The 230686-nt window shown below is 69.1% G+C and carries 195 protein-coding genes, 2 tRNA genes and 2 pseudogenes; 97 read left to right on the forward strand and 102 right to left on the reverse strand.

Annotated features, from left to right (window positions below; genetic code table 11):
* The first annotated feature begins 17 nt into the window (after positions 1-17).
* Both NRB56_RS26325 and NRB56_RS26330 read left to right on the forward strand, forming a co-directional pair.
* Positions 18-5957, forward strand: a complete 5940-nt coding sequence (locus NRB56_RS26325; RefSeq protein ID WP_319943555.1) for a non-ribosomal peptide synthetase — start codon at positions 18-20, stop codon at positions 5955-5957.
* Between the two features lie 271 nt (positions 5958-6228).
* Complete coding sequence (locus NRB56_RS26330; RefSeq protein WP_153346830.1) at positions 6229-6684, forward strand: hypothetical protein; 456 nt, start codon at positions 6229-6231, stop codon at positions 6682-6684.
* 5 nt (positions 6685-6689) lie between these two features.
* Here NRB56_RS26330 and NRB56_RS26335 read toward each other — a convergent pair whose 3' ends face one another.
* The gene (locus NRB56_RS26335; protein ID WP_153346832.1) at positions 6690-7805 is read right to left on the reverse strand and encodes a GDSL-type esterase/lipase family protein; all 1116 of its coding nucleotides are present in this window, start codon (positions 7803-7805) and stop codon (positions 6690-6692) included.
* Positions 7806-7912: 107 nt separating this feature from the next.
* On the opposite strand from NRB56_RS26335, the gene NRB56_RS26340 reads away from it, so the two are divergent.
* The 3 genes from NRB56_RS26340 (at position 7913) to NRB56_RS26350 (ending at position 10055) form a co-directional block, all read left to right on the forward strand.
* Positions 7913-8401, forward strand: a complete 489-nt coding sequence (locus NRB56_RS26340; RefSeq protein WP_227838380.1) for a MarR family winged helix-turn-helix transcriptional regulator — start codon at positions 7913-7915, stop codon at positions 8399-8401.
* 161 nt (positions 8402-8562) lie between these two features.
* Entirely contained in the window at positions 8563-9162 is a 600-nt protein-coding gene (locus tag NRB56_RS26345) for a type IV toxin-antitoxin system AbiEi family antitoxin domain-containing protein (RefSeq protein ID WP_227838381.1), read from the forward strand.
* On the forward strand, positions 9159-10055 hold the full coding sequence (locus NRB56_RS26350) for a nucleotidyl transferase AbiEii/AbiGii toxin family protein (protein WP_319943556.1): 897 nt from the start codon (positions 9159-9161) through the stop codon (positions 10053-10055). The genes NRB56_RS26345 and NRB56_RS26350 overlap by 4 nt, the downstream gene beginning before the upstream one ends.
* A 73-nt stretch (positions 10056-10128) precedes the next feature.
* On the opposite strand, the gene atzF is transcribed toward NRB56_RS26350, so the two are convergent.
* The 5 genes from atzF to NRB56_RS26375 all read right to left on the reverse strand — a co-directional run bounded on the left by atzF (position 10129) and on the right by NRB56_RS26375 (position 17534).
* A complete protein-coding gene (gene atzF / locus NRB56_RS26355; protein WP_153346834.1) occupies positions 10129-11760 on the reverse strand; it encodes an allophanate hydrolase in 1632 nt (543 codons plus the stop codon).
* Positions 11761-12048: 288 nt separating this feature from the next.
* A complete protein-coding gene (locus NRB56_RS26360; protein ID WP_406603539.1) occupies positions 12049-14022 on the reverse strand; it encodes a 5-oxoprolinase/urea amidolyase family protein in 1974 nt (657 codons plus the stop codon).
* A 356-nt stretch (positions 14023-14378) separates the two neighbouring features.
* A complete protein-coding gene (locus NRB56_RS26365) occupies positions 14379-15011 on the reverse strand; it encodes an urea amidolyase associated protein UAAP2 (RefSeq protein ID WP_319943557.1) in 633 nt (210 codons plus the stop codon).
* A complete protein-coding gene (locus NRB56_RS26370) occupies positions 15008-15760 on the reverse strand; it encodes a DUF1989 domain-containing protein (RefSeq protein WP_319943558.1) in 753 nt (250 codons plus the stop codon). The genes NRB56_RS26365 and NRB56_RS26370 overlap by 4 nt, the downstream gene beginning before the upstream one ends.
* Positions 15761-15992: 232 nt before the next feature.
* Positions 15993-17534, reverse strand: coding sequence for an amino acid permease (locus tag NRB56_RS26375; RefSeq protein ID WP_153346839.1), 1542 nt, complete (start codon positions 17532-17534; stop codon positions 15993-15995).
* 212 nt (positions 17535-17746) lie between these two features.
* Here NRB56_RS26375 and NRB56_RS26380 point away from each other — a divergent pair, with 212 nt between their 5' ends.
* Positions 17747-18409, forward strand: a complete 663-nt coding sequence (locus NRB56_RS26380) for a TetR/AcrR family transcriptional regulator (RefSeq protein ID WP_319943559.1) — start codon at positions 17747-17749, stop codon at positions 18407-18409.
* A gap of 328 nt (positions 18410-18737) precedes the next feature.
* On the forward strand, positions 18738-20801 hold the full coding sequence (locus NRB56_RS26385; RefSeq protein WP_153346843.1) for an MFS transporter: 2064 nt from the start codon (positions 18738-18740) through the stop codon (positions 20799-20801).
* A 7-nt stretch (positions 20802-20808) separates the two neighbouring features.
* Here NRB56_RS26385 and NRB56_RS26390 read toward each other — a convergent pair whose 3' ends face one another.
* The 5 genes from NRB56_RS26390 to eccCb form a co-directional block, all read right to left on the reverse strand.
* On the reverse strand, positions 20809-21219 hold the full coding sequence (locus tag NRB56_RS26390) for an NUDIX hydrolase (protein ID WP_153346845.1): 411 nt from the start codon (positions 21217-21219) through the stop codon (positions 20809-20811).
* A 16-nt stretch (positions 21220-21235) separates the two neighbouring features.
* Positions 21236-21769 carry a hypothetical protein gene (locus tag NRB56_RS26395; RefSeq protein ID WP_194290999.1) on the reverse strand — a complete coding sequence of 178 codons (534 nt, stop codon included), beginning with the start codon at positions 21767-21769 and terminating at the stop codon, positions 21236-21238.
* Positions 21770-21852: 83 nt separating this feature from the next.
* Positions 21853-21996: a hypothetical protein gene (locus NRB56_RS26400; protein WP_153346847.1), complete on the reverse strand. Its 144-nt coding sequence runs from the start codon at positions 21994-21996 to the stop codon at positions 21853-21855.
* Positions 21993-22349: an effector-associated constant component EACC1 gene (locus NRB56_RS26405; RefSeq protein WP_319943560.1), complete on the reverse strand. Its 357-nt coding sequence runs from the start codon at positions 22347-22349 to the stop codon at positions 21993-21995. The genes NRB56_RS26400 and NRB56_RS26405 overlap by 4 nt, the downstream gene beginning before the upstream one ends.
* A gap of 101 nt (positions 22350-22450) precedes the next feature.
* Positions 22451-26731, reverse strand: coding sequence for a type VII secretion protein EccCb (gene eccCb, locus NRB56_RS26410; protein ID WP_153346849.1), 4281 nt, complete (start codon positions 26729-26731; stop codon positions 22451-22453).
* A gap of 187 nt (positions 26732-26918) precedes the next feature.
* On the opposite strand from eccCb, the gene NRB56_RS26415 reads away from it, so the two are divergent.
* Positions 26919-27761 carry a hypothetical protein gene (locus NRB56_RS26415; RefSeq protein ID WP_153346851.1) on the forward strand — a complete coding sequence of 281 codons (843 nt, stop codon included), beginning with the start codon at positions 26919-26921 and terminating at the stop codon, positions 27759-27761.
* On the opposite strand, the gene NRB56_RS26420 is transcribed toward NRB56_RS26415, so the two are convergent.
* The 9 genes from NRB56_RS26420 to NRB56_RS26460 all read right to left on the reverse strand — a co-directional run bounded on the left by NRB56_RS26420 (position 27762) and on the right by NRB56_RS26460 (position 36806).
* Positions 27762-28754, reverse strand: coding sequence for an SCO2521 family protein (locus tag NRB56_RS26420; RefSeq protein WP_153346853.1), 993 nt, complete (start codon positions 28752-28754; stop codon positions 27762-27764). It abuts the gene before it with no gap.
* A gap of 1 nt (position 28755) precedes the next feature.
* The gene (locus NRB56_RS26425) at positions 28756-29877 is read right to left on the reverse strand and encodes an SCO2522 family protein (RefSeq protein WP_153346855.1); all 1122 of its coding nucleotides are present in this window, start codon (positions 29875-29877) and stop codon (positions 28756-28758) included.
* Between the two features lies 1 nt (position 29878).
* Positions 29879-30796 (reverse strand): SCO2523 family variant P-loop protein, encoded by a 918-nt coding sequence (locus NRB56_RS26430; RefSeq protein WP_153346857.1) that lies wholly within the window; start codon positions 30794-30796, stop codon positions 29879-29881.
* A 4-nt stretch (positions 30797-30800) separates the two neighbouring features.
* Positions 30801-32702 carry an SCO2524 family protein gene (locus tag NRB56_RS26435; protein WP_194291000.1) on the reverse strand — a complete coding sequence of 634 codons (1902 nt, stop codon included), beginning with the start codon at positions 32700-32702 and terminating at the stop codon, positions 30801-30803.
* 399 nt (positions 32703-33101) lie between these two features.
* Positions 33102-33902 carry a family 1 encapsulin nanocompartment shell protein gene (locus tag NRB56_RS26440; RefSeq protein ID WP_153346859.1) on the reverse strand — a complete coding sequence of 267 codons (801 nt, stop codon included), beginning with the start codon at positions 33900-33902 and terminating at the stop codon, positions 33102-33104.
* Positions 33899-34918 carry a Dyp-type peroxidase gene (locus tag NRB56_RS26445; RefSeq protein ID WP_153346861.1) on the reverse strand — a complete coding sequence of 340 codons (1020 nt, stop codon included), beginning with the start codon at positions 34916-34918 and terminating at the stop codon, positions 33899-33901. The genes NRB56_RS26440 and NRB56_RS26445 overlap by 4 nt, the downstream gene beginning before the upstream one ends.
* A gap of 84 nt (positions 34919-35002) precedes the next feature.
* The gene (locus NRB56_RS26450) at positions 35003-35329 is read right to left on the reverse strand and encodes a cupin domain-containing protein (protein WP_153346863.1); all 327 of its coding nucleotides are present in this window, start codon (positions 35327-35329) and stop codon (positions 35003-35005) included.
* Positions 35330-35503: 174 nt separating this feature from the next.
* The gene (locus tag NRB56_RS26455) at positions 35504-35983 is read right to left on the reverse strand and encodes a dihydrofolate reductase (RefSeq protein WP_153346865.1); all 480 of its coding nucleotides are present in this window, start codon (positions 35981-35983) and stop codon (positions 35504-35506) included.
* 1 nt (position 35984) lies between these two features.
* Positions 35985-36806 (reverse strand): thymidylate synthase, encoded by an 822-nt coding sequence (locus tag NRB56_RS26460; RefSeq protein ID WP_153346867.1) that lies wholly within the window; start codon positions 36804-36806, stop codon positions 35985-35987.
* 20 nt (positions 36807-36826) lie between these two features.
* On the opposite strand from NRB56_RS26460, the gene cobF reads away from it, so the two are divergent.
* Positions 36827-37606 carry a precorrin-6A synthase (deacetylating) gene (gene cobF / locus NRB56_RS26465; protein WP_319943561.1) on the forward strand — a complete coding sequence of 260 codons (780 nt, stop codon included), beginning with the start codon at positions 36827-36829 and terminating at the stop codon, positions 37604-37606.
* Positions 37607-38687: 1081 nt separating this feature from the next.
* Here cobF and NRB56_RS26470 read toward each other — a convergent pair.
* Positions 38688-39470, reverse strand: a complete 783-nt coding sequence (locus tag NRB56_RS26470; protein ID WP_153346871.1) for a hypothetical protein — start codon at positions 39468-39470, stop codon at positions 38688-38690.
* Between the two features lie 698 nt (positions 39471-40168).
* Between NRB56_RS26470 and NRB56_RS26475 the strand changes: the two genes are divergently transcribed.
* The 4 genes from NRB56_RS26475 (at position 40169) to NRB56_RS26490 (ending at position 43441) form a co-directional block, all read left to right on the forward strand.
* Positions 40169-40693, forward strand: coding sequence for an HNH endonuclease signature motif containing protein (locus tag NRB56_RS26475; protein WP_153347318.1), 525 nt, complete (start codon positions 40169-40171; stop codon positions 40691-40693).
* Positions 40694-40896: 203 nt separating this feature from the next.
* Complete coding sequence (locus NRB56_RS26480; RefSeq protein ID WP_153346873.1) at positions 40897-41130, forward strand: hypothetical protein; 234 nt, start codon at positions 40897-40899, stop codon at positions 41128-41130.
* A 982-nt stretch (positions 41131-42112) separates the two neighbouring features.
* Positions 42113-42178 (forward strand) — tRNA-OTHER (locus NRB56_RS26485).
* Between the two features lie 396 nt (positions 42179-42574).
* Complete coding sequence (locus NRB56_RS26490) at positions 42575-43441, forward strand: Fpg/Nei family DNA glycosylase (protein ID WP_153346875.1); 867 nt, start codon at positions 42575-42577, stop codon at positions 43439-43441.
* 1 nt (position 43442) lies between these two features.
* Here the strand turns inward: NRB56_RS26490 and NRB56_RS26495 are convergent, their stop codons facing one another.
* Genes NRB56_RS26495 through pdxR form a run of 3 tightly spaced genes read right to left on the reverse strand, consistent with a single transcriptional unit; the run spans position 43443 to position 46630 of the window.
* Complete coding sequence (locus tag NRB56_RS26495) at positions 43443-44951, reverse strand: carboxylesterase/lipase family protein (protein ID WP_153346877.1); 1509 nt, start codon at positions 44949-44951, stop codon at positions 43443-43445.
* 16 nt (positions 44952-44967) lie between these two features.
* On the reverse strand, positions 44968-45213 hold the full coding sequence (locus tag NRB56_RS26500; protein WP_153346879.1) for a DUF2630 family protein: 246 nt from the start codon (positions 45211-45213) through the stop codon (positions 44968-44970).
* 43 nt (positions 45214-45256) lie between these two features.
* Positions 45257-46630 (reverse strand): MocR-like pyridoxine biosynthesis transcription factor PdxR, encoded by a 1374-nt coding sequence (gene pdxR / locus NRB56_RS26505; protein WP_153346881.1) that lies wholly within the window; start codon positions 46628-46630, stop codon positions 45257-45259.
* A 70-nt stretch (positions 46631-46700) separates the two neighbouring features.
* Between pdxR and NRB56_RS26510 the strand changes: the two genes are divergently transcribed.
* Positions 46701-47387 (forward strand): pyridoxamine 5'-phosphate oxidase family protein, encoded by a 687-nt coding sequence (locus NRB56_RS26510; RefSeq protein WP_153346884.1) that lies wholly within the window; start codon positions 46701-46703, stop codon positions 47385-47387.
* 157 nt (positions 47388-47544) lie between these two features.
* On the opposite strand, the gene NRB56_RS26515 is transcribed toward NRB56_RS26510, so the two are convergent.
* On the reverse strand, positions 47545-48273 hold the full coding sequence (locus tag NRB56_RS26515; protein WP_194291001.1) for a hypothetical protein: 729 nt from the start codon (positions 48271-48273) through the stop codon (positions 47545-47547).
* A gap of 1568 nt (positions 48274-49841) precedes the next feature.
* Positions 49842-50603: a crotonase/enoyl-CoA hydratase family protein gene (locus tag NRB56_RS26520; protein ID WP_319943647.1), complete on the reverse strand. Its 762-nt coding sequence runs from the start codon at positions 50601-50603 to the stop codon at positions 49842-49844.
* 662 nt (positions 50604-51265) lie between these two features.
* Here NRB56_RS26520 and NRB56_RS26525 point away from each other — a divergent pair.
* The 4 genes from NRB56_RS26525 to NRB56_RS26540 all read left to right on the forward strand — a co-directional run bounded on the left by NRB56_RS26525 (position 51266) and on the right by NRB56_RS26540 (position 55844).
* The gene (locus NRB56_RS26525; RefSeq protein ID WP_153346886.1) at positions 51266-51937 is read left to right on the forward strand and encodes a TetR/AcrR family transcriptional regulator; all 672 of its coding nucleotides are present in this window, start codon (positions 51266-51268) and stop codon (positions 51935-51937) included.
* Positions 51938-51946: 9 nt separating this feature from the next.
* Complete coding sequence (locus NRB56_RS26530) at positions 51947-53566, forward strand: acyl-CoA dehydrogenase family protein (protein ID WP_319943562.1); 1620 nt, start codon at positions 51947-51949, stop codon at positions 53564-53566.
* A 381-nt stretch (positions 53567-53947) separates the two neighbouring features.
* Positions 53948-54241 (forward strand): YciI family protein, encoded by a 294-nt coding sequence (locus NRB56_RS26535; RefSeq protein WP_153346888.1) that lies wholly within the window; start codon positions 53948-53950, stop codon positions 54239-54241.
* Positions 54242-54446: 205 nt separating this feature from the next.
* Positions 54447-55844, forward strand: coding sequence for a DUF1731 domain-containing protein (locus NRB56_RS26540; RefSeq protein ID WP_153346890.1), 1398 nt, complete (start codon positions 54447-54449; stop codon positions 55842-55844).
* Positions 55845-55862: 18 nt separating this feature from the next.
* Here the strand turns inward: NRB56_RS26540 and pgi are convergent, their stop codons facing one another.
* On the reverse strand, positions 55863-57500 hold the full coding sequence (pgi, locus tag NRB56_RS26545) for a glucose-6-phosphate isomerase (protein ID WP_319943563.1): 1638 nt from the start codon (positions 57498-57500) through the stop codon (positions 55863-55865).
* Between the two features lie 197 nt (positions 57501-57697).
* Between pgi and NRB56_RS26550 the strand changes: the two genes are divergently transcribed.
* Positions 57698-59149, forward strand: a complete 1452-nt coding sequence (locus NRB56_RS26550; protein WP_153346892.1) for an NAD-dependent succinate-semialdehyde dehydrogenase — start codon at positions 57698-57700, stop codon at positions 59147-59149.
* Positions 59150-59238: 89 nt separating this feature from the next.
* On the opposite strand, the gene NRB56_RS26555 is transcribed toward NRB56_RS26550, so the two are convergent.
* The 3 genes from NRB56_RS26555 to NRB56_RS26565 form a co-directional block, all read right to left on the reverse strand.
* Positions 59239-59547, reverse strand: a complete 309-nt coding sequence (locus tag NRB56_RS26555) for a chorismate mutase (RefSeq protein WP_153346894.1) — start codon at positions 59545-59547, stop codon at positions 59239-59241.
* Positions 59548-59790: 243 nt separating this feature from the next.
* Positions 59791-62262, reverse strand: a complete 2472-nt coding sequence (gene pcrA, locus NRB56_RS26560; RefSeq protein ID WP_153346896.1) for a DNA helicase PcrA — start codon at positions 62260-62262, stop codon at positions 59791-59793.
* 83 nt (positions 62263-62345) lie between these two features.
* Positions 62346-63437 carry a M23 family metallopeptidase gene (locus NRB56_RS26565; RefSeq protein WP_153346898.1) on the reverse strand — a complete coding sequence of 364 codons (1092 nt, stop codon included), beginning with the start codon at positions 63435-63437 and terminating at the stop codon, positions 62346-62348.
* A 606-nt stretch (positions 63438-64043) separates the two neighbouring features.
* Here NRB56_RS26565 and sucC point away from each other — a divergent pair.
* The 6 genes from sucC (at position 64044) to purH (ending at position 71902) form a co-directional block, all read left to right on the forward strand.
* Positions 64044-65210, forward strand: coding sequence for an ADP-forming succinate--CoA ligase subunit beta (sucC, locus tag NRB56_RS26570; RefSeq protein WP_153346900.1), 1167 nt, complete (start codon positions 64044-64046; stop codon positions 65208-65210).
* 14 nt (positions 65211-65224) lie between these two features.
* Positions 65225-66139, forward strand: coding sequence for a succinate--CoA ligase subunit alpha (gene sucD, locus NRB56_RS26575; protein WP_153346902.1), 915 nt, complete (start codon positions 65225-65227; stop codon positions 66137-66139).
* Between the two features lie 227 nt (positions 66140-66366).
* Complete coding sequence (locus NRB56_RS26580) at positions 66367-67509, forward strand: DUF5336 domain-containing protein (protein ID WP_153346904.1); 1143 nt, start codon at positions 66367-66369, stop codon at positions 67507-67509.
* 400 nt (positions 67510-67909) lie between these two features.
* Positions 67910-69601 (forward strand): cell division protein PerM, encoded by a 1692-nt coding sequence (locus NRB56_RS26585; RefSeq protein ID WP_153346906.1) that lies wholly within the window; start codon positions 67910-67912, stop codon positions 69599-69601.
* Between the two features lie 88 nt (positions 69602-69689).
* Positions 69690-70322, forward strand: coding sequence for a phosphoribosylglycinamide formyltransferase (gene purN, locus NRB56_RS26590; protein WP_319943564.1), 633 nt, complete (start codon positions 69690-69692; stop codon positions 70320-70322).
* Positions 70319-71902 carry a bifunctional phosphoribosylaminoimidazolecarboxamide formyltransferase/IMP cyclohydrolase gene (gene purH / locus NRB56_RS26595; RefSeq protein WP_319943565.1) on the forward strand — a complete coding sequence of 528 codons (1584 nt, stop codon included), beginning with the start codon at positions 70319-70321 and terminating at the stop codon, positions 71900-71902. The genes purN and purH overlap by 4 nt, the downstream gene beginning before the upstream one ends.
* Before the next feature lie 372 nt (positions 71903-72274).
* On the opposite strand, the gene NRB56_RS26600 is transcribed toward purH, so the two are convergent.
* The 4 genes from NRB56_RS26600 to NRB56_RS26615 are packed head-to-tail and all read right to left on the reverse strand — an operon-like array spanning position 72275 to position 76115.
* The gene (locus NRB56_RS26600; RefSeq protein WP_319943566.1) at positions 72275-73063 is read right to left on the reverse strand and encodes an ATP-binding protein; all 789 of its coding nucleotides are present in this window, start codon (positions 73061-73063) and stop codon (positions 72275-72277) included.
* Between the two features lie 30 nt (positions 73064-73093).
* Positions 73094-73783: an HAD family hydrolase gene (locus tag NRB56_RS26605; RefSeq protein ID WP_153346908.1), complete on the reverse strand. Its 690-nt coding sequence runs from the start codon at positions 73781-73783 to the stop codon at positions 73094-73096.
* Between the two features lie 11 nt (positions 73784-73794).
* On the reverse strand, positions 73795-75417 hold the full coding sequence (locus NRB56_RS26610; protein ID WP_319943567.1) for an MFS transporter: 1623 nt from the start codon (positions 75415-75417) through the stop codon (positions 73795-73797).
* Positions 75414-76115, reverse strand: coding sequence for a hypothetical protein (locus NRB56_RS26615; RefSeq protein WP_153346910.1), 702 nt, complete (start codon positions 76113-76115; stop codon positions 75414-75416). Before NRB56_RS26615 ends, NRB56_RS26610 begins: the two co-directional genes overlap by 4 nt.
* A 63-nt stretch (positions 76116-76178) precedes the next feature.
* Here NRB56_RS26615 and NRB56_RS26620 point away from each other — a divergent pair, with 63 nt between their 5' ends.
* Positions 76179-76781, forward strand: coding sequence for a TetR/AcrR family transcriptional regulator (locus NRB56_RS26620; RefSeq protein ID WP_153346912.1), 603 nt, complete (start codon positions 76179-76181; stop codon positions 76779-76781).
* Between the two features lie 8 nt (positions 76782-76789).
* Here the strand turns inward: NRB56_RS26620 and NRB56_RS26625 are convergent, their stop codons facing one another.
* The 3 genes from NRB56_RS26625 to NRB56_RS26635 form a co-directional block, all read right to left on the reverse strand.
* Complete coding sequence (locus NRB56_RS26625; RefSeq protein ID WP_153346914.1) at positions 76790-77794, reverse strand: AvrD family protein; 1005 nt, start codon at positions 77792-77794, stop codon at positions 76790-76792.
* 33 nt (positions 77795-77827) lie between these two features.
* Positions 77828-78829, reverse strand: a complete 1002-nt coding sequence (locus tag NRB56_RS26630) for a beta-ketoacyl-ACP synthase 3 (protein WP_227838382.1) — start codon at positions 78827-78829, stop codon at positions 77828-77830.
* Between the two features lie 267 nt (positions 78830-79096).
* Positions 79097-79552: a hypothetical protein gene (locus NRB56_RS26635; RefSeq protein WP_153346916.1), complete on the reverse strand. Its 456-nt coding sequence runs from the start codon at positions 79550-79552 to the stop codon at positions 79097-79099.
* Between the two features lie 169 nt (positions 79553-79721).
* Here NRB56_RS26635 and NRB56_RS26640 point away from each other — a divergent pair, with 169 nt between their 5' ends.
* Positions 79722-80222: a LysM peptidoglycan-binding domain-containing protein gene (locus tag NRB56_RS26640; protein WP_406603536.1), complete on the forward strand. Its 501-nt coding sequence runs from the start codon at positions 79722-79724 to the stop codon at positions 80220-80222.
* Positions 80223-80288: 66 nt separating this feature from the next.
* On the opposite strand, the gene rpsR is transcribed toward NRB56_RS26640, so the two are convergent.
* Positions 80289-80543 carry a 30S ribosomal protein S18 gene (rpsR, locus tag NRB56_RS26645; RefSeq protein WP_019932783.1) on the reverse strand — a complete coding sequence of 85 codons (255 nt, stop codon included), beginning with the start codon at positions 80541-80543 and terminating at the stop codon, positions 80289-80291.
* A 533-nt stretch (positions 80544-81076) separates the two neighbouring features.
* On the opposite strand from rpsR, the gene NRB56_RS26650 reads away from it, so the two are divergent.
* Entirely contained in the window at positions 81077-81874 is a 798-nt protein-coding gene (locus NRB56_RS26650; RefSeq protein ID WP_153346918.1) for a VOC family protein, read from the forward strand.
* Positions 81875-81960: 86 nt separating this feature from the next.
* Here NRB56_RS26650 and NRB56_RS26655 read toward each other — a convergent pair whose 3' ends face one another.
* The 5 genes from NRB56_RS26655 to NRB56_RS26675 form a co-directional block, all read right to left on the reverse strand.
* Positions 81961-82761: an MHYT domain-containing protein gene (locus tag NRB56_RS26655; RefSeq protein ID WP_153346921.1), complete on the reverse strand. Its 801-nt coding sequence runs from the start codon at positions 82759-82761 to the stop codon at positions 81961-81963.
* Between the two features lie 7 nt (positions 82762-82768).
* Positions 82769-83464 (reverse strand): GTP-binding protein, encoded by a 696-nt coding sequence (locus NRB56_RS26660; RefSeq protein WP_153346923.1) that lies wholly within the window; start codon positions 83462-83464, stop codon positions 82769-82771.
* 85 nt (positions 83465-83549) lie between these two features.
* The gene (locus tag NRB56_RS26665; protein WP_019932787.1) at positions 83550-83924 is read right to left on the reverse strand and encodes a DUF742 domain-containing protein; all 375 of its coding nucleotides are present in this window, start codon (positions 83922-83924) and stop codon (positions 83550-83552) included.
* A 7-nt stretch (positions 83925-83931) separates the two neighbouring features.
* Positions 83932-84342 carry a roadblock/LC7 domain-containing protein gene (locus NRB56_RS26670; protein ID WP_153346925.1) on the reverse strand — a complete coding sequence of 137 codons (411 nt, stop codon included), beginning with the start codon at positions 84340-84342 and terminating at the stop codon, positions 83932-83934.
* Positions 84339-87101, reverse strand: a complete 2763-nt coding sequence (locus tag NRB56_RS26675) for an ATP-binding protein (RefSeq protein WP_153346927.1) — start codon at positions 87099-87101, stop codon at positions 84339-84341. The genes NRB56_RS26670 and NRB56_RS26675 overlap by 4 nt, the downstream gene beginning before the upstream one ends.
* Positions 87102-87483: 382 nt before the next feature.
* Here NRB56_RS26675 and NRB56_RS26680 point away from each other — a divergent pair, with 382 nt between their 5' ends.
* The 6 genes from NRB56_RS26680 to NRB56_RS26705 all read left to right on the forward strand — a co-directional run bounded on the left by NRB56_RS26680 (position 87484) and on the right by NRB56_RS26705 (position 93885).
* A complete protein-coding gene (locus tag NRB56_RS26680; RefSeq protein ID WP_153346929.1) occupies positions 87484-88173 on the forward strand; it encodes a response regulator transcription factor in 690 nt (229 codons plus the stop codon).
* Between the two features lie 168 nt (positions 88174-88341).
* Entirely contained in the window at positions 88342-89739 is a 1398-nt protein-coding gene (locus NRB56_RS26685; protein ID WP_153347325.1) for a HAMP domain-containing sensor histidine kinase, read from the forward strand.
* 71 nt (positions 89740-89810) lie between these two features.
* On the forward strand, positions 89811-91232 hold the full coding sequence (locus tag NRB56_RS26690) for a S1C family serine protease (protein ID WP_153346930.1): 1422 nt from the start codon (positions 89811-89813) through the stop codon (positions 91230-91232).
* 80 nt (positions 91233-91312) lie between these two features.
* Positions 91313-91807 (forward strand): MogA/MoaB family molybdenum cofactor biosynthesis protein, encoded by a 495-nt coding sequence (locus tag NRB56_RS26695; RefSeq protein WP_194291002.1) that lies wholly within the window; start codon positions 91313-91315, stop codon positions 91805-91807.
* Between the two features lie 656 nt (positions 91808-92463).
* Positions 92464-93141, forward strand: a complete 678-nt coding sequence (locus tag NRB56_RS26700; protein ID WP_153346932.1) for an MspA family porin — start codon at positions 92464-92466, stop codon at positions 93139-93141.
* Positions 93142-93204: 63 nt separating this feature from the next.
* A complete protein-coding gene (locus NRB56_RS26705; RefSeq protein WP_153346934.1) occupies positions 93205-93885 on the forward strand; it encodes an MspA family porin in 681 nt (226 codons plus the stop codon).
* A 141-nt stretch (positions 93886-94026) separates the two neighbouring features.
* Here NRB56_RS26705 and mscL read toward each other — a convergent pair whose 3' ends face one another.
* The 4 genes from mscL to NRB56_RS26725 all read right to left on the reverse strand — a co-directional run bounded on the left by mscL (position 94027) and on the right by NRB56_RS26725 (position 96480).
* Positions 94027-94425, reverse strand: coding sequence for a large conductance mechanosensitive channel protein MscL (gene mscL, locus NRB56_RS26710; RefSeq protein WP_153346936.1), 399 nt, complete (start codon positions 94423-94425; stop codon positions 94027-94029).
* Between the two features lie 65 nt (positions 94426-94490).
* Entirely contained in the window at positions 94491-95207 is a 717-nt protein-coding gene (locus NRB56_RS26715) for an SAF domain-containing protein (protein WP_319943568.1), read from the reverse strand.
* A 246-nt stretch (positions 95208-95453) separates the two neighbouring features.
* Complete coding sequence (locus NRB56_RS26720) at positions 95454-95789, reverse strand: FmdB family zinc ribbon protein (protein WP_319943569.1); 336 nt, start codon at positions 95787-95789, stop codon at positions 95454-95456.
* A gap of 70 nt (positions 95790-95859) precedes the next feature.
* On the reverse strand, positions 95860-96480 hold the full coding sequence (locus NRB56_RS26725; RefSeq protein ID WP_153347328.1) for a 5-formyltetrahydrofolate cyclo-ligase: 621 nt from the start codon (positions 96478-96480) through the stop codon (positions 95860-95862).
* A gap of 491 nt (positions 96481-96971) precedes the next feature.
* On the opposite strand from NRB56_RS26725, the gene NRB56_RS26730 reads away from it, so the two are divergent.
* The 4 genes from NRB56_RS26730 (at position 96972) to sepX (ending at position 100996) form a co-directional block, all read left to right on the forward strand.
* Positions 96972-97925, forward strand: coding sequence for a UTP--glucose-1-phosphate uridylyltransferase (locus tag NRB56_RS26730; RefSeq protein WP_153346937.1), 954 nt, complete (start codon positions 96972-96974; stop codon positions 97923-97925).
* A 58-nt stretch (positions 97926-97983) separates the two neighbouring features.
* A complete protein-coding gene (gene glp / locus NRB56_RS26735) occupies positions 97984-99237 on the forward strand; it encodes a molybdotransferase-like divisome protein Glp (protein WP_153346939.1) in 1254 nt (417 codons plus the stop codon).
* 9 nt (positions 99238-99246) lie between these two features.
* Positions 99247-99900 carry a GNAT family N-acetyltransferase gene (locus NRB56_RS26740; protein WP_153346941.1) on the forward strand — a complete coding sequence of 218 codons (654 nt, stop codon included), beginning with the start codon at positions 99247-99249 and terminating at the stop codon, positions 99898-99900.
* A gap of 241 nt (positions 99901-100141) precedes the next feature.
* On the forward strand, positions 100142-100996 hold the full coding sequence (gene sepX, locus NRB56_RS26745) for a divisome protein SepX/GlpR (RefSeq protein WP_153346943.1): 855 nt from the start codon (positions 100142-100144) through the stop codon (positions 100994-100996).
* 98 nt (positions 100997-101094) lie between these two features.
* On the opposite strand, the gene NRB56_RS26750 is transcribed toward sepX, so the two are convergent.
* From NRB56_RS26750 to NRB56_RS26770, 5 genes are all read right to left on the reverse strand, one after another.
* A complete protein-coding gene (locus NRB56_RS26750; RefSeq protein WP_153346945.1) occupies positions 101095-101889 on the reverse strand; it encodes an aldose epimerase family protein in 795 nt (264 codons plus the stop codon).
* 236 nt (positions 101890-102125) lie between these two features.
* Positions 102126-103151: a lactonase family protein gene (locus tag NRB56_RS26755; protein WP_153346947.1), complete on the reverse strand. Its 1026-nt coding sequence runs from the start codon at positions 103149-103151 to the stop codon at positions 102126-102128.
* A 13-nt stretch (positions 103152-103164) separates the two neighbouring features.
* Positions 103165-104550 (reverse strand): sugar porter family MFS transporter, encoded by a 1386-nt coding sequence (locus NRB56_RS26760; protein ID WP_153346949.1) that lies wholly within the window; start codon positions 104548-104550, stop codon positions 103165-103167.
* A gap of 160 nt (positions 104551-104710) precedes the next feature.
* Positions 104711-105511, reverse strand: a complete 801-nt coding sequence (locus NRB56_RS26765; RefSeq protein WP_153346951.1) for an NAD-dependent epimerase/dehydratase family protein — start codon at positions 105509-105511, stop codon at positions 104711-104713.
* 63 nt (positions 105512-105574) lie between these two features.
* A complete protein-coding gene (locus tag NRB56_RS26770) occupies positions 105575-106390 on the reverse strand; it encodes an IclR family transcriptional regulator (protein WP_153346953.1) in 816 nt (271 codons plus the stop codon).
* Between the two features lie 134 nt (positions 106391-106524).
* Between NRB56_RS26770 and NRB56_RS26775 the strand changes: the two genes are divergently transcribed.
* The 7 genes from NRB56_RS26775 to NRB56_RS26805 all read left to right on the forward strand — a co-directional run bounded on the left by NRB56_RS26775 (position 106525) and on the right by NRB56_RS26805 (position 114412).
* Positions 106525-107433: a LysR substrate-binding domain-containing protein gene (locus NRB56_RS26775; protein WP_319943570.1), complete on the forward strand. Its 909-nt coding sequence runs from the start codon at positions 106525-106527 to the stop codon at positions 107431-107433.
* Between the two features lie 43 nt (positions 107434-107476).
* Complete coding sequence (gene kdgD / locus NRB56_RS26780) at positions 107477-108391, forward strand: 5-dehydro-4-deoxyglucarate dehydratase (protein WP_319943571.1); 915 nt, start codon at positions 107477-107479, stop codon at positions 108389-108391.
* Positions 108392-108404: 13 nt separating this feature from the next.
* Positions 108405-109541, forward strand: coding sequence for an L-talarate/galactarate dehydratase (locus tag NRB56_RS26785; protein WP_153346955.1), 1137 nt, complete (start codon positions 108405-108407; stop codon positions 109539-109541).
* 15 nt (positions 109542-109556) lie between these two features.
* Complete coding sequence (locus tag NRB56_RS26790; RefSeq protein ID WP_319943572.1) at positions 109557-111014, forward strand: aldehyde dehydrogenase (NADP(+)); 1458 nt, start codon at positions 109557-109559, stop codon at positions 111012-111014.
* A gap of 55 nt (positions 111015-111069) precedes the next feature.
* The gene (locus NRB56_RS26795) at positions 111070-112263 is read left to right on the forward strand and encodes a Fic family protein (protein WP_153346957.1); all 1194 of its coding nucleotides are present in this window, start codon (positions 111070-111072) and stop codon (positions 112261-112263) included.
* Between the two features lie 143 nt (positions 112264-112406).
* Positions 112407-113654, forward strand: a complete 1248-nt coding sequence (locus tag NRB56_RS26800; RefSeq protein WP_153346959.1) for a hypothetical protein — start codon at positions 112407-112409, stop codon at positions 113652-113654.
* Complete coding sequence (locus tag NRB56_RS26805; protein ID WP_153346961.1) at positions 113654-114412, forward strand: ESX secretion-associated protein EspG; 759 nt, start codon at positions 113654-113656, stop codon at positions 114410-114412. Before NRB56_RS26800 ends, NRB56_RS26805 begins: the two co-directional genes overlap by 1 nt.
* A gap of 27 nt (positions 114413-114439) precedes the next feature.
* Here NRB56_RS26805 and NRB56_RS26810 read toward each other — a convergent pair whose 3' ends face one another.
* The 4 genes from NRB56_RS26810 to NRB56_RS26825 form a co-directional block, all read right to left on the reverse strand.
* Positions 114440-114769: a putative quinol monooxygenase gene (locus tag NRB56_RS26810; RefSeq protein WP_319943573.1), complete on the reverse strand. Its 330-nt coding sequence runs from the start codon at positions 114767-114769 to the stop codon at positions 114440-114442.
* Positions 114770-114879: 110 nt separating this feature from the next.
* Positions 114880-115353 (reverse strand): hypothetical protein, encoded by a 474-nt coding sequence (locus tag NRB56_RS26815; RefSeq protein ID WP_227838384.1) that lies wholly within the window; start codon positions 115351-115353, stop codon positions 114880-114882.
* Positions 115354-115405: 52 nt separating this feature from the next.
* Complete coding sequence (locus NRB56_RS26820; RefSeq protein ID WP_319943574.1) at positions 115406-115984, reverse strand: DUF3558 domain-containing protein; 579 nt, start codon at positions 115982-115984, stop codon at positions 115406-115408.
* 134 nt (positions 115985-116118) lie between these two features.
* Positions 116119-116262 carry a hypothetical protein gene (locus tag NRB56_RS26825; RefSeq protein WP_153346963.1) on the reverse strand — a complete coding sequence of 48 codons (144 nt, stop codon included), beginning with the start codon at positions 116260-116262 and terminating at the stop codon, positions 116119-116121.
* 178 nt (positions 116263-116440) lie between these two features.
* On the opposite strand from NRB56_RS26825, the gene NRB56_RS26830 reads away from it, so the two are divergent.
* Positions 116441-117787 carry a carotenoid oxygenase family protein gene (locus NRB56_RS26830; RefSeq protein ID WP_153346965.1) on the forward strand — a complete coding sequence of 449 codons (1347 nt, stop codon included), beginning with the start codon at positions 116441-116443 and terminating at the stop codon, positions 117785-117787.
* Between the two features lie 57 nt (positions 117788-117844).
* Here NRB56_RS26830 and NRB56_RS26835 read toward each other — a convergent pair whose 3' ends face one another.
* The 3 genes from NRB56_RS26835 to NRB56_RS26845 all read right to left on the reverse strand — a co-directional run bounded on the left by NRB56_RS26835 (position 117845) and on the right by NRB56_RS26845 (position 121022).
* Positions 117845-118081: a hypothetical protein gene (locus NRB56_RS26835; RefSeq protein ID WP_019932822.1), complete on the reverse strand. Its 237-nt coding sequence runs from the start codon at positions 118079-118081 to the stop codon at positions 117845-117847.
* Positions 118082-118574: 493 nt separating this feature from the next.
* Positions 118575-119831: an amidohydrolase family protein gene (locus tag NRB56_RS26840; RefSeq protein WP_153346967.1), complete on the reverse strand. Its 1257-nt coding sequence runs from the start codon at positions 119829-119831 to the stop codon at positions 118575-118577.
* A gap of 9 nt (positions 119832-119840) precedes the next feature.
* Entirely contained in the window at positions 119841-121022 is a 1182-nt protein-coding gene (locus NRB56_RS26845) for an amidohydrolase family protein (RefSeq protein ID WP_319943575.1), read from the reverse strand.
* A gap of 205 nt (positions 121023-121227) precedes the next feature.
* Between NRB56_RS26845 and NRB56_RS26850 the strand changes: the two genes are divergently transcribed.
* Complete coding sequence (locus NRB56_RS26850; RefSeq protein WP_319943576.1) at positions 121228-122175, forward strand: ATP-binding protein; 948 nt, start codon at positions 121228-121230, stop codon at positions 122173-122175.
* Between the two features lie 168 nt (positions 122176-122343).
* Here the strand turns inward: NRB56_RS26850 and NRB56_RS26855 are convergent, their stop codons facing one another.
* The 7 genes from NRB56_RS26855 to pruA all read right to left on the reverse strand — a co-directional run bounded on the left by NRB56_RS26855 (position 122344) and on the right by pruA (position 131159).
* Positions 122344-123054 (reverse strand): ABC transporter ATP-binding protein, encoded by a 711-nt coding sequence (locus NRB56_RS26855; RefSeq protein WP_153346969.1) that lies wholly within the window; start codon positions 123052-123054, stop codon positions 122344-122346.
* 1 nt (position 123055) lies between these two features.
* Positions 123056-123955 (reverse strand): ABC transporter ATP-binding protein, encoded by a 900-nt coding sequence (locus NRB56_RS26860; protein WP_153346971.1) that lies wholly within the window; start codon positions 123953-123955, stop codon positions 123056-123058.
* Positions 123952-125835, reverse strand: a complete 1884-nt coding sequence (locus NRB56_RS26865) for a branched-chain amino acid ABC transporter permease (protein ID WP_153346973.1) — start codon at positions 125833-125835, stop codon at positions 123952-123954. The genes NRB56_RS26860 and NRB56_RS26865 overlap by 4 nt, the downstream gene beginning before the upstream one ends.
* On the reverse strand, positions 125832-126803 hold the full coding sequence (locus NRB56_RS26870; RefSeq protein WP_153346975.1) for a branched-chain amino acid ABC transporter permease: 972 nt from the start codon (positions 126801-126803) through the stop codon (positions 125832-125834). The genes NRB56_RS26865 and NRB56_RS26870 overlap by 4 nt, the downstream gene beginning before the upstream one ends.
* A 176-nt stretch (positions 126804-126979) precedes the next feature.
* Positions 126980-128194 (reverse strand): branched-chain amino acid ABC transporter substrate-binding protein, encoded by a 1215-nt coding sequence (locus tag NRB56_RS26875; protein WP_319943577.1) that lies wholly within the window; start codon positions 128192-128194, stop codon positions 126980-126982.
* Between the two features lie 335 nt (positions 128195-128529).
* Entirely contained in the window at positions 128530-129507 is a 978-nt protein-coding gene (locus NRB56_RS26880; protein WP_153346980.1) for a proline dehydrogenase family protein, read from the reverse strand.
* Entirely contained in the window at positions 129504-131159 is a 1656-nt protein-coding gene (pruA, locus tag NRB56_RS26885) for an L-glutamate gamma-semialdehyde dehydrogenase (protein ID WP_153346982.1), read from the reverse strand. The genes NRB56_RS26880 and pruA overlap by 4 nt, the downstream gene beginning before the upstream one ends.
* Positions 131160-131246: 87 nt before the next feature.
* Between pruA and NRB56_RS26890 the strand changes: the two genes are divergently transcribed.
* The 4 genes from NRB56_RS26890 (at position 131247) to NRB56_RS26905 (ending at position 135344) form a co-directional block, all read left to right on the forward strand.
* Entirely contained in the window at positions 131247-132908 is a 1662-nt protein-coding gene (locus NRB56_RS26890) for a PucR family transcriptional regulator (protein ID WP_319943578.1), read from the forward strand.
* 141 nt (positions 132909-133049) lie between these two features.
* Positions 133050-133256 carry a hypothetical protein gene (locus NRB56_RS26895; protein ID WP_153346986.1) on the forward strand — a complete coding sequence of 69 codons (207 nt, stop codon included), beginning with the start codon at positions 133050-133052 and terminating at the stop codon, positions 133254-133256.
* 71 nt (positions 133257-133327) lie between these two features.
* Positions 133328-133795: a GtrA family protein gene (locus NRB56_RS26900; protein ID WP_319943579.1), complete on the forward strand. Its 468-nt coding sequence runs from the start codon at positions 133328-133330 to the stop codon at positions 133793-133795.
* 112 nt (positions 133796-133907) lie between these two features.
* Positions 133908-135344 (forward strand): hypothetical protein, encoded by a 1437-nt coding sequence (locus tag NRB56_RS26905; RefSeq protein WP_153347337.1) that lies wholly within the window; start codon positions 133908-133910, stop codon positions 135342-135344.
* Here NRB56_RS26905 and NRB56_RS26910 read toward each other — a convergent pair whose 3' ends face one another.
* The 6 genes from NRB56_RS26910 to NRB56_RS26935 form a co-directional block, all read right to left on the reverse strand.
* A complete protein-coding gene (locus tag NRB56_RS26910; RefSeq protein ID WP_153346988.1) occupies positions 135345-135908 on the reverse strand; it encodes a hypothetical protein in 564 nt (187 codons plus the stop codon).
* A gap of 495 nt (positions 135909-136403) precedes the next feature.
* Positions 136404-137732, reverse strand: coding sequence for a helix-turn-helix domain-containing protein (locus tag NRB56_RS26915; protein ID WP_194291003.1), 1329 nt, complete (start codon positions 137730-137732; stop codon positions 136404-136406).
* Between the two features lie 16 nt (positions 137733-137748).
* A complete protein-coding gene (locus NRB56_RS26920; RefSeq protein WP_153346992.1) occupies positions 137749-138720 on the reverse strand; it encodes a glucosyl-3-phosphoglycerate synthase in 972 nt (323 codons plus the stop codon).
* Complete coding sequence (locus NRB56_RS26925) at positions 138717-140846, reverse strand: glycosyltransferase family 39 protein (protein ID WP_153346994.1); 2130 nt, start codon at positions 140844-140846, stop codon at positions 138717-138719. The genes NRB56_RS26920 and NRB56_RS26925 overlap by 4 nt, the downstream gene beginning before the upstream one ends.
* A complete protein-coding gene (locus tag NRB56_RS26930) occupies positions 140843-142792 on the reverse strand; it encodes an MFS transporter (protein ID WP_153346996.1) in 1950 nt (649 codons plus the stop codon). The genes NRB56_RS26925 and NRB56_RS26930 overlap by 4 nt, the downstream gene beginning before the upstream one ends.
* Positions 142793-142794: 2 nt before the next feature.
* Positions 142795-144213, reverse strand: coding sequence for a condensation domain-containing protein (locus NRB56_RS26935; RefSeq protein ID WP_153346998.1), 1419 nt, complete (start codon positions 144211-144213; stop codon positions 142795-142797).
* A gap of 261 nt (positions 144214-144474) precedes the next feature.
* On the opposite strand from NRB56_RS26935, the gene NRB56_RS26940 reads away from it, so the two are divergent.
* From NRB56_RS26940 to NRB56_RS26950, 3 genes are all read left to right on the forward strand, one after another.
* Positions 144475-145521: an alpha/beta hydrolase gene (locus NRB56_RS26940; protein ID WP_319943581.1), complete on the forward strand. Its 1047-nt coding sequence runs from the start codon at positions 144475-144477 to the stop codon at positions 145519-145521.
* A 231-nt stretch (positions 145522-145752) separates the two neighbouring features.
* Positions 145753-146874, forward strand: a complete 1122-nt coding sequence (locus NRB56_RS26945) for an alpha/beta hydrolase family protein (RefSeq protein WP_153347000.1) — start codon at positions 145753-145755, stop codon at positions 146872-146874.
* A gap of 715 nt (positions 146875-147589) precedes the next feature.
* Complete coding sequence (locus tag NRB56_RS26950; RefSeq protein ID WP_153347001.1) at positions 147590-149179, forward strand: ABC-F family ATP-binding cassette domain-containing protein; 1590 nt, start codon at positions 147590-147592, stop codon at positions 149177-149179.
* 61 nt (positions 149180-149240) lie between these two features.
* Here NRB56_RS26950 and NRB56_RS26955 read toward each other — a convergent pair whose 3' ends face one another.
* The 3 genes from NRB56_RS26955 to NRB56_RS39310 form a co-directional block, all read right to left on the reverse strand.
* Complete coding sequence (locus tag NRB56_RS26955) at positions 149241-150290, reverse strand: alpha/beta fold hydrolase (RefSeq protein ID WP_153347004.1); 1050 nt, start codon at positions 150288-150290, stop codon at positions 149241-149243.
* Between the two features lie 76 nt (positions 150291-150366).
* The gene (locus NRB56_RS40250; protein WP_319943648.1) at positions 150367-151638 is read right to left on the reverse strand and encodes a LuxR C-terminal-related transcriptional regulator; all 1272 of its coding nucleotides are present in this window, start codon (positions 151636-151638) and stop codon (positions 150367-150369) included.
* A gap of 71 nt (positions 151639-151709) precedes the next feature.
* Positions 151710-153080, reverse strand: a complete 1371-nt coding sequence (locus NRB56_RS39310) for an AAA family ATPase (protein WP_227838386.1) — start codon at positions 153078-153080, stop codon at positions 151710-151712.
* A 129-nt stretch (positions 153081-153209) separates the two neighbouring features.
* On the opposite strand from NRB56_RS39310, the gene NRB56_RS26965 reads away from it, so the two are divergent.
* The 3 genes from NRB56_RS26965 (at position 153210) to NRB56_RS26975 (ending at position 155277) form a co-directional block, all read left to right on the forward strand.
* Complete coding sequence (locus tag NRB56_RS26965) at positions 153210-153638, forward strand: hypothetical protein (RefSeq protein ID WP_153347006.1); 429 nt, start codon at positions 153210-153212, stop codon at positions 153636-153638.
* A 344-nt stretch (positions 153639-153982) separates the two neighbouring features.
* Positions 153983-154171: an alpha/beta fold hydrolase gene (locus NRB56_RS39315; protein ID WP_319943582.1), complete on the forward strand. Its 189-nt coding sequence runs from the start codon at positions 153983-153985 to the stop codon at positions 154169-154171.
* 188 nt (positions 154172-154359) lie between these two features.
* Positions 154360-155277: a DUF1206 domain-containing protein gene (locus NRB56_RS26975; protein ID WP_227838388.1), complete on the forward strand. Its 918-nt coding sequence runs from the start codon at positions 154360-154362 to the stop codon at positions 155275-155277.
* A gap of 68 nt (positions 155278-155345) precedes the next feature.
* Here NRB56_RS26975 and NRB56_RS26980 read toward each other — a convergent pair whose 3' ends face one another.
* Positions 155346-155714, reverse strand: a complete 369-nt coding sequence (locus NRB56_RS26980) for a hypothetical protein (RefSeq protein ID WP_153347008.1) — start codon at positions 155712-155714, stop codon at positions 155346-155348.
* Positions 155715-156338: 624 nt separating this feature from the next.
* Between NRB56_RS26980 and NRB56_RS26985 the strand changes: the two genes are divergently transcribed.
* Together NRB56_RS26985 and NRB56_RS26990 are read left to right on the forward strand one after the other, a co-directional pair.
* A complete protein-coding gene (locus tag NRB56_RS26985; protein ID WP_153347010.1) occupies positions 156339-156746 on the forward strand; it encodes a hypothetical protein in 408 nt (135 codons plus the stop codon).
* A gap of 4 nt (positions 156747-156750) precedes the next feature.
* Complete coding sequence (locus NRB56_RS26990) at positions 156751-157800, forward strand: hypothetical protein (RefSeq protein ID WP_153347011.1); 1050 nt, start codon at positions 156751-156753, stop codon at positions 157798-157800.
* 72 nt (positions 157801-157872) lie between these two features.
* On the opposite strand, the gene NRB56_RS26995 is transcribed toward NRB56_RS26990, so the two are convergent.
* The 3 genes from NRB56_RS26995 to NRB56_RS27005 all read right to left on the reverse strand — a co-directional run bounded on the left by NRB56_RS26995 (position 157873) and on the right by NRB56_RS27005 (position 161579).
* The gene (locus NRB56_RS26995; protein ID WP_319943583.1) at positions 157873-159174 is read right to left on the reverse strand and encodes a DUF4153 domain-containing protein; all 1302 of its coding nucleotides are present in this window, start codon (positions 159172-159174) and stop codon (positions 157873-157875) included.
* Between the two features lie 687 nt (positions 159175-159861).
* Positions 159862-160857, reverse strand: a complete 996-nt coding sequence (locus NRB56_RS27000) for a HAMP domain-containing sensor histidine kinase (protein ID WP_153347340.1) — start codon at positions 160855-160857, stop codon at positions 159862-159864.
* A gap of 32 nt (positions 160858-160889) precedes the next feature.
* Positions 160890-161579 (reverse strand): response regulator transcription factor, encoded by a 690-nt coding sequence (locus NRB56_RS27005; RefSeq protein ID WP_153347014.1) that lies wholly within the window; start codon positions 161577-161579, stop codon positions 160890-160892.
* Between the two features lie 418 nt (positions 161580-161997).
* Between NRB56_RS27005 and NRB56_RS27010 the strand changes: the two genes are divergently transcribed.
* From NRB56_RS27010 to NRB56_RS27020, 3 genes are all read left to right on the forward strand, one after another.
* On the forward strand, positions 161998-162564 hold the full coding sequence (locus NRB56_RS27010; protein ID WP_319943584.1) for a DUF6879 family protein: 567 nt from the start codon (positions 161998-162000) through the stop codon (positions 162562-162564).
* Between the two features lie 565 nt (positions 162565-163129).
* Positions 163130-163459 carry a hypothetical protein gene (locus NRB56_RS27015; protein ID WP_153347017.1) on the forward strand — a complete coding sequence of 110 codons (330 nt, stop codon included), beginning with the start codon at positions 163130-163132 and terminating at the stop codon, positions 163457-163459.
* A complete protein-coding gene (locus NRB56_RS27020; RefSeq protein WP_153347019.1) occupies positions 163459-164091 on the forward strand; it encodes a nucleotidyl transferase AbiEii/AbiGii toxin family protein in 633 nt (210 codons plus the stop codon). Before NRB56_RS27015 ends, NRB56_RS27020 begins: the two co-directional genes overlap by 1 nt.
* A gap of 416 nt (positions 164092-164507) precedes the next feature.
* Here NRB56_RS27020 and NRB56_RS27025 read toward each other — a convergent pair.
* Both NRB56_RS27025 and NRB56_RS27030 read right to left on the reverse strand, forming a co-directional pair.
* Positions 164508-164583, reverse strand: a tRNA-Ala gene (locus NRB56_RS27025).
* Positions 164584-164652: 69 nt separating this feature from the next.
* Entirely contained in the window at positions 164653-165363 is a 711-nt protein-coding gene (locus NRB56_RS27030) for a uracil-DNA glycosylase (RefSeq protein ID WP_319943585.1), read from the reverse strand.
* Positions 165364-165677: 314 nt separating this feature from the next.
* Between NRB56_RS27030 and NRB56_RS27035 the strand changes: the two genes are divergently transcribed.
* From NRB56_RS27035 to NRB56_RS27070, 8 genes are all read left to right on the forward strand, one after another.
* Positions 165678-166121 (forward strand): GyrI-like domain-containing protein, encoded by a 444-nt coding sequence (locus tag NRB56_RS27035; RefSeq protein WP_153347021.1) that lies wholly within the window; start codon positions 165678-165680, stop codon positions 166119-166121.
* Positions 166118-166582, forward strand: a complete 465-nt coding sequence (locus NRB56_RS27040; protein ID WP_153347023.1) for an effector binding domain-containing protein — start codon at positions 166118-166120, stop codon at positions 166580-166582. The genes NRB56_RS27035 and NRB56_RS27040 overlap by 4 nt, the downstream gene beginning before the upstream one ends.
* 251 nt (positions 166583-166833) lie before the next feature.
* Positions 166834-167574, forward strand: a complete 741-nt coding sequence (locus tag NRB56_RS27045; protein WP_153347025.1) for a hypothetical protein — start codon at positions 166834-166836, stop codon at positions 167572-167574.
* Position 167575: 1 nt separating this feature from the next.
* Entirely contained in the window at positions 167576-169714 is a 2139-nt protein-coding gene (locus NRB56_RS27050; RefSeq protein WP_153347027.1) for an Rv1355c family protein, read from the forward strand.
* 43 nt (positions 169715-169757) lie between these two features.
* Complete coding sequence (locus tag NRB56_RS27055; RefSeq protein WP_319943586.1) at positions 169758-171590, forward strand: putative bifunctional diguanylate cyclase/phosphodiesterase; 1833 nt, start codon at positions 169758-169760, stop codon at positions 171588-171590.
* Positions 171591-171684: 94 nt separating this feature from the next.
* Positions 171685-172815 carry a glycosyltransferase gene (locus NRB56_RS27060; RefSeq protein ID WP_319943587.1) on the forward strand — a complete coding sequence of 377 codons (1131 nt, stop codon included), beginning with the start codon at positions 171685-171687 and terminating at the stop codon, positions 172813-172815.
* A gap of 681 nt (positions 172816-173496) precedes the next feature.
* Positions 173497-174360 (forward strand): SDR family oxidoreductase, encoded by an 864-nt coding sequence (locus NRB56_RS27065; RefSeq protein WP_319943588.1) that lies wholly within the window; start codon positions 173497-173499, stop codon positions 174358-174360.
* A 954-nt stretch (positions 174361-175314) separates the two neighbouring features.
* Entirely contained in the window at positions 175315-175617 is a 303-nt protein-coding gene (locus NRB56_RS27070; RefSeq protein ID WP_153347030.1) for a hypothetical protein, read from the forward strand.
* A gap of 431 nt (positions 175618-176048) precedes the next feature.
* On the opposite strand, the gene rsmI is transcribed toward NRB56_RS27070, so the two are convergent.
* Positions 176049-176909, reverse strand: coding sequence for a 16S rRNA (cytidine(1402)-2'-O)-methyltransferase (rsmI, locus tag NRB56_RS27075; protein WP_227838406.1), 861 nt, complete (start codon positions 176907-176909; stop codon positions 176049-176051).
* A gap of 435 nt (positions 176910-177344) precedes the next feature.
* Here rsmI and NRB56_RS27080 point away from each other — a divergent pair, with 435 nt between their 5' ends.
* Positions 177345-178931, forward strand: a complete 1587-nt coding sequence (locus NRB56_RS27080) for a dolichyl-phosphate-mannose--protein mannosyltransferase (RefSeq protein WP_319943589.1) — start codon at positions 177345-177347, stop codon at positions 178929-178931.
* Here NRB56_RS27080 and NRB56_RS27085 read toward each other — a convergent pair whose 3' ends face one another.
* Both NRB56_RS27085 and NRB56_RS27090 read right to left on the reverse strand, forming a co-directional pair.
* The gene (locus NRB56_RS27085; RefSeq protein WP_153347033.1) at positions 178932-179294 is read right to left on the reverse strand and encodes a GntR family transcriptional regulator; all 363 of its coding nucleotides are present in this window, start codon (positions 179292-179294) and stop codon (positions 178932-178934) included.
* Between the two features lie 4 nt (positions 179295-179298).
* The gene (locus NRB56_RS27090; protein WP_153347035.1) at positions 179299-180528 is read right to left on the reverse strand and encodes an arginine deiminase; all 1230 of its coding nucleotides are present in this window, start codon (positions 180526-180528) and stop codon (positions 179299-179301) included.
* A 259-nt stretch (positions 180529-180787) separates the two neighbouring features.
* Between NRB56_RS27090 and soxR the strand changes: the two are divergent.
* Positions 180788-181249: pseudogene (gene soxR / locus NRB56_RS27095) on the forward strand (redox-sensitive transcriptional activator SoxR); the annotation flags it as partial.
* A 693-nt stretch (positions 181250-181942) separates the two neighbouring features.
* Here the strand turns inward: soxR and metG are convergent.
* Positions 181943-183493, reverse strand: coding sequence for a methionine--tRNA ligase (metG, locus tag NRB56_RS27100; protein WP_153347037.1), 1551 nt, complete (start codon positions 183491-183493; stop codon positions 181943-181945).
* A gap of 58 nt (positions 183494-183551) precedes the next feature.
* Here metG and NRB56_RS27105 point away from each other — a divergent pair, with 58 nt between their 5' ends.
* Together NRB56_RS27105 and NRB56_RS27110 are read left to right on the forward strand one after the other, a co-directional pair.
* A complete protein-coding gene (locus tag NRB56_RS27105; protein WP_153347039.1) occupies positions 183552-184379 on the forward strand; it encodes a TatD family hydrolase in 828 nt (275 codons plus the stop codon).
* Between the two features lie 179 nt (positions 184380-184558).
* A complete protein-coding gene (locus NRB56_RS27110; RefSeq protein WP_153347041.1) occupies positions 184559-185704 on the forward strand; it encodes a resuscitation-promoting factor in 1146 nt (381 codons plus the stop codon).
* Between the two features lie 28 nt (positions 185705-185732).
* Here the strand turns inward: NRB56_RS27110 and NRB56_RS27115 are convergent, their stop codons facing one another.
* Complete coding sequence (locus tag NRB56_RS27115; RefSeq protein WP_153347043.1) at positions 185733-186497, reverse strand: SDR family NAD(P)-dependent oxidoreductase; 765 nt, start codon at positions 186495-186497, stop codon at positions 185733-185735.
* A 171-nt stretch (positions 186498-186668) separates the two neighbouring features.
* Between NRB56_RS27115 and NRB56_RS27120 the strand changes: the two genes are divergently transcribed.
* The 3 genes from NRB56_RS27120 (at position 186669) to rsmA (ending at position 190251) form a co-directional block, all read left to right on the forward strand.
* On the forward strand, positions 186669-187838 hold the full coding sequence (locus NRB56_RS27120; RefSeq protein ID WP_153347045.1) for a lipase family protein: 1170 nt from the start codon (positions 186669-186671) through the stop codon (positions 187836-187838).
* Between the two features lie 337 nt (positions 187839-188175).
* Entirely contained in the window at positions 188176-189321 is a 1146-nt protein-coding gene (locus tag NRB56_RS27125) for a lipase family protein (protein WP_153347047.1), read from the forward strand.
* Positions 189322-189369: 48 nt separating this feature from the next.
* Entirely contained in the window at positions 189370-190251 is an 882-nt protein-coding gene (gene rsmA, locus NRB56_RS27130; RefSeq protein WP_153347050.1) for a 16S rRNA (adenine(1518)-N(6)/adenine(1519)-N(6))-dimethyltransferase RsmA, read from the forward strand.
* Between the two features lie 542 nt (positions 190252-190793).
* Here the strand turns inward: rsmA and NRB56_RS27135 are convergent.
* The 3 genes from NRB56_RS27135 to NRB56_RS27145 all read right to left on the reverse strand — a co-directional run bounded on the left by NRB56_RS27135 (position 190794) and on the right by NRB56_RS27145 (position 193751).
* Positions 190794-193028, reverse strand: a complete 2235-nt coding sequence (locus tag NRB56_RS27135; protein WP_319943590.1) for a heavy metal translocating P-type ATPase — start codon at positions 193026-193028, stop codon at positions 190794-190796.
* Complete coding sequence (locus tag NRB56_RS27140; protein ID WP_153347052.1) at positions 193025-193222, reverse strand: hypothetical protein; 198 nt, start codon at positions 193220-193222, stop codon at positions 193025-193027. Before NRB56_RS27140 ends, NRB56_RS27135 begins: the two co-directional genes overlap by 4 nt.
* Before the next feature lie 319 nt (positions 193223-193541).
* A complete protein-coding gene (locus NRB56_RS27145) occupies positions 193542-193751 on the reverse strand; it encodes a heavy-metal-associated domain-containing protein (RefSeq protein ID WP_153347054.1) in 210 nt (69 codons plus the stop codon).
* 156 nt (positions 193752-193907) lie between these two features.
* Here NRB56_RS27145 and NRB56_RS27150 point away from each other — a divergent pair, with 156 nt between their 5' ends.
* From NRB56_RS27150 to NRB56_RS27160, 3 genes are all read left to right on the forward strand, one after another.
* Complete coding sequence (locus NRB56_RS27150; protein WP_319943591.1) at positions 193908-194837, forward strand: 4-(cytidine 5'-diphospho)-2-C-methyl-D-erythritol kinase; 930 nt, start codon at positions 193908-193910, stop codon at positions 194835-194837.
* Between the two features lie 605 nt (positions 194838-195442).
* Positions 195443-197242, forward strand: coding sequence for an ABC-F family ATP-binding cassette domain-containing protein (locus tag NRB56_RS27155; protein ID WP_153347056.1), 1800 nt, complete (start codon positions 195443-195445; stop codon positions 197240-197242).
* A gap of 510 nt (positions 197243-197752) precedes the next feature.
* Positions 197753-198319 (forward strand): hypothetical protein, encoded by a 567-nt coding sequence (locus NRB56_RS27160; protein ID WP_153347058.1) that lies wholly within the window; start codon positions 197753-197755, stop codon positions 198317-198319.
* A 50-nt stretch (positions 198320-198369) separates the two neighbouring features.
* Here the strand turns inward: NRB56_RS27160 and NRB56_RS27165 are convergent, their stop codons facing one another.
* Positions 198370-199014 (reverse strand): TetR/AcrR family transcriptional regulator, encoded by a 645-nt coding sequence (locus tag NRB56_RS27165; protein ID WP_227838389.1) that lies wholly within the window; start codon positions 199012-199014, stop codon positions 198370-198372.
* A 123-nt stretch (positions 199015-199137) separates the two neighbouring features.
* Complete coding sequence (locus NRB56_RS27170) at positions 199138-200196, reverse strand: aldo/keto reductase (RefSeq protein WP_319943592.1); 1059 nt, start codon at positions 200194-200196, stop codon at positions 199138-199140.
* A gap of 67 nt (positions 200197-200263) precedes the next feature.
* Between NRB56_RS27170 and NRB56_RS27175 the strand changes: the two genes are divergently transcribed.
* Positions 200264-200800: a TetR/AcrR family transcriptional regulator gene (locus NRB56_RS27175; protein WP_153347060.1), complete on the forward strand. Its 537-nt coding sequence runs from the start codon at positions 200264-200266 to the stop codon at positions 200798-200800.
* Positions 200801-200842: 42 nt separating this feature from the next.
* On the opposite strand, the gene NRB56_RS27180 is transcribed toward NRB56_RS27175, so the two are convergent.
* Entirely contained in the window at positions 200843-201655 is an 813-nt protein-coding gene (locus NRB56_RS27180; RefSeq protein WP_153347062.1) for an Abi-alpha family protein, read from the reverse strand.
* On the reverse strand, positions 201646-202965 hold the full coding sequence (locus NRB56_RS27185) for a hypothetical protein (protein ID WP_319943593.1): 1320 nt from the start codon (positions 202963-202965) through the stop codon (positions 201646-201648). Before NRB56_RS27185 ends, NRB56_RS27180 begins: the two co-directional genes overlap by 10 nt.
* A gap of 266 nt (positions 202966-203231) precedes the next feature.
* Between NRB56_RS27185 and NRB56_RS39320 the strand changes: the two genes are divergently transcribed.
* Entirely contained in the window at positions 203232-204119 is an 888-nt protein-coding gene (locus tag NRB56_RS39320) for an Abi-alpha family protein (RefSeq protein WP_319943594.1), read from the forward strand.
* 113 nt (positions 204120-204232) lie between these two features.
* Entirely contained in the window at positions 204233-204742 is a 510-nt protein-coding gene (locus tag NRB56_RS27195; protein WP_153347064.1) for a nuclear transport factor 2 family protein, read from the forward strand.
* Here the strand turns inward: NRB56_RS27195 and NRB56_RS27200 are convergent.
* Together NRB56_RS27200 and NRB56_RS40255 are read right to left on the reverse strand one after the other, a co-directional pair.
* Positions 204739-206361, reverse strand: coding sequence for a peptide chain release factor 3 (locus NRB56_RS27200; RefSeq protein WP_319943649.1), 1623 nt, complete (start codon positions 206359-206361; stop codon positions 204739-204741). The two genes, NRB56_RS27195 and NRB56_RS27200, sit on opposite strands and share 4 nt — an antisense overlap.
* 101 nt (positions 206362-206462) lie before the next feature.
* Positions 206463-206717 (reverse strand): annotated as a pseudogene (locus NRB56_RS40255) (plastocyanin/azurin family copper-binding protein); the annotation flags it as partial.
* Between the two features lie 1265 nt (positions 206718-207982).
* Between NRB56_RS40255 and NRB56_RS27210 the strand changes: the two are divergent.
* The 7 genes from NRB56_RS27210 to tsaD all read left to right on the forward strand — a co-directional run bounded on the left by NRB56_RS27210 (position 207983) and on the right by tsaD (position 214814).
* A complete protein-coding gene (locus NRB56_RS27210; protein ID WP_319943650.1) occupies positions 207983-209413 on the forward strand; it encodes an NAD(P)H-hydrate dehydratase in 1431 nt (476 codons plus the stop codon).
* 395 nt (positions 209414-209808) lie between these two features.
* A complete protein-coding gene (alr, locus tag NRB56_RS27215; protein ID WP_319943595.1) occupies positions 209809-210963 on the forward strand; it encodes an alanine racemase in 1155 nt (384 codons plus the stop codon).
* Positions 210960-212051 (forward strand): alpha/beta fold hydrolase, encoded by a 1092-nt coding sequence (locus tag NRB56_RS27220; protein WP_153347070.1) that lies wholly within the window; start codon positions 210960-210962, stop codon positions 212049-212051. Before alr ends, NRB56_RS27220 begins: the two co-directional genes overlap by 4 nt.
* Positions 212044-212490 carry a tRNA (adenosine(37)-N6)-threonylcarbamoyltransferase complex ATPase subunit type 1 TsaE gene (tsaE, locus tag NRB56_RS27225; protein ID WP_319943596.1) on the forward strand — a complete coding sequence of 149 codons (447 nt, stop codon included), beginning with the start codon at positions 212044-212046 and terminating at the stop codon, positions 212488-212490. The genes NRB56_RS27220 and tsaE overlap by 8 nt, the downstream gene beginning before the upstream one ends.
* Before the next feature lie 64 nt (positions 212491-212554).
* Complete coding sequence (tsaB, locus tag NRB56_RS27230) at positions 212555-213271, forward strand: tRNA (adenosine(37)-N6)-threonylcarbamoyltransferase complex dimerization subunit type 1 TsaB (protein ID WP_153347072.1); 717 nt, start codon at positions 212555-212557, stop codon at positions 213269-213271.
* Positions 213268-213786, forward strand: a complete 519-nt coding sequence (gene rimI, locus NRB56_RS27235) for a ribosomal protein S18-alanine N-acetyltransferase (RefSeq protein ID WP_153347074.1) — start codon at positions 213268-213270, stop codon at positions 213784-213786. The genes tsaB and rimI overlap by 4 nt, the downstream gene beginning before the upstream one ends.
* Entirely contained in the window at positions 213783-214814 is a 1032-nt protein-coding gene (gene tsaD, locus NRB56_RS27240) for a tRNA (adenosine(37)-N6)-threonylcarbamoyltransferase complex transferase subunit TsaD (protein ID WP_153347076.1), read from the forward strand. Before rimI ends, tsaD begins: the two co-directional genes overlap by 4 nt.
* A 16-nt stretch (positions 214815-214830) precedes the next feature.
* Here tsaD and NRB56_RS27245 read toward each other — a convergent pair whose 3' ends face one another.
* Positions 214831-216033, reverse strand: a complete 1203-nt coding sequence (locus NRB56_RS27245) for a Dyp-type peroxidase (RefSeq protein ID WP_319943597.1) — start codon at positions 216031-216033, stop codon at positions 214831-214833.
* A gap of 444 nt (positions 216034-216477) precedes the next feature.
* Positions 216478-217938, reverse strand: a complete 1461-nt coding sequence (locus NRB56_RS27250) for an Hsp70 family protein (RefSeq protein ID WP_153347079.1) — start codon at positions 217936-217938, stop codon at positions 216478-216480.
* A gap of 526 nt (positions 217939-218464) precedes the next feature.
* Between NRB56_RS27250 and groES the strand changes: the two genes are divergently transcribed.
* Together groES and groL are read left to right on the forward strand one after the other, a co-directional pair.
* The gene (gene groES, locus NRB56_RS27255) at positions 218465-218767 is read left to right on the forward strand and encodes a co-chaperone GroES (RefSeq protein WP_019932901.1); all 303 of its coding nucleotides are present in this window, start codon (positions 218465-218467) and stop codon (positions 218765-218767) included.
* A gap of 144 nt (positions 218768-218911) precedes the next feature.
* Positions 218912-220519 (forward strand): chaperonin GroEL, encoded by a 1608-nt coding sequence (gene groL / locus NRB56_RS27260; RefSeq protein WP_153347081.1) that lies wholly within the window; start codon positions 218912-218914, stop codon positions 220517-220519.
* A 211-nt stretch (positions 220520-220730) separates the two neighbouring features.
* Here groL and NRB56_RS27265 read toward each other — a convergent pair whose 3' ends face one another.
* From NRB56_RS27265 to NRB56_RS27275, 3 genes are all read right to left on the reverse strand, one after another.
* Entirely contained in the window at positions 220731-220994 is a 264-nt protein-coding gene (locus tag NRB56_RS27265; protein ID WP_153347083.1) for an RskA family anti-sigma factor, read from the reverse strand.
* 1 nt (position 220995) lies between these two features.
* Positions 220996-221586, reverse strand: a complete 591-nt coding sequence (locus NRB56_RS27270; protein WP_319943598.1) for a sigma-70 family RNA polymerase sigma factor — start codon at positions 221584-221586, stop codon at positions 220996-220998.
* A 308-nt stretch (positions 221587-221894) separates the two neighbouring features.
* On the reverse strand, positions 221895-222188 hold the full coding sequence (locus NRB56_RS27275) for a WhiB family transcriptional regulator (RefSeq protein ID WP_026344120.1): 294 nt from the start codon (positions 222186-222188) through the stop codon (positions 221895-221897).
* 642 nt (positions 222189-222830) lie between these two features.
* On the opposite strand from NRB56_RS27275, the gene NRB56_RS27280 reads away from it, so the two are divergent.
* The 3 genes from NRB56_RS27280 (at position 222831) to NRB56_RS27290 (ending at position 225763) form a co-directional block, all read left to right on the forward strand.
* A complete protein-coding gene (locus tag NRB56_RS27280; RefSeq protein WP_319943599.1) occupies positions 222831-223781 on the forward strand; it encodes a hypothetical protein in 951 nt (316 codons plus the stop codon).
* Between the two features lie 118 nt (positions 223782-223899).
* Entirely contained in the window at positions 223900-224478 is a 579-nt protein-coding gene (locus tag NRB56_RS27285) for a sigma-70 family RNA polymerase sigma factor (RefSeq protein ID WP_153347085.1), read from the forward strand.
* The gene (locus tag NRB56_RS27290) at positions 224471-225763 is read left to right on the forward strand and encodes an anti-sigma-D factor RsdA (RefSeq protein ID WP_153347087.1); all 1293 of its coding nucleotides are present in this window, start codon (positions 224471-224473) and stop codon (positions 225761-225763) included. The genes NRB56_RS27285 and NRB56_RS27290 overlap by 8 nt, the downstream gene beginning before the upstream one ends.
* 142 nt (positions 225764-225905) lie before the next feature.
* Here NRB56_RS27290 and NRB56_RS27295 read toward each other — a convergent pair whose 3' ends face one another.
* Entirely contained in the window at positions 225906-226319 is a 414-nt protein-coding gene (locus NRB56_RS27295) for a DUF5319 domain-containing protein (RefSeq protein WP_019932909.1), read from the reverse strand.
* 239 nt (positions 226320-226558) lie between these two features.
* Between NRB56_RS27295 and guaB the strand changes: the two genes are divergently transcribed.
* Positions 226559-228100, forward strand: coding sequence for an IMP dehydrogenase (gene guaB, locus NRB56_RS27300; protein WP_194291005.1), 1542 nt, complete (start codon positions 226559-226561; stop codon positions 228098-228100).
* 270 nt (positions 228101-228370) lie between these two features.
* A complete protein-coding gene (locus tag NRB56_RS27305) occupies positions 228371-229519 on the forward strand; it encodes a GuaB3 family IMP dehydrogenase-related protein (RefSeq protein WP_153347089.1) in 1149 nt (382 codons plus the stop codon).
* 330 nt (positions 229520-229849) lie between these two features.
* On the opposite strand, the gene NRB56_RS27310 is transcribed toward NRB56_RS27305, so the two are convergent.
* Positions 229850-230641 carry an alpha/beta fold hydrolase gene (locus NRB56_RS27310; RefSeq protein ID WP_319943600.1) on the reverse strand — a complete coding sequence of 264 codons (792 nt, stop codon included), beginning with the start codon at positions 230639-230641 and terminating at the stop codon, positions 229850-229852.
* Positions 230642-230686 lie beyond the last annotated feature (45 nt).

Below are 230686 nucleotides of genomic sequence, written 5' to 3' on the forward strand. Positions count from 1 at the left end.
TGGTGTTGCGGAGTCGGGTGTCCGGTGGGGAGTCGTTCGAGCAGTTGGTGGCGGCGACCAAGGATGGTGATCTGGCGGCGTTCGCGCATGCGGATATTCCGTTCGAGCGGTTGGTGGAGTTGGTGAACCCGGAGCGGTCCACCGCCCGCACACCGCTGTTCCAGGTCGCACTGTCCTTCGAGAACCTGCCGGAGAGCACCTTCGAACTGCCCGGATTGCGGGTCAGCGCCGTCGATTTCGATGTCGACACCGCCAAGTTCGATCTGTCGCTGACGATCCGGGAATCCGGTGATGCCGAGAACGGCATGTACGCCGAATTCTCTTATGCCCGTGATCTGTTCGACGAATCCACCGTCGAGGTGTTCGCGCAGCGGTTCACCCGCCTGCTCGAAGGCATCGTCGCCGAACCGGAGACGGCGGTCGGTGACCTGCCGCTGCTGTCCGACGACGAATACCGGCTGCTCACCGAGGTCCACGGCGACGACGTCATGGCCACCGGCCTGCTGCCGGACCTCATGACCGAGGGCCTCAAACTGGGCCGCGATCGACTCGCGGTGCGGTACAACGGTCGTTCGGTCACCTACGGTGAGCTCGATGACTTGTCGTCGCGGTTGGCGCGGGTGCTGATCGGGCGTGGTGTGGGTCCGGAGAAGCTGGTGGCGGTGTCGCTGCCACGCTCGTTCGAGATGGTGCTCGCGGTGCTGGCGATCACGAAAGCCGGTGGCGCGCACATCCCGGTCGACCCGGCTTATCCCGCGGATCGGGTGCGGCACATGCTCACCGACTCCGCGGCGGTCCTCGGGATCACCGCCGCCACCCATGTCGACGGGTTGCCGGCCGAGGTGGACTGGCTGGTCCTCGACGACCCGGCCACCGACATCGCCTGCGCGGCCATGTCTTCCGCGCCGATCACGGACGCGGACCGGTTGACGCCGTTGCGGATGAGCCATCCCGCGTATGTGATCTACACGTCGGGGTCGACCGGTAAACCCAAGGGTGTCACCGTCACCCACGCGGGCCTGGGTGGCCTGGCCGATGTCGCGACCGGGTTGTACGGGCTGGAACCGCATCACCGGTTCCTGCACATCTGCTCACCGAGTTTCGACCCGTCGGTGCTGGAATGGGTGTGCGCCTTCTACATCGGCGCCACCCTGGTCATCACACCACCGGAGATCATCGGCGGCAGCGATCTCGCGGAGCTGCTGCGGGCAGAACAGGTGACCCACACGATCATCACCCCGGCCGTGCTGGGCACCATGGACCCCGACGACCAGGCACAGTTGCTGGTCACCTCGGTCGGTGGTGATGTGACCACACCGGAGTTGCTGGCGAAGTGGCAGCCGGGCCGCAAGTACTTCAACGCGTACGGGCCGACGGAAACCACGATCATCTCCACCTACGCCCGCCTGTACCCCGGTGACCACATCACCGTCGGCACCCCGGTACACGGCATGTCCGCACTGGTGCTGGACAACCGGCTCAACCCGGTCCCGCCGGGTGTCGCGGGCGAGCTGTATCTCGCCGGTGGTGCGGTGGCGCGGGGCTACCATCAGCGGTTCGGGCTGACCGCGGAGCGGTTCGTGGCCAACCCGTACAGCCTCGACGGTGCGCGGATGTATCGCACCGGTGACGTGGTGCGCTGGTATCCGAAGCCGGATCATCACACCACCGCCACGACCACCGACGCGGTCGCGCGGTCGTGGGAGCTGGATTATGTGGGGCGCAGCGATTTCCAGGTGAAGATCCGCGGGTTCCGGATCGAACTCGGCGAGATCGACGCCGTCCTGTCCCGGCATCCCGACGTGGACTTCGCGTTCACCATGGGCCGCGACACCACCGCCGGCGCCACGATCCTCGCCTCCTACGTGACACCGGTCGCCGGGCACACCCTCGACATCACCGAGCTCACCGACCACGTCGCGGCGATCCTGCCGCCGCACATGGTGCCCGCCGCGATCACCGTCCTCGACCAGATCCCCCTGACCCCCGTCGGCAAACTCGACCGCCGCGCCCTGCCCGAACCGGTGATCGCCGCCCGCGAATACCGGGCCCCGGCCACCGAGATCGAGACCATCCTCGCCCAGGTCTTCGCCGAGGTCCTCGGCACCGACCAGATCGGGTTGGACGACTCCTTCTTCGCCCTCGGCGGCGACTCCATCCTGTCCATCCAACTGGTCTCCCGCGCCAAAGCCCGCGGCATCGTCTTCACCCCCCGCGACGTCTTCGAACGACGCAGCATCGCCGCACTCGCCGACATCGCCACACGCGGCGGGGAATCGACACAGCGGACACTCGCGGAACTGCCCGGCGGCGGCGTCGGCGACATCCCGTTGACGCCGATCCTGGCGTCGATCCTCGCCGAAGGGTCGTCGTACCAGAGGTTCTCGCAGACGATGGCGCTGCGGGTGCCCGAGGGCATCGACCGGCCGACGCTGGTCGGCACGCTCGCGGCCGTGATCGACCATCACGACGCGCTGCGAGCGCGGTTGCGCGGCAACACGTCCGACGGGTGGGTATTCGAAACGCTCGAGCCGGGGGCGGTCGACGTCGACGCGCTCGTGCACCGGGTGGAACTGCCCGGTGACATCGATGAGGCCGAACTGACGCGGCGGGCCGGTGCCGAATACGACGCCGCGCTCGGGCGGCTGGATCCCGCGAATGCGGTGATGCTGCAATTCGTCTGGTTCGCCTTCGACGGTGAGCGACGCGACGTGCTGCTGGTCGTCGGACACCACTTCGCGATCGACGGCGTGTCCTGGCGCATCCTGATCCCGGACTTCGCGATCGCCTGGTCGCAGCTGTCCGCCGGTCAGCCGGTGAGCCTGCAACCGACCGGCACCTCGCTGCGCCGCTGGGCCCACGCCCTGGTCGACGCCGCGGCCGAACCGGCACGGGTCGCGGAACTGCCATTCTGGCAGCAGGTTTCGCAGACCCCGGATCCCGTGCTGGGTTCGCGGGCCTTCGATCCGGCCGTCGACACGTTCGCCACCCTCGACCGGATACAGGTGACCCTGCCCGCATCGGTGACCGACGCGGTCCTGACCGCGATCCCCGGCCTCTACCGCGGTGGTGTCAACGACGGCCTGCTGTCCGCGCTGGCGCTGGCGGTGAGCCGCTGGCGCGGCGAAACCGCCGGTGGCGCAACGCTGGTCAAACTCGAGGGCCACGGCCGCGAGGAGGAGGTCGTCCCCGGGGCGGACCTGTCCCGGACCGTCGGCTGGTTCACCAGCGCCTACCCGGTGCGCCTGGACCTCGCCGGCGCCGACCTCCGCGACGCGTTCGCGGGCGGAAAAGCGCTCGGCGACATCGTGAAATCGGTGAAGGAGCAACTGCTCGCCGTGCCCGACAAGGGACTCGGCTACGGCATGCTGCGCCACCTCAACCCGGAGACCGCGGATCGGGTCGGCGGGGCCGGTCAGATCAGCTTCAACTACCTGGGCCGGGTCTCCACCGGCGCGGGTGCGGCGGCGGACGCGGACGAGATGTCCGCGCAGCTCGCCGAACTGGGCTGGGCGCCGGTGGCCGACCTGGGGCAGCTGGACGCCGACATGGATCCGGACATGCCCGCCAACGCGACGCTCGACATCAACGCGATCGTCACCGACGGGCCGGACGGCCCGGAACTCGGTGCCTCGTTCGCCTTCCCGACCGGTCTGCTGACCCGGGAACGCGTGCAGGAGTTCGCCGATGCCTGGGTCGACGCGCTGACCGCCCTGGCGCGGCACGCGCAGCGGCCCGACGCGGGCGGCCGCACCCCGTCGGATCTGCCGCTGCTGCAGGTCACACAGTCGGATATCGACGAGTGGGAGCGGGCCTACCCGACGCTGACGGATGTGTGGCCGCTGTCGCCGCTGCAATCCGGCCTGCTGTTCCACGCCCAGCTGACCCAGTCGACCGTCGACGTCTACACCATGCAGGCGGTCGTCGATCTCGGTGGCACGCTGGACGTGGCCCGGCTGCGGGTGGCGGCGCAGAGCCTGCTGGACCGCTACCCGAACCTGCGCACCGCCTTCGTCACCGATGCGGACGGGCGGCCCGCACAGGTGGTGCTGGACCGGCTGGAAGCGCCCTGGTACGAGGTGGATCTCACGAATCTGCCGGAGGCACAACGGCTTCCGGCGCTGCAACGGCAAGTCGCGGCCGACCGGGAGCGGCACTTCGACCTGGCCGTCGCCCCGCAGCTGCGATTCACGCTGTACCGCAGCGGATCCGAGCAGTGGCATCTGGCCATCACCACCCACCACATCCTGCTCGACGGCTGGTCGATGCCGCTGCTGATGCGGGACATGCTCGTGCTGTACGCGGTGCACGGTGATCGGTCCGCGCTGCCGCGGGTGGCCTCCTACCGGAACTTCCTGAGCTGGCTCGCCGGCCGGGACCGGCAGGAATCGTTGCGGGCGTGGTCGAATGCGCTCGCCGGCGTGGACGAGCCGACCATCCTGGCGCCGACGGCCCGCACCGCCGAGCACTACGAGACCGGCAAGGTGTCGGTCGAGCTCGACGTGGACCGCACCCGCCGGCTCGCCAAGCACGCCGCGGAACTCGGTGTCACGGTGAACACGCTGGTGCAGGCCGCGTGGGGCGTGCTGATCGGCCGCCTCACCGGCCGCGACAACGTGGTGTTCGGCGCCACCGTCTCCGGTCGCCCGGCCGAGCTGCCCGGGGTGGAATCCATGGTGGGCCTGTTCATCAACACGCTGCCGGTGCGGGTGCGGGTGGACGACCGGCTGTCGGTCGCCGATCTGCTGCAACGACTGCAGCACGAGCAGGCCGACCTGCTCGACCACCACCATGTCGGTCTCACCGAGATCCAGCGGATCGCCGGTGCCGGAGCGCAATTCGACACCCTGCTGGTGTTCGAGTCGTATCCGATGGACAAGGACGCGATCGCCGCGGCCAGCGCCATCGACGGCATGTCGGTCACCGGTGTGGGCGTCAACGACGGCACCCACTACCCGCTGACGCTGCTGGTCACCGCCGACAACAGCATCGAGCTGACCTGGAAGTACCTGACCAGCCGATTCACCGCCGAGGAGGTGCGGACCCTGGCGGCCCGGATGATCCGGGTGCTGGAGGCGCTGCTCGCGGATCCGGCGACCCCGGTCGGTGCCATCGACATCCTCGACCACGCCGAACGGGCCCGGATCCTGGCCGATTCCGGGGTGACCGGCGCCGAGACCGCGCCGGAACCGGTGCGGGTCGGCGCGCGCACGGTGGCGAAGGCCCTCGCGGCCGTCGTCGAGGAGGATCCGCAGGCGCCGGCGCTGCTGGCGCCCGGCGAGGGTGGTGGCGCCGAGATCGCTTACAGCACGGTCGATTCCCGGTCCTCACAGCTGGCCCGGGTGCTGATCAGTCGCGGCGTCGGCCCCGGCGACATCGTCGCCGTCGCACTGCCGCGCTCGCTGGACGCGACGGTCGCGCTGTGGGCCGTGCAGAAGGCCGGTGCGGCGGCCCTGTTCGCCAACGGGCTGACGTTCGGCGAGATCATCGCCGCGGGAGCCGGATTCGGCATCACCCAGGAGCCGGCCGCGAGCTCGGTGCGCTGGCTGGTACCGAGCGATCCGAAGATGCAGACGGAACTGGCTGCGACACCGGCACATCCGGTGTCCTACGCCGATCGGGTTCGCCCGCTGCACGAGGAACATCCGGCCTTCGTGGTGCGCGAGGCCACCGGCTCCTGGCTCACCCTGAACCAGGAGGAGGCGCTCGATCGCGCCGACGCGCTGCGCGCGGAGCACGGCATCGACTACGAATCGACCACGTACACCACGGAATCCGCGGGACCGGCCGCCGTGGCCGAATTCCTGGCGGTCGCCACCGCGGGTGCGCTGTCGGTGCTGCCGGACGGCGAGGTCGCGGACGATCTGGCCGAGGGAGAGGTCACCCACTGGTTCGTCGTGGCCGGTGAACCGACCGCCGCCGCCGGTGCGGACGTCCGGGTCATCGTCGCCGAATAGCCCGCAGACAGGGCCGAGGGCCGGTGCGGATCACCTGATCCGCACCGGCCCTCGGCCTTTCACCTGCTGATCCGGGCCCGCGGTGTCCCGAATTCGATAGCGGTAGGCTATCGCTCGCGGGCGCGTCCTGTTACTACTCGATTCGAGTGGTACGTGTCACCGAGGGGAACGGGTAGCGCGGTACTGCCGACTTCCGGTGCGGTCGCGGGGATGCTCGAAGGCGTCACAGCAGGTCGATGGGGCCTCGATCGGGGCCCTCGAGTAGGAAGTGATGGACCAGATTCTGTATTGGGACGCCGTGGCGCTGGAGTCGGAACGCCTGGCGGGCAACCACATCGAAGGCGGGTCCGGTGCCTCGCGGGCGCTGGCGATCGCCCGGGTGGCGATGCACGACGCTCATGTGAGCGCTGTGCGGGCCACCCATGCCACCTATCTGACCGGGGTGCCCTCCGCGCCGGTCGGCGCCTCCCCGGAGGCGGCCGTCGCGGTCGCCGCGCACACCACGCTGACCGCGCTCTATCCGGGCCAGATCCCGCGGCTCGACGCGGCGTTGCAGGGCACGGGCCTGCGCGGCCGCGGCGTCGCGGCGGGCACCGCGCACGGGCTCACCGTCGCGCAGGAACTGCTCACCCGGGTCGACGACCCCGGCCTGAGCGCCTGGCTGTGCCGGTCGTTCGCCGTCGACGTGGCCGGCTGGATCGATGCCCGGGCGGCCTCGATGCGCTGAGAAACTCAACGCGCCAACGGGATTCGCATGGCCTCCGCCATCGCCCGGGCGCCCTCGTCGTTGAGGTGCAGGCCGTCGCCGTAGTCCAGATCGGACCGGATGAAGTCGGGCCGCGCCGGATCGGCCACCGCGGTGGCGATATCGAAGACGGCGTCGAAAACATCGGTGCCCCTCAGCCATTCGTTGACCTCACGCCGGATCGGCAGCGCGGCCTCGACCTCGACACCGGGGTAGATCACCCCCGCGAACGGCCCGATGGTGTCGGCGTACACCCGAAGTCCCGCCTGGTGGGCGCGCCGGGCCAGTTCGCGGTATCCGGCGATCAGTTCCGCGGCCGGCGCGGCGCCGTTCAGGGCGAGATCGTTGACGCCGAGATTCAGCACCACATCGGTGACGCCGGGCGTCGCGAGCACATCGCGGTCGAACCGGCCCAGCCCGCGCTCGCCGACCTCGTCGGTCAGCAGCCGATTTCCGGCGATGCCCTGGTTGACGATCCAGCCTCGGGTCAGCCGCTCGCCGAGCGCGTCCACCGAACGGCGGTTGGCCCCGGTGGTGGTGCCGGAACCCTCGAACCACGAGTCGCCGAAGGCCACGACCACCGGCGTGCCCGCCTCGGCCAGCACGTCGACACCCGTGACATAGAACCGTGATTCGATCACCTCCGCCCCCGGCAGGTCCGGGTCCGCGGTGCGGTCACCGGCGGTCACATAACCGAATTCCATCGGCTTGTGGCTGGAGGTCGCGAGCTCGGTGGCCTCGGGCAGATACAGGCTCAGGGCCAGATCGTCGCCCGCCGACGTGGCGAGATCCACCGCGTCGCTGACGATCTCGGCTCCGGGCGCCAGGGTGAGGCGCTCGGCCCCGGCGAATCGCAGCACGGTGCCGGTCTCGGCGGCGATCTCGGCCCCGGACTTGCGCAGCGCGATCCGGGCGGCGCCGATCACCAGCGGCGTGCGGCCGTATCGATTGCTGAGGTGCACGCGCAGCCGCGTGCCACCACCGGCGAGGTGCAGCACCTGCCGCACCGTCTGATCATCGAATCCGCGCGGGACGGTCAGCTGTATCGCTTCGTACGGGCTGATCACCGCGGACCGGAATCCGGCGAGCCAGGTGGATGTCATGACAGCCTCCAGATAGTTGATGCGAGGAATATCCGCACAGCAAAGATAGAAGTCAGATATTCCTCGTGTCAACTATCCCGCTCGCAATGATCAGCTAGGCTGGGGACATGAGTGCTGAGGACATGGGCGTCGCGGACCTGTTCGACGACCCTCGGCTCACCGAGATCGGCCTGTTGTTCGAGGCCACGAACGGAATCCGGAACAAACTCGAACCGGTCTGGACCTCCCACGGGCTGTCGGTGTCGGACTTCACGGTGCTGATGCGGCTGAGCCGATCGCGGCGCTACCGGCTGCGCATGACCGATCTGGCCGCCCAGGGCCGGATGTCGACCAGCGGCGCCACTCGCCTGGTCGACCGGCTCGAACGCAACGGATTGGCCCGCCGCGAACCCGATCCGCTCGACCGCCGCAGTTTCTACGCGGTCCTCACCGCCGCCGGCGCGGCCCGGATCGCAGCGGTGCTGCCGGAGTATCTCGCGGTGCTCGACGAATGGTTCATCGGCGTGCTGAGCGACGAGCAGCGCGCCGCCATGAGCTGCGCGCTGCGCGTCCTACGGGACGCGACCTTCCCGGACGCGGCGCGGGTGTCGGACTGACGACAGAGCGAGCTTCGAGTGGTGAAATCCGCACTGCGGCAGGAGTCGTGCGTGGCAGGCTCCGGGAATGCATAAGTACAAAGAAAACTTTAGTTGTATGCTGCTGATCATGCAGAAACTAAAACTTAGTTTCAGATCTCCGACGACGATGGGCCGAGAGCGTGCCCAGCGACCGTAGGGAGATCAGAGGTGCCCTCTGGCGCACCGCCGCTGGGCAGCGTGGCTACTTCACAGCGGCTCAGGCGCTCGAGGCCGGATACTCGTATCAGGCCCAGCGGTACCACGCGCAGCACGGCAACTGGGCGGTCGTGGACCGGGCGATCTACCGCTTCCGCGAGTTCGATCTGCTACCTGGAACCCAGGACGATGACCTGGTTCGGTGGTATCTGTGGAGTAAAGGGCGCGCGATCCTTTCTCACACCACGGCCTTGTCGGTCCATGAGCTGGGCACAGCCAACCCCTCGCGCATCCATCTCACTGTCCCTCCCGGTTTTCGTCGGAAGCACGATGCAGTGGTCCTTCACCGGGCTGAACTCGTTCAGGAAGAGATCGAGCAGCGGGACGGCTACCGCGTGACCACGCCGATCCGGGCCATCATCGAGTGCGCGGCCGCGCAGGTGGATCAGGACATAGTGGACTCTGCCGTCGCCGAGGCCTTGGAGCGTGGGCTGGCCACCCGGCGACGCCTCCTGCATACGGCCCAGCGGTCGGGTGCGCGAGCAGAACTCGGTATCGAGCGGGCGCTCCGGGCGGCGTCGTGACCGATCGCTATCGTGACGCGACTGCGCTCCGCAGGGCTCTCGAGGTCCGGCTGAAACAGCAGGCAGCCGACACCGCTACAGATTTGGCCAGGAGGCGTCGCCTCGTCGTTTTCGATCGGGTCGCGGCCCGTCTCTCCGCCGATCGGGCAACCGGCTGGGTCCTCAAAGGTGGGGCGGTGATGGAGTTCCGCCTGCGTGACAGGGCGCGTATGACCAAAGATATGGACTTCGCGGCCTGTCCGGACGGCGAACCGCTACTCGACGGCCCCGCGGTACGGGAACGCCTCATCGACGGACTCGCTGTGGACGAGGACGGGGACGGATTTCTCTTTCAGGTGTCGCCGCCGTTCGATCTGAACGCTGACACCGCAGGCCGGGGTGGTTGGCGCTATTCGGTCGAGGCGCGCCTGGCGGGTAGGACCTTTGCGACCATACGCATTGACGTCGTCGCACGTGGAGAGGAAATCGTCCTCACCGAGCGGCTTCCGCTGCCCAACACCCTGGGTTTCGCCGGAACTCCGCCCCGTGACATCGAGGCCGTGGACCGCCGCCAGCACTTCGCCGAAAAGCTGCACGCCTTCACTCGGGATTACGGTGACCGACCGAACACCAGAGTCAAGGACCTGGTGGATCTGGTCTTGCTCATCGAAAGCGGCTTGCTACCAGACACATTCGTAGTCGATGCCGTACGGCATGTCTTCGCGGTACGGGCGACACACGAGGTCCCCGACCGGCTGCCCGAGCCACCGCCGAGCTGGATCCACACCTACCCCGAAACGGCTGGCGGCCTCACCGAAACTCCCGCCCGACTCGACGCCGCGTTCGACCTGGTGCGCGGATTCTGGTGCACCGCAAGCGGTAACGGTGAAATCGAACAGAAGCAGAATGGCTGAGATGGCATGCCCACGAATCGTCTGCCGTCTGTCGTCTGACGGCATCGGGGCCGGTCCGGCCGGTCGCCGGCGGTCAGCCGATTGCCCCGGCGGCCCGTGCGGCCTTCCAGCCGCCGTATTCGCTGATGTCCTTGGCTACGGCGGCGGCCGCTCCGTCGCAGGTGAAGCCGGTGTGCCAGGTACCGTCGGCGAGTTCGACGGCACCGAGTTGCATGGGGGCGGGTAGTGCGGCGAGGAATCGGCCGAGGGCCGCGGGGGACAGCAACCAGCGTTCTCCGGCCACCGCGACGCCGATCTCGCCGTCCGGTACCCGGGTGACCGCCGGTTTGGGTGGGACGGTGTCGAGCGCGCCGAGGCGGTAGCGAGGTGCGGTCTGTACCGAACCGGCCCAGCGAGCGCCGAGTTCGGTGAGCTGACGTTCCAGCGGCTGGCCGCGCAGGTGGGCGCCGAAGACGACCAGTTCCTGTACGGCCGCCACGTCCAGCGGCCATGCTCGTTCGATCGGATCCTCGAGTTCGTTGCCGCCGTTCGGGATTCGTGCCGCGACGTCCAGGGCCACCGCATCGGCGAAGGCTCGGGCGAAGACGGTGACGCCGAACTGTGCCTCGCCCGCCGTTCCGGCCGGTACCGCGACCGCGCACAGGTCGAACAGATTGCAGAAGTTGGTGTAGGTGCCGACGCGGGAATTCGCGCCGACCGGGTCGGCGGCCACCTCGGCGATCGTCGGCTGGCTGGGGGCGGTCGGGGTGAGCAGCACATCGGCGTCCGCCAGTGCGGCCATCGCCGCGGCTCGCAATCGCTCCAATTCGGCCAGGTCCGATACCAGGCGGTGCGCGGGCAGGTCGCGGGCGCCCTGGATGATCGCCCGGACCGTGGGGTCCACGGCCTCCGGGTGTGCGTCGACGAATGTGCCTACCGCAGAATATCTTTCGGCGACCAGCGCGCCGCCGTAGAGCAGCCGCGCGGCGGCCAGGAACGGTTCCGGGTCGACGGTCACGACACGTGCGCCCTGTTCCCGCAGTGCCGACACCACCGCCTCGAACGCGCGGAGGTTCGGCTCATCGAGTTCCGGCAGCGAGTCGAACACGGCCACAACGGGTTCCGGTGGCGCGGCGAGCGGTGTATCCGCGGGCCAGGGCCGGCCGGTGGCACCGGTGGCCAACGCCGACATGGCGCGGTTGGCGGTGGACAGATCGCGGGCGAAGATCGTCACGCAGTCGTAGGACCGGCAGGCGGGCACCACTCCTGCGGCCGACACCACCCCGACGGTCGGCTTGATGCCGACGATGCCCTGGAAGGCGGCGGGGACCCGGCCCGAACCCGCGGTGTCGGTCCCGATCGCGATATCCGCCGCAGCGGACGCCACGGCGACGGCCGAGCCGGAACTCGAACCGCCGGAGACGTATTCGGGGCGGCGCACATCGGGCACCGGACCGTACGGCGAGCGCGTCCCGACCAGGCCCGTGGCGAACTGGTCCAGGTTGGTCTTACCGGTCACCACGGCACCCGCCGCCCGCAGCGCCGCCACCGCTGCGGCGTCCCGCTCCGGCGTATAAGCGAATTCGGGACATCCTGCGGTGGTGGGGATTCCGGCGACATCGACGTTATCCTTTACCGCCAGCCGCAATCCGGCCAGCGGCCCGGTCGCCGCCGCGCTCTCGGCGTCGACCTCGGCCTCGGGCCGCCGATGGATCCATATGCTCATCGTCTGCTCTCCTCGTCGGTCGATCGTCGCTGGTTCGTGCCGCCGCGGTCTGCCGCAGCCGCGCGAATTGCCCCATAAAGTATTTGCCTGCAACGACTGCCGGCATCGCGGTCCGGCACCGTGATCGGCCGGAAAGTGTCGCCCTCGGGGCGGCTCCCGATGTCGTACATTGCGATTCGCCGATTCCGCTCGGGCCGTACCGAGTTCGATGCGATGCGATGCGGTCCCCGGCGACGGGCGCGGAATGCCGCGAAAACGTTGCGCCCGAGACCGGATTTCGCGCCGCGATCAGGCATCGCGGTCCGCCAGTTCTCCGGCGGCTCGCCACGAATCCAGTTCGGTGCGGAAGGCTTCCGATTGGCGGGTGCGGAAATTCGTGATCGAGTCGGCGTTGTCGGTGAGGAATCGGCGGTAGTCGGCGAGGCGGAACTCGCCGTCGGTGGTGCGGAGGTCGCACTTGCCGGCCGCGAAATCGGCGCGCAGGTCCAGCAATTCGGCCGCCGAGACCGGATACCAGCGGATGCGGTCGAAATACCGCAGCAGCCACGGGTCTTCACCCGTGCCGGAGGAACGGTGGTTCCAGACCTGGGTGGTGCGGCCGACGAACTGGTAGCCGCCCGGACCCTCCATGCCGTAGATGCAGAGGTAGGCGCCGCCGATACCGACCGCGTTCTCGGGAGTCCAGGTTCGGGCCGGGTTGTACTTGGTGGTGACCAGCCGGTGCCGGGGGTCGGTGGGGGTGGCGACCGGCGCGCCCAGGTATACGTCGCCGAGGCCGAGCACCAGGTATTCGGCGTCGAAGACGGTGTCGTACACGTCCTGTACCGAGGCGAGACCGTTTGCCCGGCGGATGAATTCGATGTTCCAGGGGCACCAGGGCGCGTCCGCGCGCACGCCGTGCATGTATCGGGTGATCGCCTCGCGGGTGGCCGGGTCGTCCCAGGACAGCGGCAGATGTACGGTCCGGCTCGGCACCACCAGTTCGTCGGTGCCTGGGAGGAGCGCTTGCGTTTCGGCGAGCAGGTCCAGCAGTCTGCCGGTCGGTAAGCGGTCGGGATCGGTGCGTATCTGTAGCGACCGGATCCCCGGGGTGAGTTCGGTAATGTCCGGGTCGGCCTGTCGCAGCAACTGTTCGTGCAATGCCTGCACGCGGGCCCGCAACTCCAGATCCAGTGTCATATCGCCGTATTCGACGAGGACGCCGTCGTTGCCGGCCCGGCGGTAGGTCACCGCGGTGCCGTCGGGGGTCTCGGCGCGGGCCAGCACGCCGTCGTCGCCGTCGCCGCCGGCGGACAGCACGATCGGCCAGCCCGCACGGCGTTCCGGTCCCAGCGCCCGCAGCGAGGCGGCGCGCTCGGCGCGGACCGGCACGAAACGCACCCGGTCGCCGGGGGTGAGCTGACCCAGCTTCCAGCGTTCCGCCGCGACGACCGTCACGGGGCAGACGAATCCGCCCAGGCTCGGCCCGTCCGGACCCAGCAGGATCGGTGTGTCGCCGGTGAAGTCGAGTGCGCCGACGGTGTACGCGGTGTCGTGGATGTTCGACGGATGCATTCCCGCCTCGCCGCCGTCGGTGCGCGCCCACTGCGGCTTCGGGCCGATCAGCCGCACGCCGGTGCGATCGGAATTGAAGTGCACCTCGTAGTCGGTGCCCAGGATGGTGTCGAAGTCGTTGCGGGTGAAGAACTCCGGTGCGCCGTGCGGGCCCTCGGTGACCGCCAGCTCCCAGCGCCGGGTGAACACCGGCTGATCGTCCGAGGGCACTCCTGCGGCGCCCTCGCCCGGGGCGCCGATCGCCAGCTCGTCACCGGCGGCCAGCGCGCGACCGGTACCACCGCCGAACTTGCCGAGCGTGAAAGTCGAAGCGCTGCCGAGATATTCGGGTACCGCGAGACCACCGGCGAACAGCACGTAACAGCGCATGCCGGGCCCGCGCACGGACCCGACATCCAGCACGCCGCCCGCCGGGATCTCGACGGTCCGCCACTGCGGCACCGGCAGCCCGTTCACGGTGACCGGCACCGGCGCGCCGGTCACGCACACCCGGGTCGCACGATCGAAGCGCAGCGCCGGTCCGCCGAGCGTGCACTCCAGACCCGCTGCGCCCTCGGCATTTCCGAGCGCCCGGTTGCCGAGCCGGAACGACAGGTCGTCCATCGGCCCAGACGGCGGCACCCCGACGTGCCACAGCCCGACCCGCCCGGGCCAGTCCTGCACGGTCGTGAGCATCCCGGGCCGCACCACCTCGCACAGGCCGGCGATTCCGTTGTCCGGCAACGGGTCCGCCGAGCGCCGGCTCGCAGACTCGGTGACGCCCGCGCCGGTGCCCACCGCTGCGGCGAGGGTCTGCGCGGCCGGGCCCGCTTTCACGTCCGCCGGCGCCCCCTGCGCGCCCGCGCGGCTGTCGACGTCGGCGGTCGTTTCGACGGCCGTGGGTCCTGCCGGGGCGGTGGCACCGAAACCGTTGTCCGGCAGTGGTTGCGGCGACGGTGTGCCGATGTCCGGCACGGGGGCCTGAGGAAGTTCGAGTGGGGTGGCGGCCGGGCGGTGGTTGGGGCCGGTAGTGTGGCGGCGGGAGTGCAGGAGCCGTCCGGCGGCGCCGAGTGCGGTGCTATCGGTCATGGTGTCGGGCCTCCTCGCGTGACCACCATGCGGACCGGTGTCGGGTCGAAACCGTTGCAGGGGTTGTTGATCTGCGGGCAGTTGGAGACCAGGACGAGGGTGTCGATCTCGGCCTGGAGGGTGACCTTCTTGCCGGGGGCCGACAGGCCGTCGACGATGCCCAGGGTGCCGTCGGCCTCGACCGGAACGTTCATGAACCAGTTGATGTTCGACACCAGATCGCGTTTGCCCAGGCCCCATCGCAGGGCGGCGGTGAGGAAGTTCTCCACGCAGGCGTGCTGGTGACGGGTGTGGTGCCCGTAGCGGAGGGTGTTCGACTCCTGCGAGCAGGCGCCGGCGACGGTGTCGTGGTTGCCGACCTCGTCGGCGACGACGGTCATCAGCGGGATGCCGGTGTCGGTGAGCAGGACGCTGCCGGTGGTGAGGAAGATGTTGCGCTGCGCGGCGATCGTGGCCTGCGCGCTGTAGCGGTCGGTGTGGTCGGCGGCGGAGTACAGCAGGCAGTCGACGGCCTGATTGCCGTGCAGATCGATGATCTCCAGGTGCTGACCGGCGCGGATCACCGCCGACCAGGGGGCGCGGGCGGGGACGATCTCGTCGCTCACGACGGTGCGGGTCACGGTGGTCACGCGAGTACCTCCAGGGTGCGGGCGGCGTTCCAGGCCTGTTCGGTGTTCTCCACGGCCCGCCGGTATTCCGGGTCGGTGTTGTGGACGCGGGTGAGCTCGTCCGGGGCGGACCAGGCGACGACGTCGAGATCCGTTGCGGGCGTGGGGTCCAGGGGATGTTCGGCGTTGGCGACCAGCAGGGTCACGGGCAGGTGCACGAGCAGGTCCACCGCCGCGCCCGCGCCCGCGCCACCGGTGGCGACCAGTCCGCCGTCCGGCTCCACCCGGACACCGCGAAAGAACGACACCGTCGGGCCGATATCCCGGGGCTCCAGGCCATGTTTCGCGCCCGCGAGCCGCAGTGCCTGCCGGGCGGCCGGGCTCGGTCCGCACAGGGCGTCGTGGTGGGCCGAGCTGTCGGCGATCACGGTGGCCAGTACCCGGCCCTGGTCCGACAGCAGTGGATGTCCGGCGGTGAGGTAGGCCTGCCACGGCACCTTCACCGTGTCGGCGACATTCAGTCGCTCCCAGGGGGATTCGGCGCGCAGCAGCAACAGGTGCGCGCAGGCCGTGCCGCCGGGATCGCCGAGCCGGACGCGCGTGCCGCGGCCCAGTACGACGGTGGTGTAACCGCCGGCCGGCACGCGCTGCGCGAAGGTGATCGCGGCGGGGTCGGCATCCGTGGGCAGGTCCGGGACGCTGCCGGTCGCGGCGGCGGCCTGGGCGCGGGCATGGGCGCGGGCGCCGGTGGTGTCTGCGGTCGCTGTCACGGGTGACTCCGTTCGTGCGGGCGGCGGTACGCGGTGGCGATTTCCTGTCACTTGACAGTTTTCCCGATCGGGCGGTTCCGATGGTGACGCCGATGTATCCATCGCGCCGATTCGTGTTACGACTGCGTTGCGGATATTCCTGTCGTGTGACAGGAATTATCGCGACCGGCCCGGAAACGCGACAACGGGTGGTGGCCCCGGCAGTGGCCACCACCCGTGGTGCGGATGCGGGTCAGGCGAGCTGTGGTGCGGGGGAGGGAGTTTCGATCCCGGAGCTGCGGTTGCCGAGGACTCGGTGCACGGCCGCGCCGACCAGCAGGGTCAGGGCGACGAACAACGGTGCGGCCCAGAGCATCCACCAGCTGCCGCCGCTCGGGTCGTACACCTCGCCGCGCGGCCAGGCCAGATTCACCGCCATCGCGATGCCCCACAGCACCGCCAGCGCGTTGATCGGGATCCCGAACCGGCCCAGGCCGAACAGCTTCCCCTCGGACCCGTCGGTGGCGACCTCGTCGGCGGGCCAGCCCTTCACCCGGCGCACCAGCAGCGGCACCGTCACGAAAACGTAAGCGAGATAGAGCATCACGATGGTGACGCTGCCCAGCACGGTGAACACCGCGGCGTTGCCGAGATTCAGCAGCAGCAGCGCGATGGACAGCACGCCGATCACCACCGACGGCCACACCGGGGTGCCGAACCGCGGATGCACGTGACCGAGCTGCTTCGCGAACGGCAGCCGGCCGTCACGGGCCATCGAGAACATCAGCCGGGAGCCGGCGGTCTGGATCGCCAACGTGCACACCGTGATCGCGATCGCGACGCAGCACAGCACCACCTTGCCGACAGGGGTGGCGAGCTTGGCCTCGATCACATACGCGAGCCCTTCGGTCGCCAGGTGCCCGTCGTCCAGGCTCGGCGCGGCGAGCAGGGCGGCCAGCAGCATCAGGCCGCCGCCGATCCCGGAGGCGGCCAGGGCGGTGAGGATGGTCCGGGGCGCGACCCGGCGCGGATCCTTGGTCTCCTCGGAAAGCTCACCGGCGGAATCGAATCCGACCATCACGTAGGCGGCCATCAGGCCCGACACCAGGAACGCGGCCCAATACGGCCCGGCCGCGGCGCCTTCGGTGTGCAGGACCACACCGGGCCCGCGATCGGCGTGCGTGAAGAACAGCGCGATCACCGCGATCACGCCGACGATCTCGACGGTGACGCCGATCGAGTTGATCCGCGACATCCAGTCGATGCCGAGGACATTGATCAGCGTGGTCATCACCAGAAGGAGGCTGCCCAGGATCACCGCGTTGGTCGCGCCGGAGGTGGTCGCCAGCGCGGTGTCGCCGCCGACCAGCTGGAATCCGGACCAGATCGAGGGCAGCACCACCTGCAGCGCGATCGCGGCCGCGGCGGCGGTGACGATCTGCGCGACGATCATCTGCCAGCCCGCGAACCAGCCGACCACCTCGCCGGCCAGTCGCCGCGACCACTGATAGATACAGCCCGAGATCGGGTAGCGCGCGGCCAGTTCGGCGAAGTTCAACGCCACCAGGAACTGTCCGGCGAACACGATCGGCCAGGTCCAGAAGAAGGCCGCGCCGCCGAAGCTGTAGCCGAAACCGAAGAACTGGAAGATCGTCGTCAGGATCGAGACGAAGGAGAAACCGGCCGCGAAGGAGGCGTAGCGTCCGAGCTTGCGATGCAGGACCGGCTGATAGCCGAATGTCTGCAGGTCGGCATCGTCGGTGCGGTGAGCGGGCGGGGTGAGGGTCGTGGCCATGGCGGGATTCCTTCGGCTGCGGCCAATATCTGTCGACTGAAAGTTTTCCAACCCGGATCGCGGTTCCGGTGACGCCGATGTATCCGTCTCGAGACTCTCCGTAACTTCTGCGTTACCGGAGTTTCTGTCGGATGACAGAAATCTCTCACCGCTGGTCGGCCGGGCGGTCGGGCGTGGCGGTGGCGCCGCCGCTACGGGTAAGAATGAGAAGCGTGACGCACCTCGGACCCGGCCGCCCGCGCCTCGAGCCCCGCCGCAGGCAGGGGCAGACGCCGCGCGCGGAGATTCTCGATGCCGCGGCCGAACTGTTCACCACCAACGGCTACGCCAGCACCTCCACCCGCGGCATCGCCGACGCGGTGGGTATTCGGCAGGCGTCGCTCTACCATCACTTCGCCGCGAAGGACGACATCCTCGACGCGCTGCTGGGCGAAACGGTCGGCGCGGCACTGGAACTGGGCGGGCAGCTGAGCGACCGGCCGGAACCGGCCCTGGTCCGGCTGTACGCGCTGGCCCTGTTCGACGCTCGCCAGCTGTGCACCTCCCGCTGGAATCTCGGTGCGCTGTACCTCCTTCCGGAACTGCGTTCCCCGCGGTTCGAGCAGTTCCGGCTGCGCCGCGACGAACTGCGCGGGCACTACGAGCGTCTCGCCGCGCAGGCGCAGGCCGGGACCGACGCGGTGCCCGGCGCGTACGTCCTGCCGTTCCGGTTGGTGGAGACGGTCATCAACATCCGCTCCGACGACGGCAGCGCCCCCGAATACGCGGAACATCTGATTCCCCGGGCGGTGCTGCACCTCCTCGGATATCGCGGCGATCCGGACGAGATCGCCACCGCCGCCGCGGAGCTGCTGGATGTGCTCGGACGGTCCTGAGCGGGTCCGGGCAATCCTGGGTTGCGGCGCGTCGCATCGTCGGCGATGCGGGTAGCTCCGCCGCATGCCCGGTGAGACGAGTGTGTGCCTCGGTCTCTCGGCCACGGCGATCGCGAATGCCGCCTTTCAGGCTATCGGCAATTGATCGGCTATCGAATTCTCGAGGTGTCCGATCGGGTCGGATCGCAGTGACGAGGATGGTACGAAGCCGAATCATGCGGTCGGGCAGTGACCTTATATCGCCCGCCGAGTGGTATGTCGCAAAATTCGGGCAAACGTGCCGTTAGACTCACCCGAAACCCGCCAACTCCAGTCGACGGAGCAATCAATGACGAACGTGGAGCTCGAACCGGCCCGTACGGCCCGTGGGCGCTCGCTCGCCCTCAGCGCGCTCGCGCTCGCGTTGGCGCTCGTGGTCCTCGACGGCACCCTCGTGGGCGCCGCCCTGCCGGTGATCATCGGCAAGCTCCATCTGAATTTCGCCCAGGCGCAATGGGTCAACGGTGTCTACGCGATCGTGTTCGCGGCGCTGCTGATCACCGGTGAGCGACTCGGCCACCGGTACGGCCGGCGCACCATCATCGCCGCCGGGCTGGTGCTGCTGATGCTCGGCAGCGTGCTCGCCGCCGTCGCGCACGCGCCGTCCACGCTGATCTGGGGCCGGATCGTGCAGGGGGTCGCGGCCGCCGCGATCCTGCCCGGCGTGTACTCGATCGCGAACGCGCGCTATCGCCGGCGGCGGGCCGGTGCGGGGGCGTTGCTCGTCGCGGTCGCGGTGGCGGGACCGCTGCTCGGCGGCTGGCTGTCCACCTCGTTCGGCTGGACCTGGGTCTTCCTGGTGAACGTGCCGGTCGGGCTGATCGCGCTGGTGCTGCTGATCCTGTGGGTGCCGGACATCACCGGCCGCGACGAGGCCCTCGACCTGGACGTGGACGGATTCCTGCTCGGCGGCGCGGGATTCGGCCTGGTGATGTTCGGGCTGATCCAGGGCCCGACGTTCGGCTGGTGGCGGCCGTTGCGCGATTTCCCGATTCTCGGCCTCACCTGGTCGACCCGGGCGACGATGTCGCCGACGCCGGTGCTGCTGGTGGTCGGCCTGTTGCTCTGCCTGCTGTTCGTGCTGTGGGAGCGGCACCGGTTGCGGGCGCGGCGACCGGCGCTGGTCGACCCGAACCTGTTGCGGCTGCCGGGTTTCCGGTGGGGCGCGCTGGTGACACTGCTGATCGCGATCACCAATTTCGGCCTGCTGTTCGTCTTGCCGCTGTATCTGGTGAACGTGCTGAACATGACGACACTGCGCGCGGGCGCGGTGCTCTCGGCCGCCGCGCTCGGCGCGTTGGTCGCCGCCCGGTGGTCCGACGCGGTTGCCCGGTGGTGCGGCGCGGTGCGTACCGTGCGGCTCGGGCTCACCATCGACGTGATCGCGGTCGCGGTGCTCGGCCTGGTGCTGAGCACGCGGTTGTCCGGGTGGTGGGTTGCTGTGCTGCTGCTCTGCTACGGCTTCGGGCTCGGACTCGTCGGAGCGCGACTGCCCCGGATCGTGTTGTCCAAGGTGCCGCCGGGCCAGGGCGGTCCGGCCGGTGCGACCCAGTCGACGGCATTGCAGATCGGCGCCGCGCTCGGCACCGCGGTCCTGGGCGGGGCGCTGTCGATCGCGTTGTCCAAGGATCTGTCCCACCGTCTCGACCTGATCCACATGCCGCGCGTGACCGGCACCCGGCTCGCCGAGGCGACCCGGGACTCCGCCGGCATCGCCATCCCCGACCTGCGGCGGCACGGCGGCGCCGACGCGATCGTGTCGGCTCTGTCGCACGCCTTCACCGACGCCACCCGCACCAGCCTGCTCACCGGGGCGATCGTGCTGCTGATCGGCCTGCTCGCGGCGGCCCGGATCCCGGCGCCCACCTGGGAGTTCCGGCCGGTTCGCCGGGGTCTCGCGGCGGCCGGGCAGGTCGTCGCCGGGGGCGCGGCGGCGAAATCGCCGGCGGAGACATCCGAGGGCGAGGGGACCACCGAGGCCGACGTGGTGGCGGTGACGGAGACCGAGATCGCAGCCTCGGAAACAGCGACGGCCGATACCGCGACGGCGACGGTGATCGAGGAGACGGCGTCGCCGGAAGCGGCTACGGCAGTGCCGGGTTTGACGGAAACCGTTGCGGCAGAGACAGTTACGTCGGACAATGGGACGACGGAGGACGCGGTCGCCGAGTCGTCGGAGGATGCCGACGAGTCCGCGGTGGACACGGTCCAGACGGTGGGACGCCATGCCGCCGCCGAACCGGTGGAGACCGATTCCGGCGACATCGAATCGGCGAGCGAAGCGCCGAGCGGTGCCTCGGAGACCGCACCCGAATCCGAGCGCGAGGCGAAGGATTCCGGCGCCGAATCCTGACCGGCGGCTACCAGTCGATCAGATCGAGTTCGTGCAGTCGCCGGAACACCAGCATCGACCCCGGCGCCACCTCGGACATCGCGGCGTATTCCCCGACGGTGAAATAACGCAGTTCCGCGATCTCGCCGGTCGCGTGCGGCTCACCGGTCAGATCGGCCGTGAAGCAGGTCATGTGCAGGCCGGTTCCCGGCGCGTGCCCGTACGCCTCGCATTCGAACACCCCCAGCTCGGCGGCCGTCGTGACCTCGACGCCCAACTCCTCCCGCACCTCCCGATGCAGGGCCTGCACGGCGGATTCCCCCGGATCGAGTTTCCCGCCGGCCATGTAGAACACGCCCTTGCCTGCCGATCGCGCCTGCAACAGGCGCCGATCCCGGATGTGCGCGAGCGCGGCGGTGCGAATCATCGGGACTGCCATGGCCTTTCGATGTCGTTCAGCGAGTGGACGGCGGAGCGAGTTTCCAATGTTGTTGCAGCGCACGGGCGATCTCCGGAAGGATGGTGACCGGAATTCGCTTGTAGCGCAACATTCTCCGGATCTCCAGCACCTGCTCCCGCTTGCGTTGTTCGTACGGATTCGAAATCGGCCGCACCACCGGCGGTATGGTCAGCAACACCAGTTCACCGTGCCGCTCGTCACCGCCGCTGAGATCCAGCGCCAGCGACCAGCGGTCCCGCTCGTCCATCGCGAAGCGGCCCGCCACCACGCGGTCCCAGTCGATGCTGGATTCCGCCCACGGCGTCCGCCGATAGATGGCCCGCTCGGTGAGCACGATGACATCCCGCCCGAACAGCACGACCAGCAGCGCGATCCCCCCGGCGGCCCCGGCCCCCAGCCCGGTGAACACCCGGTTCAGCCCGAACACGACCACGATCACCGCGCACACACCCACGGCCACCAGCACACCCAGACAGCTGTAGAGCAGCGCCCGCCACCCGGGCACCACCCCCGCACGCACCATCCTCATCACGTCCTCCTGCGTACCGGGTGATCACGCTACTCGGTCGGGTGGACACCGTCCCGGCGAGGTGTTACGGCCGGGTGTCCCCGCTACCAGGGCGGGGACCGAAAGGCCCGCCCGGCCGACACACCGGCCTCGACATCCCATTCCGCGTCGCCGATGACGGCGATCACCGTCTCCGCGCGAATCCCGGCGTCGGCGGCGATCACCGCGTCGATGGCCCGCGGATTCATTTCGCGAGCAGATCCCGCAGTTGATCGACGATCTCGTCGACCTGGGTGTCGGTGGGGCGTTCGATGGTGACCTCCCGGTCGCCGTTGCGCACCGTCACCGAGGTCGCCCGGTTCCGGTTCAGGAACTGTTCGACGATGCCGCGGATCACCAGTGCCGCCGCACTCAGCGCGCCGCCCGATACCGCCAATTGCCCGATGGCCAGGGCGATTCCGGATTTGGTGCCGGGCACCACGGGCGAGGTGGCGGACGTGACGGCCACCCCCGGAATCTCCCGCAGATCCCGCGCCAGCTCCTCCGCCAGCCGGTTCAGACGTTCGTCGTCGCGCCCGTCCGCCGCGAGAATGAACAACACCTCGGCCACTGTCTTCCCCCTCGTGTCACCGGCCGCTCGGCCTGCCGCTCACTGTAGCCCGATCGCCGGTTCACATCGTCGAAACCGGCTCGCCCGCAACCTCATCGGCTCGAACGGTCGGTGATCTGGATACGTTCGGGTTCGCGGAGGCGGCTGGTCAGGGTGCCGCGGCCGGGTGGGAGGGTGGTGGTGTGGAGGTCGCCGAACAGGCGGCCCTCGTCGCCGGCCGCGCTCATGACTATGGCGCCGGCCGAAATGTCCCACAGGCGGCCCAGAACGCGTTCGTAGCGGGCGCGGGCCAGGCCCGCGTGCGCGCGGGCGACGATCAGATGCAGGCCGATGTCGTGGGCCATCGGCAGGAACCGCAGCAACGGCTCCAGCGGGTCGCGGCCGTCGGCCACCACCAGTTCGTAATCGTCCACCACGACGTAGATTTCGGGTCCGGACCACCAATCGCGGTCGGGCAGGCGGGCGGCCGGGATCTCCGGGCCTGGGACACGTGCGTCCAGTTGGCCGGCGAGTGTGGCGACCGCCTGGGGTACGGCGGACGCGGTCGCGCAATAGGCTTGCAGCAGTGGCTGTTCCACCACACCGAACAGCGTGCGGCGGTAGTCGATCAACAGGATGCGGGCCCGATCGGGCGGCGAGTTCTCGGCGATGCCCAGAAGCAGCGTGCGGAGCAGCGTGGTCTTGCCGGCCCCCGGATCGGCGAACGCGAGCAGATGCGGATACTCATCGAAATCCCATGCCACCGGCCCCAATTCGGTCTCGCCCAAGCCGAGGATCAGATGGGTGGCGTCCTGTTCGAGGCCCTGGCCGCGGGCCAGGTCGAGTACGTGCTCGTGCGTGATCCGGTCCGGCAGCAGCCGGATCGGCGGCGCCTGCCGGGAACGGTAGTCCTTGCGCAGATCCTCGACCGCGGCGGCGAGGCCCTGGGGCAGGCGGTGCGCGTCGCCGTCGGCGTCGAGGCGGGGCAGTGCGATCAACATCTGGAGTTTTTCCGGCGACAGGCCGCGCCCGGGCCGGTCCGGTGGGACCAGACCGGCGGCCTGGCGGTCCAGTTCGGAATCGGCCGGATCGCCGAGCCACAGTTCGAGGCGGACGGCATTCTGCGGGCCCGGGCCGCCGCGACACCACGGCGACATCGTCGTGAGGAGGTGAATGCCGTGCGGGATGCCCTGTGCGGCAAGGTGGCTCACCGGCTGCTCCAGGGCGGGGAAGTCCTTGCGGAGGGTGTCGAAGCCGTCGACGACGAGGAACACGTCACCGTGCTCGTCGCCGTCCACCGGTCCGAGCGTGGCACGGCGCCGGCGGAATTCGGCCATCGAGGTGATGCCCAGCTCCCGGAAGTATCGTTCCCGGCGGGTGACCAGGGCCGTCAGTTCGGCGATGATGCGGCGGATCCGGTCGACGTCGGCGCGGCCCGCCACCGAGCCCACATGCGGCAGTTCACCGAGCGCGGCCAGGGCGCCGCCGAAATCGAGGCAGTAGAACTGGACCTGTTCAGGGGTGTGGGTCGCGGCGGCGGAGAGGATCAGACTGCGTACCGCGGTGGACTTGCCCGACCGTGGCCCGCCCACGACGGTGACGTGTCCGCTGTCGCCGGACAGGTCGACGGTCAGCACCTCCCGGCGATGCTCGCGCGGCCGGTCGACCCAGCCGATCGGCAGCCGCAGGTGGCTGCGATTGGCTGATCGTGGCGAATTCTCCTCCTGCAGAAGCATTCCCACGGTGGGGGAGGTGAGCAACGGCGGCTGCCACATTCGGTAGACGCCGGGCACGCCGAGCCGGTCCACGGCCGCCACCAGCGATTCCAGCAGCAGCAGATCGACCGGCTCGGCGTCGTCGGTGGTGGGCGGCCCCGGGCGTGCGGTGGACGCGGAGCGGAAGCGGGTGGTGGCGCCGGTGGTGGTCCGCAGATAGCCGTGCCCCGGTGTGCTGGGCAGGTAGTTGGCATCGGGACTGCCGAGCACGAATCGGGACTCCTCGTCGGAGAAGGTGCGGAGCACGATCCGGTACGACAGGTACTTGTCCAGGGTGCGCAGCAGCACCTCGTCGGGCTGGTAGGTGCCCAGCAGCAGGTGCATGCCCAGCGAGCGGCCACGCCGGCCGACCTCGATCAGGGCTCCCACGAACAGGGAACCGCCGGCCAGCAGCTCGACGAACTCGTCGATGACGATCACCAGGGCAGGCAACGGTTCCAGCGCGGCGCCGCCCGCCCTGGCCCGCTCGTACTCGGCTCGCGTGGTGCAGCCCGCGGCGCTCCGCACCAGCTGCCGGCGGCGCTCGATCTCGCGCTCCACCACATCCTGCAAACGGTCCAGCAGGGACGGGTCCTGGTCGATGTCGTGGATCCGGCCCGCGACGTGCGGCAGTGTCGCCAGCGGTTCGAAGGTCGCGTCGCCGGCGGCATCGATGAGCAGGAAGTTCACCCGATCCGGAGGATAGGTCAGCGCGAGGCCCAGCACGATCGTGCGCAGCAGTTCCGATTTGCCCGACCCGATCGCGCCGACCACCAGCCCGTGCGGGCCCGCCCCCGCGTCGGTGGCCGGTCCGATGTCCAATTCGACCGGATCCCCGGTGTAGGTGACGCCGATCGGAACGCGCAGGCCGGTGGCCGGCGCGTCCCGCCATCGTCGCCGGATATCCGGATCGGTCAGCTGATGCAGATGCACGAAATCGGCGTACAGATCGAGTTCGAGCGATTGCCGGGCGCTGCCCGCGGACACGAACCGGGCGACCAGATCCTCGGCGCCGTCGGGCAGGTCGGCCTCCCGCGCCGCGCCCGGCGGAATCGGCCGGATGCCGGGCAGCGCGACCCGTACGGTCGTGGATCCGGTCAGCGCCCAGCCGGGCTGTTCGGGCAGCAGTGCGGCACGGTCGATGTCGACCCGGGAATCACCCGGCCGGAACAGCCGCAGTTCGATGCGGTTGGCCAGCGACTCGGCCATCCAGTCGGGCACCTCGGTCCAGTTCCGGGCAGTGGTGACCAGGTGCACGGCGTATTCCGGGCCGGTGTCGGCGATCTCCTGCACCGTCGGCACCAGAGCCGGCCACTGCCGCGCGAAGGCGCTCCAGCGATCCACGAACAGGAACAGGTCCGGTACGGGTCCCTCGTCCGGGAGCGGCCGCCGATGGCGCAACTCGGTCGGGGAGGCGATGTGATGGAGCCGGTACAGCCTGCGCCGGTTGCGGATCTCATCGATCAGATCCTCCACCAGGGCCTCGACGGCCGCTTCGGATCCGTCGTCGGCTCCCGCGATGCTCGCCACGCTGCCGATGCTCGGCAGCCCCCGAATCGAGCCGAGCCGATTGTCGGATTCCAGGACGTGGATGCGCGCGTCGGCCGGCGAATGGGTCAGCGCGAGCGATGCCGCCAGCGTGCGCAGCAGGGTGCTCTTGCCGGACCCGGCGCGGCCGACGAGGAGCAGGCCGTTGCGGGGCCCGGCGAAATCGATCGTCGCGATCGCGCCCGCGGTGCCCCCGGGCTCCTGCTGCCGCCCGAAGGGGACATCCAACGGCCTTGTGCGCCACCAATCCTCGGCTCGTAATCCACCGCCGGGTATGTGCTCCAGATGACCGAGCAGTCCGCCCAGCGGCACCGGCACGAGGCTGTCGGCGAGATTCGCCGGTGATCGCCGGGCCCGGGCGATGTGGATCTCCTCGGAGGCCACGCAGTAGTGCTCGGGCGTCTGATTCGCCGCGCGGGCGCCGACCTCCTTGGCGATGTACTGCCACAGGTCGTGGGTGCTCACCGCGCCGGTGCGGGCGGCCGCCAGCGTGCGGATCCCGGACACCACGGCCCCCGTGAACATCGACAGGGGCGTCGAACGCGGTGCGCCGCCGCGTTTCCCGTCCTCGGCCGCCTGCACCGAATTCGACGCCATCAGTACGCAGATTCCCTTACCGGAGGCCAGCTCGTTACCGACGATATCCAGCGCCGAGACGCCCTTGAGCACGTCGTCGCCGAGAAATGCGCCGCTGTAGCAACAATCGAGCACGATGAACTTCGTGGCGGCCGGCGATTCCCGGATGAGATCCTTGATGAACGACGAGGACACGGCCGAACTGCTCAGCAGATCCGAATCCGTGTTGCTGGCGGCCAGATAGAGATTGTGGCCCCGCCGAATTCCGTGCCCCGAGAAATAGAACATCACCATGTCCTCGGGCTCGGCGTGCCGGAACAGCCGTTCGGCGCTGCGCTCGATCTCCGCCTTCGACTCGTTGATCAGCAGCTCGACCGGTCCGAAGGCCCCCACCTCCGGATTGCGCAGCAATTCCTGGAGTTCCGTCGCGTCCGAAACCGGCGCGGACAACTGCGGAATTCCCGGCGAATAATATGTGTCGTTCGCGACGAGCAGCGCGATCCGCCTGCCCACCATAAGCTTGCCTCCCCGCCTGAACCGCCGCGGCAACACGGCGTACCGCCACAGTACCGCGTCGCGGATTCCGTTCGCCGCCCGGCGATCTGCGGACTTGCCGTACGCGGGAAACTATGTCTTATCGGTCGTACCCCGTTGCTATCGTGGAGAGGGCTCCGGACCGCCGGGGCCGAACGCGGGGATGCTCATGGTGGATGAACAGCAGCAGTCGCCGTTCGTCCGTTCGATGTCGACCCGGGCGGCGCGGCGGGCCACGGCCTATGCCGCCGAGGTGGATCAGTTCCTGGCCGAGCCCTTGGCGCTGCGGCGCCGTGCCGGTGAGCAGGAACTGCTCGACTCCCTCAATCGGAATGTGGAATCGCTTGTCGTGCAATATGATCCGCCGAGCATCCGGCGGAACAGCGACAGTCTGGTGTTCGGCCGCATCTATGCGACCATCCCGCGGTCCGCGCAGCGGATCGCGGTGTCGCCCGAACTGCTCGCGGCCCTGCTGGCCGCCGAGGTCGAGTATCGAGGGCCACTTCGGTTGAGCCGCACGCAGAATCGTCAGCTCGCCGAGGTGTACGAGCGGCTGGGTACCGCGCTGTCGGTTCTGCTGCCGGGTCACGCGGCCCTGGCCTTTCGCCGCGGCGGCAGCCTGTACCGCCAGGACGAGGACTCCGACGGGGAGGACCGGTGCAGCCTGAACCTGGCCCGCTCCCGGCGCCGGGCGCAGCCGGTGCGGTTCCGCCGGATCGGCGGCTATCTCCCGGATCTGTTGTGCGGCTACGGTTATCGGCCGTACCGGATCCTGATCTGGGTGTTCGTACAGGTCGCCGCCTGCGCGGCGGTCGTACGCGCGCTGTCCGACCAGCCGACGCTGCTCATCGTGTACGACTGCTGCATCAACTTCCTGAACCCGTTGGGCCCAGGCGACACCGCCGGACTCGAGGGAGCCGAGCGGTTCGTGTTCGTCGTCGAGGCCTACGCGGGCACCCTCACCACCTCGGTGTTCTTCGCCCTGATGGTGCGGCGCTGGTTCCGGACCTGATCACCAGTCGCTGCTGCTGATCTTGGAATTGCGCAGGGCGTGCAGCGTCGCGGTCGACATCCGGTCGCGCAGCTGGCCGACCCGCGCGGTCCACTGCCGGGTGAAGCCCGGATCCGCCTCGAGCCGGTCCCACGATCGGCGCAGCGCCGCGGGCGTGTGCGCGCCCGGCATCCACAGTGGGGCAAGCTGTTCCAGGATCGGGGCCAGTTGATCGAGCAACCGGCCCACCTCCTGATCGGCCGGGCCGAACCGATCGGCCACCTGCCCGATCGTGGTCAGCAGCCAGTCGTGGACCGCAAGGTCCTCGCAGAAGCGCTGTGCCGCAGTCACTTCCGACTCGGGCACGATCAGCCGCACCGAGCGCCGGCTGTCGGTGTCGAGCCGGAAGACGAAGCCGGGCCGCTCGCCCGGCGTGCCGATCTCGACCGCCCAGCGCAGCCGCGTGGTACCGGCCCGGAAGGGCACGCCCTGATCCAGCCGTGGATCCACCCGCACCGAGGTGGACATCCGCTGACTGATCGACGCGAGGTCGAGCCGGTCACCGCCGCCGCCCTGCCCCAGGAATCCGTCGGCGAGCCGGGCCCCGGCGTCGGCGCCGAGTTTGCTGACCACCTCCACGGTTCCCGGCACGCTCAGGTAGTGCGACCACGGACGGCGCGCACGGCTGTTCGCCGGCACCACCCGGGACACCGTGGAGCTCTGCAGGATTCGCCCGCCCACCACGACCACGTGGGAGGCCACGGTGCCGATGATGTGCACCTGCTTGCCCGACGCCGGGATCAGCAGGCAGTCGACACCTTCCACCCGGCTGGGTGAAACGGCAAGCGGCACTGGGCGTTCCCGCGAGGTCACCGTGCTGCCGGGCTTCACGGTGCCGAGCAGTTCCACGACCGCGGACGTATCCAGCACGCCGCGCGAGGGCAGCAGGCAGGTGTGGATCTCGCCGAGCACGCTCACGACGGGCTCGGCCGCGCAAACCAGGGCTGAGGACATGTCACACCCCGCGAATCGGAGCGATGGCGCCCTTGCCGACCTCGTCGAGGAATACGTGGGTGAGGCGTTTGCCGACCTCGCTGGGGACGATGATCTGTTCGCCCGCACCGCGACCGATGGTCAGTTGCAGAACCTCCTGGTCGATGTCGACATGGTCGAGGATGGTGCGTACCGCGTGTTCGATCTTCAGATAATCCTGCGGCAGGATCGACAGCGCCCGATAGGCGGCGAAGGGTTTGGCGTCCGGTTCGAGCTGGATCACCGCCGGCATCTCCCACCAGGTGTCCGGCCAGGCGATGTCCTGATCCCACGGCTGCGGCCGGCGTGCCTGTTGTTCCGCGTGTTCGGGCGTACCGCGCGGCGGCTCCGGCGGTCTGCCGACCAGATCCCACGGTTGTGGCTGGACCACCGCACGGCCCTCGTAGCGCACCATGCCCAGCCGCAGCAGTTGCCAGACCGCCGCGAGATACGGGCACGACCAGCGGGTGAGTTCCTCACCGTCCTTGCCCACCTGGGTGTTCCACATCTCGACGTCGAGGAACACCGAATGCTCGCGCCGGCCGAGTTCCTCCGGCGGACGATATTGCGTCACCTGCATGGCCTGGGTGGCCTCGAAATCCGAGGACCGCTGGCCGTTGCACAACCAGCCGGACTCCACATCCGGCGGCCGGCGGCCGGTGGTGTTCTCCAGCGGCTCCGCGACGACCCAGCGGGAGATCATCTCTGCCAGCCCGATCTGCTGCCCGGTGGGGATGCCGTCGTCGTAGGTCGGGGATTCCCAGCAGCCGGCCTCCCGGGCCAGATAGTCGATGCGCAGGCCGCATTCGTGAGCGATGCCGAGGATCTTGTGGAGGATGGCGTTGGGGTTGGTACCCGGCCCGAAATAGTCGTCGATCAGGAAGCAGGTACTCACCCGCGCGGACGGACCGAAGGTCGCCTTCGCGTCCTCCACATACAGGTCGATCAACCGGGCGACCCGCTGGAACTGCGCGCGGATGGCGTCCTCGCCGTTGATCAGATCCTTCATGTAGAAATGGCCGGCCTCGATCGACAGGTGAGAGAGCTCGACCCCGGCGACCCGCACCCGGTCGGTCGTCTCGCTGTAGACCGCACTCTCGTTCATGTCAGTAGACCCTCTCCCACGTCGCGTCATCGGTGAGACCGGTCGCCAATTCCGTGAAGGCATCGACGGTTTCCTGATTGGCGATCTTCGCGGCGACATCGGCGTCGAGGATCACCTGTTCGCGCCATTGCAACACCGGCTCCATAGGGGTCTTACCCAACATGACGCTGAATCCGAGCCGATTCGTCTTCGCAAGTGTCTCCAACGCCTCGTTCTGCCGGCGCAGCCAGGCCCACTGCGGGCCCCTGCCGACGCCCGGCGACTCCTTCATCGAGGGCACCGCGGTGCGGATGAAGCGCACGGACTCCAGTAGCCGGCCCGTGTCGTGCCCGCACCGGCCACCGGTCTCCAGTAACCCGTTCGGGCCGTGTACCAGGCCGTTCGCCGCGAGGATATGTTGCCGGGTCCAGCGATGGAAGACCAGCCACCGCGCCACCACCGGGGCGAGCTGGGGCGCGGCCATGGCACCGAGCACGATCTCCAGGGCCGCGGACCGGCCGGCCGACAGGTCGACGAAGGTCACATCGAATTCCTGCTCACACGTCACGAGCAGTTCGACGCACCGTTTCACCAGTTTGTCGTCGACGGAGGTGAATTCGCCGCCGCCGCGGTCGCCGGGGAACAACACCAGCCGATACGGGTGCCGTGGCGCCCGCAACTCCTCGCGGTTGGTCTCGGTGCGGACATTGTGCGAATTGACCGTGCTGTTCACGCTGGTCAGATAGTTGTGCAGACCGTCCTTGTCGGGCGTGCCGCGGTCCACCCGATTGATATCGAACAGTGCTCCCGAGGTCGGCGAACCGAAATCGAAGTCGAGGTAGGCGACGTTCTGCCCCTTCAGGCTCAACCGGTAGGCGATATTGCTACTGGTCACCGACCGGCCGGTGCCGCCCTTGTCCGATGTCGAGAAAACCAGCATCCGGCTATTCACTCCTCATCGCGTCGAGGCTGGCGAAATCGAGTTCGTCCAGCGAGCGCAACGCCTCGGCACACAGGCTGTGTGCGGTGCCGGGGCGTTCGTCGATCAGTTTCCGGGCGCGCTGTAGCTGTTTCTCCACGTTTTCCAGAGCGGTGCGATTCGGCGTGTTGTCCTCCTCGCTCAAACTCAGGAATCGTTGATTGAGCAGATGTTCCGCCTCGTTGAGCAGTTCCAGTGAACGCACCGCCGAGGTGGCGGAACGCAGTGGCGGCTGGCGGAAGGAGCTGTCGGCGGCGACGAGGCATTCGACGATGCGTTCGGTCAGATACCAGGACGGCTGCTGGGTTCCGTTGGAGGTCTGGGGCTCGACCTGGCCCGGTCGCACGACCGTGAAGACCCGGTCCGCGTCGTCCCACAGGCCGCGGGCGGGTCCCCTGGTGAAGGCCCGCAACTCCAGATGGTCCATGGTCGCCTGGGCCAGTTCCAGCAGTCGATCCCGGGTGGTCAGAGTGCCGGAGAGCTGGGCCGCTTGCAGGGTGCGCTTGAGCAGCACCGGCGCGTAGTCCGACACTCGCCAGTTCAGAACCATGTCGTCGCCGAGTTCGGCGGTGCCGGAACCGACCAGCGACAGTCGCACACCGGGAATGTGCAACTCGCGTGCGTAGTCCTCCTCCGTCAGCCGCCGGATTATCCGGCCCCGGCGGGCCAGCTCGTCGAAAATCAGTGTGGCCCTGGTGAGGTCGTCGTCGCTGGCCTCGCGGTTGATCAGGTCCTGAATCAGCACGGCCGATACGCAGAGACTGAAGTAGTCCGACTCCTCGCCGTCGGAGGTGCGCCACGGTATGTCTTCCAGGGGCCAGCGGCCGCCGCCGTACCGGGCCATCGCCGACCAATACCGCTGCGCCAGATCGCCGCGGAGCTGGAGCGCTTCGGCCAATCGGCGTTGCTGTGGATCCAGCAGGTCGAGTTCGCGGGTCCGGGCGGAGGTGAGGTCGTTGATGCCGTCGAGGGCGGTCACGGTGAAGTAGAGGTACGGCCGTGGGGCGGCGTATCCCTCGTCGGTCGCGATCGGCGCGGCGCCGAATTCCTCTTCGAGCCCCGCGGCGTCGGTGACGATGCCCCAGCTCCAACCACATTCGAACAGCAGGCCCTCGTCCTCGAGGTCCGCGTCGGGCGTGGCGTTCAGCGTGACGTCCCGGCGCAGCCGAACCCGGACGCGCTCGAGCCGTTGGGCGACACCGGCGAGCACCGCGTCGGGCTCCGCGCCGGTCTGGTTGAACATGGTCAGCATCGCCCGGCCGGTCTCGGAATCGGGATCCACCGACTGCACGACGAAGCTGCGCACCAGACCGATCATCGCCGCGGTGAGGCGGACCTTGATCCGGTCCTCCACATCCGAGATCCGGTTGTCGAGTTTGTTCCGCTCGTTCTGCGTCGGTCGGCTGCTCGCCCAGAACCGCAGTGCGCGAAGATATTTCAATGCCGCGAGGCACAGGGTCAGCGACATCGAGTAGGAGTCGACCACATCGAGTTCGCGCTGTTCGTCGGTGGGGCCGCCCGGCGCTGTCGAGCGCAGGTAGCTCCCGGCCGAGAAGTCCGGGCGGCCGTCGGCCTTGGTGTACCGATCCAGGTAATCGTCGAGGATGTCGACGAGCTTGATGCCGACCTGCCGCATCCGCCCCAGCGGCCGCAGTACCTCGGCGATGTCGTCGGGGATGGTGTCCGGATCGTCCAGGGCGAAACTGGGAATCTCCGTGGCCGGGTACAGTAGGCAGAGCAGCTGCTCGGCGTCACTGATCGAGTTGGAACCGTCGCGGCCGCCCCACTGCCACTTGTCGTCGCGATAGCACGCGGCCAGCAACGAACTCCAGATGTTCAAGATCTGCCGACGTGGCTGAATCCTCATCGAAGGCCGCCCCCCTCATCGCTCATCGTTGGCATGCCACATCGGCGAATCTTGACTTGTTCTCGCAGCGGCGATGCGACGCGAAGTTATCACGGCCGACTCCCTTTCGCTCGAATTGCCCGAAGAGGAGGGCGACGGCGAAAAAGAGCCGACCGCCCAGTTTCCTTTCGTTCTGTGATCCGTTCGCGGACAACGAAGTTCGCATAACGGATGCACCGGTGGTCCTTCGATTCTCCGCTACCGGAGCAGTATCGGGCAGGGGGCCGAGCGGGTGAATTCGGGGGTCGCCGAACGCGGGCGTCATTCGCCGCGTGGGTGCGGTCGACAGCGGACACGAAAACGCCGCGCGGTGAAAACCGCGCGGCGGCAAGGTGGTACGAGCGAATGTTTACGAGTAGGTCACGCCCGCAGCGGAACCGCGGCCTCCGAGGTGTACACCAGGAAGGTCAGGGTCTCCTGGAAGTACAGCTGCACGGTCTCGGCGTCGTGGGTCAGGTAGCCGATCGAAAGATCCTGTCCCAGTCGCAGATCGAAGTCTCCGCCGCGTGTGGAGAGGACGAAGGCGCCGTCGATGGCGGGGGCCCAGATGATCTCGCCGTCCGGGATGAGGCGCTCGATATGGGTGCGGATCGGGTAGCCGTGTTCGGTGGCCTCGCTGACCGCGGTGTACAGATCCGCGGACAGTAGCACCGAATACGGGCCGCCGACGCCGGCCAGGCGCAACGCGGTCACCGATTGCGCGATCGCCTCCGGGATCTGGCGGGTGTCGGTGGGAACAGTGATGGGGGCGTTGGAGGCGGCCGCGCGGATACCGGTGATGCCGGCCGCCGCGTAACCCTCGAAGACCGCGTGGTCCTCGGCGAAGGCGATCTTCTTCGCGGCCTGCTTCACCGGCTCCAGATCGGTGTCCTGGGCGCCGCGTTCGACGTCGTCGATCTCCTCGCGCGACAGGGTGAACGGGACGCGCAACTCGACCAGGGGAGCCACCTTGCGCTGCCGGGCGAGGACGCCGTCGGCCGGCTCGTCGATGGCGGCGGTACGGCCGAGGCCCACCGCCGAATAGTCGTAACCGTGCGGGCCGGACAGATCGACCACGCGACGTCCGGCGATGTGCCGCTTGAACGTCCGGCTCGCCTCTTCCTCGATCGCGGACCAGGCGGCGCCGCTGATCGGGGCCAGTTCGCGGTGCAGGTTGTTCATATCGAGCTCCTTCGCAGGGTGCCGATGCCGAGACTTCCGTCGTCGGCCGGTCCGGCCGGTCCGGCCGCCACCGGGGTGGTGGCGGCCGCTGGTGCGGCCGGAAGCGAATCGAGGAATCCGGCCGGGGGCGTGAAGAACAGCGTGCCGGTGACGGCGGTCGAGAAATCCAGGATGCGGTCGTACGCCGCCTCGTCGCTGCCGAGGAACATGCGGGTCAGCATCTGTTCGGTGACGTCGGGGGTGGCCGCGTAGGCGACGTAGTACGTGCCGAACATGCCCTCGCGGACGCTGCCGAAGGGCATGTTGGCGCGAACGATCTGGAGTTGATTGCCGTCGGAATCGTTGACGGTGTTGACCGCGACGTGCGAATCGGCCGGTTTGTCCTCGTCGGACAGCTCGAAATCACCGAGTTTGGTGCGGCCGATGACCCGTTCCTGTTCCTCGACGGACAGCGCGTTCCAGGCGTCCAGATCGTGCAGATATTTCTGCACGATCACATAACTGCCACCGGCGAAATCGGGATCCTCGGCGCCGATCAGGGCCGCCGCGGCGGCATCGTCGCCTTCCGGATTCTCGGTGCCGTCGACGAAACCGAGCAGATCCCGCTGTTCGAAATAGCGGAATCCGACGGTTTCGTCCACGATCGTGGCCGCGCCGCGCAGCCGGTCGCCGATGGTCATGGCGAGTTCGAAACAGGCGTCCTGCGATTCGGCCTTGATGTGGAACAGCAGATCGCCCGGCGTGACCGGGGCACGGTGGCGGGGCCCCGCGTAGCCGGGAAATTCGTGCAACCGGGCCGGTCGCGGCCCGGCGAACAGTCGATCCCAGGCCGCCGAGCCGATGCTCACCGCGCAGGACAGGTCGGTGCCGGGCAGCCGGAAACCGATCGAGCGGCGCAGCCCGGGCAGATCGGCGAGCAGATCGCGCACGACCGGCTCGCCGCCCTCGTCGACGGTGAGGACCAGGAAGATCGCAGCGCGGGTCAGCGGATGGAGAATCGGCTGCGAAACAGACATGATCAACAGCCTACGATGGCCGTCCGCCGGTCGTCCCGCACGGTCACGTGTTCGCCACCGGCGGAAGCGAAATCGTGAGGTGCGCTATTTCGCGACGGTGAGCAGGAAGGCCACGTCGTCCAGGGCCTTCACGCTGTGCCGGGCCGCCGGCAGCACCAGCAGGTCACCGGGGGAGCCCTTCCATTCGTTCGCCCCGCTGATCAGGATCAGCGTGCCGCTGATCACCTGGAGCGTGGCCTCGCCCGGAGTGTCGTGCTCGGCCAGGCTCTGGCCGGCGGTGAGGGCGATGACGGTCTGCCGCAGGGAGTGCGTGTGCCCGCCGTAGAGGGTCTGCGAACTGCGGCCACTGCTGGCGCCCGCGGCCAGTTTCAACTGCTGGCGAGCCACCGCGGTCAGTGATTTCTTGTCCATGGGGCAGCCTCCGTGTGCGGCGGCACGCCCGGTGGCGCCGCGAAAGTCGTGTGTGGCGCTGAACAATCGTGAGTATGCCGGACCGGTCGCGCCCGTTCGATCGTTTTCCGGCGGCAGTTTCGTGCCGATCGTCGCGGATGCGCCGGTTCCGCCGATTCCGCCGCGCCGGGCGGGTCAGCGGGTGTAGCGGCGGAATCGGTAGCGCAGGCCGGTCCGGGAGGTCGTCCACGGGCCGTCCTCGGCACGCCAGTCCGGGCCGATCGCAGGGGCGTACGCGTCGCCGGCGATATCGGCGTCGACCTCGGTCACGTGCAGTTCGGTGGCCCGCCCCAGCGCCGCGCGGTAGATCTCGCCGCCGCCGGCCACCCACACGTTGTCGGTATCGGCGAGGGCAAGGGCGGATTCGAGCGAATCCGCGCGTTCGGCGCCGTCGGCCGCCCAGTCGGGTTGCCGGGTGATCACGATGTTGCGGCGGCCCGGCAACGGCCGGAACCGGTCCGGGAGCGAATCCCAGGTGCGCCGGCCCATCACGACCGGATGGCCCCAGGTGAGGTTCTTGAAATGCGCGGAATCCTCCGGCAGGCGCCACGGAATGGTGTTGCCGGCGCCGATCACACCGTCGGTGGTCTGCGCCCAGATCAGCCCGACCCGCATGTCAGACCGCCACCGGAGCCTTGATCGCCGGGTGGTGCCGATATCCGTCGATCTCGACGTCCTCGTACGCGTAGTCGAACAGGGTCGGCGCCGGGCGCAGATGCAGCTGCGGGAACGGATAGGGCTCCCGGGACAACTGCTCGCGCACCTGGCCGACGTGATTGTCGTAGATGTGGCAGTCCCCGCCGGTCCAGACGAAATCGCCGGGTTCGAGTTCCGTCTGCTGCGCCACCATGTGGGTGAGCAGCGCGTAGCTGGCGATGTTGAAGGGCACACCGAGGAACAGGTCGGCGCTGCGCTGGTACAGCTGGCAGGACAGCTTCCCGTCGGCGACGTAGAACTGGAACAGCGCGTGGCAGGGCGCCAGGGCCATCCGGTCCAGATCGGCCACGTTCCACGCCGAGACCAGCATGCGCCGGGAATCCGGGTCGGTGCGCAGGGTCTGCAGGACCTGGGAGATCTGGTCGATGTGGGTGCCGTCCGGGGTGGGCCAGGACCGCCACTGCACCCCGTACACCGGGCCCAGTTCGCCGTTGCGATCGGCCCATTCGTCCCAGATGGTCACCCCGTGCTCGTGCAGCCACGCCACGTTGGAGTCGCCGCGCAGGAACCACAGCAACTCGTAGACGATCGACTTCAGATGCACCTTCTTGGTGGTGATCAACGGGAACCCGGCCGACAGGTCGTAGCGCAGCTGGTGCCCGAACACGCTGCGGGTACCGGTTCCGGTGCGATCGGACTTCTCGGTACCGCTGTCGAGCACGAGGCGCAGCAGGTCCTCGTACTGGGTGTCGGCGGCGGGGGGAATTCCGGCATCTCCCATGGCTGGCAAGCTTACGCAGTGTGCGGAAGCTTTATGTGATCGGAATCGGGGCGGGCGACCCCCGGCAGGTGACGGTGCAGGCCATCGAGGCCATGCGGCGCGCCGACGTGTTCTTCGTCATCGGTAAGGGGGAGCGGAAACAGGAGTTGCTGGACGTCCGCACCGCGATCCTCGCCGCGCACGTCGATCACGACTACCGGGTGGTCACGATCGAGGATCCGCCGCGTGACCGCGCGATCGCCGCCACGGGCGCCGATGCGGCCTATCGGGACGCGGTCACCGACTGGCACGACCGCCGGGCCGACCTGCTGGCGGCCGAGTTCGCGGCCGTCGACGGGGTCGGCGCGATCCTGGTGTGGGGCGATCCGGCGCTGTACGACAGCATCCTGCGGCTGGTCGACCGGGTGCTGGCGCGCGGGGTGGTGAGTTTCGACCACGAGGTGATCCCCGGGATCACCAGCGCGCAGGCGCTGGCCGCCCGGCATCGTATCGTGCTGCACGACATCGGCGAACCGCTGCACATCACCACCGGCCGCCGGTTGCGTGAGGAGGGGGTCCGCGCGGGCGAGTCGACGCTGGTGATGCTCGACGGCGAATGTTCGTTCACCACGGTCCCCGGCGACGATCTGCACATCTGGTGGGCGGCCTACCTCGGACTGCCCGACGAGGAATTGATCGAGGGGCCGCTGCGGGCAGTGGAGGGCCGGATCATGCGGCGGCGCAACGAACTTCGGGAATCGAAGGGCTGGATCATGGACATCTATCTGCTCCGCGGGACAGAACCGCCCGCGACGCGCTGAGACACCGCTTCCCGGCCGCGGCGATGCTCGAGCCGGACAGCTTCCAGTTCCGCGACGGCGCGGTGTGGGGACGGCCCGAATGCCAAGCCCTGAGAAACGGAAGAGCGACGGATTCGAACACGCGATCCGGGACCACGCCGGGACCGGTTGGAGCAGCTGTTGAGTCAGACCGTGCATGGTGCGCGATGGATCAGGCAGAACATCGAGCCCGGCCGAGGCCCTATGCGGGGAACGGTCCGGTCCGAGGCAGCCTGGTTCGGGCCGTATTTGTATTGGAATTGTTGCCACGCCAGTTTTGCTATCCCATACGATTGAAGAGATAGCTGAGACCAATAACGACGAGGATCGCAGATATTACCAACCCAATTGTCGCAAGTGCGAGGCTCACACCGGTCAACCCCCAGCTTTTTGGTTCTGCAACCGGTGCTGTGGTCACAGACGGTTGGGAAGAGGTGGGCGTTGCAGGATATGTTGTGCTTGTGGGCGGAGTGTTGGAAATAAGCGGGGCTGAAAAAGTGGGGACAACTATGGAGACGCTCGACGACGGACTGGCTTGGTGCGAACATTGAGTCAGAATTATTGCGGAGCCGATTACTCCGCAGAAACCGATAACTGCCACTATAATCGCCCGTTCGTCGGCCATGATGCCCTCTCATCTCCGCCCGCGCACCCACGTCATCGTACGTCGTGAGGTCTGTCGTTGGCAGGGCGTCATGAAAACGGCTTACGGCTGAGCTGCGGATTGCATGAACCGCATGGACCCTGCGACTCCGTCCCGGCGTATGCGACCAAGATCATTAAACATCCTTTAGGCAGATCAGGCGCTATTGGACGGGTGTCCGGACAGGGAGTTGTTGAATCGTTGCGCGCATCACCGATGGCACCATTCCTTATGCCGAGCGAAGCGATGCACCAGGCGAGGACAGCGAGTGCAGTAGCCCCTGAATGCAAACAGCGCTCACTTGGTGCAACGTTCGCCCACTGTTCGCAAACACCATCCACGGAGAGCCATCGAAGGGCGCTCGCGGTGAATCGGAAATAACCATTTCCCAACGCGACCTCAGGCAACTTAGCCTGCTTGTTACCAAGCGCTAAGATCATCTATCCAGTTTGAATCACCCTGCCTGATGCCGCGAGTAAGCGCCCACATTCTATTCTCATGACCACTAAATCCGGACACGATCGAGAATTGATATTCCAAAAAATAATTCTGTGGAAACCGGAGCTGGACAATCTTGCTCGGGCTGGCGCCGACCGGCTTGCCGGCAAAGACTGCATTGTAATAAATTCTCGTCTCGGCCGTGACCGGTATCGCCGCGTGTGGTGAATCAACTCCGCCACTGGCTACTACGTTTTCGATCACGCCAGTGTCGCTAGGGTTTATGCAGCTGACCATGTTCATTCCAAGATCGGTATCCCCGGCCTTCCTGGCCGCGTCAAGTACCGTGTAATATAAATTTAGAATCGATTGCCCCACGGGGTTTGGGTCATCGAGCTTTGCTATACCCCCGGATGGAATGAAAGTCTCATAGGGTGTTCCCTTTGCGCGATCCGTTATGTCTTGTCGCCACCTGGCAAAGAATCCATCAACGCGAGGCTTTAAAAATGGCACACATATATCCAACTGCTTGCCATATGGCAGCTTTAAAAAAACATCATGCTTCATCGACATGGACGGTGCTGGGTCGAATAGCTTATCCCAATTTATTACTAACGTCGCAAGCAAGCCGGTTATGCCCACAACAGCACTAACAATAGAAATCGTCGTTGTAATTGACCAGTGTCTGAAGGTTTGCGACCACTTAGTCGGCTCTTCTGCTGCCTCCGGCTGCGACTCTTCCTCGGATGCTGCATGCCTACTCATTCCCCACCGCCCTCGATCTCAACGCTACTGTGGTAGATCACACCACATCGAAACCAGCAGTCGTCTCATGATCAGTCACTTTTGTTGTTAAGAGTTTGGTCGACACCGACAGCCACGCCACAAGCAGCGCGCGAGAGACTCGTAAACCCGGACCTTACCCACAACCTCCGGACATAGCTCATGCTCGATCCCATTGCACGTCTTCGCGAAATCGCTGCCACCAACGCACCCAGGCCCGCAGCTACCCTTCCGCCGGCCCGAACCTGGCCCACCGAGAGCGAAGCATGCGCACTGGGTGGGGAGGCCCCCAATGCGCAACCACCCCCATCGGAACGCCATAACGCCTGCCACGCCGTACGGGATAGGAACTCGATCCCTTCGACGTCGGCCCTGCCCGACCTGCTGTGACGCTGCGGGCCCTCCTCGACGACGGCCGGCGAAGCGCACACGGTTCCGCGAGACCGCGGTGGACGGCCTCGAGCCCATCGGCGCCATGGCCGGATGCCCTGACGCACCTTCCAGCCCGACGCACCCCGCGTCACCACTGAACGAAGAGAGATCGCCATGTGGGATACCGCTCTGTCCCTGCTGCTGTCCGTCGTGACCGCCGATGACTTCGCCGTGCCGAAGGCGATGATCACCGGCTCCAGCGCGCTGTCGAGCGTTCTGTGATCTGGCGGGCCTTTCTCGACTCCAACATGGGCCGGATCTCCGGCCCGCTGCCGCCCTGGCGCATTCCTCATCGAGCTGATCGGAAGTTTCATGGCTACTCAGGGCACCAACAACGACGCAGTCACCGCGATTGCCAGTTCGCTAGCACAGATCGCGAGCAGTCAGGAGACCTTTGTGGACGACCTGGCGACCGCCATCGCCGATATCCAGAAGGCCGGCGCCAGCGGCGATCCGGTGAATGCCGATGCGTTGGTTGCGCTCCAGGGCACCGCCACCAACGTGGCGACTGCGGTTGCCGATTCGGTGGCGCAACTGCACGCTGCGCTGAATACATCGACCGATACCGCGGCGACCGACGCTCGACTCGGTCATGTCAGCTCCGCCACCCGAGTTGCCGGCAGACCACGACCGAGCTGGATCACATCCGGAATGTGGCGGCCGGCGGGACTGACGGTGACTCCAACATGCAAGCGGTGTGCTCGAAATGCCATGCCGTGAAGACACAGCGAGATTGCGGTTGCCGCAGGTGCCGCACACCCGGCCCGCTGTGACAGCGCCATAATGATCGTTTCGGTTACATCTTCGGTCACTGAGTGCAATACGACTGCTCTACGTTGCAACAATCCGAGTGGACCGACAAGCAGCCAACTGCTGTATCCACCATGACGCAACAAATTGAAGCAGGAGGCAAGGCATGGCCTTCGTTCGACCGATTGCGAAATCCGTTGAGTATGTCGGACATCATGGATTCGCTGTGACGATCTACATCGACGACCTCCCGGCAGAAGCCTTGGCGTTCGCATCGATCACGCAGATAGACACAAGCGGGCAGCCGATACTGGGCTCGGCGATAACGACCGTCAACAACGTAGTTCCTCAGGTCGGCAGTGTGACCGTCCGGGGTGAAATAAACTGGCAGTTCGATCTCCACGTTCGGGTTTCGGTTTTGGCGATTCCGCCTGATTATAGGTTCGGCCAATCTGCCTGATGCGAGCGCCTGACTTTCTTCGCTGCCCAATGCGCACCGGATTAGGCCGAGCTGCTTAACGCCGCATTGAACACGGTGCGCGTGGAGACCGTCCAAAAGTGGGACTTGGGTGTATCGGCTCGGGGGTTGCGGTTCTCCGCGTGCCTGCACGTCGGGCCGCCAGCATGCGACTCTATCCGGTACGCCAGAGTCTCGGAACCTATCGACCTGCTCTTGTGAGATCACCGAGGTTACGGTGGAGTGGTGGCTATCTTGATGTTGGTGGCGAGGCTTTGACTGGACGGCCGCGGTGATCGCGCCGACGGTCTTGGATGATCGTGCGTGGAGTAGTGATGCGAGTCCAAGTGCATGGGCCGCAGGCTGTGCACTGTGTGAAGCGAACGTCGATGTAGTTAGTTTGAGTCAGATAGATTGGTGAATAGCCACTTGAAGAAGGCACTCGCGAAGCTCACGGCTATCGGGTGCCTCGTCCAGTCCTCATCCGCTGGCTTGCGGACTGCCTGTCCGCTCTGCACCCCTGAACGTGATCCACCAGAGTCGAGGCGGCGCTTCATGTTAGCCCTTCCTCGGTTTCCCGGACTGCGCTGTCCGGGCGGTGCCTGAGGGGTGGGACGATATGGGGTTCGTACGTGCAAAGCAGCCTCGATCGACGCTAGTGTGCGCAGTTCCTCTGCGTTCAATCGAGCATGCGGATCTTTCGAAGTCATGATCGCCCCCTGCTGTTGTTGCGTACATTCTAGCAATCGCAGTTGTCTAGACCCCTTGCCTGTCAGGGTTCCTGGTATTCGCCCGCCGGTACCACCGTCCTCCGCCGGCAGCATCCATGGCAGCGATCAGTGAAGGAAGCCAAAATGAGGATTGCCAGAGCATTCCCTCATGGTCCAATCATGGCAACTCGCCGGAGCCTTGATTCCGGTAACTCCGGTTCGAATCCCGGTGGGGGAGCTGTTTACTGCGTTACCGAGAAGGGATGCAGTAGGCCGTGATGGTAGTTGAACGGCCAAACGCCCCGACGGGGGAGATACGGGTTCGGATCCCGTCCGTCACACTGCCGACTTACCCCGGCGTGAGGCAGACTAATCGGACTGTATGTCCGGTCGTAGAATAGGCAGGGAGGGCACCCCTACAGTGCAGCAAGTCACCAGCCGCCTCCGTCTCCGCCAGTTACCCCTTTCGGGTGTTGGTTCATTTAGGTGGCACTGTTCTTCGCTAGGCCGGCTGAAATTAAAATGCTTTCCGGGATAATCATGAAGATTCTATCGGCGGCTGCGTGGGTCCGGTGGTCCCCCTGAGCGAGTGGGCCAGCGGGGATGTGTCGTCATTTTCGCCGTCATTTTGACGGGAGCACGCGGGAGCTGCCGGGAACAGCTACCCTGGCTTGGGGCCGCTTTACCGCTGGTCAGAGGTGGTTATCGGGAGTCCCAGGGATGTAGGAGGATGTCCATTGCCCGAGTTACCCGAGATCGTCGCGCTCGAGCGGTTCCTCGCGGAGCACGCGGTGGGAGCGGTCGTGGGGCGGATCGATGTGGCGGCGTTGAGTGTGCTCAAGACCTTCGATCCGCCGATCACGGCGTTGTCGGGGCGGGATGTCACGGGGGCGGGGCACTGGGGGAAGTATCTGGGGCTGGAATGCGGGGGGTTGTGGCTGATCACGCACCTTTCGCGGGGTGGGTGGTTGCGGTGGCTCGACGAACCGAGTCCCCATCCGCCCAAGCCGGGGAAGGGGCCGTTGGCGTTGCGGGTGCACTTCTTCACGCCGGAGGGGTCGACGCCGGCGTTCGATCTGACCGAGGCGGGCACGAAGAAGCGGCTGGCGGTGTGGGTCGTGCCGGATCCGGCGCAGATCCCGCAGATCGCGCGGCTCGGGCCCGACGCGCTGGAGATCTCCGAAGACGAGTTCGCGGAGCGGCTGGGCGCCACCTCGCAGCGGTTGAAGACGGTGCTCGCCGATCAGACGGTGATCGCGGGCATCGGCAACGCCTACTCGGACGAGATTTTGCACGCGGCGAAGCTGTCGCCGTTCGCCACCTCGAGCACCCTCGGGGCCGAGAAGACCGCGCAGTTGTACGAGGCGATGCGGACGGTGCTCACGGACGCGGTGAACCGGTCGGTCGGGCAGGACGCCGCGCGGTTGAAGGGGGAGAAGCGGTCCGGCTTGCAGGTGCACGCGCGGCCGGGGCTCGCCTGTCCGGTGTGCGGTGACACCATTCGTGAGGTCGCCTACACCGACAAGTCGTTCCAGTACTGCCCGACCTGTCAGACCGGGGGCAAGATCCTCGCCGACCGGCGCATGTCGCGGTTGTTGAAGTAGATCAGCTCATCGCGGGGACGCGGATGCCCTCCCAGGCGATCCGCCGGGCGGTCTCCGGATCCACCTCGACCCGGGCGGGGGCGTCGATGATCCGCGTGGCGCGGCGCTGCTCGGTGTACTGCGGCCAGTTCGGTAGCGGTGCGCCGGTGCGGGCGAACGACAGCCAGTTCTGCTGGAACTCGTTCTGTACCGAGAGCCAGCGCCGGTAGCCGCCGGTGGCGCAGAAGCTGCGGCCCACCGCGCTGTCCACGGCCCCGAACACCGGGATCAATTCCAGCGCGTGGGTGGCGTTCAGGCCGGCCAGGCGAGCCGCCGGTGGCGCGTAGTCCATCCGGTACATGTAGGTCGGCGCGTACCGGCTGTGGCCCTGGGCCACCGCGATCGAGGGCCGCCAGAACGTGAAATCGCCGCCCATCCGGACCGCGACCTTCGCCTTCGGATAGCCCGGGTAGGCGGCGACGATCCGGTTCTCGTTGTCGTCGCCACAGCGGGCGAGGGCCTGCCGCAGTTGTTCGGGGGTGGTCGGCAGCGACGGATCGAACCGCTTGAACAGCGTCGCCTCGTCGCGGTTGGTGCCGATGATCAGCGGCACCGCGTGCGCGTCGCCGTCGTCGATGGCCACCAGCGGCGGCCGGGGCAGGAAATCGCCGTCGACGACCGGCGCGATCGGGAAGCTGCCCGGTTGATGCCGCAACACCTTGCCGAGAACGCGTTCCATCGCGTGCCGCAACTGGTCGGTGCCCACCGACGTCAGTGCCGATGCCGCGTCTTCCGGTGCGACATCGAGCTTTTCGAGGACCCGGCGGGCGAATGTGCGGGACTCCACGGTGTTCAGGATCCAGTCCGCGGGGGCGCTCTGCGCGATGGCCCGATGGAACAGGCCCGCCGCGGCCGGGGTCGCCAGCAGGGTCACCACCGCGTGCGCGCCGGCCGATTCGCCGAAGACGGTGACGTTGCCCGGATCGCCGCCGAACGCTTCGATGTTGCGCTGCACCCATTCCAGCGCCGCGACCTGATCGCGCAACCCTAGGTTGGAGTCGAAGGGCCGTGCGGCGGTGGAGAACTCGGTGAAATCGAGATAGCCGAGGGCGCCGAGCCGGTAGTTGATCGAGACCACGATCACGTCGCCGCGCAGTGCCAGCCGGGCACCGGAATACAGTCGGAGCGAACCGGTTCCGAAGGTGTACCCGCCGCCGTGAATGAACACCAGCACCGGCCGCGGGGTGGGTGACGGGTTCGGCGGCGCGCTGATGTTCAGCGTCAGGCAGTCCTCGCCGATGGGCAGTACCTGCCGCGGGCCGATCCGCGCGCCGACCCAGTGTTGCGGTGCGACACTGCCGAATTCGGCGGCGTCCCGCACGCCGGACCAGGGCTGCACCGGTTGTGGTGCGCGCAAACGCAATTCGCCGATCGGCGGAGCCGCGTAGGGAATGGACCGCCAGCGCAACACGCGGCGGCCCGCGACACCGCGGACCACGCCGCCGGCGGTGCGGACTTCGGTAGCCACCATCCCCCGATGGTAACTGTTACTGCAGGTATCCCTCGACCTGCTTGGCGGAGTTGGCCTGGGCCTCGTCCGGGTCCGTGCCCTGGTCGAGCCGGGCGCGGCGCTGACGCAGCAGGTCCCAGCACTGATCCAGCGCGACCTCGAGCTCCGCGAGGCGGGCCCGCTCCTGCTCCGGATCGAGCTGCCCGGACCCGGCCTTGGTCCGGAGCGCGTGCTCCTGGGCCACCAGATCCTGAATCCGCGCGAGTACGTCCTGTTCGGTCATGCGGACCATGCTACGACCGTGGTGTCCACGGATCCCGGCGCGCCTACCGTGCCGTCAGGCACTCCACCGCGATCCGCACCGCGACCGCCAGTTCCTCGCGCGGCAGCGCCGCGTAACCCAGCGCGATCCCGAAGTGCTGCTGCGGCCCGGAATGGTGCCGGGCCAGGCCGTCGAGGTGGACGCCGCGCCGATGGGCGGCCGCGGTCACCCGCTGTTCGTCGGCGGTCGAGGGCAGCGGCACCACGACGTGCGAGCCGGCGTCGTCGCCCACCACCTCCAGGCCGTGCAGGCGCAGTTCGCCGACCACCAGGGCCCGGCGGTCGGGCATCGCGCGGCGTAGTCGCCGCAGGTGCCGGGCCAGGTCGCCGTTGTGGGCCAGTTCGACCACCACCTGCTGACCGGCCGGCGCCGGTCCGGTGCCGGTGGATTCGCGATGGGAGAGCACCGATTTCGCGATGTCGGGGGGCGCGACGAGCCAGCCCGCGCCCAGGACCGGCGAGAGGATCTTGGAGGTGGTGCCCAAGTGGACCACCACGTCGGGGGCCAGGGTGGCCAGCAGCGGCAGCGGCTCGCTGTCGTAGCGCAACTCGCCGTCGTAGTCGTCCTCGATGACCAGGGCGCCGTGCCGGCGGGCGAACTCGATCAGCTCGGTGCGGCGCTGGGCCGGCATCCGGCTGCCCAGCGGAAATTGATGGGCCGGAGTGCAATACACGGCTTTGATGTCCGGCGGCAGCAGATCGACGCGGAGCCCGTCGCCGTCCACCGGGATCGGCAGGACCCGGGCCCCCGCGGCCCGCAGGGCGCCCACGGCCCGCTGATAACCGGGATCCTCCACGGCGACCCGGTCACCGGGCCGCAGCCCCACGGCCGCCAGTTCGCCGACCGCCGCACTGCTGCCCGCGGTGGCGAGTACCACGGTGTTGCTGCCCGCCGACAGCCCGCGATGCCGCAGCAGATGTTCGGCGACCGCGGCCCGGTACTCCGGATCGCCCGCGCGATCCTTGCGCACCACCGGACTGCGATGACCCGCGGACCACCAGGCGCGGCGCCACGCGGCCCGGTCGATGACCTCCACGCACGGCGCGCCCGGGCCGAGGTCGAGCAGATCCGCGAGCGTGACCTCGTCCGCCTCCGATGGTTGCTCGACGGTCGCCGCGGGTGCGGAGGTGAGGAAGGTGCCGGAACCGCGGCGGCTGGTCAGCCAGCCCTCGGCATGCAACTGGTCGTAGGCCGCGGTCACCACCGTGCGACTGACGCCGAGCCTGGTCGCCAGGGTCCGGGAGGACATCAAGCGGTCACCGGCGCGCAGCCGCCCGATGGCGGCGGCGGACCGCACTCCGTCGGCGATCTGTACCGACAGCGGGGTGTTCGCGCTACGGTCGAGCGTGATCGGCACGTCGTCCCAGGGATCGCTCATGGAAGTGGACCTTCGTATTTGCTGAGAATTGGCTCTTTTGCAGTCCCATTGGACCACACATTGTGGACATATGACCGAGTCACCTGTGTCCCGTCCTCCGCTCTCGCCGACCCCGCGCAGCACCGTCACGCGCTATCGTGACCGCTCCGCCACCGATCGCGCCGCCCTGGACGCGGTCCTCGATGCCGCGCTCCTCTGCCACCTCGGAGTGGTCCTGCACGGCGCGCCGGTGGTCCTCCCCACCATCTTCGGCCGCTCGGGCGACACCCTCTACCTGCACGGGTCCACCGGCGCCGGAAATCTGCGCGCGGCGATGACCGGCGACGTGTCGGTGGCGGTCACAGTGGTCGACGGGCTGGTGTACGCGCGGTCGGCCATGCACTTCTCGATGAACTACCGGTCGGCGGTGATCCACGGCCGGCCGGTCGAGGTCACCGACCCGGACGAGCGGCTGCACGCCCTGCGCACCGTCGTCGAACACGCCGCCCCCGGCGCCTGGGACACCGTCCGCCCGCCGAGCCGCAAGGAACTCGCCGCGACGCTGGTCCTGTCCCTCGATCTCACCGAGGCGTCGGTGAAGGCTCGTTCCGGCGGTCCCGGCGACGACGCCGACGACCTGGACGGACCGGCGTGGGCGGGCGTGCTGCCGCTGCGGCAGGTGTGGGAGCCGCCGATCCCGTCCGCCGATCTGGCCGCCGGGATCGAGACCCCGGACCACGTGCTGGTCCGGGTGCCGGCGCGGGCGCCGGTCGCCTGACCGGCTATCGGATGGGGCAGGTTGTCCCGCAGGAGTTCTCGGCCAGGTCGGGCCTACGGCCGGACCGGGCGCCGCCGCGGATTCGTGCACTGTCCTGTCGTGCAACCGATTCCGTCATCGGATGGTGACGCGGCTTGCCGCAACGCGGGCACGGTCGTCACCATTCGGTGGCGGTGAGGCCCAGACCCGAGAGTGTGGCGCGGGCACCGGCCGCCGGCCCGGAACGGGACGGAAACAACGCCGGGTCGAGCGCGACGAGGGCGAGTGTGTAGGTGTCGCCCAGGCGGGACAGGTAGGCCGACAGCCTTGTGCGGGGCAGGGTTTCGGGTCGCAGGCCCGGATGGATCGCCCGGGCGGCCACACCCCGGCACCGGTGCTGGCCCAGCCATCGCAGCGAGTCGGGAAGTACGCCGAGATTGGAGCAGAGGATGTCGCGTTCGCCCGCGCCACGGGACAGGCGGTACGCCAGTCGATCCGGGACCACCTGCAGGATCTCCTCGGGCAGGCCGCCGGGCCCGGTCATCCGGCGCTCGTAGGCGGCACGGCATTTCGCCCGCACCGTGGCAGGGGTGTCGGCGCGGGTGATCGCCACCTCGGTGACCGACAGATCGTTGTCCACTCGGGGCTCGTCACGGGTATCGACCGGGACGCTCGCGGTGATCGTCGGCTCGGGGAAACCGCTGTACCACAACATCTTCGCGACGACATGGACGAACAGGCTGTTCGCCGTGCCGCCGGATTCGGCGGTGACACGGTCCCATTCGGCGGCCGGGACCGTCACGACCGCGTCGTTTGTAGCGACCAGCGCTGTGGACGTTCGTACGTCGGGCGCGGCCGGGGCGGAAGGGATGCCCCGGCGCAGCGCCGCGATCGTGCCCCCCAGCACGATCGACCACTGGCGTCGCGCATCCGCCCAATCGGACTGCCCGGCAGCGACTTCGAGTTTCCGGTAGTCCTCGGGCTGTGCGCCCGTGGTCGTGGCCGGTTCGGATGCGCCTGAGGGGGTGGCGGGGCTGGGAGTGGCTGGGGCTTCGTCCGGTTCGGGTGCGGTTGTGGGAGCGGCAAAGCTGGGAGTGGCTGGGGCTTCGTCCGGTTCGGGTGCGGTTGTGGGAGCGGCAAAGCTGGGAGTGGCTGGGGCTCCGTCCGGTTCGGGTGCGGTTGTGGGGGCGGCAGGGTTGGGAGTGGCTGGGGCGGCGTCCGGTTCGGGTGTGGTTGTGGTTACCGGCGAGGTGGATGCGATCGTAGTTGCGGCAGGACCGGATTCGCTGGCCATGGCGATCGGGTCGGATGTGCCTGGGGCGAAGGCCGGCGTGGATGCACCGTCGGTAACCGGACGGCGGGATGCGCTGGAGGTCGCGGCAGGGAGGGATGCGTCCGCGGCTGGACCGGCGGTGGATTCGGTTATGGCCGCGTCGATCGCGTAAATGAGTCCGCGGCCGTCGGCCAGGACGTGTGAACAGGTCAAGGAGACGGCGGTGCCGCCGTCGTCGACCGGTGTCGCCGCCAGTCGCCAGCCCGGACCGTATTCCGGATCCAGGTCGGCTCCTTGGGTATTCGCCCAGTCGAGCAGTGTGCTCGCGGAGACGGGCGTAGGTGCGACAGTCAGTGGGTGTGCGGCCACGGTCGGTTGCCACCGCCGTCGCGCGCCGGGCACCCGGGCGCGAATCACGCGCCGTCCCAGTGGACCTCGGCGCAAGGCCTCGTACACCCGCTCGAGGAGTTCGGGTTCCACCGGATCATCGGTCCGCCACACCCCTTGCAGCACAATCGGTGTGCCCATGCCCCGATGCGTGCGGAGGAAGATCTCGTCGACCACACCGAGCCGATCCACCCGACCTCGCTCACTCATCCGCGCCGCCCAGTCCGTCTGTTGCGGGACAACGGCATCCGGCCCAGCGATGTTCGCCGAGTGCGCGGTTCGGCCTCGTCGGAATCCGGCTCGGGTCGATCGCCGGAATGCGGTTCGGTGGTCCGGCTCGGAGCCGGCGACGCAGCCGCGCTGCCCCGGGCATCCGGGCGTATACCTGAATTCCGCAGTCGGCAACCGTGCCGAGTCGTGGGGAACGCTGTGCAAGCCGACGCGAGCGCGCGGGAACCAGCCGCGCGGTCACGTGAAGCCGCGTTGTGTGGAGCCGAGCGATGGCGGGCACGAGGTCATAGTGCCCGATTCCGATCAGACCCGGCGGCCGCCCCGCCCGGCGCCGGGGCCGGGGCCGAAGCGATGTGGGCCGAATGCCGAGCTATGCAGATCACTTTCCGGCGAACCTGCGGCCGCACCGATTTCCGCGGCGTACGTCGTTCCGAAGGTGGCAACCGGATTCCATCGGATCGTGCGGGGCGGTGTGCGCGTGGTCGGGAGCTGCCGTGCTCGAGCGGCGCCGAGCGAGCCGCTCGCTCGCTCGAGCGGCGCCGAGCGAGCGGTGGCAAGGGATGTGGTCTTCGTGCCCGATCGGATCAGGCGGGGCGTCCGCCGCGTCCGGCGCCGGCGGCGAAGCGGCGGGCGCCGGCGAGGGCGCCTTCGGCGTCCGCCAGTGCCGAGATGCCGTGGCGTAGTTCGTTCCGGATCGCGGCCGGCTCGTCCTTGCCGACCGCTTCCAGGGCGGACAGGCGGTCCGAGCGCATGCAGGTCTGTGGCAGGGTGGCCAGATCGGCGGCGAGATCCTCTGCGGCGCTTCGGGATTCGCCGTCGGGTACCACGCGGTTCACCAGGCCCATCTGCAATGCCTCGGTGGCGCCGACCGCCCGGCCGGTGAGGATCATGTCCATCGCGCGGCCCTCGCCGACGATGCGGGGCAGCCGGACGGTGCCGCCGTCGATCAGCGGAACACCCCAGCGGCGGCAGAACACGCCGAAGGTGCTGTCCTGCTCGGCGACTCGCAGATCGCACCAGAGCGCCAACTCCAGGCCGCCGGCCACCGCGTAACCGGAGACGGCGGCGATGACCGGTTTGGACAGCCGCATCCGGGTCGGGCCCATCGGGCCGTCACCGTCCTCGGCCACCCGGTTGGACTGTTCGGTGCCTATCGCCTTCAGGTCGGCGCCGGCGCAGAAAGTGCCACCGGCTCCCCACAGCACCGCGACCGCGGCGTCCGGGTCGGCGTCGAATTCCCGGAAGGCGTCGGCCAGCGCCCGGGCAGTCGGTCCGTCGACGGCGTTGCGCGCTTGCGGACGATCGAGGACGACCGTGAACACTGGGCCGTTGCGTTCGATGCGCACACTGGGGGTCTCGGCGTCCGCGGAGCCAGGTCGCGCCGCCGCCGGGCCGGTGCCGGCGGAGCTGGGCCGGGCCACCGCCGGATCGGCATCGGTAGGGCCGAGTCGTGCCGCCGCCGGGCCGGCACTGGTAGGGCCGGGCCGTACCGCCGCTGGGCCGGTGCCGGTAGAGCCGGGCCGTACCGCCGCCGGATCGGCACCGGTAGGGCCGGGCCGTACCGCCGCCGGATCGGCACCGGTAGGGCCGGGTCGCGCCGCCGCCGGATCGGCATCGGTAGGGCCGGGTCGCGCCGCCGCTGGGCCGGTATTGGTAAGGCCGGGTCGCGCCGCCGCCGGGCCGGTGCCGGCGGAGCTGGGTCGCGCCGCCGCCGGATCGGTGTCGGTAGGGCCGGGTGGCGTCGCCGCCTGGTCGTCGGCGGTGCCGGGTTCATCGGATGGGTGGGTGGATCCGGTCGTGGCGGGGTCGTGCGGCTCGCGGTCGCGGGCCCGGCCGGGGGCGGCCGGGAATTCGTGCCGACGCTCCGCGGCCGCTTCCGGCCTCTGATCGCTCACGCACGTCCCCTTTGCCGGTTCGGCGCCCGCGGCCACTGCCCGGGCCTTCCGGATCGACCATACGTCGTGTTCCGGGCCTTGCGTCAAGAAATGAATTGATGTTCACTACTTGTATGGCATATCGCCGGACCCCCGCCGTGCAGGCTCGTCTCGACGCGCAGCAGCAGCAGATCGTGCGTGCGGCGGTGTCGGTGCTCGCCCGGTCCGGCTACGCCGGGCTGTCGATGGCCGCGGTCGCGGCGGAGGCCGGGGTGGCCACCGGCACCGTCTACGGCCACTTCGCGGGCAAGTCCGACCTGGTGGGCGCGGTGTTCCGGCAGGTGGTCGAGCGGGAGGTGGCGGTGGTGTCCGTGGTCACCGCCGAGGGGGCCGCGGTGGAGCGGCTGATCGCCGGGGTCGAGACCTTCGCCGGCCGCGCGCTGAAGAATCCGCGGCTGGCCTACGCGATGCTCGCCGAGCCGGTCGATGCCGCGGTCGACGCGCAGCGGCTGCACTACCGCCAGGTGTTCGCGCAGAGCTTCGAGGCGGCCATCCGCGCCGGGATGGCCGACGGCGACATCGCCGGTCAGGACCCGTGGATCAGCGCGGCGGCGCTGGTCGGCGCCATCGCCGAGGTGATGGTCGGCCCGCTGTCGCAACGATCCGACGACGATCCGGACTCGGCGGGCGCCGACCGGGTCGTGGCCGAGATGGTCGCTTTCGCCCTGCGCGCGGTCGGCGCGACGGGATCCGGCGAGTACGAGCGAATCGCTCCGGGGCGCGCGCGGCCCGGGCACGACCGATAGGAGGCAAGGGTGCCGACTCACGAAGTGTTCAATCAGGTTCCGCCGATCGTCCCGTTCGACTACTCGGACAATCCGGCGCTGCTGGCCGCGCTGCACCGCGAGGGCGCGGGCTGGGCCGAGGCCGAGGTCCGGGAGCTGGGCGTGCTGGCAGGCAGCGCCGAGGTCCAGGACTGGGGCCGGCTCGCCAACGCGTACCCGCCGGTGCTGCACACGCACGACCGGTACGGCAACCGCATCGACGAGGTGGAGTTCCACCCGTACTGGCATCGGCTGATGGAGGTCGCCGTCGGCCACGGGCTGCACGGTTCACCGTGGCTGGACGAGCGGGCGGGCGCGCACACCGCGCGCGCCGCCAAGTTCTACACGTGGGGGATCGCCGACGCCGGTCACATGTGCCCGATCTCGATGACCTACGCGGTGGTCCCCGCGCTGCGGCACAACCGGGAGCTGTCCGCGCGGTACGAACCGCTGCTGGGTTCGCGCAGTTACGATTTCGGCCTCCGCGAGCCGACGTCGAAAACCGGCCTGATCGCCGGTATGTCGATGACGGAGAAGCAGGGCGGCTCCGATGTGCGCGCCAACACCACCACCGCCACACCACAATCCGACGGCACCTACCGGATCGTCGGCCACAAGTGGTTCACCTCGGCGCCGATGTCGGACCTGTTCCTGACCCTGGCCCAGGCCCCCGGCGGCCTGTCCTGCTTCCTGCTGCCGCGAGTGCTGCCCGACGGCACCCGCAATGCCCTTCGGCTGCAACGGCTCAAGGACAAGCTGGGCAACAAGTCCAACGCCTCCTCGGAGATCGAGTACGAGGACGCCGTCGGCTGGCTGGTCGGCCACGAGGGCGCGGGTGTGAAGACCATCATCGAGATGGTGAACATGACCAGGCTCGACTGTGTGATCGGGTCGGCCACCGGCATGCGGGTCGCGGTGCGGCATGCCGCCCACCATGCCCGGCACCGGAAGGCGTTCGGCGCCAATCTGATCGACCAACCCGCGATGCGCAACGTGATCGCCGATCTGGTCGTCGAATCGGAGGCCGCGACTGTCGCGATGATGCGCCTGGCCGGCGCCACCGACCGGGCCGCGCACGATCCGGCCGAGGCGGCGCTGCGCCGGATCGCGCTGGCGATCACCAAGTACTGGGTCTGCAAACGGGCCCCCGTGCACGCCGCCGAGGCCCTGGAATGCTTGGGCGGCAACGGTTATGTCGAGGATTCGGGCATGCCGCGACTGTTCCGGGAATCGCCACTGATGTCGATCTGGGAGGGCTCCGGCAACGTGGCCGCCCTGGATGCCTTGCGCGCCATGGCCCGTCAGCCCGAGAGCGTGGAGGCCTACTTCGATGAGGTGTCCCGCGCCCGCGGTGGCAACCGCCATCTCGACGACGCGATCGACCGGATCGGCAAGGAGCTCACCGACCTCGGCGACATCGAGTTCCGGGCCCGCCGGGTCGTGGAGCTCATGGCCCTGGTACTCCAGGGCGCGCAACTGGTCCGCCACGGCCACGCCGCGATCGCGGATGCCTTCTGCGCCAGCCGACTCGGCGGCGACTGGGGCATCGCCTTCGGCACCCTCCCGGCCGGCACCGACACCACCACGATCCTCGATCGGGCCCATATCTGAGGCCGGTTCGGGTGGTGTGATGCCCGCAGCTGCCATCCGGCACGGGAGTCGTCGAGCACCGGCCCGGCCGGTTGTGGTCTCGGATCGGCGGTGCGAAACGGTCGATCAGCTGCCGCGATGGCGCCGAACAGCCGACTCGGCAGCGACTGGGGGTCGCCGTCGATATCACTGCCGGTCGGCACCGACGCCATCACGAACCTCGGCCGGGGCCGACATCCGACGGTGACTCGTCGCGGGGTGCAATCGGTCTGGAGATCGTCGGTGGGCCCCGGTTGGTCGTGATGTGCGAGCCGGGTCGCCTGCCGGTCGGTGTGCTGAATCTCGTCTACCCGGGTGGTCGTGGTGCGGCTCGGCACAAGGTCGCGTGGGTTAGCGTGGCGCATGGCCTACTTCGTGTTGAAGTTCGTTCCGCATCGGCCGGATTTCCCGGCCGATCTCAGCGACGCCGAATCCTCGGTCATGAACGAGCATTTCGCGTATTGGCAGAAGCGCTTGAAGGACGGCGTGGCGGTCGTCTACGGGCCGGTGGGAGATCCCGCCGGGGTATGGGGACTGGCGGTGGTGGAGGTCGGCGCCCACGCGGATGCCCTGGCACTGCGCGACGGTGATCCGGTCGTGGCCGGGGGCCTGGGTGTGACAGAGGTGTACCCGATGCTCAATGCTCTGGTGCGCTGACGCATTCCGGTGCGACGGTTCGGCGTTCGCGGACATGGACGGGATCGGCTGCGGCCGCGATCGGCATCGGCTGGCGTTCGTCGTCGGCACGATGCCGGTGTGGCACTGCTCACCGGCATCGTGCGCGCTGCTCGGGGCGGTGCGGCCGGCCCGGTGAGCAGCGACACGTACCTGTTGTCCGGCGTGGAGGTCTAGCGTCTGAATCATGGCAGGTACGACGTCGTACACGCAGTTCATGGCACTTCCGGCGGAGCGATTGTGGCGGGTCCTCGGGGATCTCACGCGATGGCCGGAGTGGAATCCGGTGGTGGCCTCGGTCGACCTGCACGCACCCCCCGCGGTGGGTGTCACCGGCGACTATGTTCCGGCCGGGCGGGTTTCGGCGATTGTCCACGAGCGGCTCGCGAAGCCGTTCGTGATCACCTCGTACGAGCCCGCCCGGGAACTGGTGATCGAACAACCCGAACCAGCTGGGACACTGCGCATTTCGTGGACGTTGGCCGCCCGCGACGGCGGTACCGAGGTGACGCAGGCGGTCACGCTCGAGGGAGCCTCGGCGCCGATGTTCCGGCGGATCATCGGCGATCGGCTGGTGCGCGGGACCGCGCTGGGGTTCGTCCGGCTGGCCCGGCTGGCCGGTATCGAGTTGCGACCGGTGGCGCAAACGGCTGCCGGTGATCCGCTGAACGTCGTGATCGCCGGTGGCACCGGGGCTCTGGGCCGCCGGATCGCGGCGGATCTGACCTGCCGTGGGCATCGGGTGACCATCCTGACCCGGCGGGCGCATCCGGAACTGCCGTTCTTCCAAGTGTGCTGGGACGGTCGCAGTGTCGGCGACTGGGCCGAGGTGCTGCGCGGGCCGGGCCGGACGGCGGTGATCAATCTGGCCGGGAAACTGGTGGATTGCCCGCCCACCGTGCGTAATATCGACGAATTGCGCAGCAGCCGAGTCGATTCCACGTCCGCGTTGGTCGCGGCCGCGGCGCGCCTGGAGCGGCCGATCGATTACTGGATACAGGCGAGCACCACCGCGATCTGGTCGGACATGGGGGAGGTCCGGTGCACGGAATCGACCCCGTTGCCGGTCGGCCTGCCTCAGATGACCGGGGTCGCGCAGCCGTGGGAGGCGGCCTTCGAAGGGGCGAACGCCGCGCACCGGACGATCCTGCGCACTTCGATCGTGCTCGATCCGGAGTCGCCCGCGCTGCGCCGGTTGGCCGGGCTGACCCGGGCCGGGCTCGGTGGCCGGGTGGGCCCGGGGGATCAGTGGTTCAGCTGGATCCACGTCACGGACTGGCTGGCGCTGGTGCGTGCCGCGCTCGGGCTCGATCCCGGGATCCGGCTGCCGGACGGAGTTCTGGTGGCCGCCACGGACTTTCCCGTGCGCAACCGGGAGTTGATGGCCGCGCTCCGGCGGCATCTGCATCGGCCTCCGGCCCCGCCGACACCGGCGCCACTGCTGCGGGTCGGCGCGATCTTTTTGCGCACCGACCCGATGCTCGGGCTCACCGGCCGCCACGCCACCTCGGAAGTGTTGCCGCACACCGGCTTCCGATTCCGGTATCCGACTCTGGACGAAGCGTTCACCGATCTGCTCGGTTAGGCTGCGCTCCGTCGACGGTCAGCGGTTGTCGCGGTACCAGTGGATCAGGGCGTCGGTCGACGAATCGCCTTGGGAGGCGGGCTCTTCCGGTGAGGTGAGCAGCGGCTCCAGCGCCAGGGCCTGTTGCTTGCCCAGCTCCACGCCCCACTGGTCGAAGCTGTCGATGCCCCAGATCGCACCCTCCACGAACACCTGGTGCTCGTACAGGGCGATCAGCTGCCCGACCACCGACGGGGTCAGCTGCGGCGCGAGGATCGTCGTGGTGGGGCGGTTGCCGGGCATCACCTTGTGCGGCACCAGTTCCGGGGCGGTGCCCTCGGCGGCGATCTCCTCGGCGGTCTTGCCGAAGGCCAGCACCTTGGTCTGCGCGAACAGGTTGCTCATCAGGATGTCGTGCATGCTGCCGGTGCCATCGCGGGTGGGCAGATCGTCGGTGGGACGGGCGAATCCGAGGAAATCGGCGGGGATCAACCGGGTGCCCTGGTGCAGCAGCTGATAGAAGGCGTGCTGGCCGTTGGTGCCGGGCTCGCCCCAGAAGATCTCACCGGTGCTGGTGGTGACCGGACTGCCGTCCGCGCGAACGGATTTGCCGTTCGACTCCATCGTCAACTGCTGCAGATAGGCCGGGAAGCGCGCCAGATCGTTCGAATACGGCAGCACCGCGCGGGACTGCGCGCCGAAGAAGTTCGAGTACCAGACGCCGAGCAGGGCGAGCAGCACGGGTGCGTTCCCGTGCAGCGGCGCGGTGGCGAAATGCCGGTCCACGGCGTGCATTCCGGCGAGGAACTCGGCGAACCGCTCCTTGCCGACGACCGCCATCACCGACAGGCCGATCGCCGAATCGACCGAGTAACGGCCGCCGACCCAGTCCCAGAAGCCGAACATGTTGGCGGTGTCGATACCGAAGGCGGCCACCCGCTCGGCATTGGTGGACACCGCGACGAAATGCTTCGCCACCGCGTCCTCGCCGAGCGCGGCGACGATCCAGCGCCGGGCGGCGGTGGCGTTGGTCAGCGTCTCCAGCGTCGAGAAGGTCTTGGAGGAGATGACGAACAGTGTCGCGGCCGGGTCGAGGCCGGCGAGTTTCGCGGTCAGATCGGCCGGGTCGATGTTCGACACGAAGCGGGCGTCGATACCCGCGTCGGCGTAGTGCCGCAACGCCTGATGGACCATCACGGGGCCCAGATCCGACCCGCCGATCCCGATGTTCACCACCGTGGTGATCCGCGCACCGGTCGCGCCGCGCCACTCGCCGGAGCGCACCGAATCGGTGAATTCGCCCATCCGGCGCAGGACTTCGTGCACCTCGGCGCCCGCGTCGGCGCCGTCGATGGTCATGGACTCGCCCGCCGGGAGCCGCAGCGCGACATGGCCGACCGCGCGGTCCTCGGAGGTGTTGATGTGGGCCCCGGCGAACATCTCGTCGCGCCGTGCGGTCACTCCGGCCGCCTCGGCCAATTCGACCAGCAGATCCAGGGTTTCACGCGTGACGCGATGCTTGCTGTAGTCGATGCGCAGGTCCGCGACCGAGACGGTCAGCTCGCGGCCGCGTTCCGGATCGGCGGCGAAGAACTCCCGCAGGTGCCGATCGGCGAGGGCGGCGTGGTGATCGCGAAGTTTCTGCCAGGCCGCCGTGGCGGTGATGTCGCTGCTCACAAGTCCCGACCCTACCGGCGCCGGGCCCGGCGCGCAGGGACCCGCCCGGCCGGACCGGCCGGTAACCGGCGAGCTCGCGGGCCGTGGCCGGGGCCGATGCCGGGACGACATGCCGCCCTGCCGTTTCGACATGGGGCATTGCGCGCAATGGGTACTACTCGGACACCGGGCGGGGGTCGGCGGCATAGGCTGAAATCATGGTGTCCGAACGCGAACTCCTCGATTCCGTACCCACGCAACTCTGGATCGGCGGGCCGGTGGATGCCACCGGCGGCGCCACCTTCGCCGTGGAGAACCCCGCCACCGGCGAGCCGATCACCCACGTGGCGGACGCCACGCCGGAGGACGCGGTGCGCGCCCTCGACGCGGCGGCGGCGGTCCAGGCCGAATGGGCCGCCACCCCGGCCCGTGAGCGCGCCGAGATCCTGCGGGCCGTCTACGAGGCGATCGTCGCCCGTACCGAGGACTTCGCCCTGCTGATGACCCTGGAGATGGGCAAGGCGCTGCCGGAGAGCCGCAACGAGGTGCGCTACGGCGCCGAATTCTTCCGCTGGTTCAGCGAGGAGGCCGTGCGCGTCCACGGCCGGTACCAGTCCGCGCCGTCCGGCACGGGCCGCATCGTGGTCCACAAGCAGCCGGTCGGGCCGTGCCTGGCGATCACCCCGTGGAACTTCCCGCTGGCGATGGGCACTCGCAAGATCGGGCCAGCGCTCGCGGCCGGCTGCACCATGATCGTGAAACCCGCCTCGGCGACCCCGCTGACCATGTTGCTGCTGGCCCGGCTGTGCAGCGAGGCCGGGCTGCCGGCGGGCGTGCTGTCGGTGGTCACCTCGAAGCGGTCCGGCGCGATCACCGACGCGCTGGTGCGGGATTCGCGGCTGCGCAAGCTCACCTTCACCGGCTCGACCCCGGTCGGGAAGATGCTGGTCGAGAAGTCCGCGCACAATCTGCTGCGCACCTCGATGGAACTCGGCGGCAACGCGCCGTTCGTGGTGTTCGATGACGCCGACGTGGACGCGGCGGTGGCCGGCGCCATGCTGGCGAAACTGCGCAACGGCGGCGAGGCGTGCACCGCCGCGAACCGGTTCCACGTGCACAACGCGGTCCGCGCCGAATTCACCGAGAAGCTGGTGACGGCGATGCAGGCGGTCAAGCTGGGCCCGGGCGCCGATCCCGAGACCACGCTCGGCCCGCTGATCAACCAGGAGCAGCTGGACACCGTCAGCGAGCTGGTCGACGACGCCACCGCACAGGGTGCGACCGTCGCGCTCGGCGGTAAGGCGCCGGGTGGCGCCGGTTACTACTATCCGGCCACGATCCTCACCGAGGTGCCCGCCGGCGCCCGCATCCTGCGCGAGGAGGTGTTCGGCCCGGTCGCCCCGATCGTCGGTTTCGACACCGAGGAGGAGGGCCTGGCCGCCGCCAACGACACCGAATACGGTCTGGTCGCCTACGTGTACACCCGGGACCTGAACCGCGCCCTGCGGGTCGCGGAGGGGCTGGAAAGCGGCATGGTAGGCGTCAACCGCGGCGTCATCTCCGATCCGGCCGCGCCCTTCGGCGGGGTGAAGGAGTCGGGCTTCGGCCGCGAGGGCGGCTACGAGGGCATCGACGAGTATCTGTCCACCAAGTACATCGCCCTGCCGTAATCGGGGCCGGCGCCGGACATACGACCGCCCCGTGGCTCGCGTGCCCGGGGCGGTCGTATGTCCGGGGGATTCCGGCTGATCGTTCGGTGCTAGTGGCCGAGTCGCCCGCGACCCAGTCGCAGCAGCAGCATGGCCAGCGTGTGGCCCTCCTGGCCCAACTCGCTGAAGCGCTCCAGCACCTTCATCTCGCGAGAGTGCACGAGACGCGGGCCGCCGTTGGCCATCCGGGTGCGGCCGATCAATCGCGAGATCTCGGTGCGCCGCTTGACGGCGGCGAGGATCTCGGCATCGAGCCGGTCGATCTCCTTGCGGAGTTTGTCGATGTCCGCCTCGCTGGTGGGCAGCGACGAGTCGGACCCCGTCGCCGGTTGCTCCAGCGGTTCGGTAGAGGTGCTCATACTTTCTCTCCTCGTGTCAGAACTTCGATCGGCAGGCGGACGCCACCCGTTACGACCGGTTCCTACACCGTGAAACTGACCCGGTAGGTCTCGTATTATCCCCCGTCAGTGCGCGCTCATCTGCAGGAACGGCGACCCGAATGCGTCGAGGGCCGGCCGGACAGCAGGATCTGGATGAGCGCTGGACATGTGGCCAGTCTGCCACGCGTACGTACCAATGCAAAACACTTCGCGAGTGATCGCTCACAACTTCACCAGAGTGCGACTGTACTGCGGGATGAGGCGGATGGTGCCGGCGCTGCCGAAGTCGATGGTGACCGTCGCCACCGGGCCGAGTCCCTCGACCGCGACCACCCGGCCCAGACCGTATTTGTCGTCGCTGACCCGGTCGCCGACGGCCAGGACCAGGCCAACGTTGTTGCGCTTCGGCACGGCCGAGGGGGCGGGACGGCGTTCGCCCTCGCCGCGGACGCCGGGCCGTGGGCCGGCGGACCAGCTGTCGCCGCGGGTCCAGTCCCGTTCCCCGCCGTCGTCCTCGCCGCGGCGCCGGAACCCGCGGCTGCCCGGGGACGCCGCGGGCTCGAGCCGCTGCCAGTCGATCAGGTGCTGCGGAATCTCCTGGAGGAAGCGCGATTCCGGATTGGACACGGGCTGCCCCCAGCCCGAGCGGATCACCGCCCGGGTCAGATACAGGCGCCGGCGCGCCCGGGTGAGGCCCACATACGCCAGACGACGTTCTTCGGCCAGTTCGGTCGGATCGCCCAGGGCCCGCATGTGCGGGAACTGACCGTCCTCCCAGCCGGTCACGAACACCACCGGGAATTCCAGGCCCTTGGCGGTGTGCAGGGTCATCAGCGTGACCACGCCGGAGCCCTCGTCGGGGAGCTGGTCGGAGTCCGCGACCAGGGAGACCCGTTCCAGGAAGGCGGCCAGCGAGCCCGGATCCGGCTCGCCCTCGCCGGCCTCCGGCACCAGGCCCTCGGCCCGGGCGGCCTCGACGTCGTTGCGGGCCTCGGAACTGAATTCGCGAGCCACGCTGACCAATTCGTTCAGGTTGTCGAGGCGGGCGCCGTCCTGCGGATCGTCGGACGCCTCCAACTCGCCGCGATATCCGGTGCGGTCGAGGACGGCCTCCACCACGTTGCCCACATCGGGGAAGTCGAGATCGTCGCCGTCACCCGCGGCGCGGATCTCGTCGAGCAGGTCCACGAAGCCCGCGATGGCCCGCTGCGCGCGGGTGTTGAGCAGCGCGACCTTGCCGTCGGCGGCCTCCCGCAGCGCCTGCGCGAATCCGATGTCGCGCTGTTCGGCGTGCACGGCCACGCAGGCCTCGGCCCGGTCGCCGATGCCGCGGCGGGGGGTGTTGAGGATGCGCCGCAGGCTCACCGCGTCGTCCGGATTCTCCAGCACCCGCAGATACGCGACGATGTCGCGCACCTCCTTGCGCTCGTAGAAGCGGACGCCGCCGACCACCTTGTACGGCAGGCCCATCCGGATGAAGATCTCCTCCAGGGCCCGGGAGTTGTTGTTGGTGCGGTAGAAGACCGCCACCTCGTTGTAGTTGTAGTCGCCGCCGTCGACCAGCCGGTCGATCTCGCGGGCCACGAACGCGGCCTCGTCGTGCTCGTTGTCGGCCACGTATCCGGTGATCAGGTCGCCGTCACCGGAATCGGTCCACAGCCGCTTGTCGCGCCGGCCCTCGTTGCGCGAGATGAGCGCGTTGGCCGCGGACAGGATGTGCTGGGTGGAGCGGTAATTCTGTTCCAGCAGAATGGTTTCCGCATCGGGGAAGTCGCGCTCGAACTCCTCGATGTTGCGGATGGTGGCGCCGCGGAAGGCGTAGATGGACTGGTCCGCGTCGCCGACCACGCACAGCTCGCTGGGCTCCACCTCGGAATCGGTGGTGTGATGACCGACGAGTTCGCGGACCAGCACGTACTGGGCGTGGTTGGTGTCCTGGTACTCGTCGACCAGGACGTGCCGGAAGCGGCGGCGGTAGTACTCGGCGACCGGCGGATGGTTCTGCAGCAGCGCGACCGTCTCGCCGATCAGATCGTCGAAGTCCAGGGCGTTGGCCGCGCGCAGCCGGCGCTGGTACTCGCCGTAGACCCGGGCGACGATGCGCGGCAGCTCGCTCTCGTCGGACTCGGCGTCGGCGGCGGCCTGCGGCGGGTCGACGAGTTCGTTCTTGAGGTTGGAGATGGCGGTGGCCAGCAGCCGGGGCGTGTACTTCTTGGCGTCCAGATCGAGGTCGCGGCCGATCATCGCGAGCAGCCGGCGGGAGTCGTCGGCGTCGTAGATGGAGAAGTTGGAATTCAGGCCCGGCAGGAGTGCGGACTGGGTGCGGAGGATGCGGACGCAGCTGGAGTGGAACGTCGACACCCACATGCTCGCGGCGCGCGGGCCGATCAGCCCGGCGACACGCTCGCGCATCTCGGCGGCGGCCTTGTTGGTGAAGGTGATGGCCAGGATCTGGCCGGGGGTGACGCCGCGTGCGGCGAGCAGATAGGCGATGCGCCGGGTCAGGACGGCCGTCTTGCCGGAACCCGCGCCCGCCACGATGAGCAGCGGTGAGCCGGTGTGCACGACCGCGGACCGCTGCTGCGGGTTGAGCCCCTCCAGTAGCCGGTCGGCGCGTTCCTGGGCCTCTCGGGCACGGTCCTCGCGCCGGGCGTCGCGTGTCTGCTGATCCGTATCAACCACCGTCGTTTCCATCGCCCATCCACGCTACCGGCGAGCACCGACAGACACGAACGAGCGGGGTGGCGCGGGCCGCCGCGAGACGGGCGGCCGCGGGCTCAATCGCGTTCGACGCCCAGGGAGATACCGCGCGAGGCCAGCCAGGGGAGCGGGTCGACCTTGTCGTTTCCGTTGAGCCACACCTCGAAATGGCAGTGCGGGCCGGTGGAGAAGCCGCGGTTGCCGACGGTGGCGATCTGATCGCCGGCCATGACCCGCTGACCGACGGAGACGACCGCGGTGTCGACGTGGCCGTAGACCGTGACGGTGCCGTCGTCGTGCTTGAGCCGCACCCACATACCGAAACCGGAGGCGGGCCCGGCGTCGATCACGGTGCCGTCCTCGACGGCGTAGATCGGGGTGCCGATCGGTGCGGCGATGTCGACACCGAGATGCTCGGCGCCCCAACGGGTTCCGAAACCGGAGGTGAAGGTGCCGTTGGCGAACTTGGAGTAGAGGGGCCGCAGCTTCGCGTCTTCGATGGCGGCGAGGTCGGCGGCGAACTGCTGCCCGTGCTGCAGGATGTCCTGGAACTGACTGACATCGGCGGCGGGCGCGGCGTTGAGCACCTGCGGGGACTGCGCGTCGGCGGCGCCGGCGTCGGTGACGCTGAGCGCCTGCGCGGCGATCTCGTGGTGCTGGCCCCCCGCCTCGTAGTCGGCGGCGGAGGTGTGGTGCCCACCGGAGGAGGCCATCTCGGCCTGGCCGGCCGCGACCACCGCGCCGGCGGCGACCGCCACCACGGCGGCCCGGCCCTTGAGCGAGGCGGGCGGGGCGGGGGTGCGATGCGCGCCGGAGCGCCGGCTCGCGCGGCCGCCACCGAGGCCGTCGCCGGGGCGGTGGTCGGGATCGAGCCGGTCGAGTTCGAAGGGCTGATCGACGGCCGCGTACTCGTAGTCCTCGTGGCCGGTGGCGGCGGGATCGTAGGTGTCCCAGGCGTTCCAGCTGCCGGAGTCCGGGCCGGCGGGATTCTCGGCGGGGGACCAGGCGTTCCGGTCGGCCGCGGCGGGGGCGCCGTAGGACTGCGCGGGGGCGCCACCGAAGGATTCCGCGCCACCGAAGTAAGGGTGGCTGTCGAAGGATTCTCCGTCACCGCGATAACGCCGGGCGGACTGTGCTCGATGGACGGGCTGAAGGGGGCGGGAGCTCATCGGCGCAGTCCTGTGAATCGAGGGTGGTTCGAGGGGGACGGTTCGCCCGCTGCGCGGCTCGCTGTCTGGCGGCTCGCTACCTGCGGAACGCGGTACTGCGTCAAGCCTGCCGTCCTCTCGTGTCCGAAAATCTGGTGTGGTGTTACGGGCTCGGCGGTGCATCGAACAGCGCTCCCGGACCCGGTACGACACCCTTGTCGTGACCGCGTTGTGACATCAATCGCTTCGACGGTAACGAAACGATTGCAGGGCGGCAAGCGCTACGACCCCTCCATTCAAGCATGTGAGATTGATCACGGTAACAAACCGGAATATCACTGTGTGTGGGGGGCATCACGCGCGAACTCTTCCACTACCAGGCGTAGTAGACATCGGCCGAGTCGAACTTCCCCAGTTCTACCAGCCGCGTCTGAGCGGACCTACTCGCCGGTAGCGATGGCCAGCGGAAACTCCCTCCCGCCGATGGCCCCGTGACCTGCGCCACTTAGCATGTATGTGGCTGATTTCCCATCCATGTCGCTGATTAAAGTCCGATCCGACCCGCCTCCGACGACGGGCCGCCAACAGAAGTCGTTGTCACAACAACGCAGACGAGACGGTGAGTACATGGATCTCTTCGAATATCAGGCGAAGGAGCTCTTCGTGAAGCACGGAGTGCCTTCGTCGGAAGGCCGGGTCACCGACTCGGCGGAGGAAGCCCGTGCGATCGCGACCGAAATCGGCAAGCCGGTGATGATCAAGTCGCAGGTCAAGGTCGGTGGGCGTGGTAAGGCCGGTGGCGTGAAGTACGCCGCCACCCCGGACGACGCCTACGAGCACGCGAAGAACATCCTGGGCCTCGACATCAAGGGCCACATCACCAAGAAGGTCCTGGTCGCCGAGGCCAAGGACATCGCCGCCGAGTACTACATCTCGTTCCTGCTCGACCGCTCCAACCGGACCTACATGGCCATGTGCTCGGTCGAGGGCGGCATGGAGATCGAAGAGGTCGCCGTTCAGAAGCCCGAGATGCTCGCCAAGGTCCCGGTCGACGCGGTGAAGGGTGTGGACCTGGCGTTCGCGCGTTCCATCGCCGAGCAGGGCCACCTCCCGGCCGACATCCTCGACACCGCCGCGGTCACCATCCAGAAGTTGTGGGAGACCTTCGTCGGTGAGGACGCCACCCTGGTCGAGGTCAACCCGCTGGTGCGCACCCCCGACAACGAGATCCTCGCCCTCGACGGCAAGGTGACCCTGGACGCGAACGCCGAGTTCCGCCACCCGCAGCACCTCGAGTTCGCCGACATCGACGCGACCGACCCGCTGGAGCTCAAGGCCAAGGAGCACGACCTCAACTACGTCAAGCTCGACGGTGAGGTCGGCATCATCGGCAACGGCGCCGGTCTGGTCATGTCCACGCTGGACGTCGTCGCCTACGCGGGCGAGAACCACGGCGGCGTGAAGCCCGCCAACTTCCTCGACATCGGTGGCGGCGCCTCGGCCACCGTGATGGCCAACGGCCTCGACGTCATCCTGGGCGACTCCCAGGTCAAGAGCGTGTTCGTGAACGTGTTCGGCGGTATCACCTCCTGTGACGCCGTCGCGAACGGCATCGTGAAGGCCCTGGAGATCCTGGGCGACAACGCGACCAAGCCGTTGGTGGTGCGTCTCGACGGCAACAACGTCGAGCTCGGCCGCAAGATCCTCGCCGATGCCAACCACCCGCTGGTGACCATCGCGCAGACCATGGACGAAGGCGCCGACAAGGCCGCCGAACTGGCTGCGGCCAAGTAAGGAACGCGAAGAACATGTCCATCTTCCTGAACAAGGACAACAAGGTCATCGTCCAGGGCATCACCGGCGGCGAGGGCACCAAGCACACCGCGCTGATGCTGAAGGCCGGCACCAACGTCGTCGGCGGCGTCAACGCCCGCAAGGCCGGCACCACCGTGTCGCATGTGGACGCCGAGGGCAACACCGTCGAGCTGCCCGTGTTCGCGTCCGTCGCCGAGGCCATCGCGCAGACCGGCGCCGACACCTCGATCGCGTTCGTGCCGCCGGCGTTCTCCAAGGACGCCATCATCGAGGCCATCGACGCGGAGATCCCGCTGCTGGTGGTCATCACCGAGGGCATCCCGGTGCAGGACTCCGCGTACGCGTGGGCCTACAACGTCGAGAAGGGTCAGAAGACCCGGATCATCGGCCCGAACTGCCCCGGCATCATCACCCCGGGCGAGTCGCTGGTCGGCATCACCCCGAACAACATCACCGGCAAGGGCCCGGTCGGCCTGGTCTCCAAGTCCGGCACCCTGACCTACCAGATGATGTACGAGCTGCGGGACTTCGGTTTCTCCACCGCCATCGGCATCGGCGGCGACCCGGTCATCGGCACCACCCACATCGACGCCATCGAGGCGTTCGAGAAGGATCCGGAGACCAAGATCATCGTCATGATCGGCGAGATCGGCGGCGACGCCGAGGAGCGTGCCGCGGCCTACATCCAGGCCAACGTGACCAAGCCGGTCGTCGGCTACGTCGCCGGCTTCACCGCGCCCGAGGGCAAGACCATGGGCCACGCCGGCGCCATCGTCTCCAGCGGCGCGGGCACCGCGCAGGGCAAGAAGGAGGCCCTCGAGGCCGCGGGCGTGAAGGTCGGTAAGACGCCGTCCGAGACCGCCGCCCTGGCCCGCGAGATCCTGGAGAAGGCCGCCGTCAGCGCCTGATCTCCGATCGCACACCCGAGGGCCGCCTTCCGATCGCCGGGGGCGGCCTTCCCAGTTGGTTCGCACACTCTTCTCAGAGATCGTGAATCGGCAGGTCAGCGCGGCGAGTGTGACATTCCGGGCCGATCATGCCGCTTCGGTGGCCGTGACCGGGAGGTCTGCGTGCAGTAGCGTCGAGAGCGCGTTCAGCGCGCAGACCACGATGGACTCGACAAGGAGACGACGACATGTCATACCCGACCGGGGGATCTGGGTACAGCGGACCGACGCCGGGACCCTCGTCCGCGCAGGGCTACGGTCAGCAGCCGACCGGCGCCGGAGCGATCCACACGGGCGCGTCCGCGCCGGGTCCGGGCGGAGCGGGATCGGCCGCCGGCGGCTCCGCGGGATCGGCCGCGACCGGCGTCAAGGGCCTGCCGTTCTACCTCACCATCGGCGTCACCGTGCTGGGCATCGTCAACTTCCTGCTCGGCTTCCTGAAGTTCGAATCCTTCGACCTCGCGAGCGCCCGCAGCAGCATGACCACCGACCGGGACCTGTTCCAGCAGGGCGGCTTCGCCGCCGTGGTCATCCTGCTCTTCGCCGGTCTGGTGGCCGGAATCTCGTTGCTGCCCAAGCAGAACGGCAATCATGCCGTGGTTGCGGCCGGGTCGGTGGCCGGATTCCTGGCGGTCCTGTTCCAGGGGCTGGATCTGCAGCCCGGATTGAGCCTGGCCGGGGCGGCCTGGGCGTTGATCATTCTGTCGCTCGTGCAGGCGGGCGTGGCGGTCTTCGCCCTGCTGCTCGAGTCGGGTGTGGTGTCGGCCCCCGCGCCCAAGCCGGCCGCGCCGCAGGGCGGGTTCGGCGGCCCGGGCGGCGGATACCCGCAACAGCCGCCGTCGTACGGTTCGGCGCCGCAGTACGGCCAGGGCCAGCCCGGCCAGGCCTCGCCCTACGGCCAGTACGGCCAGCAGCCGTCCTACGGCGGTCAACAGCCGGGTCAGCAGCAGTACGGCCAGCAGGCCCCGTACGGGCAGCAGCAGTACGGCCAGCAGCCCTACGGGCAGCCCGCCGGGTACGGCCAGCCCGCGTACGGTCAGCAGCAGGGCTACGGCCAGCAGCCCACCGTCGGTTTCGGCACCGCGGCGCAGCAGCGGCAGCAGCCGGCCACCGGCGAGGAGGCCGCGACCCAGCACTTCGGCTCGCTGCCGTCGGCCTCGCCGTACGGCGGCGCGGGCTACGGCCAGGGCTCGTCGGCCGGTCAGACCGCGCAGGCCGGCCAGAGCGCGCAGTCCGGCCAGAGCGGTTCGGTCAAGCCGTTCGGCGGCGAGCAGAACGCCGATCCCGCCGCCGACGCCACCCGGGCCTTCCGTCCGGAGGACGACAAGTAGTAGGTCGCGCACCACGGCTCTCGGCGTACGGGCTGCCGGCCGGTTCGGTGACCGGGCGACTCGTACCCCGGCGGCCGATCCGCGGTGCCTTCGGCCGGCCGCCGAATGGGTCGCTGTAGCCGACCAGGCCGGTACCGCCGGGCGAGCTGTCCAGCGACATCAGGTTGCTGTCCGCGCGGTGACGGAGACCCACGGCCCGTTGCCGAGTCGCCGGGTGGTGTGTCGCGCCGGCTCGCAGAAGCTGGCGACAAGACCGGGTGGGTTGCCCGTACCGGACCGGAAAGTGTTGTAGGGAACGGAGGGCCGGGGTGACCGCGGGATCGGTCGGCGCGCCTGACTTGCGGGGATCGGGGAAGCTGCCACGCTGGTGTGTCGTGGTGAGATTCTGGCTGGGGGCTTCATGAGATCGACTCCGACTCGATGGGACAGCTTGCGGCAGAACCGTTCCGGCGGTGCGCGGCGCGATGCGGCACGTCGGCGGGCGGCGATCCAGGATCCGGTGTTCGGCTCGTTGAGCCCGCAGCGGGCGCGGGTACTGCTCGTCGTCGCGGCGCGATCGTCGAGTTTCACCATGGTGGCGATCGTGATAGTGGTGATCGGCACGCTGCTGGCCGCCGACAGCGGTCTGACCGGGGTTTCGGGTGCGATCGCGGCGGGCTGGCTCGAGGTGCACCAGGTTCCCCTGGTGGTCGGTCACACCGAACTCGGGGTGCTGCCGCTGCTGCCCACCGCGCTGGTGTTGTGGCTGACCATGCGCGACAGTGCTCGGGCGGTCGAAACCGATTGCACGCGTGCGGATCTCGGCTGGATCGTGGCGGCGGCACTGGCTGGGCCGCTGCTGATCACCGCGGTCTGCCTGGCCGTGGCCGAGGACGCCACCGCGGCGGTGGCGTTGCAGCCGCCGCATACGCTCACCGCGTTCGGCTGGGTGGCGGGCCTGCATCTGGTGGCCGCGGCGGTCGGCATCGCGGGCCGCTGGTTCTCCTTTCCGCGGCCGCGCCGGGAACTGATGGCGGCCCTGCCGGGCTGGGCGCTGCCGGGGGCGCGGGTGGGCCTGCGGTCGGTCTGGCGGCTGCTGGTGGCGAGCGCCGCGGTCACCCTCGTCTCGTTCCTCGCCAACTGGTCCCGGGTCGGCGACACCTACCACGCCGCGGGCAATACCGCGGGTGCGCTCGGGCTGACCGGACTGTCGCTGGCCTATCTGCCGAACGTGGTGATCGACGCGGCCTGCGTGCTGCTCGGGGCGAATGTGAACGTCGGGGTCGGATCGCTGGACCTGTTCGGCATCACCGGCGGCCCGATGCCGGCGTTGCCGGTACTGGCGGCCGTGCCGCCGGGACCCGCGGCCGGCTGGTGGCCCGTGCTGCTGCTGATCCCGATCGTCGTCGGCGTACTCGCGGGAGTGGACTGCGCGCGAGTGATCTGGGACGCCAGCCGGTTCGAGCTCGGTTTCGACCGGGCCACGGCGCCGTGGACCACGCTCACGGCGGCGGGCGTCGCGGCGCTGCTGCTGACACTGCTCGCGGCGCTGGCCGGGGGCGTGGCCGGTACCTTCGGCACGATCGGGGCCGGGACGCTGCTGTCGGCCGGGCTGGCCTTCGCCTGGTTCGCGGTGGCCGGTTACGCGGGCATGGTGGTGGCGCGACGGTTCGGCCTCGCCCCGGCCAGCCGGCCCGCCGATGACTTCAGTAACTTCGAGCACGCCTACGACGACGGCTATCGCATGCACGACGGCCCCGACCTGGAGGTGGAGGTCGACGGCGAGCTGCTGGAGGAAGGTCTCCCGCTCGACGACGAGGCGGCCGGCGACGAATACGACGACTACGCCGACGACGGGTACGACGACGACGGGTACGACGACGAGGACGACGGCTACGCCGACGATCACGATCCGGCGGAGCCCGGGTCGGCCCGGTACGAGGACGACGAAACCGGCTACCACGAGGCTGAATTCGAGGACGACGACGAGTTCGGCACGGACGGGCGGCCGGTCGTCGTGCACCCGGCCCGGCCGGACGACGCGGACGAGATCCTGGACGCCGAGGTGGTGGAGACGGACCTGCCCGACGAGGACGGTAGGGGCGCTCGATAGGCTGGACGTGGCGGTAGCACGATCGCCACGATCCCGCAGCCGAACACATACAGGGAGTAGAGCGCTGACGACCTCGCCCGCCCACTCGGTGCCGCCGACGGCACCCGCGACCGTCGTCGTCCTCGCCTCGGGCACCGGTTCGCTGCTGCACGCTCTCGTCGAAGCGACCGCAGGCGACGGTTATCCGGCGCGTGTCGTCGCCCTCGGTGTCGACCGGCCCTGCCCGGCCACCGGTCATGCCGACGCGGCGGGTATTCCGCACTTCGAGGTGGCGCTCGGGGCGTATCCCGACCGGACCGCCTGGGATGTCGCGCTGACCGAGGCCGTCGCCGCGTACCGGCCGGATCTGGTGGTGCTGGCCGGTTTCATGAAGCTGCTCGGTCCCGAATTCCTGGCCCGGTTCGGCGGCCGGATCATCAACACCCACCCCGCGCTGCTGCCGTCTTTCGCGGGCGCGCACGGGGTGCGGGACGCCCTCGCCTACGGGGTGCGGGTCACCGGAACCACCGTGATGCTGGTCGACGCCGGCGTCGACACCGGGCCGATCCTCGCGCAGGAGGCGGTGCCGGTGCTGCCCGACGACGACGAGGCGTCCCTGCACGAGCGGATCAAGGTGGTGGAGCGGCGGCTGCTGGCCGAGGTGGTCGCCGCCGTCGCCACCCGAGGCATTGTCTCCGACGGACGAAAGGCAGTTATCCCAGATGAGCGAGTTCTGCGGTGAGTGAACGCGGCGAACGGACCCCCATCACCCGGGCGCTGGTGAGCGTCTACGACAAGACCGGACTGGTGGAGCTGGCCACCGGATTGCACGCCGCGGGCGTGGAATTGGTCTCGACCGGTTCGACGGCGGCCCGCATCGCCGAGGCCGGCATCCCGGTGACCAAGGTGGAGGAGCTGACCGGCTTCCCCGAGACCCTCGACGGCCGGGTGAAGACCCTGCACCCGCGCGTGCACGCCGGCATCCTCGCCGACCTGCGCAAGCGGGAGCACGCCGATCAACTCGCCGAACTGGACGTGCGGCCGTTCGGGCTGGTGGTGGTGAACCTCTACCCGTTCACGCAGACCGTGGCGAGCGGGGCCAGCATCGACGAGTGCGTCGAGCAGATCGACATCGGCGGCCCGTCGATGGTGCGCGCTGCGGCCAAGAACCATCCGTCGGTGGCGGTGGTGGTCTCCAGCGGCGACTACGACCGGGCGCTCGACGCGGTGCGGCAGGGCGGTTTCACACTGCCCGAGCGGACGGCGTTGGCCGCCAAGGCTTTCCAGCACACCGCAAGTTACGACGTGGCTGTCGCGAGCTGGATGACCAACGTCGCAGCCCCGGCCGCCGAGCCGGAAGCCGAAGCCGCGCAACAGTTCCCGGACTGGGTCGGCGCCACCTGGAATCGCGCCGACGTGCTCCGCTACGGTGAGAACCCGCATCAGGCGGCCGCGCTGTACCGCGCCGAGGGCGGCCCGGCGGGTCTCGCGCAGGCGAAGCAGTTGCACGGCAAGGAGATGTCGTACAACAACTACACCGACGCCGATGCCGCCTGGCGCGCCGCCTACGACTTCGCCGATCCCGCGGTGGCGGTGGTCAAGCACGCCAACCCGTGCGGCATCGCCGTGGGCGCCGATATCGCCGAGGCACATCGCAAGGCCCACGCGACGGACCCGGTGTCGGCCTACGGCGGTGTCATCGCCGCCAACCGCGAGGTGTCGGTCGAGATGGCCGAGCAGGTGGCCGAGATCTTCACCGAGGTCGTGGTGGCGCCCGGCTACGCCAACGGCGCGGTGGAGGTGTTGCAGCGCAAGAAGAACGTGCGCGTGCTGGTGGCCGAGCCCGCGCAGCGGCGCGGCGCGGAGTTGCGCCCGATCTCCGGCGGCGCGCTGTTGCAGGACCGCGACACCCTCCAGGCCGCGGGCGACGATGCCGCGAACTGGACCCTGGCCGCGGGCGAGGCGGCCGACGAGGCCACCCTGCGTGACCTCGAATTCGCTTGGCGCGCCTGCCGTGCCGTGAAGTCGAACGCGATCCTGCTGGCCGACGCCGGCGCCGCGGTCGGAGTGGGCATGGGCCAGGTGAACCGGGTCGACTCCTGCCGGCTCGCGGTGGAGCGCGCCGGCGATCGGGCCAAGGGCGCGGTCGCGGCCTCCGACGCCTTCTTCCCGTTCTCCGACGGCCCGCAGATCCTGATCACGGCCGGGGTGCGCGCGATCGTGCATCCGGGTGGTTCGATCCGTGACAAGGACACCGTCGAGCTGTGCCGCGAGGCCGGAGTCACGTTGTACCTCACCGGTTCCCGGCACTTCGCGCACTGAGCGCAGCGAGACTCGCGCACTGAGCGCAGCGAAACGAACGCACTGAGCGCAGCGAAACGAACGCACTGAGCGCGGCGACGCGGGAGGCCCTGCACGACACGGTCGTGCAGGGCCTCTTTTCATCCAGGTGCCGGGCCGCCCTTCATCCCGGCCCCCGGGTCTCGCTCGGGCGGCGAGGACGACCTCCGACATGTCCCCGTTCCCGCTATCTCATCGCTGCGGAAATCGGGAACGTATCAGTCGAATTCCGGCCAATTCCCGGCGGACCGCGGAGAGGGCCGAGGCCCTGCACGGGTCTGCGGAATCCGTGCAGGGCCTCGTCGTCCAGGTGCCGGACCCCGACTCATTCCGGCCCCCGGGGCTTCGGGGTGGTCAGTAGCGCATGGCGTACGCCAGCCGCTTGGTCAGCGACTTCTTGCGTTGCGCGGCCTTGAAGCGGTCGTCCTCCTCGAGCACCTTGGTGGCCGAGGAGACCCGGCCCCGCGCCTCGGCGACCGCCTCCGCCACCGACATCACGGTGGGCAGCTCGAACAGTTCGATGATCTTGGTCAGTCGTTCCTCGACGGTGCCGCCGACGACCTCGTACGGCACGCCGAGGTCCTTGATCACCTGCAGCAGCGTCACGTCCGACAGTTTCCGGAACGGTTCGGACACGGGCCGGTGCCCGTCGGCCTTCATCGGAAACTCCACGGGCAGATGGACATACGCGTCGTAGAGGCGGGCGGCGCGGGCCTTGGAGATGTCGCCGAAGATGTCGGTGAACTCGTTCACGGGCGCCTTGCGGCCGATTCCGGCGATCGACTTGACGATCCGAAGGGGAAGGCCCGCACCGGGATTGATGCCGACCCGCATCCGCGCCACGCCGTACACCCATTCGTGCACGACCGAGCCGTCGGAGATGAAGGAGCCGGCCCGGGATTCGTTGTGTACCCGCTCCTCGAACCGCCGCAGGCCCAGTTGCAGCAGTTCGATCGAGTTGAGTTCCATCACGGTCTTTCCCGGAACCAGATCCACGAGCAGTTCCCGCGAGGTGAGCGCGTGGGTCCGCGGGATGCCGGTGAGGATCGACAGCGCTTCCGTGGTGGTGCTCTTGCCGGTCGAGTAGGTGCCGGAGATGGCCAGTTTGATGCTCTCGCGCTGCTTCCCGTCCACCAGGTACACGGTCGATCTCCTGCCTTCGAAGAATGGCCGTCAGGCGGCCGGGTCGGTCAGCACTTCCCAGCCGCGGCGGCGGGCCAGGTGTTCCAGGGCCGGATCGACCGGCACCACCGCCGGATGGCCCACCCGCTCCAGGATCGCGACGTCGCTGACGTGGTCGCCGAAGCCGTAGTCACCGGCGAGATCGTGGCCGGGGTAACCGGCCACGAACGTCTCGACGGCGGTGCGTTTGGCGGCGCCGATCAGGGAGCGCCGCACCTCGCCGGTGTAGCGGCCGTCGCGCTCCTCGAGTTCGGTGCACAACAGCGGCGCCGGTGTCGCACCGCCCATCTCGCCGGCGATCGGGCGCAGGCAGGCGGCGAACGAGCCGGATACCAGGACCGTCCGCACGCCGTCGGCCGCCAGGGCGCGCAATCGGGCGACGACCGGCGCCCGGTAGTGCTGATGCGCCCGGATCAGTTCGTGCCAGCCCCCGGCGGCGGTCTCCACCTCCGCCACCGAAATCCCCGCCCACAGCCGGTAGTACTCGATGTTCAGCGTTTCCCGGGTCGCACCCGATTCGGCCAGCCGCTGCATCCGCGCCCGATTCGCCTCCAGCACCGGGTTGCGCCCGGTGGCGTCGAAGAAGAATTCGGCGAAGTGATGCAGGGTGCTGATCCGCAGCAGGGTGTGGTCCACGTCGGTGAAGGCGAACCGGGTGCGCTGGGGGCGGGGAGTGGACATCGTCGTCTCGCTCAGTGCGCCGACACGCCCCGGACCGGATCGGCGGCGGCTTCCGGTGGCACACCGGGATTGGCGAGGGCGGACTCGTCCAGATCGGAGCGGCGCAGGAGGAATACGCCGACCACCGCGGAGATCGCGGCGATCACGGCCGCGACCGCCATCATGTGGTGCAGGCCGCTGACGTAGGCCGAGGTGGCGGCGTGCTGGAACTGCTCGGCCGCCTGCGCGGGCAGGCTCTGCGCGGCCTCGCGCCCGCCGCCGGCGGAGATCACATCGCCGAGTCCCGGCGCCTTGTCGTGCAATTGCGCCGCGATGTCGGTGCTGTTGTACGCGGCGTTCACCCGGTTCTGGAAGTAGGCGCCGAGGGCGGCGATACCCACCGCGAGACCGGACTGCTGGAAGGTCTCGTTCACACCGGAGGCCATACCCGACTTATCGGGGGTGGTGACCGCGATCGCGAAAGCGCCACGCGGCGTGGAGAACATACCCATCCCGATGCCGATCAGCGCCATGGCCGGGATCAGCGCGGTCCAGCCGGAGTGGTCGCTGACGAACAGCACGCACGCCAGGCCGGCGGTGATGAACAACTGGGAGCCGCCGATGATCACGCTCGGCGCGACCTTCGCGACCAGGCTGCCGGAGGCCGCCGCGGCGACGAACATGAGGATGGTCAGCGGCAGCAGCCGCACGCCCGCGCCGAAGGCGGAGTAGCCGAGCACGTTCTGCACGTAGGAGATGAGCAGGAACAGGGCCGACATCACCGCGATCGCGCACAGTGCCGTGACGATCGACAGGCCGTTGAAGGTGCGGTTGCGGAACAGCGTGAGATCGAACATGGCCCGTCCCGGGCGGCTGATCTGGAGCCCCGCGAAGACGATCAGCAACACGATCGCGATCACGAAGTAGGCGATGATCTGCGCGCTGGTCCAGCCGTCGGCCTGGCCGCGCATGAAGGCGAGTACCAGGAAGAACAGGCCTGCGGAGAAGGTGACCATGCCCGACCAGTCCACCGGCGGCGGTGTGGTGCCGCGGGATTCGCGCACCTTGGTGTAGCCGACGGCCAGCGCGGCCAGGGTCAGCGGGATGTTGATCAGGAAGATCCAGCGCCAGCCGGCCGATTCCGCGAGGCCGCCACCGATCAGCGGGCCGAACGCGATGGCCAGGCCCGCCACGCCGCCGAACACGCCGAACGCCATCCCGCGCTGCTTGCCGTGGAACTCGTTACCGATCAGCGCCGGGCCGACCGCGAACAGGATCGCGCCGCCGAGGCCCTGCACGAACCGCGCCAGGATCAGGGTGAGGTCGTTCTGGGCGAGACCGCAGACCAGCGAGGCGATCACGAAGACGACCAGGCCGACGTCGAAGACCTTCTTGCGGCCGATCCGGTCGGCGAGCGATCCGGCGGCCAGCAGAATGGCGGCCAGGCCCAGCGCGTACGCGTCCAGCACCCACTGCAACGCGGAGAAGGACGAATCGAAGGACTTGCGGATATCGGGGAGAGCGACGTTCACCACGGTGAGGTCCAGCATCAGCATGAACGTGGCGACCGAGACCACCACGAGTGTCCATACCGCGTTGTCCGAGAGCCGGCCCTCCGGCTGGGGCGCATTCGCCCGGGAATCACTTACTGTCACGCTGTTTCCTTCATCGAGAATTGCTGCGTCGGGAAGTCGTCCTGCCAGGTTTCGTCCGAAGCGGTCGACAATGCCTCGGACTGCGAAGCGGTCGACAACGCCTCGGACAACGGCATCCGCAGGGGCAGTGCGAAGAGATTCGTGATCCGCGCGAGGATCCGCTCGGCGGGGCCGCCCACGATCAGAAACGGGATCGGCAGTGGATACAGCGCGTCGACCAGGATGCGATCCGTCAACTGCGATGCCGCATAGTCGCCGTCGGTCTCCGCCGGCTCCGGGCGGAGATGTACCACGGCGTCGTAGGCCACGCACGCATGCCGGCGGACAATGCTCGCGTGCGCGGCCAGGAAACTTTCTTCGAACTTTCGGAACGGGAAGCTCCCGGGATGCCACAGCCATTCCCGCCGGTGCCGCCCGCGGCGTAACGACTCGGCCGCCGCCCACTCGTGCAGAACCGATCCGTCGGAAATGAATGCGGTGCCGGCGCGTGCTTCCGAATCGACCCGCGCCTCGAATGCCCGTATCGGGGTCTCGACGGTATCTCCCAGGCGCCTTTCGGTGCTCGGTGCAATACTTTCGGACGGTACCGAGATGCGTGGGACACCGGTGGCCAGGGACAATGCGGTGGTTACCGTGTACTTGCCGTCCGGTGAAGCTCCGGTTACTGCCAACCGTAGCTCTGGTGAATCCTTCATCAAGGTCCTCGTATGGCGGTCTCGAAGCTCGTGGAAAGATTAGTAATCAAGTGATAACTTGTCAACATGAAGGCGAGGCTGAGCGCGGCCGAACGCCGCGAGAAGATTCTCGAGGCCGCCGGGCGAGCATTTTCGAGGGGCGGTTTCGCCGGTACCAGCACCGATGTGGTGGCGCTGGAGGCCGGTGTTTCCCAGCCGTATGTCGTCCGGATGTTCGGCAGCAAGTCCGAACTGTTCCTGGAAGTTTTCGACCGAGCGGTACGCGCGCTGCTGACGGCGTTCGATGCCGAATTGGCGGACCCGGCGGCGGCGAGCGCGCCGGATGTCTGGGATCGGCTCGGCGCGGTGTACAACACGCTCGTCGCCGACCGGGACGTGCTGATGGTGCTGCTGCAGGGTTTCAGCGCGGCGGCGGCGTCGCCGCAGGTCGCGGCGGCGGCCCGCGGCTTCGTCTCGTCGTTGTACAACCTGCTGGTGACCCGCACCGGATGCGCCCCGGAACGGGCCCAGCAGTTCATCGCCAACGGCATGCTGCTCAACGCGCTGCTCGCCATGAACGCACCCGCGCACGCCGTGGACGATCCGGGATTGGCGGCCCTGTCGCAGTGCGCGCTCGGCTACGGGTGCGGCGTCGAAGGCGACTGGCCGCAACTCGATCCCGGCCGGTGACGTGGTCGTCAGTCCGGCAACTGATGCGCGAGCAGGCAGGAGCCGACCATCCCGTTGAATTCCTTGATCGTCATGTCGGCGCTGCGCCATCGGTGCCCGCCGCGGTTGACGATCGAGACCCGGCGAACCTCGGCGGTCCCGTCGAACGCCTCGGTGGTCGGGCGATCCGGGCCCGAGACGTTGATCTCCAGCTTGCGCATCCACAACGTGTTGCTGCGCGCGCGGTCCAGATCGTCCAGCCGGTAGAGCAGGACCTGGGACAGCTGAGCGGCCCCGACCACGATGTCGACGATCGAGGAGGAACCTGGGTACGACGACTCCGCGCCCGAGTACTGCCGGTCGCCGTCCATGGTGATCCGATGCCGGCCGGTGATCCGGGTGGCGGCCTCGTCGATGACCAGATCGGTCGCGGAGAGGGAGTGCCGCTTCAGCCCGTGCAGGAAGTGGTGCGGCTTCGGCCCGAAGATCGCCTCGAGCGACTCGGCGTGATCCACGCCGGGTAGCGCGACCGGGCCGGAACCCGGCACGTGGGCGAGGGTCAGACTGCCGATCAGCGCGCCCACCCGGAATTTGAACGTGGTCTCCGAGTCGGTCCGGTCGCTCGCGTCCTCGTCCTCGGACACCGACGTGACCTCGATCTCGACCGGGATGTTGTCGAGATCCTCGTGCGGTGCGGTGCCGGCCCGGACGGTGACGTGCCGCACCCAGGTGCGCGCCGCCTCGGCGGGGCTCAGATCGCGGGTGTGGGTGAGCGCCGCATCGCACATCGTGGCGGCAAGGGTCAGCGTGTCGAGGCTGCTGACGTGAGGAACGAGTTCGCCGCCGCGCTTGCGGGACCAATCGGCGGGGTAGACCAGCCGTCCCGTCCCGGAGTGGGTGGCGCCCGGCTGGTTGGAACGGTTCAGGCGCAGACCGGTGAGCTGCTGCTCGACCTTCTGGTAGCCGTCACCGAAATAGCGGCCGGCGCGCGGTCCGAGTGGCTCGTCGTAGCTGGAGAAGGAGGTTGCGGACATGCGGAAACACCATCTTCCTGGATTTTCCGACGGCTACGCCGCCTCGGCCACCGGCGGCAGCTCGAATACCTGGCCCGCGTAGGAGAGCCCGGCTCCGAAGGAGACCTGCAGCGCCAGCTGCCCGGGTGTGGCGCGGCCGGACAGGACCAGATCGTCGATGGCCAGCGGCAACGCGGCGGCGGAGGTGTTGCCGGTGCGGCGCACGTCGTCGGCGACCACGACCGAGCCGTCGTCCCAGCCGAGCCGGCGCGCCACCGCGTCGATGATGCGGGCATTGGCCTGGTGCGGAACGAAGACCTCGATCTCCGCGAGCGTGACGCCCGCCGCCTTCGCGACCTCGGCGACGATTTCCGGAACGGCGGTGGTCGCCCAGCGGAAGACCTCGGTGCCGTTCATCTTGACGTACGGCTGCGAATTCGCGTCCGGATTCGCCCGGAACTGTTCCCAGGACGTTTCCTGCCGGATCATGTCGGAATATTCGCCGAGACTGCCCCACACCGTCCGTCGAATATGTCCCGCACTGCTCCGGTTGACGATCGCCGCGCCCGCGCCGTCACCGAAGATCGGCAATACCGACCGATCGCCCGGCTCCACGTTGTTGCTCATCTTCTCCGAGCCGATGACCAGCACGTTGTCGGCCTGCCCGGAATTGACCAGCGCCGCCGCCTGGCCGATGCCGTGGGCGTATCCGGCGCAGCCCGCGGAGATATCGAAGGCGCCGGGCCGGTGACAACCGAGTTCGGCGGCCACGATCGCCGCGCCGGCCGGTGTCTGGGCCAGGAAGGTGGATGTCGTGAGTATCACGACATCTATTTCCCGGGCGTCCATGTCGACGGCTTTCAACGCGGAATGCGCGGCAGCCGTCGCCATGTAGGTGACGGTCTCACGGCTGTTCGCGAAACGACGCTCCCGGATTCCGGTGCGCGTGATTATCCACTCTTCGTCCACCCCCAAATCGGAGGCTAATTCCTCGGTGGTCACCACCCTCTCGGGGCGGTAACTGCCAATCATGGAGATGCCGGCTAGTTCTGGCATTTTCCACCCCCTGCGAGGATAGATTTCACACTTGTGGCAACAAACGTATCACTACCTAAGTAGTCTTGTGTCAGATCACAATGCTATAACCGCAGAGTAAGCGCGTGTGTGACGAACGTCACATGTAGTACTCGCGATGAGAGGTTTCATCGCGAGTGAATGATCGGATTTCGCACGATGCGAACACGGCCGGAACGTTTTCGTGGTATCGCGTACGTAGATTGTCTATTCGATTGTCGGTCGTGAGCGAATCATTCTACGCGCAACCTATGTCGAAGCGTTGACTTTCCGGTTACCGAGTGGCCGGGCCAATTGCACCTCGAGTGTTCCGAACGCCTCGATCATGGTGCACATTCGGCCGAGCGCCTCCGGCAACGTGCCCGCGCGCAGCGCGACGGTGACGGCGCCGCCGGTCTCCGTGGTGGTGACGTCGACACCGTTGCAGTCCGGCGAGCCGATCCGGAAGTTCACCGCGATCCGATCGTCGCCCACCCGGCTCCAGCTGTCGAACGCGATCGGCCGGGGATTCACGATCGCCGGATTCGCGGTGAAACGGCGGCCGAACTGGGGTTGAGCCTGCTCGGTCGGCGTGATCGCCGCGCTCCCGGAGGTGGCGGCCGAATCGGAACCGGGTCCGGCGTCGCCGGAGTGCCCGCACCCCGACACCACCCCCATCGACAGGGTCACGGCGGCGAGGACGCATGCGGACCGGATCGAGATCATGATCTGCAGAGCCTATCGGCAATGGTCCCCGCGGTCGCGGCGACCGAGTTCGCCCGGTGCAGTGAACTTTCGGCAACGATCGGCGGGAGCGCTGTGGTCAGGTCGTATGGTTCGGGAACGACGCCGAAGTCGGCCCGGCCCGTCGACCTTCTCCCGAAAGGATGTTCCTGTGGGTGACATGCTGCACGTAGGTGAGGAACTCGGTCTCGGACAGTCCCTGCACGGTGGGGCGTACACGATGACCCTGCAGCCCGACGGCAATCTGGTGCTCTGCGAGCCCGACGGCACCGTCGTCTGGGCGACCCAGACACACGGGCAGGGGGTCACGCGCGCCCTCCTGCAATCCGACGGAAACTTCGTGCTGTACAAGGAGGACGGCGCTCCCGCGTGGGCGACCGACACCCCGGGCCGGGAGGCCGACCGGCTGGTCGTGCAGCCGGACCGCGACGTGGTGCTGTACGGCCGGGACGGCGGCATGATGTGGTCGGCGGGTACGCACACCGACACCCCCATGGAAGCCCGGACCTATACCGTCGCCGACGGGGACACGTTGTGGGCGATCGCCGAGCGCTTCTACGGCGACGGCCACCGCTTCACCGAGATCGTCTCCGCCAGTGGGCTTTCCGATCCGGATTCGGTGACGCCCGGCCAGGTGCTGACGATTCCGTAGCGGGAGTCCGCGGCCGGCGGGCGAGCCCGCCGCCGGTCCGCGGCGGGCCAGCGGAATGCCCGGAACCTATCGGCTGGTGAACGGCAGCAGCGCCATCTCGCGCGCGTTCTTGACCGCCACCGCGACCTGCCGCTGCTGCTGCGGGGTGAGCCCGGTGACCCGGCGGCTACGGATCTTTCCGCGATCGGAGATGAACGTGCGCAGCAGGTTCACATCCTTGTAGTCCACCGTCTCGACACCGGCGGCGATCAGCGGGTTCTTCTTCGGGCGGCGCCCCTGCTCGGCACGGGCCTTCTTCGACGGTGCGCGCTTCACGGCCATGTCAGCGTCCTTACTCGGTTTCCGGCGGTCCACCAACTCGTTCGAGGGGAATACGGGCAGCTCACCCGTGGCGCCCCGATCGAACCATGGTACCGGACCGCGCCTCGCCGGCGACCGGGACCGGGACGGCCCCGGTGTATCGAAAAAGATCCCCGAAGTGATGACTTCGTGTTCTTCCGCCGATATGCTCGTGCGCGAGGGCGGGTTCTCCCGGCTCCGGGAGAACCCGCTCATCGCCACCGATCGCCGCCGCTCCAGACCATCGGATTCACCTGTGTCCGAGCACATTCGGCGCGCTTCGCCTTCGTACATCGGTATCTCGCTCGCTCGGTGGCGGATCGCCGAAACGTGTCGGACCCCTCTGATCGACTGAACCCGGTCGATGCGAACGCCTCGCTTCCGGTACGTCACGGAAACGGACCGTCGCACGGCCACAGGCGAATTCGCGTCGTTGTGGGCGGTCGTACGTCCCATCCCGTCGCGGGCCGTCACATCCTGGCGCAGGCAACCCTCGGACGAACGGAGACGATTCCATGCCCGTACGCGACACCACCTGGCCGGAGGGCACCCCTTGCTGGGTGGACTGCCAGGTCGACGATCCGGCCAAGGCCGGCGAGTTCTACACCGGCCTGTTCGGCTGGGAGATCAGCGGTACCGGGGAGGAGGGTGGCGGCTACCTGATGGCGGACCGCAACGGTCGTTCGGCGGCCGGCATCGGCCCCAAACAGCAGCCCGGGATGCCCTCGGTCTGGACCACCCACTTCGCCACCGCCGACGCCGACGCGCTCGCCGGGAAGATCACCGCGGCCGGCGGTCAGGTGCTCGCGCCGCCGTTCGACGTGCTCGGCGCCGGGCGGATGGTGGTCGCGGCCGACACCACCGGTGGCGTGTTCTCGGGCTGGCAGGCGCGTGACCACCACGGCGCCGAGGTGTTCAACGAGCACGGCGCCTACACCTGGAACGAACTGCACACCCGCGACCTCGACGCCGCGAAGACGTTCTACGCCGACGTCTTCGGCTACACCTACGCCGATATCGGTGACGGGCAGTCGATGCGGTACGCGATGTTCACCGTGCCCGGCGGAAAGGACGCCGCGGGCGGGATGAACGACGACACCCTGATGCCGGGCGACCCGATGCCCAGCTACTGGCTGACCTGGTTCCAGTTCGACGACGTGGACGCCGGCGTGGCCCGGGCCACCGAACTCGGCGCCGGCGTGCTGATGCCGGCCGCCGACTCGCCGGCCGGCCGGATGGCCATCGTGTCGGCGCCCCAGGGCGAGGTCTTCGGGCTCATCGACACCAACGTGCGCGTCGGCGAATTCGGTTAGGGCACAACGTGATTCGGGCCGGTCGCACGAGATGTGCGACCGGCCCGGAAGTCCTTGCCCGGCTGTGGTTCCCGGGTGCGCGCGAATCAGCCGATCGGAGTCGGGGTGCGCGTCGGCTTCGGCTTGCGGGGCCGCGGCGGCGTGGCCACGCGGGTCCGGGCCACCACCCGGGCGGCCCGGTCCGGCGCCACCAGCACCGCGGTGATCGGCACCGCCAGGGACAGGGTGCCCAGGACGAACACCGGCACGAACAGCGTGAACAGATCCTCGCCGGTCGGCGCCGCCGCCGCCCGGTCGACGTGCACGCCGACCCCGAGCATGCCGAGGTAGTGCATACCCGTCACCGCCAGCGCGACCACCGCCGCGGCGGCGGTGAGCAGGCCGAACGAGTAGATCCGCAGCGGTACCCAGAGCACACCGGCCGCGATGACGATCGCCACGACGATCACTTCGACGGTGGCCGCCACCGACACCTGCACCGTGCCCTGCACCCGGATGGCGCTCAGCGCCAGATAGTGCGTCACGCCGATGCCCACGCCGGTCACGACGCCCGCGGTGATCAGCTTCCCCGACCGGATCTCCCGGCCGGCCAGCAACAGCCCCGCCAGGATCGACACGATCGCCAGGATCGCGCTCCCGACGGTGCGGGCGAGGTCGTAGCGGACGACACCGGTCGGCGCGCCCATGCCCAGCATGTTCACGTACACCGCGAGCCAGATGCCGACCCCGCCGATCGACACCGCGCCCGCGGTCAGCCAGACCATCCGGAAGTGCACCGTCACCGACATCGTCGACTGCCGGACGCACGCGAACCCGACCACCGCACCCGCCAGCGACACCGCGATCGCGAGACCGAGTACCCAGTACCCCATCGTGAAGTAGGTCATCGGTTCGTCATCCCCGCCGGACCGTATCCGCCTCCCGCTGCTGGGCGGTCAGTCGTTTGATCGCGTACTCGGTGACGGTCGCGAGCGATCGCCGCACCTCCATCGGGTTGCGGGCGTCGACCTCCATCATCGGAACTCCGGCACGCACCGAGAGCGCCTGCCGCAGTTCGGATTCCGGGAACCGCGGTGCGTCCGGGAAGCGGTTGACCGCGACCAGGAACGGCAGGTTGCGGGCCTCGAAGAAGTCGACCGCGGCGAAGCTGTCCTCGATCCGGCGGGTGTCCACCAGCACCACGGCGCCGATCGCGCCGCGGATGAGGTCGTCCCACATGAACCAGAACCGCTTCTGCCCGGGCGTCCCGAACAGGTAGAGGGTCAGGTTGCCCGGCAGCATGATGCGGCCGAAATCCATTGCGACCGTGGTGGTCTGCTTGGTCGGGGTGGCGGACAGATCGTCGACGCCGTCGGAGACGCCGGTCACCATCGCCTCGGTGCGCAGCGGCACGATCTCCGAGACCGTTCCCACGAACGTCGTCTTGCCCACGCCGAACCCGCCGGCCACCACGATCTTGGTGGAGGCGGTGCGGGCGTCGGGTTCCGGGGCGGCTTGCCGGGGTCCGGCGGGATTCTGGTAGCCGGACCCGGAATTCGGGTGGGGCGGCGCCGTATTCGGGTAGGGCGCGGGCGATGTCTGATAGGGCATTGGCGAATTCTGGTAGGGCACCGACGAATTCGGGTGCGAAACGGGAGGGTTCGAATAGCTCGGGCCGGAGGTTCTGCCCGGGATGTCAGAGCGCACGGAGTCCACGCAGGGTCCTCTCCATCAAAGATCGACGCTCGTCGAAGCTCGCGTCCTCGCTCAGCGTCGTGTGCACCCGCAGGGTTCCGGCGACCACGAGGTCGCCGATCACCACCCGGACCATGCCCAGCGGCCGCTGCAGGTGTGCCGCGATCTCCGCCACCGACAACCGCGACGACCCCAGCCGCAGGATGTCGGTGCGGACATCGCCCGCCGGCCAGTCGAACTGGTTGGCGTACGGCAGTGTCTCCACCACCGCCTCCATCGGGAGATCCACCACCGGCTCGGTGCGGCCGGAGGTCAGGGCATAGGGACGTACACGTGTGGTTGGCCGGCCGGACCCGGACCCGAAGGAGCTGGACATCGCACGCTCAGACCGCTGTTCGGGCGGTGGCCTGGACCACCGACCCGACCCGGTCGACCAGCAGTGCCATCTCGTAGCCGATGCGGCCGATGTCGTGCGCCTTGTTGGCCAGCACCGCCAGGTGCGAACCGTTGCCGACGCTCATCACCAGCAGGTAGCCGCGCTGCATGTCGACGATCGACTGCATCACCTTGCCGCCGTTGAACAATTGCGCCGCGCCGGCCGACAGGCTGGCGAGCCCGGCGGTGACGGCCGCGAGTTGTTCGGCGCGATCCGACGGCAGATGCGGGCTGGTGGCCTGCAGCAGGCCGTCCGCGGAGACCAGAACAGCGTGCGAGACCCCGGGTACGTCCCGGGTGAAGCGCGTGACCAGCCAGTTCAGGTTCTCGTCGGTGGTGCTCTGCGAGGTGTTGCTCATGCGGGGCCTCCGTCGTTGTTCTGCGCGTTGGCCCGCCCGCTGCGGACACCGCTCAGATGCCTGGACAAGTTGTTGCGGATCTCGTCGGGATCCGGGTTGCTGTTGTCGGTGGCCGGGGCCAGACCGCCCGGAACCAGTTGCGCGCCGGGTTGCCGGATCGGCAGCCCGCCGACGGTGTGATTGGACGCGGACGGGCTGCTCGCGTCCGCCGCCGCCGCCCAGCCGGCGTCGGCGGGTGACGTCCAGACCTCCGCGGGACTGTTCTGTGACGGTTCCACCAGCCACTCCGAGACCATTCGTTGATAGATCGGTGTCGGTGCCTCACGTCCGACCGGACGCAGACCCCCTTGCGCGGCCGGAGCTGCGGTCCGGCCCCCCTGCTGCTGTTGCATGCCCGGATATGCCGGCCGGGCGGCCGCCATCACCGTGGTCCGCTCGATGGGCGCCGGTTCGGGCGCTCGCGGCGGTTCCGGCATGCGCGGCGGTTCCGGCGGTGCGGGCGGGTAGTCCTCGGCCTCGGCCCAGATGTCGATGGGCGGCTCGGCCGCCCGCGACGGCGGCGCCCAGCCCGGGGACGGGCGGCCCTCCGGATCCACCACCGGGGTGAAGAATCCGGTGTCGGCCGTGGGCGCCGGAGCCCCGCCGAAGCGGCCGACCGGTTGCGGTGCGGTGGTCTCACCGACCGGCGTCAGCCGGGTGATCTGCGGCGCCGGGATGTCGCTGACCGGACCGGCGGGCCGGCGCTGCGGGAGCCCGGCACTGGTTGTCCCGCTGGTCATGCCGAACGCGGCGGGTGCCGCCGGGACGGGCTCCGGAGTGTTCGGCACCGCGGTGAGCACTCGCGGCTGCTCGGCTGCCGGGAGGGCGGCCACCGGGGCCGGGTACGCGGAGGTGATCGGCTGCGGCGCGGGCGCGTTGTCCGGCACCGGCGAGACCAGGCTGCCGGGCAGGTGCACGCTCGCCGTGATGCCCGGCTGCTGGGCCATCGTCGAGGTGCGGCGCATGCTGACCGTGATGCTGTGCCGCTGTGCGAGCCGGCCGACCACGAAAAGACCCATGCGGCGGGCGGTTTCGATGTTGACCTCGCCACCGGAGGCGAGCCGCTCGTTGATCCCGCGCAGATCCTCGCTGGACATGCCCAGACCGCGGTCGGTGATCTCGATCAGGTAGCCGCCGTCGACGGCCCGGGCCACCGACACCGCCACCGGAGTGCTCGGCGGCGAGTAGCGCAGCGCGTTGTCGATCAGCTCGGCCAGCAGGTGCTCGATGTCGACCGCAGGCTCACCGGCGACGATGCCGTCCGGCACCGCGCCGATCTCGACCCGCTGGTAGTCCTCCACCTGGGAGACCGCGCTCCACAACATGTCCGAGAGCGCGACCGGCGGCAGATGACCGCGGCGCAGCGCGGTACCGGCGAGCACCAGCAGGTTGTCACCGTTACGGCGCATGCGGGTGGCCATGTGGTCGAGGCGGAACAGGCTCTGCAGCCGCTCCGAATCGTCCTCGTCGCGTTCGAGTTCCTCGATCAGCGTCAGCTGCTGTTCGACCAGCGACTGGCTGCGGCGGGAGAGCGTCTCGAACATGTTGCCGATCTGCAGGCGCAGACGGGCCTGTTCGGCGGCGAGATGCAGGGCCACGCGGTGGATGTCGTCGACGGCTCGGGCGAGCTGACCGACTTCCTCGGTGGTGTTGACGTCGATCGGGGTGATCTCCGGGGTGTCGCCACCGTCGCGCACCACCTCCAGCTCCTGGGGCAGGTCGACGTGCGCGACCTGCAGTGCGCCGCTTCGCAGTCGGCGCACCGGCACGACCAGCGAGCGGGCGACCGCCAGGGCGAGAGCGAGACCGGCGAGCAGCATCGCGATCACGACCGCGACGTCACGCAGCACGCTGGAGTGCGCGGTCGTGGTCCGCGCCGCCAGGCGGCTGTCGATGGAATCGACCAGGTGGCTGTCGATCTGGTTGTAGGCCTCGAGGCTGGCCTGCAGCGAGGCCGAGCCCCCCGCCTGATCGACGGCGGTCTGGCCGTACGCGGCCATCCGGGCCTGCGCGGCCCCCATCAACTTGTCCTCGCCGATCGCGTTGGTCGGCTCCAGCTGCTGGTACTGGGCGATCATGACCATCTCACCGCCGAGCGCGACCAGCAGCTGGCCGCGCATGGCCGGGGCGGCCTCGATCGCGCCGGCGAGCATGTACTGATTCATCAGCAGGCGCCGGCCGGTCATCGTGGTACCGAGCTGGAGGAAGGTCCGCTCGATCGTGGCCTCCTCGGCGGACGGCGATCGGTTGATCGCGCCGAGGATGTGCGCTGCGACGTCGTCCATCTGCTGGCCGATGACATTCGGCGGGCTGGAACGCAATCCGCTGCGCATGGTTCGGCCGGCCGAGACGGCCGCCGACAATTCCGTACTGACCTGGCTGTCGGCCCGAACCGTCCGCAGTGCGGTGTCGAGGTCGGCCGCGGCCTGGTCGAAGTGGGCCGACACCTTGTCCAGTGCCGCATCGTTTCCTGCGCCCTGATCCGCCATCGCCGTGAGACCCAGTTGTTCGGTCGCCTGACCGAACACCAGCATCGGGCGAATGATCTTGACCTGCTCGGCCGCCGCGTTCAACTCGGAGATCTTGCTCAATCCGTCGTTGATGCGGAGGACCGCGAAGATCGAAGCCAAGACGACCGGTAGGAGCAGCACGATGCCGACCTTGCTCGTCACGGACAGGTTGGACAGACTCGTCTGCCATCGCCGCGGTGCTGTGCCCATCCCGCTTCCGTCGCCTCCGCTCGCGTATTGCCTCCGGTTCCAACCCGCTACCCTGACGAAAACCCAGCCGCCTCAGTTCATCCCACGTCGGATTTGAAAGCGGACGGCCGTGATCTATTGACTGGTCGGGTCAAAGGGTTGAGAACCAACTAGAGGTCGTCTTTTATCGCAGGTAACATACCGTGCGCGGTCCGGGACGGCAATCCGAGCGCTCGGGGTGTGGGATTTCGAATACCAGGTCGGCGCAACGACTTTCGCATTCACGCCAACATCAGACCGATCGCTCTCGGGAATAATCGCAGGTCACCGCTCAGGGAATGTGTGGCGTGTCGCAAGTGCGCTTCTCAGTGGACTCTCAGTCGGCACGGTCAGACTGGACGTCATGCGCATTCTGGTAGTCGACGACGACCGCGCGGTCCGGGAATCGCTGCGCCGGTCGCTGACGTTCAACGGCTACTCCGTCGATTTGGCGGTCGACGGGGTCGACGCGCTGGACAAGGTGGCCGGTCAGCGGCCCGATGCGCTCGTACTCGACGTGATGATGCCGCGACTGGACGGACTCGAGGTGTGCCGGCGGCTGCGCAGTACCGGCGACGACCTGCCGATATTGGTCCTGACCGCTCGTGACTCGGTCTCGGAGCGGGTCGCCGGTCTGGACGCCGGCGCCGACGACTATCTCCCGAAACCGTTCGCTCTGGAAGAATTGCTCGCCCGGCTCCGGGCCCTGTTGCGCCGCACCGCCACCGGTGATCTCGCGGAGATCTCGGAGGCTATGCAATTCGCCGATCTGTCCCTGGATCCGGTGACCCGCGAAGTTTCCCGCGGCGAGCGGTCGATCAGCCTCACCCGCACCGAGTTCTCGTTGCTGGAGATGCTCATGGCCAACCCGCGCCGGGTACTCACTCGCGGCCGGATCCTGGAGGAGGTCTGGGGGTACGACTTTCCCACCTCGGGTAATGCGCTGGAAGTGTACATCGGTTATCTGCGGCGCAAGACCGAGGCGGAGGGCGAGGCCCGCTTGATTCATACCGTGCGCGGGGTCGGATACGTCCTGCGGGAGACTCCGCCGTGAGCCTCGTCACTCCCCGTTTCGTCGTGAGGTATTGACGTGGGCCGGACGGTTCCACGGCAGCCGGTCATCGCCGGGCTCGGTATCGGGCACGGAAATCATGGTGCGCACAACGGGCACGGCGGGCACGCGGGATACGGGCCCGACGGTCATCCGCACGGCGGGGCCGAGATGCGCCCGCCCACGCCGCTGACCAGTTCGGTGTCGCTGCGCTGGCGAGTGACGCTGCTGGCCGCGACCGTGGTGCTGATCGCGGTCGCGCTGACCTCGATCACCGCCTACACCATGGTCGCGCGGGCGCTGTACGCCGACGTCGACAATCAGCTGCGCGCCCGCGCCACGGTGATGATCAGCAACAACCTCGACAGCTACGGGTTCATGCCGATGCTGCAGATCGGCAGCCTGTACTCCAACGACATCGGCGTCGCGCTGATCTATCCGAACAGCGAGCAGTGGTATGTGCCTCCGCAGCAGACCGATCCGCCGCTGGGCGCCGCGGAATGGGCCGTCGCGCACGGCGAGCTGGTCTCCTCGCTGCGCACCTCGCACGATCAGCGGGTGCTCGCCGAACGGATGAAAACCGGTGCGACCCTTGTGATCTCGCAACGGTTGCAGCCCACCCAGGAGGTGCTGGACCGGCTGGCGTGGCTGCTGTTCGTGGTCGGCGGCTGCGGTGTGGTGGTCGCCGCCGCGGCGGGAACGGCGGTGGGCCGCACCGGTTTACGGCCGATCGGGCGACTGACCGCGGCCACCGAACGGGTGGCCCGCACCGACGATCTGACCCCGATCCCGGTCACCGGCGACGACGAACTGGCCCGGCTGACCGAGAGTTTCAACTCGATGCTGCGGGCCCTGGCCGAATCTCGGGAACGGCAGCGGCGCCTGGTCGCCGACGCCGGCCACGAGCTGCGTACCCCGCTGACCTCGCTGCGGACCAATATGGAACTGCTGATCGCCTCCAGCCGGCCCGGCGCGCCGCGACTTCCCGACGAGGACATGGCCGAGTTGCGCACCGATGTCGTGGCGCAGATCGAGGAGTTGTCGACGCTGGTCGGCGACCTGGTGGACCTCGCCCGCGAGGACGCCCCCGAGGACGTCTACGAGCAGGTCGACCTGGGTGAGGTGGCCGAACGCGCGCTGGAACGGGTGCGGCGGCGGCGCTCGGGCGTCGAATTCACCGCCGAACTGCGGCCGTGGTTCGTCTACGGGCACGAGGCCGGATTGGAGCGGGCGGTCCTGAACGTGCTCGACAATGCGGCGAAATGGAGTCCGGCGGGGGAGCAGGTCCGGGCCACCATGCGGGAGACCGGGCCGGGATTGCTGGAATTCGCCGTCGGCGACGCCGGGCCGGGTATCCCGCCGGCCGAACGGGAGCTGGTGTTCGAGCGCTTCTACCGCACGACCGCGTCACGGTCGATGCCGGGCTCGGGCCTCGGGCTTGCGATTGTCAAACAAGTGGTGACGAAACACGGGGGAACGATCACAATCGACACATCCGATCGTGGTGGTGCGCTGGTCCGTATCGTACTGCCGGGTGAAGGTTCTCCACCGGCAGTCTCGGAGAACTGATAGTAGCGTCTCAGTCCGCTCTCAGTCGTTGTCACCAAGCTGGGCGACAGACTCGAGGAGAAACGAGAAATATGACCGAGGATCCCCGTCCGGGTATGCCGCACCAAGCGCAGGCCGGTCCGCAGGAACCGCAGTCCGGGACGAAGCCGATGCCGTGGTCGGGCACGGCGCATCCGGTGCCCGGCAGTACTGCGCAGTACGCGGTCACGCCGCCGTACGAGCCGGCGACGGGCCGGACGGCCCCGATACCGCCGTACCCGTACGGATACGGTCCGGCGGGCGGACCGGGCGGGCCGGGGGTTCCGGGCGGGCACGGGCCCATCGATCCCGGATATCCGGGATCGGGTCCGCAGCCGTACGCGGCGCCGCCGAAGCGCGGCCGGGCCGGTCTGGTGGCGGGCGCGGTGGCCCTGGCGCTGGTCGCCGGTGGCGTCGGCGGTGCGGTCGGCACCCTCGCGACGAGGTCCGCACACTCCTCCGGTGGCGTGGTCACCAACGCGCTCGATGTCCCGCCGCCGAAGGGTGGGGGTGTCACAAATGCGCCAGCGGGGACCATTCCCGCGGTCGCGCAGAAGGTGCTGCCCAGCGTGGTGATGATCCGCGTATCGAGCAGCAAGGCCGAGGGGGAGGGCTCCGGGGTCGTCCTCTCCACGGACGGCATGATCCTCACCAACAATCACGTCGCCAGCGGCGCCGGGCCGAACGCCAAGATGAATGTGCAGTTCAGCGACGGCACCTCGTCGCCGGCCACCGTCGTGGGCGTCGATCCGGTCTCGGATCTGGCGGTCATCAAGGTGGCGAACAAATCGAATCTGACCCCGATCGATCTCGGCAACTCGAAGGAACTGCAGGTCGGCCAGTCGGTGGTGGCGATCGGCTCGCCGCTCGGCCTGGCCGGCACCGTGACCACCGGCATCGTGTCCGCGCTGAACCGGCCTGTGTCCACCAGCGGCGAGTCCGGCGGGCAGGGCACCGTCATCTCCGCGGTGCAGACCGATGCGCCGATCAACCCCGGTAACTCCGGCGGCGCGCTGGTGGACCTGAACGGCAAGTTGATCGGAATCAACACGGCCATCGCGACTCTGGGCGCGGGCGGGCTGGATTCCAACAGCGCGCAGAGCGGTTCGATCGGCCTGGGCTTCGCGATCCCGGTCGACCAGGCCCGCCGGGTGGCCGATCAGCTCAGCAAGACCGGGCACGCCACCTACGCCCAGATCGGAATGTCGGTGCGGGCCATCGACGACGCCAACGGCGCCCGCATCCTGGACATCACCCCCGACGGCCCCGCCGCCAAGGCCGGGATTCCCGGCGGCGTGATCGTCACCAAGGTCGAGGATCAGATCATCGACTCCGGTAACGCGCTGATCGCGGCGGTCCGCTCGCATCAGCCCGGTGACAAGGTGAAGGTGACCTACACCGACGGCAACGGCCAGAACCCGAAGACCGTCGATGTGGTCCTCGGCGCGGCGCCCGCCGACGGGGGTGGTCGATGAATCGCCGGCCTCGGACGCTGCGGCTCGTGAAGCACCGAGCGGAGATCGCCGAGCGGACGGAGCACGCTACGGTTGGCACCATGGAACCTGATGCCTCCGTGGCGGGCCGTGCCCTTGTCGTGGTCGTCGACGATCGAACCGCTCATGGAGGAGTGGACTCGCTAGGCCCGTTGGTGACCGAGTTGCTCACCGAGGCAGGCTTTCTGGTCGACGCGTCGGTCTCCGTCGCCAACGATGAGGTCGAGATTCGCAACGCGCTCAACACCGCGGTCATCGGCGGGGTGGATCTGGTCATCTCGGTCGGTGGCACGGGTATGTCCCCGCGCGACGTCACTCCCGAGGTCACGGCTGAGGTGCTCGATCGGGAACTGCCCGGCATCAGCGAGGCGCTGCGGGCGTCCGGTTTGGCGGCCGGTTCGCTGGACGCGGGATTGTCGCGCGGCCTGGCCGGGGTTTCCGGCAGCACGCTGGTGGTGAACCTGCCCGGCACCCGCGCCGCGGTGCGCGACGGCATGGCAACCCTCGGCCCGCTCGCCTCGAAGGTCATCGACGAATTGTCCGGGCTGGAGGAATGACCGATCGGGCCGCTGCCGACTCGAGCCGGGAGGAACCCACCGCCCGGCGCGAATCGGGGAGCGGCACGAAGGGCGGGCGGGATTCCGCGCGATTGGCGCGGATCTTCGGAGAGACCTTGCCGCAAACCACTTCCGACGAACGGGGGCACGACGGCGAGCCCCCGGCCTCCTCGGACGACTGGCTGCGTTCCCAGGTACCACCACATCACGGGGGGCATTGAGGCCACACCGCACGTCATTGCCGGATGACGTGAATCTCGACACGACGAGCGCCGGGCGGTTGCCACCGCCGGTTCTTTCCCGCTGTTCACAGCGGTTGTGCTATTTCGGTGAGATGTCCCGGAATTGTAGTGTGATTTAGATCACATCTTATTTACGACAGCTTACGTTGTCAGGTTGTTGCCGGGCCGTTTAATGTCCACGCTTGGGCTGTGTCACAAGTGGTTCTCAGGGCACAGGAGGGCGTTCGCGCCGACTCGACGGAACACTGGCCCGGGTCCGTCGGCAGTCGGCTTGCCAGTTAGCACGAAATTTGTCGTCGGTTACGTGCCGGCAACAACTTGGCGACAGACTGTGCTGGGCTCTGTGACAGAACCACTATCTTTTCAGCCCCCGATGGTCGAGGGCTGACTGTAAGAAACCTGATGAGGGGAAGTATGAGCGAGAACCGTACCAACGGTCTGCGTCGTGGTGCCCAACTCGCGGGCATCGGCGCGGCTGTTGCTGTCGCCTTCGGCCTGTTTTCCACGGGTGCTGCCAATGCCGATACCTTCGTGCCGTTGCCGGACGGCCAGAAGCTCGGTCCTGACGGCGTTGTCATCACCCGGACCGGCGAGCATGCCCTGATCTCTCCGTCGCTGGCGGCCAATGGTGCCGGCCGCGTCGTGTGGGTCTCGGGTAGCTCCGTCGCCGATATCCCGAACGCCCCGGATGCCACCCCGGGCGGCTGGAACGGCCCGAGCAATTCCAACGGGTCCAACAATTCGTCCACCCACCTGGCCTCGAACATCAGCACCGGCTACATCGTCGGCTGCCAGGTGAACATCGCCAGCGACGCCATCTCGGCGGGTCTGTCCGGCAGCCTGAGCGCCACCAGCGCAAGCGTTTCCGGCTCGGTTGGCCTGAACCTCGGCCCCGGCGAGGTGAAGTTCGTGATGATCGACGTGAAGGACGTTCCGTCTGCGGGCACTTACTCCGTGGAATACCAGGATGCGGAGATTCAGGTCCAGGGTTGTGCCGGGTACGCGCAAGCGCGCTCGTACACCGTCGTCGAGGTCATCGGCGATCACTACTCGAAGACCACCCTCTACGGGCAGCCCTTCTCCATCGGCTGACGTAGGTCGAATCCGCCAAACCCATTCCCGCGTAAGCGATCTCACCCTAGAGGGACTTCAAACATGAATATTCGCAAGACCATGGCGCGTGCTGCCGGTGTCGGTGCCGTCGCTACCGCCGCGCTCGGCTTGTTCTCCACCGGTGCGGCCAACGCCGACACCTTCGTGCCGCTGCCGGGCGGCGACCTCACTCGCACCCTGTCCGACGGCACCGTGGTGCACGTCTGGATCGACGGCGAGTCGGCCACCATCAACCCGTCGATGGGTTCGACTCCGCTGCACCGCAACTCGTGGGCCTCGGCCACCGCGCACATCAACATCTCCGGCGTGGACGGCGATGTGGGCGGCAACATCTACCCCGGTTACGTGGTGGGCTGCCAGGTCGACATCTCCGGCGGCGGCGTGAGCGGCGGCCCGACCGTCGGCGCCGACTGGAGCAGCGGTCAGTCGGTGACGCCGAGCGCGTCCGCCGACGGCGGCGCCAACCTGACCCTGGGACCGGGCCAGGCGCAGTCGTTCTACGTGCTCGACATCGAGCGCGCCGACGACTTCGGTGCCGACAGCCACAAGACGTACAACGCCTTCAAGGGCAACGACGCCTCGGTGGCCTGGGCGGACGAGACGATCGGCCTGACCGGCTGCGCCGGTTACGCGCAGGCGCGCTCGTTCGTGACCGCGGAGATCTCGACTGCTCACGTCCAGTCCTGGATCACCCTGTGGGGCCAGCCCTTCAGCCTGGGCTGAGTTCCGAATTCCGTTGTGCCCGGCCGGTTTCCGGCCGGGCAGCGCACCGGCCGAGCCGGCGCGCGATCTCGGTGGCCGAGGGCCCGGTGTACGCACCGGGCCCTCGTGCTGTCCGGTGAACGCGAGAGCCGTTGCGCCCGTTCAGTTCCGATCCTTGCTCGCGCGCTCGTCGGCGAGCAGGTCCCGGATCTGGTGCAGCAGTTCGTTGTCGGTGGCGCCGTCGGGAATGCCACCGCCCCAGCGCGTCCTGGCCTTGTTGGCCGGAAGCACCACCAGGCCGTAGATGAGCGCGGCGATCACCAGGAAATTCAGCAGCGCGGTGATGATCGGGCCGGCGGCGATGAAGGTCGCGGGCTTGTCGGAGATGAGCCGGAAACCCAGGCCGAGCTCACCGGTGCCGCCGAACACCGCGAGCAATGGATTGATGATCCCGGAGCTGAACGCGGTGACGATCGCGACGAAGGCAGTGCCCATGACGACCGCGACCGCCAGGTCGATCACGTTCCCGCGTAGCAGGAAATCCTTGAATCCCTTCAACATTGCGGCTCCTCTCTCGGGCCGGTGCAGCCGATGGCAAATTCTTGGTTAATGCGACGTCGGGTACTTTAACGGACGATCAGGGCCATGGCGGTGCGCAGCGACGCGGCGGCGACCGCCGGTGCGCGGGCCGCGTCGAGCGCCAGCAGCACCATCCGCTCCCGGCCGCGCCCGCCCTCGCCGCCGGTGACCAGCACGACCGCGGCATCGGTGGCCAGCGGCCGCGGCGGCGGCCCCGCCCGGGGCTGATCGTCCTCCGCGGCGGCGATGACATCCACGCGATCACCGGGCCGGAGTACCTCGGCGACCGCCGGGTCGGCCGGTCGGATGGCCACGATCCGGGCCTCGGGCGTACCAGCGGCGGCGGACGCCAGCCGCGGCCCGACCACCCGCAGATCGGTGAGAATCTCCCCGGCCCGCACGGCGGTGCCGAGAGTGCTGCCGAGGACGGCCGCCGAATCCCGGATCGCGCCGGCCGGCAGCATGTCGACCGGGCGCGCCGCCTGGATCACATCCGCGTCCGTGAGTCGCTGCCCCGGCGGTAGGTCGCGTGCCGCCACCACTACCTCGAGATGTCCCGCGGCAGGATCGCCCCGGACCGCGAGCACGGCGGCGAGCACCGCGAAAACCATTGCGAGCATCCGGCGGGCGAATGCGATGTCGGCCCATCTCGGCCGCGACGAACGCCAGCGATCGGACAGATCCCAGCGTGGCCCGCGGCCGAGGTCCATGCCGGCGGATCGCCGGGCACGGCGGCGAACGGTATCGAGACGAAGTCGCTTCACCCCCGGCACGCTACGGCCGGCACCGATCGGATCACGCCACGAAATAGGAGGTCGGCAATGCCCTGTGGAAAATCTGGAGGTTGTGGAAACCGGGTAGTCCGTGAAGCAGCGGCCGGCCTGCGGTGGCGCCGCTGACCGCCGCCGGACATGCCGCCGGCGGGCGTTCGGGCGTCGGCGGCGATGACGAGACCACCCGGGGACACCGCGGCCGGCGCGCGAACACGGTCGGCCGGGCGACAGCCGGCGTCAGGCGACCGCGGGGCTCGCCGCCGAGGTGCTGCCGCTGCTGCCGGCCGAGGATGTGCTCGATGACGACGAGCTGCTCGACGAGGAGTCGGAGGAGCTCGACGAGGAGGACGAGGAGTCGGAGCTGGACTTCGCGGGCTCGGTGGCCGACGAGGAGCCGTTGCGGCTGTCGGTGCGGTAGAAACCACTGCCCTTGAACACGATGCCGACCGAGTTGAAGAGCTTGCGTAGCTTGCCGTCGCACTTCTCGCAGGTGGTCAGAGCATCGTCCGAGAAGGACTGCACGATGTCGAACTTATCGCCGCACTGCGTGCACTGGTACGAGTAAGTAGGCACTTGAACCTCCACAGTCTCCGTCGGTTTGGCACTCTACAGCCGACAGTGCCAACTTTACCAACAGCGTCGTTCACCGCACGATTCCCGGTGGGCCACTCGGCTCACCCTCGGCCAGCCGGTGCAGGCCACCCGGGGTGAGCGCCCAGCCCATGCGCCGATCGTGGGACTCCTCCGGGAGCCGATCCACCAGTTCGTCGTCGCGGACCACGGCGATCAGCCGTGCCGTGGTGGTCGCCGCGGCCAGCGTGCGGTCGTAGTAGCCCGCACCGCGGCCCAGCCGCACTCCTCGCCGGTCCACCGCCAGCGCGGGCACCAGGATCGCCGCCGCCCGCTCGATCGCGGCCGGGGACAAAGCCGGGCCGTCCGGCTCCAGCAACCCGTAGCGAGCCCGGCACAGGTGGTCCGGACCGCGATATTCCGCCCAGTCCAACGGACCCGGCGGGCCGGTCAGCGGCAACAGCACCCGGGCTCCGGCCGCCCGCAGCGCGTCCAGCATCGCGAGCGAGCCGGGTTCCGTCCTCACCGGGACGTACCCGGCCACCCACGCTCCCGGCCGATCGACCAGATCGGCCATCGCGCCCGCCAGCGCCGCCGCCTCGGCCGCGCGCACCTCGGGAGGCAACGCCGCGCGCAGGGCGATCAGCTCTGTCCGCCACCACCGCTTGTCACCGTCGTCCGTACCGGGCCGCATCTCCCGATCGTGACCCATCGCCGCCCGTTCGTCCTGCCGAGCCGGACGCTGCCCACCGGACTCGGTGACGTACCGCCGCACCGACGGGGCCGCGACGATGCCGGCCCGGCTCTCGCCCGGCGGGCCGGGGGGCAGGTGAGGATCATCCGGATGCGCGAGGTGGGCGTCCGGACGGTGGCTGTGGGGGAGCCGGCCGAGTTCGCTCGACGGCCGCTCGGCTCGGCCGGAATGCGGTGTCGTCCCGCTGCTCACTCCGACCACGATAGGCGTTCTCGCCGGTGTGCGGCTCGCGCGGGGCCCGGCCCGCGGGGTGTGGCGGATGTTTGCCAGGTTTCCGCACCGCGCAAAACGGGCATCGCTGCGGTGGAAGCGACAACCGGTTGCCTCTCGTTCGCCGCGCCGCCGATGTGCTCGCCGCATACTCTTCTAGCGGTGCGGAGCCGGATGTGACATCGGTTCGGCCGATGACATCGATAGATAGGGTGTGCCTTATGACAGCTGGTGCCGGGGCGGATGAGACGCAGTCCGGGCGGTCCGGTTTCCGGACCGCCGTGGTGCCCGCGGCCGGTCTCGGGACCCGGTTCCTGCCGGCGACCAAGACCGTGCCCAAAGAGCTGTTGCCGGTGGTCGACACGCCCGGCATCGAATTGGTCGCCGCCGAGGCCGCCGAGTCCGGCGCCGACCGCCTGGTGATCGTCACCTCGCCCGGGAAGGACGGCGTGGTGGCGCATTTCGTCGAGGATCTGGTGCTGGAGAGCACGCTCGCCGAGCGCGGCAAGTTCCATCTGCTGGAGAAGGTGCGCAAGGCGCCCGGCCTGCTGAACGTGAGTTCGGTGGTGCAGGAGGAGCCGCTCGGACTGGGTCACGCGGTCGCGCAGGCGGAGGCGGTGCTCGATCCGGGCGAGGACGCGATCGCGGTGCTGCTGCCCGACGATCTGGTCCTGCCGTGCGGTGTGCTGGAGGAGATGGGCCGGGTGCGCCGCGAGCACGGCGGCACCGTGCTGTGCGCGATCGACGTGCCCAAGGACGAGGTGAGCGCCTACGGCGTCTTCGACGTCGCGCCGGTGGACGGCGGCGCCGACCCGAATGTGTTGCGGGTCAACGGCATGGTCGAGAAGCCGGCGATGGCGGACGCGCCGTCGACCTACGCGGCGGCGGGGCGGTATCTGCTCGACCGCGCGGTGTTCGACGCGCTGCGCCGGATCGAGCCGGGCGCCGGCGGGGAATTGCAGCTCACCGATGCCATCGGCCTGCTGATCGCGGACGGTCATCCGGTCCATGTGGTGGTCCACCGTGGGTCGCGCCACGACCTGGGCAACCCGGGCGGTTATCTTCGTGCTGCGGTCGATTTCGCCTTGGAGCGAGACGAATACGGTCCCGCCCTGCGCGAGTGGCTGACCCGGCGGCTCGCTCCCGACTGGAATCCGCAGCTGACCACGTCGTAGCGAACGGCCGGGCGCGGTCCGATCGGTGGGTAGGACACTGAACAACAGGAAGGGCTGCATGCGCTCGGTGGAGGATCAGCAGATCAAGGTGACCGCGGCGGCCGTCGCCCCGCGGCCGGTGCGGGTCGCGATCTCCGAGGCCCAGGGTCTGCTGTGCGCCGAGGACGTCGTGACCGAACGGCCGCTGCCCGGATTCGACCAGGCGGCGATCGACGGGTACGCCGTGCGCAGCGTCGACGTGTCCGGCGCCGGGGTGGATGTGCTGGACGACGACGGCGATCCGGTCGAGATCACGCTGCCGGTGGTCGGCGAGGTGGCCGCGGGGTCGCGGCAGCCGATTCGGTTGCAGCCGAGGCAGACCGTGCGGGTCGACACCGGCGCGCCGCTGCCGACGCTGGCCGACGCGGTGCTGCCGGTGGAGTACACCGACGCCGGCCGGGCGCGCATCGCGGTGTACGAGGCGGTCCAGTCCGGCGACTACGTCCGCCGCGCCGGCGACGACGTGCAGTCCGGCGACGTGGCGGTGCGGGCCGGCACCATCATCGGCGCCGCTCAGGTGGGTCTGCTGGCCGCGGTGGGCCGCGACAAGGTGCTGGTGCATCCGCGGCCGCGGTTGTCGGTGATCTCGATCGGCGAGGAGTTGATCGATATCGATCGCACCCCCGGTCCTGGGCAGGTGTACGACGTGAATTCGTACGCGCTGGCCGCCGCCGCCCGGGACGCGGGCGCGGACGTGAACCGGGTCGGCATCGTCAGCGCCGATCCGGAGCGGTTACGCGATGTGGTCGAGGGCCAATTGGTCCGATCGGAAGTGGTGGTCATCGCGGGCGGGGTCGGCGGCTGGGCCTCCGAGCAGATCCGCGGGGCGCTGACCGGGCTCGGTGAGCTCGAAATCGCCCGTGTCGCCATGCATCCCGGCTCGGTGCAGGGTTTCGGGCGGCTCGGCCGCGACGAGGTGCCCACGTTCCTGCTGCCGTCCAATCCGGTCGGGGCCCTGGTGGTCTTCGAGGTGATGGTGCGGCCGTTGATCCGGATCGCCCTCGGTCGCCGGCACCCGATGCGCCGGATCGTGCGGGCTCGCACGATCATGCCGATCACCTCGGTGGAAGGGCGGCGTGGTTATCTGCGCGCGCAACTCATGCGCGACGAGCAGACCGCGGAATATCTCGTCCAACCACTCGGCGTGAACGGGTCGGCCCATCTACTGTCGACCCTGGCCGAGGCCAACAGTTTGATCGTCGTCGATCCGGAGATCACCGAGGTTCGCACCGGTGACGAGGTCCGGGTCGCTTTTCTCGCCCAGCGCGGGTGATCGGTGGACATGAACGTATTCCGGGCCGCGCAGCATCCGGGCTGGCCCGCTCATCTGGGGCCGGTGCGCGTCGCCTCCGGGCAAACGGTCACCATGCGGCCGATCCGGCTGCGGGACGCGGCGGCATGGGCCCGGATCCGGATCCGGGACCGGCATCATCTGGAGCCGTGGGAGCCGACCGGCCGCGGCACCTGGGAGGCGCGTAACCATGCCTCCAACTGGCCGTCGCTGTGGTCGAGCCTGAAAGCCGAAGCGCGGCACGGCGCGATGATCCCGCTGGTGATCGAGGTGGACGGCGCCTTCAGCGGGCAGCTGACCATCGGCAACATCGTGCGCGGCGCGCTGCGGTCGGCCTGGATCGGCTACTGGGTGGCCCAGGAGGTCGGCGGCCACGGGGTCGCGACCGCGGCACTGGCACTGGGACTGGACCACTGTTTCGGGCCGGTCGGCCTGCATCGGGTCGAGGCGACGGTGCGGCCGGAGAACCATCGCAGCCAATCGGTGTTGCGCAACGTGGGTTTCCGCGAGGAGGGCCTGCTGCGCCGGTATCTCGACGTCGACGGTGACTGGCGTGACCACCTGCTCGTCGCGCTCACCCTCGAGGAGGTCGAGGGCTCGTTCGTGGAGCGGTTGGCCCGCTCGGGACGGATCTCGCTGCCCTGAACATCCGATCCGAGTGCATCGCGGGCCGCGCCGGGAAAGCGCAGGCGGAACGGTGTTTCCGGGACGCCGGGCGATTGCGGCGAATCCGGCGCGCCGAAGCGGTGGCAAAAAGTTACCGCGCGCCTGCGGGGTATTTCACCTGCGGCGAAATAGCCTACCCACGTCGGTGGTGCGCGTTCGCTGCCACAGTGCAGCTGCCGTCGCAGGGACAACGGTCGGTCGGGACGGAGGTGGGAGCGCGATGCCGAATTCGATCTTGTGGATCGGATTGGTCGTGCTCTGGGTTTTCGTGCTGTTCCCTATGCTCGCCGGCCGACATCCGCGTATCCGGCGCACGACCGATGTCGCACTGGCCACCCGGGTCCTGCATCGCGGCGGCACGAAGCGGGTGCCGACCCGGGCGCAGAGAAAGCTTCCCCACGGCGATGATGCGGAGGATCGGATGACGACGCCGGCCGATGAGCCCGTCAACCCCGTCACCGAGGACGTCGATCGGCCAGGGCGGGACCACGCGCCACAGACGACCGGTACCCTCGCCAGACCCCCGGCGCGCCTCGACGACCTCGTCGCCGAGAACGCCGCCGGCCGCGAGGATTTCGTCCCGACCCGGCGCGGTCGCGGCGGTTACGACCCGGAGGCGGATGCCGTCGCCCGCGCCGCGCGCTACCGCTTCCGGCAGCGCACCGCGATCGCCCTGGTGCTGAGCGCCCTGCTGTTCGGGGCGTTCGCCTCGGTGGCGGCGCCGACACTCTGGTCGGGTTGTGTGGCCTCGCTGCTGATCCTGGTCGTCTACCTCGGCTATCTACGCCGGCAGGTGCGCCTGGAAGCGGATATCCGCCGCCGCCGCGCCGCCCGGTTGTCCCGGGGGCGCGAGGTCGAGCTGGTCGAGACCGCGGGGACCGCTGCACTGCCCGGCGCGGAGCGTCCGGCCCTGGACCGTGAGGCCGCGCGCGATCTGCGGCGCCGGGCGGTCGTCCTGGACGTCGACGACGAGGATCCGGCGTTCGACCACCTGGACCCCTACAACGCGGCGGCCGCACGGGCGCTCCGGGAACGAGCCCTCGAGGCGGAGATCCGCCGCGCGGCAGGGGAGTAGCGCTCACCGCTGCCCCGGCCTCCGGGAAGGTCTGCTGGAGGCGGAAATTCGCGGTGCAGCCGGGGAACGGGCGAGTCCGGCCGTTCGTGCTCGAGTGATCAGTCGAGAGTCCGCCAGCGCCAGATCATTTCGCCGATCAGTGGCCGGTCCTTCCGGACCTCCAGAGGAGCGGTGTTCAGGCCGTTCGGTGGGCCGGATTCCGGTTCGACGCAGACGGTCTCCGCGGGCTGGTCGAAGACGACGACCCATTCCAGCGGGCTGCTGACGACGAGTTCGATGGCGCCGGGCCAGGTCAGGGTGACGTCCACCCCGCCGGGCATGCCGAAGCAGTCGTCCCACGGGCCGGGTGGCGGGGTGATCCGATTGCCGTCGGGCAGGTAGTCGGCGCCGCGTTCCTCCTGCCAGGCGGGGGCGAAGTCGATCTCGACGCCCGGTCCGTCGGCGGTCAACCGGCGGTTGAACCACGGGTGCCAGCCGACCTGGGCCGGGAACGGATCCGCGAACGCCTCGACGGTCATGGTGAATTCGGCGGTGTCGGCGCCGAGGGTGATCGACTGGGTCACCCGTCCCGGGAACGGCCACGGCTCGGTCAGGTCCTGGGCGAGTACGACTTCCGCGTCGGTGGACAGGACCACCTGCCAGGGCTTGTCGCGCACGGTGCCGTGGATGGCGTGCGGTTCGGCGTTGCGGGGCAGGTGGTGGTCGGCGCCGGCCCAGTGCAGGACACCGTCGCGCATCCGCCCACACCAGGGCGCCATCGGGAAGCTGCCGAAACGTGGTCCGGTGTGCAGCAACCCGGTGTCGCCGAGCCGGAACTCGGCGATCCGTCCGGTGTCCAGGTCCACTGTCAGCCGGGCCGGGCCCGCCGCCAGCCGCACCTCCCGATCGGACATGTCGCCTCCTGAGTCGAATCCGGTGGTCCATCGGCGTTCCGGTGGTCCATCCACACGGTATCGGCACACGCGCGTCTCCCGCCGATCCGGCGGTGGCCGAGTCGGCGGGAGACGGTCACCCCGGACCGCGTTGTTTCGCGGGGACCGTGCGGGCCGGGTGGTGCGTGGCGGACGACCGGAGCGGGTGAGCGGCGCTCGGGCCCGGCGCCGGGTCCGTGATCCGGCGCGGATCGGTGTCAGCCGGGCTCCGGGACCGAGGGGAGCTCGACGATCTGCACCCAGTTCGGGTTGCGGCCGACCGGGTATCGGCCCAGTGGTCGCAGCGCACCGGAATCCGCGTCGATCGCGTGCACGGTCAGGGCGTCCGACTGCTGACCTGCCGCGAGCAGGAAACGGCCGCCGGGGTCGATGTCGAATCCGCGCGGGCAGGCCTCGGTTTCGGTGTGTCCCAACAGTTTCAGGGCGCCGGTGGTCGCATCCACCCGGAATCCGGCGAGCGTGCTCGACGTGCGATCGGAGACGTAGAGCAACCGGCCGTCCGGGGTGAGCCGCAGTTCCGCGGTCCATGGCTGCGAGACACCGTCGGGCAGTACGGAAATCGTGTCCAGCGGCACGAGTTGACCGGTGCCGGAATCGAATTCGTAGCCGCCGACCGTGCCGTCGAGTTCGTCGGCGACGTAGACGAACCTCCCGCCGGGATGGAACACCAGGTGCCGGGGCCCGGCGCCGGGCAGGGTGGACACGAAAGCCGGGTCGTTCGGCGTGAGCACCCCGGTCTGCGGATCGAACCGGAACTGCAACACCGCGTCACCACCCAGGACCGCCGCGAACAGGTGCCGGTTGTCCGGCGCTACCACGATCGAATGTGCGTGCGGCGGTGTCGGCAGCACCGCGACCGGGTCCGGCGCGACGACACCGTCCGGCCCGATCGCGTTCACCGACACGATGTTTCCGGTGTAGGAGGCGCCGAACAGGTAGCGCCCGGTGCGATCGGTGGACAGGTAGGCCGTGTCGGCCGGCAGCGGCACCGTCGCGAGCGGGGCCAATTCCCCGGTGGCGGTGTCGATGTCGAAGCAGGCGACCGACCAGGGCTCCGATCGCAGCGCGGCGTACAGGTGGTGACGGCCGGGCCCGACCGCCAGCGGCATCACCGTGCCGCCGGCGGGCCGGGTCTGCACCGCGTCGAGCGTGCCGTCGGCGCCGAGACGCAGCACCGAGATGTCGCCGCTGTCGGCGTTGGACACATAGGCCACGACCGTCATTCGTCCGTCCTCGCTATCCGACGTGCTGCCCGGCGCGGGCCCGCAGATCCAGTTCGATCTCCTCCAGGCTGCGGCCCTTGGTCTCCGGGACGAACCGCCGCACCAGCACGAACAGCACCACGCTGACCGCCGCGAAGATCCAGGCCGACCAGCTCAGGCCGAGATGGTCGTTCATCACCGGGAACAGGAAGGTGATGGCGAAGGTCGCCGCCCACAGCACCGTGCTGGCGGTGCCGGTGCCGATACCGCGGATCTTCAGCGGGAAGATCTCGGCGATCATCACCCAGACCACCGCGCCCCAGCCCAGTTCGTAGCCGACCCAGTACAGGTTCAGCACGATCAGGGTCACGAGGCCGGTGCCCGTACCCTTGCCCATGGTCATCACGGCCACGCCCAGCGTGAGCAGCGACAGGGCCATGATCACGTTGCCGAGCAGCAGCAGTGGCTTGCGGCCCCAGCGGTCGACCATCAGGAACACCCAGGCGGTGAAGATCAGCTTCACCGTGCCCATGATGATCGAGGCGAGCAGCGAACTGCTGGTGGCCAGGCCGAGTTGCTTGAACATGGTCGGCGCGTACAGGTTCACCGCGTTGGTGCCGGAGAACTGCTGTCCGATGGCCAAGATCAGCGCTACCACCAGGGCGGGCCGGGCCCACTTGGTCGTGAGGTCGCGCAGCCGGCCGCGCTGTTCGGTGTCGAGCTGGATGACCGCGCGGATGCTCGCCATCTCGGCTTCGGTGTCGGCGGTGCGGTGGGTCTGTTCGAGGACCGCGCGGGCCTCCGCCTCGCGACCGGTCTTCAGCAGCCAGCGCGGGGTCTCCGGCAGGCTGAACAGGCCGGCGAACAGGATCACGGCCGGCACGGCGGCCAGGCCGAACATCAGCCGCCAGTTGCCCGCGTCGGACAGCGCCCAGTCGACGATGTAGGCGATCAGGATGCCGGACACGATCATCAGCTGATTGAGCGTGGACAACGCGCCGCGCACCCGGGTGGGCGCGAGTTCGGACAGGTAGGTCGGCACGGTGGCCGACGAGATGCCGACCGCGATGCCGGTGACGAACCGGGCCACCACCATCGCCGGATAGTTGGGTGCGAACGCGCAGCCCAGTACGGCGACGGTGAAGACCACCGCGGCCACCATGATCGTGGGCCGGCGGCCGTACCGGTCGGCCAGCCGGCCGGCGAACAGGGCGCCGATCACCGCGCCCGCCGCCAGTGAACCGCCGACCACGCCCTGGGCGAACGAGTCGAGGTGCCACAGCGGTTTGATGAACAACAGAACACCGGAGATGACACCGAGGTCGTAGCCGAAGAGGATGCCTCCCAACGCTCCGAAGAAGTACAGATAGGAGACGCTGATCCGTCGCTGCCGCGCGGGCGTCGTTGCCGACTGCTGCATGGTCTTGCTTTCCTTAGAGCCGAAACGGTGTGCTCAGGGTCACATGCCCAAATGGTGAAGGCAATAACTTCTCTGATACTCATTCGGTATCGAGTAATGCGTTCATATATGTGAACAAGCGGAGCCACCGGACGGCCACGACACCCGAGGACGGTGCGGATCAGAGCGGGTCGGCCCGGCCCAGTTCGATCTCGCAGAAGCCGCCGCCCAGAAGATCCGGCAGCGTGCCGTTCACGTCGCCGGCGAATCGCTCGGCGTCGTCGTGGGCGTGATAGCCGATCGCCTCCCCCTCGCGCGACGATACGACTGCGCGGGTGTTGGCCGAAACACCCCAGACCACCCGGTAACCGGGCTGTTCCACCGCGAGCGCGGCCTCCAGCAGCCGGGCGCAGTCGTCGGGGGACAGCCAGGTGGACAGCCCCCGCACGTCGGCCGGTCGCTCGAAACAGGTGCCGATGCGCAGGCAGGTCACGTCCATGCCGAAGCGCGAGTGGTAGAGGCTGCCCAGCGCCTCGACGACCGCCTTGCTGACCCCGTAGTAGGTGTCCGGCCGGGGGCTGGAATCGGCCGGCAGCCCGTCCGGCCCGGCTTCGCCGATCGTGCGGAAGCCCACCGCGTGATTGCTGGAGGCCAGCACGACGCGCGGCACCCCGGCCGCTCGGGCGGCCTCCAGCACGGTGCGCGTGCCGTCGATGTTGACGTCGAGGATGCGCTCCCAGCTGTCCTCGCGGGCGATCCCGCCGAGGTGGATCAGGGCGTCGGCATCGCGGCAGGCGGCGGTCATCGCCGCTGGATCGGTGACGGACCCATGGACGATCTCCACCTGTTCACCGGGGGCCGCCGGTTCGATCGGCTGGATGTCCAGCAGCCGTAGCACCCGATCCGGGCGGGCCAGCCGCGGCCGCATCAGCCGCCCGACGATCCCGGCCGCGCCGGTGATGAGCACGCGTTGGTTCGACATGGATACTCCTCGCTGTTGCCCGACCGCCACGGCGGGCCGTCGGTTGATGAGAAAACTTGTGGGTCAACGAATTCCGGCGCGTCGGAGCTGCCTGGCGAGATCGGCGGCGGCGGTGTGCAGCACGGCGCCGATGCGGTGCTGCTCGCTCTCGGACACGTGGTCGGCGGGCATCGAGCAGCTGACCGCGTCGGTGGCCGGGATCCGGTACGGCACGGCCGCGGCCGCGCAGGCCACGCCGGCGGTGCCCTCGCCCCGCTCGGTCGCGTAGCCGCGTTCGCGCACCACGCCGAGTTCGCCGTACAGCGTGTCGCGGTCGGTGACGGTGGCACCGGTCAGTGCCTCGAAGCGCGGCGGCAGCAGGTCGGCCAGTTCGGCGTCGGCCAGTTCCGCGAGCAGCGCCTTGCCGAGGGCGGTGGCGTGCGCGGGCAGGGTGCGGCCGACCCGGGAGATCAGGTGCCCGGACCGATGCGATTCCCGGGTCTCCAGGTAGACGACCTCGGCGCCGGCCAGCCGGGCGTAGTGGACGGTGAATCCGGTGTCCTCGCGCAGCCGTTCCAGCATCTCGATCACGTAGGGGAGCGCGGGATCACGGTCCAGATAGGCGGTACCGCAGATCAGGGCCCGGACGCCGAGCCGGAACCGGGTGCCGGCCTCGTCGGCCTCGATCCAGCCGGCGTCGTGCAGGGTGCGCAGCAGTCCGTGCAGGCTGGACCGCGGGAATCCGGTGGCCTCGTGCATCTCGGCCAGCGACAGCCAGGACCGGTGTGCGGCGAAGACCTCGAGCAGGGTGATCGTGCGACGGGCCGACTTCACCCCGGTCGCGGACTCCTCCGGGTGCGGGATCGGGTCGTCGGCGGTTCGCCGATCCGGGCTCTGCATGACATTCCTTTCCGGCACGGATCTCTTGCTGGAAAGTATTCACATTTATGAACTGTCGTGTGATACCTGTTCGGCATTGTGTGATGCCCAATTGATGTTGGACCGGTATCAGTAGAGGGCTCTAACCTGGCGTCGTGACCGACCACGGCAAGCTGTCCTCCATGTTGTCCCTGGAACAGGTGCGTGGTTTCGTCGTGGTCGCCGAGGAGGGCAACTTCCGGCGCGCGGCCGAACGCCTGCAGATGACCCAGCCGCCGCTGAGCCGGCAGATCCAGAAACTGGAACGCGATATCGGCGTGCTGCTGCTGGACCGCACCCAGCGCCAGGTGGTGCTGACCCCGGCCGGCGAGGCGTTCCTCGCCGAGGCCCGGCGGCTGCTGGCCCTCGCGGAGGCCGCGCCCGGCACCGCCCGGCTGGTGGCCGCGGGCCACACGGGAACCGTCCGCATCGGCTTCACCGCCACCGCGGGCTTCGGTTTCCTGGGTGGCTTCCTCAACCAGATCAGCAACGCGCTGCCCGAGGTGGAACTCACCCTCGGCGAACAGGTCAGCGCCGAGCAGTTCGGCGAACTGGCCAGCGGCAGACTGGATCTGGCGCTGGCCCGGCCGCCGTTCGACCGGGTCGAGTTCGACGGCCGGCTGGTGCACCGCGAACCGCTGGTGCTCGCCGTACCGGAGTCGCACCGGCTGGCGGCCTCCGGGCCGCTGGCGATCCGGGAGCTCGAGGGTGAGCGACTGCTGGTGTACGCGCCCGGCCCCGCACGCTATTTCGCCGAGTTGACGGCGCGGACCCTGGCCGGGATCTCCTACGACACCGCCGACCGGCTCACCCAAGTGCACACGATGCTGGCCCTGGTGTCGGCCGGTCGCGGCCTGGCGCTGGTCCCGGAGACCGCCGGGCATCTGCATCCGGACGGGGTGCGGTATCGCCCGCTCACCGGCGTGCGCGAGCATGCCGAGCTGTACGCCGTCTGGCGGCGGCGCCCGGCCAATCCGGCCCTGCGGCGCGTCATCGATCTGCTGGAGACGTGGCCGGACTCCTGAGCGGCCCGTCGCCCCGGAAACCTTGTGTCAGAAAGGAATACCCGTGTCACAGATATCCGCCGCGGACCTCGGCCCGGCACTGGGCCGTGGCCTGTTGTCGTTCCCGGTCACGCACTTCGACGCCGAACTGCGGTTCGACGAGGCCGCCTATCGGGAGCACATCGGCTGGCTGGCCGGCTACGACGTGGCCGGACTGTTCGCGGCCGGCGGCACGGGCGAGGGCTTCTCGCTGACCACCGCCGAGATCGATGCGGTGGTGCGGGCGGCGGTCGCCGAGATCGCCGGCCGGGTGCCGGTGATCGCGCCCGCCACCGCCGGCACCGCCGTCGCGGTCGAGCAGACCCGCAACGCCGAGGCCGCCGGCGCCGACGGCATCCTGCTGATGCCGCCGTACCTCACGGAGGCCGGGCCCGACGGACTGCTCGAACACGTCGCGGCCGTGTGCGCGGCGACCTCGCTCGGCGTCATCGTCTACAGCCGCGCCAACGCCAAGATCGACGACATCACCGTGGCCCGGATGGCCGACCGCTGCCCGAATCTGATCGGCTACAAGGACGGCGTCGGCAACATCGAGACCATGACCCGGGTCCATGCCCGGATGGGGGAGCGGCTCACCTACATCGGCGGGCTGCCGACCGCGGAGACCTTTGCCCTGCCGTATACCGAAATGGGCGTCACCACATACTCTTCGGCGATCTTCAACTTCGTGCCGGAGTTCGCGCTGCGGTTCTACGACGCGGTGCGCGCGCACGACCGCGAGGCCGTCTACGCGGCGCTGCGCACCTTCGTGCTGCCCTATCTGGACATCCGCGACCGCCGGCCGGGTTATGCGGTGTCGATCATCAAGGCCGGGCTGACCGCCGTGGGCCGGCCCGCCGGGCCGGTCCGCCCGCCGCTGACCGATCTCACCCCCGGTGAGCTCGCCGACCTGACGGAACTCATCAAAGCCGTTGCCTGAGAGGGACTTTCCGATGACCATCGCATCCCCGGTACTGGACCGGATCACCGGCGTGCAGATCTCCTCGGTCATGCTGCCGCTACCCACCGGAATCAGCGACGCCAAGGTGCTCACCGGCCGGCAGCGGCCGATGACCGAGGTCGCGGTGCTGTTCGCGGAGATCCGCACCGAGGCCGGGCTCGAGGGCATCGGCGTGAGCTATTCCAAACGGGCCGGCGGCCCCGGCCAATTCGCGCACGCGCGGGAGATCGCCCCGGTCCTGCTCGGCGAGGACCCGAGCGATATCGCCAAGATCTGGGACAAGCTGATGTGGGCGGGCGCCTCGGTGGGCCGTAGTGGCCTGTCGGTGCAGGCCATCGCCGCCTTCGACGTCGCCCTCTGGGATCTGAAGGCGAAACGCGCCGGCCTGCCGCTGGCGAAACTGCTGGGCGCGCACCGGGATTCGGTCCGCACCTACAACACCTCCGGTGGCTTCCTGAACGCGCCGATCGAGGAGGTCCTGGACCGGGCCACCGAATCGGTCGCGAACGGCATCGGCGGCATCAAGATCAAGGTCGGCCATCCCGACCATCGCGTCGACCTGGCCCGGGTCACCGCGGTCCGCGAGAAGATCGGCGACGCGGTGCCGTTGATGGTCGACGCCAACCAGCAGTGGGACCGTCCCACCGCGCAACGGATGTGCCGCGCCTTCGAGCCGCTGAACCTGGTGTGGATCGAAGAACCGTTGGACGCCTACGATTTCGCGGGCCACGCGAAACTGGCCCGCACCTTCGACACCCCGATCGCCACCGGCGAGATGCTCACCAGCGTCGCCGAGCACGCGGAATTGATCCGCGCCGGAGTGGATATCGTGCAGCCGGATGCCCCCCGGGTCGGCGGCATCACCCGCTTCCTCGAGGTCATGTCACTGGCCTCGCGCGAAAATCTGCAACTCGCACCGCATTTCGTGATGGAGGTGCACGTGCACCTGGCCGCCGCGTATCCGCTGGAGCCCTGGGTGGAACACTTCGAATGGTTCGACCCGCTGTTCGAGGAGCGGCTGGAGATCAGCGACGGCCGCATGCACCTGTCCCCCCGGCCGGGACTCGGTGTGACGCTGAGTGATCAAGCGCGAGCCTGGACCGTCGCCGACCACGAGATCCGGGCCTGACCGATGGAGGAGAACGTGACCGAACTGCCCGCCGAAACCGATCCCGCCGAGATCGACCGGATCGTCACCGCCGCCGTCGCGGCCGCCGCGGAACTGGCCCGCACCACCCCGGCCGAACGCGCCGCCTGGCTGCACGCCGCCGCCGACGCCCTGGACGCCGCCGCCGGCGAACTGATCGAACTGGCCGCCGCCGAAACCCACCTCCCCGCACAGCCCCGGCTGCGTGGCGAGTTGGTGCGCACCGTCTTCCAGCTGCGACTGTTCGCGGAGGTGCTCACCGACGGCGAATTCCTGCGCGCCACAGTCGATCACGCCGACCCGGCCTGGCCGATGGGCCCGCGACCGGACATCCGCCGCACGGTGGTACCGATCGGCCCGGTCCTGGTGTTCGCGGCGAGCAACTTCCCGCTGACCCTGAGCGTCGCCGGCCACGACACCGCGGCGGCGCTGGCGGCGGGTTGTCCCGTGGTGCTGAAGGCCCATCCCGGGCACCCCCGGCTGTCCGCGCGGGTCCGCGACCTCCTCGTGGCCGCGCTGACCGGCGCCGGCGCGCCCGCGGGCACCTTCGAGAACATCTACGGCGTCGAGGCGGGCGCCGTCGCGCTGCGGCATCCCGGCGTCGAGGCGGCCTCGTTCACCGGTTCGGAGGCCGGTGGGCGCGCCCTGTTCGACATCGCCAACGCCCGCCCCCGCCCGATCCCGTTCTACGGCGAGCTGGGCAGCGTGAACCCGGTGGTCGTGACCCCCGGCGCGGTCGCGGCCCGTGGTCCCGAGATCGCCACCGGTTACGTCGGCTCGTTCACCCTCGGCGCGGGCCAGTTCTGCACCAAACCGGGCCTGCTGCTGCTCCCCGCCGGCCACGGACTGGACGAGGCCCTGACCGCCGCCGTGAAAGCCGTTCCGGCGCAACAGATGCTGAACGATCGCATCGCCGCCGGCTTCCGCTCCGGCGTCACCCGCCTCGACGACCACCCCGCCGTGACCGTGCTGGCGGCCACGGAATGGGGCGCCGACGCCTACCTCCCGACCCTGCTGAAGGTCGCCGCCGCCGATTTCGCGCCCGACACCCTGGGCCGGGAGTGCTTCGGCCCGGCCTCGATCGTGATCGAATATCGCGACATCGGCGAATTGCGTTCGGTCCTGGAGGAACTCGACCCCGGCTTGACTGCCACCGTGCACGCCGAACGCGACGAGGCCGACACCGTGCACGCCCTGCTCCCCACCCTGACCCGGCTGGCCGGCCGCCTGATCTGGAACGGCTGGCCCACCGGCATCACGCTGTCCTGGGCCCAGCAGCACGGCGGCCCCTACCCCGCCACCACCGCACCCACCTTCACCTCCATGGGCACCGCCGCCATCGACCGCTTTCTGCGCCCCGTCGCCTGGCAGGACTTCCCCGACGAATTCCTCCCCCCGGCCCTCCAGGAGGCCAACCCGTGGCAGTTGCCCCGCCGGATCGACGGGAAGCGCTGAGCATCGCGAGGACTCTTATACTCACTTTTGCCAAAAGTGAGTATACTGGCCGTTAATGTCATCAGTTGACGTGTGGCCGAAGGTCCAGTGGGAGGAATATCTCTGGGTTCCTACGCTTCCCGCCGAGTTGGTGTCACGACGGGTGCGGGAGCGTCATCGCGGGCCCTACCGGGCGGCAACGGTGCCGCTGATCGCGCGACAGCGGGTCGTTCTGCCGAGCGCGGTGCTGGCGGCAGCCGAGGAGGCGTCGATCGATATCGCTCGCTTCGACGCCGAGGCGGGTGCGATGGTGGCACCGTTCGGTGCGGTCCTGCTGCGTTCCGAATCGTCATCGTCATCGCGTATCGAAAATCTGACTTCGGGCGCAAAAGCCATTGCCCTGGCCGAACTCGGCGCCACCGACCAGCGCAATGCGGTGGAGATCATCGGCAATGTGCACGCCATGCAGACGGCGATAGATCTGAGCGACAGCCTCGACGAGGATCTCGTCCTCGCCGTGCACGCTGCGTTGATGACCGGACATGAACCCGCCGCCGGACAGTGGCGAACCCGGCAAGTCTGGATCGGAGGCGACAACTTCGGCCCGCACGGCGCCGAGTTCGTGCCACCGCATCACGACCGGGTACCCGCCGCGATGGCCGACCTGATGGCCTTCACCAGACGGGACGACATCCCGATCTTGGTCCATGCCGCGCTGGCCCACGCGCATTTCGAAACCGTGCATCCCTTCACGGACGGCAACGGTCGGACCGGCCGGGCCCTGATCCATTCGATGCTGCGTACCCGGCAACTGACCCGGAACGTGACGGTGCCGATCGCGGCGGGTCTGCTCACCGATGTCACCACCTACTTCGCCGCCTTGACCGCCTACCGGAACGGCGACCCGGTTCCGATCGTGACCAGGATGGCGGAAGCCACTTTCGCGGCATTGACCAACGCTCGCCTTCTCGTCTCCGAGGTCATCGAGATCCGGCGAGAATGGGCTGCGGCCGTGAATGCTCGGCCGCAGGCCACGGCTTGGCGAATCGCCGATCTCGCACTGCGCCTGCCTGTTCTCGACGCCGAGACGATCGCGCGAGAACTGGATCTCCCTCCCTCGAACGCCGTTCGAGCGCTCGACCCTCTCGTGGACGCAGGTGTGCTCACCGAATTCACCGGCAAGCGCCGGAACCGGATGTGGCAGGCGCGCGAAATACTCGACGCCCTCGACGCTTTCGCGGCTCGTGCCGGCCGTCGCAGTCTCGGCTGATCCGGGTTCATCCGATCGGGTGATTCGAGCGGCTCACTTTCGCTCCGTTCGATTGTTGTAAAATCGGCGCGGCCGGATGTGTCAGGGGCGGGCTCGTGGTCGTGCACGCCACGAGGCCGATCGGGATCGGACGGGGTGGGCGAATGTCGATCGAGAATGAGCGGCCGAGCATCGGCAACGGCGGGGAGAATCCGAAGAGTCTCTCGCACTGGGACATCTACCGCGCGTTTCATCCGCTGGACACCACCGATGCGCACAACGCGGGGGAGAGCTATCGGAAGATCGCCACCGGGTGGAGCGACGCGGTGCGGGATTTCGGTGCGCGCATCCTGCGTTCCAGCGCGTCGGCCTGGGACGGGCCCGCCGCGCAGGCGTCGCGGGAGGCGATCGCCAATTACGTTGCCCGCGCGCATGACCTGACTCCGGCGTTGCAGGCGCTGGCCGATCGGGTAGGCGCGGCGGTGGAGTCGATCAACGACACCAGAACCAAACTGCCGGAGCCGGTTTCGACCGTTCCGGCGTGGGATTACAAGGGGTGGACGGTCGGTCCGCTGTCCGGGTCGCACGCCAAGTCCAAGATCGACCATGCCCGCGACGAGGCGCAGCGGGTGATGGGGACCAATTACGTGACGCCGTTCGGGCGGGTCGACGGGGAGATTCCCGTCCTGCCGACACCGGTGAGCCCGGCCGCTCCGCTGTTCACGTTGCCGGACAGCGGTTCCGGTCCGGGCGGGCGCGACGGGGATGGTGCGGTCGTTCGGCCGGGGGCGGATGTGGTTCGGCCGGACGAGTCCCGAGGACCCGAAAGCGTTGACCGGGAGCAGGATTCGCCTGTCCCATCGGACGGGGCGGTGCCTGCCGGTGCCTCGAATTCGCCGGCCGATCCGGGAGCTGCCGCGGACCGTCTCGCGAGCGCCGGATCGGATCTGCCCTCGACTCGGGCGGCCGGGATCGAGGCGCCGGGCTCGCCCGGCGACTCGGTGAGCGGGCTCGGTGGTTCGAGAGCCGGGACGTGGTCGGGCGGTCCTGGCGGTGGACTCGGAACCGGCGGCCCGGGCTTCGCCGGGCCCGGGGTTGCCGGTCCGGGGCTCGCCGCTCCGGAGGTTGCCGCGCGGGGGCGCAGTGTGCCGGGCGTCGGAGGTGCGCCGGCCACGACTGCGCGCGGGTCCGCGCTGCGCGGGGGAGGTGCCGCGGGCGTGCCGGGTGTGGGGATGCCCGGGGGAAGGGCGCGCTCGGAGGAGGACGAACGGACTCGCCGGCTCCCGGAGTGGTTGCGTACCGGGGAGAATGCCGCCGAACTGCTCGGCCCGGAGCCGAAGACGTTGCAGGACGGGGTGATCGGCACCGAGGACGACGAGCCGCCCGTGAGTGAGCAGCCGGGCGGTGAGTGATGTCCGAATGGACTTGGGAGCCGGACGATTTCGCGGCGTTGTGGACAAGCGATGCCGATGATCGGTTCCCGTTTCCCCTGGGGTATCTCAGCCGCTTCCGGACCAACGGCGAGGTGGCGGCGCACCGGCGATCGGTGCGCCGCCACTACGACGCCGACGAGACCGAACTGATCCAGCTCGCGCTGCACACGCTCGCCGCCGCCGACCTTCTCATCGAAATCATCGGTGTCTCAACCGTATTGGGCGACGGCGAGCAGCAGGAATATCGAATGGTGGGCGGCCGTACCGCGTATCACGCGGTGCTGCTGTCGCAGACGGTCGCCGCGGGTGTCGAGGGAACGATTCGCTGTCGGCTTTTTCGCCCGGACCTGCTGCCCATGCGCACGGCGCGTCTGCTGCCTGCCTTCCCGGCGGGAGGCGGGAAGCCGGACACCTTCCACATCGATGATCTGCGACCCGAGGTTCTCGCGAATCCCGCGCGGAACGAGGCCGCGGAGCGGTTCCGGCGCAGGTTCGACCGGCCGGCCGCGGGTGGGGGGAGTGTCATGCTGCGCACCGGCGCACAACACGGCCCGACCGCGCCGCGGTATGCCGCACAGTGGCTGGATCTGGTCGGCGACGGCCGTTACCTACAACAGCGCACTCGGGAACATGCGTCGATCCGCCCCGCCACTCCGGAGGAGATCACCGCACTGCTCACGTCGTGGATCGAACGGACGCTGGAACGTCTGCGTGCCGCGGCCTACGAGAACCGCTGATGCCATGGCGTGCATTGTGGCCTGCCGTCAGCGTGAACCGTCGGGCATTCGGTCCTGGACGTGGACGGCATGGCCGTAGAAGCCCGCGGGTTGCTCGGCCAGGAGTTCGAGGAAACGCTGGGTCACCTCGGTGACCGGGTCGGAACGGGTGGCCGTGTCGTGAGCTTCCTGGTCGATCCACAGCTCCGTCACCCAGAGCGCATCCGGGTCGTCCAGCGCGGTGTTGACGGTGTAGGTGAGCAAACCGCTGTCGTCGCCCGCTGCCAGCGCCGATTCCTTGATCAACGCGATCACCTCGTCACGCCGACCGGGCAACGCGATCATTCGCCCGAACACGCTGAACATCGAACCCGCCACGCGTTCGCCCCTTTCACCGGAAACACTCTCGAAGCCAGCCTACTGGTCTTGTAGAAGATGGGGCCCCGAGCCGCCGACCCCGTTCGCTCCGGACGACGGTGACGGCGTAGTCAGCGGTCCTCCGCGCCGACCGGGCTGGTGGGCATGTTCGCCATCAACTCGTTGTAGCGCGCGGCGAACTCCTGATCGGCCTGGATGTATCGCTGGGCGATCGCGCGATGTAGTTGCTGGAGATCGTCGACGATCCGATAGTGCTGCTCGAGAGTGTCGTGCACGTTGTTGGACGAGTCGCTGGAGGAATCGACCACCGCAGCTTTCGATCTGAAGCGGCGAACAACCAGTTTCGCCGAAGTGAGCACGGCCTGGTCCTCGCCGAGGCCCCAGCGCTTCTGGTTGGATATGTTCGTGGCGATCGTCTGTAATCGCCTGATCTCGGTTTTGAACGCTTCACAGTCTCGCTCGATGTAAGCGAATTCCTCTGCGTTGACGCGTACATCATCGCTGAGGTGCACGCTGAGGAGACCTTTTTGCGCATCGGCAATGAGCTCAGCGAGTGGGCCTCCGGGTGTAGCGTCATCACTCACGTACGCTGCCTCCTACTCGATCTCGCCCGAACATGTTGAGGGCAACTACTTTTCAGGTTCCTGACGCGATGAGTGGCGCTAGCTTGGTCGCCAGCCCTTTCGCGATGTCGCAACTCTCGAGCCGCCCCGTTTTTCTGCTCGATGCGGGGTTGTCGATGGAGATCTCGAGGCTGCCCCCCTTCATCTCCAGGTTCAGCAGACAGAAGGCCCGATGATCCGGTTGATCGACATCGTGATAGCTGAGCGCCCGACGGTCACCTATGACCATCTCGCCAGCGACTGCGAAGCCGATGTTGGACCGCACCATGGGCAGCGTGATGTTCGTTGTGCGGATGGAGGCGCCGTAGCCGTCTGCCGCAGCGTAGATGCAGCCGCGCCACTTCGCGCCGCCCGAACCATCCGAGTCCGCATTGGTCGCCTTGTGGTCGAGCCCCTCCGAGTCCAGCACGGATGTCGGAATGTCGTGACACGGATCGAATCCCGTGGGCGCTTGCGCGGCGAGAGTCGTTGTCGCTGAGGTGCTTCGGCCGCTCGGACTCGTCTCGCCGCCTGAACCCGACGATCCACATCCCGCCGCCGCGCCTACGACCAGAGCCGTTGTCACCATCGTGACCGCGAAACCCGCCCGCATGTTCGCCCCCTTCTCTACGACTCACCGGGTCGGATGGACCGACGATAGCATTCCGCCCGCCGCGGCCAGGCGGTTCCGAACTGCCGCACACGGTGCCGCGAGTCCGGCGAGGTGAGACCCGGTGACCGGGTGGGCTATTGCGTCGCGAGGTTGGCCAGCAGCAGGGCGCCGACCACGCCGATCAGGATGGGGATGCCGAGGTGGCCCGCTGTGCGGCTGTAGTCGATGGTCGACCAGAGCACGATGATCGTCAGGGTCGCCAGGATCAACTTCTTCATGAATCCTCCCCGGTGCCTGTGCATTCCAGGTTACAAGGTTTGTATTCGGTTGCGCTACAGGGGGTTCCGGAGACGGTACCGACCGGGCGGGACTGGGCGCAGATATTCCACTATTGACAGGTCTCTATGAGAGGTTCTACGATTGACATGCCATAGTGGAACGTCTGACTGGAATTCGATGACCGTGCACGAACTGCCCGAGTACCTGCGGGGTGACCTCGCACCCGTTCCCGACGAACTCGAGGCCTTCGACCTGCCGGTCGAGGGAGCCTTGCCACCCGAATTGACCGGTCGCTACGTGCGCAACGGGCCCAATCCGCGGACCGGCGCCGATCCGGGGCACTGGTTCCTCGGCGACGGGATGTTGCACGGGGTGCGGCTGCGCGGCGGGCGGGCCGAGTGGTATCGCAACCGGTGGGTGCGGACCAGTAGATTCACCTCGGGGGCGCCCTTCCTCCGGCCCGATCTCACCGTGGACCGGGCCGCGAACGCGGCCAATACCAACGTGATCCGGCATGCCGGCCGGCTGTACGCGCTGGTCGAGAACGGGCTGCCGTACGAGGTGGACGCGGAGCTGGGGACGGTCGGGGCATGCGATTTCGGCGGCCGGCTCACCACCGCGATGACCGCGCACCCGAAGGCGGATCCCGTCACGGGTGAGTTGCACTTCTTCGGGTACGGGTTCGCCGAGCCGTATCTCACCTACCACCGGTTGTCGGCGGCCGGCGAGCTGGTGCACAGCCGGGTGGTCGAGGTGCCGGGACCGACGATGATGCACGATTTCGCCATCACCGAGAATTATGTGGTGTGGCTGGACCTGCCGGTCGTGTTCGACCCGGTCCGGGCCGCACGCGGCGGGATGCCGTACGGCTGGGACGACGGCTACGGCGCCCGGCTCGGGGTGATGCCGAAAGCCGGCGGCGCGGTCACCTGGTACGAGGTGGATCCGTGCTACGTGTTCCATGTCGGCAACGCGCACGAGCGCCCCGGCGGGGTGGTAGTCGTGGACGCGGTCCGATATTCGAGGGAATCGTTCGAGCGATTCTGGTCCGGCGCGGAAAATTCAGCCGCGCCGGGGCCGTACGACGCCCCGGCGAACGCGGAAAACGGTCCGGTTCTACACCGCTGGACAATTGGTGGGATTGGCACTGATGATACTCGGGTCGCCGAGGAGAAACTAGACGAGCTATCGGTGGAATTTCCTACCATAAACGATTTGCGGACCGGTTTGCCCGGTCGTTATATCTATGCCGTCGCCGATACCGAAATCGTGAAATATGATCTCGCCCGCGGGGCCGTCGCCCGATATTCCGCGGGCGGCCGGGCGGGGGAGGCGGTCTTCGTTCCGGCGGCGGAGCCCGGTGCCGCCGAGGACGACGGGTGGTTGTTGTCGCTGGTGTCCGGCTCGGACGGAGCCGAGCTGCGGGTGCTCGACGCCACAGGGCTCGCCGAGGTGGCGTCGGTGCGGCTGCCGTGCCGGGTGCCGGCCGGTTTCCACGGGCACTGGCTGCCCGATCTCCCCTGATCGGACGGCGGAACGCCCGGTCCATCGGTGATGGACCGGGCGTTCGATGTCGTGTGCTTATTCCGGCGGGGGCACGACGACGTTGTAGTAGCAGCCGCCGTTGCTGCCGCCGCTACCGCTACAGCTGCCCGGAGGCGGGCCGTCGTGGCGCATGCCGTCGATGTACTGTTCGTCACCCTGGCTCACGGGCACTGCCAGCACCGGGGCGGCCAGCGCCGTGACCGGCGCGAGAACTACGAAACCGGCGAACGCCGTACGTGCCAGGCGCCGCTTGATACTGGTCGTCGAGCTCACATCAAACTCCTCTCCATCCGATACACCTCGTCGTGCGATGGAAATGCGGTTTCGGTCAGCACATGCTGCCTCCGCTGCCACTACACGGCCTCGGGGGCGGTGGCGGCGGCGGTCCGGGCATGCCCGGATACGGCGGCGGCGGTTGGGCGATCAGTGGCGCCGCGGTCGCGACCATAGGGAGAACGACCATGAGACCGGCGACAGCGATCCTGGCCAAACGTCGATCCGTGCTGCTGTTCTGCACTCCGCATCTCCTCCTTCCGGAAGGTATTCGGAACTCATAGAACAGACCGGTACAACGCATTCCACGGTAGACCGCAAATCAGCGCCGATCAATAGCGGGGAATTACTGCGGACCGCGCCATTGCATTTATGTAACATCATTCTTCCGGTGAAATACAAAAGATGATTCTCCGGATTCGGGCGAATGACATGGACGGGATACGGCGACGGCCCCGGCACCACCTGGGTGCCGGGGCCGTCGGGGGATCGGTCAGCTCGCGACGCGCTCGGCGTACATCGCCGCCCACTCCCGGCGGGAGCGGATCGACAGGTCGACGTCGGTCGCCTGGGCGCGCAGCGCGCCCACGGTGGCCTGTTCCTTCGGGATGTGCGCGAACGGATCCCACTCCAGGAAGCGGCAGGCGTTCTCCCACGTGATCTTGTTGATGTCCTCGTCCGAGGCGCCGGCGGCGTTCAGCTCGTTGAGCACGAACTCCGGGGCATCCGGCCACAGCGAATCCGAGTGCGGGAAGTCGCATTCCCACGCGATGATGTCCATCCCGACCTTGTCGCGGTAGGTGAGCGCGGTGGGATCGGTGACGTAGCAGGCCATCACGTGCTCGCGGAACACCTCGCTGGGCAGCTTGCCGCCGAAGTCGCGGCGCAGCCACTTCTGGTTGGTGTAGTGGCGATCGGAGCGATCCAGGAAGAACGGGATCCACCCGATGCCGCCCTCGGACAGCGCGATCTTCAGGCCCGGATAGGTCCGGAAAGCCGGGCCCCACAACAGATCCTGCACGGTGATCTGGGAAACCGTGGGCGCCAGGCACATCAGGTTGTCGATCGGCGCGTCGGGGGCGAGACGCAGTGCGCCGAAACCCATTCCGATGTGCAGGTTCATCACCGTGTGGTTGTCCTGCAGCGCCTGGAACACCGGGCCCCAGTAGTTCATGTCGAAGTAGCTGGGCAGCCCCTCGAGATGCGGCAGCTCCGGCATCGACACCGAACGGCAGCCCTTCGAGGCGAGCCGCTCGATCTCCGCGACGGCCAGCTGCGGATCCCACAGCGGGATGATGCCCAGCGGGATGAACCGGCCCGGGTAGGCCCCGCACCACTCGTCGACGTGCCAGTCGTTGTAGAGCTGGATGATCTGGACGGTGATCTCGTCCTTGACCTTCGCGAGATGTCCGGCGCTGAAGCCCGCGTACGTCGGGAAGCACATCGAGGCGAGTACGCCGTTGGCGTTCATGTCCCGCACGCGCTCGTGGATGTCGTACACGCCAGGGCGCATCTCGGCGTAGCCGGCGGGGTTGTGGTCCCACTCCTCCGGCGGCCAGGAGACGACCGCGTTCAGGCCGGTCACGCCGACCGGGTTGCCCCGGTACATCCAGCGGTCGACACCCTGGTCGTCGACGATGACCCGCGGCATCACGTCGGCCAGCTTGGCCGGAGTGTGATTCTTGAACATGTCCGGCGGCTCGACGACGTGGTCGTCGATGCTCACCAGGATCAGATCATTGATATCCATGCGTCCTCACTAGACCTTCAGCAGGCGAGCCAAGTTGCCGCCCATGATCAGGGCCTGGTCCGCCTCGGGCAGGTCCTTGAGCTCGTGGATGTAGCGGGTCGGCTCGGCCAGGCCCTCCGGGTGCGGGTAGTCGGAACCGAACAGCACGTGATCGGCGCCGAGCAGGTCGGCCAGCGCGCCCAGGTCCTCCTCCCAGAACGGGGAGATGTAGAGGGCCTTCTTGAGCGCGGCGACCGGATCCTGGAAGCCGAAGCCCTCCGGGGCCTTCTTGTAGACGGCGGCCAGCTGCTCGAACAGGCCGGGCACCCAGGTCGCGCCGTTCTCGATGACGGCGAACTTCAGGTCCGGGTGGCGGAACAGGGCGCCGTGGCATACCCACGAGGCGACCGCGTCGCGGATCGGGGCCCACTCGTTCATCATCTTGAAGACGTTGGTGACGAACGGCAGCATCTCCTGGTTGCCGCCGTCCCACTCCGCGGCGTAGCGGGCGTAGCCGCTGTCCGAGGAGTGCATGGTGATGAGCACGTCGAGCTCGACCGCGCGCTTCCAGAACGGGTCGAACTCCGGCAGCGCGAACGAGCGGGTGCCGCGGAAGCCGGGCACCGGCGCGGGCCGCACCAGGATCGCCTTGGCGCCGCGCTCGACGACCCACTCCAGCTCCTCGATCGCCTTGTCGACGATCGGCAGGCTGATCACCGGCACGGTGAAGATACGGTTCTCGTAGTTGAAGGACCAGGTCTCGTACAGCCACTCGTTGAGGGCGTGCACGACCGCGTGGATCAGCTCCGGGTCGTCCTTCATCCGCTCCTCGAGCAGGCTGGCGAGGGTCGGGAACATCAGCGCGCGATCGATCTGCAGCTCGTTCATCAGCTCCAGGCGCGGCGCGGGCTCGCGGAACGCCGGGGTCGCCTTGATCGGCTTGCCGAAGATCTCCCGGCGGCTCTTGCCCTCCGGGTTGCCGTTCTTGAAGTACTCCTCCATCGCGCCCGGGGCGGCGACGACCTCGAAGGTCGGGTTGGGGATGTACTCGCTGATGTGGCCACGAATCGCGATCTTCGTCCGACCGTCGACCTGGACGTACTTGACCGCGTTCGCGTACTTCTTCGGCAGGAACTTGGTCAGCGCCTCCGGCGGTTCGTACAGGTGATTGTCGGCGTCGAAGAGCTGGTAGGGCAGGTCACTCTGGGACACGAAAGCCTCCGGGTTCGGACTGTTCTGAGAATCTCATTCTCCTATGGCGAGCATCATACTATCGCGCGGCCTCGAGGGTTTGGGCAACTGCCCAGGATCGATCCGGTGTACCCGGGGTGGTGTCGTCGACGGGGGTTCCGACCGGCTACAGTGACGCCGAGTTTGAATACGAAAATCGTTTCCAACTGGGAAGGGGTACGCGGCGGTGAAGATCGCCTTCGTCGGCAAGGGTGGTAGTGGGAAGACGACGCTGTCGTCGTTGTTCGTCCGGCAGCTGGTCGCGCAGGGCGCACCGGTCCTGGCGATCGACGCCGACATCAATCAGCACCTCGCGGCGGCCCTGGGCGCCGACGAGGAGGAGGCGGTGACGCTGCCGACCCTCGGCGAGCATCTGCCGCTGATCAAGGACTACCTGCGCGGTGACAATCCGCGGATCGCGACCGCGAGCGCGATGCTCAAGACCACCCCGCCCGGCCGCGGCTCGCGGCTGATCGGGGTGCCGGAACCCAATCCGATCTATACCGCCTGTCTGCGCGAGGTCGGTGGCGCGCGGCTGATGGTGACCGGGCCGTTCGCCGACGAGGACCTCGGGGTGTCCTGCTACCACTCCAAGGTCGGCGCGGCGGAGATGCTGCTCAACCATTTGGTCGACGGGCCCGGCGAATACGTGGTGGTCGACATGACCGCCGGGGCCGACGCATTCGCCTCCGGCCTGTTCACCCGCTTCGATCTCACCGCACTGGTCTGCGAGCCGACCCTGCGCAGCGTCGGGGTGTATCGCCAATACCTCGGCTACGCCAAGGATTTCGGCATCCGGATCGCGGTGGTCGGCAACAAGGTCTGCGACGAAGACGATCTGGCGTTCCTGCGCGAACAGGTCGGCGACGACCTGCTGTGCTGGATCGGCCGTTCCGGGCACGTGCGGGCCGCCGAACGCGGGGAGATCCGGCCGATCCACGACCTGGAACCGCAGAACCTGGACGCGCTCAACACCGTTCGCGCGGAACTGGACTTCGTCGTGCGGGACTGGAACGAATACCAGCGCCAGGCGGTCGAATTCCACCTCCGCAACGCCAACGCCTGGGCAGGCGCGGAATACGCCGACCAGGTGGACCCGGATTTCGTGCCGGGTCCGGAGATCCGGATCGGCTGAGCCGCCTCGTGTTCGATCCGGGTCCGGCCGTCCCCTCATCGGCACGGCCGGACCCGGACGACTCGAGCCGGCCCGAATCCGGCTTCAGCGCAGGCTTGTTCGGCCCGCGATCGCCGAGTCCGGCTGCCCGGCAATCGGATCCGGCGGGTATCCATCCCGCGGCATCGCTCAGTCCTCTCCGAGATAGGCGCTGCGGACCCGGGTGTCGGCGAGCAGTTCGGTTCCGCTGCCCGACACCGTGATCCGGCCGATCTCCAGGACGTAACCGCGGTCGGCCAGGGACAGGGCGGCGTGTGCGTTCTGCTCCACCAACAGGATGGTCGTGCCGGCGGCGCGCAGCGAATCGACCGTCTCGAGAATGCGCGCGGACATCAGCGGGGACAGGCCCAGTGAGGGTTCGTCGAGCATCAGCAGTTTCGGGCGGCTGAGCAACGCGCGGCCGATGGCGAGCATCTGCTGTTCGCCACCGGACAGGGTGCCCGCCGCCTGGGTGCGACGCTCGCCGAGGATCGGGAACATCTCGTAGACGTGCGCGATATCCGCGTCGATCTCCCGGTCCCGCCGCAGGAAGGCGCCGAGCCGCAAGTTGTCCTCGATGGTGAGATCGCGGAAGACGTGCCGCCCCTCGGGAGAGTGGGCCAGCCCGAGCGCCACGATCTCGTGCGCGGGCCGGCCGTGGATCGGCCGGCCGTCGAACCGGATCGTGCCCGCCTCCGGCCGTTGCAGGCCGGACAGCGTGCGCAGCGTGGTGGTCTTACCCGCGCCGTTCGCGCCGATCAGGGTGACGATCTCACCCGCGTCCACCTCGAAACTGATCCCCTTGACCGCGGTGACCGCGCCGTAGGCGACGTGCAGGTCCTCGACCTGTAGCAGTGCCATCTCAGCCCTCCTCTCCGGCAGTCGGTGCGGGATTGCCGTGCGGGTGTGCCGTATCGGCATCGTCGGCGTCGGCAGTGTTCTCCGCCTCGGCCGAGCCGGCCGGCGCGGCGGGGCCTTCTCGGTCGGCCGAGGCCGGCGTCCCGAGGTACGCCTCGATCACCCGTTCGTCGGCCTGCACCTGTTCGGCATTGCCCTGCAACAACTTCCGGCCGTTGATGAGGACCACCACGCAGTCGCAGAGCCCGAAGACGAAGCGCATGTCGTGCTCGATCACCAGGACCGAGACGCCGCGATCCCGGATGGCCAGCACCAGGTCTCGCATCTGCCGCGTCTCGGCCGGATTCATCCCGGCGGTCGGCTCGTCCAGCAGCAGGACCGACGGGTCCGAGGCCAGTGCGCGGGCGACCTCCAGCCGGCGTTGATCCCCGTAGGGCAGGCTGCGAGCCGGTGATTCGGCGTGCTGGTGGATGCCCGCGAAATCCAGTAGTTCGCGAGCCAGTGTGCGCGTGGCCTTTTCGGTGTGCCGGTACCGCGGTCCGTACCCGATCGCCGAGAACAGCCCTTGCCGAGTGCGAATGTGGTTGCCCACCATCACATTTTCGGTGACGGTCATGTTCGGGAACAGCCGGATGTTCTGGAAGGTGCGGGCCAGTCCGGCGCGGGCCGCGGCGTGCGGTCGCGGCGGCAGCGGTACGCCACCGACCAGGACCTGCCCGGAGCTCGGCCGGTACAGGCCGCTGAGACAGTTGAAGAAGGTGGTCTTCCCGGCGCCGTTCGGGCCGATCAGGCCCACGATCTCGCCAGGGCCGACGGTCAGGTCCACGTTCTCGACCGCGGTGAGCCCGCCGAACCGCATGGTCACCCCCCGCGCCTCCAGCACCGGAGCGGTCGCCGCCGTCATGCCATCACCTCCGTGTGCTTCCCGGGCGTGCCGGCCTGTCGCTCCTCCGCCGCGACGGCCTCACGGGCCTGTTCCTCCGCGATCTGGTCCTCGTGGAATTCCATGCTGCGCCGGCGATCCGGCACCAGGCCCTCTGGCCGGAACCGCATCATCAGGATCAGGGTGATCGCGAACAACAGCAGCTGTTTGTTCTCGAAGAACTGCAATTTCTCCGGCACCAGATACAGCACGGCGGCGCCGAGCAGCGGGCCGCTGATCGTGCCCATGCCGCCGAGCACGACGGCGGCCAGCAAGAACGCCGAATTCGGCGGTGCGGTCCCGGCGAACTGGTACTGATCCGGCGTGGCCGTGGTCGTCACGTGCGCCTGAATCGTGCCCGCGAGCCCGGCGAGGCTCGCGCCGAGCCCGAACGCCAGCAGTTTGAGCCGGAAACCGTTGATGCCCATGGCCGCCGCGGCCATCTCGTCCTCGCGGATGGCCACCCAGGCCCGGCCGATCCGGGAGTTGCGCACGTGCGCGTAGATCAGCGCGACCACGGCGATCAGCGCCACCAGCAGCAGGTAGTAGTTGCCGAACCGAGTGAGCGTGATGCCGAGAACATGATGCGATTTCCCGAAGTCCCAGCCGAACAGGTCCAGATCCGGGATCGCCGGAATTCCGTTGGGACCGTTGGTGAGATCCGGCCCGGAGACGCCGTTGAGGTTGTTCACGGTGATCCGGAAGATCTCGCCGAAGCCGAGCGTGACGATCGCCAGGTAGTCGCCGCGCAGCCGCAGCGTCGGCGCGCCGATCAGGACGCCGAAGATCACCGCGACCACCGTGCCGAGCAGCGCCGCACCCCAGAACGGCAGTGTGACGTGCGCGAACCGGGAGAACGCCGACCCGGACACCAGTGCCGCGGTGTAGGCGCCGACGCCGAGGAACGCGACGTATCCCAGATCCAGTAACCCGGTGAGCCCGACGACGATGTTGAGACCCAGTGCGGCGGTACCGAAGACGAGGATATTGTCCGCCGTCGTGGTGTAGGTGTCGTCGTTCTGGAGGACCACGAAGACCACCGCGGCCACCACGGTCGCCAGGCCGGTCGCCCTCCGATGCCTGGCAGTCAGCGCGCTGAACCGCTCGGTCAGCCCGGCCCGGACCAGTGCCCACCCGGCGAACCCGACAGCGAGCGCGTACGCGAGGAACGCCTCGGTGCTGTCGGTGTCGAGCCCGTAGTCGAACAACACCATGGCGACCAGAACCACGCCGAAGACGGTTGCCAACTCGATGATCACCGTCCGGCGCCACGGCAGGGCCGATATCTGTCGTACCGGTCCGGCTTCCGTCTCTTGCCGCGATTCTGCTGCCGCCGGTCGCCCAAGCGCGGCCTCCGCTCGTTGCCGTGGCGCGGCCGATGTCCGCGATCGCGCCGTGTCCGAGTTCGGTTGTCGTGCTGCGGTTGTGGTTCGCTGCTCGGTCGGTAGCCCGAATGCGCCTGCCACGGTGAGGAGTGTGCCGATTCCCGCGACGGCGGCACCCGGCTCCCAGTTGGCCAGTCCGCCCAGTTCGACGGCGATGGCCAGGAGTGTGTACCAGGTCGACGCGGCCAGCGCGAGGGTGAGCGCGCGTAGCGGCCGCTCGAAACCGCGTGGCGCCAGCGCTCGGAGCACCGGCACTCCGATCGCGCCCAGTGCGAAGATCAGTACCACCAGCGCCGCCGCGAGGGTGATCAACTGGTTGCCACCGGGATATCCGGTCACGGTGAGGTTGCCGGGGAAGCGGCGGGTCCAGGTCCAGGCGGTGAAGGTGGAGCCGAGCGCCACGCCTGCGCCACCGAATATCAGTCCGTAACCCAGCCGGGGTGGTAACCCGAAGCGGGAGAACCTGATTCGCTTCATGCGCGATCTCCCGCCGAGGTGCCGACGAGGCCCTGCGGCCGCACCAGCAGCACCACGATCAGGACCACGAAGGCCCAGACGTCGCTCCACGCGCCGCCGCCGAACTGCGCCACCGCGTGGATGTGCCCGAGACCGCCGGCGGCCAGCGATTCGACCACGCCGAGCAGCAGTCCGCCGAGCATGGCGCCCTGCACACTGCCGATCCCGCCGAGCACGGCGGCGGTGAACGCCTTCAGCCCGGCGATGAAGCCCATCCCGAAGCTGACCTGCCCGTACTTCAGGCCCTGCGCCAGGGCGGCCACCGCCGCGAGTGCCGCGCCGATCGCGAAGGCCAGTGCGATGAGCCGGTCGGTGTCGATGCCCATCAGCCGGGCGGCGTCAGGGTCCAGCGCCGTCGCCCGCATCGCCCGGCCCAGCCGGGTGCGGGCCACGAACCAGGCCAGCGCCGCCATGCATATCGCCGCCAGCACCACCGTCACCACGTCCGCACGCTGGATCACGATGCCGCCCAGATGGATCGGGCTGCCGGGCAATTGCGGGAACACCTGCGGCTGGGAGGCGCCGAAAGCCGCCTTCCCCGCGGCATTCTTGCCCGGATAGAACAGGAAGGTCAACTGCTGCAACGCGATCGACAGGCCGATCGCGGTGATCAGCGGCGCCAGCCGCGGCGCGTGCCGCAGCGGCCGGTAGGCCAGTCGCTCGGCGGTCAGCGCGACCGAAACCGATACGCAGACACCGGCTATCAGCAGGATCGGCAGCACCAGCCAGAGACCGGCGTGGTGCAGTGCGGGCACCCAGGTGTACACGAACAGCGCGCCGAAACCGCCGAGCATGAAGATCTCACCGTGCGCGAAGTTGATCAGGCCCGCGATGCCGTACACCATCGTGTAGCCGACCGCGATCAGGCCGTACAGGGCGCCGAGGACGACGCCGCCGGTCAGGAGCTGTAACAGCTCGGTGGTGCTCAAGGGGTGGTCCTCCGTGGATCGAGAAACGTTCGCGGACAGCCGGATCCCGCCGCACCGGCGGGCGCGACGGGATCCGGCTCAGCGGCCGGCCGGCAGGCGGCCGATCAGCGCCCGACCGTGTGCGGCACCGGCCGCGCGACCGCGCACCGGGCCGACTGCGTGATCGGGTGCGGGGTTCACTGCGCGACCGTGCCCACGGTCGTCCACTTGCCGTCCTTGACGGTGTTCATCACCATGGTGCGGTTCGTGGTGTCGCCGTACTGGTCGAATGCCACCGTTCCGGTCAGGCCCGGGAAATTCACCTGTTGCACAGCCGCTTCGATCGCGGCGCGGCCGGGCACCTTGCCGCCGTTGGCCGCGGTCGCCGCCTTGACGCCCTGCAGGATCGCGGTGGTGGCGTCGTAGGAGTACGGGCCGAAGATGCCGTACGGCTCGGCGAATCCGGCGGCCTTGTACGCGTCGATGAACCCCTGCTGCTCGGCGGTCTTGCCGATCGGCGCGCCCGCGGTGACGACGTCGTCGCCCTCGGCGGCGGGCCCGGCCAGCTTGATGTACTGCTCGTCGTACACCGCGTCGCAGCCGAGCAGCGGGATGTTCACCCCGGCCGCCTTCAGCTGCTTGGACAGCGGCCCGGCCTGGGGGTACTCGCCGCCGAACAGCACGGCCTGCGCGCCGGAATTCTTGATGTCGTTCACGACCGCCGAATAGTCGACCGCGGCATCGCTGACCTGCTGTTTGGTGACGATCTGGCCGCCGAGCGCGGTGAACTTGTCGGTGAAGTTCTGTACCACGCCCTGCCCGTACACCTTGCCGTCGTCGACCACGGCGACCTTGGTGAGCTTCAGCGTGTCGTGAGTGTAGATCGCGACCGCCGGCGCCTCGAGCGCGTCGGTCGGGATCGTGCGGAAGTAGTTCTTGTGCGGCCGGGCCTTCGCGGTGGTGTAGTTCGCGCCCTGGGTGAGACTGGGATTGGTGTTGGCGGGCGACACCTGGACCAGGTCGGCGCTGTCGAGGGTCGGGATCATCGACTGCGCCACCGACGAGTTGTACGAAGCCACAACACCGACCACCGCGGAATCGGCGGCGAAGGCCGCCGCGTTCTGCTGCCCGATACTGGCCTGCGCCTGATCGTCCTTGGCGACCAACTGGAACTTCACACCCGGCACCAGGCCGTCCTTGTTGGCCTTGTCGACGGCGAGCTGGGCCGAGTGCTGCAACCCGAGGCCGACGGCGGACAGATCGCCGGTCAGCGGCGCGTCGAACCCGATCTTCAGCACGGTGCCACCGCCGGAGTCGCCGGCCCCGTGCTCGTCTCGGGAACCGCATGCCGCGAGCGCGAGGCACACGGCCAGCAGCGGCACGCCCACTCGGGCCACATTCCTGGTGTGCACAGTTTCCTCCTGAGGTACGAACGATGCACGGACCATAAGCGGCGGAACGGCCGGGGATTCTGTTTTCCCGAACAACATTCCCCACGGCCGCATGTCCGGCCGGACATAGATTTCCGATCTGCGAATCGTTCGGATGAACGACGCCGGAACGTCTTTCGAGTTCCGGGACCTGTGCGCCCACTGTGCCCAGAGTACGAAACGAGGGGCCCGGTCGAAACCGGGCCCCTCGGTCGAGCGTGAACTCGTGTGCGGCGAAACATTTTTCGGTTGTGCCCGGAATATGTGCCGGGTATTTCGTTATATTGCGGCAGGTTTCGCCGATATTACGTATCGGATCAGTCCTGCGCGGTGGCCGCCCGGAGGAAGAACGACAGATTCGCCGGGCGTTCGGCCATCCGGCGGACCAGGTAGCCGTACCACTGGTCGCCGAACGGGACGTACACCCGCATCCGTTGTCCCAGTCGCACCAGCCGATCCTGTTCGGCGGGCCGGACCCCGTAGAGCATCTGGAATTCGAACTCGTCGCGGCCGCGGCCGGCCGCGGTGGCCAGCAGCGCCGCCGTCTCGATCATCTCCGGGTCGTGGGTGGCGACCATCGGATACCCCTTGCCCGCCATCAGGATTCGCAGGCAGCGCAGATACGAGGCGGACACCTCCGCGGGCCGCTGGAACGCGACCGACTCCGGTTCCCGATAGGCGCCCTTGCACAACCGGATTCGCGCGCCCTCGGCGGCGAAGGCGTGGCAGTCCGCCTCGGTGCGCAGCAGGTAGGCCTGCAGTACCGTGCCGACGGTCTCCGGATGGTGCTGCCGCAGTTCACGCACGATCGACAACGTGGAATCGGTGGTGGTGTGGTTCTCCGCGTCGACGGTCACCCACAGGCCGACGGCGTCCGCGGCCGCCGCGACGATCCGGGCGTTGCCGAGCGCCACCGCGTGCCCGTCGCCGGGCAGCGCCTGCCCGAGCGCGGACAGCTTCAGCGACACCTCCAGGGGCCGCGCCGTCGCCTCGCTGTCCGGCGCCGGCAGTCCGGCCAGTACCTCGATCAACGCCAGGTACTGGTCCACCACCCGCCGGGCCTGCGCCGGCTCGGTGGTGTCCTCGCCGAGATAGTCGATCGACACGAACTTGTTCTGCCGCAATAACTCCCGGACCGCGGGCAGCGCGCTGTCGCGGGTCGCGCCGGCCACGAACCGATCGACCACCCGCCGGGTCGCGGGCATCCGGGTCAGTCCCCGTTCCAGGCGCTGCGACCGGGCGGCGGTCAGCAGCAGCGGCCGCAGCGGATGCGACAGCACTCCCGCCGCGCTCATCGCGGGTCCCCGGTGTCGGGTTCCTGATGCGGATAGCCGTCGGTGGTCGCCGGCACGAAGGTCTCCTTGATCGACCGCGGCGACACCCAGCGCAGCAGGTTCAGCGGGGATCCGGCCTTGTCGTTGGTGCCGGAGGCGCGGGCGCCACCGAAGGGTTGCTGACCGACCACCGCGCCGGTCGGCTTGTCGTTCACGTAGAAGTTTCCGGCGGTGAAACGCAGTGCGGCGCTTGCCGTATCGATCGCCGACCGATCCCGGGCCAGGATCGCGCCGGTGAGCGCGTACTTCGACCCGCTGTCCACCAGGCCCAGCACCTCCGCGAAGGCGCCCGGCCGATCGTCGTCGTAGACGTGCAGCGACAGGATCGGCCCGAAGTACTCGGTGCGGAACGCCTCGTCGGTGGGGTCCTCGCCGATCAGCAGCGTGGGTTCGACGAACCAGCCGATCCGGTCGTCGCAGCTGCCGCCGGTCGCGATGGTCAGGCTCGCGGTCGCCTTGGCCCGGTCGATGGCCGCCACATTCCGCTCGAACGACCGGCGGTCGATCACCGCGCCGCCGAAATTACCGAAATCCGTGACATCGCCGTAGCTCAGCGCGGCGATCCGGTCGACCACCTCGCCGCCGATCCGGCTCCACAGCGATTTCGGGACGAAGGCACGCGAGGCCGCCGAGCACTTCTGTCCCTGATATTCGTAGGCGCCCCGGACCAGCGCGGTGATCAGCGCCTCCGGATCCGCCGAGGCGTGCGCGAGCACGAAATCCTTGCCACCGGTCTCGCCCACCAGCCGCGGATAACCGTCGTAGCGGTCGATCCGGTTCCCGACCTCCCGCCACAGCTGCTGGAAGGTGGCGGTGGAGCCGGTGAAGTGGATCCCGGCCAGCCGCGGATCGTCGAGCACCACCGCCGAGACCTCGGGACCGTGCCCGTGCACCAGATTGATCACCCCCGGCGGCAGTCCGGCCGCCTCCAGCAGCCGCATCGTGTGATGCGCCGCCACCGCCTGGGTGATCGACGGCTTCCACACCACGGTGTTGCCCATCAGCGCGGGAGCGGTCGGCAGGTTGCCGGCGATCGCGGTGAAGTTGAACGGGGTGACGGCGTAGACGAAACCCTCCAGCGGCCGGTGGTCGGTCCGGTTCCACACGCCGGGCGACGACATCGGCTGCCCGGCCAGGATCTGCCGGGCGAAGTGCACGTTGAAACGCCAGAAATCGACCAGCTCGCAGGGCGCGTCGATCTCCGCCTGATACGGCGATTTGGACTGCCCCAGCATGGTGGCGGCGGCGATGGTCTCCCGCCACGGCCCGGCCAGCAGATCGGCGGCGCGCAGGAAGACCGCGGCCCGCTCGTCGAAGGGCAGCTCCCGCCAGGCCGGTGCGGCGGCCATCGCGGCGGTGACGGCGGCGTGCGCGTCGGCGGGTTCGGCCACGGACACCGTGCCGAGCACGGCGGCGTGGCGGTGGGGTTGCACGACATCGACCCGCGCGCCGGAACCGCGGCGCGGGCGACCGCCGATGACGTGCGGTAATTCGATCGGTTCGGCGGCGAGGGTGGTGATCGCTGCCCGGAGCCGGGTTCGCTCGGGCGTCCCGGGAGCGTACGAATGCACGGGTTCGTTGGCCGGTACGGGGACCGTGGTGATCGCGTCCATGCCTGCCAGGAAACACCCTCCGGGCACTCATCGGGTTGTCCGATCGCACGAATTGCGGGGCGTGTCTCTGTCCAGTTGAATGAAAGGGTGTCAAGGTTCCTGTCCCTGTCCGAGTTGTTGTCGTCGCTGACCAACTCGGTGGCCACGCTGGTCGACGCGCCGCAGGGCGACGAGGTCGTGGTCGACCAGGTGGCCTTCCTGGACGCGGGCGATCTCGTGATGGATCTACCGCCCGGGCAACCGCTCGCGGAGGCGTATCTGCAGGTCGGCGTCGGCGACCGGGAGGCGACGGACTGGTTGTGCGCGCTCGCGCGCGACTGCCCGGCCGCCGACCGGCCGCGGGTGCTGTTCTCCAAGTCGGTGAGCGCGGAGTTGCGGGCCGCCGCGGCGGGCGCGGGGGTGGCCGTGGTCGCGGTGCATCCGCAGGCCCGCTGGGAGATGGTGTACTCGCTGATCGACCGCATCACCGGGCACAACGCGGGCCGGACCGGCGCGGAGCAGCCGCCGGCGCTCGACACCGACCTGTTCGGACTGGCCCAGTCGGTGGCGGCGTCCACTCGCGGGCTGGTCAGCATCGAGGACGACCAGTTCCGGGTGCTGGCCTATTCGGCGGACAACGCGGCCGTCGCGGATCCGGTGCGGCGGTTGTCGGTACTGGGCCGGCAGGGTCCGTCCGGTTATATGCGCTGGTTGCAACGCGAGGGCGTGTTCGATCGGCTGCGCAACTCCGGTGACACCATCGAAGTGCCGCCGCAGCCGGAGTGGGAGACCCGGCGGCGGATCGCCATCGGCATCCGGGAGCCGGGCCGCCAGGGCGGGCGCGCACCGGCGGTCCTCGGCACCATCTGGGTGCAGGAGGGCGGTGAACCGCTCGACGCCGACAGCCCGCACACCCTGCGCGGCGCCGCCTCCATCGCCGCGCGGGTGATCTGGCGGGCCCGGCGCGCCCCGACCAGCGACGCGCTGCTGATCCAGCGGTTGTTCGGCGCGCACGGCGGCGGCGTCGACGTCGCGGCGTTCGCGCACCACTTCGGCGTCACGCCGGACGGGCCCGCGGCGGTCGTGGGCTTCGGCCGATGCGCCGGCGCGGGCGAGGACGACGAGCTGATGCAGCGCGTGATCGTGACCCTGCGGCTGCACGCCAGCGCGTTCCGGCAGGACTGCCTGACCACCATGATCGGCCCGCGGCTGTATGTGCTGTTCCCGGAACATCATTCGGTGGACCGGGTGGCCTCCTGGGCCCGGCAGGTGATCGGCCGGCTCGGCGAGCACTTCGGCCTGGAACTGCGCGGCGCGATCGCGGCTCCGGTCGACGGGCTCGCCGATGTCGCGCGGGCGCGCGCCGAGGCGGACCGGGTGCTCGACCACACGACCGAACTGCCGGACGCGGAACCGGTCACCACGCTCGCGCGTTCGCGCACCACCGTGCTGCTCGCCGAGATCCTCGCCGCCGTCGGCGAGCGGCCGGACCTGCGGGATCCACGGGTGGACCTGTTGATGGACCACGATCGCCGGAACTCCGGCCGGCTGCGGGCGAGCCTCGATGCCTATCTGCGCCGCTACGGCGATGTGCGTTCCGCCGCAGCCGATCTCGGCATCCACCCCAACACCCTGCGCTACCGGATCCGCCGCGCGGCCGAATTGATGGGCATCGATCTGGAATCCGATGCCGATCGGTTGCTACTGGAGATCCAATTGGCCGCGCGCCGGTCCGCGTCCGGCGAGCAGTCCGCGCCCGGCCGGCTCTGACGGACGTCCGCGCGCATTTCGGCCGCCACCGTCAGAGCGCGCTTCGCGGCGAAATCGGTCCATCGCCCCCGACTGTGTTGCATCATGTCGCACAAGGGTTCTCGTGCCGATCGTCGATGGTGTGCGAAAGGGAGGGTGTATATGGACAATCCAGTGTTCCACCAGTGGCCGGGCCACGGGCTCACACCCGCGCAGATGCACGGCGAACTGAACAGACGGCATTCCGAGTGCACGCTCGACGGCTGCGATATGAAGCGCTACTGCTGGACCAGACTCATCGACCTCGGCCATCCGCACCCGGCGCTGACCGTCGACAACTGTCCCGCCTGCCGCGTCAACGTGGCGTGATGCATCGTCGGGGAACCGGGATTTCGCTGTTCGATAACCGCACGGACACCTGCCGGTGGCAGCGTGACGAGGTGCGGATCGAACCCGAAACCGCCGCGGCGCGGCTGGCGGCCCGGTTCCACCAGGCCTGTGCCGCGGTGGTGGCCAGACTGCCGTTCGGGTTGAATACCGTTGTCGCGCCGACCTTTCTGGGCTTCGCGTTCATCAACGGCGGTACCTTCGCGGTGGACCTGCTGGTGCTCACCCTGCTGCACGGCGTGGTGCCGCTGCCGGTCGCGATCACCGGCGGGTACGCGGTCGCCTTCGGCCTGAGTTATGTACTGAACCGGGCGCTGAACTTCCGCTCGCACGCCGCGGTGGTGCCACAGCTGGCCGTGTACGTCGCGGCGGTGGTGATCAACTATCTGGCCTTCATCCTCGGCGTATCCAGCGTCTTGACGGCGGTCGGCGTGGAGTACCACCTCGCCCGCATTCTGGCCGGCGCCGGCGAGGCCGCGTTCATGTATTCCGCCATGAAATGGGTGATCTTCCGGCGCTGAGGCCCGTTCTGCCGGAATTCGGGCGATTTTGTACTCTGACATCCGGATTCGATCACCCCGCTCGGACCACGTGCGGGGTGATCGCCGGTGGAGAGGAATCGGTGTGCACGGGTTGACGCGGAGTGTGCTGGGAGCCGCGTTCGCGGTCCTGCTGGCGGCGGGACCGGCGGCGGCGGAATCGTTCGGGCCCGCGGCGCCGCCGAATCCGTGGCTGGGCCCGGCGGGTACCGCGACCATGCACGGCGATGCCGAGGCGTCCGACACCACGCCGTTGCCGGGCCCGGGCACCGGCCCGGTCGACGCGAGCTTCCATCCGATCGGCGGCGCGTGTCCCACCATCCTGGTCGGGTCGGACGGCCTGCCGGTGGCGTTGTGCACGCTGCTCACGACCCGCATCCCGACCGCCTTCCTGCTGGATCCGGCCGGGGGCGCGCCGCTGGCCTCGCTGCCCACCCGCACCGGCGGCGGCACGGTACTCGGCGGGGTGTACGCCTTCCTCGACAACCGGGACCGGCTGGTGACCGTCGACGGGGCGGGCAACCTGGAATGGATCGGCCACGACCGCGGCCCCGACGGCGCCTGGCGGCTGTACATCGACCACACCGCGCCGACCGCCTCGATCGTGCCGGCGGGTGACGCCGTCTCGTCGGCGACACCGGACCGGACCGGCGCGATCTGGCTGGCCACCGAACACGGCACCGTCGCGGTGCTGCGGGCCGACGGTGGAATTGCCGCCGTCTCGCTCGGCGGTGACCCGGCCGCCCGGCAGATCGGCGACGGGGAGCTGGTGGAGAACAGCATCGCCGCCGCGGCCGGTGGCGTCGCCGTGGCCACCGATCACGCGCTGTATCTGCTGAACACCGATGCCGCCGGGACGCCCTCGATCCGCTGGCGGCAGGCCTACGACCGCGGTCCCGCGCGCAAACCCGGTCAGCTCAGCGCGGGTACCGGCGCCACCCCGACCTTCTTCGGGCCGCGCACCGGATCGGAGTACGTCGCGATCACCGACAACGCGGTGCCGCAGGAACATCTGCTGGTCTACTCGACGGCGACCGGCGAGCCGATCTGCTCGGTCGCGGTGCTGCCGCCGGGACCCAGCGGCACCGAGAACTCGCCGATCGGCATCGGCGACACCGTGATCGTGGCCGGAACATACGGCTATCCGTATCCGGCCGGCGCGGTCGGACCCAGTGATCCGGCGTCCGCACCCTTCACCGGTGGCATGACCAGGGTCGATGTCGACGATTCCGGCGCGGGTTGCACGGTCCGCTGGAACAATACGGTGCCCTCGGCGGCGGTGCCGCGGCTGTCCACGGCCGACGGCAGGATCTACACCTTCACCCGGCACACCTCGGGCGCCGCGGCGACACCGCTGGACGGTTACGACTACGCGGTGATCGACGCGGCCACCGGAGCCCTCGAGACCGAACAGCCCGTCGGCGTCGGCCTGCCGGTCGACACCCTGGAGATGGTGGGCTCGATCGCGCCCGGCGGGGTCCAGTACCAAGGCACGGTGACCGGGTACTTCAGCGTGCGGCCGCGAGGCTGATCAGCGCCGCTGGACCTCGATGATGGTCGCGGTACCCAGCGGCGGCCGCTGCTCGTGCATGGTGATCACATCGCCCGGCCGCAGATGCCGCCAGGCGTCCGGCGTGAGCGGCAGCAACCGGATCGTCCCGCGCCCGCCCACCGGGATCTCGGGAGCGAACTCGACCCGGATCTGGGCGAGGCGCAGGCCGACGGTCTCGTCGCCGGTCGCCCACATCGGCCGCAGCCCCGAGCCCGGGATCGCGATCCGGCGGCCGCCGGACTCGGGCGGCAACAGCCGTAGATCGGCGCGAATGACAGTGCCGCAACGGGTTTCGGCCGCTCGCCAGCGGCACCAATCGGAATCGTGCAACAGTGACAGCTGTTGCGCGACCCCGGCGAGCAGGTTCCAGTATTCGGCGGACTGCCAGCGCAGGCCCTCGAACTCCTGGAGAATGCCGAGCGCCAGCTCCCATTCGCCGAACCGGAGATATTCGTGGACATCCGCGACCGACAACCCGGCCTCGCTGCGCGCGTCGGCCGGCACCAACTCGGCCGCGAGGCGCAACGAAACGGGAACGTTCATCCTACGATTCTCGCGGAATCCGGAATCGCCGTCGCACGGACGTCCATTGTCCGACCGCCGGCACGCGGAGCAGCGCGATCATGAGCACCTGCACCCGTCGCGGCGGCCGCGTATCCCGGCGCGTCGATCTCGCCGGTTGACCGCCGCACGGTCGGCGTCGCGGTGAGACGCACCGGCGCAGGGCCCGGCGGCCCCGCAACGCGATCGCTGAGCGGGCCGGGGACCGGTGGTCGACGAGGTATTCCGTTATGCCGCAATTGGATATGGTGTGGTCGAGGTCCTGCGCGCCACCGGCGGCAGCCACACGGACAAGGCGTACGTGCCCGTCGTCACGGCGAACGGCACACCGCTCTGCTCGGGGGTATGGTCCGGCGACCTGAAATCGGGGCTCGATCCTGTGGATGTGCTGTGGCAGGTCAGTGCGTTGCGGCGGATCGACCCCGCAGCCGATCCGGCGCGCATCCGCGCGCTGATCGTCAGCGGGCTGCGCTTGACTCACACCGCCGCATCCAGCTCGGAATCCGGATCGTCGCCGTGGATCCGGGCGGCACCGCCGCCGTGCATATGGGCGGCACCGCTGCCGTATACCTGGGCGGCACCGCTGCCGAGCACTTGGGCGGCACCGCCGCCGTGCGCTGTGCGGTGGATCGCGCGGGCGATCACGCTGGAGCGCAGATACCAGAGGTCCGTCGCCCGGGCGGGATCGAGCCCGGTCAGCTCGGTGATCCGGGCCAGCCGCCGGCGCAGCACGCCGACCGGCACGCCGAGCCGCTGCGCGGTGGCCACCCGCCCGCCGGCCGCCAGGAATTCGCCCAGCATGCGCTCCAATTCGGGTTCGGTCTGCAATGGCGCGAGCACCGAGCGGATCTTCTCGTTCGCCGTGCCGGGCCGGCCCAGTTGGTATTCGCAGGCGAGATCCTCGAAGCGGTACAGGCCCGCGCCGCGCCCCAGGCGCACCGCGAGATCGAGCAGTTCGTGGGCCAATTCGACGGCCTGCGGGATCCGGTCCCGATCGGCGTCGGCCATCGCGACGGTGACCGGCGCGGCCGCGGCGCGGGTCAGCCGCGCCACCAGATCGTCCGGGTCGCCGGTCGTCTCGTCCAGGGGGAGCAGCAGGGTGCCGCCGTCCACGCTGAGCTGCGTCAGCACACCCGGCCCGGCGGTCGCGAGGTCGGCCTGCACCCGCCGCAGCTTGCGCCTCGCGACGACTCGGGCGTCCAGCCGGTGATCCTGCTCGTCGGGATGCTGGCCGAGCGCGACCGCCAGCACCCGGTAGCCGTCCGCGATCTCGATATCGCCGGAGGTGGAGGCGCCGGCCACGTTGCCGGCGAGCAGCCGCGCGGTCACCGTCTGGACGACCGCCCGCTGCTCCCCGGCGAGCGCCCGGATCTCCCGGACGTAGCCGCGCGACACCGCGGTCGACATCGTCCGGACGATGTCGATCAGCACGAGCCCGTTGCCGCGCACGGTCCGGACGGTCGACCAGGCCAGGGTGGGCGCGAGCTGCTGGAACGCCGTCCCGATCCCGGCGTGCACGGCGCGTTGCAGCAGGTCCACCGGCAGGTCCAGCTGCGCCCAGCGCGCCGCCACATTCTCGATCCGGGCCAGCGCGGCCGCGCTGACCGGCGCTCGCGCGCACAGCACCCGGCCGAGTTCGCCCGCGCAGATGTTCACCAGCAGGGTCAGATCAGCGCGGGCCCGGCCGCCGATCCGATCGCCGACGATCTCCCCGACCAGTTCGCGCACCACCGTCGCCGCGAGCAGCGGCGGCGTCGCGGCGGTCGCGCGGGCACGGCCCGGCCCGGTCGCGCGGGAAACAGACATCCGACCCTCCATCGCTTCAACTCATCGAATGTATGCCGAACCGGGGGTCCGCCGGGCCGTGATCGGTCCGGCCGACGGCCGCGGAATCGTCCAGCAGCCGCATCGGCGGCCGATCGGCGCGGCCGACCTCGCTGACCACGCGAAGCCAGCCGTCCCCCGACGGAATGAACTGGGACAGACCGCGACCCGAGTCGCGGATGCCGAGCCGGTCGAGCAGGGTGGCGACGACCTGCCGGCTCATCACGGCCAATTCGTGGTTCGGTCGGTTGCGGTGCCGGCGGGTGCCGAGGTCGACCTCCGCGATCGCCGAGATGCCGTGGCGCTGCCAGCAATCCAGGAGGACGCCGATCTCGACCCCATAGCCCGGCGCGAACGGGATATCGGTGAGCAGCGCACGGGTGGCGGCATATTCGCCGCCGAGCGGCTGCACGATCTCGGCCAGTTCGGGCGCCAGGGCCGCCAGCAGCGGCCGCGCGACGAGTTGCGTGACCCGGCCGCCGCCGTCGGCCTGGTCGGATCCGCCGGTCCGCAGCGGCCGCCGATAGAAACCCTTCACCAGCCGCACCTCGTCCTCGAACAGCAAGGGGGCCAGCAGGGCCGGCACGAATCTCGGATCGGGCGCGACCAGATCGGAATCGACGAACACGATGAGGTCGCCGCGGGCCACCGCGAGCGACCGCCACAGCACCTCACCCTTGCCCGGCACCGGCGGCAAGTGCGGTAACGCCTGCTCCCGGGTACGCACGGTGGCGCCGGCCGCACGGGCCACCGCGACGGTGTCGTCGGTGGAACCGGAGTCGATGACCAGCAATTCGTCGACCAGCGTACCGACCAGCGGACGAATGGACGCGACCACCTCTCCCACGGTCGCTTCCTCGTCGAGCGCCGGCAACACCACCGACACCTGTCGCCGTCCCTTGCGCTCGACGAGCTCGGGAACGGACCACGGCCGGGTGAACCAGGTGGGTGTCTCGTGGACCATGGTCATGATGGATATCCCTCCGATGCAGGGGAATTCGGGGCGGATCGGAGCCCCGGATCGAGGACGAGGGTGCTGAGCTCCCGCCACAGGACCGGCCACGGTCGCCGCGGCCGATCACAGCGCCACACCGTGATTCCGCGATCGATGCCGGGGAAGCCGAGCGGATCGTTCAGCCGGGTCACCGGACGGGCCGCCTCGAACACGGCGTCCGGGGCCGGGGTGTCGCCCGCGGTCACATACAGGACGGTTCGCGTATTCAACGGTGGCGCACCGAAATAGGCGTAGCCGCGATTCGGGCTGAACACCGGTGGTCGCGTACCCAGCATGTCGATCGCGGCTGCCTGCCAGTAGGTTTGCGCGACCACCACGGCGTCGGCGCGGTCGGCCGCCGGCAGCTCCGCATAGGCGCGGTCGACGGCGTCGACCAGCGCGGTCCATCCGGTGGTGCCGAAAGTGCGCATGCGGGCGGACAATTCGGCCTGGGTGCCGGTGGGCCGGTGCAGGCGCGAGATCGGTTGCGGTAGCGCCACTGTCACGGTTGCCGAGATCGCCACAGAGATCGCGATCACCGCGACTCCCGCGATCCGGAGCGTCTTCCGCATCGCCGGTAACCGCGTCTTCCGCATCGTCGGCAACGGCGACGGGGCCTCGGCGCTCGGTGTCGTCCGCGGCCACAGAGTGGCCACGGTCACCGCGCCGGCCGCGAAGAGTGCCGGAAAGCAGGCCGTCACATAGTAGGGCCGCCCGCCTACGGCGACCACGAACAATGCCTGGAGTAGTGTCGCGATCCCGGCGAATCGATACGGCCGGAAGTCGCTCCGCCACAACAACACCCACAGCCCAGGCAATGCCAGCAACCCGCCGAGGAGGCCCGCGAGGATCACCCACTGCACCGGCAGTCCCGCCACTCCGCCGGTGGCGGCCCGTTGTTCGTCCCGGATGATCGCGCCCATCGCCGACTGCGGCCAACCGTGCTGCCGCTGCCATCGGATCCCGGGGACGGTGGCGACCACGACGATCGTCGCACCGGCCCAGAAAGCACTCCGGCGCAGCAGATCTCGTGGACCGGTCAGCAGCGCGGCCGCCGCCAGGCCCGCGCCGAGGACGAGGATCAACAGTTTCACCTGCACATCGATCGCGATCACGGCGCCCGCTACCAGTAGCAGATGATCCCGGCGGACTCGCGTCCAGCGCACCAGCAGCCAGATCACCGCCGCCCCGGCGGTGCTGTCGAGGGCGAACGTCGAGAGACTCGCCGCCTGCGTGATCAGATACGGGCCGGTGGCGTAGGCGGCCGCCGCCAGCCATTGTGCGCGCCGCCCACCGCCGAATTCGCGCGCGGTCGCGGCGGCCAGCACCACACCGGCCACCGCCGCGATGATCGACGGAAGCCGCAGCGCCACCAGCGATCCCGGTGCGAGAGCGGCCGCCGACCGCGCCAGCAGCGGTACGAGCGGTCCCTGATCGGCATAGCCCGCGCCGAGATGCCTTCCGGCCGCGAGGAAGTACAATTCGTCACCGAAATAGTCGTAACGGGCACTGCGAGTGAGCAGCACGACCGTGGTCACGCCCGCGATCAGTGCCACCGGCCCCCAGGCGAAGCCGCCGGAATCCGCTCGTGGTGCCACGGTCGCGGTCGCGGGCTCGTCCGCGACAGCGACCGGTCTCCTCGGCGAAGAACGCTGCCCGGCAGCCTCTTCGATCGCCTCGCCGCCGTCGTCGTTGCTGCCGTCGACGTGGCCGCTGTCATCGTGGCTGCCGTCGACGTGGCCGCTGTCATCGTGGCTGCCGTCGACGTGGCCGCTGTCATCGTGGCTGCCGTCGACGTGGCCGCTGTCATCGTGGCTGCCGTCGACGTGGCTGCTGTCATCGTGGCTGCCGTCGACATGGCTGCCGTCGATGTGACCGCCGCAGCCCTCGCTGTCCTCACCGCTGCGGATAGCCGAAATTTTCGGCGAAATGCGTTGTCCTGCAATCTCGCCGGTTGCCTTCCCGGAACTTGTAGCAGAACTGCGCCGCAACGGATTTCGTCGTTCGGCAATACTCGGTGTGGTTTTCCCGCGCACCGGGGCGGGCTGTCCGGTGTAGCGATCCGATTCGGTTGCGCCGCAGCGCGACTCCGCTCCGCTCATTGGGGTATTCCGGGGTGCCGGGGCAACGCCCAGGTCAGCGCCGTGAGCAGGACGGCGACGGCGGCGATGATCCACAACACGGTGACGCATGCCGAGAGGTAGGTCTGTGCCGTGGCCGTTGCCGAGACGGCCGCATCCCCCGCGGCGCAACCTCGCGCGGCGAGTGTGTGTTCCGGCGCGGCGAACGCGGCCCGCGCACACTCGCCGAATCGGCCGACAGTGTCGGCGCGGGCGTCCGGAGGCGCATCGGCGGCGGCGAGATGTTGCGCGAGAACGGTTTCGGCGTGCGGGACACCGGAACCGGCCGCGACCCCGCCGAAGAACACACTCCCCAGCGCCGCCGCGCCGATCGCGCTGCCGAGCTGTTGCACAGTCGGCGCGAGCCCGGAAGCGACACCGGTCGACCGCTCACCCAGCCTCGCCACCATGACGGCGGGCAGGGGAGCGGCGAACCAGCCCATCCCGACCCCGGCCAGAAGTATCGGCCAACTCGAGGCGTGCGTACCGATACCCCCGGCGGACGGACGGATCGTGAGCGCCAACTGTGCTGTCGCCGCGGCGAACAACGTGATCCCGATGGTCAGCGCACGAGAACCGCAGCGGGCCACCAGGATCGGTGAGGTGAGTGCCGCGGCCAGCGCCCCCAGTGCGAACGGCAGCATCAGCCGGCCGGTCTGCCACGCCGAGAACCCCAGCCCGGACTGTGCGGTCACCGACACCGTCAGCAGCAACGCCGCGAACAGCCCGTAGAACATCAACAGCAGCACCGACCCGATCCCGAACCCGCGATCACCGAACACCTCGGCCGTCACGAGCGGCGCCCCACCCCGTCGCGCGACCCACCGCTGCTGCCAGGCGAATCCGCACAGCACCACCACACCGGCGATCAGCACCGCGACCGTCACCGGCGGCCACCCGGCCTGCTGCCCGGTCGTCAGCGGAAACAACACCGCCAGCAGCCCGGCCGTGGACAGTGCCACGCCGAGCCGATCGATCGGAATTCCCCCGCGCCCGCGGTCGTGACCGGCCTCGTCCGTGACCGTCGCCGCCCGTTCGGGTTCGGTGCGATTCGTACCGTCCGCTTCGACTGTTCGAACGAGGCAGTGGGACAACGTCCGGACGATCCCGGCAGCGTGTTCGTCTCGGTCGACGCCGTCGGCCTCCTCGAAGTGGGACGAATCCGGGAATTGATCCCGCGCGAGGTTCCCGCCGAGCCGGGTCCGGCGCCGCACACCGGCAGCACGCTGAAAACTGCGCTTCGGCAACAGGTCCGGATGCTTACGCTGGGCAGAGCTGTTACCGGGCAAGCCAGGCCGGTCATCGGAAATGCGGCGACTGCACGCCGCGGTCTCCCGGTCACTGTCGGCACGTAGGTACCGTGCCGCAACGACCAGTGCGGCCGCGCCGATCGGCAGGTTCAGGAGAAAGATTGCCCGCCAGCCCCATTCGAACGGATTCGCCGCGACGATCGCACCGCCGAGGAGCGGCCCGGCCAGCCCCGCCAGCCCGGCGACCGCGCCGTAGATGCCGAACACCAATGGGCGCTGCCGAAGTGCGAACGCCGCGGTCATGATCGCGATGGTCTGTGCCGCCATCGCGGCGGCGCCCATGCCCTGCGCGGTGCGGCCGGCCACCAATTCCAGTGGGGTACCGGCGAGTCCGCAGCCCAGTGAGGCCACCGTGAACATCGTCATGCCGAGCAGGAACAGCCGCCGCCGCCCGAACCGCTCGCCGAGCCGGGCGGCGGTCAGCAGGGTGCAGGCGAAGGCCAGTCCGTAGACGGTCACCACCAGCAGCTGTACCGTGCCGGTGGCCGACAGATCCCGGGTCAGCTCCGGCAACGCGGTATTGACGATGGTGAGGTCCAGCATCTGCACGAACACCGCGAGCAGGCACGCCGCCAGCGCTCCCCAGGCGTGCCGGGCGGTGGTGTCCTCGACGGCCACGATCAGGCGCCGGCAGGCAGCGCGTAGTCACCGTCGCCGGCGACGGTGGTGATGATCGAGGTCAGCGTCTTGATGTAGCGCTCGATCGATTCGTGCGCCTCGTCGGTATCGGGGAACAGCAGGCTCAGCTGGGTCACGTCGAGGAACCGGTTGACCCACACGTACACCTCGTTCGCGGCGGCCCGGTTGGCGAACATGCCGCCGTTGATCCGGTCGAACATGTCCGCGCCCGCGATCTTCCGGACGTCGACGTAGGACAGCATCATCGCCACCCATCCGGGCTGGACGTGGATCCCCAGATCGGGTGGGGCGAGCTCGAGCACCCGGTGCGGTGACACGTCGGCCAGGGTGCGGGCCCGGTCGGCGGCGTCCTGCGCGTCCGCGACCAGGGTGGCGAAGCTGGCGTCGGCGGGCACGTCGAAGGCGACCGGCACCAGATTGGTGAAGTAGCCGACCGAACCGTTCTCGCCCGGAGTGCGGCGCGTGTTGGCCGGGGTGAGCACGAAATGCCAGTCGTTACCGGTCAATTCGGCCTCGGCGAGGGCCAGCGCCGCGAACAGCCCGCCGACGAAGCGGCCGCCGCGGTCCTCGCAGGCCTGCTCGAAGCGCAACGCGTCGGCCTCGGTGAACAGCGGCATCGTCACCTGGGCGCCGCGGTTGTAGCCGGCGGCCCCGGGCGGGCCCAGATACAGCGGGAAGGTCGGCATGTCGCCGCCGTTGCGCCGCAACAGTTTCAGCCAGGTGTCCACCTCCGGCGACCGCGCGGTCAGCCGGGTGTTGTCGGCGCGCTCGCGCAGGCAGTAGTCCAGATGCCCGTCCACGGGAGCCAACGGCGCAGGCGCGCCGGACAATTCGCCACCGTAGAGCATCAGCAGGTCCATGCAGGTCAGCGCCTGTGCGACGCCGTCGGTGTGCAGGTGATCGACCGCCGCGTACACGGTGCAGGATTCCGCGCGCGCGATCACCCCGAAGCTGAAGCAATCCCAGTGCAGCGCATCGGGTGTCGTGTCCTGAACGTGACGGCGCAGAGCCTCGGTGCCGGTGAATTCACCGTGATCGGCCGGGACCAGTTCGATCGCCGCGGAGTCGACCACGTGCCGGACCACGCGCTCGTCGTCCCCGACCACGAATCGGCTCGCGAAGGTGTCGTGGCGGCGCACGAACGCGGTGACGGCCCGGGTCATCGCCGCCAGATCCGGTTCGCCCGGGATGTCGAACGAGACCATGCACAACCGCGACGCCCGGCGCCCGGTCCGGGCGGTGCGGTGTGTGGTGCGCAGATATTCCTGCTGTTGGTACGTCGGCGGCGCCGGATGTACCGGTGCGGCCGCCATCGCCTCCCGTGCCCGTGGCGACACGCTCCAGCCGGTGAGCCGGCCCGGCTGTGGATGCCAGTCGTCGAAGAAGCCGAAATTGACCATGAGTTCCCTCGATTCACAGCGGATGCACAGCTGCCGGAGACCGACCGCGGCGGTCGACGACCGGACGGCACCGGCAGCCGGGTTATCAGTGAACGCCGGTCACCGGATCTCCGGCCATGGCCGCGAGCGAATTATGTGAACATTTCCAGCCCGCCGCCGACGCCACGGCACGAAATCCAATCCTGCGCGAGGCCCCCTGTCGCCCTTCGATATCCGGCGGTACCGTCGCCGTGGAATCGGACCGGATTCCGGGAGGCGCAGGTGGGCATACATATTCGCGGCCGATACGGCACACTGCTGGCCCCGCTGCTCGCCCTCGCCCTCACCGGCGCGGCCACCGCGAGCGCCGACCCCGACCTCCCGCCGATCGCCGAACTCACCGCCGCCGCCCGCCCCGCCGTCGACGGCTCCCGCCTCACCGGTATCGCGGAGGGTCCCGGCCGGATGGTCGACATCCAGGTGTACTCGGCCGCGATGAACAGCACCATCACCGTGAAAGTGCTTCGCGCGCTCGACGATTCGAAGCCCGCACCGGTGCTGTACCTGCTGAACGGCGCCAACGGCGGCACCGACGGCTCCAGCTGGACCCAGCAGACCGACGTCGCCGACTTCTTCGCCGGCAAACAGGCCACCGTCGTGATCCCGATGGGCGGCCGCGGCAGCTATTTCACCGACTGGCAGACCGACGACCCCGTCCTGGGCCGCCAGCGCTGGACCACCTTCCTCACCCGCGAACTGCCCGCCGTGATCGACTCGACGTTCCACGGCAGCGGCGCCAACGCGATCGCCGGCATCTCCATGGCCGGCACCTCGGTCTTCCAACTGGCCCTCGCCGCCCCCGGCCTCTACCGGGCCATCGGCTCCTACAGCGGCTGCGCCCAGACCAGCACCCCCGCGGGCGAGGTCTTCGTGGCCGCGGTGGTCACCCGCTGGGCCGGCAACACCGTGAACATGTGGGGCCCCTTCGGCAACCCGGCCTGGGCCGCCAACGACCCCTACCTGCACGCGGATCGCTTGCGCGGCACCGCCATATACGTCTCCTCCGGCACCGGCCTGGCGGGCCCGCTGGACACCCTCGACGGCCCCGGCATCGACGGCAACGCGGGCAAATTGATCGCCCAGCTCACCTCCGGAGGCGTCCTGGACGCGGTCACCAACCAGTGTTCCCACGCCTTCCAGTCGCGCCTGGCCGACCTGAACATCCCCGCCACCTTCGTCTTCCGCACCCTGGGCACCCACTCCTGGGGCTACTGGCAACAGGACCTGCACGACTCCTGGCCCCTGTTCACCGCCGCCTTCGACCGCTGAACCACGCAATCCGTCACTGCGGCAGCGGATTCGGTGGCGCCGCACAGTCCGGTCCCACCTCGCGGGGAACCGTGACGGGTCCGCCCCGGATTTCAGGGCTGGTGGGGCATATGCCGGAAGTGCCTGGCATACTGCGGTATCCGGCGACCCGCGAGAACGGCCTCGCGCCGACCGCGGTCACCCGGTCCGGTGCGTCGCCGACCGCAGCCCGGAACGTCGTGGGAGGTACCGATGATCGCTCGACTGCTGTCGAGCGCTGCCGCCGTCGTGGTCGGCGCGGCTTGCTTCGCGAGCCCGGCCCGCGCCGACACCCTGTGCGGGCCGGGCGGATTCGCCTGCCATCCGGTCGCGGTGAGCCCGTCGCCGGTGCCCGCTCCGACCGGCCCGCACCCCGTCGGCCGGATAGACGCCCAGGTGGGCGACGACGAGCGGGCGATCATGGTCTCGGCCTGGTATCCGGCGGCACAGCCGGGGGAGCCCACCTCGTACATCCCCGCGAGCGGCCCCGATGCCGACATCCGGCTCGCGGGCCAGGCCGCGACCTGGCTGCACTCCCCGATCTCGGCCGTGGCGGCCATCGGCGCCGCGGCGCCCGCGGCCGAAGACGTACCCGCGGACACCACCCTCGGCCGGCTCCCGGTCCTGCTGATGTCACCCGGCCTCGGCACCCCGCGCTGGATCCTGTCCGGCCTGGCCGCCGACTTAGCCTCCCGCGGCTGGGCCGTGGTCGTCACGGACCACACCGCCGAATCACCGGCCGTCGAATTTCCCAGCGGCCGAGTAGTTCTCGGAAATCCACCGAAGATGACCGACGCCTACATGCGCGAGCGTCTCGCCGCCCGAGTAGCCGACGCACGCACGGTCCTGGACCGATTCGCCGAACTCCCGATGATCGGCGACCTGATCGACCCCACTCGAATCGCCATGCTCGGCCACAGCTACGGCGGCTATACCGCCGTATCGGCCGCCGCCGAGGACCCGAGAATCCGCGCGGTCGTCGTGCTGGACGGATCCGCCGGCTGGCACGACGGATCCGCGGTCGAACGCACCGGCCTCGACCGCCCGGTGCTACTCGTCGGCTACGGCTCCATGGTCGACGCCTCGTGGATCTCGTTCGGCCACCACACTCCCGGCCCCTTCAGCGTGGCGATGGTCCGCGACGGCGAGCACTACACCCCCACCGACCTCCCCCACCTCGGCGGCCCGGTCGAACTGTGCGGCACCCTCCCACCCGAACGAGCCGCCGCCATCACCCGCGGCCTGGTATCCGACTTCCTCACCCACACCGTCCTGGGCCACCCCGCCGCCGGCACCGATTGGCCCGAGGTCGAATGGTCGGCCCCGATGCCCTAGCCATGCCGGGACGAGCTCACTCCGACGCGGCTCCGATCGCAGCCCGCCCGGTGTACCCGGTTCGTGGATCTGCCGGGGGTGCTGCCGTGGATCTGCCGGATGCACCAGCGCTGATCTGCCGGGTGACCGTCGTCGGTCCGCCGGCGGACGGTGGACGAAAGGATCGGCGACGTCGCAGGTCCCGGTGTCGTAGCCCTGGCCGAGTGGCGGATCACCCGGGCCTCGATCGGTGATGTCGGCAACTACGTCACGGTCGCGTCATCGGACGGATGCGATAGTGCCGACCCTGCGAGCACAGTGGGTTGTGACAGCGCTGCGCGTTCCCGGAAAGGACATCGTTATGGCAGGCGGCCGAGTGGGTGCACGGGTGATCGCCGCGATTCGGGCCGTGGTGGCCGCGGGTAGCCTCGCCGTCGCGTGCACCGCGAGCACCATCACACAGACCGGTTCGATCGAGGATGCGCCGCGGCCGGTCGCGACTCGCCGCTGGTAGGGTGGCCTCGTGCTCATCGAGGAAGTCGACATAATCTAGCCGCCCGGTCGAAGGCGGCGTTTCCTCATCGCACATTCTGCTCGGTGTCCTCGACGGGCCGAGTCGTCTCGCCTTCTTCCGTTCCGCATCGTCCGAAATCATGCGCGCTCGCGGTCGTCGTGACCCGGCGCGATACGTGCGGCCGCTCGTTCGCGAGCAGGAAAGAGTCGACGAATCATGTCCATGTCCATACCCTCTGCGATCGTTCTGCGGAATCTGTCATTCGACTGGCCCGACGGAACGGTGGCGCTGTCCGGGCTCAGCGGGACGCTGTCCGCCGGGCGTACCGGTCTGATCGGGCGCAACGGGGCCGGGAAATCGACGTTGCTGCGGTTGATCGCGGGGATTCTCACGCCCGGGTCGGGGCGGATCGAGACCAGCGGTGAGGTGGGGTATCTGCCGCAGACGCTGACCCTCGGCCGCGAGGCCACCATCGCCGACCTGCTCGGTATCGCGGGCAAACGGGCCGCCCTGCGTGCGATCGAATCCGGGGAGACCGGCGCCGGGCATTTCGAGACGATCGGCGACGACTGGGACATCGAATCCCGGGCGGAGGAGGCTTTGCACGAGATCGGTTTCGGCGCAGCGGATCTGGATCGGCGGGTGGGGGAGATCTCCGGCGGGGAGGCCGTACTGGTCGCGATCACGGGCCTGCGGGTGCGGCGTACGCCGATCACCCTGCTCGACGAGCCGACCAACAACCTCGACCGCGAAACCCGTTCGAAACTCACCGGATTCGTGGACTCGTGGCCCGGCGCCCTGGTGGTGGTGAGCCACGATCTCGAACTACTGGAGCACATGGATGCCACGGCCGAGTTGCGCGGCGGGACGCTGGAGGTGTTCGGCGGGCCGTACAGCGCGTGGAAACAGCACGTCGAGCAGGAGCAGGCGGCGGCCGCGCAGGCGGCGCGCACCGCCGAACAGGCGTTGAAGGTGGAGAAGCGCCAGCGGGTGGAGGCCGAGACCAAGCTCGCCCGGCGGGAGCGCACCGCGCGGTCCACCCAGCGCGACGGTGGGATTCCGCGGATCCTCGCGGGGAACCGGGCCAGCCGGGCGCAGGGTTCGGCGGGGGCGATGCGGTCCACACTCGATGCGAAAGTTCGTGCGGCCCAGGATGTCGTGGACGCGACTGCCGCGCGGGTGCGGGAGGACGAGCACATTCGTCTCGATCTGCCCGATCCGGATGTGCCGCGCAGCCGTCGGCTCGCGGAATTGGGCGACGGTGCGCGGACGTTCGTCATCCAGGGGCCGGAACATGTTGCGCTGGTGGGGCCCAACGGGGCGGGTAAGTCGACGCTGCTCGAGACGCTGATGAGCGGGCGGGATCCGGGACGGGCCACTCTGTTCACCGACCGGGTGGGGTATCTGCCGCAACGGCTGGACGGTCTCGACGAGAACGCCGGTGCGCTGGCCAATGTCGCCGCGGTGGCCCCCGCCACCTCGCCGGCCGCGATCCGCAACCATCTGGCCCGGCTGCTGCTGCGCGGCAGTGCGGTGGAGCGGCCGGTCTCGACGCTGTCCGGCGGGGAACGCTTCCGGGTGTCGTTGGCGCGCTTGCTGTTCGCCGATCCGCCGGCACAGCTGCTGATCCTCGACGAGCCCACCAACAATCTCGACATCGGCAGCGTCGATCAACTCGTCGACGCGCTCGCCGACTATCGGGGCGGGATTCTCGTTGTCAGCCACGATCATCCGTTCCTGCGGCGGATCGGGATCGATACCGTGCTGGAACTCGATCGGGACGGCACGTTGCGGCAGCGTTCCGAGCTGTGATCGCGCCGGAGCCGGGCACCCCGCATGCCCGGCTCCGGAGATCGGTTGGGTGACCGCCGATTCAGAGACGATCGGCGTCGATGATCGCCTGCGCGAACGGTTTCGGAGCCTCCTGCGGCACGTTGTGCCCGATGCCGTCGAGGACACGATGCTCGTACCTGCCGGTGAACTTGGCGCGGTACGCCGCACCGTCCTTCGCCGCGCCGTCGAAATCGCTGCTCAGCGTGATGGTGGGCACGGTGATCGCCGGTGCGGCGGCGAGTTGCTGCTCGTAGGCGTCGTACTGCGGCTCGCCCGGGGCCAGGCTCAGCCGCCACCGGTAGTTGGAGATGACGATGTCGACGTGGTCCGGATTGTCGAAGGCGGCGGCGCTGCGGTCGTAGGTGGCGTCGTCGAAGTTCCAGGCCGGGGAGGCGGTGCGCCAGATGAGTTTGTTGAAGTCGTGCCGGTTGCGGGTGTATCCGAGGCGGCCGCGTTCGGTGGCGAAGTAGTACTGGTACCACCAGCCGAGTTCGGCCTGCGGCGGCAGTGGTTGTTGTTGCGCGGCCTGCTGGGTGATGAGGTATCCGCTCACCGCGACCAGCGCCTTGACCCGCTGCGGCCACAGGGCGGCGATGATGTCGACAGTGCGTGCGCCCCAGTCGTATCCGCCGAAGACCGCCTGGTCGATGTGCAGCGCGTCCAGGAAATCGACGATGTCGCGCGCGATCGCCGCCTGCTGCCCGTTGCGCACGGTCTGCGGGGACAGGAAGGTGGTCTGACCGTAGCCGCGCAGGAACGGCACCAGCACCCGGTACCCGGCGCCGGCCAGGATCGGGCCGACGTCGGCGTAGCTGTAGGCGTCGTAGGGCCAGCCGTGCAGCAGGACGACCGGCTGACCGGTGGCCGGCCCGAATTCGGCGTACGCGACCCGGAGGACACCGGCGTCGACCTGTTTGATCGGGCCCAGGGTGGTGTTGGCGCCGGATCCGGTGCGCAGGGCCGCACCGGCGACTGTCGTGGCCGGGGCGGCCGGGGTGCTCGAATCCGCCGCGCACGCGGCCAGCGAGGCCGCCAGGCCCGCGGTGCCGGCCGCGATCGCGCCACCGAATAATCGTCTGCTGATGTCCATGCCCCGACGCTATGAGCGCGCGACGCCGCACGCGTCCGTCGAATGACGTAATCGGTGTCGGTGCGTCGCGCCCGGATCAGACGGCCGTGCCGGGCCCGGCGGGCAGCACCGCCGCGAGATCGCCGCGCGAACTGATGCCCAGCTTCGGGAAGATGCGGTGCAGATGAGTGCTGACCGTCCGGTGCGACAGATACAGCCGTTGCCCGATCTCCCGGTTGGTCAGCCCCTGCGCCGCCAGCTGCGCGATGCTCAGTTCGTGCGGGGTGAGCCGTTCGCGTGCGTCCGGATCCCGGTTCGGGCTGGATTCGCCCGCGCTGCGCAGTTCCAGCCGGGCCCGCTCGCTCCACGCGACGAACCCCAGGGCGTCGAAAAGCTCGCGGGCCGTGCGCAATTGGGTGCGGGACTCCACGATCCGGCGCTGCCGCCGCAGCCATTCGCCGTACGCCAGGTGCAGGCGGCCGCGTTCGGCGGGCCAGCCGGTGAGATCCGCGCCGAGTGCGGCCGCGAACAGCTCCTCGGCCGAATCCTTCGCGAGAACCGCTCGGGCATAACGCATTCCGATGTGCAAGGCCGGCGACGGGGTGATCGCCGCCACCGGTTCCAGATCCCGCACCAGCGCCGCCAGCATCTCGGTCTGCCCGGCGCGGACCGCGGCCTCGGCGAGTTCGGTGAGGAAATACGCCCGCAGCACCGGCGAATACGACGGATCGCGCGGGTCGTGGATGCGGGCCAGATCGCTGCAGGCGTCGTCGAATCGGCCCTCCCCGAGCGCGATCAGCCCGCGGGCGAGCTGCGCGGTCGCCAGTACCGGACGCGCCCCCGCGGACAGTCCGATCCGCTCGGCGTCCGCCGCGAGCAGCGCGGCCTGCTCGTAATCCCCACGCAGCGCGGCGATCTCGGCCTGCGCGGCCACGGCCGAGCCGTACATGAACGGCTGCCCGGTCTCCCGGCAGAACGTCGCGGCCTCGGCCAGCACGGGAGTGGCGGCGGCCAGATCGCCGAGCCGGGTGAGGCTCCAGGCGTTGATCGAGAGCGCTCGGGCCAGCAGGCCCAGCCGCCCCGAGGACCGGAATCCGGGCACGGCGGCCGCGGTGAACTGCGCCGCGAGGTCGAAGGCGCCGACCTGGAAGGCCGCGCTGCCGAGGAACCGATCGACCTCGGGATCGCGGCCCGTCGTCGCGGCCAGCGCGCGCAGCCGGTCCAGGATCCGCGCCCCGCGGTCGAACGGCGCCACCAGCGCGTCGACGGCGATCTTGCGCGGATCGTCGTCGGGAAGCCGGAAGCTGTCCGAGACGTCGAGCAGCGCGTGCCTCGTCTGCTCGCCCGGATCGATCCAGAAGCACCGCATGGCCGCACCCCACAGGATCCGCAGTGCGGCATCGGGATATCCGGCGGCCGCGACGTTGGCGGTGAGCGCGGTCAACTCGCCGACACGCGAAGGACTTTCGCGCACTCCGTCCTCGAACCCGCTGAGCAGCCAGTTCGCGGTGGCGTCCTGCGCGGGGGTGAGGGGGAGTGCGTGCGCGGCGCCGACCAGCTGTTCGGCCCGGTCCCGGCGGCCGTGGTCGACGGCCAGTTCGGCGGCGCGCAGCAGGCGATCCGCGCGCCGCGCGGGGTTGTCGCTGAGGGCCGCGGCCCGTTCCAGCGCGGTGACCGTGCCACCCCGATACTTGGACCGCTCGGCCGCCGCCTCGAGCGCGGCGGCCACCGCTTCGTCGGTTCCGTCGGTTCCCGCCGCACGGTGCCACACCTGCCGATCCGGGAAGTCGGCGAGCGATCCGGCGAGCGCCCGGTGCGCGCGCCGGCGTTCACCGGCGGCGCCGCCGACGCCAGCGCCGACCGGATCAGGGGATGCCGGAAAGTCACTGTGCCGGCGTCGATGTCGATCAGCCGGGCCGTCACGGCGGGCTCGAGGATCTCGGCATCCACCTCGGATCCCAGCAGAACCTTTGCGGCAGAGAGTATCTCGATGATCGAGTCGCCGTCGTCGAGCGCCGCGACCAGCAACGCCGCTCGGGTGCGCCCGGGCAGCGCCGCGCCGCGCGCCGAGAAGGCCCGTTCGAGGCGTTCGGTCAACGGGAGCGTCGAGGTGGGGTCGGTGAGATCGGCTGCGGCCGTGGGAAGTTCGGTCAGGGCCAGCGGATTGCCGTGCGCCTCGGCCAGCACCCGCCGGCGGACCGGATCCGGCAGGTCCCGCGCGACGCTGCCCAGCAACGCGGCCGCGTCGTCGTCGGACAGCGGACCGAGCGGCAGGAGGGTCAGCCCGGCCGCGCGCAGCGGTGAGCTCGTCCCGGCGCGCAGCGTGGCGAGCACGGCGACGGGTTCGGAGTCGATCCGGCGGGCGACGAAGGCGAGTACCTCGGCGCTGGCCGGATCGAGCCAGTGCACGTCCTCGGCGACGACCAGCAGCGGCCGTTCGGCGGCGGTATCGGACAACAGCGTCAGGGCGGCGAGCGCCACCAGGTGCAGACTCGGCTCCCCGTCGGTCTCCGACGTCCCCAGGGCGGCCGACAGCGCGTCGAACTGCCGCGCCGGCAGCGCGTCGAACCCGCGGCGCAGCGGATACAGCAGCCGCTGCAACCCGGCGTAGGCGAGGCCGTGCTCGGTTTCCGCCCCCGCTGTCCGCAGCGCCCGCAGGCCTGCGATGGCCGCCGCGGCGACCGCCTCGTCGACGAGCGCCGACTTGCCGATCCCCGGCTCACCCTCGATCAGGATGCCGCTGCGATCGCCGGGGCCGTCCACGAGCGCGGCCAGATCCTTCAGCTCGGTGTCTCGTCCGAACATCCGCATGAGCGGCGCTCTCCTCCCGGCCTCGCGACGGTCGACGGGACCGATCGCGACCCTACCGAAGCAGGATTACGTCACGGCAGCGTCAACCGACAGATTCGGCGCACCCCCCGCACGGGCGAGAGTCATCGCATGGCTACCGTACGTTTCCACTTCACCTCCACCCTGACTCCCGCCGAGGTCGTGCAGGTCCTGACCGACTTCGGCCCGGCCCGCCCCGACGTGTGGCCCAGCATCGACGCGGAACATTTCGTCGTCCACGACCGCGGCGACAACTGGGCCGAGGTCACCGAGGGCACCGCCGCCGCCTGGGAACGCGCCCGCTACCGCTGGGATCCGGCCGGCGACACCGTGACGATCACCACCCTGGATTCCAAACTGTTCGGCGCCGGCGGCGGCTGGACTTTCCACGCCGTTCCCGAGGGCGACGGCTCCCGAGTCGAGGTCGAACTGGTCCGCACCCCGCAGGCGTTGAAGGGCAAACTCCTGGCGGCGTTGCTGCCGCTGGTCGGGCCGTCCTCGTTGCGCAAGTCGTTCGCCGTCCCGCTACAGGCCGCGTGATGTCCGCGCTCACCCCGGCGCCCACACCGTCGACTCGGACGGCATCGTCCAGCGACACCACGTGTACGGCGGCGGACCTGTCTGCCTGGCCCATCCGGGCGGCCCCGGCATCCACTGGGAATACCTGAATTGGCTGGCGTACTGGCCGCATTCGACGCCATGCGGCATATTTCCAGCGACGTGCAGACCCTCGCGGTGGCGCGCGGAATCCTCCCCTCCTATTTCGCCGACTACTGGGGTGACGAACAACTTGGGACTCCTTCCGCGACGGTTTGCGGGCGACCTTCATCTCCGGCCTGTCCCCGGACCTCATCGACGACCGCGACGACCTCCCGAATTCGACCGTGCCGACGCTGGTGATCGTGGGCCGCCACGATGTGATCCGCGGCCCGCGCTGGGCCTGGGAATTGCATGAACTGATTCCCGATTCACGCCTGATCATTCTGGAGAACAGCGGGCACACGGGCCCTCTGGAGGAACCCCGGCGCTTCGCCGACGCCCGTCCGGGCATTCGTCCTCGTATCGAAAGGTGAGCGGCAGGCGACTTTCCGCAGCTCGGTCACCGAATAGCCGTGGATGACAGCCAGATTCGCGCTCCGTTGCGCCGGCGTACCGGTGTCGAGGGGGATGACCTGTCTTTCCTCCGAATCGACGCGCCCGCCCGTTTGAGCAAGGGAGAAGCGGCTATTGACCCGATGACCGAGGGAAAGGGTGATCGGCGATGAGCATCATCGGAACGAGACGCGGATATCGGCGTCGTGGTGGCAGATACTACGGCCGCGACCGGGATTACCGGTCCTCCCGGCGCTGGGGCGGCGAGCGCTCCTGGGGCGCCCGGCGACGGGTCGGCTCCACCGGCGGCGTCGAAATGCTCGCTCGCGCAGGGCTGGTCGCCCGGGGCGTGGTGTATGTGGTGGTCGGTGTCATCGCGGTGATGATGGCGCTGGGCATCGGCCGGCACACCCCCGACCGCCGCGGCGCCCTCGAAGCCATCGCCGCCCATCCGCTGGGCTACGTGCTGCTCTGGCTGCTCGTGATCGCCTTCGCGGGCCTGGCGATCTGGCGCCTGGTGCAGGCGGCCACGCCCGGCGTGCACGTCAGCGCGGGCCAGCGGCTGTTCCGCCTCGGCGTCGGAATCGCCTACGCCATCGTCTTTTTCAGCACGCTGTGGTTCGTCCGCGACGGCCGCACACCCCCGTCCAGCGACGCCGCCCCCCGAGACGTCAGCGCGGAAGTGCTGAGCTGGAACGGCGGCTACGTGCTGCTCACCGTGGCGGGTATCATCATCGCGGCCGCCGGCGTGGTGTCGGCCCTGCGCGGTTTCCGCGCCGAGTTCGTCGACGACCTGCGCATGGGCTGGATGCCGGCGTCCACCCAGGACGCGGTCGTCGCGCTGGGCCGATTCGGTTATGTCGCACGCGGTGTGATCGTCGCCGGCATCGGCATCGCCCTGGTGGACGCCGCCGTGACCTACGACCCCGACGCCGCGAAGGGCCTCGACGGCGTACTGGCCGGATTCGCCCACACCTTCCTGGGCCCGTGGCTGCTGCTCGCCGTCGCACTCGGCCTGATCGCCTTCGGCATCCTGTCCTTCTTCGAGGCGAAGTGGCGTCGCACGTACGGCGGCGTGCCGGTGTAGTTCGTCCCCACCGAACATGTTGCGGCCGAACGGTATCGATACCGTTCGGCCGCAACATGTATGTCCGCCTACGACAGCGAGGTGAACTCGCCCACGATCCCGGCCCCGCACCCGATCACACACACCACCGTGACGATCACGGCCACCGGCCACGAGATTCGCCGGCGAGTCACCGAAACCGTCACGGCCACTGAGCCGATGACGAGCGCCACCGCCGACAGCGCCAGCCCCAGCCCGAGCCACGTCACCGCCCGATCGGGATGACAGGTCTCGGGCGGGCAGTAGTCGGCGAACGCGAACAGGAACAACCCGGCAAGGGTCACCATCGAGCAGCCCAGGAACGATACGACCAACAGGCACACCGACACCGCGACGTCCCACCCGATCACGGGCGGTGTGGTTCCGCCGGGCGGTGGCCCCGGGTACGGGTACGACATGACCCCAGATTAGCCAGAGCCGCCGACTTTGCCGTCCGGACAGCGACTGATGGTCGTCAACCGATCAGTGCAGGGCTGTGTGGCGCACTGGCGAGCCCCGAATATCCGGAAATTCCGGTTCGGGCGCCCCGATACCGGCGGGATCAGCTGCGCCGTGCAGTGTTACCCGACTCCGGACCGAAACGGGGCGGGACCGCCGGCCGACATCTACAGCATCGGATTCTTCGGGGAAGGGAAGAACAGTATGCGTACGCGGGCAGGCGCAGCAGCACTGCGGCGGGGATCGGAGCCTGCCGAAGGCCGGACCTGCCGTGCCTCCGATCGTGCTCGGCACGAACACATTGCGTTCGAGCGATATCGAGCTTTCGTCCCGGTTTCGCCCGATACAACACATCGGTATGCGGATTTTCTCGGAGCGGGACGCCTACCGCACGTGTTGATTCTTAGCCGAATCAATGACCGCACAAGTAATTTTCACTCTGAACGAATCGTTCTCAGGTTGTTCGCGAGACACCCGAATGGTTCTGTACCAAGATGAGGGCGGGCACGGGGATGATTCGCGGAGGGAAACCAGGCGTGCAGACATGGGAATTGGCGGCATTCGGAGCCGGCGGTGGGTCCTTGATGCAGCTGCTTGCGGTATACAACAAGGCGAACGAGTGGCAGCGGGCGCGGCAGACACCCGCGGGCCTCGTGCGGAAGAACCCGCCGAAGCTGGTCAAATATCTCGATCTGCCCGCCATTGTGCTGGTCGGAATTCTGCGGATAGCGCTGGGCGCCGGTGTCAGTGCGCTTTTCGCCGCCACCCAGCAGATCAGCGGCCCCTCGGTGGCCGTGACGCTCGGCTGTACGGCCCCGGCGTTTCTCGAACAACTGGGACGGGCGAGGCCGATTTCCAAGGCGGTCAGCCGTCGCCGCGGCACGACGGGTGCGGACCCGGCTCCGGCACAGCCGATCCTGCCCATCCAGGCGATCCCGGCGCCGGTCGATCCCGCGCTGATGCCGCAACCGGTGGTCGTCGATGAACACTGAATCGTTGCCTCGCAGAGTGTTCGGCATCCTGTTCGGCGCCGACCGCGCGACGAAACCGACGACGATCCCCGCAGACGCGGGATATCCACTGGGCCAGCGTGTCCTGGCACTGTTGCTCGGAGTCACGCTGCCCAACCTCGCCGACACCGACAAATGGCCCGATCCGGCACTGTCCCCGAACAACACACCCCGCCCCCCGAAACAGGACCCCTGGTTCTGGGTCGGCCGCATCGGTCTCGTCCTGGCCGCGGCGGCGATCGTGGGCGCCATGGTCGTGTTCGGCGGTGTGCGTTCCCGCTCCCCGATCGCCGAACCCACCACGGTCCCTGCCTCTTTCCCGCCCGCACCGTCGAATTGCTCCGACGCGAAGCAGGATTCGGTGACCACCGGTAACGGTCCGGGCGACGTCACCAGTGACACCGGCGCCATCCTCGGCTATCAGTACGCCTACTACACCGAACGCGACGCGGTCGCCGCCCTGACCTTCGTCACGCCGGAAGCGCGAAAATCGTTGTCGGCGAACCGGATCCAGGACGACATCGATCACGCGATCCCGCCCGGCACGGTTCACTGCGTACGGATCCAGCAGATCCGCGACAATGTCTACGTCGTCGCCACAGCCGAATATCACCCCGACGGGGCCACCCACGTGTACTCCGAACAGGTCCGGACGGTCACCGTCGACGGCCGGCACCTGATCGAGTCGGTCCAGATCACCGATCCGGAATCCTCCACGTACCCGATGCCGCCGACCCTCCCGCCGTCGCCGGATCCCGCATTGCCCTCCGAATCCCTCTCTCCGACATCATCGGTCGCGCCCGGCGGCCAACGCGCCACCACGATCGTCCCGATGCCGCCGTCGCATCCGGAACACAAATCGACAGCGGATCAGACCGCGCCACCGACGCCGGTGTTCCCCCCGGTATTCGGGTTTCCCTCGCTCCCGGCTGTCCCGCAGCCCCCGACCTTTCCGACGTTCGAATTCCCGTCGGCACCGGGGTTCGCACCGACCTCGTCTGCTCCCGAAGCGGGAAAAATCCAGCCGGAGAACTGAAAGTCCGCCGCTGTGGCCGCCATCCTCCGAGCCTGAAAGTGCGCGCCGCGTCGAGCGATTACGGGCCTGCGCTCAGCGCGCGGCCGACCGCGACCGGTTCCAACCCTGCCAGTTGTCCTCGTCACCCATATCGGCTCGGATCGCGGCGGCGATTCTGCCGCGCTGAGGTTCGGGCAGTCGTTCGACAGCCGGTAGAGCATCCGGCGACAACGTGCTCAGATAGTGGATATCGAGAGTTCGCTCGATCCCGCGGGGGCCGGCACCGGTACCGAGTTCGACGGTCGTGCCGGACAGCCAGCGATCGATATTGCGCTCGGCGACAAGACGTTCGGGATTCACCAGGGCCAGTCCCAACAGGGTCACCGCCGCCGCACTCACCGCGGCACGCGGCACCCAACTCCGGCGCAGCCGTACCAGCGCGGCCAGCACCAGCAGGTACACCAGACCGATCCACAGCTCGAAAACCTCCACCAGCAAACGCAATACGGTGAATCCGTACGCCTGCTGATAGGTCCACATGCGGTGCAGGGCCGAGGCCACGATCACCAGCGTCAACACGCTCACCGCCGCGACCCCGATCCGCAGCCACCGCCGATCCCGCGTCGATTCCTGTGCGGCCCAAGCCTGTACGGCCGCGATCACGCCGAGCGCCAGCAGGCTGACCGCCGACAACTGCCAGAACCCGCGGCGGGCGTATTCCGCGTAGGTCAGTTCCGCGGTGCGCTGCACATAATCGCTTCCGCCGAACAGCGCCGCCAATTGCGTCGCCACGAAGAGTACGAACACCGCGGTCAGGGTTCCCAGCGGCAGCCCCCATTCCAGCCGCGACCATCGCCGCCGAACCAGCAGTCCCGCAACGGAATCCGTCTCGCCGGCGGGCCGCGGCGGCCCCGCCAGTAGATACATCGCACCGGCCGTGCACAGCGCCGCCGCGCTGAATACGAAGACCCACCGCACCGGAGTATCGGCATCGAATGTCGGCGTGACGTATCGCACCAGCCTGGCGAACACGGCATCGGCGCCGGCCAGGAGCGGTACGAAGATCGCGAGAATCGCGACTGCCGCCGCCACCGACCATCCCACCCGCTGCGTCGTCGACACACGCCGCTCCCGCACGCGCCGCACCCCGCGGTACAGCCACGGCACCGACCGCAACGCCGACACCGGCACCGCGAACATGTCGAACATCAGCCCGTGGACCGATCGGCGCACCACCGCCAACGACCCGGCGACCCCGGCCCCCAGCAGACACAGCACGAACAACCACTCCGCCGCCCGGAATGCCCCGACAGCCAGCAGGCACACTGCGATCGCGATCCACCACGCCGATGCCGATCGGCGCTTCCCGCGCGTATCGATCTGCGGCGCAGTCACACTCGTTGCATCGACCGGAGAATTCCGTTCGTTGCGGCAGCTCCCGGCCACCGGCGCCGCGCCCGGCTCGGCCGGGCTGTACCCGCCGCCGGGCCTGTCGGTTACCGCATCGACGCTTGCACTGGCTGAGTCGACGTCCTTCGTCTGTGCTGTCGCGCGACGCGCCTTGCGGTCGACCAGGTAAACCACGCCTGCGATCGTCGAACCGGCCAGCAGCCAGCCGATTCCAGGGCGATTCAGTGGAACGAACAGCACCGCGGCGAGTCCGGCGACGAGTACGGCCGACATCGCCCCACGCGGCATCGGCACCCACTCCGACCGGCGTGGGACACGCTGCGGCGCTGCAGTTCTCGGGTATCGAGGACCGGACGAGTAAGGCGGGTAACCGGTACCGGGGATCGGGGCGAACGGTCCCGAGGAAGGTCGCGCGGCCGGATCCGGCCCGGTGGGATACTGAGCCGATTCCGCCACGACACTCGGCGGCTGTGGCTCAGCGGAGCCGGACCGCGGGCGAGCGGTCATACGCTGAACGGTATTGACCGGTGGTCGTTTTCGTTGTCGCCGTCCGGGTTCCGGGGTCGAATCCTCGGAAGCGGTCGGGGGTATCAGGTCGGACATGGAATCTCCATAGGTGTGCGGGACCGGCCCGGCGGTCGAGCCGAGCTGGGTCGTCCTGATCGAGTCGATTCAGCCGGTGGGGAGGCTCACGCGGATGCGGGAGCCCGGATCGGCGACGGCGATGGTGCCGCCGTGCAGTTCGACGATCCAGCGAGCGATGTCCAGGCCGAGACCGGTACCGCCGTTGTCGGTGCGACCACGGCTGAAACGCTCGAAGACGCGGGCCCGATCGGCGACCGGGATGCCGGGGCCCTCGTCCTGGACCTCGATCACAACCTGGCCGGGCCGGGTGCGGGCTTCGATGTGGACCCGGCCGTTCGCCGGGCCGTGCCGGGTCGCGTTGTCCAGCAGATTGAGCAGGACCTGATGCAGGCGGGCGCGGTCGGCGCGCACGGTGAGGTCCGGGGAGGAGATGTCGGTGGTGAAGCGGACCGGCCGGTCGACGGCGGCGGCCAGAACCTCGGCCTCGGCGACGACCTCGTGCAAGAGAGGTTGCAACGCAGTGCTTTCCAGCCGCAGGCGCACGGCGCCCGCTTCGACGCTGGACAACGCGAGCAGTTCGGTGACCAGCCGGCTGAGCCGTTCGGTCTGAACGAGCGCGATGCGTAGGGTGGCCGGATCGGGTTCGGCGACACCGTCGACCAGGTTCTCCAGCACCGCGCCCAATGCCGTGATGGGAGTGCGCAATTCGTGCGAGACGTTGGCGATGAAGTCACGACGCTGCTGCTCGGCGGCGGCAAGATCGGCGGCCATCCGATTGAACGCCTCGGCCAGTTGCCCGACCTCGTCGCGAGAGGTGGCTCGGACACGAAGGGAGTAGTCCCCCTTGGCCATCCGTCCGGCCGCGGTGGTCATCTCCCGCAACGGCCGGGTCATGCCGTGGGCCAGGAACTGTGAGGTCACCAAAGCGAGGGCGGTGGCATAGAGAGTGGTCCGTTGCGGCAGCCAGCCGATGGTCCAGGCGAAATACCCGAAGGCGATCGCGCCCGAAACCACCATCAGGATGGCCAATTTCACTTTGATCGACGGTATCCGATCCAGCGGCCGAGGTAACCGTGCCGACATCCGGGCAGCCGCCCGGCCACGCCACCCGGAACTCACGGCCCCTCCAGCGCGTAACCGACACCGTGCACCGTGCGAATGAGCTTCGCGCCCAGCTTGCGGCGCAACGCCTTCACATGTGAGTCCACCGCGCGGGTGCCCGACGCGTCCGTCCACCCCCACACCTCACTGAGCAGGCGTTCGCGGGTCGACACCGTACGCGGCCGCCGCGCCAGCTGCACCAGCAGATCGAATTCCAGTGGAGTCAGCTGAGTTTCGAGGTCTGCACGCCACACCCGACGCTGATCGACATCGATCCGCAGATCACCCACGACGATCGTCGCACCCGGATCGGCGGTGCGCTCGACCCGCCGTAGCAGCGCATGCACCCGGGCGGTGAGCACCCGCATGGAAAACGGCTTGGTCAGGTAGTCGTCCGCCCCGACCCCGAGCCCGACCAGCACGTCCGTCTCGTCGGTGCGCGCGGTGAGCATGAGCACCGGCACCGGCCGGCTCCCCTGGATCCGCCGGCACACCTCCAACCCGTCGAAACCGGGCAGCATCACATCCAGCACCACCAGATCCGGCCCGAACCGCTCCGCGGCCACCACCGCGGCGGGCCCGTCATGAGCGAGATCCACGACAAACCCCTCGGCACGCAACCGGGCGGCCACCGATTCGGCGATGGTGGGCTCGTCCTCCACCACCAGAATCCGCCGCCCGACACCCGGCAAGCTGTCCTCCATGACATCGACCCTATGGGGTGGATGTGGAGATGAACCGGCCTGATTGTGGAGATCCTGTGTGTATCCGTGGCGCTCCAGCACGCGCTACTGCCACGGCCTATGGCCTTACCTGCGGCAGGCACCGCCCGGCATCTCCATACTTGCCACTCATCTCGTACCTGGACATGCTGCGCGGTGAGCGCCGCCACCCCGGCATCGAATTCAGAGTGAGACCGCTCTGCTCTTGGCGGACCAGGATCCGGCACTGGAACTGCTGCCAGGTCTCGCTGAGCCGGATACCATCATCGCCGCCATGATTGACGGATCCCGGGCGCGGGACGAACACCCTGACCGGGCATCCGGTCACGGATGAAGACCCGTTGAAACAACGACAATGAAGCCGCCATCGAGGTGCCGAAGCGAGAGAGGACCTTCCACGGTGCTGCTACTCCACGGCGACGACGCTGACGATCCGTTCCGTGCCTGTCAGCACAGCGCCTTCCATCTCGAAGTGCGGGACTCCTACGCAACGCCGTCCGATTCCGAGCCACTGCGCCGGTTCTTGAACGGTGAACCTATGGCGGACGACTACGCCGCACGGCCCTGGATTCGGTTCATGCGCGACACGGTCGCACGTGGCGTGCACATCAGTCGGGCTCGGGTGGTGACACAGCCTCATTCGGACTACCAGCACTGGTTGCTCACGATTACCGCCGGCAATATCGCAGTGGGTGAGGACATTCGATACGTGCCACGCCATCTGGCCGGAGACGTGCCGTCGGATGATTGGTGGTTGTTCGACGACGAGCAGGTTGGATTCAACCTCGTCGACCGCAAAGGTCGGCCTGCGGGTATGGCCGTGACCATGGATCCGGAAATCGTGGGGCACTGCCGATCGGTGCGAAAACGTTTATGGGAGCTGGCGATCCCCTTTGCCAAGTATGTAGGGCGTAATCCCATCCGAGGCGGAAATCCCCATGCAGACAACGAACTTCGGGATGCATGACCACAGCACCGTGCTCGTGGAAACCATGATTCAGCAGCTGCCGGCCACGTGGGATATGCGGGCGAGCCAGGCCGGTATGGCCTTCCTGGGGCTATCGAAGCCGAAATCTGCCCCGAGCGCCTGGTACGGCATCCGGCGGGTGGGGTCGGCGTGGCCAGAACCGCAGCTGAGTGATGTCCTCAGGCGGTACTGGAGGAACACAGCACAAACCAGGGCATCGCTCTTCCGACCGCACAGCGCGCACCCCCTGCGGGTGCAAAAGGGCAACGCCTCATTGGCGGGGCAGGCCGCAATCAGGAGCGAATTCGATCCTAGACAAATCGAATTATCGCAGCTCAGAGCACCCTTCGCCATTCCCGCACACCACCACCGCAGATCAGCATGATCAATCGAGGGCTAGGGTTGAGTGTGCACCCGGATACACCGGGCTCGGCCCCCGGACCCACGCAAAGGGCTCGGCATCCCTTGAAGGGGCGCGTGGCCCGCGCCTGGATCCCGACCTTCGTCGACAATATCCAACAGCCGGTCGGTTTACCTGCGAAGGCGCCTGCGGCAGACTATGAACATGTCCGAGCACACTCCAACACCGTTCAGTTTTGCTGAGGTCAAACCCTATGAGGTCGTCGACTCCCTGGCTGAGCTACACGGCCCGGACCACGGGGGGCTCGAGCTGCCGGTCGAACTGGCTTGGGGCGGTCGCACCGAGTTCGATCTGGAAGACGAATACGACCGCACCGCGGTGTACAAAATCGTCCTCGAGGAAGGAACCAAACAACACCTGCGAGAACTGGTCAACGGACGGCTGCTGACCGCGATCTGGAACCAGATGCGGCCCGCACGGCCCGTCCGCGCCCTGTGGGAAAAACACTTCCCGCAACTGCGGGCCGCCGCCTGATGGACCCTCGCCAACACGAGCTGGCACGCATCGCACTCCATGTCGTCGGCAACCGCGGATTCGTCCTCGGCGGCGGTCATGCCGTCGCGTTGCACGGCATGGGGTCGCGGCCATCGGAGGATGTCGACCTGTTCTCCGACGTCCGCGGCACACCAGGCGAAGTGGCCGACGATGTGATCTCCGCCTTCGAGCGCGCGGAACTTACCGTCGATGTCGTCCGGCGTACCCCCGATCTGGTCCAGATGGCGGTCACCTTTCCGGACGGGCACGCCGCCAAGGTCGACCTCGGCGTTTTCTGGCGAGCCCGATCTCCGGTGATTCTGGAAGTAGGCCCGGTCCTTCACCCCGACGACGCGGTCGCCGGCAAAATGGACGCCCTGTTCAACCGATGGGCACCTCGGGACTACCTCGACATCGACGCGATCCTGGTCAGTGGACGCTACACCCGCGACCAACTGCTCACGATCGCCGCCGAACACAATCCCGGATTCGACCCGAATATGTTCGCCGAGTCTCTGTCCTACCTGCAGCGGATACCCGACCGAGACTTCACCCCCTACGGGGTCAGCACGGCCACCATCGCAGCGATGCGGCAACGCTTCGCCGACTGGGAACAGCAGCTGACCACCTGACCACCTCAGATGCAGGCGACAATGACCACCGCTCACAGAAAGGCTGGCATGTCCGAAAACGCAAACACCGCATCGTCGTAACCAGTGAGCTCAAGAACCCCTCCGATGTGCAGAGACTCAGCCGGGCGATCATCAACATCGCCAAAGAGAAACGAAGATGAGTCCGGCGACACACCCAACGGCAGCGACAGCCAAACCGGCGGGCCCCTACCTACCCGAGCGGCCAGATCTATAACGAGGCCAACACAGCACCAGTACACATCAAGAGCCGCAACAGCCACATCAAACTCTGAATTCACAACCCCTCGGGGGTTCGAACCACCACTCAGGACTGTTTTCGCAGCTCAGCTGCCAACTCGACAATATTGCTCGCAGACAAAAAGAAGCCGCAGGTCGATAACCTGCGGCGTTTTTCGTGGTGGAGCTAAGGGGAATCGAACCCCTGACCTTCTCGATGCGAACGAGACGCGCTACCAACTGCGCTATAGCCCCGTGTGGAACGTTGCCGAACCACGCTGGTGAACTGTAGCAGGTGGGTTGGGGAGACTCCGAATCGGCTGGTCAGGGGAGGCCTGCGGCGGCTTTGGCCCGGGTCAGGACCTGTTCGACCATGTGGGGGGTGAGGCGGCCGGTGAAGGTGTTCTGCTGGCTTACGTGGTAGCAGCCGAACAGCTCCAACGGGGTTTCCAGGGGAGCTACGGGCTCGAGGGTGTAGTGGGCGCCGTGGGTGAAGGTGGGGCGGGGGCGGGGGATGGTCCAGCCGGCGGCGGCTAGGACGGGGAGTAGGGCTTGCCAGCCGAAGGCGCCTAGGACGACTACCGATCGGAGGGTGGGGGTGAGGAGGTGTAGTTCGTCTACCAGCCAGTGGCGGCAGGTGTCGCGTTCGGTGGGGGTGGGTTTGTTGTCGGGTGGGGCGCAGTGGACGGGGGAGGTGATGCGGGTGCCGAATAATTGCAGGCCGTCGTCTATCGAGGTGGCGGTGGGGTGGTTGGCCAGGCCTACGGCGTGCAGGGCGGCGTAGAGGACTTCGCCGCTGCGGTCGCCGGTGAACATGCGGCCGGTGCGGTTGGCGCCGTGGGCGGCGGGGGCGAGGCCGACTATCAGGATGCGGGCGTCGGGTGGGCCGAAGCCGGGGACCGGGCGGCCCCAGTAGGTCTGGTCGCGGAAGGCGGCGCGCTTCTCGCGGGCCACCTGTTCGCGCCAGGCGACCAGGCGGGGGCAGGCGCGGCAATCGATCAGCGCCGCCTCCAGCTCGGCGAGGGTGCGGTGCACGGGAGAATTCGATCACAGGGGGAGCGGGAGGGGTGCTGGGAGGGTGCGCTTACGATGTCCGTTACAGGCGGTATTCAGTAGCTGTTTGTTCGCTGTGGTGTTCGGCTCGGTGGCGGGATGGCATCGGCACGTGCGACGTCGTGCGGTGCGGAGTGTGGTGTTCCGGGTGTGGGTCGGTGGGCGATCGACCTGGTGATTGTCGGTCATGCCGGTCGGCGCGGGTTGGTAGCATGACGGTTCCGGCCGGACGGCCGGCGGGCGAGGTGGCGACGCGTTGCGCGGAGCCGACACGATTCGTGCGAGAGAGTCCTTCCATGCAGTTCGAGATCATCGAGCGAGACGAGACATGGGTCGCCGGCCTGCCGGTGCGTAGCCCGAAGCGGCCGCTCGGGGAATTGCGGGATCGCGACCTGGAGGCGGCCTGGGCGGCGGTGCTGCATCAGGAGCTCGGCGGGCCGCTGGCGACCGCCTACACCGACTGGTCGGCTGATCTCAGCACGTACAACACGCAGATCGTGGGGTACGAATGTGCCTCGTTCGACTCGGTCACGCGGGGGCATATCGTGGCGCGGCTACCCAAGGGGACGTATGCGCGGTTCTCCTCGGTCGGGAACTTTCCCGAGATCATGACCGATCTGTGGACGCAGATCTCCTACGCCGAGGAGCATCGGCAGATCCGGCGGAGCTTCACCGGTGATTTCGAGTTCTATCCGCACGCCTACCGGATCGACCTGTATCTGGCGGTCGAGCCGCGATGACCTACTCCATCGTGGTGCGTTCGGAGGCCGTGTTCGGGGGGTTGGTGGTGCCGCGGGTGCGGCCCAGTTTCAAGGTCAGCAACGGGGAGTTGATCGAGTTCCTGCGGGATCGGCTGCGTGACCGGGGGGATACGGAGCTGGGCGACCAGGGTGATACCGCGGCGGGACGGCCGCTGTTCACCGTGTACGTGCCGGATCCGGCGGGCAACTACAACGTGCTGATCGGGTACGACTACGCGTCGTCGGACACCGTGCCGATCGGCGACGTACTGGCCCGGGTGCCCAAGGGGGTCTACGCCCGGTTCGAGCCCAACGGCGACTACCACGATCCGGTGGAGGACGTCTGGGCCCAGGTCGACGACGCCACCGCATCCGCCGAGATCACCCGGGCCTACCGCGAGGAAATCGAGATCTGGCGGGGTGTCTCCGAGGTGGAGTTGCTCATCTCCATTCTCATTTAGGTAGCCCCCCGGTAACCAAGCTGGAACCGACTGGTCTTAACATTCTGTCCTGTTGCGCGCTACCGCGCCGTGGTCTTGCTGAAATCTGCTCGCCTCGGCAAGGTTTCGGAATATTTGCCGGACATCTGGTCAACGCCAGCGGAATGGCGGATACTGCCTAGGCGACCCGCATACGAATCCGGCCCCCCGTGGCCGGTCGGCCGGGTCCGGGCGGGCATGTGCCCGCGTGAGTTACAGAGTAGGAAATCATTATGACTGTCGATACGATGGCGGTCGACCCGGCGGCTGACCCCGGTCCGGAGGCGAGCAGCTTCCGGGATGCCAAGTCGGGATGCATCTTTCACATCGCCACCGTCTCGTCCCGGCCCGACCTGTGGGCGGGCTATCTCGACGGTGCGCTGCGCGCCTATCGCCACTACGGGGTGGAGCGCGCGCTCGACATCGAACAGACTCGCGACGGCCTGACCACGTCGCTGTTCTGCACCGCGGTGGACCGCACCGGCGCGGTGGTCGCCGGAGTCCGGTTGCAGGGGCCGTATCTCGAGGTCGGCGAGGTCGATTCGCTGCGGCCGTGGGCCGATCAGCCCGGCGGCTCCTACCTGCGGCGAGTGGTCGCGGAGCGGATCCGGTCGGGCATGGTGGAGGCTCGCGGCGCCTGGGTGGCGCGCGACCATCCGGAGCGTGGCGCGCTGGCCGCGGCGGTTTCGCGTTGTATCGCGCACGGCCCGTTGCTGTTCGGCGTTCCGTACGGATTCTGCACGGTGGCGACGTTCACCGTGGAGCGGCATCGCTGTGCCGGTGGGGTGGCGATGTCCGAGGTGACCGCCGTCTCCTATCCCGACGATCGCTATCGCACGGTTCCCGTTCTGTGGGACGCGCAGTCCTACCGGTCCCACGCCACCGCGTCGCAGTACGCGCTGCTGCGCGCCGAATGGCGCGAGCTGGGGCTGGATCCGGGCGAACGGCACATCCAGCCCGGAGGTCGTTCCTGAGATGGCGACTCCACCCGACCGGTACGCGACGTACCGGCCCTCGATCCTGGACGAAACCGATCCCGCCGACGCGCGCACCCTCGCGGAGTTGCGCGCGCGCCCGGAAATCGAGGTCACCGACCTGCGGCCGCTGCTGCGTGCCGAACTCGCCCGGATCGCGGCGCGTTCGGGACATCCGATGGGTGCCGAGGCCGGCCGCTGGGTGTACTACCCGTGGCGGGAGCGGCTGGTCGGGCTGCTCGCGGCGCCCGACTTCCACGCGGTCCGGCTGGACCGCAACCGCAACAAGCTCACAGCGATCGAACAGCAACGGCTGCGGACGCTGTCGATCGGCGTCGTCGGGCAGAGCGTCGGTCACTCCGTCGCGTACGCGCTGGCGCTGGAAGGGGTTTGCGGGCGGTTACGCCTGGCGGATTTCGACACCATCGAATTGTCCAATCTGAATCGAATTCCGGCGACGGTCTTCGATATCGGTGTGAACAAGGCCGTGGTGACGGCCCGGCGAATTGCCGAACTCGATCCGTATCTGCCCGTGGAAATCTTCGAGGCCGGTGTGGACGCGTCCACCGTGGACGAGTTCGTGGGCGGATTGTCGATCCTCGTCGAGGAATGCGATTCGCTGGACATCAAGGTGCTGGTCCGGGAAAGCGCACGCCGCCACCGCATCCCGGTGCTGATGGACACCAGCGATCGCGGCCTGCTCGACATCGAGCGCTTCGACCTGGAACCGGACCGGCTGCCGCTGCACGGCCTGATGGGCGATGTCTCCGCGGCCGACCTGCGCGGGCTGTCCAGCCGGGACAAGGCGCCGTACGTGGTCCGCATCCTGGATCCGAAGGAGATCTCGGCCCGGATGGGCGCGAGCATGGCCGAGGTCGACCAGACCCTGCTCAGCTGGCCGCAACTGGGCAGCGAGGTGCTGGCCGGCAGCGGCAACGTCGTGCACGCCGTCCGGCGGATCGGGCTGGGCGGCAAACTGCCGTCGGGGCGGGTCCGCATCGATGTGGAGCGGCTGCTCGACGAGACGGCCGAACCGGCCCCACTCGATGCGGCGGAGGCGCCCGGCCTGCCCGCCGAACCCGATCCCGGCGATCCGGTGGGCCGGATCCTGGCCTGCGCGCAGCGCGCTCCGTCGGGCGGCAATGTGCAGCCGTGGACGATGAACGCGGATGCCGCCGAACTGACGGTGGCGCTCGACCCGGCGCACTCGGTGACGATGGACGTCGGATATCGCGGCAGTGCGGTGGCCGTCGGCGCCGCTCTCTACAACGCGCGGGTCGCGGCCGCCGCCCACGGGCTGCTCGGGCCGCACCGGCTGATCACCGACGCCGGGGCGCCGCTGACGGGGGTCCTGCGCTTCGGTGACGGCAGCGATCCGGAACTGGCCGCCGACTATCCAGGGGCGTTGTCCCGCGAGACCAACCGGCAGCCGGGCAACGGGGTGGAGCTGTCTCCGGCGCTGCTCGCCGAGCTGTCCGCCGCGGCGGAGGCGGAGGGCGGCCGGGTGCGCGCGGTCACCACCCGCGACGAGATCGCCGCTGTCGCGGAGTTGCTGGCCGAGTCGGATCGGATCCGCTATCTCACCCCGCATCTGCATCAGCAGATGTTCGCCGAACTGCGGTGGCCCGAGGAGGACCTGCACACCGGGATCGATGTCCGCAGCCTCGAATTGGCCCCCGACGAGCAGGCCGCGATGGAGCTCGGCAAACGTTCGGACATCATCGCCGAACTGCATTCCTGGAATGCCGGCGCGGCCCTCGGCGACTACACCCGGGACCGGATGGCGTCCTCCGCCGCGATCATCGCCGTGACCATGCCGACGCCCGGTCGCGATGATGATCTGCGGGCCTACGCACAGGCCGGGGCGGCGGTGCAGAGGTTGTGGATCGCGGCCGGGCGGCTGGGTCTGGCGGTACAGCCGATGTCGCCGGTGTTCCTGTACGCACGACGCCCCAGCGAACTGACCGCGATCTCGTCCGACTTCGCCGTTACACTGACCTCACTCCAGAGCGGTTTCAACGATCTACTGGGAGTGCCCGAGCATGAGACCATGGCATTGGTGCTTCGCCTGAGCTACGCGGCAGCAGCGGCTTCCGTCCGTAGTTTGCGGCGTCCGTGGTTGTGGCACCACAGCGGCTAGCGTGATCGGAGACAGAGTGCCTCGGCGTACGCTCGATTCACTGGTGACGGAGGTCGCCTCCGAGCTCATGGGAGTCGACGCCTCCACCATGGTCGCCGCGACCGAGCGGGTACTGGCCCTGCTGATCGAGTACTTCGACGTCGACTTCAGCTATCTCCGGCACACCGATCGGGACCGCCGGGCCACGGTTCTGGTCGCCGAATGGCCGCGCCGGGTCGAGGTGCCGGATCCGGACCCGTTGCAGACCATCTATTTCGAGGACGCCGATTCGGTCTTCAAGGCGCTGGAGCACGCCACCGAGCCGTTCCTGATCACCTCGGCCGACATCGACTATCAGGCGACGATCCGCCGGGCGACCGGCATTCCGAACGTCACCTCGGCGGCGGTGCCGCTGCTGTCGCGCGGTGAGTCCACCGGTGTGCTCGGTTTCATCAAGGCCGGCGACCGAGCCTGGAGCACCCGGGAGCTCAACGTCCTGAAGGCCATCGCGGCGCTGTTCGCGCAGTTGCAGGCGCGGGTGGTGGCCGAGGAGCGGCTGCGCTACATCGCCGATCACGACGATCTGACCGGCCTGGCGAACCGGCGCGCGCTGCTGAAGTACATGGAGGAGCGTCTGCAGGCCGGCAGTCCGGGCCCGGTTGCGGCCTTCTTCCTGGATCTGGACCGGCTGAAGGCGCTGAACGACTTCCTCGGCCACACCGCCGGCGACAACTTCATCCGCACCCTGTCCGCGCGGTTGCGCGAGCATCTCGATCCGGCGGACATGATCGCCCGGCTCGGTGGTGACGAATTCGTCATCGTGCCCGCCAAGCCGATGGACGCCGTCGCCGCCGAACTGGAGGCGACCCGGATGCAGCAGCTGATCGGCCGGCGGGTCACCGTCGGCGGCGAGTCGGTCAGCCGCGGCGCCAGTGTCGGCGTGGCGGTCGGCAGTCCGGGGGAGACGACCGTCGCCGACGTGCTGCGCCGCGCCGACCACGCGCTGCTGTCGGCGAAGTCCCGCGGCGGCAACGGCGTGGCGGTGTTCACCGACGCCATGCGCGCGGAGTTCGAACTCCAGGACGATGTGGAGTTGAACCTGCGCGGGGCGGTCGCCGACGGCTCCCTGGTATTGCACTACCAGCCCGAGGTCGACCTGCGGACCGGCCGGATCGTCGCGCTGGAGGCGCTCGTGCGCTGGCAGCACCCGACCCGCGGCCTACTACCCCCGGGGGCGTTCGTGCAGGTCGCGGAGGCCACCAATCTGGCCGGTGAACTCGGCCGCTGGGTGATCCGCACCGCGTGCGCGCAGTTCGCACAGTGGCGGCGGCACGGACTGGCCTCCAATGTGGTGATCCGGATCAACGTGTCGCCGGTGCAGCTGGTCAGCCTCGACTTCGTGGAGAACATCGAGGACATCCTGCGCCGGCACGACATCGACGGCAGCTCGGTGTGCCTGGAGATCACCGAGCACGTGGTCGTGCAGGATCTGGCCCGCACCAAGGTCACGCTGCGCGGGCTCAAGCGGATGGGGGTGCAGATCGCCATCGACGATTTCGGCACCGGCTACTCCTCGCTGTCGCATCTGAAGGCGTTGCCGGTGGACGCGGTGAAGATCGATCGCGGTTTCGTGCAGCGCCTGGGCGCCAATCCGGACGATCTCGCCATTGTGAAATCCATTGTGGGACTTGCCGGTTCGTTCGGGCTCGGGGTGGTCGGCGAGGGGGTGGAGACCGCGGTCGCCGCCCGCACGCTCGTCGGCCTGGGCTGTTACCGAGCGCAGGGCTTCCTGATCGCCCGGCCGCTGCCCGCCGACGAGGTGGAGGCGCATCTGGCCGCCGGCCGCATTCCGCTCGACCTGGAACTGCCCGGCATGTCCCGGGCCCCGAAGGTCTGACGCCCGCTCGCGAACCTTCTGGTCGGTGAGCTTTCCACGGGAATTCACGTCCCGTTGACCCGCCGGGTTCGGTGGCCTTGCACCATTCGTGCGTGTGCGCATCGTGCAGCTCGCGAATTTCTACGGTCCGCGTTCGGGCGGACTTCGCACCGCGCTGCATCATCTCGGCTCCGGTTACGCCGCGGCCGGGCATGAGGTGGTGCTGATCGTTCCGGGCGCCAAGCGTTCGGAACAGGTGCTCGACACCGGGGTGCTGCGGATCACCGTGCCGGCGATCGGCATTCCCGGGACCGGCGGATATCGGGCCGCGAATCCCCGCCGGGTGGCGGACGTCCTCGCCGGGCTGCGGCCCGACGCGCTGGAGGTCTCGGACCGGTTGACGCTGCGGGGTTTCGGACGGTGGGCCCGGCGGCGGGACGTGACCGGGCTGATGATCTCGCACGAGCGGCTCGACCGGCTGCTGGGCCAGGTGCTGCCCGGTCCGCTGGCCCGCCGCGCCGCCGACGCCGCCAATCGCCGGACCGCGCAGGACTACGACATCGTGGTCTGTACCACCGAATTCGCGCGGGAGGAGTTCCAGCGTATCGACGCGCCGAACGCGGCGCTGGTGCCGCTGGGCGTGGACCTCGACATGTTCAACCCGCACCGCCGCGACGGCTCGCTGCGCGCCGAACTCGGCGGCACCGATCATCCACTGCTGGTGCACTGTGGCCGGCTGTCGGTGGAGAAGCGGGTCGATCGCAGCATCGAGGCCCTGGACACGCTGCACCGCGAGGGCACCGACGCGCGCCTGATCGTGGTCGGCGACGGGCCGCGCCGCGAATCGCTGCAGCGCCGGGCCCGGTCGCTGACCCCGTTGCCGGACGGGCGACCGGCCGTGCACTTCACCGGGTTCGTCGCGGATCGGACGGCACTGGCGACGCTGCTGGCCAGTGCGGACGTCTCGCTGGCGCCGGGCCCGCACGAGACCTTCGGGCTGGCGGCACTGGAGGCGCTGGCCGCCGGCACCCCGGTGGTGGCCAGCCGGTCGTCGGCGCTGGCGGACATGGTGACGGCCGACTGCGGCGCGGTGGCCGACAACGATCCCGCCTCGTTCGCGCACGCGGTGAACGAGGTGCTGGCCCTGCACCCGGACCGGCGACGGCATGCCGCGCGCAGCCGCGCCGAGCAGTTCCCGTGGCCGACCGCGGTCGCCCGGATGCTGGCGGTGCTCGGGCGCGGGTGATCCGTGCCGCCCGAGGTGTGTCGGGGTGCCGCGAGGGGGTGGTCCGTAGCGCCCCGGGCATGGGGCGTCGGGGCGCCGCGACGGTGTGGTCCGAGGTGCGGGGCGTGGTGTCGGGTCGCCGTGAGTGGGGTGGTCCGTGGCGGCGGGTCTGGGTTGTCGGGCCGCCGTGAGCGGTTGGTCCGAGGTGCCGGCCTGTGTTGTCGGGCCGCCGTGAGGGGTGGTCCGGGATGCCGGGCATGGGTGTCGGCCGCCGCGACGGGGTGGTCCGGGGTGCCGGGCATGGTGTGTCGGGCGCCTTGAGCAGGGTGGTCTGTGGCGGCGGGCCTGGGGTGTCGGGTCGCCGTGAGGGGGGGGTCCGAAGTGCCGGGCTTGGGGTGTCGGGTCGCCGTGAGTGGGGTGGTTCGTGCCGCTCGGCGTGTGTGTCGGCCGCCGCGATCGGGTGGGTCGGTGGTGGCCGGTGCTGGTCCGTCGTGGCCGGCGCCATCGGAGCGGCTGTTCCGCCGTGCTCTGCCACAAGCGGGCTGAACGGATCGGAATTCGGCGGCGCGAGCAGCGGGTGCAACTGCGCCGCCTTCGGGCCGCGCGGGCTGTTCAAGCCGTATGCTCCTGGGCAGTAGTGGAAATTCCGCCGGCATCGGGCAGGGCAGAGGTCCCGGTGCCGCCACGACCCCCGAGGAACGCGTGCGTGATCGCTTGAAATCCGTCAGCGGCAAGAAGACTCTCGTCACCGGTGCGGCCAGCGGGATAGGGCGGGCCACCGCCCTCGCCGCCGCTCGGCTCGGCGCGGAACTCGTGCTCACCGACATCGATGCCGCGGGTCTGGCCGGCACCGTCGAATCGATCGAGCGAGCGGGCGGCAAGGTACTCGCCGAACGCACCCTCGACATCACCGATTACGACGCGGTGACCGCGTTCGCCGAGGACGTCCACGACCGGCACGGCAGCCTCGACGTGGTGATGAACATCGCCGGGGTATCGGCCTGGGGCACGGTCGAGCATCTCGAGCACCGGCACTGGCGGCAGATGGTCGACGTGAACCTCATGGGCCCGATCCACGTGATCGAGAACTTCGTGCCGCCGATGACCCGGGCCGGACGCGGCGGCGCGCTGGTCAACGTGTCCTCGGCCGCCGGTCTGCTGGCGCTGCCCTGGCACGCCGCCTACAGCGCCAGCAAGTTCGGCCTGCGCGGGGTGTCCGAGGTGCTGCGCTTCGACCTGGCCCGGCACGGCATCACCGTGCACCTGGTGGTGCCCGGCGCGGTGAACACCCATCTGGTGCAGACCGTCGAGATCGCCGGCGTCGACCGCGAGGACCCTCGGGTGCAGCGCTGGGTCCGCCGGTTCCAGGAACGCGCCGCCCCGCCGGAGCACGTCGCGGACCTGATCCTGCGCGGGATCGAGCGCAACCGCTTCATGATTCACACCTCGTTCGAGGTCCGGTTCGGCTACTGGGTGTCGCGCAAATTCGCGCTCCCGTACGAGTTCGCGATGCGCAAGGCCAACGACCGCTTCTACTACGGCCTGGGCGACGGCCGCCGGCGCTGAGCCGGGTGGCGCGCCGCGCCTCACGGCCGGTCCGGGCCTTTGTCGAGCGAAAAAGGTTGGGGCGGAACGCTGTTCGTGCCATCGTGGTCACCCGATCGGTACCCACCGATTTCGTGATCACGATGCCACCTTCTTCGTATTGCGCTGGTACTAACCGCAACTCGTCGCCGCCGGCCACACCACCGCCGCCGACCGCACCACCACCACCGCCGACCGCACCATCGCCCGGCGTGCCTTCTACTCGCTCGAGTCGGATCTCCGTGCGCTGGAACGCATCATGAATCCCCATTCACAGCTCTGACCACCGAGATACCGGCGGCTGCGGCGCACGAGCCGGCGCAGTCCGGGCGACGGTCCTCTGCGCATGCCGGTCCGCGGTCACGGATCAGACGGTGACCGATGTCGCCGGCCGGGCCGGGGGACTGGCTGCGGTTACGGATCAGGCGGTGACCGATGTTTCCGGCCGGGTCGGCGGGACCGGCTGCGGTTACGGATCAGGCGGTGACCGATGTTTCCGGCCGGGTCGGCGGGACCGGCTGGGGTCACGGATCAGGCGGTGACCGATGTTTCCGGCCGGGCCGGGGGGACCGGCTGCGGTCACGGATCAGGCGGTGACCGCGGACCGATGTCGCTGGCCGGGCCGGCGGGCTCCGAATTGCGCTGGGACCGGCCACTTGTCGCGCTCGCGTGCACGGGCTACACGCGGTGCACGTCGTCGGCCCCTGAGATTACAGTCGGCCAGTCGGCCAGTCGGCCAGTCGGCCAGTCGGTATCGGCGGCGCGTGGCCGATCGGCCTGGGTAGCAGCATCATTGGAGCGAATCGAGGGAGGGCGTGGCGGACGGCCGGCCGAAAGAGGTCGGGCGACGCGGTGCGGGTCGCGGCGGCGGGCGCGTCACCCGCGGCGCGTAAGGTCGGGTCGGCTCGATTCGATCATGTGCGGGAGGTATTTCAGATGGCTCGGATTCCCACGTCGCTGCTGGTCGCCAGTGGACTCACCGGGGGTTTCGCGCTCGCTCAGGCGACGAAGAAGCGGCAGCTCGGTGGGCTGGTGTTCATCGCGGCGGTCGGGGCGGCAGTGCCGCGCTGGCGGAAGGTGGCCGGGGTCGGCGGCGCGGTGGCGCTGACCGGATTGTCGGCCGGTGCGATGGGGGCGTCGCACCCACTGGCCAAGAAAATTGGCGCCTGGCCGTCGGTTGCCGCCGTGTCCGCTGCTGCGGCCGCCGCGTCCTGGGCCTTGGTGGACCGCCGGTCCTGACCGTGACGGCGCGGGCGGACCATGTTTCGGCGGTCCGGGATCGCCGATCCGCTCGGTACCGGCCCCGAGTCCGACGTGGTGTTTCGGCGGTCCGGGATCGCCGATCCGCTCGGTACCGGCCCGGGTCCGATGCGGTCGATCGAGGGCACCGCCAGCCGATGCGAGGTTCACCAGGGCGATCGGCGACGCGCCGCCGAGGCCGAGTGGCCCTCGGAATTCGCCGATCGAGCAGCCGGCGTTCGGCTGTGGCGGGGGTACTCGGCGCCGCGGCGCCATCGCGATGACCGGTGCGCGGGTGCGCTCGAGGTGGTGACATCGCCGGCCGGCTCGCCGCGATCTCCAGCGGCGCGGTGACCGACTGTGCCGCAAAGGGTTTCAGTTCGAACAGTTCCCGCGGCGCCTCCGCGTGACTGCCGCCGCCAGGAGTCCGACTAGTCGGTGCGGGCGGCGAGGACGGCGTCGTAGAGTTCGCGGCGGGAGGCGCCGGTGCCGGCGGCGACCTGTGCGCAGGCGTCCTTGAGGCGGATGCCGGTGGCGACCAGGGTTTCCACCTCGCCGACGAGGTCGGCGGGGTCGGCCGCGACCGGTTCGGCGCCGGCCAGGACCACGGTGATCTCGCCCCGGACGCCGGCGACGGCCCATTCCGCCAGTTCGGCGAGGGTGCCGCGGACGACCTCCTCGTAGGTCTTGGTGAGTTCGCGGCAGACGGCGGCGCGGCGGTCGCCGCCGAGGACGTCGGCGGCGTCGGCCAGGCAGTCGGCGAGGCGGTGCGGGGCCTCGAAGAAGACGACCGCGCGGGGTTCGGTGCTCAGCGTGCGCAGCCATTCCCGGCGCTGGCCGGATTTGCGCGGGGCGAAACCGTCGAAGCAGAACCGTTCCATCGGCAGGCCGGACAGGGCCAGCGCGGTGGTCACCGCCGAGGGGCCGGGCAGGCAGGTGACCGGGAGACCGTGTGCTACACAGGCGGCGACCAGCCGGTAGCCGGGATCGCTGACCGACGGCATTCCGGCGTCGGTGACCAGCAGGACCGTTCGGCCGCCTTCGATCTCCTCCAGCAGGTGCGGGATCCGGGCGGCCTCCACATGGTCGTAGAAGCTCACGACCCGGCCGGTGATGGTGACGTCCAGGGCCTTGGCCAGGGACCGGGTGCGGCGGGTGTCCTCGGCGGCGACGACATCGGCCGTGGCCAGAGTGGCCCGTAGGCGCTGCGACGCGTCACCCACGTCGCCCATCGGTGTCGCCGCCAGCACCAGCCGGCCACCGTGACTGCTGCCCGGCCGCGGAGGTACCAGCGGGGGTTCCGCGTCGGGATGTTCTCCGGTCGCGTCCGGCACCTGATCGCCGAGGCCGAGCTCGCCGGATACGAACACGTGGTCGCTACCGTCATGCTCCGCTGCCTGCGGACGTCGAGTTGTCACAACTTGAACATACGTGTGCGGACGAACGCTCCGGACGATTGCGCTCCGCCGTCCGCTCGGCCCCTCGGCCACTCGCTTCGCTCTGGTCATCATGATTGCCATCGGTACGGCTGGTTCCGTCGTCGATCGGCCGCCGGCGCACGTCGCCGGATTCGGGTGGATGCCGTGATCTCGGCACCACCCGCACAGTGGCCCGCCCCGGCGCGCGGTGTCGTGCCGAACATCCGGCCGACCGCACGGTATCGACGGCCGCTGGTCTTTGTCGTCTCGATACGAACTGTCGTGTTGTCACGACATACCATCGGGGGCGTGACCCAGCTGACCGACGTTCGGCCGCCGATCGGTGCGGGCCCGGCCTTGTCCAGTCCGGCGCCGCTGCGCCCCACCCTCGACTTCGGGCCGCACGATCGGATGCGGGGCTGGCTGGTCACCATATTCCTGACCGTGATCGCGGCGGTTACCCGGTTCACCAATCTGAACTATCCGACCGACGCCGAAACCCCGGTCTTCGACGAGAAGCACTACGCGCCGCAGGCCTGGCAGCTGCTGCACGGCGGTGGGGTGGAGGACAACCCGGCGTACGGGCTGATCGTGCACCCGCCGGTGGGCAAGCAGATGATCGCCATCGGCGAGGCGATGTTCGGCTACGGACCGACGGGCTGGCGGTTCACCGCCGCGCTGTCCGGCTGCCTGATCATCGCGCTGGTCATCCGGATCACCCGCCGGATGACCCGGTCCACGCTGCTCGGCGGCGCCGCGGGCATCCTGCTGATCGCCGACGGCACGACCTTCGTCTCGTCCCGGATCGGGATGCTCGACATCTTCCAGGCGCTGTTCGTCCTGGGCGCGTTCGGCTGCCTGATCGTCGACCGCGACGAGGTGCTGGGGCGGATGGCCCGGGTGTACGCGGAGGGGCGCAGCACGCTCAGCCCGTACGGCCCCCGGCTCGGGGTGCGCTGGTGGCGGTTCGGCGCCGGATTGCTGCTCGGGCTCTCCTGCGGGACCAAATGGTCCGGGATGTACTTCATCGCGTTCTTCGGGCTGATGTCGGTGGCGTTCGATGTCGCCGCGCGGCGGCGGTACCGGGTGCCGCAGCCGTGGGCGGGGACGTTGGTCCGCGATGTCGGGCCGGCGCTGTACGCGCTGGTCGCGATTCCGCTGCTGGTGTATTTGGCGACCTACGCGGGCTGGTACGCGAGCGAGGACGGCTACGACCGGTATTCGGTGGGCAATGCGGTCGGGGTCGGCGGCACCTGGTCCTGGGTGCCCGACGCGCTGCGCTCGCTGTGGCACAACCAGGGCGAATCGCTGAAATTCCATGAGGGCCTGACCAATTCGGCCGGCAACCATCATCCGTGGGAGTCCAAGCCCTGGTCGTGGCCGATGAGCCTGCGGCCGATGCTGTACTACTACGCCGACACCGGTTCCACCGGCTGCGGCAAGCAGGTGTGCGTCAAGGCGGTCATGCTGATCGGCACGCCGGCGATCTGGTGGCTGTCGCTGCCCATGCTGGCGTGGGGAATCTGGCGGATCGCGACCCGCCGGGACTGGCGGTACGCCGCGATGCTGGTCGGCTACGGCGCCGGACTGCTGCCGTGGTTCCTGACCCTCGACCGGCAGATGTACTACTTCTACGCGGTACCGATGGCGCCGTTCCTGGTGATGGGGCTCGCGCTGGTGCTCGGCGACATCCTCGGCCCGGCCCCGATCCTGCGCATACCCGGCGGGCATCGCTTCCTGGTGGCCAGCGAGCGGCAGAGTCTCGGCTTGCTGCTGGTGTGCCTGTATCTCGCGCTGGTGATCGCGAACTTCATCTGGCTGTGGCCGATCCTCACGGCCCTGCCGATCACCACCGACAGCTGGCACGACCATCTGTGGTTGCCCAGCTGGCGGTGACTACTCCCGCAGGGCGAGCCGCAGATAGTCGATCGCGGCCTCGTCGTCGAGGCCCAGGCGCCGGATCACGGCCACGTATTCGGTGGCCGCCCGGCCGGCGGCATCGCGGGTCGGGTCGCCGGTGGAGGCGATGAAGGAACCGAGCCGGCCGCGGGTCTCCAGCACCCCGTCCTGCTCCAGCTCGCGATAGGCGCGCGCGACGGTGTTGGGCGCCAGCCCGAGTTGTGCCGCCAGCCCGCGCACGGTGGGGATCTTGGTGCCGGCGGTCAGCTCGCCGGAGCGGACCCGGGCCATGATGCCCTGCCGCAGCTGTTCGTACGGCGGAACCGCCGCGTTGTTGTGGTCGACCGGAATATCCAGCATCACCTCATACCTCGTCGCGCAGCAACGGACAGGACAGGCAGCGCGGGCCGCCCCGGCCGGAGCCGAGTTCGGAGCCGGGGATCGTCAGTACCTCGATACCCGCATCGGACAGGCGCGCGTTCGTGTTCTCGTTGCGTTCGTAGGCAACGACCACGCCCGGCGCCAGCGCCAGGGTGTTGTTGCCGTCGTCCCACTGCTCTCGTTCGGCGGTGACATGATCGCGACCGGTGTCGAACACCCGGAGCCGGTCGATGCCCATCGCCTGCGCCGCGGCCGGCAGAAACGGGTCCGGCCCACGCATACCGACCGTACCGTCCTCCTCTGTGCGGATCGTGAAGGCGTGCAGCGAGTCCTGCGCTGCCGGGTACATGACCACCGCGTCGGTATCCACCATGGTGCACACCGTGTCCAGATGCATGGTCGCGCGGCTCTGGGCGATGGGGACGACCAGGACGGTGTGGGCGAGATTGTCCTCGAAGAGACTGCGGGCCAGCGCCTCGGCACCGGCCGGTGAGGTGCGTTCGCCGACCCCGACGGCCACCACGCCGGGGGCGAGCAGCAGCACGTCACCGCCCTCCATCGGGGCGGTGTGCGATTCGTAGGCCCGCCGCACACCGAGGAAGCGCGGGTGGAACGCGTAGACGAGGTCGGTCAGCGAGGTCTCGCGGGCCCGCGCGGGCAGCGCCAGCGAGGTGATCGCGACCTTCGGGCCGACCCAGAACGAGGAGTCGCGGGTGAACAGCAGATTCGGCAGCGGATCGATGACGAAATCGGTGCCGTGGTGCATCCGCCGCACGAGCGAGGCGGCGTCGGAGCCGAACGGCAGTTCGTCGAAGGTCATGCCGGCCATGAGGATTCCGGCCAGCGCGGGCGCCGGGACGCCGCGCAGGTGGGCCTTCAGATCGTTGGCCAGCGAATGGCCGATGCGCCGCGCGTCGACCGCGGCCGTGATGCCCATGCTGCGCCCGGCGCCGCTGGCCGCGAGGGTCTCCACCAGCAGATCCGCCAGCAGCAGGACCTCCACGCCGCGGCCGCGCAGCACCTCGGCGAAGATGTCGTGCTCCTGCTGGGCCCGCTCCACCCAGGGGATGGCGTCGAACAGCAGTTGATCGTTGTTGCGCGGGGTGAGCCGCCGCAGTTCGTCCCCGGGCCGGTGCAACAGAACGGTCCGCAGCGTACCGACCTCGGATGTCACGGAAAACGGTCGCGCCGGCGGCACAGCCTTCGTTCCCATGAACCCGACCGTACTGGCACGAAGCCGCATTGGCACGAAATTCGCTGGGTGCGGGAACCACACACGGTTCCCGCACGTTGTTCGTTGTGACAACCGCTGATACCCGGATACGCACCGGCTTGTCGAATGTCACAGCTTGTCCGAAACGCCCGGCCGACCGGCGAACCTCGAGTAATATTGAGGTTATGTCCAGAGCTCGGAACCGGATACGCGGGATGGCGGCACACCGCCGCGAACCCCGCCGGACGGGGACGAGCCGATGACACCCCCACAACCGTGGCAGGCGAAGGAACTCACCCCCGGGCAGCTGTCCGAGCGCAGCGGGGTCGCCGTCTCCGCCCTGCACTTCTACGAGCGCGAGGGCCTCATCACCAGCCGCCGCACCAGCGGTAATCAGCGACGATACGCCCGGGAGACGTTGCGGCGGGTGGCCTTCATCCGAATCTCGCAGCGAGTGGGGATTCCGCTCGCGGAGATCCGCAAGGCGCTGGAGACCCTGCCGGAGGGCCGCACCCCCAACCGCAAGGACTGGGAACGCCTGTCCACCACCTGGCAAGAGGATCTGGACCAGCGCATCGAACAGCTGATCCGCCTGCGCGACAGCCTCACCGGCTGCATCGGCTGCGGCTGCCTCTCCCTCGGCAGCTGCCGACTGGTGAACCCCCACGACCACCTAGGCGACGAGGGCCCCGGCGCCCGAGTGCTCGACGTGAACATCAACTGCGCGAAGCCGTCCGGCTGTGAACCGCACGAGAACGAGCAGCCGCCCTACCCCCTCGCCGACCCCGAACCGAAGCCCTGCACACCCGACCACGCAGCCGACCAGTGCCGCGCAGACCCACTCCCCACCGCCGGCTCGCGCCCATAAAAGCGCACCAACCCGAACCCGGTCACCCTTCCGCGGCCGTACATACCCCGTCCCGTGACCCGGCCATAACTCCGCAGCCGTACGTACCCCACTCCCCGCGACCCCGTCCCCATTTCCGCAGCCGCCCGTACCCCTGTTCCCCGGGACCCGGTCACCATTTCCGCAGCCGTGTATACCCCGGTTCCCCGGGACCCGGTCACCATTTCCGCAGCCGTGTATACCCCGGTTCCCCGGGACCCGGTCACCATTTCCGCAGTCGTGTGTACTCCACTCCCCAGGACCCGGTCACCATTTCCGCAGCCGTAACCCCGTCCCCCTGAATACGGTCACCGATACGCAGGGGTAGCCCTCCTGTTCGCGGCCCGGCCCGATCCTGGACTGACGGAGGCGGGGGAGCGAAGCGGAGGAGCCGGAGGAGGGAAGGATCGGGCCCGCAGGGCCGCGAACCCGCCGGAGCGAAGCGGAGGCCAAAAAACACAGCCCGTCACCCCCAAGCAGGCCCAACACCGCACTGTGCCTCGCGCGCTACCGGAGCAAACCCGGAACTCAGCCCTTGGGCTCCAAATACTTCGGAAAAACCACTTCCGGTTCCGGCAGCGAAGTACCCGCGACCAGAGGAGTCGCGACATCCGCGAAGCTACGCCCCGTCTGCCCCAGCAAATCCAAAATCTTCCCCGCGGACCCCGGAATCACCGGCTGCGCCAAAATAGACACGATCCGCAATACCTCCAGCGTCACATAAAGAACAGTCCCCTCACGCCCCTTCTCCCCGGCCTTCGCCAACGCCCACGGCTGCTGCGCGGAAAAGTACCGATTGGTCTCACCGAGCGTAAGCCAGATCGCCTCGAGCGCCAGATGCATCTGCTGCTGGTCGAATTCGGCACGGCACCGATCGAGCAGCCCGCGAGCACGATCGAGCAATTCGGTATCGTCGGCAGTGAACGCACCGGGTTCCGGAATCGCCGACTCGAAGTCGCGAGCAACCATCTTCAGACTGCGCTGCACCAGGTTCCCGTACTCGTTGGCCAGATCGGCATTGATCCGCCCAACGATCGCATCGTGACTATAGGACCCGTCCTGTCCATACGAGATCTCACGCAACAGGAAGAACCGCACCGGATCCAGACCGTAAGCGTCGACCAACGCCATCGGATCGACCACGTTGCCGACCGATTTGGACATCTTCTCGCCCTTGTTGAACAAAAAGCCGTGCACGAACACCCGTTTCGGCAGCGCGATGCCCGCCGACAGCAGGAACGCCGGCCAGTACACAGTGTGGAAGCGAGTGATGTCCTTACCGATGATATGCACATCGGCAGGCCAATACCGTTGGAACGCAGCCGAATCCGTCTCCGGGTAGCCGACGCCGGTGAGGTAGTTGGTGAGCGCGTCCACCCACACGTACATGACGTGCCGCGGATCCTCCGGCACCGGCACCCCCCAGTCGAAGGTGGTGCGGGAGATGGACAGATCCTTCAACCCGGCCTTCACATAGCTGACGATCTCGTTGCGCCGGGTGGCGGGCAGGATGAAATCGGGCTGCGACTCGTACAGGTCCAGCAGCGCGTCCTGGTACTTCGACAGCCGGAAGAAGTAGTTGGACTCCTCGCTCCACTCCACCGGCGTGCGGGTCTCGGTGGCGACCCGGGTGCCGTCGTCGAGGACGGTGGTCTCCTCCGCGGCGTAGAACGCCTCGTCGCGCACCGAGTACCAGCCCGCGTAGGTGCCGAGGTAGATGTCGCCGGCGGCGAGCATCGCCTCCCAGATGGCGATGCTCGCGCGGGTGTGGTCCTCGTCGGTGGTCCGGATGAACCGGTCGTAGGAGATGTCGAGGACCTTGTCCATGCCCTCGAACACGTCCGAGTTGCGCCGGGCCAGCTCCTCCACCGGCACGCCCTCGGTGTTGGCGGTCTGCTGCATCTTCTGGCCGTGCTCGTCGGTGCCGGTCATGAAGAACACGTCGTACCCGTCGAGCCGCTTGAACCGGGCGAGCGCATCGGAGGAGATGTACTCGTACGCATGCCCGATGTGTGGCACGCCGTTCGGGTAGGCGATGGCCGTGGTGATGTAGAAGGCGGGACGTTCGGCAGCAGTCATGATCCCATTACTGTAGTCGGCGTGCCTCGTACCGCTCGCGTGAATATCCTCCGACATCATGGCCGGTAAACGACCCGCGCCCGAGGCGCCGGAACCGCTGTCCCCGCTCGTGGACGCGCACACCCACTTGGACGCCTGCGGCGCCACCGACGCGGAATCGGTTGCCGCGGTGCTGGATCGGGCCGCCGCGGTCGGGGTCGGCCGGGTGGTGACCATCGCGGACGATCTGGCCGCCGCCGGGTTCGCGGTGCGGGCCGCGCACTGGGATCCCCGGGTGTACGCGGCCGTCGCACTGCATCCGACGAGGGCGAACGCGCTGGACGACGCGGCGAAGCGGGAGCTGGAGCGGCTGGCCAGCGATCCGCGGGTGGTGGCGGTGGGGGAGACCGGGCTGGACTACTACTGGCCCGGCAAGCTGGAGGGCTGCGCCGACGTCGAGGATCAGGTCGACGGTTTCCGCTGGCACATCGACCTGGCGAAGCGGGTCGGCAAGCCGCTGATGATCCACAACCGCGACGCCGATTTCGACCTGCTGACCGTGCTGCTGGACGAGGGCGCGCCGGAGACGGTGATCTTCCACTGCTTCTCCTCGGACGCGACGATGGCGCTGGCCTGCGTGGAGCAGGGGTACGTGCTGAGTTTCTCCGGCACGGTGAGCTTCAAGAACGCGCACGAGCTGCACGAGGCGGCGAAGCTGGTCCCGGACGAATTGCTCCTGGTGGAGACCGACGCGCCGTTCCTGACCCCGCACCCGTTCCGGGGCGCCCCCAACGAGCCCTACTGCCTGCCCTACACCGTGCGCGCGCTCGCCGCGCTGCGCGATCGCGATCCCGGCGAACTCGCGGAGACCCTCACCGCGAATGCCGAACGGGTGTACGGGATCTAGTCCGACTTCGCCGAACGGACGAACGCCCCGATCCGACATGCGGATCGGGGCGCGGTTCATTACGATGACGGCTGATTGTTACCGACGCGCGGTGACTCTATCAATTCGTTATCCGGAAACCGGCTGTTCCACGGAGTGTGGTTGGCGGCCCCCGACCCCTTCGTGACCGTATTGTTATCATGTCGTTGTACCTGATGAAGTCGCCGTTACGGCGGATCAACTCCTCTCGTTCGCCGTTGTTGTACGCGGCGATTGCGGCATTGCTGCTCACCCTCATCGCCGGTGCGTCGATGGCGATCGTCAGCAAGAAGACGGTGACGCTCGTCGTCGACGGGGAGAGGATCACCCAGATCACCATGTCCGGCGACGTACGCGGCGCGTTGAAGTCCGCCGGGCTGGCCCTCGGTTCGCGGGATGCCGTCGATCCCGGCGGGAACGCCTCGATCACCGACGGCGAGACCATCACGTTCAACCGGGCCCGGCAGGTCGCGCTCACCGTCGACGGCCACCGGCAGACGGTGTGGACCACCGCCTTCACCGTCGCGGATGCGCTGGTGCAGTTGAAGATTCCGGCCGACGTGTTCACCTCGCCGTCGCGGCCGACGCCGCTGCCGCTGCAGGGTGCGGCACTGGCCGTGACCAGTCCGCGCACGGTGCAGCTGGCCGACAACGGCGGGACGTTCGAGTATGTGCGGCTGGCCGCGCCGACCGTCGGTGAGCTGCTCACCGTGCAGGGCGTGCCGCTGATCAATCAGGACTCGGTGGTGCCGGGGCCGGGGACGCCGCTGACCGAGGGGATGAAGATCACCGTCACCCGCAAGCGGATCGAGGACCGGGTGGAGCGGGAGCCGCTGGACCCGCCGGAGAACGAGATCGACGATCCGGACCTCAACATGAGCCGGACCGTCGTCGAGAATCCGGGGGTTCCCGGGGTTCAGGACGTCACCTACGCGGTCTCGATCGTGAACGGCGACGAGGTGAGCAAGGATCCGGTCGGCAACAAGGTGATCGTGCCGGCCCAGCCCAAGACGGTCCGGCACGGCGCCAAACCCGGCACCGAGGTGCCGACCGTGCGCGACGGGGGAACGTGGGACGCGCTGGCCAGCTGTGAATCCGGCGGCAACTGGGGAATCAACACCGGTAACGGGTATTTCGGCGGGGTGCAGTTCGACCAGAGCACCTGGGAGCGACAGGGCGGACTGCGTTACGCGCCGCGCGCCGACCTGGCGACCCGGGAGGAGCAGATCGCCATCGCCGAGGTGACCCGCGGCCGGCAGGGCTGGGGAGCCTGGCCGGCGTGCACGAGCCGCCTCGGCATCGGGTGATGCACATGTGACCGCATCGGATGATGCGTTACATCAGCGCGCCACCGTCCACGCGGATCTCGCTGCCGGTGATGTAGCGGCCGTCCTTCGAGGTCACCATCGCGACCACGCCCGCCACATCGGCCGGATTGCCGAGCGCGCCGCCGTTGATCCAGCCGGTCAGCCTGGCCATCAGGCCCCAATCGGCGTCGGCGGGCAGCGCCAGATTGTCGGTGATGCCGGTGGTGATGCCGCCCGGCACGATGTTCACCGCGCGCAGGCCCTGCTTCACGTACTCGAGGGCCAGCGAGTGGGTGAGCGCGTTGACCCCGCCCTTGGAGGCGGAGTAGGCGGCCATGTACGGGTTCGAGCCGAACGCCGCGGTGGAGGAGAAGTTCACGATCACCGGGTGATCGGACTGCAACAGCTGCGGCAGGGCGGCCCGGCACATCAGGAAGGTTCCGGTCAGGTTCACGTTGATGACCTGGTTCCACAGGTCCAGCGACATTTCGTGGGTGCGCGCGGCGCGCATGATGCCCGCGGCGTTGACCAGCACGTCCAGTCCGCCCAGATGGTCGGTGGCGGTCCCGCAGGCGGCCTGTGCGGAGTCCTGATCGGAGATGTCGACGGCGACGGTCAGCAGCCGGTCGGCGTGGTCCGCCGCGGCCTCGACGGTCCCCTTCAGGCCCTGCTCATCGATGTCCCCGCCGACGACCCGGGCGCCCTCCGCGAGCATCCGGAGGACGATGCCCCGGCCGATGCCCGAACCCGCCCCCGTGACCAGCACCCGTCGTCCGTCGTGTCTGCTCTCCATCGCTCTGCCTCTTCCGTCGCTGCGACACCAACCCTCAGAAACTAGAACCAGTTTCAATTGGCGTCAACGACATCCCGGTCGAGCGTCCGGAATCGGGAACTTTCCGCGCTTTCTCCCCGATGCCCGCTATCCTTCGCCGGGGTTTTGCCGCCGACCGAAACGAGGTGTTCGATGCCGGGCAGGTGGAAGCGCAAGATCGGGGCCTGGGCGGTGATCGCCGGATGTGGGACGGCCGTGACGGTTGTCCCGGCCGCGAGCGTCCCCGCCGTAGCTGCTCCGTTGCCGGGTACCACCTCGGCGGTGTTCGCGCAGCCGCCCGGATGGCACGGCATCGCCGACGGCTCGATCATCGACTACTGGACCTCGGGCTCGGACGGCGGTCCACGGCATGTCAGCGGGGCGCTGTTCATCCCGCCGGGGAAGGCGCCGCCGCAGGGCTGGCCGATCGTCGCCTACGACCACGGCACCACCGGGATGGGCGCCCGTTGCGGCGGCATCACCGACACCGCCAACGGGTCGGAGCGGGAGGACGAATTCCTGCAGTACTTCCTGTCCCGGGGCTTCGCGGTGGTCGCGCCCGACTACGTCGGCCTCGGCCGGTTCGACACCGGTCCGCACCCCTATCTGGAGATCCGGTCCGAGGCGGCGGCCACGATCGACCTGGTCCGCGCCGCGCGCACGGCGAATGCGCAACTGTCGCGCACCTGGGCGGCGTTCGGCGCCTCGCAGGGTGGGCAGGCCGCGCTGGGCACCGCCCACCTGCAACAGACCACCGCACCCGACCTCGATTTCCGCGGCGTCGTCGCCGACGATCCGGAATCCGACGTGGAGAAGCTGATCATCGCGATCGGCGGCCCGGACACCCCGGATATCCCGCTGCTCAGCGGTCCCACAACGGGATTCGTCGCGATGATCCTCGCCGGGCTGCGCACCGCCCGGCCCGATCTGAACGTGAACAGCTACCTGACCCCCGAGGGCCGCACGCTGCTCGACGGGATCGAGAAGCTGTGCCTGTCCGACATCGCTACGCACACCGAGGGCATGAAGATCGGCTCGCTGCTGGCGCGCCCGCTCGGCGACGAGGACTTCCGCGACGCGCTGGCCGACTACATGGAGGTGCCGACCTCCGGCTACGACGAGCCGGTTCTGTTGCTGCTCAACGCGACCGACACCATCGTGCCGGCGCCGCTGCACGCGGTGCTGGCCGCGGAGATGGTCCTCGGCGGCGTGAGTCCCCGGATCGTCATCGGCGCCAACCGGCACACCCAGTTGAACGACCAGATGTGGGCGGCGATGGACGATTTCCTGGCGGGGATCACGGCCACGCCGCCGCGCCCGTAGGCCACTGTCGCACGTCCCGTGCACTCGGCTCCGATTTCGCTGTGCGCGAAGGGGTTCGGCGGCGGAGACCGTCGAGTCCGATGCCCCTGTGCGCGAGAGGGCTCGGCGGCCGAGATTGTCGGCCCGACGTCCTTGTGCGCGAGGGAGTTCGGCGGCCGAGATTGTCGGGCCCGACACCCTGTGCGCGAAGGGGTTCGACGGCCCGGACCGTACGGAGCCGGTGGCCGCGGAGTCTGCCGCCCGATTCACATGAATGCCGGTCGATTTCACCGATCTCTCACGAATGCCGGGTACGCTCCGCCGCAAAATCGTATCGGCGGTGGACTAGGGGTGTTCGATGCAGGTGCCCGGCGGGTGGCGAGTGCTGGCGGTCGCGACGGCGATGACGGCGGGAGTGGCGCTGGCGGGATCGAGCGGCCCCGCGACCGCCGCGCCAGCGGCCGGGACGGCGACCGCGGTGCTCCCGCAGCCCGACGGCTGGCACGGGACCTCCGGCGGTTCCGTCATCGAGTACCGGACCACCACCTGGGACGGGTCGGCGGTGGAAGCGAGTGGGGCGCTGTTCCTGCCGCCCGGCCCGGCGCCGGCCGGTGGCTGGCCGATCGCGGCGTACGACCATGGGACCTCCGGCATGGCCGCGAACTGCGGCGGCATCACCACCCCCGGCCCCGGAGCGACCCGCCAGGACGAATTCCTCCGGCACCTGCTGTCGCAGGGGTTCGCCGTCGTGGCGCCGGATTATCTCGGGCTCGGGCGGTTCGACACCGGACCGCATCCGTACCTGGAGCTGCGGACCGAGGCGTCCGCGACCATCGATCTGGTCCGGGCCGCCCGGGAGAGCCATCCGGAACTGTCGCGCACCTGGATGGTGTTCGGCGGATCACAGGGCGGGCAGGCGGCGCTGGGCACCGCCCATCTGCAACAGACCACCGCTCCCGACCTCGATTTTCGTGGCGTGGTCGCGTTCGACCCGGAATCGGACGTGGAGAAACTGGTGACCGCCGCCCGGCCGGGTCTGCCGGATGTGCCCCTGCTGTCCGGCAACACCACCGGATTGATCGCGATGATGCTGGCGGGGTTGCGGAGTAGTCATCCGGAACTCGGCCTCGACAGCTATCTGACCCCGCGCGGACGGGACCTAGTCGACGCGGTGGGCGGGCTGTGCCTGCCCGCCGTCGGCGCCCGGGCCACGGGGATGGCGCTCGGAGACCTGTTCGCGCGGCCCCTCGACGACGATCGGATCCGGGCTGCCGTCGCCTCGTACATGGCCGTGCCGACCAGCGGATACTCGGCGCCGGTGCTGCTGTTGCTGAATTCGGGCGATGTGGTCGTGCCGTCACCGCTGCACGCGCTGTTGTGCGCCGAGCTCACCGCCGGCGGGGTGTCCTTCCGGGTGGTGCCCGGCACCGGCGGGCACACCGAGTGGAATCCGCAGATGCGGGCGGCACTGGACGAATTCCTCGCCGCCGTCCGTAGCTCGTAGCGGTATTCCCCCGAACCGCCGGAACGGGTGCTTGATACCTTGACGGGCATGCCCGAATCCGTCGCCGCCGCTCGCGGCCAGGCCGAACTGCTCGGCCCGGCCGAGGTCCGCGTGCTGTCCGAACGGTTCGGGGTGCGGCCGACCAAACAACTCGGCCAGAACTTCGTGCACGACGCCAACACCGTGCGGCGGATCGTGACGAGCGCGGGCGTCGGCCGCGACGACAGCGTGCTCGAGGTGGGCCCCGGTCTCGGCTCGCTGACGCTGGCCCTGCTGGACGTCGTGGACCGCGTGATCGCCGTCGAGATCGACCCGATACTGGCCGGCCACCTGCCCGGGACGATCGCCGAGCGCGCCCCCGGGCTCGCCGAGCGGCTGACCGTGGTGGAGGCCGACGCGCTGCGGGTCCGCGCCGCGGACCTGCCCGCCGCCCCGACCGCGCTGGTGGCCAACCTGCCCTACAACGTCGCGGTGCCGGTGCTGCTGCACCTGCTGGCCGAATTGCCTTGCCTCACAACGGCACTGGTGATGGTCCAGGCCGAGGTCGCCGACCGGCTGTCGGCGGCGCCGGGATCCCGGATCTACGGCGTGCCGAGCGTGAAGGCCGGGTTCTTCGGCACCGTGCGGCGCGCGGGAGCCGTCGGCCGCCAGGTGTTCTGGCCGGTCCCGCAGGTCGAATCCGGTCTGGTCCGCATCGACCGCTACCCCTCTGCACCCTGGTCCCTCGAACCGGCGCACCGGGAGCGGGTCTTCGCCGTGGTCGACGCGGCATTCGCCCAGCGCCGCAAGACATTACGCGCGGCCCTGGCCGGCTGGGCCGGTTCCCCGGCCGCCGCCGAACAGCGCCTCGTCGCCGCCGGAATCGATCCCACCGCCCGCGGCGAAACCCTCGACACCGCCGCCTTCGTCCGCCTCGCCGACACTCACTGAGTTTCACGCCGGTACCACCGCAGGCCGGGAACACGAGGATGGTCGGCCCCGGTCACACCTCTGCCTTTCAGCTCACTGCTCTCGCCGTGTGCGGGGTCCACATGGCCGGCCCGACGGTTCCCCTGCTCCGCCGACTGACTCGACCTCGCCGGTTGCCCGGTTGCGATGTGCCGCGTGCGAGATGCTGCGTGTTGTTGTGTGCGATGTGCTGCCTGCGCCTGCCATCTGCGCGTTACCGGTGCTTGCGAAGCCCCGGCCTCCGTCAGCCGACTCGCATCTGGGCCGTGTGCGGTAGTCGGTCCGGTGATGCATTCGCCATCCTCAGCTGACTGGCCCGGAGGGTTGCGTCCGGAGCACACGGCGAGCCGGTCGATCAGAGGCGGTGGATGTGTCACCGGACCAGCCGCGTGCCCGCGGTCCATGACGCTGGTGCTCCCATCAGCCGACTCGCTGTGGGGTCAAGGTCGGAGTGTTCGGGAGTCGGTGTGGCACGGCAGTCCTTGCCGGGAGGGAATGTGCCGGCGGGGGACTCCCGGTCGGGATCAGCGGAAGGTGCGGAGGCGGAGGCTGTTGGTGACGACGAAGATGCTGGACAAGGCCATGGCGGCGCCGGCGAGCATCGGGTTCAGCAGGCCGGCGGCGGCCAGGGGTATGGCGGCGACGTTGTAGCCGAAGGCCCAGAACAGGTTCGAGCGGATCGTGCCAAGGGTGCGCCGGGACAGGCGAATGGCGGTGGCGACGGTGCGCAGGTCGCCGCGGACCAGGGTGATGTCGCCCGCCTCGATCGCGACGTCGGTGCCCGTGCCCATCGCCAGGCCCAGGTCGGCCTGGGCCAGAGCGGCCGCGTCGTTGACGCCGTCGCCGACCATGGCGACCACCTTGCCCTCGTCCTGCAATTGCTTGACCACGTCCAGCTTGCCGGCGGGCAGCACCTCGGCGATCACGTTTTCGATGCCGACCTGGTCGGCGACCGTGCGCGCGGTGGCGATGTTGTCGCCGGTCAGGAGGATCGGGGTGAGGCCGAGGGCGCGCAGTTCGGTGATCGCCTCGGCGCTGGTCGGTTTCACCGCGTCGGCGAGGACCAGGACGCCGCGGGCTGTTCCGTCCCAGGCGACCAGAACGGCGGTCCGGCCGGTGGATTCGGCGGCGGTCCGGGCGGCGGTCACCGCCTGCGGCTGGGCGATCGAATGCTCGTCCAGTAGTTCAGGGCGGCCGATGGTCACTTCGCGGCCGCCGACCGTGCCCTGCACGCCTTTGCCGCCGTGATTGACGAAGTGCCGCACCGGTTCCCGGGGCAGGCCGCGATCGGTGGCCGCGGTGACGATCGCGCGCGCGACCGGATGTTCGGAGCCGTGCTCGACGGCCGCGGCGGTCGTCAGCAGATCGTCGGCGGTGACATCACCGACCGGGAGCACCTCGGCCAGGGACATCGTGCCGGTGGTGACGGTGCCGGTCTTGTCCAGCACCACCGTGTCGACGCGCCGGGTCGATTCCAGTACCTGCGGGCCCTTGATCAGGACACCCAGTTGCGCGCCGCGGCCGGTGCCGACCAGCAGCGCGGTCGGAGTGGCCAGGCCGAGGGCACACGGACAGGCGATGATCAGCACCGCGACCGCCGCGCCGAACGCGGTGGTCGGGGCCACGCCGGTGCCCAGCCAGAAGCCCAGCGTCGCCACGGCCAGGGCGATCACGATCGGCACGAACACCCCGGCCACGCGATCGGCCAGCCGCTGCACCGGGGCCTTGCCGTGCTGGGCCTGCTCGACGAGTTTCGCCATCCGCGCCAGCTGGGTGTCGGCGCCGACCCGGGTGGCGCGCACGGTCAGCAGGCCGCCGATGTTCACGGTGGCGCCGACGACCGGATCGCCGGGACCCACCTCGACCGGTACCGATTCGCCGGTGAGCAGGCTCATGTCGACCGCCGAGGCACCGCTGTCGACGACGCCGTCGGTGGCCACCCGCTCGCCGGGCCGGACCACGAACCGGTCGCCGACCCGCAAGCGCTCCACCGGAATTCGTTCCTCGCGGTCGTCGCGCAGCACCGCGACGTCCTTGGCGCCCAATTCCAGCAGGGCGCGCAGGGCGGATCCGGCACGTTCCTTGGCCCGCGCCTCGAAATACCTTCCGGCGAGGACGAATACGATCACCCCGGCCGCGACCTCCAGGTAGATGTCGGAGGCGGCCGCGCCGCGATCGACCGCGAAACTGAAGCCGTGCCGCATCCCCGGCATCCCCGCGTCGCCGAGGAACAGCGCGTAGAGCGACCAGGCGAAAGCCGAGAATGTGCCCAGAGAGATCAGGGTGTCCATGGTCGCCGTCGCGTGGCGCAGATTGACCCAGGCCGCGCGATGGAACCCGGCGCCACCCCAGACCACCACCGGCGCCGCGAGCGTCAGCGACAGCCACTGCCAGTTGCGGAACTGCAATGCCGGGACCATCGCCATGAGGACCACCGGCGCGGCCAGCGCCAGGCAGACGAGCAGCCGCTGCCGCAGCCGATCGGCCGCCGACTCCGGCGCGTTCTCCACCGTCTGCGAAGTGGCGGCCGGCGTGTGCACGGCCGCGGTGTAACCGGTCGCTACGACGGTGTCGATCAACTGCTGCGGTGTGACAGCCGGCGGATGGTCGACGGCCGCCTTCTCGGTGGCGTAGTTCACCGTCGCGGTGACGCCCTCGATCCGGTTCAGCTTCTTCTCGATGCGCGCCGCGCAGGAGGCGCAGGTCATGCCGCCGATGTCGAGTTCGATCACCTGCGCGGCGGGCTCTCGCTCGCTCACGGCCGATGTCCTTCGTGGTCGTGCCCCGGGCTCACCGGGGCGGTGGACCCCGGCGTTGCCGGGGCGACGGAATGCGTATCGAGTGCGGGGGAGGGGGAACCGGGGTCGCCGACCAGAGCGCCGAGGCCGAATGCCGCAGCGAAGATCACCATGAGCCCGCCACCGAAAACGGTGAGCCGCAAACGATCACTCATACCTGCCTCCTTCGCTGTGCCGTCGGCTCCACTGCGCCGCCCACTTCGATCCCCGTCCCGCGCCTGTTCCGGACCCCGGCCCCGCGCTGTGCCGCGGCCGCCGGTCACAAATGAGCCGTACTGCCGGTCCGACCCGAGTTAAGGGTTCTGTCGAGCGGAGCGGGCCGACGCGACGATTCTGCCGCCCGGCTGACTCAGTGCCCAGGCATCGCACACCGTGTTCGGTGTGCGTCAGCGGGGTGCCTAGGTGGGGGCGTTGTGCAGCCGCCGATACCGAGTCACGCCCGCCCCGGTGCGGTCGTGGCCGACCGTGGACTGCTCACGCGTCCGCGAGCCGGTATCCGGCCTCGTCGACGGCGGCGACAACCGCCGCGGTGTCGATCGCTTCGGCGGATTCGACCTGGACGCGGCCGCTCTCGAGGTCGACGTCGACAGCGGTGACGCCGGGGATGCCCGCGATCTCCTTGCGGACGGACGCCACGCAGTGGCCACAGGTCATGCCGGTGACGGTGTAGGTGCTGGTGGCCATGACGGACTCCTCGCGCTATACGGTATGGGGGTATCTGAGTACAGCCACGAAGATACCCCCCATGGGTACCTGCGTGCAAGCGGTCCCGCAGCCCGCTCGGCCGGGCGGGGCAGGTGTGGCGGCGGGTGTCGGTCCCGCCAACTACCCTTATGGCTCGTGCTTTCCGTTGTCCCCGGTCCCGTGGTGGTGCGAGCCCCTTCGAAGGTGAATCTCCACCTCGGCGTGGGCGAGCTACGCCCGGACGGGTATCACGACCTGACCACGGTCTTCCAGGCATTGTCGCTGAGCGACGATGTGTCGGTCGCACCGGCCGCTGTGCTCTCCGTGCGGGTGGCCGGGGAGGGTGCCGCCGAGGTACCCACGGATCGCGAGAATCTGGCCTGGCAGGCGGCCGTTCGCATGGCGCATCTGGCCGGGCGGGCGCCGCTGGTGGAGATCACCATCCGCAAGGGCATCCCCGTCGCCGGGGGTATGGCGGGCGGCAGCGCCGACGCCGCCGCCGTGCTGGTGGGCCTCAACGAACTGTGGGATCTGGGTCTGCCGCGCGACGAGTTGGCGGAGGTGGCCGCGCGGCTGGGCAGTGATGTGCCCTTCGCGTTGTACGGCGGCACCGCGCTCGGTCGCGGCCGTGGCGAGCAACTGCTCCCGGTGTTGTCGCGCAACACTTTCCACTGGGTATTGGCGCTGGCCAAGGGCGGCCTGTCCACTCCGGCGGTGTTCCGCGAACTGGACCGATTACGCGAGCAGGGCGAACCGCCCGAGTTGGGCGAGCCCCAAGCCCTGCTACAGGCGCTGGCCTCCGGCGATCCCGCCCAACTGGCCCCGTTGCTCGGCAACGATCTGCAATCGGCCGCCATCTCACTGAAGCCCGAACTACGCCGCACCCTCCGCGCGGGTGTCACCGCCGGCGCGCTGGCCGGTCTGGTCTCGGGATCCGGCCCGACCTGCGCGTTCCTCTGCGAGAGCGAGGAAAGCGCCGTATCGGTCGCCGCCGAACTCGCCGGCGCCGGCGTCTGCCGCAGCGTCCGCACCGCCGACGGCCCGGTCCCCGGAGCTCGGGTCATCGACAACGCCCACCGGCGCTGAGGACCGATACCCCCCGGAACCGGTCGCCCGGGTCATCGACAATGCCACCGGCGGCGAGGGCCGACCCCGGAACCGGGTCATCGGCAATGCCACCGGCGGCGAGGGCCGACCCCGGAACCGGGTCATCGGCAACGCCACCGGCGGCGAGGGTCAATCCCCGGAACCGGTCCACAGCGCTGGTCGTGCACACAGACGCGATGCCACGGTTCGTGCCGACCCGCGACACGACGGTTGGCGCTGCCGCTCGTAACGCCCCGGACCGAGTCGCCCTGGACCGAGTCGCCCCGACCGAGTCAGAACGTCGGACGGCACACGCCGGACCAACCGGAAACGGCACAAGCCGTAGGCGGAGCCGGTCACGCACTACCGCGGTGGTCGGCCTCCGGCTGTGATCTGTCATGCGGCCTCCGGCGCACATCGAACGGTGTGCCGCCACCCGGCGCCTGCCGATCGCACGCCCGGCGACACCCCGCGCGCCCGAACCACCATCGGTTTCGTGAGAATATTGGTAGTTCCCGCCCGGCGAGAGCGCCCGGTCGCGACAGGCCGATCGGCGCGCGAACCCGGAGCGTATCGAGCACAAGAGAGGCGGCAGACGGCGCGTTATGGCGAACCTGGTCAACCTGGAACAGGTCCACAAGAGCTTCGGTATCACGCCGCTGCTGGACGACGTCTCGCTCGGAGTGCAGGAGGGCGAGCGGATCGGTGTCGTCGGCCTCAACGGAGGCGGTAAGACCACGTTGCTGGAGGTACTGACCGGCATCGAAGCGCCCGATTCCGGCCGGGTGAGCCGGCGTGGCGATCTGCAGATGGCGGTCGTCACCCAGCGCGGTGTGCTGCCGGAGGGCGCCACGGTCGGCGAGGTGGTGCTGGCGGGCCTGGCCGCGGACCGGCACGCCGAGGCGCTCGCGGCGGACGTCGCCGAGCACGAGTGGGCGGCGAATCCCCGCATCCGCGGCGTGGTCGAGGGCATCGGCATCGCCGGGCTGGGCATGGACACGCCGGTCGCCAACCTCTCCGGCGGCGAGCGCCGCCGGGTGGCGCTGGCCGCCGCGCTGGTGCGGGACCTGGACCTGCTGGTGCTGGACGAGCCCACCAACCACCTCGACGTCGAGGGCGTGCAGTGGCTGGCCTCGCACCTGTTGTCGCGCCGCAGCGCGCTGGTCGTGGTCACCCACGATCGCTGGTTCCTCGACACCGTCGCCACCCGAACCTGGGAGGTGGTCGGCGGTGCGGTCGAGAGCTACGAGGGCGGCTACAACGACTGGATCTTCGCCAGGGCGGAGCGGTCCCGGCAGGCCGACGCCACCGAGGCCCGCCGCCGCAACCTGGCCCGCAAGGAACTGGCCTGGCTGCGCCGCGGCCCGCAGGCCCGCACCTCGAAACCGCGCTACCGGGTAGAAGCCGCCGAGGCGCTGATCGCCGACGTACCGGAGCCCCGCGACAGTGTCTCGCTGGCCTCGTTCGCCCGCAAGCGGCTGGGCCGGGTGGTGGTCGAACTGGAGGACGTCACCCTGGAGACCCCCGATCATCGGGAGTTGGTCCGTGATCTCACCTGGCGGTTGGCGCCGGGCGAACGGGTCGGCCTGGTCGGGGTCAACGGATCCGGCAAGACCACCCTGCTGCGCGCGCTGGCCGGTGACGCGAATCTCGCCGCGGGCAAGCGGATTCAGGGCCAGACGGTCCGGATCGGCTGGCTGCGACAGGAACTCGACGACCTGCCCACCGATATGCGCGTGCTACAAGCGGTCTCCGACGTGGCCGAGCGAATGATGCTCGGCGACAAGGAGATCAGCGCAGGCCAACTGGCCGAACGACTCGGTTTCACTCCGGCCAAACAGCGCACTCCGGTGGGCGACCTGTCCGGCGGTGAGCGCCGCCGACTCCAGCTCACCCGCATCCTGATGGCCGAACCGAACGTGCTGCTGCTCGACGAGCCCACCAACGACCTCGACATCGACACCCTGCAACAACTCGAGGACCTGCTGGACGGCTGGCCCGGCACCATGGTGGTGATCAGCCACGACCGCTACCTGATCGAGCGCATCTGCGAGTCCACCTGGGCCCTCTTCGGCGACGGCAACCTCACCAACCTCCCCGGCGGCATCGAGGAGTACCTGCGCAAGCGCGCCACGCTCGCCGAACCGGCGCGCCGCCCCACCACCGCACCGACCACCACCATCACGGATTCCGCCACCTACCGAGCCGCCCGCAAGGAACTCGCGAAACTGGAACGGGCCCTGGAGAAACTGACCGAACGTGAGCAGAAACTGCATGCGGCCCTCGCCGACGCAGCTTCCGACCCGGACAAGTTGATCACCCTCGGCGGCGACCTGAAGCAGGTCCGAGCCGACAAGGAGTCCACCGAAGAACGCTGGCTGGAACTGGCCGACGAACTGGGTTAGTTCGGCCGTCCGCCCGGGCCCGCTCGATCCGGGGACTCGAAGGTGAAGGCCGGCACTGTTTCGCGATACTGCGGGTGGTGCTGACTGGTGTCCGGCCGCGGGGACGGTGTTCCGGGCGCGTCCCACCCCGCGCGATCTCCGCGCATACCTTGTTCGAGGCGCCGGCAGTCGGTGGTGTGCCGCCGAAGAGGCCGTCCGAGTTCGATCGGGCACTCGAAGACGTTCTGGCCGAACGGTTCCGGATGGGCGACGAGGTTGCCGGTTGCGCGGGCGTACAGCACCGCTTGGGGCACTTTCTCCCTTCTCCGGTAGGCGACGCCGACTCTGTTGCACAGGTAGACGAAGTCGTCTACCTTGATGTAGACGTACTAGTTACTATACAACTGCCGGGATGCGCGAGGTGTGTCCGTACTCGGTCGGCACCCGCGGCAGCGTTCCCGTCACGATGACCACCACCGTCGCCTGACCACCCCACCCCCCGAACACCCTGGCCCCCGGAAGAGACACCCCATGACCACGACCATCACCATGGCCGATACGACATTCGCCAAGGCGCTGCGTCGCCTGTACCTCACTCGCTTCGCCTTTGCCTTCGCCTGGGCAGGACTCGTCTTCGCCACGGCTGCGATGAGCGGCCCACTCCTGACGATCCTGTTGGTGATCTACCCACTCTTCGACGCGGGTGCGGTGGTCTGGCAGCTGCGCGCCGAGAAGGAACCGCAGCGATCGCGGGACTCCGCGTGGACCAATGCCGTCGTCAGCGTCGCGGTCGCGGTCGCACTCGGAGTCGCGTCGACGATCGCAATTTCCGCTGCCCTCGCCGTCTGGGGCGCTTGGGCCATCGGTTCCGGTATCCCTCAGCTCATCACCGCCATCCGCAACCGGCGCTCCGGCGGTCAGGTCGCGCAGATGCTCTCCGGTGGCATTTCGGTGTTCGCCGGCGCCGGGTTCCTGGTCCAGGGTCTGCGGGGAGCCGAGAACATCACGGGCGCCGCCGGTTACGCCGCGCTGGGCGGAATTTTCTTCCTGATCTCCGCCGGCCGTCTCGCCACCATCCTGCGAAAGGCCGCGGCATGACACAGGATTCCCGGGTCACGGTGCTCGGGCCCCTTGTGGATCGCCCGGGTTCACACGGGTATCGCCGCTGTGATGACCGAGGTGAACGCCGCACCGAGAGTGGCGGCGACCGATGCCGGCTCGTTGAGATATCCGTTCACCATCGCTCCGTCGCGCAGGATCATCAACTGCCTTGCGGCCGAATCGATTCCGCCGGCCCCCGCCTCCGCGGCGATCTCGGCGAACTCCGCGAGCATCCAGCGGCGATGCGCGTCGATGGTCATTCGGACAGGATCATCGGGATCGGCGAATTCCGCCGCGGCGTTGATGAACGCGCAACCCCGGAAGCCGGGCCGGCAACTCACGGAGCCGATACCGGTGGCGAGCGCATGCAGTGAACCCAGGGGATCTCCCGCGCGATGGACACTCCGCATCCATTCGCATTCGGCGGATGCCTGCTGCTCGAGGTAGGCGACCACGAGGTCGCTCTTCGTGCGGAAGTGGCGGTAGAAGGTGACCTTCGTGATCCCGACCCGCTCGATGATGCGGTCGGCACTGGTCGCGCCGATGCCACGGCTGTAGAACAACTCGCTCGCCGCGTCGAGGATGCGCGCTCGGGTGGCCGACCCCGACGAGCTGCGTGTCACGACTTCGTTGGCATCGGCGGCCATCTTCTCCTCCGGTCCGGCCAGGCTGGTTGCGCCGGCATCGCACATGGTCTACTGCGATTGTAGACGTACTAGTCACTATGTCCCCTGGATCGGGGGACATCGTTCCGATCACCGCGAACTCGCACTGACTCGGGGTGGACCCGGATCGGCAGCCGGTGCCTGCCTGTCTCAGAGCACCGGCAGGAGGGATTCGTCCAGGAGACTCCGATCCCCGTCGACGCCGTGAACGAGCGCCGCGGCCACGTCGTCGTAAGGCGCCCCGAGCCGGATCGCGCTCGCCTCGTCCAGCGTTCGGTAGTGGTTCTGGCCGAGCTCGAGGTCCAGAGCGTCGAGGTAGCCGTCGAGCTGGGCCGGGGTACGGGGTCCCACGATGGGGATCATCGAGGTGCGGGCCCGCGCGGCGCGTTCGCGCAGCCAGGCCAGCGCGACCTGGACCGGGCCGGTACCGATCTCCTCGGCTACGGCCAGCACTGCGTCGAGTACCGAACTACGCTGCCCGGCACCGTTGTTCCCGGTATCGTCGGCGTTCGCCCGGCCGCTGAGACGTCCCGTCTCACCCCGTCGATATTTGCCGGTCAGCAGACCACCGGCCAGCGGGGAGTAGAGCACGACGCCCAGCCCGTGCGCCTGGGCCATGGGGAGGAGTTCCCGTTCGGCGGAGCGTTCGGCCAGGCTGTACTCGGTCTGGATTCCGATCAGCGGCATCCGCCCCGTCTGCCCCACGCCGGCCATCGCACCCGCGACCCGCCAGGCCGGGAAGTTCGACAGACCGCCGTATCGGATCTTTCCCGCCCGAATCAGGTCTTCCAGGCCGGCCAGGATCTCCGGCATCGGAGTGACACCGTCGGGGAGGTGCGGCATGAAGATGTCGACGTAGTCGGTCTTCAGTCGTCGCAGGCTCTCCTCCACGGACCGGATCATGATCTTGCGGCTGTTGCCGGTAGTGCCGGGACGGACGTGCGAACTCCTGCTCCCGGTGTACTTGGTGATCACCACGTAGTCGTCGCGCTCACGTCCGAGCAGTTCGCCCAGGACGGTTTCGGCCTCGCCATCCCGGTAGATGTTCGAGGCGTCGAAGGTGGTCCCGCCGGCGGCGACGAACGACTCGAATATCGTCTTCGATCCGCCGAGCCCCGCCGAAGCGGGAGTTGTGCCGAAATTGGCTGTACCCAATACGTACTCCGAGACTCGCAGGCCGCTCTGCCGTCCGAAGGCCTGGTAACGCACGTGTATCTCCTTGCGGTATGGGACAATGTCGGCGACGTTAGCATAAAAAACGATTGGTCACTCTCTTTTGCCCAAGGTAAGCCAGGCCCACCGCGACGCCCGTCGACAGCAGATCATCGACGCGGCCTCCGCCCGTTTCGCCACCCACGGCTTCGCGCGCACATCCATGACCGACCTCGTCAAGGCCTCCGGGCTGTCCAACGGCGCGATCTACCGGTACTTCACGAGCAAGGACGAGATCGTCGCGGCGATCTGTGCTCAGTCGAGCCAGGGCTTCCCGGCGGAACTGACCGTCGAGGCCATCGACGCCTTCCTGCAGCACATCCGGACACTGGCACGCGAGAAGGGGCATGCCCGGCTGGTCGCGCAGATCTTCGCCGAGGCCGCCGTCACGCCGGGCCTGGCCGCTCTCGTCGAGGCACAGCTCGAACAGATGCGCACTGCGGTCGGCGCACTTCTGCCCGACCATCCGCCGGCGCACGCGGCCCGCATCTCCGAGTCCTTCGTCGCGCTCTGCCACGCCTACAGTCAGCAACTCGCCGTACGGGGCGATCTGGATCCCGAGCCCTTCACCGCAGCACTCGTCGCGATCGCCACGTCGTAGCCGCACCGGCGGAGCGAAGCGGAGGCCGAAAATACAGCCGAATCACCCCACCGGCAGGCAGCGTCTCACGAAATCCTTGCCGAAGGCGGTGAGGGTGATGCTGCGGTGTCGAACCTTGGTACCGAAGCTGTTCTGTTGCAATACTTTCCGCACCTCGGGCTGGGATTCCAGCAGTTGGTATCGGGCCGGGTTGCCCAGCGGATCCGGTGTGACCGTGATCAGGCCCAGGCGGCCGAGGTTGGTGAGATAGGGGTCGACCCGTTCCGGTTGCGAGAGCGCCGCGTCGACGGCGATCAGGGTGAATCCGAACTCGCCGTGCGATATTCCGGGACGCAGCGGCCGGCGGGAGCGGATGTCCAGGGACGGCTGCGCGCCGTCGAGGTACAGCAGGCGCAGGATCCGAGCCTCGTCCGGGGTGAGCTCGGTGAGCATGCGCGCGTAGGCCGGATGTTCCTCGTCCGGATCGGTGTGCACGCTCGCCGACAGACGCAGCAGTTCGGCGCCCTGTTGCCGCAACGTCGGTGATTCGGGCAGTGGTCGCTGCGACCCGGTCGGCACCCCGAGGGCGCGGCGCACCGAATCCCGCAGCTGCTCACCGGCTTCCGACAGCACCTCGCGCGGTGGCCGGCCGGCGATGCTGCCGCGCAACACCGTTCCGGTCACCCCGAGCGCGGTACCGACGCCCCAGCCGGCGGCCTCGGTCACCGCGGACACCGTCACCTGCACGATCCCGGCGGCCGCCCGGACCGGATTTCCGGCTGCGGGAGAACGATTCTCGGTGCGTCGAGCGGGAATCCGGGCTATGGAGCCGGCCGGTTCGACCGGGTCGCCGGAATCCGCCTGGGTCACGGCCATGGCGCCACTCCTGTTCCGAAGATCAGGATATGAGCGTAACCGGCCATCAGTCCGAGCACACCGCCGTGGACGAACAAAAGCCACTCGTCCTGTTTGATCGCCGACCGCAGCATCTCCACGAAGTCCGGCGGCGACAACGCCGCCATCTGCCGCGCGATGAACTGACCGACCTGAACGCTCTGCCGGGCGTTGAAGGCCGGATCGGCGAAGGCGACCGGCGCCAGACTCTTCGCCTGATCGGCGAAACTGTTCTGCAGCGTCTCGTATTCGCGATTGCCGAGCATCAGTCGCAGCGGCCCGCGCGCGATGCCCAGCGCCCGGTCGGTGGCCGGCCGCAGCGTGTCCTCCAGAATCTGCATGGTCCGGTCGGACCGAGGCCCCTCGAGCAGCTCGTTGCCGACGTTGGCGATGGTGACGATCTGCGTCGCCACCAGTTCCGCGTAACCCTCGGTGATCTCCGGCTGCCGCTTGATCAGCAGCCCCTGGCGCCACGGGCACCACCATTTGGGATAGGCGGGTGCGAAGATCAGATTGAGCCCGATCCAGTTCACCACCCAGCCGATGATCACGCCGCCGACCGGCAGCACCACCAGCGTCGACCAGCCGGTCAGATGCAGCACCAGCACCAGCAGTAGACCCATCGGAGCGCCGAAGTAGAAGCCGAAGTTCTGCATGAACCGCAGCTCCTTGGCGCCGAGCACCTGGAACACGGTGTTCACCATCTGCGGCCGGGACTGGAAGTAGCGGATCACCATCTGCTTGACGTCCAGCAGCTGTTCGATGTTGCTGCCCAATTCCACGGTGAGCTCCCGCAGTACGTCGGGCAGCTGCTGACGGACCCGCTCGTGCACCATCTCCCGCACCGGCGAGGGCAGGTTGTACCAGAGTTGCGGATGTTCGCGGCGGGCGATCTCCTCGACGATGTCGCGGATCTGCTCCTGGGCGATCTCGGTCAGATGCTCGGCCAGCGCGTCCGGTTCGAGCTCGCGGTAGAAGTCGGCGACGCTGCCCAGTTTGGACAGACCCTTGTCGACGGCGATCGACGCCATCTTGTCGGCGCGCGACGGCACGATGCCCTGCCAGCCGATCCGGCCGTCGTACTGCAACAGCGGCAGCACCTGGATTCGTTTCGGCAGAAACGGGAACATCGATCGGAGACCGAGCAACTTGAAGCCGTGGAAGTGCAGCGGCCGGAACAACATCAGCACACCGGTCCAGTTGGTGATGTAGCCGATGATCCCGGTGAACAACGGGATGGTGATCAACTCCAGCCACCAGGTCGGGTGGATATGAAAAACATTGTCCAGCACGACACCCTCCTGCCCGACCGACCGGTAACCCGCTGCCGCCACCGGCACCTCAACGTACCCGCCGGGAAGCTGGACCTTACTGTGAACCGGGCCGATAGGTCCACTTCCGCCCTGTCGTCGTGTGGCGCCGGGTGGGATGGGAGACTTCGGTCACACCGGACCGGCGCAACACGATCCCGAACATCCGGTGGGGAAGAATGGCCGGTGATTCCAGGCCGAATGTGGGTAGGCGTATTGGTTCATCTGGTGACAGTCGGAGAGGATCAGTGACAGACGACAGGACCGGACGGGAAATGGTCCGCCCCGGTTCCCGTGCCGTGGAACGCAGTTCGGACGTCGAGCAGCGGCAGATCAGCAACGAGGCCCGGCTGATCCGGGGCGCGTTCCGGGCCGCGGGGCTCGCGGTCGGTACCGCCGTGCGGGGTGGGCAGTGGACCGTCGGCACCACCGTCGAGGTCACCAAGCAGCTCACCCAGGCGGTCATCGACGGCGAGTCGTCCGCAGACCTCGCCGAACGCACCGGCGCCGCACTGCAGTCCATCGCGCGCAGCGTGCTCGGGGTCTCCGAGGGTTCGGTGCGGGAGATCGTCAGTTACGTCCCGTCGAGCAACGGCGGCGGCGGTAGCAGTGGTCAGCAGACCGTCGGCAACGGGTATATCCGCTCCGCCTCACTGGACGACCTGCGCCGCCGCGGCGACGCCTTGCTGGCCCGCTCGGCGGACGTCTACTTCACCGAGGACGTGCACCCCGCCTACGACCGTATCCTCGATCAGATCGCTCCCGACGAGGCACGGATCCTGCGGTTCATGGCGCTCAGCGGCCCGCAGCCGGCCGTGGACGTTCGCACCAACCGGCCCTTGGGAATCGGCTCGGAACTGGTGTCCGGCGATCTGACCTCGGTGCCGGAGCAGGCCGGGGTGCGCTATCCGGATCGGGCCCGGCTGTACCTGATCAACCTGAATCGGCTGGGACTGCTGGTCACCTCGCACGATCCGGTGCTGTTGAGCCGCTACATGGTGCTCGAGGTGCAGCCCGTGGTCGAGGCGGCGCTGAAGAAGGCCGGCCGCGCACCCAAGATCGTGCGAAAAAGTTTGCGGCTGACCGAATTCGGCGACGACTTCTGCAAGACCTGCTTCTCGATCAACGGTTCCTAGCAGCGCGGTCGCGGGCCGACGCTACGGGTCGCGGAGGTTACCGCGGCGGTAGCAGTTCGATACAAATTCGCCGATCGGCGCAGATCCGCGAATTTCGATGGGATTGTGGAGGTATGGACTCCGATGCCGTCGCCGCGATCAGCCGGCTGAAGTTCCGGTATCTGCGGTCCCTCGACACCAAGTCGTGGGACGAGTTCGCGGACACCATGATTCCCGAGGTCACCGCGACCTACAGTGAGTATCTGCAATTCGAGTCGCGTGACGCGTTCATGGCGTTCATGCGAAATACGCTCGGCCCACATGTCGTGACGGAGCACCGCTGCGATCATCCGGAGATCGATATCGACGGCGATACCGCCACGGGCACCTGGTATCTCGCCGACACGGTCCTGATTCCCGGGCACAACATGCTGTTGCACGGGGCCGCGTTCTACACCGACCGCTACGTCCTGTGCGAGGACGGCCGCTGGCGGATCGCGCACACCGGCTACGAACGCACCTACGAGGTGGTGCTGTCGCTGTCGGACCTGCCGAGCCTGCGACTGACCTCGAGCCGCTGGGGGCTGCAGGCCCGGGAACCGGGCATGACGATCGACGACGACGCCACCGGCACCATGGGTTAGTCCGCGGTGGCGACCAGGGGCTCCAGCGTCAGCGCCGGCATCTCCTTCTGGATGTACTGCAGCCGCCACTTGTCGCCGAACAGTGCGAGCATCGCGCCGTCGGTGCGGGTGAAGACCTCGACGCCGCGCTGCCGGGCCAGTTCCGGCGCCGAGGTGGCGTCGGTGCGGCGGGCCAGCTGATACGGCAGGAAGTCCAGATGCGTCTCGACGTTGAACTCCGTCAGCATGCGCGCGGTGACCACCTCGAACTGCATGGGACCGACCGCCGCCAGCACCGGTGAGGCGTCGCCGCGGGTGTCGTTGCGCAGCACCTGCACCACGCCCTCGGAGTCCAGCTGATCGATCGCCTTGCGGAACTGCTTGTACTTGTCGGCGGTCCGGGCCCGCAGGGTCGCGAAATGCTCCGGCGCGAAGGACGGGATCGGGGGGAACTCGACCTTCTTGTCCGAGAACAGCGTGTGTCCCGGCGCCAGCGCGGTCGCGTTCACCAGGCCGACGATGTCGCCGGGGTAGGCGGTGTCGACGGTGGTGCGGTCGCGGCCGAACACGGTCAGCGCGTACTTGGTGGCGAACGGCCGCCCGGTCTGCGCGTGCGTGACGACCATGCCGCGCTCGAACTCGCCGGACACGATGCGCATGAACGCCAGCCGGTCCCGGTGCGCGGCGTCCATGCCGGCCTGCACCTTGAACACGACCGCGCTGAACGGATCGGCCGGTACGCGCGGCGTACCCGCGAGATCGGCGCGCGGGCCGGGCGGCGGGGCCAGTTCGATCAGCGTCTCCAGGATCTGGCGCACACCGAAGTTCAGCATCGCCGACGCGTAGATGACCGGGGAGGTCTGGCCGGCGAGGAACAGTTCCTGGTCGTGGTCCTGGCCCGCGGCGGACAGCAATTCGCTCTCCTCCGCGGCGGTGGTCCAGGCCTCGCCCTCCTGGTCGGCGGCCTGTTCGGGGGTGTAGTGCTCCTCGGGGGCGATGGTCGCGCCGCCGGCGGTCCGGGTGAAGTGGATGTATTCGGCGGGGGCGCCCTCGGATTCGGCGGGTCCGCGCCGCAACAGTCCGCGGAAATCGCCCGCGATGCCGACGGGCAGGAACAGTGGCGTCGGGGTGAGGCCGATCCGGTCGAGGATCTCGTCCAGCAGTTCCAGCGGCGCCCGGCCCGGGCGGTCCCACTTGTTGATCACGGTGATGACCGGGATGCCCCGGTCGCGGGCCACCTGGAACAGCTTCAGGGTCTGCGGCTCGAGGCCCTTGGCGGCGTCGATGAGCATGACCGCGGCGTCGACGGCGGTCAGCACCCGGTAGGTGTCCTCGGAGAAGTCGGAGTGGCCGGGGGTGTCGACCAGGTTGATCACGCAGTCGCCGTACTCGAACTGCAGCGCGGTCGAGCTGACCGAGATGCCGCGCGCCTTCTCCATCTCCATCCAGTCGGAGACGGTGGACTTGCGGCCCGCTTTGCCGTGGATCGCGCCGGCCTCGGAGATGACCTTGGCGTGCAGTGCCAGCGCCTCGGTGAGCGTGGATTTACCGGCGTCCGGATGGGAGATCACCGCGAACGTGCGCCTGCGGGCGACTTCCTCGGCCAGCTTTCCCCCGGACGCACCGGCGCGGGCCTCGATACCGGCAGACGGGGAATTCACGGACGGCTCCTGGAGTGCGCGGGTACAGGCAACAGCCGGTCCAGGGTACTCGACGGGTTTTGCCGGGGCGCTGTCCGGGCTTATTGGACGGTGACGGTGCCGCGCATGTCGGGGTGTAGCGGGCAGAGGTAGCGGTAGGTGCCTGCGACCGGGAAGGTGTAGCTCCATTCGCCCTTGGTGAAGATCGGGCTGTTGATGCCCATGGCGGCGTCGCCGATGCCTTGTACGGCGTGCGGGACTCGGTCGGCGAACTTCCAGGTCACGGTGTCGCCGGTTTTTACTGTGAGGGTGGCGGGGGAGAACTTCATGTCCTTCACGTCCACGGTGAGCGTCGACGTGTGCGCTGGGGGTGATCCGGGTGGTGGGCTGCTCGGTGCTGGTGAGCCTGCTGGCGGGGTGGTGGACGGTGTGGATGTTGTTGTTCCCGTATCGCATGCGCTGGTTGTGAGGGCTATGGCTGTGAGGGCCACGGCGAGGCCGCCTCGCACCGACGCTCGAGGGGAACCGATCTGCATGGGCGTCAGCGTAGTGGGAGGTGTTTTTGGGCTCGGCTTTGGTTGGGTGGTTCGGGGGATGGTTTTCTGGGCTGTATTGGGGCGTGGGTGCGGGAGCGCGGCGGGTTGCGGCTTGGTGTTGGGCCTGCTTGGGGGTGACGGGCTGTGTTTTTGGCCTCCGCTTCGCTCCGGCGGGTTCGCGGCCCTGCGGGCCCGATCCTTCCCTCCTCCGGCTCCTCCGCTTCGCTCCCCCGCCTCCGTCAGTCCAGGATCGGGCCGGGCCGCGAACAGGAGGGCTACGCCTGCGTATCGGTGACCGAAACCCAGGATGGGGGTTACGGCTGCGGAACGGTGACCGGGGGCGACCGGGAGGCTTACGCCTGTGTTTTGGTGACCCGGTCCGGGGTGGCCGGAGGATTGTGCCCGCAGAGCGGTCCCAGGGTCAGGTGAGCGGGGCGTCGTGCCCTCACCTGTGCCTGCGGGTCGGTGGGCGGTCGGGGTGGGCGGGGCGCGCCTGCGCCTGCGGATTGGTGACTGATTCGGGTAAGTGGAGGGTTACGCCTGCGCTTGGGGGTGGGTGCGGATTTGGTGTTGGACCTGCTTGTTGGTGACATCACCCTTGACCAGCCTTCATTCCACAGCCCTACGTACCCCGCTCCCTGTGGCCCGGTCACCGTTCCGCAGCCGGTACGTCCCCCGTTCCCGTGGCCCGGTTACCATTTCCGCAGCCGTCCGTACCCCACTCCCCTCGGACGCGGTCACCGTTCCGCAGCCGTAACCCGCACCGTGGGTGTCGGTCACTGATACGCAGGGGTAGCGCTCCTGTTCGCGGCCCGGTCCGATCCTGGACTGACGGAGGCGGGGGAGCGAAGCGGAGGAGCCGGAGGAGGGAAGGATCGGGCCCGCAGGGCCGCGAACCCGCCGGAGCGAAGCGGAGGCCAAAAACACAGCGAGGAGGGAAGGATCGGGCCCGCAGGGCCGCGAACCCGCCGGAGCGAAGCGGAGGCCAAAAACACAGCGAGGAGGGAAGGATCGGGCCCGCAGGGCCGCGAACCCGCCGCAGCGAAGCGGAGGCCAAAAACACAGCTAGGAGAGCGATGACACTGGTGCGTGGCTATTTCACCGTCGACGAGGTGCGGGGCGCGGAGGCGGAGCTGTTCACTCGGGTCGCGGACGGGGTGCCGATGCGGCGGGCCGCGTACGGGCTGGCCGAGGTGGTCGCGGCGGAATTGCGGGAGCGGACCGGGGGAGTGGCCGGACGGTCGGTGACGCTGCTGGTCGGTTCGGGTGACAACGGCGGCGATGCGCTGTTCGCCGGATCGATGTTGCGGCGGCGGGGGGTCGCGGTGTCGGCAATACTGTTGTCGCCGGAGCGGGCGCATGCGAAAGGGCTTGCGGCGCTTCGGCGTAGCGGCGGTCGGGTGCGAACCGATCTGGGCACGCCGGATCTGGTGGTGGACGGGATCGTCGGTATCTCCGGACGCGGGCCGTTGCGTCCTCGGGCTGCGGAACTTGTTGCGGCGGTGGAGGTTCCGATCGTCGCGGCGGATCTGCCGAGCGGTGTCGACCCGAATACCGGGGCGGTGGACGGTCCGGCGGTTCGCGCGGACGTCACCGTCACCTTCGGCGCTCGCAAACCTGTGCACGCGCTGGCCGCGCCCTGGTGCGGGCGGATCGAACTGGTCCCGATCGGGCTGCGGTTGCCGGAGCCGTCGCTGGTGGCGTTGGACCCCGCCGGGGTCGGTGCGGACTGGCCGGTTCCCGGAGCCCATGACGACAAATACACCCAGGGTGTGGTCGGCATCTGCGCCGGCAGCGCCGCGTATCCGGGTGCGGCGGTGTTGTGCACCGGCGGCGCGGTGGCGGCGACCTCGGGCATGGTCCGCTACATCGGAACCGGTTCGGCGCAGGTGCTGGAACACGCGCCGGAGATCGTCGCCGCTGAGACCGTCGCGACGTCCGGGCGGGTGCAGGCGTGGGTCTACGGGCCCGGCGCGGGCACCGACTCCGCCGCGCGGGACCGCCTCGCCGAGGTCCTCGCCACCGACCTGCCGGTCCTTGTCGATGCCGACGGCCTCACTCTGCTTGCCGCCGAACCTCGACTGGTCACCGGTCGGCGGGCCCCGACCGTGCTCACCCCGCACGCCGGTGAATTCGCCCGTCTGACCGGCCACGAACCCGGACCGGACCGGGTCGCCGCCGTCCGTGCCCTCGCCGACGAGTGGCAGCTCACCGTTCTGCTCAAGGGGCGCGCCACCCTCGTGGCGTCCCCGGGCCACCCGGTGCTGGTCAACGAGGCGGGCGGCTCGTGGGCCGCTACCGCCGGTGCCGGTGACGTCCTGTCCGGTGTGCTCGGCGCCCTTCTCGCCGCCGGTCGCGAACCGGCCTGGGCGGCCGCGGCCGCCGCCCGTGTCCACGCACTCGCCGCCAACCTGGCCGCCCACGCCCACGACGGCGGCGCACCGATCTCGGCCACCCCCTTGCTCCACCACATCCGGCCCGCGATCGCCACTCTCCGCGCCCAGACCGGCGCCTGAACCCCGCGTCGAGAGACCAGGGCGCTGCCCGCGCCGGAAGGGGTCGGCGGTGCGTCGCCGTCGCTTCGACGTGCCGGGCGCTGCCCCCGGCGACGCCGGCACGCGGTTGGCGGGCGCAGCCCGGTGGCCGTGGCGGGCAGGATCTGTTCCCTGGGGGCGGTCGGTAACCCACCCGTCGCGGGGCGGCGGTCCCGCTGCCGGTTCGCTGTCACATCGCGCCGCTCGGCGGGTACCCCGGTCACGTGGAAGCTGACAGAACCTGCCTGACGGGCCGGGCCGCACGACCGGATCGGGTCGGTCGAGAGCTCGTGGAAGGCTGCGGTGGGGCGACGCGTTACCCGGAGCATTTCGAGGTGTCCGACGGGTTGCGGCGGGTCCCTGGCAGGATCGGTGTGGTGAGCACTCCCGATCCACAGGTGGAGATCGTCGTCGACCTGGACGCCATCGCGCACAATGTGCGGGTGTTGAGCGCGCACGCCGGTGATGCCGCCGTGATGGTGGTCGTGAAGGCCGACGGTTACAACCACGGTGCGTTGCGGGTGGCGGAGACGGCGCTGGCGGCGGGTGCGGCGGCGCTGGGGGTCACCACGGTCGCCGAGGCGCTGCTGCTGCGGGAGGGTGGCATCACCGCGCCGATTCTGTGCTGGCTGAACACCTCGGACAGCGACTACGCGGCGGCCGTGGCCGCCGACATCGAGATCGGTATCTCCTCGGTGGCGCATCTCGACGGGGTGGCTCGGGCCGCGCGGGCGGTCGGCCGTCCGGCGGTCGTGACCGTCAAGGTCGACACCGGGCTGAACCGCAACGGTGTGCCGGCCGCGGAACTGCCCCGGGTGTTCGCGTCGCTGAGCGAGCTGGTCGCGGCGGGAATTATCCGGTTCCGGGCGGTGTTCTCGCACCTCGCGCACGCCGACGAGCCTCGGCATCCGATGCTGGACACCCAGCGGGAGCGGTTCGTGGAGGCGCTCGCGCTGGCGAAGGAATATGGGTTACAGCCCGAGTTGGCGCATCTGTCGAATTCGGCGGCCACGCTGACCCGCCCGGATCTGGCCTTCGACATGGTGCGGCCCGGTATCGCGGTGTACGGCCAGTCGCCGATTCCGGAGTTCTCCGATTTCGGCCTGCGGCCGGCCATGACGTTCCGGGCCAGGGTCGCGCTGGTCAAACCGGTCGCCCGGGGCGAGGGCGTCTCGTACGGGCACGAATGGGTGGCGCCATGTGACACGACGGTCGCGCTCATCCCGGCTGGTTACGCGGACGGTGTGCCGCGCGCGCTGGGTGGCCGGATCTCGGTCCGGATCGGCGAGTCGGCCTATCCGGCCGTCGGGCGGGTGTGCATGGATCAGCTCGTGGTCGATCTGGGCGACAATGCGGCGGGGGTGGCCGAGGGCGACACCGCGGTGCTGTTCGGCGCCGAGCCCGGCGATCCGCGCGCCCAGCAGTGGGCCGATCTGCTGGGCACGATCAACTACGAGATCGTCTGCGCGCCGCGCGGGCGCGCGGTGCGTCGCTATCGAGGCGGCCGGAACGAGGCGGGGGGTGCGCGATGACCGGGTCGTCGCAGCGGGTATGGACCACGGCGTTGCGCGGCGGCGCGGCGACCGCGGCGGTGCTGGGCGCGCTGGCCGGGGCGCATGCGCTGCGGCGGGTGGGGGCCAGCGTGTGGTGGCCCGCCAACCGTGACGATCTGCGCGACGAGGATTTCCTGTTGCTGGACCGTGACCCCGACGGCACCGTGGTCGCCGAGGACGGTGTGCGGCTGGCCTTCCGGAGCTGTGGTCCGGAGAATGCGCCCGCCACAGCCATTTTCGTGCACGGATTCTGTAACAGCATGGAGTCCTTCCACTTTCAGCGCCGCGATCTCGAAAGACTGTGGGGCCCACAGGTTCGCCTGGTGTTCTACGACCAGCGCGGGCACGGTCGCTCCGGCGCCCCGACCCCGGGCAGTTGTACCGTGCCGCAGATCGGCCGGGATCTGCTCGCGGTGATCGAGCAGGTCGCGCCGGACGGCCCGCTGCTGCTGATCGGGCATTCGATGGGCGGGATGGCGGTGCTGGGCGCGGTCGCGCAGGCGCCCGCGGCGGTGGTCGACCGGGTGCGGGCGGTGGCGCTGCTGTCCACCGCGGCGGCCGAGGTGACCGCGACCGGGGTGGGCCAGCTGCTGCGCAGCCCCGCGCTGGACGGGGTGCGGCTGGCCGCCCACCTCGCCCCCGCGTTGGTTCAGATGGGCCGGACCACCACCCGGCAGTTGCTGCGGCCGTTCCTGCACGTGAGTTCGTTCCACGGGGAGGTCAGCCCGACGCTGTCGCGGTTCACCACCTCGATGATCGACCGGGTGCCGACCGAGACGATGGTGGCCTTCTCCCGGGCCGTCGAGCTGCACGACGAGTCGGCGGCGCTGCCGCGGCTGGCGGCGCTGCCCGGCCTGGTCCTCGCCGGCGCGCACGATCTGGTCATCCCGTTCGGCAACTCCCGCGCGCTGGCCCGGGACCTGCCGAACGCCGACCTGGTCCGGGTGACCGACGCCGCGCACATGGTGCACCTGCAATGCCCGGACCTGGTGAACGGCGCGCTGGATCGGCTCGCGGTGCGCGCGGGCCTGGTCGAGGCGGCGAAGGGCGTGGTCGCCCGTGGCTGACGAGCGCACGTTGCCGACGGTCGCCGACACCGAGGAATTGGGCCGGGAGCTGGCCGCCGACCTGACCGCCGGTGATCTGGTGATCCTGGACGGCCCGCTCGGCGCCGGCAAGACCGCGCTGACCCGGGGCATCGCCGCGGGCCTCGGCGTGCAGGGCCGGGTCAGCTCGCCGACGTTCATCATCGCCCGGCAGCATCGCGCCGGCACCCATCCCGGCGCGGTCGCGCTGGTGCACGTCGACGCCTACCGGCTCGGCGGCGACCTGGACGAACTGGACGCCCTCGACCTGGACACCGACCTGGAGGACGCGGTTGTGGTGATCGAATGGGGTCTCGGAGTCGCCGAACATCTGACCGACCGGCATCTGCGGGTGCGGTTGCACCGGGCCGCGGATTCCGACGTCCGCACCGCCACCTGGGAGTGGGTCGCCGCCGTCTGACGACGTCCGGGCCGGGTGTACGGCCGGTGGGACGCCGATGACGTACCGGTATCGTTGGGCCATCATGCTTGTACTCGCTGTCGACACCGCGACACCCGCCGTGACGGCGGGTCTGGTGGAGCTGACGCACGCTCCGCACGCGGATCGGGAACCGGCGCCGCAGGCGCGCACCCTCGCCTCCCGGGTCACGGTCGACGCGCGTGCGCACAACGAGGTACTGACCCCGCAGATCCTGGACTGCTTCGAGACCGCCCGCGTCGCACGCGCCGATCTGGACGCCGTCGTGGTCGGGATCGGCCCGGGCCCGTTCACCGGCCTGCGCGTCGGCATGGCGACCGCCGCCGCCTTCGGTGACGCGCTCGGCCTGCCGGTGTACGGGGTGTGCAGCCTGGACGCGATCGCGGTCGACGCCTGGCGCGACGTGCGCCCCGCGACCACCGGCGACAGCGCGCCCGAGGCGACCGAACTGCTCGTGGTCACCGATGCGCGCCGCCGTGAGGTGTACTGGGCCCGCTACCGGTCCGGCGGCGTACGCGTCGGGGGCCCGGAGGTGTGCCGTCCCGGTGATCTGGATCCGGGTTCGGCCACGGCGATCGCCGGATCCGCCTCGCACGTCGACTTCTTCGATCTGCCGGTGCTTCCGGTCGAGACTCCCTCCCCGGCCGGGCTGGTCCGCTGCGCCGCGACGCAACTGCTGGATCGCGCCACCCCGGAACCGCTGACCCCGTTGTATCTGCGCCGCCCGGACGCGGTCGAGCGCAACTATCAGGCCGTCCGATGACCAGCGGCCCGGTCGGCGACACCGATGTGCGGATCGAGCCGATGCGCCCGGCCGACATCGACCGCTGTGTGGAACTCGAACAGGCGCTGTTCCCCGAGGACGATCCGTGGCCCGCGGCCGCGTTCCGGTCCGAGCTGAGCGGCCCGTACAACCGTTACGTGGTGGCCCGCGACGGTTCCGGCCGGATGGTCGGGTACGCGGGCATCGCGCTGCTCGGCACGCTGGATCACCCCGAGGCCGAGGTGCACACGATCGGCGTCGATCCGGACTGTCACCGCGGCGGCATCGGAACCCGGCTGCTGCGCGCGCTGCTGGCCGAGGCCGGGCAGCGCGGCGGGCCGGTGTTCCTGGAGGTGCGCACCGACAACACGCCGGCCATCACCCTCTACGAGAAGCACGGTTTCCGCGTCGTCGGCCTGCGCAAGAACTACTACCTGCCCAGCGGCGCCGACGCCTACACGATGCTCCGTCCCGGACCGACCGGCGGGGACCAGCCGAACGAGGTGCTCGCATGATCGTCCTGGGAATCGAGAGCTCCTGCGACGAGACCGGCGTCGGCATCGTCCGCCGGCACGCCGACGGCACCTGCGAACTGCTCGCCGACGAGGTGGCCTCCAGCGTCGACCAGCACGCCCGGTTCGGCGGGGTGGTCCCGGAGATCGCCTCCCGCGCGCATCTGGAGGCGATCGTCCCGGCGATGCGGCGGGCGCTGGCGGCGGCGGGCGTCGAGCGCCCCGATGCCCTGGCGGTCACCATCGGCCCCGGCCTCGCCGGTGCGCTGCTGGTCGGCGTCGCGGCCGCGAAAGCCTATGCGGCGGCGTGGGACATCCCGCTGTACGCGCTGAACCACCTCGGCGGCCACGTCGCCGTCGACACCCTCGAACACGGGCCGATGCCGCCGTGCGTCGCGCTGCTCGTGTCCGGCGGCCACACCCACCTGTTGCAGGTCACGGACCTGGCCGAACCGATCGTCGAGCTCGGCAGCACCGTCGACGACGCGGCCGGTGAGGCGTTCGACAAGGTGGCCCGGCTGCTCGGCCTCGGCTATCCCGGCGGCCCGGCGCTGGACGCGGCCGCGGCACACGGCGATCCGCGCGCGATCGCGTTCCCGCGCGGCATGACCGGCCCCCGCGACCCGCGCTACGACTTCTCCTTCTCCGGACTGAAGACCGCGGTCGCCCGCTACGTGGAGGCCGCCGGCCGCGACGGCACCGAACTGCCGATCCCCGACATCGCCGCGTCCTTCCAGGAATCGGTCGCCGACGTGCTCACCATGAAGGCGATCCGCGCGACCGCCGACCTCGGTATCGACACGCTGGTCCTCGGCGGCGGCGCCACCGCCAACACCCGCATCCGCTCGATGGCCGAGGAGCGCTGCGCGGCGGCGGGTGTGCGGCTGCGCGTCCCGAAACCCCGCCTGTGCACCGACAACGGCGTCATGATCGCCACGCTCGGCGCCCACGTCATCGCGGGCGGCGCGAAACCCTCGGCCCTGACCGTGGCCACCGAACCCGGCCTCGCGGTCTCCACCAGCCAGCGGTAGCCACCGGCCGCACCGCTCAGGTGACCAGCGCACGCCCGTAGAAATCGGATTCGTCGCGCACGCCGGGCGGTACGAAGAAATAGCCGCCACCGAACGGCCGGATGTAGGAAGTGAGCGGCTCGTCCGCCAGCCGTCGCTGGATCGCCTCGAACTGCCGCCGCGGATCACGTTGGTAGCACACGAAGACCAGGCCCTGATCGAGATCGCCTTCCTCGTCCACACCGTGGTCGTAGTTGAAGGCGCGCCGCAGGATCCGGTTGTCCACGGTGTCCGGGGTGCGCGGATTGGCCCGCCGGATGTGGCAGTTCAGCGGGGTGTACACCCCCTCGGGATCCTCGGTGTAGTCCGGTTCGTCGCTCTCCCGAGCGCCGTCGAGCGGAGCGCCGGTGTCCCGGTCGCGGCCGAGAATACGTTCCTGTCCGCCGCGCTCGAGGCGATCCCAGGACTCCACCAGCATGCGGATCAACCGGATCACCAGATAGCTGCCGCCGGTGGTCCACGCCGGTCCCGGATCCTCGCCGGTCCAGATCAGCCGATCGAACTCGGCCCTGGTCGGATTGCCGCTGCCGTCCTTGAACCCCAGCAGATTGCGCGGGCTCCCGTCCGGCCGCGGCGGGTTGACGAATCCGTCGATCCGCCAGCGCGGCCGCATCCCTCCGCGAGTGGCACGCCCGAGGTCACGCAGCGCGTGCACACAGGTGTCGAGGTCCGCCGCGTTCAACTGCACACTCAGATCGCCGTGACACCAGGCCGGTTGCAGCCGGTCGTTCGGGAAGACCGGCATCGGCGCCAGCGCGGCCGGTCGCCGGCCGGCCAGCCCGAATCGCTCGAACAGCGACGCACCGAAGCCCACCGTGACGGTCGGCATCGAGCGGCACGGATCCGGGCCCAGCACTCCGTCGTCGGGCGCCGGCGCGGCGACATCGACCGGCGCCGCCGCCCCGGTGAGCCGCCGCGCCCGATCGGTGAGCGCCCGCAGCAGATCCACCAGTTCACCCACCGTCCGGACGGTGACGTCGTAAGCGGTGAAGACGGTCTGACTCCCCGGAGCCGGGGCCTGCTCGATACCGGCCTGGTGCATGCCGTGGAACGGCTGCGCCGGCGCGGCCACCACCGCCGGGCCCGGAATGGCCGCGGACGCGGTGGTCACCGCACCCCCCACCCCCGCGGCCACCGCGCCGCGCAGAAAGGCCCTGCGATCGAAGGAGAAGTTCACCACAGCGCCTCCCGTCGGAGGTCGCGGACGGCGGCGGAGGCCGAGCGCACGGTTATCCGATCCGGCGCCCGCAGGTGCCGCTGCGGAACCGGCCGGGTCGGCCGCGTGCGGGTCGCCACAGCACGGTCGCCGCGGTTCGTGCCGGTACACGGGACGCGCTCACCGGATCGCGGATCATGGCGACTGCGTGAGCCTTTCAGGACACCGGCAGCCGGCCTGCCCGCCGCGATGCACACACGATCACGGGCCGTGAGACCGAGGGCCGCGACGGCTGTCGATACGGCCGGCATCCAACGCACTAGCCGTGGAACGCCCATTACCAGCCCAGCGTAGGACGACCTGATGGGCCGGGACCGCGTGGCGATCATTTGTATGGCGAATTTTGACTTCGATGTGAGGCGTGAGCCGAATATCGTCCGACTCGATACCGTCCGCGACCGGTCGGCGCTAGCCGTGCCGGTGCAGCAGCAGATCGAAGCCGCTGGAGTCGAGGCGGGCCGACGCCGGCATCGAGGCGTGTTCCGGGTCGGGTTCCGAGTCCGGGTCCTGCGACGGGGTGGTCGGCTCGGGCAGCAGACGGGAGCGCGACGGTTCGACCGTGCCGCCCAGCAGGGGGCCGAGCAGGCGCGGGAGGTCCGGCAGGGGGATGGGCGGCAGGTTCGGGTCGGGACGCAGCTGCGGGCTGCCGGACGGTTGCCCGGCGTAGGTGGTCGGAACCGGATTGACGGGTACCGCGGTGCCGCTGCGCCGGTCGGGTTCGCGGGACTGGCCGATGCTGGTGGCAGAGGGGAGGGCGGAGCCGCCCGTGGTGGTGGGCAACTGGGCGGTGTTGCTGGTATTGGCGGGGGTGACGTCGTGGTTGGTCGGGACCAGCTCCTTCACTCCGTACCCGACGACCAGGCCGACCACCACGACCGCGCCCGCCAGGGTGCCGATCAGCTTGGTGAAGGTGGCCGCGGGGGCGTCGATGCCCGATCCGGCGGCCGCGTGGTCCGGCTGCATGTCGTCGGCGACCAGCGCGGCGCCCTTGGCGATCACGGCCTCCGGCTCGGGCAGGGTCGAGACCGGTACGTCGAGCAGCCGGTTCAGCCCGGAGACGAGTGCGGGAATGTTGGCGCCGCCGCCGATCACGATGACCGACTCGGGCCACTTCGGCGCGCGGGAGAACACGCCACCGGCGAATCCGGCCGCCTCGCGCAGCAGATCGGCCACCAGCTCCTCGAAATCGGCGCGGGTGAGCTTCAGCGGCTGCCCGGCCACATGGTCGATGGTGACCGCGGGCGCGATGGACAGATGCTCCTTGGCCGCGCGGCTGCGGTTGATCAGCATCGCGCGGTTGGGCCGGGTGCCCCGGCGCAGGAAGTGGCAGTCCAGCAGATGCCGGTAGATCAGCTCGTCGACCGCGTTGCCGCTGACGGTCGTGCTGCGCTCGGTGCGCAGCACGTGCTCGTCGACCAGATCGGCGACCGTGATGGTCATGCCGGTGGCGCCGAGATCGATGACGGCGACGGTCCGGTACCGGTCGAGCAGCCCGGTGTGGCGCAGATACGCCAGTGCCGCAGTGCTTTCCGAGATCAACTTCACATCGCGCCGCTGCTTGCCGATGGCCGACCGGATCACCATCTCCTGCTCGCGGTCGCGATAGGCGACGGCGATGGCGCCGGGCGGTTCGGGCGCCTCGGCCGATGCGGCGCCGAAACCGGTGGCGTGCACCGGATACGGGAAGTCGCGCGGTAGCTGGGTGGTCATCAGCTCGATCGACGACGCCACCAGATCACCGAGGTCGGAATGCGCCATATCCGCCGAGACGACGCGGTAGTCGAAGCTCTGCGCGCCGTGCGGCGCGGTCGCGACGAGGGCCGAGCACACGACCTCGTTGCCGGCGGAGATTCCGAGGGATGTTCGCATGTTCACCTCCCTTCGTGCGGATGGTGACGGTGTCGCCGACCATCTCGAACGGACAGCACGGGCTTCTCGCGGGGTCGGCGATGGGCCCGGGCACCGGATCCGGCTGAGCCCTCGTCCGTTCGGGTGTCGGGACCAGCCACGATCACTTGCTTTTGCTCTCGTCTAGGCGTGCAGGGGTGAAGCAGATTGGTGGAGCTGATCGGTCATCACGGCGTGACAACAGGCGTCACACCGACCGTCGTCCATACTGTCACAATCCGTTATCCGAACGTTACAGATTTCTCGAATCAATTGCCGTGTCCCGTGACGAGTTTTCCGGGTAGCACTACCCGCCCTTGAGCGCTGGCACTCTCATGTATAGAGTGCTAGTGGCACTGGATGTGCTCAGATGCCAGCTCGACTACTGGGCAGGGTTCCGGCACCCGCGACGACGGGGCTATGCGCAGGAGTCGACCGTGACCGAAACCGTGAGTCCGGGGAACAGCCCCGGACGACCACATCATCCCCTGAAAGTGGAGGGCTCAACGTGGCGAGCGTGAACATCAAGCCGCTCGAGGACAAGATCCTCGTCCAGGCCGGTGAGGCCGAGACGACGACCGCCTCCGGCCTGGTCATTCCCGACACGGCGAAGGAGAAGCCCCAGGAGGGCACCGTCGTCGCCGTCGGCCCCGGTCGCTGGGACGAAGCCGGCGCCAAGCGGATCCCGGTGGACGTCCAGGAGGGCGACACCGTCATCTACAGCAAGTACGGCGGCACCGAGATCAAGTACAACGGCGAGGAGTACCTGATCCTGTCGGCGCGCGACATCCTGGCCGTCGTCAACAAGTGACCGGCCGGTCGTGACAAGCCGCTGCCCCGATGACCGCAGACGAGCGGGCATCGGGGCAGCGGTCTTTCGGCGCAGACGTCTTCCGGCCGCCGGGCGGCCGATTCCCGATCCAATCTCTTCCGACAGGGACGGACTTTCACACCCATGGCAAAGCAGATCGCGTTCGACGAGCAGGCTCGTCGGGCAATGGAACGCGGCGTCGACAAGCTCGCCGACGCCGTCAAGGTCACGCTCGGCCCGCGCGGCCGGCATGTGGTGCTCGCCAAGGCGTTCGGTGGCCCGGCGGTCACCAACGACGGCGTCACCATCGCCCGTGACATCGACCTCGAGGACCCCTTCGAGAACCTGGGCGCGCAGCTGGTGAAGAGCGTCGCCACCAAGACCAACGACGTGGCCGGCGACGGCACCACCACCGCGACCGTGCTGGCCCAGGCCCTGATCAAGAACGGCCTCAAGAACATCGCGGCCGGCGCCAACCCGATCTCGCTGGGCTCGGGCATGAGCAAGGCCGCCGACGCGGTCTCGCAGGCCCTGCTGGCCGCCGCGCAGCCGGTCTCCGGCGAGAAGGCCATCGCGCAGGTCGCCACCGTGTCCTCGCGCGACGAGGAGATCGGCGAGATGGTCGGCAAGGCGCTGACCACCGTCGGCAAGGACGGCGTGGTCACCGTGGAGGAATCCTCCACGATGCACACCGAACTCGTCGTCACCGAGGGCGTGCAGTTCGACAAGGGCTACCTGTCGTCCTACTTCGTCACCGACCCGGACAAGCAGGAGGCCATCTTCGAGGAGGCCTACGTCCTGCTGCACCGCGAGAAGATCTCCTCGCTGCCGGACTTCCTGCCGCTGCTGGAGAAGATCGCCGAATCGGCCAAGCCGGTGCTGATCATCGCCGAGGACATCGAGGGCGAGGCCCTGTCCACCCTGGTGGTCAACGCGATCCGCAAGACGCTCAAGGTGATCGCGGTGAAGGCGCCGTACTTCGGCGACCGCCGCAAGGCGTTCCTGCAGGACCTGGCCGTCGTCACCGGCGGCACCGTGATCGAGCCCGACCTCGGCATCACGCTGCGCGAGGCGACCCTGGACCAGCTCGGCCAGGTCCGTCGCGTGGTCGTCACCAAGGACACCACCACGCTCGTCGAGGGCGCCGGCACCCCGGCCGACATCGAGGGCCGGATCGCGCAGCTGCGCGCCGAGATCGAGAACACCGATTCCGACTGGGACCGCGAGAAGCTGGAGGAGCGGCTGGCCAAGCTGTCCGGCGGCGTCGCGGTGATCAAGGTCGGCGCGGCCACCGAGACCGCGCTCAAGGAGCGCAAGTACCGCGTCGAGGACGCGGTCAACGCGGCCAAGGCCGCGGTCGAGGAGGGCATCGTGCCCGGCGGCGGCACCGCGCTGGTGCAGGCGGCCGCGAAGCTCGTCGAGCTGCGCGACTCGCTCAGCGGCGACGCGGCCGTGGGTGTCGACGTGGTGCGGCTGGCGCTGCAGGCGCCGCTGTACTGGATCGCCGCCAACGCCGGCGTCGACGGCGCGGTCGTGGTCTCCAAGGTCACCGAGGGCAAGGACGGCTTCAACGCCGCCACCCTGACCTACGGCGACCTGGTCACCGACGGCGTGGTGGATCCGGTGAAGGTCACCCGCTCCGCGGTCCTCAACGCCGTCTCGGTCGCCCGCATGGTGCTCACCACCGAGAGTGCCATCGTCGACAAGCCGGAGGAGCAGCCGGCCGACAGCCACCACGGCCACGCGCACTAGTCACGGCGAACGTGTGGTGACCGGGGCGCTCCGGCGCTGAAGGGCTGCCGGGGCGCCCCGGCGCTGACGGGCCCGGGGCGAACCGGCGCCGGGGATCCGGGCGTCCGGATACCCGGTGACCGAGGCATGCCGATGCCGAGACAGTTCCCGAGACCCGAGGGGCCGGGCACATCAGTGAATGTGCCCGGCCCTCGGTCGTTCTCGTGTGGCGTCAGCGGCCCGGGCCGGCGGGGCCCGGGCCGGAAACGGGTGGGAGCGCGGCGAGCAGCCGGTCTCGCAGGGCCGCCGGTGGCTCGGTGGCCACGGCGGAGGCGATCACGGTCAGAGCTTCCCGGGTGCGTTCCACTTCCCGGGTGAAGGCCGCGCGCAGCACAGGATCCGCGTTGTCGAGTAGTTCCGCCACCGCGCGCCGGTCCTCGTCGCCGATCGACCCGAGCGCTACCGTGTGCGCGAGATCGATCTGGCTTTCGTTCATCTCACGTCACTCCCAAACTCTTCTTCAGTCGTGTCAAACCGTCCCGGATGCGGGATTTGACCGTTGGTAACCCTACGCCCAGATATGTCGCCACCTCGGCATATGTGCGCCCGCCGAAATACGCCAGCGAGATCGCCTCCCGCTGCGTATCGGTCAGCGCCGCCAGTCCCGCCCGCACCGCCTGTTGTTCGAGCCGCCGGCCGACCTCTTCGGTGACCTCGTCGAACTCGTTCCCCAATGTGCTGACGCCGTACGCCACTTCGCGCTGGGCGTGGGCCTGTTCGGCGCGCACCCGATCGACCGCGCGGCGGTGGGCGAGGGTCATCAACCAGGTGACCGCCGAGCCCTTGGCCGGGTCGAAGTTGGCCGCGGTGCGCCAGATCTGGAGGTAGACCTCCTGGGTGGTCTCCTCGGCATAGCCGGGATCGTGTAGGACGCGCAGCACCAGACCGAACACGCGGGCGCAGGTGCGGTCGTACAGCTCGGCGAAGGCCTGCTGATCCGACTGCCCGCAGCGTTCGAGAAGTGCGGCGAGTTCGATGCTTTCGGCTGCGCGTGCCGTGATCGCAGAGTCTTTACCCGGTGTCGCCACCGGTCCGCTCCCGATTGATCCCTGGAACGAGTCGCCCTCTGCGGCCGGCGGCCGCGTTGTCACAACGCTCCGATCTGTGTCATCGGCGACCACCGTAGCGCGGCGCCGGAACCTCCTCTCGGCTGGGGTGTCGGGAAACCACTTGCGTACCAGTGGCTTTCGGACATTCCTCCCAACACGCCGAGGGTGTTCGACAGGAGACACGCCGTGACCCACTGCATCCGGCCGCCGAAGTGGCCGGTTGTTTGCTAGGCATTCGGCGCACCCCGCGTTGCGGATGGCCCGGGGCGAAGAGGAATTTCGCCGCGTTACACGGCCAGGCGGCGGCGGTTGCGGCGGGCGTGCATCTCGCGCTCGGTCTCCGACATCCCACCCCAGATGCCGTAGGGCTCACTGACCTTCAGGGCGTGGCTGCGGCACTGCATCAGCACCGGGCAGGTCCGGCAGATCTCCTTGGCGCGCATCTCGCGCTGGGCACGGGCGCGGCCACGCTCGCCGTCGGGATGGAAGAAGACCGACGAGTCCACGCCACGACAGGAACCGCGCATCTGCCAGTCCCAGACATCCGCGTTCGGACCGGGAAGGTGGGTGGGCATGGGCATGTGAACTCCTTGTGGTGCGAGCTCGTCGGCGTTGTCGAGCGGTGCTTGGTGAAGCAACGGTCTGTCCGGACCCGGGTGTGGCCGGACGAACCGGCGCCGAGATCGGGCTCGGACCGAATCGCCGGGCGCCCCGGCGATCGCAGTTCGCGGGAGCCGCAATTTCGAGCGGCGCCGACGACGGCGATGACGTACGTTATGTCGTGTATCGAAATCCAGTCAATAGTTTCTCCGTTGGCGATCGGAATTCACGAGGCTCCGAGATTTAACCGCTCGGCTATTTACATCCTGGCCCGTGTTGGTGATACTGAACGGTTGTCCAGTCGCTCTCTGAGCTGCGCGATCACTGTGTGCGGTCACAAATCGCCAGGTCGCGCGCAATTTCCCGGTGGTGGGCCGTCGACGGCTTTGGTCATACCATGCCGGTGTGGTATATGACGAACGACACTGTTCGCATTGATCTCGCCCGCGTCAGATGGCCGAATCGAGGCGCGGAGGTTAATTATCCGAAAAGCATTACACTTTCTCGATATCTGTGCTGGACGGTAGCCGGGCAGAGATTTACGCGATCGAAACATGCTGTGAGAATTCTGGGTAGCGGGGTGCCCGCCCGCGTCCCGGCCGACCGCCGATAGGGTGCCGACCGTGCTCCACCTCCACCTCCCCGGCGTCACGCGGCTGCGGCCGGAACGCAGGGTGTTCGCCGAGGCCGCCTTCGGTGCCCGGCCCGGCCTCGCTGCTGCCGAATTGCCCACTCCCGCAGACGCGCTCGAATCCTGGCTGCGCGCGGTGGCGCTCGGCGGCCAGGGCCGCTACGCCGCGGCGCGGGCGGCGGTCGCCGACGTCCACCGCCGGACCGCCGATCCGGTGCTCCGCTCGCTCGCCACCAGCACCGAGGCGTCGCTGTGGCGGCAGTTGGGCTGGCACGTCCGGGCCGCCGGCCTCGACGGCCGCGCGCTGGTTCTGGTGACCGGCCCGCGGGCCGAATTCGCTGAAGATGAATTCCCGGCGGCGGAATACTCCGGCAATGATCTCGCGCACGCCGGCGATTTCCACCGGGACGCGGCCGTGTGCGACGCGTTGACCGGGCTCGCCGCGGATGCGCTCGGCCGCGCCGATCCGATGCTCGCGGACCGGCTGCTGGAACGTTGCCAGGCACCACTACAGCGCCTCGGGACGCGGAGCTGGCGGCCGCGGCTGCGCCGGCACTGGGTCGCCGCCGAGACGGCGCTGTCGTCCCCCCTGGGCGCGGCGGCCGCGCCGGCCGCGCTGCGGCACGCGGAGGCCGCGGTCGACCTCGCCGCCGCGGTCCCCTCGGTACGGCATCGTGTCAAGTCCCGTCTACTTCTCGCCGCCGCGAGCACGGCCTGCGGCGACCTCGACCGGGCACGAGCGCTGGCGGCGGGGGTCACCGCCGAATGCCGGGAGCACGGACTGCTGCCGTTGCGGTGGGCCTGCGCCATGCTGCGTACGGGCCTCGGTGACCCGGCGGACGCGGACGCAGCCGCTACGGAGGCGGCCGACTGCGCTCGGGCGCTTGCCGAACGAGGGGGCGGATTGCGCACTGCCCCTGAGATTCCGGGCTCTCTCCGATGACCCATGATGTCCTCGTGCCGGGGGTTAGCGGCTATTGTTGGGACCGTTCCGCCCGACCGGCGGAAGCACCGGTCGGGATACGGCCGTGCCACTTGTAACGCCAGGAATCTCTCTGACGATGACGCACACGGGCGAGGAGTTGGACGGCGCCGTCGCTGCTGCAGCGCAGGGCGATCGTTCCGCTTTAGCCCAGGTACTACAGACCATCCGCCCGCTCGTGGTGCGTTACTGCCGCGCGCGGATCGGGTCTGCGGAGCGTGGGCAGCTCTCCGCGGACGACGTCGCGCAGGAGGTATGTCTGGCCGTGATGACCGCCCTGCCCCGATATCAGGACCAGGGGCGGCCGTTCATGGCCTTCGTATACGGAATCGCTTCGCACAAGGTCGCCGACGCCCATCGGAACGCCGCCCGTAACAGGTCGGACTCGATGGCCGAAGTACCTGATGTCATATCCACCGACCACGGGCCGGAACAACGGGCTCTCGAATCGGAGACGAGCCGGCAGATGAACAATCTGCTGGCCACGCTCCCCGAGAAACATCGAGAGATCCTGATCCTGCGTTTGGTCATGGGTTTGTCGGCAGAGGAAACCGCTGTCGCCGTGGGCAGTACGGCGGGAGCTATACGAGTGGCCCAACATCGGGCGCTCGCGAAACTGAAGTCACAAGTGGCGAGGGCAGGTGAAATGTATGGCTAGGGATGGCGAGCGCGGTCGGGGCGACTGGAAGGCGCGGCGCGGATCGCGAAACAGCGGTCCCTATGCCGATTCGGCCGGCGATCCGGAATCCGGTGGGACCGGTCCGGTGGATATCGCGGCCGTGCGCCGCGACGACGCTCTGATCACCGCGATCGCCGGCGACGGCACCGTCGCGACCGAGAGCCCCGAGGAGTATCAACTCGCGGCCCTGCTCGCCAATTGGCGAGCGGAGATCGTCGAGTCGCCGATGCCGGCCGGACCGGATCTGGACACCATCTTCGCGGCGGTGAATCAGGAGATCGGCGCCCGGCACACCAGAGTCGGCGGCGCCCGGCGCGGCAATCTGCGCCTGGTCCGGCCGCTGCTGGGTGCGGCGGCGGCGGTCGCGGTGATCGCCGGTGGCACGACCGCGTTCTCCTACAGCGCGCAGCCCGGTGATCCGTTGTGGCGGGTGAAGGAGGTGGTGTTCAGCGAACAGGCGCAGACCACCATCGCCCAGCACGCCGACGAGGATCTGACCAAGGCGCAGGATCTGCTCGCGCAGAACCGGCCCGAGCAGGCCAAGGCGCTGCTGCAGAGCGCGTCGAGCACGGCCACCCAGGTCAACGACGACGGGCGCAAGTCGGATCTGCTGGAGAAGTACAACCAGCTGCTGGCCAAACTGCAGGAGCAGGCGCCGAACATCGCCGCCGGCCTGACCCCGGTGATACCGCCGCGGCAGACCGTGCCCGGTTCGCAGGAGCCGACCTCGGCCAACGAGAAGCCGGTCACTCCGGGCGGTTCCGGGCGGCCCAGCGTCGACCCGCGGTTCGCGCCGCAGTCGCCCGGTGGCGGCTCGGAGACCTCCGGCGGTCACGGCGGATCGGGACATTCCGATTCCCCGGGCCCGGGCGGCAATCCCGGCGGGTCGGTCTTCCCGCCGGATCACACCACCGTGGTCAGCCCGCCGAGCGAGCCCTCCTCGCCGTCGGGCAGCCACGATCCGGGGCACGAGACCGGTGGCGGGCACGAGTCGGGCGGTAGTGGCGGCACCGAGACCGGGGGCGGCACTCCGGCCGGGCCGAGTACCGCCCCCGGCGAGGCGCCCGTGCCGGACAAGCCGGGAAGCATCGGAGGCGGCACCGGCAGTACGCCGGGCGAGAACAGCCCCGCACCGAACACGCCGGTGAAGCCGGTCGCGCCCTCCGGCGAGGATTCGCATCTGCATCCGACGATGCCGCCGATCGCGCCGACCACCGTCCAGTTGCCGCCGATCGGCGGCGCCGGACTGGGCACGATCAAATAGCGTCGTCATCCGGAACGACCCGTACACAACGACGCGTACACAACGAAAACGGCCGCGAATTCTCGCGGCCGTTTTCAATTTTCGTGCCCCTCGGTATTTTTCGGGTCGTACTTTTCCCGGACCGATTCGGTGACCGTCGCGCTCAGGCGTCGAATCCGTCGAAACCGTCGCCGTGCAGCGCCTCGTTCATCGAGGCATCGGCGTAGCCGCGGCAGTAGTCCCACGTGACGTACGCCTCGGGTGTGGGATCGTAGGCGGGCTCGTGCGGGCGGACCGTGCCGTCGACCAGCAGTTGAAGCAGGTTGGCGCGCAGCATGTCCCAGTCGTGGTAGTGGTCCTGCCGGCAGTCCTCGCAGCTGACCACGAGTCCGCGGATACCCCGATGCGCCAGCAGCGCCTCGTATACGGCGAGATCGGCGAGATCCTCTTCGACCGCTAGGCGCTCATGAGGATCCAGCGGCTCCCCCGGCTCGATGGCATCGAGCGCGGCCGACGGGTCGGAGGGATCTCCGGCGAATGGATCCGGCGGCAGGCCAGGTGGTAGATGGTCACGCACAATCCCACGGTACGCAGAACAGGGGGTGGTGCGCCAGCGCTGGCCCCAATTTGCTGCGTTGTGTTTATCGAGGTGCGCGCCGACCGGTACGACGGCCGGTCGACTACGTCACACTCCGGCGCGTCGCGTTTGCCCGCAGTTGGCCGATGTCGTCCGGAGCCCCCGGACCACCCGCCGTGCGAGGCCGATACCATGGACGCACAGGTGCCGGGTTGCAATTTCAGGAGGGGTTTTTTCCGATGAGTGATCCCGTGACGGGCGAACGTGCCGTCCGCCCGCATACGGGTGGTGACGATCCGAACAAGATCGCCATGCTCGGCCTCACGTTCGACGACGTGCTGTTGCTGCCGGCCGCTTCGGATCTCATCCCCAGTTCGGTCGACACTTCCAGTCGGCTGACTCGCGAGATCACGCTGCGCACCCCGCTGGTGAGCTCGGCGATGGACACCGTCACCGAGGCTCGGATGGCCATCGCGATGGCCCGCGCCGGCGGCATGGGCGTGTTGCATCGCAATCTGTCCGCCGCGGATCAGGCGGCCGCCGTCGAGACGGTGAAGCGGTCCGAGGCCGGTATGGTCACCGATCCGGTGACGTGCCGCCCCACCGACACGCTCGCCGAGGTCGACGCGATGTGCGCGCGCTACCGCATCTCCGGTCTGCCGGTGGTGGACGAGAAGGGCGCGCTGGTCGGCATCATCACCAACCGCGACATGCGTTTCGAGGTCGATCAGAACCGCCGCGTCGCCGACGTGATGACGAAGGCCCCGCTGATCACCGCGCAGGAGGGCGTCACCGCCGAGGCCGCGCTCGGCCTGCTGCGGCGGCACAAGGTGGAGAAGCTGCCCATCGTCGACGGCAACGGCAAGCTGCGCGGCCTCATCACCGTCAAGGACTTCGTCAAGACCGACCAGTTCCCGAATGCCACCAAGGACCGCGACGGCCGCTTGCTGGTCGGCGCCGCGGTGGGCGTCGGCGAGGATTCGTGGTCGCGGGCCATGTCGCTGCGCGACGCCGGGGTCGACGTACTCATCGTCGACACCGCGCACGGCCATCAGGCCCAGGTGCTGCAGATGGTGGCCAAGCTGAAGACCGAAGTGGGCGAACGCATCCAGGTCGTCGGCGGCAACATCGCCACCCGTGAGGGCGCGGCCGCGCTGGTCGAGGCCGGCGCCGACGCGGTCAAGGTCGGAGTCGGCCCCGGCTCGATCTGCACCACCCGCGTGGTCGCCGGTGTCGGCGCGCCGCAGATCACCGCGATCCTCGAGGCCGTCTCCGTGTGCAAGGCCGCGGGGGTGCCGGTGATCGCCGACGGCGGCATCCAGTACTCCGGCGACGTCGCCAAGGCCATCGCGGCGGGCGCGTCCACCGTGATGCTCGGCTCGCTGCTGGCCGGTACCGCCGAGTCGCCGGGCGAGCTGATCCTGATGAACGGCAAGCAGTTCAAGAGTTACCGCGGCATGGGCTCGCTGGGCGCCATGCAGGGTCGCGGCCAGGCCAAGTCATATTCGAAGGACCGCTACTTCCAGGACGACGTCCTCGCCGAGGACAAGCTGGTGCCGGAGGGTATCGAGGGCCGGGTGCCGTTCCGCGGCCCGGTCAACCAGGTCATCCACCAGCTGGTCGGCGGATTGCGGGCGGCCATGGGCTACACCGGCTCCCGGACCGTTCCCGATCTGCAGGAGGCCCAGTTCGTGCAGATCACCGCGGCGGGCCTGAAGGAGAGTCACCCCCACGACATCACGATGACCGTGGAGGCCCCGAACTACACTGGCCGCGGCTGACAACTGCCGGTACCTGCGGGTACTCCGCCGATACCACGTGGTCCGGTCCGGCGCCGCTCGTGATCCCGGCCGGGTTCGCGTGCGGCACCGGAGGTTCCGGACTCCGGCGGTACGCACCGGAACCGGAACGCCCGGATGTGCCCGTCGCGAATGTCGCGGCGGACCGCCGGGACGACGCGGGTCCGGCCGGGCGCGTGCCCACGGCACGTGCCGTGGGTCCGGGCTCGCAGTCGCGTGGTGTACGTCGAAAACAACAAGGAGAACATTCAGATGCGCGACATGGTCGAGATCGGCATGGGCCGGACCGCCCGGCGGACCTACGAGCTGGACGATGTCGACATCGTTCCCTCCAGGCGGACCCGCTCCTCGAAGCAGGTGTCGGTGGCGTGGCAGCTCGATGCCTACCGCTTCGACATTCCCGTCCTCGCCCACCCGTCCGACGCGCTGGTGTCACCCGAGTTCGCCGTCGAACTGGGCCGGCTCGGCGGGCTCGGCGTGATCAACGGTGAGGGCCTGTGGGCCCGGCACGCCGACGTCTCCGCGCGGATAGATCAGCTGATCGAGGTCGCGGAGAAGCAGGGCGCGGACGCCGCGGTCACCCTGCTACAACAGTTGCACTCCGCGCCGATGCAGCCGGATCTGCTGGCCGCGGCGGTGGCGCAGGTGCGCACGGCCGGGGTCACGGTGGCTGTGCGGGTCAGCCCGCAGAACGCGCGCGCCCTCACCCCCGCGCTGGTGCAGGCCGGGGTCGACCTGCTGGTCGTGCACGGCACCATCATCTCCGCCGAACACGTCAACGGCGTCACCGCGGAATCCGGCGCCGAACCGCTGAACCTGAAGACCTTCATCGCCGACCTCGACATCCCCGTGGTGGCCGGCGGCGTCAGCGACCACCGCACCGCGCTGCACCTGATGCGCACCGGCGCGGCCGGGGTGATCGTCGGCTACGGCTCCACCCCCGGCTCGACCACCACCGGCGAGGTGCTCGGCATCGGCGTGCCGATGGCCACCGCGATCGCCGACGCCGCCGCCGCGCGCCGCGACTACCTCGACGAGACCGGCGGCCGCTACGTGCACGTCATCGCGGACGGCGACATCGTGTCCTCCGGCCAGCTCGCCAAGGCCATCGCCTGCGGCGCCGATGCCGCCATGCTCGGCGTGCCGCTGGCGCTGGCCCACGAGGCCCCGGGCCGGGGCTGGTACTGGCCGACCGCCGCCGCGCACCCCTCGCTGCCGCGCGGTGTGCCGCTGCAGTTCGCCGACGACGAGGACCGCCCGTCGCTGCAGCAGGTGCTCTACGGTCCCGCGAGCGATCCATGGGGTTCGGTGAATCTCGTGGGCGCCCTGCGCCGTTCGATGGCGAAGGCCGGCTACAGCGAACTCAAGGAATTCCAGAAGGTCGGCCTGTCGGTCCGCTGACCCGCCCGTGACGTTCCATGACTCAACCCGTCGGTATGCCCGTATCTGTCGTGCGGCGATATGACCGGCCCGCTCACGAGCTGCCAGCGCCTTTCGGTCGGGTGATCGGCATGCCCTCGACGCAGGTAGGTGTGCGTCGACCGTGAGCGGTCGGCGGGTGCGCTGCGATCCCAAGGGACCGTGGTGATCCTGAGGGTCCGTGGTGATCCCGGGGGTCCGTGGTGATCCCGGGGGTCCGTGGTGATCCTGAGGGTCCGTGGTGATCCTGAGGGTCCGTGGTGATCCCGGGGGTCCGTGGTGATCCTGAGGACCGTGGTGTCGGCGGCCCCGTCAGCTGCTCGGCGCCAGTTCGGTGAGAAAGGCGTGCAGGGCGGCGTTCACCTCGGCCGGATGCGTCATGGTGACCGCTTGGTGGGCGCCGTCGATCTCGAGGAAGCGGGAATCGCGCAGGCGCCGAGCGAGTTCCAGCGCGTTGCGGCGGGGGACGCTGGCGCGGGAGGGATGGATCACCAGTGCGGGGCAGGCGATCTCGCACAACCGCTCGAGGATGTCGTCCCGGGTGAGCAGGCAGTTGGCGGCGGCCTCGGTGGCCCGCGGATCGCGGGTCACCCAGCGCTGCGCCCACATCGTGCAGTACCAGGGGTCGTCGCCGATCAGCCGGCCGGCCAGATGCTCGGCCAGCAGATAGCGCGGGCCCGGCCCGGCCCAGCGGTCCAGGAAGCGGTGCGCGGTCTCGCGTTCCAGCGGGGTGGCCGGATGCGCCTCCGTCGCGATGAGGACCAGCGCGGCCACCCGGTCCGGGGACAGCAGGGCGGTGCGCAGCGCGCTGAACCCGCCCTGGGACGAGCCGCCCACCACCGCGCGCTGCACCCCGAGGTGATCCAGCACCGTCAGGGCGTCGCGGGCCGCGGTCCAGTAGGTGAACGGCAGCCCCTCGTCGCGGGTGCGGCCGTGCCCGCGGGCATCCCAGGTGACGATCCGGAAATCGGGGGTCAGCGCGGTGACCTGAGCCGCGAACATCGTTGTGTCCATGAAGAATTCGTGCCCCAATAGCACCACGGGCCCGTCGCCACCGGTGTCCTCGTAATGGATCTCGGCATCGATCGCACGGGCGAATGGCACAGCACGAGGATAGCGGGACGGTATGACAGCCGGCGCGGCCGCGGG

Source organism: Nocardia aurantia (assembly GCF_009604425.1).
Classification (GTDB): Bacteria; Actinomycetota; Actinomycetes; order Mycobacteriales; family Mycobacteriaceae; genus Nocardia; species Nocardia aurantia.

Excerpts from the sequence above, each read along its gene's own strand:
- NRB56_RS26330 (WP_153346830.1), top strand. The coding sequence starts at position 6,229 with ATGGACCAGATTCTGTATTGGGACGCCGTGGCGCTGGAGTCGGAACGC.
- NRB56_RS26335 (WP_153346832.1), bottom strand. The coding sequence starts at position 7,805 with ATGACATCCACCTGGCTCGCCGGATTCCGGTCCGCGGTGATCAGCCCG.
- NRB56_RS26340 (WP_227838380.1), top strand. The coding sequence starts at position 7,913 with ATGAGTGCTGAGGACATGGGCGTCGCGGACCTGTTCGACGACCCTCGG.
- atzF (WP_153346834.1), bottom strand. The coding sequence starts at position 11,760 with ATGAGCATATGGATCCATCGGCGGCCCGAGGCCGAGGTCGACGCCGAG.
- NRB56_RS26375 (WP_153346839.1), bottom strand. The coding sequence starts at position 17,534 with ATGGCCACGACCCTCACCCCGCCCGCTCACCGCACCGACGATGCCGAC.
- NRB56_RS26385 (WP_153346843.1), top strand. The coding sequence starts at position 18,738 with ATGACGAACGTGGAGCTCGAACCGGCCCGTACGGCCCGTGGGCGCTCG.
- NRB56_RS26390 (WP_153346845.1), bottom strand. The coding sequence starts at position 21,219 with ATGGCAGTCCCGATGATTCGCACCGCCGCGCTCGCGCACATCCGGGAT.
- NRB56_RS26395 (WP_194290999.1), bottom strand. The coding sequence starts at position 21,769 with ATGAGGATGGTGCGTGCGGGGGTGGTGCCCGGGTGGCGGGCGCTGCTC.
- NRB56_RS26400 (WP_153346847.1), bottom strand. The coding sequence starts at position 21,996 with ATGAATCCGCGGGCCATCGACGCGGTGATCGCCGCCGACGCCGGGATT.
- eccCb (WP_153346849.1), bottom strand. The coding sequence starts at position 26,731 with ATGGTGGGCAGGCGGATCGCGCTGCTCGTCGCGAACGACACATATTAT.
- NRB56_RS26415 (WP_153346851.1), top strand. The coding sequence starts at position 26,919 with ATGGTGGATGAACAGCAGCAGTCGCCGTTCGTCCGTTCGATGTCGACC.
- NRB56_RS26420 (WP_153346853.1), bottom strand. The coding sequence starts at position 28,754 with ATGTCCTCAGCCCTGGTTTGCGCGGCCGAGCCCGTCGTGAGCGTGCTC.
- NRB56_RS26425 (WP_153346855.1), bottom strand. The coding sequence starts at position 29,877 with ATGAACGAGAGTGCGGTCTACAGCGAGACGACCGACCGGGTGCGGGTC.
- NRB56_RS26430 (WP_153346857.1), bottom strand. The coding sequence starts at position 30,796 with ATGCTGGTTTTCTCGACATCGGACAAGGGCGGCACCGGCCGGTCGGTG.
- NRB56_RS26435 (WP_194291000.1), bottom strand. The coding sequence starts at position 32,702 with ATGAGGATTCAGCCACGTCGGCAGATCTTGAACATCTGGAGTTCGTTG.
- NRB56_RS26440 (WP_153346859.1), bottom strand. The coding sequence starts at position 33,902 with ATGAACAACCTGCACCGCGAACTGGCCCCGATCAGCGGCGCCGCCTGG.
- NRB56_RS26445 (WP_153346861.1), bottom strand. The coding sequence starts at position 34,918 with ATGTCTGTTTCGCAGCCGATTCTCCATCCGCTGACCCGCGCTGCGATC.
- NRB56_RS26450 (WP_153346863.1), bottom strand. The coding sequence starts at position 35,329 with ATGGACAAGAAATCACTGACCGCGGTGGCTCGCCAGCAGTTGAAACTG.
- NRB56_RS26455 (WP_153346865.1), bottom strand. The coding sequence starts at position 35,983 with ATGCGGGTCGGGCTGATCTGGGCGCAGACCACCGACGGTGTGATCGGC.
- NRB56_RS26460 (WP_153346867.1), bottom strand. The coding sequence starts at position 36,806 with ATGGGAGATGCCGGAATTCCCCCCGCCGCCGACACCCAGTACGAGGAC.
- NRB56_RS26470 (WP_153346871.1), bottom strand. The coding sequence starts at position 39,470 with ATGAGTAGGCATGCAGCATCCGAGGAAGAGTCGCAGCCGGAGGCAGCA.
- NRB56_RS26475 (WP_153347318.1), top strand. The coding sequence starts at position 40,169 with ATGGGCCGGATCTCCGGCCCGCTGCCGCCCTGGCGCATTCCTCATCGA.
- NRB56_RS26495 (WP_153346877.1), bottom strand. The coding sequence starts at position 44,951 with ATGGTGGCTACCGAAGTCCGCACCGCCGGCGGCGTGGTCCGCGGTGTC.
- NRB56_RS26500 (WP_153346879.1), bottom strand. The coding sequence starts at position 45,213 with ATGACCGAACAGGACGTACTCGCGCGGATTCAGGATCTGGTGGCCCAG.
- pdxR (WP_153346881.1), bottom strand. The coding sequence starts at position 46,630 with ATGAGCGATCCCTGGGACGACGTGCCGATCACGCTCGACCGTAGCGCG.
- NRB56_RS26510 (WP_153346884.1), top strand. The coding sequence starts at position 46,701 with ATGACCGAGTCACCTGTGTCCCGTCCTCCGCTCTCGCCGACCCCGCGC.
- NRB56_RS26525 (WP_153346886.1), top strand. The coding sequence starts at position 51,266 with ATGGCATATCGCCGGACCCCCGCCGTGCAGGCTCGTCTCGACGCGCAG.
- NRB56_RS26535 (WP_153346888.1), top strand. The coding sequence starts at position 53,948 with ATGGCCTACTTCGTGTTGAAGTTCGTTCCGCATCGGCCGGATTTCCCG.
- NRB56_RS26540 (WP_153346890.1), top strand. The coding sequence starts at position 54,447 with ATGGCAGGTACGACGTCGTACACGCAGTTCATGGCACTTCCGGCGGAG.
- NRB56_RS26550 (WP_153346892.1), top strand. The coding sequence starts at position 57,698 with ATGGTGTCCGAACGCGAACTCCTCGATTCCGTACCCACGCAACTCTGG.
- NRB56_RS26555 (WP_153346894.1), bottom strand. The coding sequence starts at position 59,547 with ATGAGCACCTCTACCGAACCGCTGGAGCAACCGGCGACGGGGTCCGAC.
- pcrA (WP_153346896.1), bottom strand. The coding sequence starts at position 62,262 with ATGGAAACGACGGTGGTTGATACGGATCAGCAGACACGCGACGCCCGG.
- NRB56_RS26565 (WP_153346898.1), bottom strand. The coding sequence starts at position 63,437 with ATGAGCTCCCGCCCCCTTCAGCCCGTCCATCGAGCACAGTCCGCCCGG.
- sucC (WP_153346900.1), top strand. The coding sequence starts at position 64,044 with ATGGATCTCTTCGAATATCAGGCGAAGGAGCTCTTCGTGAAGCACGGA.
- sucD (WP_153346902.1), top strand. The coding sequence starts at position 65,225 with ATGTCCATCTTCCTGAACAAGGACAACAAGGTCATCGTCCAGGGCATC.
- NRB56_RS26580 (WP_153346904.1), top strand. The coding sequence starts at position 66,367 with ATGTCATACCCGACCGGGGGATCTGGGTACAGCGGACCGACGCCGGGA.
- NRB56_RS26585 (WP_153346906.1), top strand. The coding sequence starts at position 67,910 with ATGAGATCGACTCCGACTCGATGGGACAGCTTGCGGCAGAACCGTTCC.
- NRB56_RS26605 (WP_153346908.1), bottom strand. The coding sequence starts at position 73,783 with ATGTCCACTCCCCGCCCCCAGCGCACCCGGTTCGCCTTCACCGACGTG.
- NRB56_RS26620 (WP_153346912.1), top strand. The coding sequence starts at position 76,179 with ATGAAGGCGAGGCTGAGCGCGGCCGAACGCCGCGAGAAGATTCTCGAG.
- NRB56_RS26625 (WP_153346914.1), bottom strand. The coding sequence starts at position 77,794 with ATGTCCGCAACCTCCTTCTCCAGCTACGACGAGCCACTCGGACCGCGC.
- NRB56_RS26630 (WP_227838382.1), bottom strand. The coding sequence starts at position 78,829 with ATGCCAGAACTAGCCGGCATCTCCATGATTGGCAGTTACCGCCCCGAG.
- NRB56_RS26635 (WP_153346916.1), bottom strand. The coding sequence starts at position 79,552 with ATGATCTCGATCCGGTCCGCATGCGTCCTCGCCGCCGTGACCCTGTCG.
- rpsR (WP_019932783.1), bottom strand. The coding sequence starts at position 80,543 with ATGGCCGTGAAGCGCGCACCGTCGAAGAAGGCCCGTGCCGAGCAGGGG.
- NRB56_RS26650 (WP_153346918.1), top strand. The coding sequence starts at position 81,077 with ATGCCCGTACGCGACACCACCTGGCCGGAGGGCACCCCTTGCTGGGTG.
- NRB56_RS26655 (WP_153346921.1), bottom strand. The coding sequence starts at position 82,761 with ATGACCTACTTCACGATGGGGTACTGGGTACTCGGTCTCGCGATCGCG.
- NRB56_RS26660 (WP_153346923.1), bottom strand. The coding sequence starts at position 83,464 with ATGCCCTATCAGACATCGCCCGCGCCCTACCCGAATACGGCGCCGCCC.
- NRB56_RS26665 (WP_019932787.1), bottom strand. The coding sequence starts at position 83,924 with ATGTCCAGCTCCTTCGGGTCCGGGTCCGGCCGGCCAACCACACGTGTA.
- NRB56_RS26670 (WP_153346925.1), bottom strand. The coding sequence starts at position 84,342 with ATGAGCAACACCTCGCAGAGCACCACCGACGAGAACCTGAACTGGCTG.
- NRB56_RS26675 (WP_153346927.1), bottom strand. The coding sequence starts at position 87,101 with ATGGGCACAGCACCGCGGCGATGGCAGACGAGTCTGTCCAACCTGTCC.
- NRB56_RS26680 (WP_153346929.1), top strand. The coding sequence starts at position 87,484 with ATGCGCATTCTGGTAGTCGACGACGACCGCGCGGTCCGGGAATCGCTG.
- NRB56_RS26685 (WP_153347325.1), top strand. The coding sequence starts at position 88,342 with ATGCGCCCGCCCACGCCGCTGACCAGTTCGGTGTCGCTGCGCTGGCGA.
- NRB56_RS26690 (WP_153346930.1), top strand. The coding sequence starts at position 89,811 with ATGACCGAGGATCCCCGTCCGGGTATGCCGCACCAAGCGCAGGCCGGT.
- NRB56_RS26695 (WP_194291002.1), top strand. The coding sequence starts at position 91,313 with ATGGAACCTGATGCCTCCGTGGCGGGCCGTGCCCTTGTCGTGGTCGTC.
- NRB56_RS26700 (WP_153346932.1), top strand. The coding sequence starts at position 92,464 with ATGAGCGAGAACCGTACCAACGGTCTGCGTCGTGGTGCCCAACTCGCG.
- NRB56_RS26705 (WP_153346934.1), top strand. The coding sequence starts at position 93,205 with ATGAATATTCGCAAGACCATGGCGCGTGCTGCCGGTGTCGGTGCCGTC.
- mscL (WP_153346936.1), bottom strand. The coding sequence starts at position 94,425 with ATGTTGAAGGGATTCAAGGATTTCCTGCTACGCGGGAACGTGATCGAC.
- NRB56_RS26725 (WP_153347328.1), bottom strand. The coding sequence starts at position 96,480 with ATGCGGCCCGGTACGGACGACGGTGACAAGCGGTGGTGGCGGACAGAG.
- NRB56_RS26730 (WP_153346937.1), top strand. The coding sequence starts at position 96,972 with ATGACAGCTGGTGCCGGGGCGGATGAGACGCAGTCCGGGCGGTCCGGT.
- glp (WP_153346939.1), top strand. The coding sequence starts at position 97,984 with ATGCGCTCGGTGGAGGATCAGCAGATCAAGGTGACCGCGGCGGCCGTC.
- NRB56_RS26740 (WP_153346941.1), top strand. The coding sequence starts at position 99,247 with ATGAACGTATTCCGGGCCGCGCAGCATCCGGGCTGGCCCGCTCATCTG.
- sepX (WP_153346943.1), top strand. The coding sequence starts at position 100,142 with ATGCCGAATTCGATCTTGTGGATCGGATTGGTCGTGCTCTGGGTTTTC.
- NRB56_RS26750 (WP_153346945.1), bottom strand. The coding sequence starts at position 101,889 with ATGTCCGATCGGGAGGTGCGGCTGGCGGCGGGCCCGGCCCGGCTGACA.
- NRB56_RS26755 (WP_153346947.1), bottom strand. The coding sequence starts at position 103,151 with ATGACGGTCGTGGCCTATGTGTCCAACGCCGACAGCGGCGACATCTCG.
- NRB56_RS26760 (WP_153346949.1), bottom strand. The coding sequence starts at position 104,550 with ATGCAGCAGTCGGCAACGACGCCCGCGCGGCAGCGACGGATCAGCGTC.
- NRB56_RS26765 (WP_153346951.1), bottom strand. The coding sequence starts at position 105,511 with ATGTCGAACCAACGCGTGCTCATCACCGGCGCGGCCGGGATCGTCGGG.
- NRB56_RS26770 (WP_153346953.1), bottom strand. The coding sequence starts at position 106,390 with ATGCAGAGCCCGGATCGGCGAACCGCCGACGACCCGATCCCGCACCCG.
- NRB56_RS26785 (WP_153346955.1), top strand. The coding sequence starts at position 108,405 with ATGACCATCGCATCCCCGGTACTGGACCGGATCACCGGCGTGCAGATC.
- NRB56_RS26795 (WP_153346957.1), top strand. The coding sequence starts at position 111,070 with ATGTCATCAGTTGACGTGTGGCCGAAGGTCCAGTGGGAGGAATATCTC.
- NRB56_RS26800 (WP_153346959.1), top strand. The coding sequence starts at position 112,407 with ATGTCGATCGAGAATGAGCGGCCGAGCATCGGCAACGGCGGGGAGAAT.
- NRB56_RS26805 (WP_153346961.1), top strand. The coding sequence starts at position 113,654 with ATGTCCGAATGGACTTGGGAGCCGGACGATTTCGCGGCGTTGTGGACA.
- NRB56_RS26820 (WP_319943574.1), bottom strand. The coding sequence starts at position 115,984 with ATGCGGGCGGGTTTCGCGGTCACGATGGTGACAACGGCTCTGGTCGTA.
- NRB56_RS26825 (WP_153346963.1), bottom strand. The coding sequence starts at position 116,262 with ATGAAGAAGTTGATCCTGGCGACCCTGACGATCATCGTGCTCTGGTCG.
- NRB56_RS26830 (WP_153346965.1), top strand. The coding sequence starts at position 116,441 with ATGACCGTGCACGAACTGCCCGAGTACCTGCGGGGTGACCTCGCACCC.
- NRB56_RS26840 (WP_153346967.1), bottom strand. The coding sequence starts at position 119,831 with ATGGATATCAATGATCTGATCCTGGTGAGCATCGACGACCACGTCGTC.
- NRB56_RS26855 (WP_153346969.1), bottom strand. The coding sequence starts at position 123,054 with ATGGCACTGCTACAGGTCGAGGACCTGCACGTCGCCTACGGCGCGGTC.
- NRB56_RS26860 (WP_153346971.1), bottom strand. The coding sequence starts at position 123,955 with ATGACGGCGGCGACCGCTCCGGTGCTGGAGGCGCGGGGGGTGACCATG.
- NRB56_RS26865 (WP_153346973.1), bottom strand. The coding sequence starts at position 125,835 with ATGAAGCGAATCAGGTTCTCCCGCTTCGGGTTACCACCCCGGCTGGGT.
- NRB56_RS26880 (WP_153346980.1), bottom strand. The coding sequence starts at position 129,507 with ATGAGCGCGGCGGGAGTGCTGTCGCATCCGCTGCGGCCGCTGCTGCTG.
- pruA (WP_153346982.1), bottom strand. The coding sequence starts at position 131,159 with ATGGACGCGATCACCACGGTCCCCGTACCGGCCAACGAACCCGTGCAT.
- NRB56_RS26895 (WP_153346986.1), top strand. The coding sequence starts at position 133,050 with ATGGACAATCCAGTGTTCCACCAGTGGCCGGGCCACGGGCTCACACCC.
- NRB56_RS26910 (WP_153346988.1), bottom strand. The coding sequence starts at position 135,908 with ATGAACGTTCCCGTTTCGTTGCGCCTCGCGGCCGAGTTGGTGCCGGCC.
- NRB56_RS26915 (WP_194291003.1), bottom strand. The coding sequence starts at position 137,732 with ATGTCTGTTTCCCGCGCGACCGGGCCGGGCCGTGCCCGCGCGACCGCC.
- NRB56_RS26920 (WP_153346992.1), bottom strand. The coding sequence starts at position 138,720 with ATGACCATGGTCCACGAGACACCCACCTGGTTCACCCGGCCGTGGTCC.
- NRB56_RS26925 (WP_153346994.1), bottom strand. The coding sequence starts at position 140,846 with ATGAGCGGAGCGGAGTCGCGCTGCGGCGCAACCGAATCGGATCGCTAC.
- NRB56_RS26935 (WP_153346998.1), bottom strand. The coding sequence starts at position 144,213 with ATGGTCAATTTCGGCTTCTTCGACGACTGGCATCCACAGCCGGGCCGG.
- NRB56_RS26945 (WP_153347000.1), top strand. The coding sequence starts at position 145,753 with ATGATCGCTCGACTGCTGTCGAGCGCTGCCGCCGTCGTGGTCGGCGCG.
- NRB56_RS26950 (WP_153347001.1), top strand. The coding sequence starts at position 147,590 with ATGTCCATACCCTCTGCGATCGTTCTGCGGAATCTGTCATTCGACTGG.
- NRB56_RS26955 (WP_153347004.1), bottom strand. The coding sequence starts at position 150,290 with ATGGACATCAGCAGACGATTATTCGGTGGCGCGATCGCGGCCGGCACC.
- NRB56_RS40250 (WP_319943648.1), bottom strand. The coding sequence starts at position 151,638 with ATGCGGTGCTTCTGGATCGATCCGGGCGAGCAGACGAGGCACGCGCTG.
- NRB56_RS39310 (WP_227838386.1), bottom strand. The coding sequence starts at position 153,080 with ATGCGGATGTTCGGACGAGACACCGAGCTGAAGGATCTGGCCGCGCTC.
- NRB56_RS26965 (WP_153347006.1), top strand. The coding sequence starts at position 153,210 with ATGGCTACCGTACGTTTCCACTTCACCTCCACCCTGACTCCCGCCGAG.
- NRB56_RS26975 (WP_227838388.1), top strand. The coding sequence starts at position 154,360 with ATGAGCATCATCGGAACGAGACGCGGATATCGGCGTCGTGGTGGCAGA.
- NRB56_RS26980 (WP_153347008.1), bottom strand. The coding sequence starts at position 155,714 with ATGTCGTACCCGTACCCGGGGCCACCGCCCGGCGGAACCACACCGCCC.
- NRB56_RS26985 (WP_153347010.1), top strand. The coding sequence starts at position 156,339 with ATGCAGCTGCTTGCGGTATACAACAAGGCGAACGAGTGGCAGCGGGCG.
- NRB56_RS27000 (WP_153347340.1), bottom strand. The coding sequence starts at position 160,857 with ATGTCGGCACGGTTACCTCGGCCGCTGGATCGGATACCGTCGATCAAA.
- NRB56_RS27005 (WP_153347014.1), bottom strand. The coding sequence starts at position 161,579 with ATGGAGGACAGCTTGCCGGGTGTCGGGCGGCGGATTCTGGTGGTGGAG.
- NRB56_RS27015 (WP_153347017.1), top strand. The coding sequence starts at position 163,130 with ATGTCCGAGCACACTCCAACACCGTTCAGTTTTGCTGAGGTCAAACCC.
- NRB56_RS27020 (WP_153347019.1), top strand. The coding sequence starts at position 163,459 with ATGGACCCTCGCCAACACGAGCTGGCACGCATCGCACTCCATGTCGTC.
- NRB56_RS27035 (WP_153347021.1), top strand. The coding sequence starts at position 165,678 with ATGCAGTTCGAGATCATCGAGCGAGACGAGACATGGGTCGCCGGCCTG.
- NRB56_RS27040 (WP_153347023.1), top strand. The coding sequence starts at position 166,118 with ATGACCTACTCCATCGTGGTGCGTTCGGAGGCCGTGTTCGGGGGGTTG.
- NRB56_RS27045 (WP_153347025.1), top strand. The coding sequence starts at position 166,834 with ATGACTGTCGATACGATGGCGGTCGACCCGGCGGCTGACCCCGGTCCG.
- NRB56_RS27050 (WP_153347027.1), top strand. The coding sequence starts at position 167,576 with ATGGCGACTCCACCCGACCGGTACGCGACGTACCGGCCCTCGATCCTG.
- NRB56_RS27070 (WP_153347030.1), top strand. The coding sequence starts at position 175,315 with ATGGCTCGGATTCCCACGTCGCTGCTGGTCGCCAGTGGACTCACCGGG.
- NRB56_RS27085 (WP_153347033.1), bottom strand. The coding sequence starts at position 179,294 with ATGCTGGATATTCCGGTCGACCACAACAACGCGGCGGTTCCGCCGTAC.
- NRB56_RS27090 (WP_153347035.1), bottom strand. The coding sequence starts at position 180,528 with ATGGGAACGAAGGCTGTGCCGCCGGCGCGACCGTTTTCCGTGACATCC.
- metG (WP_153347037.1), bottom strand. The coding sequence starts at position 183,493 with ATGACTGCTGCCGAACGTCCCGCCTTCTACATCACCACGGCCATCGCC.
- NRB56_RS27105 (WP_153347039.1), top strand. The coding sequence starts at position 183,552 with ATGGCCGGTAAACGACCCGCGCCCGAGGCGCCGGAACCGCTGTCCCCG.
- NRB56_RS27110 (WP_153347041.1), top strand. The coding sequence starts at position 184,559 with ATGTCGTTGTACCTGATGAAGTCGCCGTTACGGCGGATCAACTCCTCT.
- NRB56_RS27115 (WP_153347043.1), bottom strand. The coding sequence starts at position 186,497 with ATGGAGAGCAGACACGACGGACGACGGGTGCTGGTCACGGGGGCGGGT.
- NRB56_RS27120 (WP_153347045.1), top strand. The coding sequence starts at position 186,669 with ATGCCGGGCAGGTGGAAGCGCAAGATCGGGGCCTGGGCGGTGATCGCC.
- NRB56_RS27125 (WP_153347047.1), top strand. The coding sequence starts at position 188,176 with ATGCAGGTGCCCGGCGGGTGGCGAGTGCTGGCGGTCGCGACGGCGATG.
- rsmA (WP_153347050.1), top strand. The coding sequence starts at position 189,370 with ATGCCCGAATCCGTCGCCGCCGCTCGCGGCCAGGCCGAACTGCTCGGC.
- NRB56_RS27140 (WP_153347052.1), bottom strand. The coding sequence starts at position 193,222 with ATGAGTGATCGTTTGCGGCTCACCGTTTTCGGTGGCGGGCTCATGGTG.
- NRB56_RS27145 (WP_153347054.1), bottom strand. The coding sequence starts at position 193,751 with ATGGCCACCAGCACCTACACCGTCACCGGCATGACCTGTGGCCACTGC.
- NRB56_RS27155 (WP_153347056.1), top strand. The coding sequence starts at position 195,443 with ATGGCGAACCTGGTCAACCTGGAACAGGTCCACAAGAGCTTCGGTATC.
- NRB56_RS27160 (WP_153347058.1), top strand. The coding sequence starts at position 197,753 with ATGACCACGACCATCACCATGGCCGATACGACATTCGCCAAGGCGCTG.
- NRB56_RS27165 (WP_227838389.1), bottom strand. The coding sequence starts at position 199,014 with ATGTGCGATGCCGGCGCAACCAGCCTGGCCGGACCGGAGGAGAAGATG.
- NRB56_RS27180 (WP_153347062.1), bottom strand. The coding sequence starts at position 201,655 with ATGGCCGTGACCCAGGCGGATTCCGGCGACCCGGTCGAACCGGCCGGC.
- NRB56_RS27195 (WP_153347064.1), top strand. The coding sequence starts at position 204,233 with ATGGACTCCGATGCCGTCGCCGCGATCAGCCGGCTGAAGTTCCGGTAT.
- NRB56_RS27220 (WP_153347070.1), top strand. The coding sequence starts at position 210,960 with ATGACCGGGTCGTCGCAGCGGGTATGGACCACGGCGTTGCGCGGCGGC.
- tsaB (WP_153347072.1), top strand. The coding sequence starts at position 212,555 with ATGCTTGTACTCGCTGTCGACACCGCGACACCCGCCGTGACGGCGGGT.
- rimI (WP_153347074.1), top strand. The coding sequence starts at position 213,268 with ATGACCAGCGGCCCGGTCGGCGACACCGATGTGCGGATCGAGCCGATG.
- tsaD (WP_153347076.1), top strand. The coding sequence starts at position 213,783 with ATGATCGTCCTGGGAATCGAGAGCTCCTGCGACGAGACCGGCGTCGGC.
- NRB56_RS27250 (WP_153347079.1), bottom strand. The coding sequence starts at position 217,938 with ATGCGAACATCCCTCGGAATCTCCGCCGGCAACGAGGTCGTGTGCTCG.
- groL (WP_153347081.1), top strand. The coding sequence starts at position 218,912 with ATGGCAAAGCAGATCGCGTTCGACGAGCAGGCTCGTCGGGCAATGGAA.
- NRB56_RS27265 (WP_153347083.1), bottom strand. The coding sequence starts at position 220,994 with ATGAACGAAAGCCAGATCGATCTCGCGCACACGGTAGCGCTCGGGTCG.
- NRB56_RS27275 (WP_026344120.1), bottom strand. The coding sequence starts at position 222,188 with ATGCCCATGCCCACCCACCTTCCCGGTCCGAACGCGGATGTCTGGGAC.
- NRB56_RS27285 (WP_153347085.1), top strand. The coding sequence starts at position 223,900 with ATGACGCACACGGGCGAGGAGTTGGACGGCGCCGTCGCTGCTGCAGCG.
- NRB56_RS27290 (WP_153347087.1), top strand. The coding sequence starts at position 224,471 with ATGGCTAGGGATGGCGAGCGCGGTCGGGGCGACTGGAAGGCGCGGCGC.
- guaB (WP_194291005.1), top strand. The coding sequence starts at position 226,559 with ATGAGTGATCCCGTGACGGGCGAACGTGCCGTCCGCCCGCATACGGGT.
- NRB56_RS27305 (WP_153347089.1), top strand. The coding sequence starts at position 228,371 with ATGCGCGACATGGTCGAGATCGGCATGGGCCGGACCGCCCGGCGGACC.